The sequence below is a fragment of the Peribacillus sp. FW305-BF15 genome, assembly GCF_058783805.1.
On record NZ_JBYSYV010000002.1, the window covers coordinates 149,221 to 362,097 of the forward strand.

The 212,877-nt window shown below is 42.0% G+C and carries 205 protein-coding genes, 6 pseudogenes, 4 riboswitches and 2 other annotated features; of the genes and pseudogenes, 148 read left to right on the forward strand and 63 right to left on the reverse strand.

Annotation, left to right across the window (positions count from 1 at the left end):
• Nucleotides 1–569: 569 nt before the first annotated feature.
• Nucleotides 570–1,130 (forward strand): peptidoglycan-binding domain-containing protein, encoded by a 561-nt coding sequence (locus tag AC3WLU_RS02315; protein WP_098866054.1) that lies wholly within the window; start codon nt 570–572, stop codon nt 1,128–1,130.
• 498 nt (nt 1,131–1,628) lie between these two features.
• Here the strand turns inward: AC3WLU_RS02315 and AC3WLU_RS02320 are convergent, their stop codons facing one another.
• Nucleotides 1,629–2,075: a hypothetical protein gene (locus AC3WLU_RS02320; protein WP_063575349.1), complete on the reverse strand. Its 447-nt coding sequence runs from the start codon at nt 2,073–2,075 to the stop codon at nt 1,629–1,631.
• A 198-nt stretch (nt 2,076–2,273) separates the two neighbouring features.
• Between AC3WLU_RS02320 and AC3WLU_RS02325 the strand changes: the two genes are divergently transcribed.
• Nucleotides 2,274–3,701 carry a phospholipase D-like domain-containing protein gene (locus AC3WLU_RS02325; protein ID WP_492596744.1) on the forward strand — a complete coding sequence of 476 codons (1,428 nt, stop codon included), beginning with the start codon at nt 2,274–2,276 and terminating at the stop codon, nt 3,699–3,701.
• A gap of 125 nt (nt 3,702–3,826) precedes the next feature.
• Nucleotides 3,827–4,678, forward strand: coding sequence for an MBL fold metallo-hydrolase (locus tag AC3WLU_RS02330; RefSeq protein WP_492596745.1), 852 nt, complete (start codon nt 3,827–3,829; stop codon nt 4,676–4,678).
• Nucleotides 4,679–4,718: 40 nt separating this feature from the next.
• Here AC3WLU_RS02330 and AC3WLU_RS02335 read toward each other — a convergent pair whose 3' ends face one another.
• The 6 genes from AC3WLU_RS02335 to kynU form a co-directional block, all read right to left on the reverse strand.
• Nucleotides 4,719–5,066, reverse strand: a complete 348-nt coding sequence (locus AC3WLU_RS02335) for a hypothetical protein (protein WP_400448623.1) — start codon at nt 5,064–5,066, stop codon at nt 4,719–4,721.
• Nucleotides 5,067–5,212: 146 nt separating this feature from the next.
• Nucleotides 5,213–5,845, reverse strand: coding sequence for a LysE family translocator (locus AC3WLU_RS02340; protein ID WP_492596746.1), 633 nt, complete (start codon nt 5,843–5,845; stop codon nt 5,213–5,215).
• Nucleotides 5,846–5,991: 146 nt separating this feature from the next.
• On the reverse strand, nt 5,992–6,618 hold the full coding sequence (gene kynB, locus AC3WLU_RS02345; protein WP_318290505.1) for an arylformamidase: 627 nt from the start codon (nt 6,616–6,618) through the stop codon (nt 5,992–5,994).
• A 39-nt stretch (nt 6,619–6,657) separates the two neighbouring features.
• The gene (gene kynA / locus AC3WLU_RS02350) at nt 6,658–7,512 is read right to left on the reverse strand and encodes a tryptophan 2,3-dioxygenase (RefSeq protein ID WP_063575355.1); all 855 of its coding nucleotides are present in this window, start codon (nt 7,510–7,512) and stop codon (nt 6,658–6,660) included.
• A 46-nt stretch (nt 7,513–7,558) separates the two neighbouring features.
• On the reverse strand, nt 7,559–8,980 hold the full coding sequence (locus AC3WLU_RS02355; protein WP_492596747.1) for an amino acid permease: 1,422 nt from the start codon (nt 8,978–8,980) through the stop codon (nt 7,559–7,561).
• Between the two features lie 88 nt (nt 8,981–9,068).
• Nucleotides 9,069–10,346: a kynureninase gene (kynU, locus tag AC3WLU_RS02360; RefSeq protein ID WP_054399874.1), complete on the reverse strand. Its 1,278-nt coding sequence runs from the start codon at nt 10,344–10,346 to the stop codon at nt 9,069–9,071.
• Nucleotides 10,347–10,517: 171 nt separating this feature from the next.
• Between kynU and AC3WLU_RS02365 the strand changes: the two genes are divergently transcribed.
• The 7 genes from AC3WLU_RS02365 (at nt 10,518) to AC3WLU_RS02395 (ending at nt 15,668) form a co-directional block, all read left to right on the forward strand.
• Nucleotides 10,518–11,132: a TetR/AcrR family transcriptional regulator gene (locus AC3WLU_RS02365; RefSeq protein WP_328143898.1), complete on the forward strand. Its 615-nt coding sequence runs from the start codon at nt 10,518–10,520 to the stop codon at nt 11,130–11,132.
• A gap of 525 nt (nt 11,133–11,657) precedes the next feature.
• Nucleotides 11,658–12,005, forward strand: a complete 348-nt coding sequence (locus AC3WLU_RS02370) for a lmo0954 family membrane protein (protein ID WP_034309581.1) — start codon at nt 11,658–11,660, stop codon at nt 12,003–12,005.
• A gap of 19 nt (nt 12,006–12,024) precedes the next feature.
• Entirely contained in the window at nt 12,025–12,660 is a 636-nt protein-coding gene (locus AC3WLU_RS02375) for a PspA/IM30 family protein (protein WP_034309579.1), read from the forward strand.
• Nucleotides 12,661–12,817: 157 nt separating this feature from the next.
• On the forward strand, nt 12,818–13,564 hold the full coding sequence (liaF, locus tag AC3WLU_RS02380; protein ID WP_063575359.1) for a cell wall-active antibiotics response protein LiaF: 747 nt from the start codon (nt 12,818–12,820) through the stop codon (nt 13,562–13,564).
• Nucleotides 13,561–14,607, forward strand: a complete 1,047-nt coding sequence (locus AC3WLU_RS02385; RefSeq protein ID WP_492596748.1) for a sensor histidine kinase — start codon at nt 13,561–13,563, stop codon at nt 14,605–14,607. Before liaF ends, AC3WLU_RS02385 begins: the two co-directional genes overlap by 4 nt.
• The gene (locus AC3WLU_RS02390; protein WP_278088692.1) at nt 14,600–15,241 is read left to right on the forward strand and encodes a response regulator transcription factor; all 642 of its coding nucleotides are present in this window, start codon (nt 14,600–14,602) and stop codon (nt 15,239–15,241) included. The genes AC3WLU_RS02385 and AC3WLU_RS02390 overlap by 8 nt, the downstream gene beginning before the upstream one ends.
• A gap of 127 nt (nt 15,242–15,368) precedes the next feature.
• On the forward strand, nt 15,369–15,668 hold the full coding sequence (locus AC3WLU_RS02395) for a hypothetical protein (RefSeq protein WP_318269855.1): 300 nt from the start codon (nt 15,369–15,371) through the stop codon (nt 15,666–15,668).
• Between the two features lie 61 nt (nt 15,669–15,729).
• Here AC3WLU_RS02395 and AC3WLU_RS02400 read toward each other — a convergent pair whose 3' ends face one another.
• On the reverse strand, nt 15,730–16,893 hold the full coding sequence (locus AC3WLU_RS02400; RefSeq protein WP_063575362.1) for an MFS transporter: 1,164 nt from the start codon (nt 16,891–16,893) through the stop codon (nt 15,730–15,732).
• Nucleotides 16,894–17,081: 188 nt separating this feature from the next.
• Here AC3WLU_RS02400 and AC3WLU_RS02405 point away from each other — a divergent pair, with 188 nt between their 5' ends.
• The 4 genes from AC3WLU_RS02405 to AC3WLU_RS02420 all read left to right on the forward strand — a co-directional run bounded on the left by AC3WLU_RS02405 (nt 17,082) and on the right by AC3WLU_RS02420 (nt 20,589).
• A complete protein-coding gene (locus tag AC3WLU_RS02405; RefSeq protein WP_492596749.1) occupies nt 17,082–17,315 on the forward strand; it encodes a hypothetical protein in 234 nt (77 codons plus the stop codon).
• 465 nt (nt 17,316–17,780) lie between these two features.
• Nucleotides 17,781–18,017 (forward strand) — a binding site (T-box leader).
• A 59-nt stretch (nt 18,018–18,076) separates the two neighbouring features.
• Nucleotides 18,077–19,426 (forward strand): amino acid permease, encoded by a 1,350-nt coding sequence (locus AC3WLU_RS02410; RefSeq protein WP_098186247.1) that lies wholly within the window; start codon nt 18,077–18,079, stop codon nt 19,424–19,426.
• 227 nt (nt 19,427–19,653) lie between these two features.
• Nucleotides 19,654–20,310, forward strand: coding sequence for a phosphatase PAP2 family protein (locus AC3WLU_RS02415; protein ID WP_057276856.1), 657 nt, complete (start codon nt 19,654–19,656; stop codon nt 20,308–20,310).
• Between the two features lie 153 nt (nt 20,311–20,463).
• Nucleotides 20,464–20,589, forward strand: coding sequence for a hypothetical protein (locus tag AC3WLU_RS02420; RefSeq protein WP_492596750.1), 126 nt, complete (start codon nt 20,464–20,466; stop codon nt 20,587–20,589).
• Nucleotides 20,590–20,636: 47 nt separating this feature from the next.
• On the opposite strand, the gene AC3WLU_RS02425 is transcribed toward AC3WLU_RS02420, so the two are convergent.
• Nucleotides 20,637–22,025, reverse strand: a complete 1,389-nt coding sequence (locus AC3WLU_RS02425) for an L-cystine transporter (protein WP_072273439.1) — start codon at nt 22,023–22,025, stop codon at nt 20,637–20,639.
• A 284-nt stretch (nt 22,026–22,309) separates the two neighbouring features.
• On the opposite strand from AC3WLU_RS02425, the gene AC3WLU_RS02430 reads away from it, so the two are divergent.
• The 6 genes and pseudogenes from AC3WLU_RS02430 to AC3WLU_RS02455 all read left to right on the forward strand — a co-directional run bounded on the left by AC3WLU_RS02430 (nt 22,310) and on the right by AC3WLU_RS02455 (nt 27,769).
• On the forward strand, nt 22,310–22,819 hold the full coding sequence (locus AC3WLU_RS02430) for a GNAT family N-acetyltransferase (protein WP_187049924.1): 510 nt from the start codon (nt 22,310–22,312) through the stop codon (nt 22,817–22,819).
• Between the two features lie 174 nt (nt 22,820–22,993).
• Nucleotides 22,994–23,451, forward strand: a pseudogene (locus AC3WLU_RS02435) (VOC family protein).
• Nucleotides 23,452–23,547: 96 nt separating this feature from the next.
• Nucleotides 23,548–25,152: an ATP-binding protein gene (locus AC3WLU_RS02440; RefSeq protein WP_098186252.1), complete on the forward strand. Its 1,605-nt coding sequence runs from the start codon at nt 23,548–23,550 to the stop codon at nt 25,150–25,152.
• Nucleotides 25,153–25,154: 2 nt separating this feature from the next.
• Nucleotides 25,155–25,859 carry a response regulator gene (locus AC3WLU_RS02445; RefSeq protein ID WP_057276850.1) on the forward strand — a complete coding sequence of 235 codons (705 nt, stop codon included), beginning with the start codon at nt 25,155–25,157 and terminating at the stop codon, nt 25,857–25,859.
• A 398-nt stretch (nt 25,860–26,257) separates the two neighbouring features.
• Complete coding sequence (locus AC3WLU_RS02450) at nt 26,258–27,559, forward strand: CitMHS family transporter (protein ID WP_057276849.1); 1,302 nt, start codon at nt 26,258–26,260, stop codon at nt 27,557–27,559.
• A 63-nt stretch (nt 27,560–27,622) separates the two neighbouring features.
• Entirely contained in the window at nt 27,623–27,769 is a 147-nt protein-coding gene (locus AC3WLU_RS02455; protein WP_176548666.1) for a hypothetical protein, read from the forward strand.
• A gap of 76 nt (nt 27,770–27,845) precedes the next feature.
• Here AC3WLU_RS02455 and yyaC read toward each other — a convergent pair whose 3' ends face one another.
• Nucleotides 27,846–28,415 (reverse strand): spore protease YyaC, encoded by a 570-nt coding sequence (gene yyaC / locus AC3WLU_RS02460; protein WP_492596751.1) that lies wholly within the window; start codon nt 28,413–28,415, stop codon nt 27,846–27,848.
• A 224-nt stretch (nt 28,416–28,639) separates the two neighbouring features.
• Between yyaC and AC3WLU_RS02465 the strand changes: the two genes are divergently transcribed.
• Together AC3WLU_RS02465 and AC3WLU_RS02470 are read left to right on the forward strand one after the other, a co-directional pair.
• On the forward strand, nt 28,640–29,482 hold the full coding sequence (locus tag AC3WLU_RS02465) for a pentapeptide repeat-containing protein (RefSeq protein WP_492596752.1): 843 nt from the start codon (nt 28,640–28,642) through the stop codon (nt 29,480–29,482).
• Nucleotides 29,483–29,970: 488 nt separating this feature from the next.
• On the forward strand, nt 29,971–30,708 hold the full coding sequence (locus tag AC3WLU_RS02470) for a MerR family transcriptional regulator (RefSeq protein ID WP_492596753.1): 738 nt from the start codon (nt 29,971–29,973) through the stop codon (nt 30,706–30,708).
• Between the two features lie 84 nt (nt 30,709–30,792).
• Here AC3WLU_RS02470 and AC3WLU_RS02475 read toward each other — a convergent pair whose 3' ends face one another.
• Nucleotides 30,793–31,194, reverse strand: a complete 402-nt coding sequence (locus tag AC3WLU_RS02475; RefSeq protein ID WP_492596754.1) for a hypothetical protein — start codon at nt 31,192–31,194, stop codon at nt 30,793–30,795.
• Nucleotides 31,195–31,279: 85 nt separating this feature from the next.
• Between AC3WLU_RS02475 and AC3WLU_RS02480 the strand changes: the two genes are divergently transcribed.
• On the forward strand, nt 31,280–31,702 hold the full coding sequence (locus AC3WLU_RS02480) for a UPF0715 family protein (protein WP_492596755.1): 423 nt from the start codon (nt 31,280–31,282) through the stop codon (nt 31,700–31,702).
• Nucleotides 31,703–31,733: 31 nt separating this feature from the next.
• Here the strand turns inward: AC3WLU_RS02480 and AC3WLU_RS02485 are convergent, their stop codons facing one another.
• Nucleotides 31,734–32,414 carry a copper homeostasis protein CutC gene (locus AC3WLU_RS02485; RefSeq protein ID WP_034309543.1) on the reverse strand — a complete coding sequence of 227 codons (681 nt, stop codon included), beginning with the start codon at nt 32,412–32,414 and terminating at the stop codon, nt 31,734–31,736.
• Between the two features lie 217 nt (nt 32,415–32,631).
• Between AC3WLU_RS02485 and AC3WLU_RS02490 the strand changes: the two genes are divergently transcribed.
• From AC3WLU_RS02490 to AC3WLU_RS02505, 4 genes are all read left to right on the forward strand, one after another.
• Nucleotides 32,632–32,898 carry a transporter suffix domain-containing protein gene (locus AC3WLU_RS02490; RefSeq protein WP_471799152.1) on the forward strand — a complete coding sequence of 89 codons (267 nt, stop codon included), beginning with the start codon at nt 32,632–32,634 and terminating at the stop codon, nt 32,896–32,898.
• Between the two features lie 39 nt (nt 32,899–32,937).
• Nucleotides 32,938–33,564, forward strand: a complete 627-nt coding sequence (locus AC3WLU_RS02495; protein WP_492596756.1) for an NUDIX hydrolase — start codon at nt 32,938–32,940, stop codon at nt 33,562–33,564.
• A 370-nt stretch (nt 33,565–33,934) separates the two neighbouring features.
• The gene (locus tag AC3WLU_RS02500; RefSeq protein WP_052137328.1) at nt 33,935–34,396 is read left to right on the forward strand and encodes a DUF2690 domain-containing protein; all 462 of its coding nucleotides are present in this window, start codon (nt 33,935–33,937) and stop codon (nt 34,394–34,396) included.
• A gap of 84 nt (nt 34,397–34,480) precedes the next feature.
• Nucleotides 34,481–34,924 (forward strand): DUF2690 domain-containing protein, encoded by a 444-nt coding sequence (locus AC3WLU_RS02505; protein ID WP_492596815.1) that lies wholly within the window; start codon nt 34,481–34,483, stop codon nt 34,922–34,924.
• Between the two features lie 25 nt (nt 34,925–34,949).
• On the opposite strand, the gene AC3WLU_RS02510 is transcribed toward AC3WLU_RS02505, so the two are convergent.
• Nucleotides 34,950–35,492, reverse strand: coding sequence for a methylated-DNA--[protein]-cysteine S-methyltransferase (locus tag AC3WLU_RS02510; protein ID WP_098186260.1), 543 nt, complete (start codon nt 35,490–35,492; stop codon nt 34,950–34,952).
• Nucleotides 35,482–36,078: a bifunctional transcriptional activator/DNA repair enzyme AdaA gene (locus AC3WLU_RS02515; RefSeq protein ID WP_492596757.1), complete on the reverse strand. Its 597-nt coding sequence runs from the start codon at nt 36,076–36,078 to the stop codon at nt 35,482–35,484. The genes AC3WLU_RS02510 and AC3WLU_RS02515 overlap by 11 nt, the downstream gene beginning before the upstream one ends.
• Before the next feature lie 174 nt (nt 36,079–36,252).
• Here AC3WLU_RS02515 and AC3WLU_RS02520 point away from each other — a divergent pair, with 174 nt between their 5' ends.
• The 17 genes and pseudogenes from AC3WLU_RS02520 to AC3WLU_RS02600 all read left to right on the forward strand — a co-directional run bounded on the left by AC3WLU_RS02520 (nt 36,253) and on the right by AC3WLU_RS02600 (nt 56,188).
• On the forward strand, nt 36,253–37,179 hold the full coding sequence (locus AC3WLU_RS02520) for a DNA-3-methyladenine glycosylase family protein (protein WP_492596758.1): 927 nt from the start codon (nt 36,253–36,255) through the stop codon (nt 37,177–37,179).
• Nucleotides 37,180–37,452: 273 nt separating this feature from the next.
• Nucleotides 37,453–37,651: pseudogene (locus tag AC3WLU_RS02525) on the forward strand (collagen-like protein); the annotation flags it as partial.
• 282 nt (nt 37,652–37,933) lie between these two features.
• On the forward strand, nt 37,934–39,529 hold the full coding sequence (locus tag AC3WLU_RS02530) for an ATP-binding protein (RefSeq protein ID WP_057276838.1): 1,596 nt from the start codon (nt 37,934–37,936) through the stop codon (nt 39,527–39,529).
• A complete protein-coding gene (locus tag AC3WLU_RS02535; RefSeq protein WP_057276837.1) occupies nt 39,523–40,212 on the forward strand; it encodes a response regulator in 690 nt (229 codons plus the stop codon). The genes AC3WLU_RS02530 and AC3WLU_RS02535 overlap by 7 nt, the downstream gene beginning before the upstream one ends.
• A gap of 361 nt (nt 40,213–40,573) precedes the next feature.
• A pseudogene (locus tag AC3WLU_RS02540) lies at nt 40,574–41,453 on the forward strand (helix-turn-helix transcriptional regulator).
• A 215-nt stretch (nt 41,454–41,668) separates the two neighbouring features.
• A complete protein-coding gene (locus AC3WLU_RS02545; RefSeq protein ID WP_063575383.1) occupies nt 41,669–42,961 on the forward strand; it encodes a CitMHS family transporter in 1,293 nt (430 codons plus the stop codon).
• A gap of 202 nt (nt 42,962–43,163) precedes the next feature.
• Nucleotides 43,164–45,107: a PTS mannitol transporter subunit IICBA gene (locus tag AC3WLU_RS02550; protein ID WP_106026088.1), complete on the forward strand. Its 1,944-nt coding sequence runs from the start codon at nt 43,164–43,166 to the stop codon at nt 45,105–45,107.
• A gap of 86 nt (nt 45,108–45,193) precedes the next feature.
• Complete coding sequence (locus AC3WLU_RS02555; protein WP_492596759.1) at nt 45,194–47,284, forward strand: BglG family transcription antiterminator; 2,091 nt, start codon at nt 45,194–45,196, stop codon at nt 47,282–47,284.
• Between the two features lie 5 nt (nt 47,285–47,289).
• Complete coding sequence (locus AC3WLU_RS02560; protein WP_492596760.1) at nt 47,290–48,432, forward strand: mannitol-1-phosphate 5-dehydrogenase; 1,143 nt, start codon at nt 47,290–47,292, stop codon at nt 48,430–48,432.
• Between the two features lie 620 nt (nt 48,433–49,052).
• Nucleotides 49,053–50,582 carry a nickel ABC transporter substrate-binding protein gene (gene nikA / locus AC3WLU_RS02565; protein WP_492596761.1) on the forward strand — a complete coding sequence of 510 codons (1,530 nt, stop codon included), beginning with the start codon at nt 49,053–49,055 and terminating at the stop codon, nt 50,580–50,582.
• On the forward strand, nt 50,583–51,536 hold the full coding sequence (gene nikB, locus AC3WLU_RS02570; protein ID WP_413001657.1) for a nickel ABC transporter permease: 954 nt from the start codon (nt 50,583–50,585) through the stop codon (nt 51,534–51,536). It begins immediately after the preceding gene.
• Nucleotides 51,527–52,366 carry a nickel transporter permease gene (nikC, locus tag AC3WLU_RS02575; RefSeq protein ID WP_063575387.1) on the forward strand — a complete coding sequence of 280 codons (840 nt, stop codon included), beginning with the start codon at nt 51,527–51,529 and terminating at the stop codon, nt 52,364–52,366. The genes nikB and nikC overlap by 10 nt, the downstream gene beginning before the upstream one ends.
• Nucleotides 52,363–53,160 (forward strand): ABC transporter ATP-binding protein, encoded by a 798-nt coding sequence (locus tag AC3WLU_RS02580; protein WP_492596762.1) that lies wholly within the window; start codon nt 52,363–52,365, stop codon nt 53,158–53,160. Before nikC ends, AC3WLU_RS02580 begins: the two co-directional genes overlap by 4 nt.
• Nucleotides 53,157–53,921, forward strand: a complete 765-nt coding sequence (locus AC3WLU_RS02585; protein WP_369315442.1) for an ABC transporter ATP-binding protein — start codon at nt 53,157–53,159, stop codon at nt 53,919–53,921. Before AC3WLU_RS02580 ends, AC3WLU_RS02585 begins: the two co-directional genes overlap by 4 nt.
• A 289-nt stretch (nt 53,922–54,210) precedes the next feature.
• Entirely contained in the window at nt 54,211–54,615 is a 405-nt protein-coding gene (locus AC3WLU_RS02590) for a DoxX family protein (protein ID WP_492596763.1), read from the forward strand.
• Nucleotides 54,616–54,619: 4 nt separating this feature from the next.
• Nucleotides 54,620–55,468 carry a VOC family protein gene (locus AC3WLU_RS02595; protein WP_492596764.1) on the forward strand — a complete coding sequence of 283 codons (849 nt, stop codon included), beginning with the start codon at nt 54,620–54,622 and terminating at the stop codon, nt 55,466–55,468.
• Between the two features lie 33 nt (nt 55,469–55,501).
• Complete coding sequence (locus tag AC3WLU_RS02600) at nt 55,502–56,188, forward strand: FMN-dependent NADH-azoreductase (protein ID WP_492596765.1); 687 nt, start codon at nt 55,502–55,504, stop codon at nt 56,186–56,188.
• Nucleotides 56,189–56,759: 571 nt separating this feature from the next.
• Here the strand turns inward: AC3WLU_RS02600 and AC3WLU_RS02605 are convergent.
• The gene (locus AC3WLU_RS02605) at nt 56,760–58,172 is read right to left on the reverse strand and encodes a sigma-54 interaction domain-containing protein (protein WP_492596766.1); all 1,413 of its coding nucleotides are present in this window, start codon (nt 58,170–58,172) and stop codon (nt 56,760–56,762) included.
• Between the two features lie 381 nt (nt 58,173–58,553).
• Between AC3WLU_RS02605 and pruA the strand changes: the two genes are divergently transcribed.
• The 17 genes from pruA (at nt 58,554) to AC3WLU_RS02690 (ending at nt 78,179) form a co-directional block, all read left to right on the forward strand.
• Nucleotides 58,554–60,101: an L-glutamate gamma-semialdehyde dehydrogenase gene (pruA, locus tag AC3WLU_RS02610; RefSeq protein WP_268938037.1), complete on the forward strand. Its 1,548-nt coding sequence runs from the start codon at nt 58,554–58,556 to the stop codon at nt 60,099–60,101.
• 18 nt (nt 60,102–60,119) lie between these two features.
• Complete coding sequence (locus tag AC3WLU_RS02615; protein WP_098866168.1) at nt 60,120–61,313, forward strand: ornithine--oxo-acid transaminase; 1,194 nt, start codon at nt 60,120–60,122, stop codon at nt 61,311–61,313.
• 22 nt (nt 61,314–61,335) lie between these two features.
• The gene (locus AC3WLU_RS02620) at nt 61,336–62,601 is read left to right on the forward strand and encodes a Glu/Leu/Phe/Val family dehydrogenase (protein ID WP_194719320.1); all 1,266 of its coding nucleotides are present in this window, start codon (nt 61,336–61,338) and stop codon (nt 62,599–62,601) included.
• A 37-nt stretch (nt 62,602–62,638) separates the two neighbouring features.
• A complete protein-coding gene (locus AC3WLU_RS02625) occupies nt 62,639–62,893 on the forward strand; it encodes a biotin/lipoyl attachment domain-containing protein (RefSeq protein ID WP_048686804.1) in 255 nt (84 codons plus the stop codon).
• 660 nt (nt 62,894–63,553) lie between these two features.
• Nucleotides 63,554–64,234, forward strand: coding sequence for a DUF975 family protein (locus AC3WLU_RS02630; protein WP_048686802.1), 681 nt, complete (start codon nt 63,554–63,556; stop codon nt 64,232–64,234).
• 363 nt (nt 64,235–64,597) lie between these two features.
• Nucleotides 64,598–64,777: a DUF4083 domain-containing protein gene (locus AC3WLU_RS02635; RefSeq protein WP_098937257.1), complete on the forward strand. Its 180-nt coding sequence runs from the start codon at nt 64,598–64,600 to the stop codon at nt 64,775–64,777.
• A 756-nt stretch (nt 64,778–65,533) separates the two neighbouring features.
• Nucleotides 65,534–66,769 carry a cytochrome P450 gene (locus AC3WLU_RS02640; protein ID WP_328145567.1) on the forward strand — a complete coding sequence of 412 codons (1,236 nt, stop codon included), beginning with the start codon at nt 65,534–65,536 and terminating at the stop codon, nt 66,767–66,769.
• Nucleotides 66,770–67,073: 304 nt separating this feature from the next.
• A complete protein-coding gene (locus tag AC3WLU_RS02645) occupies nt 67,074–67,724 on the forward strand; it encodes a phosphatase PAP2 family protein (RefSeq protein WP_063575398.1) in 651 nt (216 codons plus the stop codon).
• Between the two features lie 83 nt (nt 67,725–67,807).
• Nucleotides 67,808–68,419 carry a DedA family protein gene (locus tag AC3WLU_RS02650; RefSeq protein WP_057276815.1) on the forward strand — a complete coding sequence of 204 codons (612 nt, stop codon included), beginning with the start codon at nt 67,808–67,810 and terminating at the stop codon, nt 68,417–68,419.
• Between the two features lie 178 nt (nt 68,420–68,597).
• Nucleotides 68,598–70,235 carry a spore germination protein gene (locus AC3WLU_RS02655; RefSeq protein WP_413001646.1) on the forward strand — a complete coding sequence of 546 codons (1,638 nt, stop codon included), beginning with the start codon at nt 68,598–68,600 and terminating at the stop codon, nt 70,233–70,235.
• Entirely contained in the window at nt 70,225–71,451 is a 1,227-nt protein-coding gene (locus tag AC3WLU_RS02660; protein WP_063575401.1) for a Ger(x)C family spore germination protein, read from the forward strand. The genes AC3WLU_RS02655 and AC3WLU_RS02660 overlap by 11 nt, the downstream gene beginning before the upstream one ends.
• A gap of 21 nt (nt 71,452–71,472) precedes the next feature.
• Nucleotides 71,473–72,591: a GerAB/ArcD/ProY family transporter gene (locus AC3WLU_RS02665; protein WP_492596767.1), complete on the forward strand. Its 1,119-nt coding sequence runs from the start codon at nt 71,473–71,475 to the stop codon at nt 72,589–72,591.
• A 19-nt stretch (nt 72,592–72,610) separates the two neighbouring features.
• Nucleotides 72,611–72,844: a YczF family membrane protein gene (locus AC3WLU_RS02670; RefSeq protein ID WP_057276811.1), complete on the forward strand. Its 234-nt coding sequence runs from the start codon at nt 72,611–72,613 to the stop codon at nt 72,842–72,844.
• 169 nt (nt 72,845–73,013) lie between these two features.
• Nucleotides 73,014–76,223, forward strand: coding sequence for a DEAD/DEAH box helicase (locus AC3WLU_RS02675; protein WP_492596768.1), 3,210 nt, complete (start codon nt 73,014–73,016; stop codon nt 76,221–76,223).
• A 394-nt stretch (nt 76,224–76,617) separates the two neighbouring features.
• Entirely contained in the window at nt 76,618–77,100 is a 483-nt protein-coding gene (locus AC3WLU_RS02680; RefSeq protein WP_106026076.1) for a DUF2975 domain-containing protein, read from the forward strand.
• Nucleotides 77,101–77,110: 10 nt separating this feature from the next.
• On the forward strand, nt 77,111–77,332 hold the full coding sequence (locus AC3WLU_RS02685) for a helix-turn-helix domain-containing protein (protein ID WP_034309451.1): 222 nt from the start codon (nt 77,111–77,113) through the stop codon (nt 77,330–77,332).
• Between the two features lie 55 nt (nt 77,333–77,387).
• Nucleotides 77,388–78,179, forward strand: a complete 792-nt coding sequence (locus AC3WLU_RS02690; protein ID WP_098186296.1) for a DUF817 domain-containing protein — start codon at nt 77,388–77,390, stop codon at nt 78,177–78,179.
• A gap of 83 nt (nt 78,180–78,262) precedes the next feature.
• Here the strand turns inward: AC3WLU_RS02690 and AC3WLU_RS02695 are convergent, their stop codons facing one another.
• The 3 genes from AC3WLU_RS02695 to AC3WLU_RS02705 all read right to left on the reverse strand — a co-directional run bounded on the left by AC3WLU_RS02695 (nt 78,263) and on the right by AC3WLU_RS02705 (nt 80,930).
• Entirely contained in the window at nt 78,263–78,577 is a 315-nt protein-coding gene (locus tag AC3WLU_RS02695; RefSeq protein WP_034309447.1) for a DMT family transporter, read from the reverse strand.
• Nucleotides 78,577–78,918: a DMT family transporter gene (locus tag AC3WLU_RS02700; protein WP_063594494.1), complete on the reverse strand. Its 342-nt coding sequence runs from the start codon at nt 78,916–78,918 to the stop codon at nt 78,577–78,579. The genes AC3WLU_RS02695 and AC3WLU_RS02700 overlap by 1 nt, the downstream gene beginning before the upstream one ends.
• 73 nt (nt 78,919–78,991) lie before the next feature.
• Nucleotides 78,992–79,092: riboswitch (guanidine-I (ykkC/yxkD leader) on the reverse strand.
• An 866-nt stretch (nt 79,093–79,958) separates the two neighbouring features.
• Complete coding sequence (locus tag AC3WLU_RS02705) at nt 79,959–80,930, reverse strand: DMT family transporter (protein WP_430026360.1); 972 nt, start codon at nt 80,928–80,930, stop codon at nt 79,959–79,961.
• A 500-nt stretch (nt 80,931–81,430) separates the two neighbouring features.
• On the opposite strand from AC3WLU_RS02705, the gene abrB reads away from it, so the two are divergent.
• Entirely contained in the window at nt 81,431–81,715 is a 285-nt protein-coding gene (abrB, locus tag AC3WLU_RS02710; RefSeq protein ID WP_053536026.1) for a transition state genes transcriptional regulator AbrB, read from the forward strand.
• A gap of 59 nt (nt 81,716–81,774) precedes the next feature.
• On the opposite strand, the gene AC3WLU_RS02715 is transcribed toward abrB, so the two are convergent.
• The 4 genes and pseudogenes from AC3WLU_RS02715 to AC3WLU_RS02730 form a co-directional block, all read right to left on the reverse strand.
• Complete coding sequence (locus AC3WLU_RS02715) at nt 81,775–82,212, reverse strand: GNAT family N-acetyltransferase (RefSeq protein WP_063575409.1); 438 nt, start codon at nt 82,210–82,212, stop codon at nt 81,775–81,777.
• 308 nt (nt 82,213–82,520) lie between these two features.
• A complete protein-coding gene (locus AC3WLU_RS02720; protein ID WP_063575410.1) occupies nt 82,521–83,666 on the reverse strand; it encodes a Ger(x)C family spore germination protein in 1,146 nt (381 codons plus the stop codon).
• A gap of 4 nt (nt 83,667–83,670) precedes the next feature.
• A pseudogene (locus tag AC3WLU_RS02725) lies at nt 83,671–85,089 on the reverse strand (spore germination protein); the annotation flags it as partial.
• Between the two features lie 39 nt (nt 85,090–85,128).
• Entirely contained in the window at nt 85,129–86,229 is a 1,101-nt protein-coding gene (locus AC3WLU_RS02730) for an endospore germination permease (protein WP_191928719.1), read from the reverse strand.
• Nucleotides 86,230–86,456: 227 nt separating this feature from the next.
• Between AC3WLU_RS02730 and AC3WLU_RS02735 the strand changes: the two genes are divergently transcribed.
• The 8 genes from AC3WLU_RS02735 to AC3WLU_RS02770 all read left to right on the forward strand — a co-directional run bounded on the left by AC3WLU_RS02735 (nt 86,457) and on the right by AC3WLU_RS02770 (nt 91,747).
• Nucleotides 86,457–86,981 carry a YfiT family bacillithiol transferase gene (locus AC3WLU_RS02735; protein WP_492596769.1) on the forward strand — a complete coding sequence of 175 codons (525 nt, stop codon included), beginning with the start codon at nt 86,457–86,459 and terminating at the stop codon, nt 86,979–86,981.
• A 33-nt stretch (nt 86,982–87,014) separates the two neighbouring features.
• Entirely contained in the window at nt 87,015–87,527 is a 513-nt protein-coding gene (locus tag AC3WLU_RS02740; RefSeq protein ID WP_492596770.1) for a GNAT family N-acetyltransferase, read from the forward strand.
• 23 nt (nt 87,528–87,550) lie between these two features.
• Nucleotides 87,551–88,036, forward strand: coding sequence for an SRPBCC family protein (locus AC3WLU_RS02745; RefSeq protein ID WP_440439046.1), 486 nt, complete (start codon nt 87,551–87,553; stop codon nt 88,034–88,036).
• A 182-nt stretch (nt 88,037–88,218) separates the two neighbouring features.
• Nucleotides 88,219–88,416, forward strand: a complete 198-nt coding sequence (locus AC3WLU_RS02750) for a hypothetical protein (protein WP_231892170.1) — start codon at nt 88,219–88,221, stop codon at nt 88,414–88,416.
• Between the two features lies 1 nt (nt 88,417).
• Nucleotides 88,418–88,669, forward strand: a complete 252-nt coding sequence (locus AC3WLU_RS02755; protein ID WP_492596771.1) for a hypothetical protein — start codon at nt 88,418–88,420, stop codon at nt 88,667–88,669.
• A gap of 612 nt (nt 88,670–89,281) precedes the next feature.
• Nucleotides 89,282–89,521, forward strand: a complete 240-nt coding sequence (locus AC3WLU_RS02760; RefSeq protein ID WP_187050884.1) for a methyl-accepting chemotaxis protein — start codon at nt 89,282–89,284, stop codon at nt 89,519–89,521.
• Nucleotides 89,522–89,552: 31 nt separating this feature from the next.
• Nucleotides 89,553–89,726 carry a hypothetical protein gene (locus tag AC3WLU_RS02765; RefSeq protein WP_413001624.1) on the forward strand — a complete coding sequence of 58 codons (174 nt, stop codon included), beginning with the start codon at nt 89,553–89,555 and terminating at the stop codon, nt 89,724–89,726.
• 818 nt (nt 89,727–90,544) lie between these two features.
• Complete coding sequence (locus tag AC3WLU_RS02770; protein WP_492596772.1) at nt 90,545–91,747, forward strand: C40 family peptidase; 1,203 nt, start codon at nt 90,545–90,547, stop codon at nt 91,745–91,747.
• 5 nt (nt 91,748–91,752) lie between these two features.
• Here the strand turns inward: AC3WLU_RS02770 and AC3WLU_RS02775 are convergent, their stop codons facing one another.
• The 7 genes from AC3WLU_RS02775 to AC3WLU_RS02805 all read right to left on the reverse strand — a co-directional run bounded on the left by AC3WLU_RS02775 (nt 91,753) and on the right by AC3WLU_RS02805 (nt 98,511).
• Nucleotides 91,753–92,382 carry a poly-gamma-glutamate hydrolase family protein gene (locus AC3WLU_RS02775; protein WP_492596773.1) on the reverse strand — a complete coding sequence of 210 codons (630 nt, stop codon included), beginning with the start codon at nt 92,380–92,382 and terminating at the stop codon, nt 91,753–91,755.
• 311 nt (nt 92,383–92,693) lie between these two features.
• Nucleotides 92,694–92,843, reverse strand: coding sequence for a CapE family protein (locus AC3WLU_RS02780; protein WP_156319646.1), 150 nt, complete (start codon nt 92,841–92,843; stop codon nt 92,694–92,696).
• A gap of 69 nt (nt 92,844–92,912) precedes the next feature.
• On the reverse strand, nt 92,913–94,496 hold the full coding sequence (locus AC3WLU_RS02785; protein ID WP_187049896.1) for a gamma-glutamyltransferase family protein: 1,584 nt from the start codon (nt 94,494–94,496) through the stop codon (nt 92,913–92,915).
• Between the two features lie 74 nt (nt 94,497–94,570).
• Nucleotides 94,571–95,854, reverse strand: coding sequence for a CapA family protein (locus tag AC3WLU_RS02790; protein ID WP_057276793.1), 1,284 nt, complete (start codon nt 95,852–95,854; stop codon nt 94,571–94,573).
• 10 nt (nt 95,855–95,864) lie between these two features.
• Nucleotides 95,865–96,314, reverse strand: coding sequence for a poly-gamma-glutamate biosynthesis protein PgsC (gene pgsC / locus AC3WLU_RS02795; protein ID WP_034309410.1), 450 nt, complete (start codon nt 96,312–96,314; stop codon nt 95,865–95,867).
• A gap of 15 nt (nt 96,315–96,329) precedes the next feature.
• Nucleotides 96,330–97,511, reverse strand: coding sequence for a poly-gamma-glutamate synthase PgsB (gene pgsB / locus AC3WLU_RS02800; RefSeq protein ID WP_034309408.1), 1,182 nt, complete (start codon nt 97,509–97,511; stop codon nt 96,330–96,332).
• Between the two features lie 784 nt (nt 97,512–98,295).
• Nucleotides 98,296–98,511, reverse strand: a complete 216-nt coding sequence (locus AC3WLU_RS02805) for a hypothetical protein (protein WP_057276792.1) — start codon at nt 98,509–98,511, stop codon at nt 98,296–98,298.
• 629 nt (nt 98,512–99,140) lie between these two features.
• A riboswitch (PreQ1 riboswitch) is annotated at nt 99,141–99,183 on the forward strand.
• A gap of 55 nt (nt 99,184–99,238) precedes the next feature.
• Between AC3WLU_RS02805 and queC the strand changes: the two genes are divergently transcribed.
• Genes queC through queE form a run of 3 tightly spaced genes read left to right on the forward strand, consistent with a single transcriptional unit; the run spans nt 99,239 to nt 101,095 of the window.
• Nucleotides 99,239–99,904 carry a 7-cyano-7-deazaguanine synthase QueC gene (gene queC, locus AC3WLU_RS02810; protein ID WP_492596774.1) on the forward strand — a complete coding sequence of 222 codons (666 nt, stop codon included), beginning with the start codon at nt 99,239–99,241 and terminating at the stop codon, nt 99,902–99,904.
• On the forward strand, nt 99,904–100,374 hold the full coding sequence (gene queD, locus AC3WLU_RS02815; protein ID WP_034309398.1) for a 6-carboxytetrahydropterin synthase QueD: 471 nt from the start codon (nt 99,904–99,906) through the stop codon (nt 100,372–100,374). Before queC ends, queD begins: the two co-directional genes overlap by 1 nt.
• Complete coding sequence (gene queE / locus AC3WLU_RS02820; RefSeq protein WP_492596775.1) at nt 100,367–101,095, forward strand: 7-carboxy-7-deazaguanine synthase QueE; 729 nt, start codon at nt 100,367–100,369, stop codon at nt 101,093–101,095. Before queD ends, queE begins: the two co-directional genes overlap by 8 nt.
• 44 nt (nt 101,096–101,139) lie before the next feature.
• Here queE and AC3WLU_RS02825 read toward each other — a convergent pair whose 3' ends face one another.
• The 4 genes from AC3WLU_RS02825 to AC3WLU_RS02840 all read right to left on the reverse strand — a co-directional run bounded on the left by AC3WLU_RS02825 (nt 101,140) and on the right by AC3WLU_RS02840 (nt 103,235).
• Complete coding sequence (locus tag AC3WLU_RS02825; protein WP_268564445.1) at nt 101,140–101,487, reverse strand: DUF4260 domain-containing protein; 348 nt, start codon at nt 101,485–101,487, stop codon at nt 101,140–101,142.
• A 43-nt stretch (nt 101,488–101,530) separates the two neighbouring features.
• Nucleotides 101,531–102,100, reverse strand: coding sequence for a TetR/AcrR family transcriptional regulator (locus AC3WLU_RS02830; protein ID WP_364277030.1), 570 nt, complete (start codon nt 102,098–102,100; stop codon nt 101,531–101,533).
• A 175-nt stretch (nt 102,101–102,275) separates the two neighbouring features.
• Nucleotides 102,276–102,716: an SRPBCC family protein gene (locus AC3WLU_RS02835; protein ID WP_063575424.1), complete on the reverse strand. Its 441-nt coding sequence runs from the start codon at nt 102,714–102,716 to the stop codon at nt 102,276–102,278.
• 18 nt (nt 102,717–102,734) lie between these two features.
• Nucleotides 102,735–103,235 carry an SRPBCC family protein gene (locus tag AC3WLU_RS02840; protein ID WP_492596776.1) on the reverse strand — a complete coding sequence of 167 codons (501 nt, stop codon included), beginning with the start codon at nt 103,233–103,235 and terminating at the stop codon, nt 102,735–102,737.
• A gap of 238 nt (nt 103,236–103,473) precedes the next feature.
• A riboswitch (PreQ1 riboswitch) is annotated at nt 103,474–103,516 on the forward strand.
• 50 nt (nt 103,517–103,566) lie between these two features.
• Here AC3WLU_RS02840 and AC3WLU_RS02845 point away from each other — a divergent pair.
• Together AC3WLU_RS02845 and AC3WLU_RS02850 are read left to right on the forward strand one after the other, a co-directional pair.
• Entirely contained in the window at nt 103,567–104,109 is a 543-nt protein-coding gene (locus tag AC3WLU_RS02845) for a VUT family protein (protein ID WP_106026055.1), read from the forward strand.
• Nucleotides 104,110–104,130: 21 nt separating this feature from the next.
• Complete coding sequence (locus tag AC3WLU_RS02850; protein ID WP_153246159.1) at nt 104,131–104,277, forward strand: hypothetical protein; 147 nt, start codon at nt 104,131–104,133, stop codon at nt 104,275–104,277.
• Between the two features lie 424 nt (nt 104,278–104,701).
• Here the strand turns inward: AC3WLU_RS02850 and AC3WLU_RS02855 are convergent, their stop codons facing one another.
• Nucleotides 104,702–105,022: a PadR family transcriptional regulator gene (locus AC3WLU_RS02855; RefSeq protein ID WP_413001607.1), complete on the reverse strand. Its 321-nt coding sequence runs from the start codon at nt 105,020–105,022 to the stop codon at nt 104,702–104,704.
• A 310-nt stretch (nt 105,023–105,332) separates the two neighbouring features.
• Here AC3WLU_RS02855 and AC3WLU_RS02860 point away from each other — a divergent pair, with 310 nt between their 5' ends.
• A complete protein-coding gene (locus AC3WLU_RS02860) occupies nt 105,333–106,079 on the forward strand; it encodes an alpha/beta hydrolase (RefSeq protein WP_034309382.1) in 747 nt (248 codons plus the stop codon).
• A gap of 102 nt (nt 106,080–106,181) precedes the next feature.
• On the opposite strand, the gene AC3WLU_RS02865 is transcribed toward AC3WLU_RS02860, so the two are convergent.
• A complete protein-coding gene (locus AC3WLU_RS02865; protein ID WP_413001605.1) occupies nt 106,182–106,886 on the reverse strand; it encodes a DUF421 domain-containing protein in 705 nt (234 codons plus the stop codon).
• 213 nt (nt 106,887–107,099) lie between these two features.
• Nucleotides 107,100–107,200, forward strand: a riboswitch (purine riboswitch).
• A 176-nt stretch (nt 107,201–107,376) separates the two neighbouring features.
• Between AC3WLU_RS02865 and AC3WLU_RS02870 the strand changes: the two genes are divergently transcribed.
• Nucleotides 107,377–108,570, forward strand: coding sequence for a nucleoside transporter C-terminal domain-containing protein (locus tag AC3WLU_RS02870; RefSeq protein WP_492596777.1), 1,194 nt, complete (start codon nt 107,377–107,379; stop codon nt 108,568–108,570).
• A gap of 55 nt (nt 108,571–108,625) precedes the next feature.
• Here AC3WLU_RS02870 and AC3WLU_RS02875 read toward each other — a convergent pair whose 3' ends face one another.
• From AC3WLU_RS02875 to AC3WLU_RS02885, 3 genes are all read right to left on the reverse strand, one after another.
• Nucleotides 108,626–109,768: a CAP domain-containing protein gene (locus AC3WLU_RS02875; protein WP_492596778.1), complete on the reverse strand. Its 1,143-nt coding sequence runs from the start codon at nt 109,766–109,768 to the stop codon at nt 108,626–108,628.
• Nucleotides 109,769–109,807: 39 nt separating this feature from the next.
• On the reverse strand, nt 109,808–110,113 hold the full coding sequence (locus AC3WLU_RS02880) for a hypothetical protein (protein ID WP_239858626.1): 306 nt from the start codon (nt 110,111–110,113) through the stop codon (nt 109,808–109,810).
• Between the two features lie 423 nt (nt 110,114–110,536).
• Nucleotides 110,537–110,908, reverse strand: a complete 372-nt coding sequence (locus tag AC3WLU_RS02885; protein ID WP_063575430.1) for a winged helix-turn-helix transcriptional regulator — start codon at nt 110,906–110,908, stop codon at nt 110,537–110,539.
• Between the two features lie 188 nt (nt 110,909–111,096).
• Here AC3WLU_RS02885 and AC3WLU_RS02890 point away from each other — a divergent pair, with 188 nt between their 5' ends.
• The 6 genes from AC3WLU_RS02890 (at nt 111,097) to AC3WLU_RS02915 (ending at nt 116,829) form a co-directional block, all read left to right on the forward strand.
• Nucleotides 111,097–112,302 carry an MFS transporter gene (locus AC3WLU_RS02890; protein ID WP_328134099.1) on the forward strand — a complete coding sequence of 402 codons (1,206 nt, stop codon included), beginning with the start codon at nt 111,097–111,099 and terminating at the stop codon, nt 112,300–112,302.
• 173 nt (nt 112,303–112,475) lie between these two features.
• Entirely contained in the window at nt 112,476–113,318 is an 843-nt protein-coding gene (locus AC3WLU_RS02895) for an aldo/keto reductase (RefSeq protein WP_413024286.1), read from the forward strand.
• Between the two features lie 412 nt (nt 113,319–113,730).
• Complete coding sequence (locus AC3WLU_RS02900; protein ID WP_048682014.1) at nt 113,731–114,759, forward strand: NADH:flavin oxidoreductase/NADH oxidase; 1,029 nt, start codon at nt 113,731–113,733, stop codon at nt 114,757–114,759.
• Between the two features lie 157 nt (nt 114,760–114,916).
• Nucleotides 114,917–115,228, forward strand: a complete 312-nt coding sequence (locus AC3WLU_RS02905) for a rhodanese-like domain-containing protein (protein ID WP_034309364.1) — start codon at nt 114,917–114,919, stop codon at nt 115,226–115,228.
• A 268-nt stretch (nt 115,229–115,496) separates the two neighbouring features.
• The gene (locus tag AC3WLU_RS02910) at nt 115,497–116,579 is read left to right on the forward strand and encodes a tartrate dehydrogenase (RefSeq protein ID WP_492596779.1); all 1,083 of its coding nucleotides are present in this window, start codon (nt 115,497–115,499) and stop codon (nt 116,577–116,579) included.
• A 64-nt stretch (nt 116,580–116,643) separates the two neighbouring features.
• A complete protein-coding gene (locus AC3WLU_RS02915; RefSeq protein ID WP_048682016.1) occupies nt 116,644–116,829 on the forward strand; it encodes a sporulation protein Cse60 in 186 nt (61 codons plus the stop codon).
• A 113-nt stretch (nt 116,830–116,942) separates the two neighbouring features.
• On the opposite strand, the gene AC3WLU_RS02920 is transcribed toward AC3WLU_RS02915, so the two are convergent.
• Nucleotides 116,943–117,872, reverse strand: a complete 930-nt coding sequence (locus AC3WLU_RS02920; RefSeq protein WP_492596780.1) for an SDR family oxidoreductase — start codon at nt 117,870–117,872, stop codon at nt 116,943–116,945.
• 147 nt (nt 117,873–118,019) lie between these two features.
• On the opposite strand from AC3WLU_RS02920, the gene AC3WLU_RS02925 reads away from it, so the two are divergent.
• From AC3WLU_RS02925 to AC3WLU_RS02935, 3 genes are all read left to right on the forward strand, one after another.
• Complete coding sequence (locus AC3WLU_RS02925) at nt 118,020–118,190, forward strand: hypothetical protein (RefSeq protein WP_164855101.1); 171 nt, start codon at nt 118,020–118,022, stop codon at nt 118,188–118,190.
• A 231-nt stretch (nt 118,191–118,421) separates the two neighbouring features.
• Nucleotides 118,422–118,982 carry an MEDS domain-containing protein gene (locus AC3WLU_RS02930; protein WP_492596781.1) on the forward strand — a complete coding sequence of 187 codons (561 nt, stop codon included), beginning with the start codon at nt 118,422–118,424 and terminating at the stop codon, nt 118,980–118,982.
• 78 nt (nt 118,983–119,060) lie between these two features.
• Nucleotides 119,061–119,315 carry an MGMT family protein gene (locus AC3WLU_RS02935; RefSeq protein WP_053537337.1) on the forward strand — a complete coding sequence of 85 codons (255 nt, stop codon included), beginning with the start codon at nt 119,061–119,063 and terminating at the stop codon, nt 119,313–119,315.
• Nucleotides 119,316–119,482: 167 nt separating this feature from the next.
• Here the strand turns inward: AC3WLU_RS02935 and AC3WLU_RS02940 are convergent, their stop codons facing one another.
• Nucleotides 119,483–120,748 carry a BaiN/RdsA family NAD(P)/FAD-dependent oxidoreductase gene (locus tag AC3WLU_RS02940; RefSeq protein ID WP_492596782.1) on the reverse strand — a complete coding sequence of 422 codons (1,266 nt, stop codon included), beginning with the start codon at nt 120,746–120,748 and terminating at the stop codon, nt 119,483–119,485.
• A 205-nt stretch (nt 120,749–120,953) separates the two neighbouring features.
• On the opposite strand from AC3WLU_RS02940, the gene AC3WLU_RS02945 reads away from it, so the two are divergent.
• Together AC3WLU_RS02945 and AC3WLU_RS02950 are read left to right on the forward strand one after the other, a co-directional pair.
• Nucleotides 120,954–122,555 (forward strand): putative polysaccharide biosynthesis protein, encoded by a 1,602-nt coding sequence (locus AC3WLU_RS02945; protein ID WP_057276776.1) that lies wholly within the window; start codon nt 120,954–120,956, stop codon nt 122,553–122,555.
• 123 nt (nt 122,556–122,678) lie between these two features.
• Nucleotides 122,679–123,401, forward strand: coding sequence for a pseudouridine synthase (locus AC3WLU_RS02950; RefSeq protein WP_034309348.1), 723 nt, complete (start codon nt 122,679–122,681; stop codon nt 123,399–123,401).
• A gap of 84 nt (nt 123,402–123,485) precedes the next feature.
• Here the strand turns inward: AC3WLU_RS02950 and AC3WLU_RS02955 are convergent, their stop codons facing one another.
• Nucleotides 123,486–123,707: a DeoR family transcriptional regulator gene (locus tag AC3WLU_RS02955; protein ID WP_034309346.1), complete on the reverse strand. Its 222-nt coding sequence runs from the start codon at nt 123,705–123,707 to the stop codon at nt 123,486–123,488.
• 522 nt (nt 123,708–124,229) lie between these two features.
• Here AC3WLU_RS02955 and AC3WLU_RS02960 point away from each other — a divergent pair.
• From AC3WLU_RS02960 to AC3WLU_RS02975, 4 genes and pseudogenes are all read left to right on the forward strand, one after another.
• The gene (locus tag AC3WLU_RS02960) at nt 124,230–124,580 is read left to right on the forward strand and encodes a hypothetical protein (RefSeq protein WP_034309343.1); all 351 of its coding nucleotides are present in this window, start codon (nt 124,230–124,232) and stop codon (nt 124,578–124,580) included.
• 686 nt (nt 124,581–125,266) lie between these two features.
• A pseudogene (locus tag AC3WLU_RS02965) lies at nt 125,267–126,036 on the forward strand (isocitrate lyase/PEP mutase family protein).
• Between the two features lie 23 nt (nt 126,037–126,059).
• A complete protein-coding gene (locus AC3WLU_RS02970) occupies nt 126,060–126,632 on the forward strand; it encodes a bifunctional transcriptional activator/DNA repair enzyme AdaA (protein ID WP_098186008.1) in 573 nt (190 codons plus the stop codon).
• 29 nt (nt 126,633–126,661) lie between these two features.
• On the forward strand, nt 126,662–127,138 hold the full coding sequence (locus AC3WLU_RS02975; protein WP_492596783.1) for a methylated-DNA--[protein]-cysteine S-methyltransferase: 477 nt from the start codon (nt 126,662–126,664) through the stop codon (nt 127,136–127,138).
• A gap of 362 nt (nt 127,139–127,500) precedes the next feature.
• Here AC3WLU_RS02975 and AC3WLU_RS02980 read toward each other — a convergent pair whose 3' ends face one another.
• Entirely contained in the window at nt 127,501–128,259 is a 759-nt protein-coding gene (locus AC3WLU_RS02980) for a DeoR/GlpR family DNA-binding transcription regulator (protein ID WP_278089302.1), read from the reverse strand.
• A gap of 228 nt (nt 128,260–128,487) precedes the next feature.
• Between AC3WLU_RS02980 and AC3WLU_RS02985 the strand changes: the two genes are divergently transcribed.
• From AC3WLU_RS02985 to phnX, 5 genes are read left to right on the forward strand one after another with little or no spacing between them, the layout of a single operon-like run.
• Nucleotides 128,488–129,240 carry an ABC transporter ATP-binding protein gene (locus tag AC3WLU_RS02985; protein WP_492596784.1) on the forward strand — a complete coding sequence of 251 codons (753 nt, stop codon included), beginning with the start codon at nt 128,488–128,490 and terminating at the stop codon, nt 129,238–129,240.
• A complete protein-coding gene (locus AC3WLU_RS02990) occupies nt 129,233–130,849 on the forward strand; it encodes an ABC transporter permease subunit (RefSeq protein WP_492596785.1) in 1,617 nt (538 codons plus the stop codon). The genes AC3WLU_RS02985 and AC3WLU_RS02990 overlap by 8 nt, the downstream gene beginning before the upstream one ends.
• 13 nt (nt 130,850–130,862) lie before the next feature.
• Complete coding sequence (locus AC3WLU_RS02995) at nt 130,863–131,855, forward strand: extracellular solute-binding protein (protein ID WP_413005150.1); 993 nt, start codon at nt 130,863–130,865, stop codon at nt 131,853–131,855.
• A gap of 24 nt (nt 131,856–131,879) precedes the next feature.
• Nucleotides 131,880–132,974 (forward strand): 2-aminoethylphosphonate--pyruvate transaminase, encoded by a 1,095-nt coding sequence (phnW, locus tag AC3WLU_RS03000; protein ID WP_413005152.1) that lies wholly within the window; start codon nt 131,880–131,882, stop codon nt 132,972–132,974.
• Nucleotides 132,971–133,786, forward strand: a complete 816-nt coding sequence (phnX, locus tag AC3WLU_RS03005) for a phosphonoacetaldehyde hydrolase (RefSeq protein ID WP_413005154.1) — start codon at nt 132,971–132,973, stop codon at nt 133,784–133,786. The genes phnW and phnX overlap by 4 nt, the downstream gene beginning before the upstream one ends.
• 479 nt (nt 133,787–134,265) lie before the next feature.
• On the opposite strand, the gene AC3WLU_RS03010 is transcribed toward phnX, so the two are convergent.
• Both AC3WLU_RS03010 and AC3WLU_RS03015 read right to left on the reverse strand, forming a co-directional pair.
• Complete coding sequence (locus AC3WLU_RS03010) at nt 134,266–135,621, reverse strand: APC family permease (RefSeq protein ID WP_098937068.1); 1,356 nt, start codon at nt 135,619–135,621, stop codon at nt 134,266–134,268.
• A gap of 333 nt (nt 135,622–135,954) precedes the next feature.
• Nucleotides 135,955–137,076 carry an alanine dehydrogenase gene (locus AC3WLU_RS03015; RefSeq protein WP_098186000.1) on the reverse strand — a complete coding sequence of 374 codons (1,122 nt, stop codon included), beginning with the start codon at nt 137,074–137,076 and terminating at the stop codon, nt 135,955–135,957.
• A gap of 409 nt (nt 137,077–137,485) precedes the next feature.
• On the opposite strand from AC3WLU_RS03015, the gene AC3WLU_RS03020 reads away from it, so the two are divergent.
• Together AC3WLU_RS03020 and AC3WLU_RS03025 are read left to right on the forward strand one after the other, a co-directional pair.
• Complete coding sequence (locus tag AC3WLU_RS03020; RefSeq protein ID WP_492596786.1) at nt 137,486–139,126, forward strand: PucR family transcriptional regulator; 1,641 nt, start codon at nt 137,486–137,488, stop codon at nt 139,124–139,126.
• Between the two features lie 411 nt (nt 139,127–139,537).
• Nucleotides 139,538–140,602 (forward strand): NAD(P)/FAD-dependent oxidoreductase, encoded by a 1,065-nt coding sequence (locus tag AC3WLU_RS03025; RefSeq protein ID WP_492596787.1) that lies wholly within the window; start codon nt 139,538–139,540, stop codon nt 140,600–140,602.
• A gap of 290 nt (nt 140,603–140,892) precedes the next feature.
• On the opposite strand, the gene AC3WLU_RS03030 is transcribed toward AC3WLU_RS03025, so the two are convergent.
• From AC3WLU_RS03030 to AC3WLU_RS03045, 4 genes are all read right to left on the reverse strand, one after another.
• Nucleotides 140,893–142,839, reverse strand: a complete 1,947-nt coding sequence (locus AC3WLU_RS03030) for an FtsX-like permease family protein (protein WP_063575444.1) — start codon at nt 142,837–142,839, stop codon at nt 140,893–140,895.
• Nucleotides 142,829–143,590 (reverse strand): ABC transporter ATP-binding protein, encoded by a 762-nt coding sequence (locus tag AC3WLU_RS03035; RefSeq protein WP_063577649.1) that lies wholly within the window; start codon nt 143,588–143,590, stop codon nt 142,829–142,831. The genes AC3WLU_RS03030 and AC3WLU_RS03035 overlap by 11 nt, the downstream gene beginning before the upstream one ends.
• Nucleotides 143,591–143,690: 100 nt before the next feature.
• The gene (locus tag AC3WLU_RS03040) at nt 143,691–144,695 is read right to left on the reverse strand and encodes a sensor histidine kinase (RefSeq protein ID WP_278089309.1); all 1,005 of its coding nucleotides are present in this window, start codon (nt 144,693–144,695) and stop codon (nt 143,691–143,693) included.
• Nucleotides 144,692–145,381 (reverse strand): response regulator transcription factor, encoded by a 690-nt coding sequence (locus AC3WLU_RS03045; protein WP_057276763.1) that lies wholly within the window; start codon nt 145,379–145,381, stop codon nt 144,692–144,694. Before AC3WLU_RS03045 ends, AC3WLU_RS03040 begins: the two co-directional genes overlap by 4 nt.
• 156 nt (nt 145,382–145,537) lie before the next feature.
• On the opposite strand from AC3WLU_RS03045, the gene AC3WLU_RS03050 reads away from it, so the two are divergent.
• Nucleotides 145,538–145,879, forward strand: coding sequence for a zinc ribbon domain-containing protein YjdM (locus AC3WLU_RS03050; RefSeq protein WP_492596788.1), 342 nt, complete (start codon nt 145,538–145,540; stop codon nt 145,877–145,879).
• Nucleotides 145,880–145,930: 51 nt separating this feature from the next.
• Here the strand turns inward: AC3WLU_RS03050 and guaC are convergent, their stop codons facing one another.
• On the reverse strand, nt 145,931–146,914 hold the full coding sequence (gene guaC, locus AC3WLU_RS03055) for a GMP reductase (RefSeq protein WP_095679189.1): 984 nt from the start codon (nt 146,912–146,914) through the stop codon (nt 145,931–145,933).
• A 1,056-nt stretch (nt 146,915–147,970) separates the two neighbouring features.
• Here guaC and AC3WLU_RS03060 point away from each other — a divergent pair.
• Entirely contained in the window at nt 147,971–148,855 is an 885-nt protein-coding gene (locus AC3WLU_RS03060; RefSeq protein WP_492596789.1) for a PHP domain-containing protein, read from the forward strand.
• 207 nt (nt 148,856–149,062) lie between these two features.
• Nucleotides 149,063–149,413, forward strand: coding sequence for a UTRA domain-containing protein (locus AC3WLU_RS03065; RefSeq protein WP_492596790.1), 351 nt, complete (start codon nt 149,063–149,065; stop codon nt 149,411–149,413).
• A gap of 508 nt (nt 149,414–149,921) precedes the next feature.
• On the opposite strand, the gene AC3WLU_RS03070 is transcribed toward AC3WLU_RS03065, so the two are convergent.
• Entirely contained in the window at nt 149,922–150,425 is a 504-nt protein-coding gene (locus tag AC3WLU_RS03070; RefSeq protein ID WP_057276759.1) for a DinB family protein, read from the reverse strand.
• 633 nt (nt 150,426–151,058) lie between these two features.
• Between AC3WLU_RS03070 and AC3WLU_RS03075 the strand changes: the two genes are divergently transcribed.
• The 14 genes from AC3WLU_RS03075 (at nt 151,059) to AC3WLU_RS03140 (ending at nt 163,451) form a co-directional block, all read left to right on the forward strand.
• Nucleotides 151,059–151,727 (forward strand): YdeI/OmpD-associated family protein, encoded by a 669-nt coding sequence (locus AC3WLU_RS03075; RefSeq protein WP_492596791.1) that lies wholly within the window; start codon nt 151,059–151,061, stop codon nt 151,725–151,727.
• 115 nt (nt 151,728–151,842) lie between these two features.
• A complete protein-coding gene (locus AC3WLU_RS03080) occupies nt 151,843–152,853 on the forward strand; it encodes a permease (protein WP_492596792.1) in 1,011 nt (336 codons plus the stop codon).
• Nucleotides 152,853–153,605 carry a TIGR03943 family putative permease subunit gene (locus tag AC3WLU_RS03085; RefSeq protein WP_098864046.1) on the forward strand — a complete coding sequence of 251 codons (753 nt, stop codon included), beginning with the start codon at nt 152,853–152,855 and terminating at the stop codon, nt 153,603–153,605. Before AC3WLU_RS03080 ends, AC3WLU_RS03085 begins: the two co-directional genes overlap by 1 nt.
• 192 nt (nt 153,606–153,797) lie before the next feature.
• Nucleotides 153,798–154,253 (forward strand): RrF2 family transcriptional regulator, encoded by a 456-nt coding sequence (locus AC3WLU_RS03090; RefSeq protein WP_052137319.1) that lies wholly within the window; start codon nt 153,798–153,800, stop codon nt 154,251–154,253.
• Nucleotides 154,254–154,327: 74 nt separating this feature from the next.
• Entirely contained in the window at nt 154,328–155,038 is a 711-nt protein-coding gene (locus tag AC3WLU_RS03095) for a DsbA family oxidoreductase (protein ID WP_063575454.1), read from the forward strand.
• A 139-nt stretch (nt 155,039–155,177) separates the two neighbouring features.
• A complete protein-coding gene (locus tag AC3WLU_RS03100; RefSeq protein ID WP_057276754.1) occupies nt 155,178–155,450 on the forward strand; it encodes a hypothetical protein in 273 nt (90 codons plus the stop codon).
• A 406-nt stretch (nt 155,451–155,856) separates the two neighbouring features.
• The gene (locus AC3WLU_RS03105) at nt 155,857–156,672 is read left to right on the forward strand and encodes a uroporphyrinogen-III synthase (RefSeq protein ID WP_492596793.1); all 816 of its coding nucleotides are present in this window, start codon (nt 155,857–155,859) and stop codon (nt 156,670–156,672) included.
• Between the two features lie 13 nt (nt 156,673–156,685).
• Entirely contained in the window at nt 156,686–158,131 is a 1,446-nt protein-coding gene (gene cobA, locus AC3WLU_RS03110) for a uroporphyrinogen-III C-methyltransferase (protein ID WP_492596794.1), read from the forward strand.
• Between the two features lie 497 nt (nt 158,132–158,628).
• On the forward strand, nt 158,629–159,042 hold the full coding sequence (locus tag AC3WLU_RS03115; RefSeq protein ID WP_492596795.1) for a DUF4064 domain-containing protein: 414 nt from the start codon (nt 158,629–158,631) through the stop codon (nt 159,040–159,042).
• 179 nt (nt 159,043–159,221) lie between these two features.
• The gene (locus AC3WLU_RS03120) at nt 159,222–160,178 is read left to right on the forward strand and encodes a transglycosylase SLT domain-containing protein (RefSeq protein ID WP_400448543.1); all 957 of its coding nucleotides are present in this window, start codon (nt 159,222–159,224) and stop codon (nt 160,176–160,178) included.
• 117 nt (nt 160,179–160,295) lie between these two features.
• Nucleotides 160,296–161,108: an immunoglobulin-like domain-containing protein gene (locus AC3WLU_RS03125; protein WP_492596816.1), complete on the forward strand. Its 813-nt coding sequence runs from the start codon at nt 160,296–160,298 to the stop codon at nt 161,106–161,108.
• Nucleotides 161,109–161,718: 610 nt separating this feature from the next.
• The gene (locus tag AC3WLU_RS03130) at nt 161,719–162,030 is read left to right on the forward strand and encodes a DnaJ family domain-containing protein (RefSeq protein WP_492596796.1); all 312 of its coding nucleotides are present in this window, start codon (nt 161,719–161,721) and stop codon (nt 162,028–162,030) included.
• A gap of 105 nt (nt 162,031–162,135) precedes the next feature.
• On the forward strand, nt 162,136–162,717 hold the full coding sequence (lepB, locus tag AC3WLU_RS03135; protein WP_063577651.1) for a signal peptidase I: 582 nt from the start codon (nt 162,136–162,138) through the stop codon (nt 162,715–162,717).
• Between the two features lie 248 nt (nt 162,718–162,965).
• Nucleotides 162,966–163,451, forward strand: coding sequence for a DedA family protein (locus AC3WLU_RS03140; RefSeq protein ID WP_034309313.1), 486 nt, complete (start codon nt 162,966–162,968; stop codon nt 163,449–163,451).
• Between the two features lie 86 nt (nt 163,452–163,537).
• Here the strand turns inward: AC3WLU_RS03140 and AC3WLU_RS03145 are convergent, their stop codons facing one another.
• The gene (locus AC3WLU_RS03145; RefSeq protein ID WP_057276749.1) at nt 163,538–164,272 is read right to left on the reverse strand and encodes an SDR family NAD(P)-dependent oxidoreductase; all 735 of its coding nucleotides are present in this window, start codon (nt 164,270–164,272) and stop codon (nt 163,538–163,540) included.
• Nucleotides 164,273–164,716: 444 nt separating this feature from the next.
• Here AC3WLU_RS03145 and AC3WLU_RS03150 point away from each other — a divergent pair, with 444 nt between their 5' ends.
• From AC3WLU_RS03150 to AC3WLU_RS03185, 8 genes are all read left to right on the forward strand, one after another.
• The gene (locus tag AC3WLU_RS03150) at nt 164,717–166,054 is read left to right on the forward strand and encodes an MATE family efflux transporter (RefSeq protein WP_492596797.1); all 1,338 of its coding nucleotides are present in this window, start codon (nt 164,717–164,719) and stop codon (nt 166,052–166,054) included.
• A 155-nt stretch (nt 166,055–166,209) separates the two neighbouring features.
• A complete protein-coding gene (pepV, locus tag AC3WLU_RS03155) occupies nt 166,210–167,622 on the forward strand; it encodes a dipeptidase PepV (RefSeq protein WP_063575465.1) in 1,413 nt (470 codons plus the stop codon).
• A gap of 21 nt (nt 167,623–167,643) precedes the next feature.
• Nucleotides 167,644–168,498, forward strand: a complete 855-nt coding sequence (dat, locus tag AC3WLU_RS03160) for a D-amino-acid transaminase (protein WP_492596798.1) — start codon at nt 167,644–167,646, stop codon at nt 168,496–168,498.
• Between the two features lie 219 nt (nt 168,499–168,717).
• The gene (locus tag AC3WLU_RS03165) at nt 168,718–169,956 is read left to right on the forward strand and encodes an Nramp family divalent metal transporter (protein ID WP_057276745.1); all 1,239 of its coding nucleotides are present in this window, start codon (nt 168,718–168,720) and stop codon (nt 169,954–169,956) included.
• Between the two features lie 402 nt (nt 169,957–170,358).
• Nucleotides 170,359–170,922 carry an RNA 2',3'-cyclic phosphodiesterase gene (gene thpR / locus AC3WLU_RS03170; RefSeq protein WP_413003452.1) on the forward strand — a complete coding sequence of 188 codons (564 nt, stop codon included), beginning with the start codon at nt 170,359–170,361 and terminating at the stop codon, nt 170,920–170,922.
• A gap of 19 nt (nt 170,923–170,941) precedes the next feature.
• Nucleotides 170,942–171,949, forward strand: a complete 1,008-nt coding sequence (locus AC3WLU_RS03175) for an NERD domain-containing protein (protein WP_268565024.1) — start codon at nt 170,942–170,944, stop codon at nt 171,947–171,949.
• Nucleotides 171,861–172,892 carry a diacylglycerol/lipid kinase family protein gene (locus AC3WLU_RS03180; RefSeq protein ID WP_492596799.1) on the forward strand — a complete coding sequence of 344 codons (1,032 nt, stop codon included), beginning with the start codon at nt 171,861–171,863 and terminating at the stop codon, nt 172,890–172,892. Before AC3WLU_RS03175 ends, AC3WLU_RS03180 begins: the two co-directional genes overlap by 89 nt.
• Before the next feature lie 293 nt (nt 172,893–173,185).
• On the forward strand, nt 173,186–173,968 hold the full coding sequence (locus tag AC3WLU_RS03185) for a phosphotransferase family protein (protein ID WP_098185892.1): 783 nt from the start codon (nt 173,186–173,188) through the stop codon (nt 173,966–173,968).
• Here AC3WLU_RS03185 and AC3WLU_RS03190 read toward each other — a convergent pair whose 3' ends face one another.
• Nucleotides 173,969–174,244 (reverse strand): YtzH-like family protein, encoded by a 276-nt coding sequence (locus tag AC3WLU_RS03190; protein ID WP_034309293.1) that lies wholly within the window; start codon nt 174,242–174,244, stop codon nt 173,969–173,971.
• Nucleotides 174,245–174,486: 242 nt separating this feature from the next.
• Here AC3WLU_RS03190 and trmB point away from each other — a divergent pair, with 242 nt between their 5' ends.
• Entirely contained in the window at nt 174,487–175,125 is a 639-nt protein-coding gene (gene trmB / locus AC3WLU_RS03195; protein ID WP_034309290.1) for a tRNA (guanosine(46)-N7)-methyltransferase TrmB, read from the forward strand.
• A 129-nt stretch (nt 175,126–175,254) separates the two neighbouring features.
• On the forward strand, nt 175,255–176,100 hold the full coding sequence (locus tag AC3WLU_RS03200) for a YtnP family quorum-quenching lactonase (RefSeq protein WP_492596800.1): 846 nt from the start codon (nt 175,255–175,257) through the stop codon (nt 176,098–176,100).
• 48 nt (nt 176,101–176,148) lie between these two features.
• Here AC3WLU_RS03200 and AC3WLU_RS03205 read toward each other — a convergent pair whose 3' ends face one another.
• Nucleotides 176,149–176,466 carry a PepSY domain-containing protein gene (locus AC3WLU_RS03205; protein ID WP_034309283.1) on the reverse strand — a complete coding sequence of 106 codons (318 nt, stop codon included), beginning with the start codon at nt 176,464–176,466 and terminating at the stop codon, nt 176,149–176,151.
• Between the two features lie 176 nt (nt 176,467–176,642).
• On the opposite strand from AC3WLU_RS03205, the gene AC3WLU_RS03210 reads away from it, so the two are divergent.
• The 3 genes from AC3WLU_RS03210 (at nt 176,643) to AC3WLU_RS03220 (ending at nt 179,304) form a co-directional block, all read left to right on the forward strand.
• Nucleotides 176,643–177,716: a M42 family metallopeptidase gene (locus tag AC3WLU_RS03210; protein ID WP_492596801.1), complete on the forward strand. Its 1,074-nt coding sequence runs from the start codon at nt 176,643–176,645 to the stop codon at nt 177,714–177,716.
• 81 nt (nt 177,717–177,797) lie between these two features.
• A complete protein-coding gene (locus tag AC3WLU_RS03215) occupies nt 177,798–178,319 on the forward strand; it encodes a DUF84 family protein (RefSeq protein ID WP_413021359.1) in 522 nt (173 codons plus the stop codon).
• A 115-nt stretch (nt 178,320–178,434) separates the two neighbouring features.
• The gene (locus tag AC3WLU_RS03220) at nt 178,435–179,304 is read left to right on the forward strand and encodes an AraC family transcriptional regulator (RefSeq protein ID WP_492596802.1); all 870 of its coding nucleotides are present in this window, start codon (nt 178,435–178,437) and stop codon (nt 179,302–179,304) included.
• A gap of 130 nt (nt 179,305–179,434) precedes the next feature.
• Here AC3WLU_RS03220 and AC3WLU_RS03225 read toward each other — a convergent pair whose 3' ends face one another.
• Nucleotides 179,435–179,884, reverse strand: coding sequence for a YtoQ family protein (locus AC3WLU_RS03225; RefSeq protein WP_440439503.1), 450 nt, complete (start codon nt 179,882–179,884; stop codon nt 179,435–179,437).
• Nucleotides 179,885–180,007: 123 nt separating this feature from the next.
• On the opposite strand from AC3WLU_RS03225, the gene AC3WLU_RS03230 reads away from it, so the two are divergent.
• From AC3WLU_RS03230 to murC, 6 genes and pseudogenes are all read left to right on the forward strand, one after another.
• Complete coding sequence (locus AC3WLU_RS03230) at nt 180,008–180,514, forward strand: hypothetical protein (protein WP_057276738.1); 507 nt, start codon at nt 180,008–180,010, stop codon at nt 180,512–180,514.
• Nucleotides 180,515–180,623: 109 nt separating this feature from the next.
• Nucleotides 180,624–180,935, forward strand: coding sequence for a thioredoxin family protein (locus AC3WLU_RS03235; RefSeq protein ID WP_440439502.1), 312 nt, complete (start codon nt 180,624–180,626; stop codon nt 180,933–180,935).
• A 50-nt stretch (nt 180,936–180,985) separates the two neighbouring features.
• Nucleotides 180,986–181,792 (forward strand): DUF1444 domain-containing protein, encoded by an 807-nt coding sequence (locus AC3WLU_RS03240; protein WP_057276737.1) that lies wholly within the window; start codon nt 180,986–180,988, stop codon nt 181,790–181,792.
• A gap of 146 nt (nt 181,793–181,938) precedes the next feature.
• A pseudogene (locus tag AC3WLU_RS03245) lies at nt 181,939–182,271 on the forward strand (M20/M25/M40 family metallo-hydrolase); the annotation flags it as partial.
• A 425-nt stretch (nt 182,272–182,696) separates the two neighbouring features.
• The gene (locus tag AC3WLU_RS03250; protein WP_492596803.1) at nt 182,697–185,525 is read left to right on the forward strand and encodes a DNA translocase FtsK; all 2,829 of its coding nucleotides are present in this window, start codon (nt 182,697–182,699) and stop codon (nt 185,523–185,525) included.
• A 284-nt stretch (nt 185,526–185,809) separates the two neighbouring features.
• Nucleotides 185,810–187,114, forward strand: a complete 1,305-nt coding sequence (murC, locus tag AC3WLU_RS03255; RefSeq protein ID WP_034309255.1) for a UDP-N-acetylmuramate--L-alanine ligase — start codon at nt 185,810–185,812, stop codon at nt 187,112–187,114.
• A 47-nt stretch (nt 187,115–187,161) separates the two neighbouring features.
• Here the strand turns inward: murC and AC3WLU_RS03260 are convergent, their stop codons facing one another.
• Nucleotides 187,162–188,274 carry an aminopeptidase gene (locus AC3WLU_RS03260; RefSeq protein ID WP_057276734.1) on the reverse strand — a complete coding sequence of 371 codons (1,113 nt, stop codon included), beginning with the start codon at nt 188,272–188,274 and terminating at the stop codon, nt 187,162–187,164.
• Nucleotides 188,275–188,503: 229 nt separating this feature from the next.
• On the opposite strand from AC3WLU_RS03260, the gene AC3WLU_RS03265 reads away from it, so the two are divergent.
• The 5 genes from AC3WLU_RS03265 (at nt 188,504) to ccpA (ending at nt 193,069) form a co-directional block, all read left to right on the forward strand.
• Nucleotides 188,504–189,013 (forward strand): DUF948 domain-containing protein, encoded by a 510-nt coding sequence (locus AC3WLU_RS03265; protein ID WP_034309251.1) that lies wholly within the window; start codon nt 188,504–188,506, stop codon nt 189,011–189,013.
• 47 nt (nt 189,014–189,060) lie between these two features.
• Nucleotides 189,061–189,633, forward strand: a complete 573-nt coding sequence (locus AC3WLU_RS03270; RefSeq protein ID WP_034309249.1) for a YtxH domain-containing protein — start codon at nt 189,061–189,063, stop codon at nt 189,631–189,633.
• Nucleotides 189,634–189,761: 128 nt separating this feature from the next.
• Nucleotides 189,762–190,088, forward strand: a complete 327-nt coding sequence (gene ytxJ / locus AC3WLU_RS03275) for a bacillithiol system redox-active protein YtxJ (RefSeq protein ID WP_057276733.1) — start codon at nt 189,762–189,764, stop codon at nt 190,086–190,088.
• A gap of 518 nt (nt 190,089–190,606) precedes the next feature.
• The gene (locus AC3WLU_RS03280; RefSeq protein WP_034309244.1) at nt 190,607–191,683 is read left to right on the forward strand and encodes a bifunctional 3-deoxy-7-phosphoheptulonate synthase/chorismate mutase; all 1,077 of its coding nucleotides are present in this window, start codon (nt 190,607–190,609) and stop codon (nt 191,681–191,683) included.
• A gap of 381 nt (nt 191,684–192,064) precedes the next feature.
• Nucleotides 192,065–193,069, forward strand: a complete 1,005-nt coding sequence (gene ccpA / locus AC3WLU_RS03285; RefSeq protein WP_053535943.1) for a catabolite control protein A — start codon at nt 192,065–192,067, stop codon at nt 193,067–193,069.
• A 90-nt stretch (nt 193,070–193,159) separates the two neighbouring features.
• Here the strand turns inward: ccpA and AC3WLU_RS03290 are convergent, their stop codons facing one another.
• From AC3WLU_RS03290 to AC3WLU_RS03300, 3 genes are read right to left on the reverse strand one after another with little or no spacing between them, the layout of a single operon-like run.
• Nucleotides 193,160–194,341 carry an acetoin utilization protein AcuC gene (locus tag AC3WLU_RS03290; protein WP_492596804.1) on the reverse strand — a complete coding sequence of 394 codons (1,182 nt, stop codon included), beginning with the start codon at nt 194,339–194,341 and terminating at the stop codon, nt 193,160–193,162.
• Nucleotides 194,334–194,984, reverse strand: coding sequence for an acetoin utilization AcuB family protein (locus tag AC3WLU_RS03295; protein ID WP_492596805.1), 651 nt, complete (start codon nt 194,982–194,984; stop codon nt 194,334–194,336). The genes AC3WLU_RS03290 and AC3WLU_RS03295 overlap by 8 nt, the downstream gene beginning before the upstream one ends.
• A gap of 26 nt (nt 194,985–195,010) precedes the next feature.
• Nucleotides 195,011–195,643 carry a GNAT family N-acetyltransferase gene (locus tag AC3WLU_RS03300; RefSeq protein WP_034309235.1) on the reverse strand — a complete coding sequence of 211 codons (633 nt, stop codon included), beginning with the start codon at nt 195,641–195,643 and terminating at the stop codon, nt 195,011–195,013.
• A gap of 324 nt (nt 195,644–195,967) precedes the next feature.
• On the opposite strand from AC3WLU_RS03300, the gene acsA reads away from it, so the two are divergent.
• Nucleotides 195,968–197,686, forward strand: a complete 1,719-nt coding sequence (acsA, locus tag AC3WLU_RS03305) for an acetate--CoA ligase (protein WP_034309233.1) — start codon at nt 195,968–195,970, stop codon at nt 197,684–197,686.
• A 129-nt stretch (nt 197,687–197,815) separates the two neighbouring features.
• Here acsA and AC3WLU_RS03310 read toward each other — a convergent pair whose 3' ends face one another.
• Nucleotides 197,816–200,866 carry a transglycosylase domain-containing protein gene (locus AC3WLU_RS03310; RefSeq protein ID WP_492596806.1) on the reverse strand — a complete coding sequence of 1,017 codons (3,051 nt, stop codon included), beginning with the start codon at nt 200,864–200,866 and terminating at the stop codon, nt 197,816–197,818.
• 148 nt (nt 200,867–201,014) lie between these two features.
• Nucleotides 201,015–201,231, forward strand: a binding site (T-box leader).
• Nucleotides 201,232–201,297: 66 nt separating this feature from the next.
• Here AC3WLU_RS03310 and tyrS point away from each other — a divergent pair.
• Together tyrS and AC3WLU_RS03320 are read left to right on the forward strand one after the other, a co-directional pair.
• On the forward strand, nt 201,298–202,554 hold the full coding sequence (gene tyrS / locus AC3WLU_RS03315; protein ID WP_134783648.1) for a tyrosine--tRNA ligase: 1,257 nt from the start codon (nt 201,298–201,300) through the stop codon (nt 202,552–202,554).
• A 721-nt stretch (nt 202,555–203,275) separates the two neighbouring features.
• A complete protein-coding gene (locus AC3WLU_RS03320) occupies nt 203,276–203,920 on the forward strand; it encodes a hypothetical protein (protein ID WP_492596807.1) in 645 nt (214 codons plus the stop codon).
• Nucleotides 203,921–204,297: 377 nt separating this feature from the next.
• Here AC3WLU_RS03320 and rpsD read toward each other — a convergent pair whose 3' ends face one another.
• Entirely contained in the window at nt 204,298–204,900 is a 603-nt protein-coding gene (gene rpsD / locus AC3WLU_RS03325) for a 30S ribosomal protein S4 (RefSeq protein ID WP_034309220.1), read from the reverse strand.
• 477 nt (nt 204,901–205,377) lie between these two features.
• The gene (locus AC3WLU_RS03330; protein ID WP_440439498.1) at nt 205,378–205,857 is read right to left on the reverse strand and encodes a GAF domain-containing protein; all 480 of its coding nucleotides are present in this window, start codon (nt 205,855–205,857) and stop codon (nt 205,378–205,380) included.
• Nucleotides 205,858–206,011: 154 nt separating this feature from the next.
• Here AC3WLU_RS03330 and refZ point away from each other — a divergent pair, with 154 nt between their 5' ends.
• The gene (refZ, locus tag AC3WLU_RS03335; protein ID WP_034309217.1) at nt 206,012–206,656 is read left to right on the forward strand and encodes a forespore capture DNA-binding protein RefZ; all 645 of its coding nucleotides are present in this window, start codon (nt 206,012–206,014) and stop codon (nt 206,654–206,656) included.
• Between the two features lie 14 nt (nt 206,657–206,670).
• On the opposite strand, the gene hisJ is transcribed toward refZ, so the two are convergent.
• Nucleotides 206,671–207,474 carry a histidinol-phosphatase HisJ gene (gene hisJ / locus AC3WLU_RS03340; RefSeq protein ID WP_440439496.1) on the reverse strand — a complete coding sequence of 268 codons (804 nt, stop codon included), beginning with the start codon at nt 207,472–207,474 and terminating at the stop codon, nt 206,671–206,673.
• Nucleotides 207,475–207,641: 167 nt separating this feature from the next.
• Here hisJ and ezrA point away from each other — a divergent pair, with 167 nt between their 5' ends.
• From ezrA to AC3WLU_RS03360, 4 genes are all read left to right on the forward strand, one after another.
• Nucleotides 207,642–209,336, forward strand: a complete 1,695-nt coding sequence (gene ezrA / locus AC3WLU_RS03345) for a septation ring formation regulator EzrA (RefSeq protein ID WP_057276728.1) — start codon at nt 207,642–207,644, stop codon at nt 209,334–209,336.
• Nucleotides 209,337–209,554: 218 nt separating this feature from the next.
• A complete protein-coding gene (locus AC3WLU_RS03350) occupies nt 209,555–210,703 on the forward strand; it encodes a cysteine desulfurase family protein (protein ID WP_492596808.1) in 1,149 nt (382 codons plus the stop codon).
• Nucleotides 210,700–211,911 carry a tRNA uracil 4-sulfurtransferase ThiI gene (gene thiI / locus AC3WLU_RS03355; protein WP_440439494.1) on the forward strand — a complete coding sequence of 404 codons (1,212 nt, stop codon included), beginning with the start codon at nt 210,700–210,702 and terminating at the stop codon, nt 211,909–211,911. Before AC3WLU_RS03350 ends, thiI begins: the two co-directional genes overlap by 4 nt.
• An 82-nt stretch (nt 211,912–211,993) precedes the next feature.
• Nucleotides 211,994–212,200 (forward strand): alpha/beta-type small acid-soluble spore protein, encoded by a 207-nt coding sequence (locus AC3WLU_RS03360; RefSeq protein WP_034309203.1) that lies wholly within the window; start codon nt 211,994–211,996, stop codon nt 212,198–212,200.
• A 466-nt stretch (nt 212,201–212,666) separates the two neighbouring features.
• On the opposite strand, the gene AC3WLU_RS03365 is transcribed toward AC3WLU_RS03360, so the two are convergent.
• Nucleotides 212,667–212,877: hypothetical protein (locus AC3WLU_RS03365; RefSeq protein ID WP_492596809.1), on the reverse strand; the 211-nt coding region annotated here is incomplete at its 5' end.

Consider the following 212,877-nt stretch of genomic DNA (forward strand, 5'->3'; position numbering starts at 1 on the left):
CGCGGGCGGTCAGGGAGCCTCCTCGGCTTGCGCCTGCGGGGTCTCCCTAGACGCGCTTTTCCCGCAGGAGTCTCGCACCTTCCTCTCCAATCAACTATGTTATTACGTTTAGTTAGAAACTATACCTGAGGAGTTGAAGGTGTTGGTTTGGGAACATCATCATGTGATGAAAGATATGTTTTCCGAACCCCTTTTGTATACAGTTTTTTTTTGCGGTACAATTTGAACGTTGATTTCCGATCCAGGCGCTCGCTTTCCGCGGGCGGTCAGGGAGCCTCCTCGGCTTGCGCCTGCGGGGTCTCCCTAGACGCGCTTTTCCCGCAGGAGTCTCGCAAACCCGCCCAATTAACGATGTTTGAAGTTATAGGTAAACCCCCTTTTGTTTTTATTCAAGAAACAGGACTTCCATCATATACTGGCTTTTGGAAATGCCACGATGAATCGTATTTACCATTTTTTATAATTAAAGTAATAAAACACCAATAAAATAACTCCTTGCGTTATAATGAATGGGCTCCAAGGGAAGTGTCAGAAACCTGCAGGAGTAATCATTTGAATGGAGGTTATATGTGTTGAAGAAAAAATTATTAGTAATGATTCCAACAGTTGCCTTGATGTTGGCCCCTTTAGGAGCGGGGACTTCAAATACCGAAGCGGCATCAAAGGGAAGTCAAATCCAGAAAATCGAAACGAAGGCGGAAACACGCCCGACCCTTAAGAAAGGCTCACGTTCGAGTTATGTAAGAGACTTACAGCAAAGCCTTAAAGATGTTAAATATCATGTAGGTGTTGATGGGATTTTCGGTACCCAAACACAAAATGTGGTAAGGGAGTTCCAAGTGGATCATAACTTAGCTTCAGATGGTATCGTCGGACCGAAGACATGGGCTGCTTTAGATGAAAATAAGGTGGAAAGAAGACAGTTCACGGAGAAAGACGCGATCGCGTTAGGGAAGAAGAAGCTGGGCAGCAACATCGTATTCAGCGGTGATGGCAGATTGCTGAAAGATGGCAAGGGAAAATCATATTACAACTTTAAAGCGGCTAATAAAGATTGGATCGATCAAGGCGGCACAGGAACGATTGGGTGGTTCCACATTTATAAAGATGGCCGTGTAGTGGAACAATAAAGGAATACATGCTACATGCAAAAATGGTTCTCACTTTAAGTGGGATTTTTTTTATGTAAAGCATCAAGAAGACTAAATGCATCTATTTTTGGCTATAAATAACAAGTAAATACAGATATAATAGTAAATGGACAGCAATTTGGTATAGTGGGCAGCGGTCACTCCTTTTCAGAAAGGGGGTGTCGCTGGTGATTTCTATTATGGACGGACTGATGCTAATGATTTCATTTGCCTCTTTAATCGTCGCAGTAATCGCGGTTACATTAAAAAAGTAACCCCCTCCATACCATCCGGCCAGATGTATGTAGGAAAAGGGTTACTTTCATGATCGAGTAGCAACTGACTTACCACAGAAAGCCGCTGCTCTTTATGCAGTTTGCTGTTCATTGAGACGCTGGTTTAACCAGTGTCTTTTTTTATATTTATTATTATATCCTCATTTTCCCTATACATTCAACTAAAAAATCTGGATGTAATCTGGAATAAAAGTAAAATCAATTAGATTTTCGTTAAATTCTTGCCGTTTTCCAGTTTGAATGATTTCATTCCTTTATAAGAAACAATCGCAGGAATCATACAAAGCAAGGCCATCGGTAAACAATAAAGAAGATAGAGATGCCCTCCGTTATCGAGCAAGGGAATGAAGGCTAATGCAACAAAAAGTAAAGTGAAAAAAATGATCGTGAAAATCCCGAAAGATTGATGATAGAATGCATGTATTTCCCTTCTTCGTTCATCCTGGTTGGGTAAGGTCTTAACTGCTTTGTGCGTTCGAAGGAATAGGTACAAGGAGAACATTAGAAATAAAGCGGAAAATGGCAAAGCGATCGCAAATAATGAAACGTCAAGAATGGAAAGATAAAAGCTGGATAAAAAGAAAACCTCTGATACCCCTAATGCAAAACAATAATTGAAGATACTTATTCTATCAGGTTGTTTAAGCATGAAATCCCTCCTTCTATATCATATTATGCAACTGCTTTCATGTTCACCACTTTGTCACATTTAAAAGGAAAAAAATTCTTCCAATTCCACTCATCGCCGCTCGCGGCCCCGTCGTGTGTATCAAGCCTGCCGATGTTGAATAGAGTCTTTGCATTTTACGAATAGTAATAAAATATCGCTTAAAGGGGGGAGTGCTCAATGACTGTAAAAACGGCAATTAAGGGATTATTGCTTGTTCTTCTATTATATTTCCTTTATGTAGTTGTGACGGCTGTTGTTCTTTTCCCCAAAGCAGAAAAAGAAGAAGACAGGCCGATTAAACAGGTAAGTGAATATATGGGAGAGAAGGAAACCACCGTGGATCGTGTCCTGCTTTTCGAAGAGGGTTATGAGTCTGGCCTCGCAAGAATGCGAATGATCCAGGAAGCAAAGCATTCAATCGATATCGCCTACTATTCTTTTGGAAAAGGTGAATCAACCGAGCTTTTTCTTGGAGCCTTGATTGATGCGGCTGACAGAGGTGTCAAAGTCCGGATCCTTCTGGATGGAATGGCTCATGGGCTTAGAGGTCAATTAAGCGGTGCCCGGTATGCATTGGCTTCACATGAAAACATTGAATTAAGATACTATGAAACCTTTAAGCCATTTAAGCCATGGACCTGGCATAATCGCCTTCATGACAAGATCATCACGGTAGATGGAAAGCTAGGCATCATCGGAGGGAGGAATATTGCCGATAAGTACTTAGCAAGCAAGCCGCCGAGGAATTTTGTCTATGACAGGGATGTACTCATTTTCAATGCTAAAGAGGAGAAAGATAGTGTAATCGTTGAAATGAAGGACTATTTGAATGAATTATGGACCCATCCGTTTACGAGCGATGTTTTTTCGGACCTGTCAAAAAGGCAAATGGAAAAAGGAAAACGAGAAAGAAATGCATTAGTGAAAAAATACAGCAAAGCTTTGCGCACTGAAACCGATTTCGTGAAACCAGTCGTCGATTGGAGCAAGGCTACAACACCTACTAAAAAAGTGTCCTTCATTCATAATCCGATCGAACGGTTCAACAAATACCCTATAGTGTGGAGATCTTTATTGGGTATTGCTGCGAACGCCAAGCAATCGGTATACATTCAAAGTCCCTATATTGTCCCTGCGGATGCCTTGAAGGAATATGTACCGAAGCAATTGGATTCAAAGGCTGATTGGACCATACTTACTAACTCGGCTGCCTCAACCCCGAACATGATCGCTTTTTCCGGTTACTTGGCTTTTAGGGATCGCGTCGTTGAGACGGGGGCAAGGGTATATGAATATTCAAAGCCTTATTCTTTGCATGGTAAATCGATTGTCTATGATCAACGATTAAGTGCAGTGGGTTCCTACAATTTGGATTCTCGATCTGCCTTTTTAAATACAGAATCGATGGTGGTCATCGATAGTGAAAGATTTGCATCACAGTTAATAGGAGCCATCGATTCAAAGATCAAAAATAGTACACTCATTGCGGACAATAAAAAATATATACAACCGCCGGAAGATCGGAAAAGGGAAGAGTCTTTTTTTAAGGCCACCTTTTTAAATGCCCTATCGAAAATTACGGTATATTTCAATAGGTTCATTTGAAACAAAAAGACAGCAATCTCAGTGATTGTTGTCTTTTTATCCTTTTGCGGAGATTATCTTATGAATACATATGTAATTTGCTATACTTGAGCAAGCTAACTACAACAATTAAGGAGAACGGAAACATGCAAACATTACAACACCTATCGAAACATATTGCCTACCTGCCGCCAGTTCAGGAAACAGATCGCCCGGTTCTTGCCGCCGTGACGGGAAACAAGAAAACGCTCATCATCGATGCCGGTAACTCTGTCAGGCATGCACAGCTTTTTGAGGACGAATTGCACCGGAATGATATAAGCGGGAATTTCCTCGTGCTTACCCATTCCCACTGGGACCATGTATTCGGATTGGAGAATATCGGGATTCCGGTGATTTGTCAGGAAAAAACATACAAGAGCATTAAAGATATGCAGCAGCTTTCATGGGAAGATCAGGCACTTGATCAACGTGTCGAAGAAGGGACGGAGATTGCCTTTTGTGCCGATGCAATCAAATTGGAACATGGGACAAATAGAGAGATTTCCCTTCCCCTGCCCGATATCATCTTTGAAAAAACGATGACGATCGATCTCGGCAATATAACCTGTGTCATCGAACATGTCGGCGGCGACCATGCCAATGATTCCTGCATCATTTATATACAGGAGGAAAAGACCTTATTTCTGGGAGACTGCCTGTATGCCAATCTTTATGCGGAAAAATGGAATTATACGGCTGAACAGGCTTTGCTGCTTCTTAAGAAAATAGAAGCCTATGATGCCGAAACCTATATACTTTCCCATCATGATCAGCCTCGCACGAAACTGGAGATGGAGGCGGAGCTTAAGTTAATGAAAGAATGTGCCAGAGCAGTGGTCGAACATCGGGGAAAACGGGCTTTAATGGAGCAGGAATTGGCTAAAGAATTAAAGCGGGATTTAACTGAGGACGAGCTCGAAACGATTGGATTTTTCGTGAATGGGTATGTTGAGTGACTGAACTCTAAAGTGGGGTATGAGCTCGGCATTATTGGGCTCATACCCAGGCCGATAAATAAGAGATAATAAGCGTTATTAGTGCTGAAAGGATAAGAACTGATAGGATGCCTGATATGATTTTCCCTGCTTTTGCTCCTCTATTATCAGGATATATATGACCAATAATAAAGGAGGGGATGAAAAAGATAGCCGAATAGAACACAGTATAATGAATACCTGAATCTCCATTTGACCATGCGCTAAGTCCGATAGTATGTAAAATATGATCTCCCATGCAAGATTTATCGCCAAATTCAAACGTAAACAATATTCCCAATAAACATAGCACGAAAGAAAGTGAACCTAATCCGATATCTTTTGTTTTCTTAACTTCAATGGTTGTCATGTTCTTTTTCCTCCTTGCATTAAAAACCAAATTATGGTTTTTTTTGTAACATAACTCAGCAAGTACTTAAATCCCTACACCAGTACCAGAACCCCGATATATTAAAACTGCACCTCCAATGTCTAACAATTAGGGTGCAGTTCAAATTAATTATGAGCTTTTTCTAGAGCTAGTTTTATCCCGAAACCAATCAAGACTGTCCCGGTTATTCCCTCGAATATCGCTTGGGTTCTAGGCTTTTTCATAAAAGCACTGATCTGGTTCAGCAGATAGATATAAAATACAAACCACAACGCAGTTAAAACGGTATACGTCATGCCCATGATCAGGAACGGTAAAAACGTATCATTCCCCGGATTCACGAACTGAGGCAGAAACGTTAAAAAGAAGACGGCCACTTTAGGGTTCAGCAGATTGGTAAGGAACCCTTGCTTAAAGCATGACTGGTTTTCGTACTTACTTTTGACCGTCGTTTCCGCCGCTGCGGCCACTTGCTTATTCCTTAATCCCCATAGTGTCTTGAAGCCTAGATATACCAAGTAAACGGCACCGGCATATTTGAAGATGGAAAATAATAAAGCGGATTTCACAATGATTGCTGAAAGTCCGAACACGGCAGCAGATGTATGAATGAGCAGGGCACAGCATGTGCCGAACATCGTTTTAAAACCTCCCGAAGTCCCCACGGTAACGGTGTTCCTTGTGGCTATTGCTGTATCTGGACCGGGTAAGATGATGAGAAGGATGCACATGACGATGAATAAATAAAAGTTTTCCATATTCGGACCTCCACTCTTAGTGATGAATTCTGAAAATTATAACATAGATGCACGTGGTTTAGGGAGATAAATTTGATAGCTGATGATTACAACAAAAAACAAGCCAAATCAGTTTTTGATCTGGCTCGTTTTTTGAAAACATTTTGTCAGGGTGACTTTTTCAACACAGCACGTACCGGACTTCCATCCGCTTCAACTAAAGGAAGAGGGAGGGCTGCCAACTCATAATTACCCGGTTCGATGCCGTCTAATACAAGTCCTTCCAAAATGTGAATGCCATGATCGGCAAGTTCATGGTGGGCAGACAGTTCTTTACTATCCAGTGGATCTACTGATGGTAAATCAAGTCCAATAAGACGGACGCCGTGTTCTGAAAGATATGCCGCTAATTCTGGCTGGATATGTGGAATGGTTTGTGGAAACACACTTCGATCCTTCCATGCATCCGTGCGAATTAACAGACGGGTAACGCCTTGTAGATCTATATGGGATAATTCATCGACTCCGATGCTTGTCTTGTTTGGTAAATGGATAACTCGGGCATTTCCCATATATAAGTCGAGATCCAAATCAATCACTCTTTTTCCATCATCATCAAAATGAAAAGGTGCATCAATATGGGTACCGGTATGGATACTCATATTGATTTGACCTACATTGACAGATCCGCTCTGTTCTTTACTCCAATTCACTTTATAAGAGAAAGGTGTATCTCCAGGCCAGACTGCAACGTTATCATCCAGACGTTGTGAAATATCAATCCATGTCCCCATGCATTTACCTCCAGTTCTTCTGGCTGTTTCTTGAATATCTTATAGCTTCGTTCTTAGACTCCATAGCTCTGGGAAAAAGTGTTGATCCAGTGCTCTCTTTAAATACGTCACACCTGATGATCCGCCCGTTCCTTGTTTATTACCAATGATCCTTTCCACTGTGGTCATATGATTAAAACGCCATAATTGCTGTTGATGGCCGATGTCCACTAACTTCTCGCCCAGCTCATATAAGTCCCAATATTGCTCAACATCGCGGTAAACTGTCAGCCATGCCTCTTCTACACTGGCATTTGGTTCATATCTTTGGGACCAATCCCTGCTGAGGGCTTCTTGATCAATAGGTAATCCGCGTGCCACAAGAGCATTGATCGCCGCGTCATATATACTTGGCTCATGAAGGGCCTGCTGCATTTGCTCGTATAAATCCGTTTGGTGCTGATAGACGGATAGCGTATGGACATTCTTGTTTCCTAATGCAAATTCAATCAAACGATTCTGGTAAGATTGGAATCCGGAAGATTGTCCCAGTTTATCTCTGAACTCCATGTATTCAGCCGGTGTTAAAGTTGAAAGGACATTCCATGACTGGATCAATTGCTGCTGAATCCTCGAAACGCGAGACAGCATTTTAAACGAAGGTTCCAACTTGTTTTGGCGGATGGACTCAGTTGCTGCTGTCAATTCATGTAAAATGAGCTTCATCCATAGCTCACTCGCTTGATGGATAACGATAAATAGCATTTCATCATGATGATCGGAGCATCTATGCTGACTGGTTAAAATCTTATCAAGGTGGAGGTAATCTCCATAGGACATCGATTTTTGAAAGTCGGTTTGAATTTCTTTCTCTAGACCCGTTATTGTTTGTTCATTTTTATCTGTATTCTTCATTCCGCAATCTCCTCACTTTTCGCAAAAAACTATTTATTCCGCCATTCTATTCTATCTTCTTTTCCAGAGATTCTTCCATTACATTATGGTTAATATTTCTTCCTTTTGAAATAAAATAAGCAACAGCTAAAAAAAGTAACCAAGGAATCCCGAATTGAAGCATGATTTTGAAATCCGTAAACCATGACGTAATCATCAAACTGAATAGAAGAACGGCTCCTAGTATCGTTAAATAGGGGAAGCCGATCATCCTAACAGGTAATTTGCGTCCGCCGGTTTTCTCCCATTTCCCCCTGAAAAACAAATGGGAAATGAAGATCATGAGCCATGTGAACATGGCACCGAACATGGAAATCCCCATCATGAAAGCATAGGATGAACCAGGAAGTAACGCATGAACGCCTGCAGCGATGAAAATCCCCGTTGAAGAGACAGCAAGGGCTTTCGTAGGAACACCGCTTTTGTTTAACTTTCCTAAAAAAGTAGGTGCATGTTTTCCGCGTGCCAATGAAAACATCATCCGTGTTGAAGCATAGAGCTGAGCGTTCATGGCAGATATGGCAGCCGTTAGAATAATAAAGTTCATGATCCCGGATGCACCTGGAATGTTCAGGATTTCCATCACTTTTACGAATGGGCTTACCTCGATCCCGGCCGTTTTCCAAGGAACGATCATCAGCATGATGCCGATTGTCAGCACATAGAAAGTGGATAAACGGAACACAGTCGCTTTTAATGCTTTTGGGACGGCGGCATCGGGATCTTTTGCCTCCCCTGATGTAACCGCTATCAATTCAGTTCCAAGAAAGCTGAATAAAGAAATAAATACGGCTATCCACATCCCCTTCAAACCAAATGGGAAAAAACCGCCTTCATTCACGAAGTTTCCCGGTCCTATATGCGGCTGTTCGGATGAACCGAACAGTACATAGGCTCCAAGTAGGATAAAACCAACAATGGCACTTATTTTAATAAAGGAGAACCAATACTCAAATGTCGCGAATGTATTCACGCTGGTAGCATTTACATAAATCAGGACACCTGCAAACAACAAAATCCATACGATTCCCGGCACGTTCGGAAACCAATAATTCATATATACGCTGACTGCACTTACTTCAACCCCAACAGCCAAAACATTGCCAATCCAATAGGAATAGCGGACAAGATAGCCTGCCATTGGACTCATGTACTTTTCCGCAATGGCCCCAAAAGATCCGGAAGTAGGGTGGGCAACCGTCATTTCGGCTAAACAGCCCATCAATAGTAAGACAATGAACGCCCCAAGAGCATAGCTGAGCAATACACTTGGCCCTGCCGCTTGAATCGCGAGTCCGCTGCCAAGAAATAGCCCCGTCCCGATGGCACAGCCCATCGCGATCATGGAAAGCTGACTTGTTTTCAGCTCTCGCTTTAATCCTTTTTCTGGCTCATCTTTAAAGTTCAATTGAGTATTGTTTTTCTCCATAGTTCATCTCCTTTTTATCAAAAAGATTTTATCCTGCCCTAATTAATCAACCATTTGAGGGATGAGCCCCATCTGGCGGAACTCCGGGTTATGCGACCACTTCACGCTCATTCTTGTATTTTTCATATTGTTTTTCTGACATGATTTTCTTGAGTATTTGTACAACTTCCCAAACTTCCGCATAAGAAGTATAGAGTGCAACCGGGGCGAGGCGAATGATGTTAGGTGCACGGAAATCGGGAATGACACCGTTCTCTTTCAATGCCTTGCATATCCGTGCAGCTTCTTTATGCTCAAGGCTTACATGACCTCCGCGGCGGATGTCTTCTCTGGGAGTTCCAATGAAAAATCCCATGTCTTCCAATTCGAATTCGACTAAATCCATTAAATATTGATTGATTTTCAGTGATTTTTCACGAATATTTTCAATTCCAGCTTCTATGAAAATGTCCAAAGACCCAATCAAAGGTGCACAGCTTAACACATGCGGCGTGCCAATTTGATACGCTCCTGCTGATTCAGCTGGTGTTAAAGTATGTTCCATATCGAATTGTTTATCTTTTTTGGAGCCGAACCATCCAGCCAATCCAGGCATCGTCCCAAAATGTTTTCGATTTACATATAAACCGCCAACACCGCCAGGACCGCCATTTAAATGTTTATAATTACACCAATATGCAAAATCCACATCCCATTCGCTGAATGAATGCGGGATAGCACCGATGGAATGACATCCGTCAAATCCGATTACAATGCCTCTTTTATGAGCTTCATCAGTCAATCGTTTCATATCCAGTATTTGACCGCTGCGATACAGGACCGTTGGCAAGATGATCAAAGCGATGTCATCGGTCATTGCTTCGATGATGTCATCTTCTTCAAGAAATCGGCCATCACGGCTTTTCACGCGGATGAGATCGGTTTCCGGATCGTATCCATGTGTACGCAGCTGACTTTGAAGAGCATAAATATCAGTCGGGAAGGTTAATTCATCAGCCAAAATTTTTCTGCGCATTCCTTCAGGCTTATAAAAAGTAGCGACTAGCTGATGCAGATTTACAGTTGTGGAGCCGGTTACAATAACTTCCTCGGGAGAAGCTCCGACCAATTGGGACATCTTCGCGCCCAATTTCTCAGCCATGAAAAACCATGGGTGATTCCCTTGCGTCCATCCATCAATCCCATGCTCTTTCCAATCTTCCAAAGACTCCAGAAGTGTGCGTTCAGCCCTTTTCGAAAGAAGCCCCAATGAGTTTCCATCCATATAGATGGAATCCGGCTTTAAATAAAACTCTTCCCGAAAACCTTTAAGCGTATCATTCTCATCCATTTGTTTAGCGTGATCCAATGTATATTCAGAAACCATAATCATCCTCCTATATTAGTTTTTTTAAATTCTAGGAGAATCGTACCAAAGAATATGACATAGTGTCAATAAGTTAATTCAGAAAATTATAAACATTCAAGCTGACATTCCAACAAATGTTTTTTATTTTATGGAAATCCTTTATGCTAGAAGATAAAGGGAGGAATAAGCATGGAGAATGGCAAAACAGGGGATAAACGGCATTTACGCTCGATCATGACACGACAAAAGCTATTGGAAGCTGCAAAGGAAATATTTCTTGAAGAAGGTTATCAAGCTGCGCTTATTTCCCAAATGATCAAAAGAGCAAACATCGGATACGGGACAGCCTATGTTCATTTTAAAGGGAAAGAGGATCTGTTAATTGTATTAATGGAAAATGTAATGGAGCAATTCTATGAAATTGCCGAGACCTCTTTCTTTCCAAAATCAAAAGACGAAGCAAAACATATCATCAACAGACAAGCTAATGCATTTTTGAAAATGGCAGAAGCTGAACGTAATATGATGCAGGTTTTCGAACAGGCCATTGGGATATCAACCATTATTTCAGATAAATGGAAAGCGATCCGCATGAAGTTCATTCAGCGAATCTCAAAAGACGTGGCCTATGCACAGCAAAATGGACTGGCTAGAGCTGAACTAAACCATGAGCTTGTCGCAAGAGGATGGTTTTTCACAAACGAAATGTATCTATGGGAAATCGTGCGAAACGAACATCAAAGTTCAGTAGAAGAAATATCTCAAACCATCACCTCAGTCTATGTCGAAGGCTTATATGTGTAATGATGATGGCAGCTAACCAATCTTCCGATTATATACAATCGGAAGATTTTTTTATTTTCAAAACTCACGAGTAAATAGCGCAAATTCACGAGTAAACTGTTCAATCTCACGAGTAAAACAGCAAAATTCACGAGTAAAGCCGCATAATTCACGAGTAAAACAGCAAAACTTACGAGTAAATTGCTCAAACTCACGAGTAAAGCCGCAAAATTCACGAGTAAAGTGCCCAAACTCACGAGTAAACTGTTCAAACTCACGAGTAATTAGCGGAAACTCGGGACTATATCGCTCAAACTCTGGTATATATCGCTCAAATTCACCTATATATCACTCAAACCCACGAATATATCGCTCAAACTTACAAGTAAGGTGCAAATTCCCGAGTAAACCGCCAAAATACCCTCCTCATTAGCATCGGACTTATAGCGTCTACGCCTTAAGTCTTACTAGAAAATATAGCTAAGGCTCATTATACGAACCTGTAAAAGTAGATAAGATATAAACATAGAAAGGAGGACGAAAACAATGAAGAAATTTGGTTTATTTATTGTAGGACTGATCGCACTTTTCCTGTTGCTGGCGAACGTTGGTCCACTGATCAGCCTGGCGATTTGCTTGGCGATCCTATACTTTGGATTCAAGCAGTTCATGAAGTCCGAATCGACAGGGGCGAAGATTGCGTGGGGATCAGTCTCCATTATCGTGCTGATCGTTTCTATTTCCCATATCCCGGCAATATTGGGACTGGTGGCAGCTTATGTTCTTTACCTGGTTTATAAAAAATGGAATGAAAATGATGAAAGTGCTTCATCGAAAGAAAGTGACCCATTCTCAAATTTTGAAAGAGAGTGGAAAGAGTTGAATAAGAACTAATAGAAGGGATGTAATTGGAATGGGTAATTTATTTTCAAGAATGAAACAAACGATTTCGGCTGATTTTCACGATCTGTTGGATAAAAAGGAGCAAAAAAATCCAATTGGGATGTTAAATCAATATTTGCGTCAATGTGAGCAGGAGACGGAAAAGGTCGGTAAGTTGCTTGAACGTCAGTATCTTCTGAAAGAAGAGTTTACGCGTGAATATAATCAAGCGCAAAATCTGGCTGAAAAACGTAAGCATCAGGCTGAGATTGCCAAGCAGTCGGGAGAGACCGATTTGATGGAGTTTGCTGTCAAGGAAAGCCTGCACTATGAAGAGCGTGCGCAAAGTTTGAAAGAGGCGCATAAAAGTGCAGAGGTACAGTTGGCTGAGCTGGAGCGGAAATATGAAGAAATGAAACATAAGCTGAAGGATATGCATCTAAAGCGGTTGGAACTGATGGGCAGGGAAAATATTGCCCGGGCAAACAACCGGATCAATCGGGTTTTGGACGGAGGCAGTTCCGAAGCCAAACCGGTAGCGATGTTTGAAGAAATGGAGCATTATATCGATCGCATCGAGCACCAGGTCCATACAGATTATAATCGGCATACGATCGATGCCAGGATTGTTCAGCTTGAAAAAGAATTGGAACAGAAAGAAGCGTAAAGTTTTTTTAAGGCATCGCTGTCATCCCCTCGCCTTTTGGAATGGAGGGCGGGGGAAAACAGGCTGTCAGAACGTGACAATTTCATGGTATTCTTAAAAGGCACGGGTTTCTGTGCCTTTTAAGAATATCATGATCATATACAGGGGAGGCGAACCGATGTTGAACAAGATGAAGACGGACTATATGGGATGGATACTTCTCATCGGAGTCGTCCTGATTTTTTTAGAGATTGCATTTACGGGTGGAGGTCTCCTTTTTTCCCTCGCTTTTTCAATAGGATGCATCTATTTAGGCAGGAAATTCACAAAACGGACAATCGGGAAAATCCTATTTTTTATAGGGCTGATTTCGCTTATCATCAATGTCTTGAATATGTTCGTCTTTAAATTTTTCCTAATGGCGATCCTCATTTATCTTTTGTTTTTATATTATCAGTCCAAAAAGAATCCTGACTGGGTCAGTCCCATTATAACCAATGATGATTCGGACGAAGAAAAGATCAATAAGGAACGACTGCTGAAAACCGATTATCTATTTAAAAATAAGTTGTTTGGTCATCAACAAACGACCGAACATGTATATGAATGGAATTCCGTGAATGTTCAGGGCGGGGTCGGTGATACGGTTATCGATTTAAGCAAAACGATTTTACCGAAAGGCGATGCTGTCATTTCGATCAGGAATATCATTGGCAATATCACCGTCCTTGTACCGTATGGCATCGAAATCAGGGTCCATCATTCTGTCATTGCGGGCAGGGCGCGGATTTTTGAAAATAAACCTGAATCCAGGGTCTTTAATCAAATTTATTCCTACCAAACGGAAGGGTTCAATGAAACGGATCACAAGGTTCATATCATCACTTCAATCTTAGTTGGCGATTTAGAGGTGAAGCGGATATGAGCATAATGACACGGCAGATATTGACTGCCCTTGGTGTTGCTTTCGTTCTTTCCCTTGCTTTGCCGGCGATGGTATTCTTCATCTTTCCTTTATCCGATTGGAGTGTATTGTGGGAGAAAGTGGTCATGGGATTACCCTTCGTCATATTTTTGCCAAGCCTGGTCATGACGGTAGGGCTGATTTATGGAGTCGTTTCGGGGATGTTTTGGAAGAGACAGCTTGAAAGGGTGGATGAAGGTCTGCATTTCCTTGAACAGGGCCGCTTACCCTCGCAACAGGAAACGTATCCAATTCAAGAGATGGCTAAAATGGAGGAACGGATGCAACTGATCCATAAGCAAATCAATGAGCAGACTAAATTATCGCAAAAAATGGCGAATGAAAAGGCCATTGATCAGGAGAAACAGATCCAGGAAATCGTTTCCCAGGAACGAAACCGTTTAGCGCGGGAGCTGCATGATTCGGTGAGCCAGCAATTGTTTGCCGCTTCAATGTTCATGTCGGCCATCACCGAATCACAATCCGATATGGAAAAAACGGAAATGAAACAATTCAAGGTAGTGGAAGAAATGATCCATCAATCCCAGCTTGAGATGAGGGCGTTATTGCTTCACTTGAGGCCTGTTGCATTAAAGGGAAAATCTCTACATGAAGGAATGAAGGAGCTTCTTTTGGAATTGGCCCAAAAAGTGACGATGGATATAAATTGGAAGATGGAGCCTGTCACTCTGGATAAGGGGATTGAGGACCATCTGTTTCGGATTTTACAAGAATCGATTTCCAATACGCTGAGACATGCAAAAGCGAATTCGCTAGAAGTGTTATTGATCGTCCGTGATGGAATGATCATTTTACGAATAACGGATGACGGCATCGGTTTCAACGTCGAGGAGTCGAAAACGGGATCTTATGGTCTGCAAAACATGCATGAACGGGCTGTTGAATTAGGCGGGACGATGCAAATTGTAAGTGTTCCGAATAAAGGAACGAAACTTGAAGTGAAAATCCCATTATTAAATGCTGGAGGTGATCATGATGATTAAAGTATTATTTGTCGATGACCATGAAATGGTAAGGATAGGGGTATCGGCTTATTTATCCGCACAGTCGGATATCGAAGTGATCGGGGAAGCGGACAATGGTTTGAAAGCTGTAGAACTGGCAATGGAATTGCGTCCGGATGTAATTTTGATGGATTTGGTGATGCCGGAAATGGACGGTATAGAAGCGACGAAACGAATTATTGAAAAATGGCCAGAAGCGAAAATCATCATTGTGACAAGCTTCCTGGATGATGAAAAAGTGTACCCGGCATTGGAAGCCGGAGCGACGAGCTATATGCTGAAAACATCAAAGGCCAGCGAGATTGCGAGAGCTGTCCGTTCCACTTTCCAGGGTCAAAGCGTACTTGAACCTGAAGTGACGGGAAAAATGATGGAAAAGCTGCGTCGCCCTAAAATCACCCAGCTTCATGATCAATTGACAAACCGTGAAATGGAAATTTTACTGCTGATGACACAAGGGAAAACGAATCAGGAAATTGCCGATGACCTATACATAGCCCTGAAAACCGCCAAAGTGCATGTCAGCAATATATTAAGCAAGCTTGCCGTGCAGGATCGCACGCAAGCAGTGATCTACGCATTTAAGCATTCGCTCGTTCAAGAAGAAGAGTAAAGAGCGTCTATTTACCAATAGAGGAAAGTTTGGTATATTTAGGGAAACATCCCATCCTGTAAAGTTCATTCAAGGTTGCTGATCGCAGCCTTTTTTTACGGATTACAGGAAAAAAGCAGGTGAAATGATGTTAAGAGTGATTTTAGAATTATTTCGTATAATCACCATTATTTTCGTTATTGGAATGATTATGGGGCTCATCATTCATTCAATCTATGCGATTTTTGGAATAACCGTAGAGAATACCACGGGCGGATGGATCGTTGGTATGGCAATTTTTCCATTACTTTATGTACTCTATAAAAACCGGCTTCAATTTTCAGGTTTCTATAAAAATGGCAAACAAGTAAAACTCTCAAACAGGACAACTGCTATACTGCTTTGCTCCTCTGTGTTAATGTTGACGGTTGCCCCTTTATTTCGCTAACGGAATGTAAAAAGAGCATGTTTTATTCAAAACATGCTCTTTTTTATACCGTTTTTTTAGATTATACAGCTTCCTCTGCGGTATCGAGCCTCGTTCCGTATATCCGATAAAGAACCAAAGCGAATACCATTCCTACAAATGAGATGGAGGAAATGAACAAGTAAAGGGTCTTCCCGCCATATGCTCCATATATGGCTCCGCCTATATAAGAAGCAATGATTCCCGAAACCCCGAAGAACAGCAGCGCCAGAACGGTTTGGCCTGTGGCACGCCATTCCACGGGAACAATCCGGTATAGATATTGGATGGCCGCCGAGTAGAAAATCGGGAAAGTCAATAGCTGCATGATTTGCAAATAAGCTAATAGCTGTGGATCGGTAATCCACGCAGAGACGAAATAACGGATAAAGAAAAATGCTGCTGCAAACGAAATGATGATGATTTCCTTACCTTTGCGCAGCCACCAAAAGCTTAGGGCGAATACAACGATTTCACTTCCCGCCGCCAAGAACCAGGTCAAGCCTACAAGCTTGGCACTTCCTCCAAGTTCCCGGATATATACTCCAAGGAAGGTATCGTTCATCCTTGCTGGAACAGCACAGATAAAGACCAATAAAAGAAAGAGAAGCGTCTCTTTATTGCTGAAAAAATGCTTAAGGCTGCTTAAGGTGACAGGTTTCCCTGAAACGGGAGCATCAGGCATCATCCAGCTGACGATGAAGCTGATCAAACCTATGCCTGCAAAAAGGAACGCAAGGCTGTTCGCTCCGAAATATGACATAACATAGCCGGTGATCAGCGATATGACCGCATAACCCAATGCACCATATGTCCGGATGGAGCCGTAGCTGATCCCGGATTTCTCTGCCATTGTAAAATTGAGGCTTTCCGTCAGGGGATCGATCGGCATCAGAAAGAAATATAGCAGCATGGCAAACAGGATGAGCTGAAGATAACTGCTTGAATCATAGAGGAAATAACCGATTACGCTCGAGAAAAAGATGAGCAACAACAGGACTTTTCGTATAGTCCTTGTTTTGTCGCTGATCATTCCCCATAAAGGCTGGGTAATGAGGGTGACAAAACCTCCTGTACCGATGATGAATCCGATTTGGGCTGGACGCAAACCTTGATCAGCCAGATAGACTGGGAGAAACGGAATGAAAATGGCAAGCAGTCCAAAATATAAAAAGTTAAAACTCTTTAATAATCGTATTGCTTTCATAAAAAATATGATACCTCACGTGTTCTATAGAGTGGATTGATTTCAGACCATGTTATTGTATCATTGATGACAGAATTTGAAAAAATAGTTTTAAAATAGATTTGGTTTCGAGGGTAAATCTCACTTTTAAAAAATGGATGTAAATGATAGAATTAACATTTATTGTTAATTGAAGAGGGTGGTAATTCATGGACCAGGACACAAAAGTGATTCAAGAGTTGCAGCAATTGAAGAAAAAAGTCGGTCATCTTGAAGACTTATTAACGCAGCAACAGAATAAAAAGGAAAAAGCAGGACCATTTCGAATCTTCCTGGACGCAGTAGGCTCACTGCTATTTGGATTAATTGTTGTAGGACCGGTTATAGTGATTGTCGTTGGGGTTCTGATGGTGGCAGCTTCATGGTTAGGGAAGGAGTTTTAAACGTTTAGGAGAGTCTGGGCTTTTGTGAATTTATTGATTTGATTAGGTGACTAGTGAAGTAAGCCCTCAATAGAAGGAAAGTGGGACTTATTTTTATACAGAACCTGCTAAAAAATTCCTAAGAACATTTGTTGAATGTACGAAAAAACTACTGGTAAATTGAGGGTATCCATAAAGGGCACTCTTTGTATTTAGGAAGCCTAGCAAATATGCTTTAACCATCATGGGTTCTTCATTTTCATCTTTTAAGACTATCTACCACTTGATTCTGCAGCCGCAGGATGTTCCTTAAGTGCTATTGAATTTGTATATTATTTGTCCGCCAGTATCCTATAATTGGATCAAGGGCTTTCACGAACTCCCCTAATTGTTTCTTTGAAAATATTATCCTAAGAAAGTTATTGACAAATTTACCTTGAGTCCGTATAGTATGGGATATTATTAAAAATATTCAGATATAATTTTTCAAACGCAATGAACAGGAGTAGTAGAAGCTCATTATTCGGTGAAGAGAGCTGCGGGTTGGTGCAACGCAGTCCAATGATACTTTGAACTTGCCTGGGAGTGGTAAAGCGAAAGATAGGAATGATTCCATTCTTTTGTTTTAACGATTAACCTTCGTTACAAGGTTTTTAAAGCAGGGTTCTTTAAAGAGCCAATAAGAGTGGTACCGCGGTAAGCTTAAGGCATATCGTCTCTTTCTTCATTTGATTATGAAGGAAGAGACGATATGCTTTTTTTGATTTTTGGGAGGTAAGGATATGGAAACGGACAAACGGAATTTACAGAGGACAATGACTTCAAGGCATATTACGATGATGGCATTAGGCGGTGCCATCGGGGCAGGTTTATTTAAAGGAAGCAGTTCAGCCATTGATATGGCAGGCCCTTCCGTAATCCTAGCGTACTTGATAGGAGGCATCATCCTATTATTCATCATGCAAGGTTTAGCTGAAATGGCGGTCCGCAACAGCGGTGCACGAACGTTCAGGGATTTGGTCCAATCGATCTTAGGAAAGTATCCTGCCTATTTCCTGGATTGGATTTATTGGAAAATGTGGGTGTTGAATATCGCGGCCGAATCAGTGGTTGCGGCGATTTTCCTTCAATATTGGCTGCCCGGATATCCAATCTGGATATTGGCATTAGCTGTTTCGGTTTTGGTTACTGCGGTTAACTTGCTGTCGGTAAAGGTTTTTGCTGAAACGGAGTACTGGCTTGCTTTAATTAAGATTACGGTCATCATTGTGTTCATCATGGCTGGATTATTGTTGCTGCTCGTTACTTTTGGTGATCATACCGCGGTCGGTTTTTCTAACTTGACCGAACATGGCGGTTTCTTTCCGAATGGATCGACAGGTTTGATCACGGCGATGCTGGTGGTAATCTATTCATATGGCGGTACGGAAATCATCGGGGTCACATTAGCTGAAACGAAAAATCCTGAAAAAGTGGTTCCAAAGGCCGTTCGCAGTACATTGGTCAGGATCATTTCTTTCTATATCATTCCTTTTTTCATCATCGTTAGCTTAATTCCTTGGAACGAAGTAAACGGGGTGAAGGAAAGTCCGTTTGTGATGGTCTTTCAAATGATCGGGATTCCAGGTGCCGACCATATCATGAATGCCGTTGTCCTATTAGCGATCATATCATCGATGAACTCCGGGTTGTATGGTTCATCCCGCGTTCTGTATACACAAGCCGTGGATGGTCGCGTTCCGAAAATCTTTTCCCGTTTATCCAAGAAGAAAGTACCTGTTCCCGCAATATTGATGTGTACTTCCGCTTTATATGGCGGTGTATTGATTTCCTTATTTGCTGGAAGCAAGACCTTCGATTTCCTAATGGGTTCGCTGGGATATACCGTATTATTCATCTGGTTGATCATTGCTTTCGCCCATTTGAAATCACGTAAACAACAGTCCGGAAAAACAAGTGCCTATAGGGTAAAATGGTTCCCGTATACGACCTGGGCAGCGATCATCGCTTTAATAACGATCCTGATCGGAATCATTTTCACGACATCCATAGTCGTTACGATCATTACTCTTTGCATCTACATCTTCATTTCCTTAACGTATGTATGGAAAAAACGCCATAACAAAATCTAGAGATGGCGGAGTGATCACTTTTGCCTTCCCGCATATAAGTTTCATATCAAGCCGTGGTATATGCCATGGCTTTCGTTATGTATTCTTAGTCGGATTAAAAGTAAGAGATATCCATTTTACTAGTTCATGGGATTCATTAACTTTAGCGATTAAAGAGTTAATCCATTGAAAAATGTAGTATAATAATCTTTGGAAAAAAACTAATATATTGAAAGCCGGAGCGAGCTATGAAAAACAATTCCATACTATCCTTTCACCCGTTATATTATTTATTACTTTTGATGATTACTAGTTCCATCTATTCAATCATCAATCAATCTTCAGGTCATGCTGTCGATGTTACGACTATAATAGATAGGGAGATTCCCTTTATTAAAGAATTTGCCGTTCCTTATTTACTTTGGTATCCGTATATTTATGGATTGCTGATTTACTATTGCTTTGTTGACCGAAAGCACTATTTCGTCGGACTAGGCAGTTTGATATCGGGGAAACTTCTCTGTTTTCTTGTATATTGCCTTTGGCAAACGACAGTTCCGCGTCCAGAAGTCGTGGGCAACGATATCTTTGCTCAGTTAATGCGGCTCATTTATAGTCATGATCAACCTGTCAACTGCCTTCCCAGTATTCATGTACTGACCACATTCATCATGATGATCGTCGCCCATAAGCGGAAAGAAGAGCACAAATGGGAGTATGCCAGTGTCACTGCATTCGGAACACTGATCATCCTCTCCACGCTATTTACGAAACAGCATGCTGTATTGGATGCACTCGCAGGAATCCTCCTTGCATGCGGTGTATATGCAGCCGTCCAGTATACCTTCCATGCGCTACCTGGTTTTCAGGCCAACCATTACGCAGCGAGGCAAATTAAAAAGTGACCACAGGAAAAAGCCACTGTAAGAATATTCGCTCCCATGAGTTGATATGTTACAGTGGCTTTTTGTTTTTTTATTGAAAAGATTGGGCATTTATGTAAATCGTATATGGTATTATGTTTTTAATCGAATGGAAACAGTGGAGGGAGGAAAAGAATGCCTCATCATCTTGATCGAACGGCTGAAGACTTGGTTAAAGCAAAGTTGGAAAATTATTGGCCGGGTTTTGAACTTGTTGCCTATGCCATATATGACAGAAGTAATGCTGAATGTACAGCCTAGAAAAAAGCATCGAACCTCCCATGACAGGAAGTCCGATGCTTTTTCTTTTACATTTCAGCTTCAATTTTCAAAGATGATTCTTCGCTGAACTGTTCTTTATCCAGGTCGCCCGTTATTTTACTAGTCAGAATACCGGAAGTCATGCTTCCGCTGACATTCACGGCCGTTCTTCCCATATCGATCAATGGCTCGACGGAAATCAACAGGCCGGCCAAGGCGATTGGCAGGTTCATTGCAGATAATACAAGGATGGCAGCGAATGTTGCTCCTCCGCCTACACCTGCAACCCCGAAAGAGCTAATGGCCACGATGGCAATCAACATGGCGATAAAGGAAGGATCTAGCGGGTTGATCCCAACCGTTGGAGCGATCATGACCGCTAACATGGCCGGATAGATTCCGGCACAGCCGTTTTGACCGATCGACAAGCCGAAGGATCCGGCAAAGTTGGCAATACCTTCGGACACCCCTAGTTGTTTCTGTGTTTGGATGTTCAATGGCAGAGCGCCAGCACTTGTTCTTGAAGTGAAGGCAAACGATAATACTGGGAAAGCTTTTCTCAAATATACGATTGGATTCAATCCTGCAAGCATCAGCAATAGCAAATGGATGAGGAACATGACAATCAGGGCCACATATGAGGCACCTACGAATTTCCCTAATTTCAGGATGGCATCCAAATCACTCGTAGCTACCGTCTTCGTCATGATCGCCAAGATCCCGTAAGGTGTTAAACGCAGGATCAATGTTACTACGCGCATGATGATGCTGTGCAATGTATCTACTATTTTAGCAAAAAATTCAGCATGTTCAGGCTGTTTCCTTTTGACCCCTAAATAGGCAATCCCAAGAAATGCAGCAAAAATTACAACGGAAATGGTTGATGTCGGACGTGCACCCGTTAAATCAAGGAACGGATTGGATGGAATCAATTCAAGAATTTGCTGCGGCATCGTTTTATCCTGAATCGTACCGTATGTTTCCGATATTTGATCCCCGCGGCTTAACTCCGCTTCCCCTTGCTCAATTTGAACGGCTTCCAAATTGAATACAGTTGCCGAGGTGATCCCGACAGCAGCTGCAATCGCAGTCGTTCCAAGCAGGATTCCGATGATCAGGACACTGATCTTTCCAATATTGCTAGTCAGTTTCAATCTTGTGAATGCGGATAAGATTGAAATGAAGACAAGCGGCATGACGATCATTTGCAGGAACTTGACATAGCCGGAACCTACAATGTTAAACCAATCGACCGATTTAACGATTGCCTCTGACTGAGGTTCATAGAAATACTGCAAAAGAAGTCCGAATACAATTCCTAAACCAAGTCCAGTAAAGACCCTTTTTGTAAAGGAAATATGCTTCTTATTCATGTAAAATAAAACGCCTAAAAGAACGAGCATTATGGCAAGATTTAAAAACACATAACCAATCATATATATTCCTCCTAATTCCGATTAACCAAATGAGAATAATAAATATCTGAAGCCTATGATACATCATCCGTTGATTTTTTACCAGAAGAAAATAATTTATTTTTGACTTTTCAAGTAATTCATGTATTTATCTTTATTCAGGAGCTGGATTTGAGGGAACAATAAAGGGATGCTGGATCAAGCCAGGGTACAAATCTTCATCTATCTATTTATCAGGAAGGATAAGCCCTTTGTTTTCTTGAATGATATATGCCTAGCGTTTTTTTTGAAAGGGTGAAAGAATGATGGATATATATATTGACAGGCTTAATGAACGGGATGCACAAGCGTTATTTGCATTTGAATGCAATAATAGAAGGTTTTTCGAACAAACGGTCCCGGGACGGGGTGATGATTATTATAGCTTTGGAACGTTTGGAATCAGGCATAAGGAATTATTAAAAGAACAAGAAGAGGCCATCTCCTCTTTTTATTTGATTAAGGATGGTTCAGGCATAATCGTCGGCAGGATTAATCTTGTGGATATCGACCCCATCAAGGGTACGGCTCATGTCGGTTATAGAATCGGTGAAGCGTTTACGCAAAAAGGGATTGCGAATGAAGCTTTAAAGCTTTTGATGAAGCTGGCACCGGATTTGAATGTGATGCAAATACATGCCAAAACGACAAGTGACAATATCGCCTCCCAAAAGGTTTTGGTGAAAAACGGTTTTGAACGGATTTCGATTAATGAGGAAATTGGTGCGGATTCGGGTCAAAAGCTAACATTCTTCCATTATCGTAGGAACCTTTAAATCCAATTCCTTCTATATAATAGAACGCATTCCATTTTTTAATTGTGAAAAGAGGGGGAGGTAGCGGCTGTCACAGAAAGGACCTTCCCTTTAAACTAACCGAGGATAGATAATTGCGAGATATTTTCCCTGCAAAAGAGTTCGTTTACTTAAAAGAAGAAAGGAGAATCCAATATGATAGAAGGTTTATATGAAGCCCATTTACCAGTCAAGAACCTGGACATCTCCATGGATTTTTATAAGAAAATAGGCTTGAACTAGCTTGGAGGGATGAAGATACTGCCTTTTTTTGGATCGAGGAAAACAAAAGCTGGGTCGGCTTATGGGAAGGGAAGGAATATCAAACTCCATACCACCCTTCACTAAGGCATATCGCCTTTCGGGTAACTTATGATAATATGAAAAATGCATTAACTTGGCTCAAATCCTTGCAAATTGAAGTCGTCCCTTTTGGAAAAAGGACAACGATTGAACCATTTGTACGGCCGAACCAAGGAAACGCTTCCGTCTATTTCAATGATCCCGATGGCAATAGTCTCGAACTTATGTGTTCGATAAAAGTCCCTGATGCATATAAGCATATGACCGAAAAACTTTCGCTTGAAGAATGGGAAGAACTATTAACCAGGTGAACTTTGTAAAGGAAAATTTCCCCGGCCAGTTTCAATCATTAATTATTTATAGAAGTATGAGCAATCAATATGGAAAGGCTTAGGGTATAAATGTAGATGTTTAAAATTAGAGTGAACTTATTAACTCAAATGACATTGCTTATCATATTCGTTGTTTTCATCAGTACCTTACTTGTGAGCATTCTATTCTCTACACTGCTGGAAGACATCGTCGAAAACCATATGGGTAAGCAAGCAATGACGGTTGCCAAATTAGCGGCTCAAAATCCAACGATCATCCAGGGATTTAACGATGAACAGCCCTCAAAGGTGATTCAACCCGCATCAGAACTGATTCGTCAAACAACAGGGGCCGATTATGTGACCATTGCGAATCATAAAGGACTGCGATACTCCCATCCCAATCCAGAATATATCGGAAAGCCCACGGCTACTAGTAATGATGCAGTACTCAATGAACACAAAGCAATTATTTATCAAGGAAATGGGATATCGGGACCAGCGATTAAAGCTAAGGCGCCAATCTGGAATGATAAAGGGGAAGTTATCGGTGTTTCATCTGTAGGGTTTTTGGTAGAGAATGTGCAAGATCAGCTATCCAATTATAAAATGAAGATTATTCATTTGTCACTTATCCCAATCAGTGTAGGTATCGTGTGGGCAATATTTATAGCGCGACGCTTAAAAAAGCTTATTTTGGGTCTGGAGCCTGAGGAAATTTCTTTTCTTTTTCAAGAAAGGGAAGCGACACTTGATGCCATCCGATATGCTACCATTACGATTAATATAGAAAAACAGGTTACTTCCATGAATAAAAGAGCACGTGAATTGTTTCAGGATCATCAGCTTATGGTGGGAAAGCGGATTGTAAATGGACATTTAGAAAAACTCATCAAAATTGTAATCAGCACAAAAGAAGGACAGTTCAATCGTAAGTTACTCTTAGGCCAACAGCTATACATTTTGGATTTATCCCCTATCTTAAATCATAAGGACGTCAGGGGCATCGTTTTAACAATAAGGACAGTATCCGAAATTGAACAATTAACAGATGAATTTTCAGAAATCAAGGCCTTTTCAGAAAATATGCGGGCACAAAATCATGAGTTTTTAAATAAACTAAATACCATTTATGGATTACTTAGTTTAAAACAGTATGATAGGGCAATGAACATCATCTCTTCTGAAGTGAGAGAGAGGCAAGATATCATTTCGTTTCTTATGTCATCGGTAAAAGATCCTTTAATTGCTGCCTGTTTACTTGGAAAGATAAACCGTTCAAAAGAATTGCAGGTTATCTTGGAAATCGAGCAGGAAAGCAATTTAAACAGTTCATTAAAACCTGAGGATTCCCATCACTTGGTTTCCGTTATTGGTAATATCATCGATAATGCGATGGAGGCAGCAAGGCAAAAGAACAAAAATAAGGGAAAGGTCAAAGTTTCGTTTACGGATTTAGGAAACGAAATCATATTTGATATCGAGGATAACGGTCCTGGTATCCCTCATGCAATGGAGGATATTATTTTTACAGATGGTTATACGACTAAAAATGGGGAAAATCATGGAATCGGTTTGGCCATTGTGAAAAACTCCATTGGTCTTTTAAGCGGTGAGATTTATATTGATCGCAGTTATTTGGGGGGAGCAAGATTTACACTCGTCTTCCCGAAGGATATAAAAGGAGAAAAGGAGGCGTGAGAATGTCCAAAGGACCGATCACAGTTGTCATTGTTGAAGATGACGAGAATGCAGTGAATATATATAAACAATTTACGAATCAACTAGATCAATTTACTGTCATTGCTACAGCTAGCACAGGCAAGCAAGCGCTGAATATACTGCATGCCGCACAACCTGACTTAATTTTATTGGATATCTTTTTACCTGATATGAATGGAATTGACCTTCTTCGGGAAATTAGGAGGGAATACAGGGGGATTGATGTAATTCTGATCACCGCCGCGAATGATACCGAAACAGTCAGTGAAGCAATTAGGGGAGGGGCTTTTGGTTACCTTATAAAACCGATCATTATCGATAAGCTTCTTGCGACGCTCAACCAATACGACATGACGAGACGGCAGCTGCATAATGGCAATTTAGTAAATCAAGATAAAGTGGATACTCTTTTTCGGACCATAAGTAATTCAAATACAGCAAATGATGTCCAAATGAATTCTCTTCCCAAGGGGATAGACAAACATACCCTGAAAATGGTCAGAAGCAAGATTCAAAACGTCAATGGCAGTTTAAACGCGGATGAACTAGGTCAACTTGTTGGAATAAGTTATTCAACCATGCGCAGATACCTGGAGTATTTAGTTTCCTGCAATGAAATGGAAGTTGAGGTTTTGTATGGAAGTGTTGGAAGGCCTGAAAGAAAATATAAAATAAAACACATGTAAATCCCAGTTGATGAAATTCGTTTTCATCAATGGGGTTTTTTCTTTTGGCTCTTTTCGTAAAGATTGTTGTTTTTAAAGCGAAACTATTTTAGGTTGATTGGAGCGGAAGTGCGAGACTCCTGCGGGAGCTGCTGGACAGGTGAGCCCACAGGCGTTTACGCCGAGGAGGCTCACCGCCCGCACCAAGGAAAGCGAGCACCTGGAGGGGAAATCAACCACACTGCACTACTTCGTAAATAGCAACAAAGTATGCGAAAACAGCCTTTCTTTTTCAGGCGTGAAAAAAATGAAAAAAACTCTTATTACTTTCTTTATATGTGAATAAGGCTTAATGGATGATAGTCTCTAAAGAAAGCGCTATCAAAACAAGATGGTGATAAACAGAAGGGGGCTTGAAGATGTTATCCATTTTAGGATTTTCGATGATTGCAGTATTCATGTATTTAATTATGTCGAAACGACTATCGGCACTAGTGGCCATTATGCTCGTTCCCATCATATTTGGAGTGATTGGAGGATTTTTTACAGAGCTGGGACCCATGATGCAGGAGGGTGTTGAAGGGATAGCTTCAACTGCCATAATGATTTTGTTTGCGATTTTATATTTTGGAATAATGATAGATTCCGGTTTATTTGATCCGCTTATTTCTAAAATATTGAAAATAGTAAAAGGAGATCCTTTAAAAATAGTTGTAGGAACCGCTATTCTCTCAATGACCGTCGCATTGGATGGGGACGGGACAACTACTTACATCATTACTGTCTCAGCGCTTTTACCCCTTTATAAGCGTCTGGGCATGAACAAAATCATATTAGCCACTGTAGCAATGCTATCCATGGGTGTAATGAATATGACACCGTGGGGAGGAGCCTCCGCAATGGCGATGGCATCGTTGAACCTTGACGCATCGGAATTGTTCTTGCCAATGATTCCTGTCATGGGATTTGGCCTGATTTGGGTTCTTGTCGTGGCTTTTATATTGGGAAAAGGGGAACGAAAGAGATTGGGCGTAGTGGAGATCCAGCATGATCACACAAACTCGGAGGCCAATTCCGAGTTAGCGGCAACAACGGTTTCCCGTGATTATCGCAGGCCGAAATTGGTCTGGTTCAACTTCATTTTAACGATTGTGCTCATGGCATCATTAATCATTGATTTTATGTCTTTGACCATTTTATTCATGATTGCTTTCGCCATCGCGTTATTGGTCAATTATCCTGATTTGAAAGATCAGCAGGATAGAATCGCCGTTCATTCGAAAAATGCATTGGCCGTCGTTTCAATTGTCATTGCAGCCGGGATTTTTACCGGCATCATGTCTGGAACGAAAATGATTGATGCAATGGCCATTACGTTGGTCTCTTTTATCCCGGAATCTTTCGGACCATTTTTACCGGTTATTGTTGCGTATGCAAGTGCCCCTTTTACTTTCTTTATGTCAAATAATGCATTCTATTTTGGCGTACTTCCGATTATCGCACAAGCCGCTGATGCTTATGGAATTAGCGCGGCAGAAATAGGGCGCGCTTCATTAATAGGGCAGCCGATACACGTATTGAGTCCTTTGGTAGCTGCAGCACATTTGCTAATAGGTTTAGTTGGCACTGACTTCGGTGATTTACAGCGGTTTGCCGTGAAATGGGCATTAGGGACTGTCACGGTCATGACAATAGCGGCGATAATCCTGGGAGTCATTTAGTAAAAGGAAGGGTTACTCTATCGTGCAGATCGGCAAATCGATATTTTATAATGGAGGATTTCTATGTGGATCATCACACTCTATAAAAGCAGAGATATTGTAATGTATGAATTTGAAACAGAACAAGCAGCAAGGGACGTTTTCTGTAATATTCAGGGCAATAAATTTCTTTCAGAAGTTATTTACTTTAATGATCCAGGTTTAGCATGATGATAGCAATGTCCTTCAAGACTATGCATTTCATTGTTTACCCCGAAAAAGCTTAGGCTTTATTGGGGTTTTCCTACTATTTTGAACTTTTAACAATGATTCTTGTGGTAATCTTCGCCAGATTCATGACAGTATCCAGCCTTGTATCATTTAGAGATTGTTTGGGCAAAAGGGGGTCTAAATAATTTACGACGGCCTTTAGGTGATAATCACCCAATTCAGGTAAGGGTTTATTCATCGCTTCACCAGGGCTAAAAGGACCTTTTGTCAGAATGATAGAACCGATTTGATGATAACCGCCCAAACAAGCATCGATGCCAAAAATAAAGGGATTTTTGAATTGCTTTTTTATTTCTTTCAAAACACTTTTCAAATTAACGGCGTGAACAGGTTCTGCGAGTGTTCCGAAGACATGATAAGGGACTTGGTTTTCTCTTAGCATCATCCCTACTAAAGGCCCGAATGAATCTCCTGTGGATCGATCTGAGCCAATACATAAAAAGATGATCTCTTTTGACGTTGACCGAAGAACTCCTGCGATCCGAAAAGACATTTCGTCCATTTCTCCCTCTGTATCCAACGTATAGTTGCAATCCTGCATTTCTTTTTTTGTCTCCCCATTTTTCCTGCCACCAAAAGGATACATGCCTACACCCCCTAGAGTACCGTAATCTTGAATAAAGTATAACATGATTATGGAAATCACTTGCTTCCCTCTAATGATTAATTTCAAATTTCTTGTTTATTTGTATTTTGTTAATATATAGATTAATTGGTTTTTTTGATAAAATGAAAACAAAAAAATATACTGTATGAAACTTTTGATTTTAAAAAAGGCAGAGCCAGTGTTTTATAGAAGGAAGTGTAAGAATGCAAGTAACGAATAACGAAAGTATCCATAATCAATTACGTGCAGACTGTGAGAATTGTTTTGGTTTGTGCTGTGTAGCCCTGCCTTATGCAAAGTCTGCTGATTTTGCATTTGATAAAGATGGAGGTACACCATGTTCAAACCTTCAATCCGATTATCGTTGCGGCATCCATGAAAATCTCCGAGCAAAAGGGTATAAAGGCTGCACGGTATATGAATGCTTCGGTGCCGGTCAAAAGGTATCCCAGCTTACCTATGATGGAAACGACTGGAGGGACAACCCCGCATCAGCAAAGGAAATGTTCGAAGTTTTTCCAATTATGCAACAACTGCATGAAATGCTTTGCTACTTAAATGAAGCACTTAATTTAGAAGATGCGCAACCTCTTCACCGAGAATTGCAGGCCGCTTTTGAAGACACGGAATACCTCACTAAACAAAGTTCAAAGTCTATCATGGACCTGAATGTACCAGCTCATAGAACGATCGTTAACGATTTACTCCTGCGCACAAGTGAAATGGTACGTGCAAAGGTTTCAATTAAGAAAAATAAGAAAAAATTGAACAAAATAGGTAGGGGAAGTGACCTGATCGGTGAAAAATTGAGAGGTGCAGACCTTAGGGGAGCGAACTTAAGGGGGGCTTTGCTTATTGCATCCGACCTCAGGGAAGCCGACATGAGTGTGACGGACCTGATCGGTGCAGACTTTAGGGACGCCGATTTAAGCGGCGCCGATCTCACCGGAAGTTTCTTCATCACACAAGCACAGATTAACTCGGCTAAAGGCGACAAGAAGACAAAATTACCGCACTCATTAAGAATTCCCGATCATTGGAGGTAGAAGAATGTTTCATTCATGAGTAAATGCGTAAAACTCACGAGTAAAAGCGTAAAACTCACGAGTAAAAGCGCGAAACTCGCGAGTAAATGCGCCAAACTTACGAGTAAATGCGTGAAATTCACGAGTAAAAGCGCGAAACTCACGAGTAAAAGCGTGAAACTCACGAGTAAAGCCCAAATTCACGAGTAAAAGGCCCAAACTCACGAGTAAAAGCGTGAAACTCACGAGTAAAAGTGCCAAATTCACGAGTAAAAGCGTAAAACTTACGAGTAATGGGAAATTTACTACATAGTGCATGAACATCAATAGCGGACAAGTAAATTAGATTTGGCTTTAATCCGAAGCTTTTACAAAGAGAGAACTCTCCAACAGCGATTCTTCATTAGGAAGGATCGTCTTTTAATTTGGGCGGGAAATTTTCATTTTTCCTTTGACTCTGACGTTGCGTGATACCTTAATGTAAATGTTATCGAAAGGAGGTAAGAAGAGTGGCAATGAAAGTGAAGGAGCTAGCCGATTTGGTTGGCATTAGTGTGCGGACACTGCATTATTATGATGAAATCGGGTTATTATCGCCGGAGGAAATAACCGATGCAGGTTATCGCCTTTATTCAAATGATAATCTTGAGATGTTGCAGCAAATCCTGTTTTTCAGGGAACTTGGTATGCCATTAAAGGAAATAAAACAAAAGGTAAACAGCTCTTCGTTTGATAAACAAGATGCGTTAAAGCAACATCAAAAAATGTTACTGGAGAAACGCAGTCAGCTCGATAAATTAATTAAGACGGTCGAAAAATCGATTAAGCATATGAAAGGGGAAATTCAGATGACGAACAAAGAGAAATTTGAAGGATTTGACTTCAGTCAGAATCCATATGAAGAAGAGGCTCGCAAGCTTTGGGGGGATAAAGCTGTCGATGAGTCGAAGGCTAAAGTGGCGGGCATGTCAAAAGATGCACAGAAAGTTGTTTCGGAGATCTATTTAAAACTTGCGGAAATCCGAGATGCTTCGCCTAAGTCGGAGGAGGCACAAGAGGCCATTAAAGAATGGTATGATTGTTTGAACAATAACTTCGGCACATACTCGCTGGATGCTTTCAAAGGGTTGGGTCAAATGTACGTGGAGGATCAACGCTTCACCAAAAATATCGATCAATACGGTGAAGGATTGGCAAAATTCATGTGTGATGCGATGGGGCATTTTGCGGATGCTAACAAAAATTAAATCTCGAGATTGAGAAATACATGAAGGAAGGTTGCTCCGGCAACCTTCTTATTTTGGAGCTGGATATCAGGCAATATCCAACCCCTATGGTCTATACCCATATGAAAAATTGAATATGAATATGGAAAGTAAAAAAACGGCCAATGCTGGAATGAAACTAATTAGCACCCATCCCTTCGCTTCCTTACTTTTCACACTTGTGAACCATTTAAAATAAATGTACAGGAGAATGATTAAAAAGGACCATGAATAATAACCAGTCATCGTGTCAACCCAGGCTGAATTTTTATCCCAGTAGGCGTCAGGCACAGGAGTGATATTTTCATACCGTTCATCAATTTTATTTTTTGTGGAAATGAAGATATAGGAAATGACAGAGTAATAAACGACAATGGCGGCTTTTACCAACCAGGGTATGAATCTATTGGCAAGGACGATTATAAAGATGATGGCCAGAAACACGAATAATTCGATATATAGCTCCAAAATAAAAACACCTCCATTTTATATAGTATAATGATTATGTAAAAATTCCCATTATATTATGGTAGACTGCGAGGTATTGGTTAAAATGGAACTTTGGAAAGTCAGTCAAAAGGTTTCGGAGCTAAGCGATTTGATTCCTTATTATTTTTTTAGTCTAGTTTCTTCCTGTCTGTCGCTTTCCACGGAGTTGGTTGTATTCAGCCTGGATACCTGGGGGGTGATTGGCATTATCGTGATTTCTTTTTATGTCGTCATCCCTTATTTATTATTTGCTGTTCCGGTACAGGTCCTTTTCAATAAACATCCTAAAAAATTCAGTGTAATCTATTTTTGCCTTTATATTTTTTTCTCTTTGCCGGCCGTATTCATTTATAGTTCGGTGCTTAATTTTGACTTCAGCATGGATATTTTGACTACAAAGAACTACTATGCAATCAGCCTTTTAGCGGCACTGTTTTTTTGGTTTTGGGATTCGGTCTTTTTACAAAAAAAAAGCGCTGCATCATAAAAAGGGACCGGTTAAATGGTCCCTTCCAACATTATTTCTTTAGCAAGTTTACGATTTCTTTAGCTTTTTCTAATGTAACTCCTTCGATGATACTGTTGTTTTTTCGAACAGCCGTACCGAAATGATAGTGACCGGTATGCAGTTCGGAATGGATAGAAAGGATATTATCCTTATTCAATCCGCTTCCAACCAGTATGGCTATGTCGCCGCAGACTCTTTTCATTTGTTGAATCGTTTTCATGCGGCTAGGGAAATCCCCATGCCCGCCTGAGGTCAATATCGTAGTGATTTCTGGATATTTTGCTAGCATTTCAGCTGAAATGACAGGGTCGTGCGTATCATCGATGGCTCGGTGGAATGTAATCTCCAAACCTTCACATACGGTCAATAGTTCTTCGAGGTATGGTCGATTGATTTCATTTTTTTCATTTAATGCACCTAATACGACCCCGTTCGCTCCTAGTGATCGAATGATTTGGATATCTTTTTTCATGATTTCCAAATCCTTTTGCGTATAGCAAAAAGATTGGCTATGAGGTCTTACCATCACGTTGACTGGTATCTTCACTGAATTGACGACAGCTTCTATCAGGGCGTGGCTTGGAGTTAATCCACCCTCGGCTAAAGAACTGACAAGCTCGATTCGGTCTGCTCCCGATTCTTCGATTATAAGGGCATCTTCTATCGTTGTGGCAATGAATTCAATGTACATTGGATTTTCCTTTCCTGCATGCAAGTGTTATATGAATATTAAATCCATTAAAAATCGCAAAGTCAATTCATTAATAGTTTTCCTCAAATGGAATATCTTTATTTCTCAAATTTATGAAACGAAATGAACATTCAAACGTATAAAAAAAGAATACATTCAATGGTATATTTGTTCGGCGGGGTAATTAAATGAAAATATCATGACGGAGGTTATTTAATTGGATAAAGAAAGTAAGGAAATAAAGAAATCGAGATTTTACAAAGTAGGGATGGGGTTCCTTATCATTTCCCTTCTCACTTGGATCATTCCTGTCGCGGCTCCTTTTACGCCATTTTCGACTGCGGTTAAGGCTGGGGTCATAACAGGTGCGATTGTCTTTGCGGAAGTGATGTTTTGGGTAGGTGCGCTTTTGGTCGGGAAAGAAGTGGCCGCTAAATATAAAGGCTATTTAAACCCGAAAAATTGGAGAAAAGAAAAAGGCTGAAGCTGTTTTTTATAAAAAAGGGCTGGGAGTGAAGCTCAAATGGAAACTGAGTTGTTGAAAGTTTTCGATTCCAATCGCATTCAAACCGGTGTGGCTTCGCGAGAGGAAGTACATAGATTGGGACATTGGCATGAGGTTTTCCATTGCTGGTTCGCAAGTTCGGAAGCGGGCGTGGATTACCTATATCTTCAGCGTCGTTGTGCGATGAAAAAAGATTATCCGAATCTATGGGATATTACGGCTGCCGGCCATTTACTGGCACATGAAACGGTATACGACGGAGTAAGGGAGATTAAAGAAGAGCTAGGCATTGACGTTTCCTTTGACGAGTTGGTTCCATTAGGGATTATTGAATACCATCAAACGAAAGAAGGTTTCATCGACAAAGAACTGGCAAACGTCTTTCTATATGAACGTGCACATAGCTTCGATGATTTCACCCTGCAGCCAGAAGAGGTTTCCGGGATGGTGAAGGTTGTGCTGACTGACTTCGAAGAGCTTTGGACCGAAGCGAAGGACAAAGTGAATATTAAGGGATTTGAAATGAATCACGAAGGCCGCAGGATGATGATCGATCGATGTGTTGGACGGAATGAGTTCGTTCCGCATGATCGTTCCTATTATGATAACATCATTAGATTGATCAAAGAAAACCTCGCTAATTGAATTTAAAGCCCTGACAAAACGATTCGAGTTTTGTCGGGGCTTTTCTTTTTTCTTGAAAAAAACATTAAGTATATCGACCTGTATCTTTCCCGATCAACAGCAGCCTATTGGCTCGTTTTGTTCCAGCTTGATACGCATAAGTTCTTAGTTACCTTATTTTGCCCTGAATGGCTCATAGGGATAATGACTTTGTCTCTGTGATGATTCAGCTGATAAAGCAAGACATACCAGACTTTAATGATGATGCCAGGCTGCAACGTAAAGGCGGGGATGTAGTTTTTCATGAACTAGGGAATTTATCACTTGTAAGAATATTACAAAATTGTAAGATGAACAGTGTACAAATTTTGTTAAGGGGATGAGTGAAATAATGAAAAAAATGGTTTTATGTATTTCATTTTTTGTAGCTTCTTTAGTCCTTTTTGGCTCCCTTGATTCTTTTGCGAACAAAGCTTCAGCCGAAACACACACCTATGATGGAAAAAGTCCTTACTATAATAGTTGTGCGAATAGCGCTGTCACGAAGAAGTCGGTGAAAATTTATGCCAATGGCGGTTCTGCCAATTTGGAGTTGAAATTCAGCACTGTCTGTAAAACCGCCTGGGCGAAGATCACTCTAAGCAGACCGGCTAAAGCAGATGGTGAGGCAACGGCATTGGTTGTCCGCAATACTGATAATAAACAATTCAGCTGTGCATCTCCTGGAGGAAATGGTGAAATAAATAAAGGTCAAACGTCATGCTATACACCGATGGTATATGATTTAGATCCGCGTAAAGCAAAAGCGGTAGCCTTTTGGCCATATACAGCAGGTGAAACCGACTGGTATTAAAGAAAAAATAAAAACCTTCATCTATATTTTTGCAAAGAAAGGATGAATGAATTGAATAAAAAGCTTAAAATGATAGGTTTAACCATGGTGATGACACTGTCGCTGTTTATTGTCGACTTTGGATTTGGAAAAAATCAAGCACTGGCCGAAACACACACCTATGATGGAAAAAGTCCATACTATAATAGTTGTGCAAATTCGGCGGTATCGAAGGATAAAAAATGGATTGATTCCAATTCATACGTAGAATTGAAATACAGCACTGTGTGTAAAACCGCCTGGGCAAAAGTGACCGTAACACGCCCCGCCGTATACAATCATGAAGCGGATGCCAGAATCGTCCGTAGTACCGATGGTAAGGCCTATACATGCTCAAGTTCCGGGGGCAATGGTGTTGTGAATATCGGGCAGACCTCATGCTATACACCAATGGTATATGATTATGATCCGCGCAAAGCACAGGCCCAAGGGATCCATGCGATTCCAAATAGTGATGCCTATAATAAAGCGGTGACAATTTGGTACTAAAAACAAAAAACGCAAAAAAGCATCCTTATAGCCGGATGCTTTTTTTGCAGTCAGATTGTGCTTCCAATTCAAGTAGATATCGTTTCATCTCCGTACCTCCACGGTAGCCGGTAATTGCCCCGTTTTTTCCGATAACCCGGTGACATGGCACCGTGATCAGAATTGGGTTGGCGCCAATGGCCGTACCAACCGCCCGAACAGCTGCAGGTCTTTGGATGATTTGGGCAATATCGGAATAGGAACAGGTTTGACCATAGGGTATTTGATTCAGCGCTGCCCAAATTTCTTGTTGAAAGGGCGTGCCTTTTATATCTGCAGGAAGGGAGAAAGTCTGCCTGGTTCCTTCGAAATATTCTTGTAGTTCTTTTAGATAGGGATTTAATGCTTTTTCATTTTCAACAAGGTTCGCATTTGGAAAGCGTTTTTGCATCATGGACTTCAGTTCTTCATACGTTTGACCGGGAGAGCCTACATAGCAAAGCCCTTTTTCCGTCCTGGCCACATATAATTGCCACTTATCATAATGCAATATGGCCCATTCAATGGTTTGTTTTTTATCATTCTTCATTTTCTTCACGCTCCAAAGCTTGAGTTTTGAGATAAGCATTTCTATATCCTGAAGGGGTATTCCCCATTTTCCTTTTGAATAACGTCATGAAATAGGGTGTACTGGAGAACCCGGCAGCGAAGCCTATTTCAGTTATCGGCAGTTCGGAGGTTTCCAGCAGCCTCGCCGCTTTTTCAAGGCGAAGCCGCTGAATGTATTCAGTGGGCGATATTCCCTTCACTCGCTTGAATGTTCGTTGTAAATGATACGGGCTGCCATGGGAAATATCCGCCAATTTGTTCAAAGTGAGGGGTTCGCTGTAATGGGTGTCGATCCATTCGGCTATTTGTTCAACCCATTCTTCTGTCGGCACATTCAGTCCTTCCGGTTTACATCGTTTACAAGGCCGGAACTCCTCTTCCAAAGCCATCATGGCATTTTTGAAGATCTTCACGTTTTCCTTATTAGGCACCCTTGATTTACAGGAGGGCCTGCAAAAGATGCCTGTCGTAATTACCCCGTATAAAAAATGATCATCATATGCTGCATCACAATCTATAATAGCTTTCCAATATTCATTCGGGAAATCTGCTTTTTTCTGATTCACTACATTCACCTCTCCATTTAGTATACAAGAAAGGGTTGATATACAAACATTTTGATAATATAAAAGCAAGATAACGTAATTGTTCAATAAATTTTGTTAAAATTAGGGAGTTCAATGAAAGAGCAAGATAACGTATCGGTTTGTCATTAGAATAAAGCTAAAGGAGGGAGCAGGATGAAAAAGACATTATCAAATGATGAAGGCATGATGGAATTGAGGATTCATGCACCAAAAGAGTTTCGTTTTTCGGAAAATCTTAAATATTTATCAAGATCCTCCAATGAATGTCTGTTCGATATTGTTGATCAAAAAATTTATCGAGCACTTGTTGTCGAAAACGAGACGCTTTTAGTAGAAATCAGTGCGATGAATGAAACGGAGCTGACCGTCCGTTTCCCAGGACGAACAGCACCGATGGAAAATCAGGTAAAGGATACTGTTTGCCAATACGTTCGTCACTGGTTCGATATTGAGACAAACCTGCTTCCTTTTTATGAAATGGCCCAAAAGGACCCTTTATTGCAAAAGCCGGTAAGCCAATTCTTCGGCTTGAGAAATATGGGCATCCCTGATTTATTTGAAGCGATTGCCTGGGGAATACTTGGTCAGCAGATTAACTTGACTTATGCCTATACCTTGAAACGGAGGCTTGTGGAGGGATTTGGTGAATATGTTGAATTCGAAGGAAAGCAATATTGGCTGTTTCCGACCCCTGATGCAATCGCGAAATTGACCGTCGAAGATTTTGCCGATTTGAGGATGACGGTAAAGAAGTGTGAATATTTAATAGGTGTTGCTCAACTGATTACAGAAGGGGAACTTACTAAAGAAAAGCTGTTGAATGCAAAGGATGTAAAAGAGGCTGAAAAAATGCTGACCAACATACGGGGAATCGGTCCGTGGACAGCGAACTATGTCTTGATGCGCTGTTTGCGTTTTCCAGCAGCCTTTCCCATCGATGACGTCGGGCTGCATAATTCCATGAAACTGCTCATGCAAACAGAAGCAAAACCAACGAAAGCGGAAATCCTGAAACTATCGGAAGCGTGGGCTGATTGGGAATCCTATGCAACCTTCTATTTATGGAGATTGCTATATTGAATCCCGGGATAAAACTGCAGTAACGTCGATATATCCCTATATTCGGAGATAAAACTATAAATTACGACGATATATCTTTATTCGGAGATAAACAGTAGAATTCGTTGATATATCTCCATATTCGGAGATAAAACTGCAAATAACGTCGATAAAACTCCATATTCGGAGATAAAACAATAAATTTCGTCGATATATCTCTATTCGGAGATAAACAGTAGAATTCGTTGATATATCTCCATATTCGGAGATAAAACAATAAATTTCGGCGAAATTACGTCGATTTCAGCATTTGCGATAGATCCGGGTGCGATTTCGTTTTGTCTGTTTTTATATAACTAAACAATGGTGCGCGTTTCTGGTATTACCCCCTCTTCGTCGGACCACGTTCTGTTGCCGGCTTCAGGTGGAATGGCAGGTTCTGGACGTTTTTGGCATTGAGACAAGACAAATCAATTCATTTAGCTGTTTTTGAAAAAATGCTCAAAGGAAATGTTTCCTTTGAGCATTTTATGTTTCTGATTGTTTTGCTTTCAAGACAGAACCAGCATTGTCCAAAGATAAGCATCATGAAGATTACAAGGTGGAAAACAACTGCTCCTTGAACTTCGCACCATCATCGGCGTGTCCATTTTTCTTAAATAGGGCACGGGGAAATAAACGGCCAACAATGTTCAATATTTAATAGAAATGGTAAAATCATTATGCTCCTATAAAAATTAGTGAATGAAAATGAAAATAGAGGATGCTGTTGAATATGAGGAAAGTATCGCTGGAAACCAAGATTCTCGGGTTAGTCTTATCGTTGAGCCTGTTTTTGATCCTGTTATTGACGACTACTTTTTCCTATATGGAAGGAAGGCAAATAGCGAAGGATAAAGGTCAATTGGCGTTGGAGCTTTCAAAGACGATTAGCTTCATGCCTACCGTTACAGAGGCTTTTGAGACGGATGATCCCGCTGGCATCATCCAGCCGATTGCCGAAAAGATCCGCAGGGAAACAGGTGCTGAGTTCATCGTTGTGGGGAATGCAGAGGGAATTCGCTATTCCCATCCGCTGGCTTCCGAAATTGGGAAGCGGATGGAAGGCGGGGATAATAGCAGGGCCATTCAGGAAGGCGAATATTATGTCTCCGAAGCGGCAGGATCACTCGGTCTTTCCATTCGGGGGAAGTCACCGGTATTCAATGAGGATGGAAAAATAATTGGAATCGTCTCCGTCGGTTTTTTGGTGGACGATGTCCGCGCCCAAATTTTCAAGGATTTGTCCAAGGAGATGATTGTATCTTTAGTGGCCATCATGATCTCGATCATTGGCAGTTATATGCTGGCAAGGAGCATACGTAAAGATACCCTGGGGCTGGAACCATTTGAAATCGCCAATTTATATAAAGAAAAAAATGCAGTGCTACAATCGGTGAAAGAAGGGATTCTGGCCATTGACCAAAATGGGCTGATTACCTCGATGAATCAGCCGGCAAAAAAATTGCTGGATATTAAAGAGTCCGTTCGCCATTTGAACGTCGATGGCCTTTTTCCTTCGAAATATTTATTCGAGGTGCTGAAGTCCGGTGAACCGCAAGTGGATAAGGAGATTTCATGGGAAGACAAATCCGTTATCGTCAATTGTACGCCGATTTTCGATAGTGAAGGGGTAAGCGGTGTTGTCGCTTCGTTCCGTGATCGAACGGAAATTGAGGAAATGGTCAACACACTATCGGAAGTGAAGATGCATTCAGAGGATTTAAGGGCACAAACCCATGAATTCACCAATAAACTATACGTCCTTTCAGGTTTGATACAATTAGGGGAATACGATGAAGCAATCGATATGATTCAAAGCGAAACATCCGAATTGCATTCCCTGAACCGTGTCGTGTTCGAACAGATAAAGGATACAAAGGTACAAGCCCTGTTACTTGGCAAGATCGGGAAAGCATCGGAGAAGAAGATCATCTTCGAAATAGATGCACAAAGTTACCTGGAGAAACTGCCGGATCATATAAAACTGTCACAACTAACATTGATTCTAGGAAACATTATCGATAATGCACTTGAAGCGGTTTCAAGCATGGAGGAGCCGCTCGTGAAATTTTTCGCCACAGATATCGGAAATGATATGGTATTTGAAGTGAGTGATAACGGAAAAGGAATACCTGAGGATGCCATCGCCCATATTTTCGATAGGGGTTTCACTTCGAAAAACAGCGGAAGTCCGAGTGGTTATGGACTATCGAATGCTGATCATGTCGTAAAAGAGCTGGGCGGCATCATCGAAGTTCAAAGCGAAGATGGGAACACCATATTCACCGTTTATCTTCCTAAAGAACAGCGAGGAGGGAAAGAATGCTGAAGATAAGAGCAGTCATTGCAGAGGATGATTTTCGTGTAGCGGATATCCATGAAAAATTCTTGAAAAACTTTGATGAAATAGAAGTGGTCGGAAAAGCTGTCAATGCCAAAAAAACGCTTCGGATTTTGGAACAAAAAAGCCCGGATTTGCTTTTGCTTGATGTTTATATGCCAGATCAGCTTGGTACAGACCTCCTTCCGGACATACGGAAAAAATTTCCGAATGTGGATATCATCATGATTACCGCGGCAACGGATAAAGAACAACTGGAAAAGGCGCTTCACTATGGTGTTGAGAATTATTTAATTAAACCAGTGGAGATGAAGCGTTTCAACCAAGTTATCGAAGAGTATCTGAAGAAAGTCCATCTGATGAAATCCAAACAAGAGATAGACCAGGATTTTGTGGATCTCATTTTGAAAAAGGGTTCATCCGTATCGGAATCGAACGATGGGCAGGCCCTGCCGAAAGGGGTCGACGAAATCACTTTGGCGAAGGTGATCGAGGTACTCGAAGGAAGCGATATCGGTTTGTCGGCTGAGCAAGTGAGCGGACAGATTGGTGCTTCCAGGACAACCGCGAGACGATACCTGGAATACTTGATATCCGTTAAGAAATGTAAAGCGGAAGTCGTATATGGGGTAGTGGGGAGACCTGAGCGAAGATATTATAAAATTCAATAGAATTAAGTGAGAGACACCTTCAAGATTGAAGGTGTCTTTTTTAGGCTGTTTTCACATACTTTGTTGCTATTTACCAGGTAGTGAGTTGTGGTTGATTTCCCCTCCAGATGCTTGCTTTCCTTGGTGCGGGCGGTGAGCCTCCTCGGCGTAAACGCCTGTGGGTTCTCACCTGTTCCGCTGCTGCCGCAGGAGTCTCGCACTTCCGCTCCAATCAACCTTAAATAGTTTCGTTTTAAAAACAACAATCTTTACGAAAAGTGCCTTTTTTTATGATGCATCGTTTGAAGGATTATGAAAAAAGCAATATATGTCAAAAAACCGATATGTTAATCTGTTATCCTTTTCTTAAGGAGGTTCGGAAATGAGATATAGCCCCATCATCCAAAAAACGATTGAATATATAGAGAATAGCTTACAAGACGAATTATCCTTGGAGAACATCGCAAGGTTCACAGGTTTTTCGAAGTTTCATTATCATCATTTTTCACAAGGAGGTTGGTGTGACCGTATCGGAATATATTCGATATCGAAGAATTGCCAATGCAGCTAACATGCTGCTTTATACCGATGAAAAAATAATCGATATTGCTTTATATTACCGCTTTGAAACACAGGAATCCTTTACTCGTTCATTCAAGAAATATTATGACCTGCCGCCAGGGCAATATCGGAAACTCGTAAGTAAACTAACCTTGCAAAAGGAGGAAATGACGATGAAGAACGAACAATTATTAAAAGGCTGGAATTTAAGCGGGAGTCATCCATTCAATTATCAAATGGGAATTGACCGGGAGACATTCCATAAAGGCCAGGCATCAGGATTCCTGAAATCCGTCACTGCCGAATCCAAGGAGGAATTTGCTACGATGATGCAGCAATTCAAGGCGGAAAATTACCTTGGTAAAAGAATGAAACTGTCGGTTTTTTTAAAATCAAAAGGTGTAGATGGATTTTGTGGTTTATGGATGAGGGTTGATAATGCGCTCCAGGATGTTTTGCAATTCGACAATATGGGGAATCGGCCCATCGTCAACGATACGGAATGGAACCATTATTATATTGTCCTGGATGTGCCCGAAAACAGTGCCATCATTTCATTCGGGGTCCTTCTCTCAGGGAGCGACCAAGTATGGATCGATGAACTGGAATTCGAGGAAGTCAGTATCGATACACCAACGACCAATATAGATTACGGCTGTGACCTTTTGGACGGACCGGAAAATTTATCATTTGAAGAATAAATGCGCGGAATATTTGCTTGAATATTCGCTTATTTCCTTAGAGAACGCGCCATTCAACCCGGGGAATGGCGTTCGGTTCCTCCTCGAAAAAACGCTTCCGTGAACACAATGAACACAATTAACAAAATAATTTTAAAAAACAATAAATTGAGAACGCTTACAAATGAAGCGGTTTCATATACACTTTATCTTATTAGAAGATAGGAGTGATAGATATGCTCGCTTTATTAGGATACTTGATGATAGTAGTGTTTATGATTTTAATTATGACAGGGCGACTTTCAGCCATGATAGCTTTGATTGCAGTACCAAGTGCCTTTGCACTTATTGGCGGGTTTGGCGGTAAAATGGGTGAGATGGCGCTGGAAGGGATCAAAGACGTTGCGCCAACGGGAATCATGATTTTATTTGCGATCCTTTTCTTTGGCATTTTGATTGATGCTGGGGTTTTTGACCCGATCATCAATACGATACTTAAGGTTGTAAAAGGAGATCCGGTGAAAATTGCCATCGGCACGGCAGTCCTGGCCTTGCTGATTTCCTTGGATGGAGATGGAACGACCACATATATGATAACGATTTCAGCCATGCTTCCGCTATATAAACGGATTGGAATGAGACCGCTAGTATTGGCCGGCATTGCCGTTTCGTCATCTGGAGTCATGAACCTTCTTCCTTGGGGAGGCCCTACAGCACGAGTGATGACCGCTTTAAAACTTGAAATGTCCGATGTGTTCACACCCGTCATTCCAGCGATGATTGGCGGAGTCCTATTCGTCCTTTTCATGGCATACTGCCTGGGTAAAAAAGAAAGAAAGAGAATCGGGATCATTGAGGTCGATTATCATGCTGTGGCACAGCACGCGGCTGCAACGGAAGATGCTTATCTAAAACGGCCTAAAATGATCATATTCAATTACGCATTGACTCTTACACTGCTGGTTGCGCTGATCATGGAACTTATGCCTTCAGCGGTTCTGTTCATGGTAGGTTTCGCGATTGCCATTACGGTTAACTATCCGAAACTCAGTGATCAGAAAGAACGTGTAGCAAACTATGCGGACAATGCTTTATCCGTCATTTCGATGATTTTTGCAGCAGGTGTTTTCACTGGAATCCTTGCCGGCACGGAGATGGTCGATGCCATGGCAAACTCTTTGATTCAGCATATTCCAGATCAAATGGGCGCACATTTTGCTGTCATCACAGCCATCATCTCAGCACCTTTTACGTTCTTCATGTCTAATGACGCATTTTATTATGGGGTGCTCCCATTACTTGCTAAAGCGGGAGCTGCTTATGGAATTGACCCTGCCCTGATCGGCAGAGCTTCACTATTGGGGCTTCCCGTCCATCTATTAAGCCCGCTTGTTCCATCTACCTATCTATTGGTTGGAATGGTAGGGGAAGATTTCGGTGCCTTGCAGCGCACTTTCCTGAAATGGGCATGCGGATCGACGCTTGTCATGATAGTGGTTTGTGTCCTATTGGGAATCATCCCGCTATAAAGCTTTAAAGAGTCCCGTTCGCCACGATGCGAACGGGACTCTTTTCTGTCTGCATCAAGCGCTGAATAAATCTGGAAAAGTGAGATACATTATGTTTGTCTTCTCTTTCGCGACAAAGTTAGCTTTTTCTTTTATTGAATGAGGGATGTACGTACCTTAAGATTAAAGGAAACAATATTAATAAGAAGGGAAGAGAGCAAAAATGGCTCACTTTAATATAAAAGTTGCAGTTCAAAAGTTCGGTAACTTTCTAAGTTCAATGGTCATGCCGAATATATCAGCTTTCATAGCATGGGGGCTAATCACTGCCCTATTCATCCCATCTGGTTTCCTGCCAAATGAAAGCCTTGCCAAAATGGTTACACCGATGGTTACGTTTTTATTGCCGCTTTTAATTGGGTATACGGGCGGTAAGCTAATCCATGACCACCGCGGCGGCGTAGTCGGTGCCATTGCGACAATGGGCGTCATCGTCGGATCTGACATCCCGATGTTCCTTGGAGCCATGATAATGGGACCGTTCGGCGGTTATGTCATCAAGAAATTCGATCAATTGATTGAAGGGAAAATAAAAGCCGGTTTTGAAATGCTTGTTAATAATTTTTCGGCGGGGATTATTGGCGGCTTATTGTCCATTCTATCCTTCTTGGCCATCGGGCCTGCTGTTGACGTATTTACAGGCTGGCTTGTAGCAGGAGTCGATTGGCTTGTCGGTACAGGTTTACTGCCGTTGACAAGTATCCTGATCGAGCCTGCCAAGGTCTTGTTCTTGAACAATGCCATCAATCATGGTGTACTATCACCAATTGGTGTAGAGCAAGTCAAACAAACAGGGGCTTCCATCCTGTTCCTTCTGGAATCGAATCCAGGACCAGGTATCGGCGTACTGCTCGCTTATTGCTTTTTTGGAAAGGGAACGGCGAAGAAATCGGCGCCAGGAGCTGCCATCATTCATTTCTTCGGCGGGATCCATGAAATTTATTTCCCTTATATCCTAATGAAGCCGATGTTATTCTTAGCCGTCATTCTTGGAGGCATGAGTGGAGTTTTCACATTGGTCCTACTAGGCGGAGGATTGTTCGCTCCAGCATCTCCAGGCAGCATACTTGCCATTACAGCGGTAACTCCGCATAATGCAGGTGCATATATTGCTAACTTTGCAGGCGTCATCGTAGCCGCCCTTGTTTCATTCATCGTCGGTGCATTCATCCTGAAAACAGGAAAGCAATCTGAAGAGAATATTGAAGATGCTGCGAAAAAAATGCAAGAAATGAAAGGCAAGAAAAGCTCTGTTGCCGATGTATTCGCTTCAGAGCCGGGAACGATGCCAACAAACGTCAGCAAAATAATTTTTGCCTGTGATGCCGGAATGGGATCAAGTGCGATGGGGGCTTCGCTGCTTCGCAAGAAGGTGAAGGAAGCCGGATTGAATATCACTGTTACAAATACGGCGATCTCAAACATTCCTGCTGATGCACAAATTGTCATTACACAGGAGGAGTTAACTCCAAGGGCACAGAATAAAGTGCCGAATGCCTATCATGTATCCGTCGATAATTTCCTATCGAGCCCAGAATACGATTCATTGCTTGCACGGCTTCAGGATGACGGTACAGATGAGCTGCATGAAATCGTCGAAGATGCTGAAGAGAAGGTTCCCGGTGTTCGTGAACATTCAATCGAACCTGGCATCGACGAGGATGAGCCGGAAGGTAATGAATTGCTTCGTGAAGAAAATGTCTTCCTTAATCAACAATTCGCCAATAAGGAAGAAGCGATCCGCTTTGCGGGAAGAGCTTTGGTCAATGCAGGTTACGTTAAGGAAAGCTATATTGAAGCGATGATTGCCCGTGATGAATTGACTTCAACCTATATGGGGAACGATGTAGCCATTCCGCACGGAACCGAGGAAGCTAAGAAAGATGTCCTTAAATCCGGATTTACCGTTTTACAAATTCCTGATGGTGTCGACTTTGACGGCCAAAAGGCACGATTGATATTCGGGATTGCCGGCAAGGACGGGACACATCTAGAAATTCTTTCTGGCATTGCAGTTACATGCTCTGACATGGAGAATATTGAAAAGATGGTTAAAGCCACATCAGCCAGGGAATTGATGGATATTATAAATGTAGAAAATAATTAAATACTCTTAACCAAGAATAGAAAAGCGTTATACGCTTTTCTATTCAGTATTTTCTCGTGTTACTCCACCAGAAATGAGTTGGTAGCATGTATATTACTTCAAGGGAAAAATCAATCATAGAATTGATCATAAAAACTTCAGGAAAACATACAGCCTTATCCATTGCGACACAATTGAATGTTAGTGTCCGGACGGTTCAACGCGATCTGAAGTCCATAGAAAAAATCCTGCAATCATTCGAGTTGCATTTAACACGCAATACACATGAGGGACTGTCCATCGACGGGAAGAATGAACAAGTCTTTCGGCTTGTACAGCACCTGATGGGCAATCATCCGATCGATCAAACGCCACAAGAAAGAAAACTGCATCTTCTTTTAGCTTTACTGCAGGAAGAATCATATAAAACTCAAGTTCTTGCGGGGGATCTCGGAATAAGCATTACGACTCTTACAACCTATTTGGACGAACTGACCGAATGGTTAAAGAATTTTAATATCGTGATTACCAGAAAAAGGGGAGTCGGAATAGAGCTTGCCGGCACCGAAGAAAATAAACGGAAAGCCCAGGCAGCCTATTTCTTGCACTTCTTTAATGAAGAGCTGATTGAAAGTTTATTTTTGCTGCAAGAAGGGAAATTTCCAGAAGCGAAAATCCTCGACTATTTCGATCCCGAATATCTTCTGGCTATCGACGGGGTGCTGAACTCAACTTTTAACAGTGCCCACTCCCGATTGGCGGATAGCGGGTATATAGGGTTAATTGTACATATTTATGTAACCCTGCAAAGGAATGAAAGCCAATATTTTTTGGAGAAGGATTTCAATAAAATAAGCGAACTTTCCGATGAGACTAATCTCATGAATAAAATAGGCAAGGAACTCAGCGCCATGCTGGAAGTCTCTTTTACCATCGATGATATAAGCTACCTTGCAGCCATCCTTAAAGGCTCCAAGCTTCATGCGGCGGATGCCGTTCCCTATGACAGTGTATTGCTTGGCCAGCTGATAAGAAACCTGATAAAAGATGTTTCGGCACAACTGCAAATCGATTTGACCAAGGATTTCCCATTGTATCAGGGGCTCCTCGCCCATATGGAACCATCGCTTTTCCGGATCAAACAGGAAATGGGATTGTACAACCCCTTAACCGAAGATATTAAGCGAAAGTATCCGGTTCTCTTTTTGGCAGTGAAGACCAGTCTGGAAAAGGGATTCAAAGAAATAAAAGAATTTCCTGAAGATGAAATAGCCTTCATCGTCCTTCATTTCGGATCTGCACTTGTGCTGCGGGAGGAAGAAATATCAATAAGGGCACTCATCGTTTGCCCGACAGGTATCGGTACGTCGAAGATGCTTGCAAGCCGGATCAAAAAGGAAATCATCGAAATCGAGACTGTAGAAATCAAGACGATCAAAGACATCCAGCAGCAGGGCAGCCTGAAAAACTATGATGTGATCATTTCTACCGTCCGGCTTCCGTATATCGATAGTGATTATATCCTTGTATCCCCTCTTTTGAGTGAAGAGAATATTTTGAACATCAGGAATTATTTAAGGAAGAATATCGAAAACTTCACGAAGAATAAGCGTTATGGCATTCAGTCAGCCGATAAGGATACCGTGACCAAAAAAGAGGATGGCGAACTGAAAGAAGTGCTGCAGGAATTGAAAGATGCCCAGCAGAGCATCGAGTCGATCATGGATAATTTCCGGTTTTATCGGCTGCCGCATCTGAAAGAACATCCAGAAATCATCGAAGAAATGGTGAGGATGGCTGAAACGGAAGAACTGCTGATGGGTGCGGATGATGTGGTCGGATCCTTGAAGGAACGGGAAAAAAAGGGCGGTTTAGGCATTCCGGGCACGGGGATGGGCCTTTTCCATACGAGACATAAGAATGTAAAAGAACTGATATTCCAGGTGGCTCACCTAGAGGAATATCGTCTCGTCAAAGGTATGGACGGCAATAACGTCCATATGAAAAATTTACTGCTGATGCTGGCACCTGAAGAATTGAGTGTGAAGCAGCAGGAAATCGTCAGCTTAATAAGTTCAAGCTTAATTGAAAGCAATGAATCCATCATGATTTTTTCATCTTCGGACGAAGAAATGATTAGAAGAAGGCTGGAAGCCATATTTTTGGATTATTTATATACTAACTTGATAAAGGGATGATTGTAATGAAACAAGCAGTACATTTCGGTGCAGGAAACATTGGAAGAGGATTTATCGGAGCACTTTTTTCACAATCTGGATATCATGTGACATTTGTAGATATAGCTGATCAAATCATCGATCAGTTAAATGATAAAAAGCAATATCAAGTCAAACTGGCCACTGATCAACAAGAATCAGTCACTGTGAAAAATGTTTCGGGTTTAAACAGTTTAAAGCAGGAAGAGGAAGTCATTAAAGCAATTTCCGAAGCAACCTACCTCACCACTGCTATCGGTCCCAATATTTTGCCTCATATCGCTCCTTTAATTGCAAAAGGATTGGCATCAAGAGTGAAGGAAACCGATGAAAAACTATATGTGATCGCTTGCGAAAACCAAATATCGGCAACAGACCTTTTAGAAGGCTACATTCTGGAAAACCTGGATCAAGCCACAAAGGAAAAACTAGCCGATAAAGTCTACTTCTTTAACTCAGCAGTCGATCGCATCGTTCCTATCCAAAATAACGAAGGATCACTTGATGTTTTGGTGGAACCTTATTATGAATGGGTCGTTGAAACGAAGGAAAGCATACCTGCCGTTGAAGGGATGACCATTGTAAAAGAACTCGCCCCATTCATTGAGAGAAAACTGTTTACCGTTAATACAGGACATGCCGTCATTGCTTACCTCGGTTATCTCAAAAATAAAAAATCAACGATTGACCAGTCATTGGAAGACGCAGGCATTGTGGAGCAAGTCAAGAAAACCCTAGGGGAAACGGGTGCCTATTTAATAAAACAATACGGTTTGGATGCAGGTGAGCATCAGCAGTATATCGAAAAAATCATTAATCGTTTTAAAAATTCCTACCTGAATGACTCGGTGAATAGAGTCGGACGTTCACCGCTGCGTAAACTCGGGCCAAACGACCGTCTCGTGCGCCCTGCCATAGAAGCACAGAAAGCCGGACTTTCCTATACTAATCTGGCGAAAGCGATAGCGGCCGCTTTACTCTTTGATTTTAACGAAGATGAAGAAGCCCTTAAACTGCAAACGATGATTAAAGAACACGGTGTAGCTTCAGCACTTAAGGAAGTTAGCGGATTGGACGAGAATAGCGAAATCACCGAAGAAGTCATCAACCACTACAACAACTTGAAATAAAAGCCGAAGAACTCCTGAAATCCTTTTTCAGGAGTTTTTTACTTAATCAAAAAGCCAATCATCGAAGGAACAGGCATCCGATAATAAAACTCAAAAAAACCTTGTAAACAGTAATCATTACGTTTTATAATGGAAGACAATCAAGACAAGAGGGAGTGTTTTAAAGTATAAATCGCAATCATTTTGATTTATTAGACAAAAAGCACTGAAAGAATGGATTGAAAAAGGAGGATTCGTGCAATAAATAGAGAATTTGGTGCACTTTTTAATAATTTGGTCCTATTGCAAGAGATTTAGAGCTGTTATTTAAGGGTTTAGAGCAAATACTCACGAATTTGAAGTAAATACTCGTGAATTTGGAGCAAATACTCGTGAATTTGGAGGATTTACTCGTGAGTTTAGAGCAAATACTCGTGAATTTAGAGCAAATACTCGTGAGTTTAGCACATATACTCGTGAATGGATGTTTTCTCTCGAGGAGGATTACATAGTTTGATTTCGGATAAGCATTCGGCGATGTGTTACGTCGTTTGATGATGGTAAAGCCGCAACCTAAATCGTAATCAATACGATTTTAAAACAGTCAATAAAAATAGTTGAGGTAATGGAGGAAATATATCGTGTTCAGAAAATGTAAATTGATTTTTATTGTATGTTTATCAGTCTTTCTTTTGGCTGCTTGTTCCACCGAGTCTGCGAAGGATCAAGCGGGAGGGAAGAAGGAAGTGAACTTGCTTTTTAATTTTGCGACTAGCTCGCTTGATCCGAATGTTGATACTAGTTATGTGTCGCTTAGGGCTGGCATCACTGAGACATTGGTGCATCTCAATGATAAGGATTTGACCATCGAACCTTGGCTGGCGAAGAGCTGGGATAGCAAGGATGGTCAATTATGGAATTTTGAGTTAAGGGAGGGTGTGACGTTTCAGAATGGAAAGCCGATGGATGGCAAAGCGGTGAAGGCTTCCTTGGAGAGGGCGATGAAAGATAGTCCGGCGATCAAGAATGCTTTGCGCATTGAGTCGATTGAAGCGGACGGGAATGCGCTGACCATTAAGACGGAGGTTCCTTTTCCTGAGTTTCCTTCTGAATTGGTTCATCCAAATACATCGATTATTGATGTGAAGGAGAGTGACTATATAAACAAGCCGATAGGAACCGGGCCATTTGCCGTTTCGAAATTCATACCAGGTACGGCTGTTGATTTAATGCGGTATGAGTCTTACTGGGATGGAGCCGCAAAGCTTGAGAGAGCCAGGTTTTCGTTTAATGAAGATGCCAATGCTCGGTCTCTTGCCCTTGAATCGGGAGACGCTGATATTGTTTTCCGTCCGGAAGTGGAAAGCCTGGAAAATTTAGAGGCGAAAGATGGTGTGAAGGTTGAATCGACATCGACTTTCCGCGTACATCAAATGACGATGAATTTGGAACGTAAAGCATTGCAGGACATACACGTCCGGAAGGCGGTTGATGCCTTGATCGATCGTCCATCCATTGCGGAAACGATTTTACATGGTCATGCTGAAGTGGCGACGGGGCCATTCCCATCCACTTTCTCTTTTGCCCCGGATTATCCGAAAAAAGCGAATGGAATGGAAGCCGCTAAGGCGTTTCTTGATCAGGCGGGATATAAGAAAGTGGATGGTGTCATGCAAAAAGACGGTAAACCGTTAACGTTTACACTGCTTACATACAGTTCACGTGCCGACCTGCCGTTAATTGCCCAAGTTTTTCAATCGGATGCCGGTCAGTTGGGGATTGATGTGAATATCAAGCAAATAGAAATCCCTGAAGAGTATATGGCTTCCAATCGCGATTGGGATTTAACGACCTACAGCAATTTAACGGCTCCGAGAGGGGATGCCGGTTATTATTTAAATGCTACTTATCATCCAAAGGGTGCCTTGAACTTCAGTGGGGCTGATGATGATCGCCTGACGTCCCTGATTGATGAGCTGAACGTGACGGTCGGGCAGGAGGAGCGCTCGGATTTAGCTGAGGAGATTGCGATGTATGTGGATGAACAAGTGTATAATTCATTCATTTTACATCCGAATACACTTGTTGCTTATGATGCCGATAAAGTTAAAAACTGGATCACTTCGAGAAGCGAATACTACATGCTGACGAATGAATTGGATGTGAAGTGAATGTTTCGCATCTTAGTCCGCCGGTTCATTGAGGTAGCGATTTTTGTTCTTGTAATTACATTCATTTCTTTCCTTTTTGTTCGGCTTGCTCCTGGCGACCCGGTTCTCTCGATACTTCAAGTGGATGATGTATCGGTCACAAACGAGCAAGTCAATGAGCTTCGTGAAGAATTAGGGTTCAATGATCCGCTGGTCGTGCAGTATGGCAATTGGTTTGCGGACTTTATACGATTGGATTTCGGGCATTCCTATCTGACGAATCAGCCTGTGATGGAAATGATCATGAGCGGGCTGCCTGCAACACTTGAGCTGGCGGTTGGTGCATTGCTTGTCATGCTTGGTATAGCGATTCCGTTAGGTTCGCTTGCTGCCTTGTACAGGGGGAGCTGGATCGATCAATTCAGCCGGGCTGTTTCTTTATTGGGGGCAGCCATTCCTAGCTTTTGGCTGGGGCTGCTTTTGATAGATTTATTTGCGGTACGATGGGGAGCCCTTCCAACGATGGGCAGGGACGGGTTTCGTTCTTTGATTCTGCCGTCGGTCACGCTGGGGCTGGCCATTACAAGTGTGTACGTCCGTTTGCTGCGTTCGAGCCTGATAGATTCCCTCAGTCATGATTTCATCAGGGCTGCCCGATCTAGGGGGATTTCAGAGATGCGGATATTCTTTGCCCATGCATTTCGTTATAGCTTGCCCCCGGTCATTACCGTTTTCGGGGTCAGCCTTGGCAGCCTGATCGGCGGTGTAGTCGTGATCGAAGTGATTTTTGCCTATCCAGGCATAGGTAAGATGGTCGTGGACTCGATTCGGTCGCGGGATTATCCAGTCATCCAAGGGTACCTGCTGGTCATGGCCATCATTGTATTCATGGTTAATAGTGCCGTGGATTTATCTTATCGCTATTTAAATCCGGAGCTAAGACTGAAGGAAAGGAAGCATGGAAAATGGAGTTAGTTATCAAAGGAAAATCCAAAAGGCGCTGGAGAATGACCGTCCTATTTACGGTGATGGCGACAATCCTTGCCGTTGCGGCTTACACCTTTCTTATTGTGAAACATGATCCGGCACTGGTCAATCTGGAAGAAAGGCTATGGCCGGCGAGCATGGAACATCCGTTAGGGACGGATCATCTAGGGCGTGATGTATTGACGCGCCTTCTGCTTGGTGCACAGCTGACGGTTGGCTACGGCCTCTTATCTTTGTTTGCCGCAGTTATCATCGGCGTCCCGTTCGGGATGATTGCCGGTTTTAAAGGAGGTCTGATCGATCGGGTCTTCATGCGCATTGCCGATGCGTTTCTCGCCTTCCCAGATACGATCGTTGCCATTGTTCTTAGCGGTTTATTAGGACCGGGAATCGAAAATCTCCTGTTGGCGATCGTTCTGGTGAAATGGGTGAATTATGCCCGGCTTGTGCGAAGTACGGTGATCACCGAACGTCAGAAGGAATATGTCACAGTTGCTAAAATCAATGGATTAAGTTCATTTGGGATCATGCGGAAGCATCTATTTCCGCACCTTATCGGGAATGTGCTTGTCCTTTCTAGCCTCGATTTAGGAAAAATCATTTTGCTCATATCTTCCTTATCATATATCGGGCTCGGTGCGCAGCCGCCGGCACCGGAGTGGGGAGCCATGCTGAATGATGCCCGTCCATACTTTCAATCCAATATGTTGCTGATGATTTACCCAGGGCTCGCCATCGTATTTGTCGTCCTTCTAACCAACATGCTCGGTGATTATTTGCGCGATGCATTCGATGTGAAAAAGGAGGTGGGATCATGAGCATTTTATCCGTGAGGCAGCTGCATATCATGGGAAAGCAAAATCATATCGTCAAGAATCTTTCATTAGATGTGCAGGAGGGTGAGTGGTTCGCACTTGTCGGACAAAGCGGGAGCGGCAAAAGCATGACGGCCATGGCAATATGTCAGCTGTTTGCACCCAATCTTCAAGCGAAGGGGGAAATATGGTATGGGGAAAAGAATTTATTAACCCTATCTTCCTCAGAAATCAGGAAGGTTCGCGGAAAGCGCCTGGCCTATATTTTTCAAGATTACCAGGGTTCATTCACCCCGTTCCTTACCATCGGTCAGCATTTCGACGAATATCAGCGAACACATTTGAACCTTTCCAAAAAGGCAAGGAGGCAGCAAGCGGTCAATGCGCTCATATCGGTGGGACTGAATGAAGATATCTACGGCAGATACGCTTTTCAATTAAGCGGCGGTCAGCTTCAACGCGTATCCATTTCAATAGCCCTGCTGCTTGAACCTGATATCTTGATAGCGGATGAACCGACCACAGCCTTAGACAGTGTATCTTCCTTTAAGGTTTTACAGCTGTTATCAAAGCTCCAAAAAGAAACCGGATGTGCAATCTTGTTCATTACGCATGATTTACGTCATGTCAGGAAGTATGCGGACCGCATTGCAGTCATGAAAGACGGGGCCATCATAGAGACCGGTGATAAAAATCAGGTATTGAATCATCCGCAGCACGCTTATACGAATGAACTGATTCAATCATCGCCATCATTGAGGAGAATTCCATTTAAGCTTGAAGGAGTGTCAGGATGAGTTTATTAGACGTGCGAAATGTCCATAAAAGCTATGATAACGGAGTGGAAATACTAAGGAACGTGAATTTCAGCATGGAAAGGAAGGAATGCCTCGGGTTAGTGGGGGAGAGCGGCTGCGGAAAAAGCACACTGGCAAGACTCATCCTTCAGATTGAATCTTTTGACAAGGGCAGCATCCTATTTGAAGGAACCGAGCTGCAAAACAAAAGCGAACGCAGTTTAAAACCGTATCGCAAGAACATCCAGGCCGTTTTGCAAAATCCTGCATCGGCTTTGAATCCAAAACTAAGGATAAAGGATTCACTAATGGATCCATATCTTCAATTTGGCAGCCAGGTCAATTTGAAATATTTTACGTATACAAGTGAAGTGAACTTTATCGGACAGCTCCTGGAAACGGTGGAGCTTCCAAGGAGTTTTGCTGAACGTTATCCGCATGAGCTAAGCGGCGGACAAAAGCAGCGGGTGACCATTGCGCGTGCAATCAGCATCGAACCGGCCCTCATTATATTGGATGAACCGGCTTCAAGCCTGGACGTGCTGTCCCAAGCGGCGGTGCTGAAATTGTTAGGCGGGCTGCGGGAGACTTTGGACACTTCCTACCTTTTTATTTCTCATGATCTATCGGCTGTACAGGAGATGAGCCAACGGATCATGGTGATGAAAGGGGGTGTTATTGTGGATTCTTTCGAGAAAGAACGGCTTTTTTGCAGCGATCGCCATTCATACACAAAAGAACTGATTTCGATGTTTGAATAATGAAGTTGTGTTTATTTGAGTTTTAAATCGCAATGATTTCGATTAAGTTTAATGCTTAAGGAGGAAGTAAGGTGGCATGTTAGGAATTCGGGAGAACGATTGCGGATTCTTTCATCATCAATTCAACCATTTTATTACACATTTAAATAGTGGCACCATATAACGAGTTGCTTTCGGCAATTCGTTTTTTTAGGTAAAAAAATGAATTCCAATAAACTTACTTGACATTATAAGCTTATGAAAATATAATTACTTACATAAAGTAACCAACAAAAAGGAGAATTCATACATGAATAAAAATGATGCAGGTCAAGTTTTTTTAAGGGTGATTTTAGGTCTTACTTTTTTCATTCACGGCGTTTCAAAGTTTCAAGGGGGCATAGGAAATACAGCGGGATTTTTCAATAGCCTTGGCATTCCTGGCTTCATGGCATACATCGTTGCAGGAATCGAATTGATTGGAGGACTTGCGGTTATACTGGGTTTGGGAACACGATTCGTATCCGTCCTATTTGCGGTCATTATGGCGGGGGCGATTTTCACGGCTAAATTACCTGCCGGTTTTCTTGGAAACGGGCAAGCGGCGGGTTACGAACTGGACTTGGCACTGCTTGCCATGTCTGTCTATCTAGCGTGTGCAAACCGCACGGTTCTTTCTTTGGATTATGTGATTTTCAATAAAAAAGGGAAGTGACAATATGGATAAAAATTTTCATCAAAAACCAATTACATTTGTTGGCGAAGTGAGTATTAATGTTTTGGATTTGAATAAGGCCATTCTGTTTTATCAAGAAATCATCGGTCTTCAAGTATTGAAGAAAACCGACCGGAAAGCTGTTTTGACGACAGACGGAAAAACCCCGTTGCTGACACTTGAGCAGCCTGCGGATGTGATTCCGAAAGAAGGGCGGACGACGGGCTTATATCACTTTGCCCTGTTGCTGCCTACCCGTGCCGACTTATCGATTTTTTTACGCCATTTACTTCAAACGAAATATCCATTTGGAGCGGCGGATCATGAAGTGAGTGAAGCGCTGTACATCACCGATCCGGATGGAAATGGCATCGAAGTATACTCTGACCGGCCATCAGCTGATTGGAGATGGGCAGGCGGGGAGGTCGAAATGGGCACGGATCCGTTGGATGGGAATGACCTGCTGAAAGAAAGCGATGGTGAGTGGAGCAAACTGCCTGCTGGTACCTTGATGGGGCATATACATCTGCATGTAGCGGATTTACGGAAAACGGAGGAGTTTTACATGCAAGGTCTTGGGTTTAGCGTCGTGAATCGATATGGAGGAGCGCTCTTTACTTCAACCGGCGGATATCATCATCACATCGGATTGAACACATGGAATGGCGTTGGTGCCCCTGCCCCGAAGGAAAATAGTGTGGGGCTAAACTGGTATACACTCGTTTATGCAGATGAAGAAGCGAGAAACAAAGTAACGGAGCAACTGGAAGGAATCGGGGCTGTCGTCACGAAAAAAGAAGGGTTTTTCGCTGTAACAGATCCATCAGGCAATGAGATTCATTTAATCGTCTAAATATTATAATCAGAAAGCAATGGTGAGAGGATAATGGGATTCTTAAGCAGATTATTTGGAAATAAAGAAGCCGCGGCAGAAGAGAATGGGAAAAGGACAAAAGTATTATTCGTGAAAGTGAACGATCGTCCAGCAGATCAGGCAATCAGCTCGAAAATGTATGACACATTCTTACAAACATATAAAGAGACACACCGTGCGGATGAAGTGACCGAGCTGGATTTATTTAAAGAAGAGCTTCCTTACTACGGAAATACGGCGATTACCGGACTATATAAACGCAACCAAGGTCTTGAACTGACAGCTGAAGAGGAATATGCCGCAAAACTGGTTGACCAATATTTAAATCAATTCATGGCCATGGATAAAGTGGTATTCGCTTTCCCTCTATGGAACTCAACGGTTCCTGCACCGTTAATTACCTATCTTTCTTATTTGGCACAAGCAGGAATAATGTTCAATTATACGGCGGAAGGTCCTGTCGGGTATGCTGGAGATAAAAAAGTCATGCTATTGAATGCCCGCGGTTCTGATTATGCAATAGAAGGAATGGCTTCCGCTGAAATGGCCGTGAGTTTAGTGAAAAATATCATTAGTCTATGGGGAATCAAGAATCCGGAGACCGTGGTCATTGAAGGCCATAATCAGTATCCGGATCGGTCACAAAAAATCATCGCGGATGGTTTGGAAAACGTTGCAAAAGCGGCTGAAGCATTCTGATTGCAAAGTGAAAAGAATAGCAGGCAAAGAAAGGCCTCCATATCAATGGGGGCCTTTAGACTTTGCCTGCAGTTTTTTATTTGAAAAACATTTCAGCTGATTTCAGAAATCCGCTCCCTTTCCGTAGACTGTCTGCCAAGCCGCATCAAAGCAAGCGTCTGCGGGGTCTCGGCTAGCCAGTTATTCGGCAGGAGTGTCGCAAATTTCTTCAATGAGGGTTAATCCCATATAAATGAATATAAAATCATGGAGTATAACCAACGCTTTTTTTAAATTCATTGTAATCATTTCCTCGTTAAATTCTTGTTAGGGATTCGAAATGTGACCAACCTACAGTTTTTATAAAAAACATGCCATTTGATTGGAGCGGGTGTACGAGACTCCTGCGGGAAAAGCGAGTCCAAGGGAGACCCCACAGGCGCAAGGAGCGCCGAGGAGGCTCCCGGACCGCCCGCGGAAAGCGAGTGCCTGGAGTGGAGATCAACTTCCTAAACCCGCTCCCCTTCCGCCGATAAACTGAAGGCCCTCCATACTAATGGGGGCCTCCTTTGTGCAGGGATGGTGTTATTTGTTATTTGACCTGATACTTTTTCAAACGGTATTGAAGGCTTTGGCGGCTAATATTCAGGGTCTTGGCTGCTTGGGAGATATTCATGCCATGTTCCTTCAATATCTTCTCCAAGTATTGCTTTTCAGTATTGGCGATATAATCATCAAGAGATAAGGTCGAATCCTGTAAATCTCTATTTGCATGAGTCTCTTTTCTTCCGGGATGAATGTCTTCCAAATGGGCTTTCTTCCTAAATAGAGCCGGAAGGTGGGTGATGGCAATCTTTGTATCGCCAGGTTCCATTAAATTCATGGCCCCCTCAATGATATGTTCAAGTTCCCTTACGTTCCCGGGCCAGTCGTAATCATAAAAAAGCGAGTAGACTTCTTCGCTGATTCCTTCTATATTCAATTCGAACAGCGCATTGAATTTCTCGATGAAGGATTGAGCCAGCAAAGGAATATCCTCTTTCCGTTCACGAAGAGGCGGGATGAATAACGAAACGACACTTAATCGGTAGTATAAATCCTTTCGTAAATGGTCATTTGAAATGGCATCTATCGGATCTTCATTTATCGTTGCAATGACCCTAACGTCAATTTGTTTATCCTTAGTATCCCCAACGCGGCGAATCGTCCTTTCTTGAAGGGCCCGTAATAATTTCGCTTGCATGTTCGGATTTAATGAGTTGATTTCATCTAGCAGGATGGTACCGCCCTGTGCCTGTTCGAATAATCCAGGCCGTTCGATCGATCCGGTGAAGGCGCCTTTCTTTGTGCCGAAGAGTATTCCTTCAATTAGACTGTCTGGCAGGGCAGCACAGTTTTGGCTGATGAAAGGTTGTGTCGAACGGCTGCTGCCATTATGGATGCTTTGGGCGAAGAGCTCTTTTCCGGTGCCCGTTTCCCCAACGATGAGGATGGAGGATGCCGTCCTGGTCGAGCGCTTGCACTTTTCTATCACTTCCAGGAAATTTTCACTCGTTCCGATGATGCTGTCAAAGGTGTATTTGGTATCGCCCTTATTCAATATATTATCTTTAATGATTCTTTCCAGATTCGTTATATCCTTTGCCACTTCAATGGCCCCGATGATATTTTGCTTTTGATCTAAAATCGGAAACGTATTATTGATTGTTGTAATTTCCTGACCAAGATTATTGAAGTAAGTCTGCTTCGAGTTCTCGGTTGTCTTCCCCGAATGAAGTGCCCTTATTAATGTACTCTCCGTTTCTTCCTTGAATTTAAAGATTTCGTGAATCTTCTTCCCTAACACTTCTTCTGAATCCATTCCTTCGATTTCTGCCATTTTCTTGTTATATACAATCGTCCGCCCCTTTATATCGATTATATGTATCCCTGTATCGATTACATCCACAAGCGAATAAAGGATGGATTGGAAACCATCTATTTTAATGATTTGATCTAAATTCATGAATGCCTCCCGTTTTTCTTCTTTTCTTAGAGCTATTGTAGAGGAATTGAAGCAAAGGCGCAAATAATATTTGCACAGCAAGATTATTTTGCATTGAAGTGCAAAAATATTTTGCGGAAAAAGTGCGAAAATGCTGTTTTTTATGGTTTTTCTAGTTGGCATGAAATTTGCATTAATAAAAAGTGTAAGGTTTAAGCGACAAAAATAGGATTAGAACAAAAAATAATGGCATACTATGTCAATTTTGCCCTTAAAGTGCTGAATTTCATTGCATTTTTCAAGAAAAAACATTATTTTTTCGAAAAAATGAAAAGTTGGCACGGAACTTGCTTGTTTAATTAAGGGAGAAGTAAAAACATAAACTTAGGGAGATGAGACATAATGGTCCAAACATATAAACACGAACCATTTACTAATTTTAAAATCGAAGAAAACAATAAAGCTTTTCAAGCGGCATTGAATGATGTAGCTAATGATCTAGGGAAGAAATATCCGCTGATCATTAATGGTGAAAGAGTGTTTACTGATGAAGTCATTACCTCTGTAAACCCAGCAAATAAAGAAGAAGTTATCGGAACCGTATCCAAAGCGAATAAAGATCTTGCAGAGCAAGCGATGCAAGCGGCAGATAAGACATTCCAAACTTGGAGAAAAACGAAAGCGGAAGTGCGCGCAAACATTTTATTCAGGGCTGCAGCGATCGTTCGCAGAAGAAAACACTATTTCTCGGCTCTATTGGTTAAAGAAGCAGGGAAGCCTTGGAATGAGGCGGATGCAGATACAGCGGAAGCGATCGACTTCATGGAATACTATGCACGTCAAATGCTGAAGCTTAAAGACGGCATGCCAGTGGAAAGCCGTCCGATTGAACACAATGCTTTCAGTTATATTCCGCTTGGTGTCGGTGTCATCATCTCACCTTGGAACTTCCCGTTTGCGATCATGGCAGGCATGACGACGGCTGCTCTTGTTTCAGGTAATACGGTCCTATTGAAACCGGCCAGTACAACACCGGTCATTGCAGCTAAATTCATCGAAGTGCTGGAAGAAGCGGGCATGCCTGCAGGAGTTGTGAACTTCATTCCAGGAAGCGGTGCCGAAGTAGGCGATTATTTGGTAGATCATCCTCGTACACGTTTCATCAGCTTTACCGGATCTCGTGATGTCGGTATCCGTATTTATGAGCGTGCGGCAAAAGTACATGAAGGCCAAATCTGGTTAAAACGTGTCATCGCTGAAATGGGCGGTAAAGATACGATCGTTGTTGATAAAGAGGCTGATCTGGAATTGGCGGCACAATCAATCGTCGCTTCTGCATTCGGATTCTCCGGTCAAAAATGTTCTGCTTGTTCACGTGCTGTCATAGTGGAAGATGTATATGACCAAGTCTTGAATCGTGCCATTGAATTAACGAAAGAAAAAACGATCGGGGAACCAACAGATCTAAACAACTTCATGGGTCCGGTCATCGATCAAGCAGCTTTCGATAAAGTCATGAGCTACGTTGAAATCGGTAAAGAAGAAGGGAAAATTGTTACAGGGGGAGAAGGAGACAATTCAAAAGGTTTCTTCATCCAGCCAACTATCATTGCCGATGTGGATGAGAACGCACGTGTCATGAAAGAAGAGATTTTCGGACCGGTTGTTGCATTCTGTAAGGCAAAAGATTTCAATCATGCAATCGAGATTGCCAATAACACGGATTATGGATTAACGGGAGCAGTCATTTCTAACAACATTGAGCATATCGAACAAGCGCGTGAGGATTTCCACGTAGGTAACTTGTACTTCAATCGCGGCTGTACTGGTGCCATTGTAGGATACCAGCCATTTGGCGGATTCAATATGTCAGGTACGGATTCAAAAGCGGGCGGTCCTGATTATTTAGTTCTTCATCTTCAAGGTAAAACAACATCTGAAACGCTATAAATTTTAGGGGGAATCAACATGACAACTTTAACGGAAAAATTAATCGAGCAAACTGAACAATATGGTGCAAACAATTATAATCCACTTCCAATCGTCATTTCGAAGGCAGAAGGAGTTTGGGTGGAAGATCCTGAAGGCAACAAATATATGGATATGCTTAGTGCCTATTCAGCAGTGAACCAAGGCCACAGGCATCCGAAAATCATCGATGAATTAAAAAAACAAGCGGATCGTGTAACATTGACATCCCGTGCATTCCATAGTGATAAATTAGGACCATGGTATGAAATGGTTTCACGCATTACGCAAAAAGACATGGCTCTGCCTATGAATACAGGTGCTGAAGCCGTTGAAACAGCCATCAAAGCTGTTAGACGCTGGGGCTATGATGTTAAGGGAATCGCAGAAAACCAAGCTGAAATCATTGCTTGTATCGGGAACTTCCATGGCCGTACGATGGCAGCCGTGTCCTTGTCATCCGATGATGAATATAGAAGGGGCTTTGGACCGATGCTGCCAGGGATCAAGCTTATCCCTTACGGCGATCTTGATGCATTGAAAGAAGCGATTACACCGCAAACGGCTGGATTTTTAATCGAACCGATTCAAGGTGAAGCGGGAATCATCATTCCGCCACAAGGATTCTTAAAAGAAGCTTACGACTTATGTAAAGAAAATAATGTCTTATTCGTTTCTGATGAAATTCAGTCAGGACTTGGACGTTCAGGAAAAATGTTCGCCTCTGACTGGGATGGAGTAGTTCCCGATATGTACATTTTAGGTAAAGCGCTTGGCGGCGGGGTTTTCCCAATCTCTTGCGTAGCTGCGAACCGTGAAATCCTTGGCGTATTCAATCCTGGTTCCCATGGTTCTACATTCGGCGGCAATCCATTGGCATGTGCGGTTTCCATCGCTTCATTGGAAGTCCTTGAAGAAGAGAAGCTTGCGGAACGTTCATTGGAGCTTGGGCAATACTTTATGGATCGTTTAAAAGAAATCAAGAATCCAATGATTAAAGATATCCGCGGCCGAGGCTTATTCATCGGAGTCGAATTAACAGAAGCAGCACGACCTTATTGTGAGCAGCTTAAAGAAGAAAAACTGCTATGTAAAGAAACACATGATACAGTTATCCGTTTTGCTCCGCCATTAGTGATTACTAAAGAAGACTTGGATTGGGCAATCGAACGCATCAAAAAAGTTTTATCCTAATATACCTATGAGGTGAATTCCATTGAGTACAACAATCAAAGAAGAAAAAGAAACTGCCAGCTTGCTTGATTCAACACAGGTCGTAATCAAGGAGGCGCTGAATAAGCTTGGCTATTCTGAAGAAGTGTTCGAGCTTTTGAAGGAACCTCTACGGATGCTTACCGTCCGGATTCCAATTAAGATGGATGACAATTCGACGAAGATTTTCACTGGATACCGTGCCCAGCACAACGATGCTGTCGGTCCGACGAAAGGCGGAATCCGTTTTCATCCTGAAGTCGATGAGGAAGAAGTCAAGGCACTTTCAATGTGGATGAGTTTGAAATGCGGAATCGTGAATCTGCCATATGGCGGAGGAAAAGGCGGCATCATCTGTGATCCGCGCCAAATGTCAATCGGTGAATTGGAAAGGCTTAGCCGTGGATACGTTCGGGCAATCAGCCAAATAGTGGGGCCGACTAAAGATATCCCGGCCCCGGATGTTTATACGAATTCACAAATCATGGCATGGATGATGGACGAGTACAGTAGAATAAGAGAACACGATTCTCCAGGTTTCATTACAGGTAAGCCACTGGTACTGGGCGGTTCACACGGCAGGGAAAAGGCGACTGCACAAGGTGTCACCATCTGTATCGAGGAAGCGGCAAAGCGTAAGGGCATAGAATTGAAAGGTGCACGCATCATCGTCCAAGGGTTTGGGAATGCAGGAAGCTTTTTGGCCAAATTCATGCATGATGCAGGTGCGAAAGTGATTGGCATATCGGACGCATATGGTGCCATCTATAAACCTGAGGGTCTGGATATCGATTACTTACTTGATAAAAGGGATAGCTTTGGAACGGTAACGACACTATTCGATCATACGATCACCAACCAGGAGCTTCTGGAACAAGACTGTGATATTTTAGTGCCTGCTGCCATTTCCAATCAAATCACCAAAGAAAATGCACATCTTATCAAAGCCCAAATTGTCGTCGAGGCCGCGAATGGACCTACCACATTGGAGGCAACCAAGATCTTGACGGAACGCAATGTGCTTCTCGTACCTGATGTATTGGCAAGTTCAGGCGGTGTGACAGTTTCTTACTTCGAATGGGTTCAAAATAATCAAGGTTATTATTGGGAAGATGAAGAGGTCCAAACCAAATTAAAAGCGTTATTGGTCAACTCATTTAATCAAATATATGAAATGTCCGAGACGAGAAAAGTGGATATGAGGCTGGCAGCGTATATGGTGGGTGTCAGAAAAATGGCTGAAGCCTCGATATTCCGCGGCTGGGTATAAGCTATAGTCTAATAATGGGGAGTGGAGGAGTGATTCCGTGTTAAAACCGATTCATACCATCGAGTGTGCTCAAGATGGGACCGTCGAACAAGTTTACGTTCAAAAGGATTCCTATGTTTATGAATGGGAAAGGCTCTTTTTAGTGAAGACGGAAGATGGGAAATTGATTGATGTTTCAATAGGTGCCAGTGGTCACATTACTGAAATTAATGTTTCGGCAGGGGATCCTATTAATAGAAAGCTTCCTTTAGCTTTGCTCCAAGACGATTTTGTTATAACTGGCTCTGATTGATTATAGGAAAGAGGGTGTTCCAAAGGCGGAAGCGATTTCTGCTTTGGGATGCTCTTTTTTTTGTTGTGATCATTTATAAGGCGGTGACAAAGCCAGGAAAAAGTTTGAAAAGAAAACCCGATGAGGGCTCGATCGTGGTGAGAAGAACATGAAGGACAATCCCACTTACGAAGATTCATCCCACACTTCAATCAGATCGTAAGGTCGATAAGTGGTGGGTAGTTCAACCATGCTGTTCGAAAGATTTTGGAATAGATTAAATGAGTGGCCCGGTCTACCTGGGAAAAGGAAAAAAGAACTAGATTAACATAAGGACTTTTAACCAAGATAAATACATGCTCCTTCGCTGACCATACGTCATAACAGGGTATGGTTCCGCGAAGGTATTTTTGATTTGGAAGGGCATATTGTCTTATTCCCGTTCATAAACTTTTACAAGCCAATACCAAGGCAAGAAAGGAGTGGATCATGGTTGCTCGAAACCGGTTGACTCTATCCGTGTGTGCTTTCTAGGAATTTAAGCCCACGGCTAGAAGCTAGTATGTTAAACTACAAATTGAGATTTTGACATCAAATAAGTGGCGTTTTTTCTGAATCCATCCAAAATCACAATAAAAAATTCAGAATTCCGCTGTTTAAAAGAGGGGAGTTAATCAGAGTATGAGAATCTCAGAATTAAAGAGGAAAGCCCTTCAGTCGTTGGGAGGTAAATGGGGAGTAACTGTTTCGCTTATGTTGCTGTTGTTCTTGATCAACCTCATTTTTCCTTTAATTGTCGAAGTGATCGGAAGCGGTGGGTTTTCAGAATGGCTCATGCAGGAAGACACACCGTTATGGTCCGATATCTTCAGCATGGTCTTTTCCATTGCCTTAATCCCGCTTACCATTTCAACCACTTGGTTCTACCTGAATTTAGTTAGGGAAGGGAATCCTGGCATTCCAGAAGTGTTCGCAATCTATAAAGATGGAAAAACCTCTTTCAAGCTTATTGGGGCATCCATCTTACAAGCAATTTTCATTTTTTTATGGTCATTATTATTAATCATTCCGGGTATCATCAAGGCCATCGCTTATTCGCAGCAGTTTTTCCTATTGAAGGATCATCCTGAATACACGGTGCTTGAAGCTATTACAGAAAGCAAAAAAAGAATGAAGGGCTTGAAATGGAAGTATTTCCTTATGCACCTGAGCTTCATCGGGTGGGGCATCCTTTGCATGTTCACGCTGGGAATTGGTTTACTATGGTTGATTCCTTATGCAGGAACAACAACGGCTGCATTCTATGAAGAATTGATTGTGCCCCAAGAGGATATTGACGATGATCAACAAATAGAGGGATAAAAGACTAACCGATAGCAAAAGGCTATCGGTTTAAATTTATAGACAAAAGTGGTTTTACCTAAAATTTCAAAACATAGTTGATTGGAACGGAAGGTGCGAGACTCCTGCGGGAAAAGCGCGTCGAGGAGGCTCCCGGACCGCCCGCGGAAAGCGAGTGCCTGGAGTGGAAATCGACGTTCGAGGTTTTATAAACCCTCATAAAAACTGAAACAAACTTGATTTTCATCGATTTTGTCTAAAGTCTGCAATCGGTAGCAAAAGGCTATCGGTTTTTTATTCCCGATTCTCCTTAAAAAGGTTAAATTGTTCATTTTGCCTGGTGTATAATAGAATATTGAGAATGCCATTTAGGGGGATTACATAGTGAGTGGGTATAATATTGCGGATCTGGTATACCAATTGCTTTGCCTTTTATTTCTAATCCTGATCATCGTTGGGACCGTATCCCTTTTCCGTTCCATCAAGCACCGTAAAACCAGACTGGATATCATGGAAAAGAAAATGGATGATTTGCATGAACTGATTAAAAGGGGAAAAAATTGACGGCGGCATCGTGCAGGCGTTCAAGCTGCAGGTAAACTCGAAGAAAAGCGAGTTTGCCTGCAGTTTTTTTATTTAAACAGCTTGATTTCAGAAATAATATTTAATCCTATATAAAAGTGTGAAAAAGTCTAGCCTTATTTTAAATCAGGGTTATCACCTGTGATAGCTTTATGGGCATTCGGCAGGAAACCATTCCGAACCCTATGTTGTCGCAGTTTTTATTAATTGAAAAACTTTCCAGTTGATTTGAACGGAAGGTACGAGACTCCTGCGGGAAAAGCGTGTCCAAGGGAGACCCCACAGGCGCCAAGAGCGCCGAGGAGGCTCCCGGACCGCCCGCGGAAAGCGAGTGCCTGGAGTGGAAAGCAACGTGATCAACAAACTCCGGCAATTATAAAATAATTTATACTGAAATAACTTAGTGGAAAGCACTGTCTCCAAATTTAAAAAAAGAGGAGTAGATTTTAGCATCAATTGAGAGACATAAAAAAATAGAAAAAGAAAGGGAATTGTAAAAAATAAGCAGTTTTACATAGGGGTGTCGGGATTGTGGGGCAAATTTCATGTAAGGCCGCTGGTATGGAAGATGCATGGTTTGTTGCATTCTTTTACCCTATAATGGAATAGATGTGTATTTAAGGATTTGGTGAAAAAGTCTATCAGGAATGCTCGACCCTATAACAAATCGACGGAGTTGGAGAATGCTTAACATTCGTCCTTTTGTTAGGTAACTTTTGAGAAGTGGGAGGAGTCGGTATCATGAAAGAAGTTATTGCAGTAAAAGAAATTACTAGGTTTAAAACAAGGACGGAGGAATTTAGCCCGTACGCTTGGTGTAAAAGGATGTTAGAAAATGACCCTGTGAGTTATCACGAAGGAACGGATACATGGAATGTCTTTAAATATGAAGATGTGAAGCGGGTTCTCAGTGATTATAAACATTTTTCAAGTGTTCGGAAACGGACCACGATATCGGTTGGAACGGATAGTGAGGAAGGTTCTGTGCCTGAAAAAATCCAAATCACTGAATCGGATCCACCGGATCATAGAAAACGCCGTTCACTGCTGGCAGCAGCATTCACACCTAGAAGTCTTCAAAACTGGGAACCTCGCATTCAGGAAATTGCAGATGAATTGATTGGACAAATGGATGAGGAAACGGAAATCGATATTGTGGCATCATTGGCGAGTCCGCTTCCGATCATTGTCATGGCCGATTTGATGGGCGTTCCCTCGAAAGATCGTTTATTGTTTAAGAAATGGGTGGATACCTTATTTCTTCCTTTTGATAGAGAAAAACAAGAAGAAGTAGATAAATTGAAGCAAGTGGCAGCAAAAGAATACTATCAGTATTTGTATCCGATTGTTGTGCAAAAACGATTGAACCCGGCGGATGATATCATCTCAGATCTATTGAAGTCAGAAGTGGATGGGGAAATGTTTACGGATGATGAGGTCGTCCGGACGACCATGCTGATTTTAGGTGCAGGAGTCGAGACAACCAGTCATTTATTGGCCAATAGCTTTTATTCGCTGCTATATGATGACAAAGAAGTTTATCAAGAGTTACATGAAAACCTGGATTTAGTTCCGCAGGCGGTCGAAGAAATGCTCCGTTTCCGATTCAATCTTATTAAATTGGATCGCACTGTAAAGGAAGATAACGATCTATTGGGAGTGGAATTGAAAGAAGGGGATAATGTGGTCGTTTGGATGAGTGCAGCTAATATGGACGAAGAGATGTTTGAAGACCCCTTCACACTTAATATCCACCGCCCTAATAATAAGAAACATCTCACATTCGGTAATGGTCCTCATTTCTGTCTCGGAGCGCCGCTTGCCAGGCTGGAAGCGAAGATTGCGCTTACTGCATTCCTGAAGAAATTCAAGCATATTGAAGCGGTGCCATCTTTCCAGTTAGAAGAGAATCTTACCGATTCAGCGACAGGGCAAACTTTGACCTCACTGCCGCTTAAGGCAAGCCGCATGTAAAAAACGAAAAACCTTGTGCCTAACCTGCATAAGGTTTTTTTTCTTTTTGCATGTTGAATGGTATGCGTTAAATAGGTTCCTGCCGCTCCTTGAAACGTTCGGCAGGAAATCTTATAGTAACCTGAAGTTGAGGTGGCAATGACGAATAGAGTAGTATGATAAAGTAGAAAATTTTGTGCCCAGGCATGATCCCCGAATTAGGTTGGCGGGCGATGAAGCAATTACCCCCACCATACAATGAAGAAGATATGATAAAATAGAAATTTCCAGATGAAACAGTTTTAATAAGTGAAAGGATGTTATCATGAAATTAAAGCAGCAATTAACCATTGCCTTTATAATAAGTGTATTTTCTTTAATCGGGTTCAGTTTCATGGCATTTACAATAAGTGCAAATGAATACCTGAAATTTGATGAAGATGTGATTTCCTTGGTGCAGGGAATTGAGTCCCCTCTGCTGACGGACATCATGAAGTTCTTTACTTACATAGGTTCAACCGCTTCACTGATCATCCTTTCCTTGGTCATTTTGTTTTTCTTATATAGGGTTTTGAAGCATCGTTTGGAACTAGTCTTATTCACTGCAGTCATCGTGGGTTCACCTCTTCTCAATTTGATGGTTAAGCTATTCTTTCAACGCGCCCGCCCCGATTTACATCGACTCATCGATATAGGGGGATACAGTTTCCCGAGTGGACATGCCATGAATGCATTTTCTTTATACGGTATTCTTACATTTCTGCTATGGCGTCACATTACGGCTAGGTGGGCAAGGATTCTCTTGATTCTTTTCAGCATGATGATGATCCTCTCGATAGGTATTAGCCGAATATACTTGGGGGTCCATTATCCTAGTGATATCATAGCCGGGTATTTGGCAGGCGGTTGTTGGATTGCGATTTCCATCTGGTTTTTCCAAAGGTATCAAGACCGGCGGAAGAACAAAGATCGTTAATAAAGGGAGCAAGGTTATTGCAAGATAGGCAGCCGGCAGGTAACAAGCCAGCTGTTGATTCAAGAGAGTTAGGAGCGTATTAAATGGAAAACTGGATTACGGAATTCATGAATGATTTTGGGTATATGGGAATCTTTCTATTAATAGCATTGGAGAATATTTTCCCGCCGATCCCGTCTGAGGTCATTCTTACTTTTGGCGGTTACATGACGACTAAAGCGGATATGACGATTATCGGTGTCGTTATCGCTTCGACTCTAGGGTCTGTGGCAGGGGCAGTCGTCCTCTATGGAATTGGTTTACTTCTTGATGTGAAGGTCATTGAAAGGTTCGTGGAAAGATGGGGCCATATTCTTCGGTTAACGGTATCGGACGTCCATAAGGCGAATTCATGGTTTGACAAATACGGGTCATGGACCGTGTTTTTCTGCAGGCTGGTTCCGCTGATCAGAAGTTTGATCTCGATTCCAGCAGGGATGTCCCATATGAGCTTTTGGCTCTTCCTGCTTTACACAACATCCGGAACATTAATTTGGAACATCATCTTGGTGAATATCGGGGCAGCTGTTGGCTCTTCGTGGGAAGATATTGTAGGGTACATGGACATTTATTCAAACATCGTATATGCGATACTGGCCTTGCTATTAATCGCTTTCGTTATTTTGATTTTTAGAAGGAATAAAGGCAAAGTATAATCTCAGTTTAGTTGATTGGGCCGTTATCATCGGCGTTCATTCCCTAACCGAATATGACCATCAAAGGCTGTCATTGCGACAGCCTTTTTCTTATTGGAGGAAGAACACTGAACCTAGAATAAAGGGGGGGTGCTTTGGACAAAATGAATGAAACGAAAAAGGAATGAGGTTCGGTGCTATGGCTTCTTTTTTCAAACAAAAGAGACAAGTGAAGCAACGTGAAAAGAAAAAGGAAGATGAAAGTCAATCCAAAAGCAAAACGCCTGATTATATTGAAAGTTCCCTTTCTGCCAATCTGGAAATCGTGAAGAAAAAGACGGGAAAAAGTCCCGACATCATTATCCGAACGTTGAAAATCGGACTAAACCCGGAGATAAAAACAACTATTTTGTATGTGCAGGGTCTGATTGATAATCCTAGCGTTACGGATTTTATAATTGAATCAATCATGAAAAATCCCCACCTGTCAAAAAACATACTTCCACTGGAAGCAATGGAAATTATCTCTGAGGACGTGGTTTCCCTCGGTGGCGTAGAAAGGGTCACGGACTGGGAAAAGCTATTTTTGACATTATTATCAGGGGACACCATCATTTTTATTGATGAAGTAAACGTCGCCCTGGTTGCCAGTACAAGAGGAGGAGAGAAGCGCTCCATTCAGGAGCCAAGCACGCATTTGACTGTCCGGGGATCTAGGGAAGGGTTTACGGAATCGAATGGAACGAACATCGCCATGTTACGCCGCATCATCAATACCCCGGATTTATGGATAGAGTCGATGAAAATAGGCACGGTGACAAAAACGGACGTTTCCATCATGTATATAAATGGAATTGTCAAGGAAGGAATTGTCGAGGAGGTCAAGAAGCGCTTAAATCGAATTAACATCGATAGCATTCTTGAATCAGGATATATTGAACAATTGATAGAAGACCAGGTCATGACCCCATTCCCAACCCTTAACCATACAGAAAGACCGGATATGGTCGCAGGAAACCTGCTGGAAGGAAGAGTGGCGATATTCGTAAATGGAACGCCTTTTGTCTTGATCGCCCCGGCATTGTTCGTACAATTTTTCCAATCTGTCGAAGACTACTATAATCGCTTCGACATTGCTTCAGCGACACGTTTTTTACGGATCATCGTTTTCATCATCTCGATAGTCGGGCCGGCTGTCTATGTTGCAGCCACGACTTTTCATCAGGAAATGATCCCAACGAAGCTGCTGGTCATTGTAGCGGCCCAAAGGGAAACGGTTCCTTTGCCTGCCGTCGTTGAAGCGCTTCTTATGGAAATGACCTTTGAAATATTACGGGAAGCAAGTCTTCGGATGCCAAAGGCCGTTGGTTCGACGATGTCCATTGTCGGGGCATTGGTCATCGGGCAGGCGGCCGTCCAGGCTGGTATCGTATCGCCGGCAATGGTCATCATCGTCTCGATCACGGCGATTGCCAGTTTTGCAACCCCTTCTTATGCCATAGCGATTTCTGCCCGCATTGTGCGGTTCGGATTCATCATTTGTGCCGGCATGTTAGGTTTTTATGGGATGATTTTAGCCTTTATCATCCTTATTGTCCATTTATGCAGCCTGCGATCACTTGGAGTTCCTTATATGACACCGCTCGCCCCTCTGAATCCTAAAGGGCTGGGCGACACATTCTTCAGAAGACCTATATGGGCATTCAACGAAAGGCCGCAATATTTGACCAATGAAAATAATCTGATCAGGGAAGGCAATAACCAAAGACCGCTGCCTCCTGAATCGCGTGGAATGAAAACTTCTGACGGGAAAAAAGGTGAAGGCAATGAATCGTAAAAGATTAGTTCTGCTCTTGGTGATGTTGATCGCCGCCACATTCACCACAGGCTGTTGGGATAAAACAGAGTTAAATGAAATGGCCATCGTTTCGGCGGTCGGACTCGATAGAAATAAAGAAGGGAAGTTAGTGGGAACTTTCCAAATCATTAATCCAGGGAATGTTGCCGGAGCTCTTCAGGGCGGCGGCGGATCGAATCCACCCATATCCATTTATAGGGCCACGGGAGATAATGTGCTTGAATTGGATGGTAACGCTTCAATGAAAATCTCCCGAGATATGTATTTTGCCCATGCCAACCTGGTTGTCATCGGTGAGGAACTAGCAAAAGAAGAGGGCCTTAACGATATTTTCGATGCATTTGAGCGCTCACCGGAATTCAGGGCAACTACGAGGATCGTGATTGCCCGGGGTGTGAAAGCAAGGGATATTGTCGAAACGTTAACCGCAATCGATAAGGTATCAGCGGAGAAAGTCATTAGGACGATTGAAACCACTGAAAAAACCCAGGGGAAAAGTATTAGCATCAATCTCCAAGAGGTGATCAAGAATCTGCTTAGTACCGGAAAAGAACCGATAATAAGCGGTTTTACCGTGAGAGGAAACACGGGTAAAGAGGATAAAATGGAGAATACCATGTCCTCGGATATTGAGGCGAACCCTAATGCAGCAGGGATAGGTGTTTTTAAAGATGGCAAATTGATTGACTGGCTGGATGGTGATAAGGCAATAGGATCAATGTGGGTATTGGATAGAATCGAAAATGTCCATTTATACCTTGATTGGGAGGGTAAAAAAAACGCAGTCACCTATTCAGTCATTCGCCAAAAAACCAACATCGGGGTAAAATTGGTAAACGGGAAACCGAAAATATCGATAAAGGTCCGTGCAGAGGGAGATATCCGGGAAGCGAATGTTCCTTTGAATCTAACCGATATGCATGTTCTGATAGATATTGAAAGGAAGTTAGCGAAAGACTTGAAGAAGGAGATGGAAGACGCAATCGTTCGGGCACAAAAAAATAAATCCGATATTTTTGGCTTTGGGGAGCTCATGCACGAATCCCATCCGAAAGAATGGAAGAAACTAGAGAAAAACTGGGACGACGAAACTTTTCCTAAACTGGAAGTTGATGTGCAGGTAGAAACTTTCATTCGCCGTACCGGATTACGTAATAAGCCATTTCTTTCAAATTTACAAAAGAAAGATCAATAATGGAAAGGAAGTGGCATTCTCATGGAAAAGGCAAATATCAGCGGGTACCAGCTGTTCGTCCTTATTTTCCTGTTTGAAATGGGCAGTGCACTTTTGGTTCCGCTTGCAGGTGAAGCCAAGCAAGCTGCCTGGCTGGTCATCCTTATTGCGATGATCGGCGGATTTATATTATTTTTCATTTATTATGGCCTTTTTCAATACTACCCTGATCAGCTGTTAACGGAATTTGTACGAAAAATATTGGGGAATTTCCTAGGCAGGATCGTAGCTTTTCTATATATCCTTTATTTCATCTATCTTTCTGCAAGGGTGCTGAGGGATTTCGGAGATACGCTGCTTACTTTTGCCTATCCTCATATTCCGTTATTTGTCGCGAACGCTGCATTCATTTTAGTCGTGGTGTATACGGTCCGTAAGGGGATAGAAGTAGTGTCGAGGACGGGGGAATTATTCTTTGTCTTGGAGAATTTACTTTTAATGACCTTCTTTCTTCTGATTATTGCTTCAGGCATGATCCATTTAAACAACTTAAAACCCATTTTTGAAATAAGCGGGACAGAGATGGTGAAAATGGCTTTCACTAAAACCGTATTCTTTCCATTTGGTGAAATCATAGCGTTTTTAATGATTTTTCCTTATTTAAATGAACATAAGCGATTGAAAAAAATTGGAATATGGAGCTTGGCTACAAGCGGTATTTTTCTCGCGGTAATAATGGCTGTGAATGTTTCTGTACTTGGTGTGGACCTTATGACGCGTTCGCAATACCCTCTTCTTACCCTCATTCAGTCCATAGAGGTCGCTGGCTTTCTTGAACGTCTCGATGTGTACTTCTTGTTTTTGTTGATGATTGGCGGGTTCATCAAGATATGTGTATTTACTTATGTAGCGGTAACGGGTACGGCGAATGTTTTCAATGTTAAACAGCCCTCCAGACTTGCATACCCTGTTGGCATTGTCATTTTATTGATTTCGATTATTATTTCAAGCAGCTATACGGAACATATCCATGAAGGGCTGAAGGCGGTACCAAATTACATCCATCTTCCATTTCAGGTGATCATTCCATTGCTTCTCTTGATCATTGCCTTTTTTAAGAATCGAAAAAAAGGGAAGACAAGCACCAAAAAAAGTTCCTGAAAGGCGGAGTTGATCAAAAATGAAATTCTTCGGTATTACGCTTTTGCTTCTGTTCCCTTTAGTGGTCATATCTTTAGGTATGGATATTCTAATGGGATTTGATCTGGATAATTCGATCAAGCATGCCTTTAACCCATTTTTGGTGAAGGACCCCGCTGAACTTATCCTTTTTTTCATTCTTCTTGCATTCCTTGTATTCAGCTTCTTTTATCGAAAAAAAAAGAAAAAGAACAAGGGCAAAGGGCAGCAATGAAGTTGCAATTCCCGTTGCTGAAATAGAGATGAACTCCGAATGGGGGAGTTTGTCTTTTTGCTTTTTTATAACCTTGTAAACCGATTTCATAGTATGATGATAAAATGAGCTTATTTAACAGCGGAATGTAAAATCATTCAACCAAAAACCCCGGGAGGAGGACGGCAATTTGGATATCAAATTGAATCGAAAAATCATAAAAGACATGTGCGGGGCCGTCTCCTTTAAAAGAGGGGAAGCTTTTCATCGTGCCAATAAAGTGACATTTGAAAGCTATCATCATGATGGTTGTGAAGCATCGGTTAGAGGCAAGGAAGACTTCCATGTCATGATTGAAGTGGATGCAGTCGGCGGATTTCAGACGAAATGCAGCTGTCCTGCGCTAGCTTCCTTCCATAGGGATTGCCAGCATATTGCAGCCGTCCTGCTGTCGGTTTACGACCATAAGCGAGATGGAACGATTCCTGAAGGGATACGTGCAACCGGTCCTGATGCTACAGCCCATAAGGAGTTGTCAGAAGGCTTGCTTACCCTTTTCAATAATCAGCCTGTACGCAAAAGCGGTCATCAGCGCCATTTTGAAAATAGAATGATGCTTGAAGCGGAGTTTACGTGTAAACCAGTATGGATGGGAATGGAACAATATATGTTAGGACTGGAAATGAAAATCGGTTCTCTCAATGTGTCGAATGTCCGGGATTTCCTGAAGCGAGTTAAAGCAGGAAAGCCTGCCCAAGTGTCCCCTTCATTTATATATGACCCGGTGCTGCATTGTTTTCAGAATGAAAATGATTTAGTGCTTCAGGAGCTCATTACAGTGATATCGGATGAAAAAGTCTATGTGGACGCCCTGACGGATAAATCCGAATATACATTGGACCATCACTTATTACTTCTGCCTCCATCTTCTTTTCGAAGGCTTGTCCCCATCCTTGAAGCGGCGCCAATGGTGAAGCTTGCCTATGGCGGCCTTACATTCAATGGCTTTCGTGTAACAAACGGACCGCTTCCTTTACAGTTTGACTTTACTGAAAGCGAGGACAAAGGTTATCAACTGATTATTAAAAGGCTGCACGAGATGATCGTCATGAATGCATACACATTGGTCCTATTTGAGGGGAAATTGGTTCAGCTCGAAAATGAGGATTTCAAACGCCTTTCAGAGTTAAAGCAAATGATGGAGGATTCGGGGATGAATCAAATTCCAATCCATCATGACCAGCTGGAATTATTCCTGGACAAAGTGGTACCAGGCTTGAAAAGACTCGGTGAAGTCCATATAGCAAGATCCATCACCGAATTGTTTTTGAAGACACCGCTGGTTGCAAAGCTATACTTGGACCGAGTGAAAAACAGGCTGCTTGCCGGGCTGGAATTCCATTATGAAAATATCGTGATCAACCCTTTGGAAAAACAGGAATCCAAGGTTATGAGGGATGTTGAGAAAGAGGCGGAGATAATAAAGCTGATGGAGGATAGCCAGTTTGCCAAGACGGACGGAGGCTATTTCTTGCATAACGAAGAATTGGAGTATGAGTTCTTGTACCATATCGTTCCTAAACTCCAGAAGCTGGTGCAAATCTATGCCACTACCGCTGTAAGGAACCGAATTTCCCGTGGAAATGCTGCACCGCGCATTAGGTTGAAAATTAAAAAAGAGCGTACTAATTGGCTCGAATTCAAATTTGAAATGGACGATATCCCAGATAAACAAATACGTGAGGTCTTAGCCGCGCTTGAAGAAAAAAGGAAATACTATCGTTTAAGGAATGGATCGCTGCTTTCCCTTGAAACAAGGGAATACGAGGAAATCAATCGTTTTCTGAATGCACTGCCCGTACAGGATGAAGACCTGGAAAGCACACTGAACATGCCCCTCATAAAAGGGCTCCAGCTCCTTGACTCCGTTAATGACAGCCAGACATTCACGTTGGAAGAATCATTCCGGCAGTTTTTGGATAACATCAGGAATCCCGGCGCCTTGGAGTTCACTGTGCCAAAGAGTCTGGACCCGATTTTGCGCGAGTATCAAAAAAACGGCTACAAATGGATGAAAATCCTTGCACAATACGGTTTTGGCGGGATTCTTGCTGATGATATGGGTCTGGGAAAAACACTGCAAAGCATCACGTTCATTTTATCCGAGCTACCTGACATCCGTAAGAAAAGGGTTCCGGTGCTTATTGTCTGCCCATCATCATTGACTTACAATTGGCTGAGTGAATTCACTAAATTCGCTCCTGATATACAAGCCGTCGTCGTGGATGGAGACAAGACGGAAAGGTCGAAGCTGCTTAAAGAAATGAAGGACGTGGATGTAGTGATCACTTCTTATCCATTGCTTCGGAAAGACATCAATTCGTTTGAAAAAGAGGACTTCCATACGGTGTTTTTCGATGAGGCACAGGCCTTCAAGAACCCGGTGACACAAACGGCACGAGCGGCCAAGAAGATAAAAGCGGCACATCGCTTCGCGTTGACTGGTACGCCCATCGAGAATTCACTGGAAGAGCTCTGGTCCCTTTTCCACGTCGTATTCCCTGAACTATTCATGGGGTTAAAGGAGTATAGCAACCTCTCTAGGAAGCAGATTTCCCGCAGGATCCGTCCATTTTTGCTGCGGAGAATGAAAGAGGACGTACTAGGGGAATTACCGGAAAAAATCGAGTCGCTGGAATCGATGGAACTGCTTCCCGATCAGAAGAAACTGTACGGGGCTTATCTGGCCAAGCTGCGGCATGATACGCTGAAACACCTGGACAAGGACACCCTTCGCAAAAATCGGATCAGGATCCTTGCTGGCTTGACCCGGCTTCGGCAAATATGCTGTCACCCCGCCTTGTTTGTGGACGGATATAAAGGCAGTTCAGCAAAATATGAGCAGCTGATGCGAATTGTCGAAGATTCGAAGCATTCTGGAAGACGGGTGCTGATTTTCTCGCAATTTACAAAAATGCTTACGATCATCGGCAGGGATTTGGCCATGGAAGGACAACCCTTTTTCTACCTGGATGGACAAACCCCATCAAAGGAACGTGTGGAAATCTGCAATCGGTTTAATGCAGGAGAACGGGATATATTCCTCATTTCGTTGAAAGCTGGCGGTACGGGTCTCAATCTGACGGGTGCCGATACAGTCATACTATATGACCTTTGGTGGAATCCGGCAGTTGAAGAACAAGCCGCGGACCGTGCCCATCGAATGGGGCAGAAAAATGAGGTTCAAGTCATCAAGCTTATTGCCCGTGGGACAATCGAAGAAAAAATGAATGAACTCCAAGAGAAAAAGAGACATCTTATTGAAGAAATCATCGACCCTGGAGACAAGTCGTCTTCTGCACTTACAGAAGAGGATATCAGGGAAATCCTGATGATATAAGGGTTTAGCAGAAGGTAATAAATAAATAGTTCAGTTATGGAGCATTCCTTTGTAAAGAGGAATGCTTTTTTATTTTTAAGGCACTTTTTCGTAAAGATTGTTGTTTTTAAAACGAAACTATTTAAGGTTGATTGGAGCGGAAGTGCGAGACCCCACAGGCGTTTACGCCGAGGAGGCACACCTCCCGCACCAAGGAAAGCGAGCATCTGGAGGGGAAATCAACCACAACTCACTACCTGGTAAATAGCAATAAAGTATGTTAAAACAGCCATTTTTAAAAAGAATAGGATATTTCGCTAACAATAATAATATAATAAAAAACAACAATATTTTATTGTAAAACGATAAAACGTATGTTAAATTAAATGGACAATAAATAAGTGAGGTGCTTTTTATGAAACTAGGAACAACACTCTTTTTAAAGATGGCTGTTATTCTTATTGGAATTCCAGTTCTTGCTTTGTGCATCTTCTTGGTGCCTGGGATAGCGAATTTTGCAGCAGAATTATATCCGGATATGGCTTATTTGAAATATCTCGTTTTAATCGATTTGTATGCATCGGCGATACCTTTTTACTTTGCCCTATATCAAGCCTTTAAACTTTTAAGCTATATTGACAAGAACAAAGCTTTCTCGGAATTATCTGTAAGAGCTTTAAAGATTATAAAAAATTGTGCAATCACAATAAGTGGCTTGTATGTGGCAGGCATGCCGCTCTTTTATCTCATCGCGGAAATGGACGACGCCCCAGGTATCATAGTAATCGGAATGGTCGTCATTTTTGCTTCAATGGTGATTGCAGTCTTTGCTGCTGTTCTTCAAAGGCTTTTACAAGAAGCCATCGATATAAAATCAGAAAATGACTTAATAGTCTGAGGTGATTAACTTGGCAATTATAATCAATATTGATGTGATGTTGGCTAAAAGGAAAATGAGTGTTACAGAACTTTCCGAGAGGGTTGGAATAACGATGGCTAATCTTTCCATATTGAAAAATGGCAAGGCAAAAGCGATTCGATTAACAACCTTAGATGCGATTTGTAAGGCTTTAGAATGTCAACCCGGGGATATTTTAGAATACCGAAATGATGAAGGCACTCAAGATTAAGATTTATAAAGGGGAGTTACTCATGAATGTAGATGAAAAAATGGAGGCACCAATCATGAGGGCACTAAAACAACTCGTTCGTTTTGGTTGGGAGCAGGCCCTATCATGCTTGTTTCCTGCCGTTATTTTTGCCTCTTTGGCTATTACAAAATTCATCCCGCTTCCCTTTCTGCCGCGGTATGACTGGCTGCTTATCATCTGCCTTATCATGCAGTGGCGGATGCTGCGTTCCGGGCTTGAAACACGGGATGAACTAAAGGTCATCACCTTGTTCCACCTTATTGGTCTTGCCCTTGAACTTTTCAAGGTACATATGGGCTCCTGGACTTATCCAGAGGAAGGATATTTCAAGATTTTTGGAGTGCCTCTGTATAGCGGATTCATGTACGCTAGTGTAGCGAGTTATCTTTGCCAGGCGTGGAGGAGGTTAAAGGTTGAACTGATCAAGTGGCCGCCGTTTTTTGTCGTTGTATCCCTTGCGCTTGCGATTTATTTGAATTTTTTCACCCACCATTATTGGATGGATGTTCGTTGGTGGCTATCTGGACTTGTCATCATCGTCTTTTGGCGAGCATGGGTCACATACGAAGTTGGTGGAACCCGTTATCGTATGCCAATCGCATTTTCTTTTGTGCTCATCGGATTTTTCATATGGATAGCCGAAAATATCGCAACGTTCTTTGGAGCTTGGGAATATCCTAACCAAACCGATGCATGGAGTCTCGTACATCTAGGAAAGGTAAGCTCATGGCTCTTACTGGTGATTGTCAGCTTTCTTATAGTAGCGACGCTAAAACAGGTTAAGGGGAAAGATTCCGCTGTGATGGATGAGGGTCAATTTTTATAAGATGAATTATTCAAGTTAGATAAAAATAAATATAGACGACACATTGTGTCGTCTTTGATTTTTTCTATGCTTTTATGTCATTCCTATGAAACAAGTTTTAATCCCACTGCTGCGCCAAGGACCATGGCTATAAAAACGACCCTGCGCCAATCTTTGGATTCCCCGTATAAGAGCATCCCGATTATCGCTCCGCCTGATGCGCCGATTCCTGTCCAGATAGCGTATGCCGTTCCCATCGGCAAGGTTTTCATGGCATAAGCAAGAAACAGGAAACTTGCTCCAAATCCGATGAATAACAGCAATAAGGATTGCCAATTTCTGTCCTTGTGCAATTTATTGATCATCGCAACCCCAAACATCTCAAAAAGCCCCGCTAAGATTAAAGAGACCCAAGCCATTATGATTCATCCCCTTTCTCAGCCTTATCATCCGTCACTAGCTTCAAGCCGATCACCCCTGATAATAAGAGGAGGATCAATAGTGTTTTGCTCAGCTTGAAGGATTCTCCAAAGAAAAGGATTTCGGAAAAAACGGTCCCGGCAGTCCCCATACCGACAAAAACGGCATATACCGTTCCGACAGGAAGCTTCCTGCCAGCCATTATCATCAAGTAAAAACTGATGATGATCGAAATGACCGTTCCAGTCCAAGTCCAAAAGTCATCTGCATGTTTTAAGCCAATCACCCAAAATACTTCAAAAAAAGCTGCAATGAATACTTTAATCCAGTTTGTGCTCATGTAATAACGCACCTCCGATTTTATTCTTTACCAAAAAAACAAAAAAAGCCCAAGAGATAACTGTTAAAACAGTTTCTCCCAGGCTTTTATCCTTCCGTGACACAGCATGCTGTGAGTTTTCTCTCGGACCAGACCAGCAATGAGACGCACTGCGGAACCCTAGAAAACCTTTGACATATACAATTACCTTTCATTATACATACTTTTTGAACTTACTCAAGGTAGAAGTTTTGCCAAATTCCAGGCCGATTTTTCCCTAATATCCGCATATGTCCCGTAACGTTTGCAGCTTTCATCTGAATACAGCGAGGCCATTTCGAACTTTCCGGACTATATTCAAATTTGAAAAAAGCCAGTTTTCCTATAGTTTTTTTATTTGGCTCTTTTCGTAAAGAGTGTTGTTTTTAAAACGAAACTATTTAAGGTTGATTGGAGCGGAAGTGCGAGACTCCTGCGGGAGCAGCGGGACAGGTGAGACCCCACAGGCGTTTACGCCGAGGAGGCTCACCGCCCGCCCCGCGGAAAGCGAGCATCTGGAGGGGAAATCAACCACAACCCACTACCTGGTAAATAGCAACAAAGTATGTGAAAACAGCCTTTTATTTAAATAACGCAACATAAGGTACGAGACACCTGGGGGCGAGCGCCTGGAGTGGAAATCAACAAATAATGAAGGGATAGATATGGTAGTGTAAACGGCTGAGGAATTTGCGGCGGTGCAGGTCAATTTTTCGGACCTTAACAAAGAATGCTAATATAAGAATTAGATTACAGAGGGAATGAAGGTGGCTCTTATGGAGAAGCAGGTTCATATTTTAATTGTTGAAGATGATAATGATATTAGCGGATTGCTTTGCAATATGATGAAAAATATCCATTGCGCAAAGTTTAATGAAAAAAAATGAATGGTGAGCTTTTTGCCACTCTGAAAAATCATCAATTCATAATGACCTGTCAATGGAATAAAAGAACGTAGTCTGCTTCAGTTTTCAGCTCAAAAAAGCCCCGAAATCTTATCCGGGGCTTTTTTGGCTTGCTATTTAGGCATTCACTGTCCGTTTAGGGGATGGACCTTCTTTTTTATGTGACACATAGCTATGCAGGATCATTCCCATGATGACGACAAAGATGCCGAACCACGATAACGGAGAAGGAATCGGTAAAGATAGGAATAGTAATTCGCCAGCCAGGGCAAAAAGGACCTCCATCGATTGTGTTGCTTCAACTGAAGCTAATTTCTGCATATTTCCGCGTACCAAATCGGTCGCCATGAAAAAAAGGACCGTGGCGATGACTCCAGAAAATAGTGCCACCAAAAGGGATTGGAAACTCTGCATCTTCGTCGGCGCACCTACTGTAAAGAAACCGTACAAGGAAAGCAAAAGCCAGAATGGAAGACTCGCCAAAGTCATTCCCAAAACCCGCTGATAAGCATCCAGACGCCCTTCGGATACTTCCATCATTTTGCGATTTCCCAAAGGGTAGGCAAACGAGGCGATGACGATCGGGATCACTCCCAGCCAAAGATCGGCCATTGAAATGTGTTTGGTATGTTCCAGCTGCATCAGGATGATCCCAAGCAGAATGATCATGGACATGAGGAGGCCTTTCACAGAAACCTTTCCTCTTTGCCTTTCAATCCCATCTTTCGTTTGGACATTTTCAAAAAACAGCGGCGCAAGCAGCGCACCCGAAATGATCGTGATTTGCCAAGTTCCGGCGATCAGCCAGCCAGGTGAGTAGGCGGACGCAAAGCATAAAGGAGCATAAAATAACCCAAATCCGACAAAACTCCAAAGCAGCCAAGGACCCGGCTTTTCTCTCATCACTTGTAAAAGGGGACGCAGGTTTTTTCTGCTCCATACGATACACAACAGAAAGGGCACCATGAAGAAATAACGCAGCGAAGCACTCCAAATCCAACTTCCGCCAGACAGCTCCATGGCCTGATTCAAAACAAACGTAAATGCAAAAAAGAAAGCAGAACAAATACCTAATATAATCGGACGCAATTGACTCACCTCAATCTGTTTTATGAGTCAGTAAGACTCTGGAAGGATGGCAATCGTTTCGGCTTTCTGAAAAAATTCAGATATATCCACTGTTTCAAAAGCGGAATGAATTTTCGGAATATTATAAGCGATCAATTTAAATTTTCCTTCAAAAGCAAAAGAAAATCAACAGGATTCTTTTAAGTTAGTGAAATTCATTCTTTGTGATTCGACATGAAATGAAAAGAAAGCTGTTTGGAATTAAATGAAGGCGTTTCTATTTGTGGATTTAGATTAGAAATATATACCAAAGGAAGAAGCGGTAAACGTTGTCGTGACGCGTGTTATGAAGGAATTGTTAATATTTTATATAAAAATCATATAGAGGCAGATAGTATAAGAAGATACGAGAATTGACGAATATGGTAGGTAGTGGTATCTTAATAGAAGTGCAAATAATGTCGAATGGTGACGAAATATATAAATGCAACATTCGCAAGAAAGTTAGTGGGGTAAATTAAATGAAATCTACAGGTATTGTACGTAAAGTTGACGAATTAGGGCGGGTAGTCATTCCAATTGAACTGCGCCGAACATTAGGAATTAATGAGAAAGACGCTCTGGAGATTTATGTAGAACAAGAGCGCATCATCCTTCAAAAATATAAACCAAACATGACTTGTCAGGTAACAGGTGAAGTTTCCGATGACAATATGAAACTTGCTGACGGTAAATTAATACTTAGCCCAGAAGGTGCCGAACTTCTAATTAAAGAAATTCAAGCCAGCATGGAAACTGCTAAATAATTAATATACTAGATAAATAGCATCCAAGTGTAGGGAGGTTTTCCCTACACTTTTTTTAATTAAATGGTGAAATAATAAAAATGGTTCGATTCACGGGCGAAACCAATCTTTTCATAAAGTCTCTGTGCTTTCACATTATCCTGGCCAGTCTCCAGTGAAACCCCTTTAGCACCTGTTTCACGTGCAAAACCGATGGCCGCGTTCAATAACTCCTCGCCAAATCCCTTTTTACGGGCGGACTCCTTCACGAATAAATCATTCAATATCCATGACCGCATCATACTCACAGACGAAAAAGAAGGATACAACTGTACAAAACCAATTGGATTTCCTTCATCAAACGCCATAAAAACCACAGACTCCCCTTTTGTCAGCCTTTCCCTTAAAAACTCCCTTGCACAACCAGGATCAGAGGTTTGCTCATAAAAAACCCTGTATAAATCAAAAAGTTCCGCCAGTGATTCCAGCTCATGTAATGTAGCCTTCTGTATGCTCATAAATGGCCTCCTAAATGTTAGAATACTCTAAATTTACCATTTAACCATGCTATCCGCCAAATTCCGGACCGCATTTTCCAGCCCCCTAAATCAGGATGGAGCTCAAAAAGGCACCATCCTGATTTTTTCGGCTATAAACCCAAGGTGAGCAGCAAACTTATGAGATATCAGCGTTTACTCGTGAGTTTAGTCGATTTACTCGTGAGTTTGGAGCAAATACTCGTGAATTAAGCCGATTTACTCGTGAATTCAACATTATCCAATAATATTTGGTACTATAAATTCCAAACCGAATCCTCAAATCTTCATTATTCCAGTGGTTTAGCTTCTAAGCCACCTGTGTTAAGGATATGTACCTTTACGTTTATATCATGTATTGAATCCTTATCTAAATAATCCTTAGGCTCTTTTAAATGATTCTTTTGCCAGTATTTTATCTCTTTGATATAAAGGGTTTTGCCTAGGTTTAAAGGGTCCGCGTTCTTTTGGAGCCCTGTTTTAAACGTTGATAGGATTTCCTTTTTTATTTGGCTTTCGAATTTACGTTTTATTTTGTCGATATCGATTTGGGTATCAAGCCCCAGTATTTTGCCGGAAACGTCAATTTCAATATCGAATTTGTACTTGCCATCCTTTAGAACAGGTTTCACTTTATGAGCCGGATGGGAAAAAGAGGCATAGATATCTTGCTTATTCATTGTGATGTTCACTGGAGTTTTGTTGGTCCTTTTAGTGAGCCAGCGTAAACCGCTCAGTTCCTTTTCAGAGAACCAAGGCTGGGACACTTTATAGTAAATGATAAATGCACCATCCATATAGAGGCTTTTTCGCTTTTTATCTTTTTCCTTCCAAACTTTATCGTTCCAGGAAATGGAGGGTAATATGGTGGTAGATGCTTTTTCCCGCTGGTCAGAGTAATACCTTTGGACTGTAATGGGTTGGATGAATGATATGATCCGGTATACATCATCCGGAAAATATAATGTCGTGTATAAAGGTGATAAATTAAAAAAGCCGTTAATGGAGAAAAGCTCATCCATGGAATTTTTTGTGGCAAAGATATTGGATGAGTATCTGAGTAATTGGTTTCTGTATATATAATCCACTATTTCTGTGCTTTGCCGGTTCAAAACATTTTCACTGATTACAAATGTGGATACATGCCCTAAATAGAGAGACTGTTGAGTATTGCTCATTAGTTTATTAATGGCGATCGAAATCGACGGTCCTTTTTGTTTCCCTACATATACGGGAGGGGCTTGCGTCGGCTTTGCCTCCGTTTTAGCTACCGCAGCGAAGTCTACAAGTTGCGTATAGACTATGTATTCCCCATCTTTGAAATCTATCCCGATGGCCGTTATATAATGGAAGTCCTGGATCGTTTTTTCATCCCAACAGCCTGAAAGAAATAGGAGTAATTGTAGGGTCAACCAAATTTTACAGATGCGGAACATTGCCTTACTGCCCCTTTCTGGTTTTATCATTAGCGGCCAAGGATCGTTTGCTCATGGAATTCCATGGCGACTTTAGGAATGAATCCAGGAGTTTTGTGATTCTTGGCGGGTTCATTCCGCCAATATATGAAACACCGAATGAATCAAGCCTGGATAATAAAGTGACAATGGAAAGGAAACCGATTATCAAGCCGTAGATTCCATAAATGCAGCTTAGTAACAGCACAAACATTCGCAGAACGGTAACGGCACCTGTTAAAGACTGGTTTACAAGTGTATAAGATGCAACAGAGGTTACAGCAGTGACGACAAGCATGGTTTGTGAAGTCAGTCCTGCTCTTATCGCCGCATCACCGACAATTAGGCCTCCTACAACCGCAACTGTCTGCCCAACCGCTTTAGGTAACCTGACCCCGGATTCACGGAATAATTCAAATAAAATGAGCATGAGAATGAATTCCATCGTGGCAGATAAGGGAAGCCCCAGCCTTGAAAGGGTTATGGTGGCCAGTAATGGGAACGGCACCTGTTCAATATTGAAAGCGGAAATGGAGATCCAAAACCCCGGCAATAAAACGGTAATGCCAAGCCCCATAAAGCGAAGAAGTCGCTCAAGGCTTACAAATAGATAAGGAAGATTCGAATCTTCTGCGGTTTTTATTTGCAAAAGTAAGGTAGAAGGGGCCACGATTACCGTTGGCATGCCATCCACGATTAGAATGAATCTTCCTTGATTGAGTGCTTCGACTACGAAATCAGGGCGACTCGTATAATGAGTGAGTGGAAATATACTATATTTACTGTTAGTGATCAATTCCTCCAATTGTTGGCTGCTCACCAATATATCTAAATCAAGGGAGTTAATTTCCGTTCTTACATTTTTAATGAGTTCTTTATTGATGATGTCATCCATGTACATCAGTCCGACTTTCGTTTGACTGCGCCTCCCAACGATAAACTCTTCATTGGCAAGCGACTTTGTTTTTAGCCGCTTTCTGATTAAAGCCGTATTGATGGAAATGTCCTCGACAAACCCATCTCTTGGCCCTCTTACCGAGACCTCGAAGGAAGACTCCTCGGGCTGCCGGTTCGGCACGTTGGACAATTCGATTGAAAATAACTCTTGGACTGAGGGTATGAATAATAAGGCATGCCCGGAGAAAATCAGCTGCTGGACGTTATTGAATTCACTATCGATGGTTACTTTCCTGAGGTCTATCAAGGGTTTTAGCTTGTTGATTGATTCTTCGGCATCGATGCTCTCATCCAATTCCATCATTTTGTTTAACTTTTCCAAAATTCCTTCGTTAAGTAAACTTATGTCGGCCATACCCGAGCAGTAAAAAATAAGGACAGGAATGGGTCTTTCGGTTTCTCCGATATAAATCATTTCAAACTTGATATCTGAGCTTGAACTGAATAACTCCCGAAATGTTTCCTCCCTTAATTCTAAGAGGGTGGCTCATTTTTGGATCGTTTCATTCGCATGTCGTTTCCCCTCCTTAGATCTGATGAAAGTGCCGATAAACAAAAAGGCGGACAACAGTAACAGGAAATAAAAAGCGCCAGGATAGTAGAATGTCTGGCTTACATGCAAGAACTTGAAATTACTGAATGGTACGATGGAGATGACGACCATCAGAAAACCTACAGCGAAAAGAATTCCAAGCTTCACATGATTAGTTTTTCCTTTAAAGACTTCCATTATTAAGAATAACGCCATTGAAACACGGATATAGGCACCAGCAAGCCATTGGTAAATGGAAAAGAAGTCTGTATGTTCAATATATTTACCAATTGTCAGCAAACGCCATTGTTCATAGGCGGGGTACCTCATGACTTCGGCTAAGCTCGGCCCGAATTCAGCGAGTGCTGCTGTTAATGGACCAAGAAGTAAAAACACTAGTCCAAGGCATAAGAATACTAATACCTTTATCTTGAGCTTATCCGAAAGTTTCTCTTGAAAAAAAACGATTAAAATCAGTTCGGCAAGGCCATAACCAGAATATTGAAGGGTTTTTATGCCATGAAAATAGCCATTCTCAAAAAGGGGAAGGAGGTGGCTATAGTCTTTTGTCGGTATATTTCCGGTCGCAACGAAAATGCCAAGAATGACGACTATTGGCAATAATACAGACGAGCAAATGGCGATGGACCGCATACCAGAATGGGCAAGAAAAATGCATAGCAGCGTAAACGGAATGATAATCGCTAAACTTGGGGTTTCAAAAAGAAAGCTTGTCGTGATCCAATCAATCGTTTCCTTTGTGGTGGCCAAAACAAGACTGATCAGATAAATCACGATAAAGAATAAAGCGATATTTTTAATGTGTTTTCCAAATCTATTTTCAAGCCAATCCGTCAGGGATTGATTATTCATATTCTTGATTATTCTCGATAATATATAGGCCCAAATCGGGATCAATCCAATAGTTAGGATAGAAAAAAACCAAGCATCCCTTCCGCCGGTGGATAGGAGGAAAGGGATCAAAATAACGTGATTAAGAAGGCCGATTGATAAAAAGAAGATGCTAAGGGTTTGTATCGAACTGATTTTTTTCAAGATGATCCTATCCCCATTTCCATTGTTTAAAGATGGATTGATGTACATGCCATTCATTTGTTTATGGTTGCTAAATATGGAAATAGTATTCGTGCTAATGTAGTGGGATAAATTTCCTGGTGTTTAGTGATGAGTAGTAGAGCAAAGCAAAGTATGCCGGAAAAAGGATTTGTCTTAATCGATAAAGAATATATATAGATGCTGTTTTTATTGAACATCAAGGGGGAATGAAGTTGGATTTAAGATACCCGGTCGGGAAGTTTCAGATTGACGGGGAAATTACTTGTGGTATAGCCGAGGCGTGGCTCAAAGAGATTAAAGCTTTGCCTCGGATGCTGCGTGAAGCGGTAGGTAACATGGATGATGAACAGCTTGATACGGCTTATCGGCCTGGAGGATGGACGGTCCGTCAGGTGGTGCATCATGTTGCCGATAGTCATATGAATGCGTATATTCGCTTCAAATTGGCCCTTACGGAAAAAATTCCTGTCATTAAAACGTACGAGGAGGGGCAATGGGCTGAGCTGCCTGATTATGATTTGCCGATTGAAGTATCCCTATCACTGCTCGAAAGTATACATATCCGAATGTGTAAACTATTATCGGGCCTTCATGCCGATGACCTTAGCCGGACCTTCATCCATCCTGATTCAGGAAAGGTGACTGTCGGTGAAAATATAGGCATTTATGCTTGGCACGGACGACATCATCTGGCTCACATTACTTCTTTATCAAAGCGCCAGGGATGGTGAATATATTATATCTTCTAAAAGGTTGTGATTACTTTGAATGCCGATGTGAAAATTGAACAATTAACATCAATTGGAAACCATTTTAATGAACTTTCCGACCTTTTGGTTCAGGTGGTGGATGATGGTGCGTCAATCGGTTTTTTACCACCCATGAAACAGTCTGAGGCCGTTGATTACTGGGGTAGTGCCATGAATCGTGATGTGATTCTGTTGGTCGCTAAGTTACAGGGTAAGATTGTCGGGAGTGTACAGTTACATTTATGTTCAAAGCAAAATGGCGGCCATCGAGCGGAAATCGCAAAATTAATGACACATACTGGTTATAGAAGAAATGGCATAGGACGATCACTCATGCTAGAGGCTGAGAAGAAGGCCAAGCAGGAAGGGCGGACATTATTGGTCCTTGATACGAGGGAAGGAGATCCTTCAAATCTCCTGTATACCTCATTGGGATATATTCAGGCAGGCAGGATTCCTGATTATGCGAAATCTGCAAATGGTGAATTCCAACCGACCATTTTTTATTATAAAAATAATCTAGGGTAACGAATTGAGTGGGGGGAATCCAAGTGCAAGCTGTAATCGAAAAAGAAGGTAATGGGATTATCGCAAGATTCGATCGCCTGCTCAATCATCCGGTTGAAAAGGTATGGGGTGCTTTAACGGAGAATGATAAGGTGGAAAAGTGGATGTCCAACCTGGAAATGAAGGACCTCCGAAAAGATGGGACGATAAAATTCAATTTCAATGATGGGTCAGGGAAATCTTTCGATATGAAGATCAGGGACTTCCGGGAATCTGCCGTTTTAGATTTTGAATGGGGGGACGGCTGGGTTCGTTTCGAGGTATCCCCTGAAAAGGATGGATGCTCATTGGTATTGAAAGAATCCATCACGCCGGTTAATGATCATACATCAAAAGATTTGGCAGGCTGGCATATTTGCCTTGAAATGTTTAGTGATTTACTTGATGGACACCATCAGAACTTCCCAATGGATGAATGGGAAAAATGGCATAAGGAATATATGGCCGCCGTCAAACGAATGGATGGATAATGGATGTGTGACATGCAGCAGGATACATAAGGAAGCGGAATGATGAATTTCGGCCAAAGCCGAAGTGATGTGCCTCCGAGTAATGGGGAAAGGAACGACATGTCAGGCTGAAGGGTTTTTCCGCATGCCGGATATTTATTCTTGTAGAAAGATGATACATGAAAGTCATAAAGGAGGAAAAGGTGGGTTTTTTGGGAAATTTATTTAATTGGATGGTAGTTATCGGAATGATTCTGCTTATAGGACGATTGATTACGATGCTGTTCTTATTTCTTGAAATTCCATTTACGACCTTTTTTAAGGACTACAGTCTCATTTCGATCATCATTTTAATAATAGGTGCAATTGGTCAGCAATTCACCAAGACGGGTAGAAAGTAAAATGAGTTATCACCTTTCCTTCATGAAAAGAATCAGCTTCGAATTCACTAGACCGAGATATTCTAATGTCGGTCTAGTTTTTTATTTAAAAAGTGTTCCAGTTGATTTCAGAAATCCGCTGCCTTTCCGCCGACCGCCGACTGCCTGCCAAGCCTCCTCGACGCAAGCATCTGCGGTGTCTCGTCTAGCCAGTTATTCGGCAGGAGTATCGCAGATTTCTTCAATCATTAAGGATATAGGTAAAAAAACATGAAGGATAATCTAGTCTTAAGAATATTGGGGATGAGACTAGCCTAGAGTTTTCTTAAAAAATGTTCCAGTTGATATCAGAAATCCGCTCCCTTTCCGCCGACAGTCTGCCAAGCCTCCTCGACGCAAGCGTCTGCGGTGTCTCGTCTAGCCAGTTATTCGGCAGGAGTGTCGCAAATTTCTTCAATCAATTAAGGATATAGGAAAAAAACATGAAGGATAAACTAGTTTACTTTTAAAATCTTGGTTCGGGCGAGAGCAATTTGAAACTTCCTTTTCCGAAAAATTGATGGAACCGCCGGACTGTAGACGAATTGGAGAAGAAGAGCCAGTTTCCCTACAATATTTCTTAAAAAAGAAGTTCCAGTTGATTGGAACATAAGGTACGAGACTCCTGCGGGAAAAGCGTGGCCAAGGGAGACCCCGCAGGCGAGCGCCGAGGAGGCTCACGGACCGCCCGCGGAAAGCGAGTGCCTGGAGTGGAAATCATTACACATACCCCTTTTCGGAAATCGCTCCCATACCGCTGACTGCCTGCCAAGCCTTCACAGCATGCACTAGTGGGGTCCCGGCCCTTGTAAAGCGAGTGTCTGGAGGCAACGTTTCACATTTTACAATGGGCATTGTTTTTCGGGTCACGAATGCCATATCGAAAATATCGGAACAAACCAATTTATTATCTTTGAATGCATCTTTAGAAGCTGCAAGGGCAGGTGAGTCCGGCAAAGGTTCTGCTGTCGTGGCGAATGAAGTAAGGAGCTTGGCTGATGGTTCAAAAGAAGCTACAAAAAACATTCAAGCAATCATCCAAAGCATTCTGTCAGATACAGAGGAATTGCTAAAAAACGACCAATGAAACGAACCAAAGCAAGGATCAGAAAAATGCCGTGAGCACGGTAAGTGAAGCCATGAAAGAGCTGGAAGATTCCGTAGGGAAAATATCCAATTCGATTCAGGAGCAAGCTGCTTCTTCCAATGAACTTGCTCAATATACACAGCAGCTTACACAGTTAATAAATGATTTGGAGCAGACGTTAGGGGAATTCCAGATAGAGAGGTAGGGAATAACAAGTGTTGCAAAAAGGGAGGCCATTACAGTGGTTTCCTTTTTTGTTAGATTGCCATTACATCATTCTAAAGAGGTGAATCGCCGGGACATCTCTTTATGGTGGACATATTCAATGGAAGTACAAAAGTACAATTTAGAGGATCGGGTCAAGTATCCATGCTTTTTTTACAAAGGGGAATAATATATAGGAATCGGACAAGTCGGCACGGATATTAAAAGCTTGCACAAATTTATATGCGATAGATTCATAGTAAAGAGAGGGAAATGCCATTTAGCGTTCCCTTTATTTACTTCTGCTAGATGATGGGTGATACCAATGGATTTGGGTTCCTGATCAAAAACCCGTCGCCTTCGTTATCAATTTCCGTTTGTTATCATGCAAAACCTCAAATACGTTTCCCCTCCAAAACTATATCTTCCATTTTTATCAAATTGTTCACTCCTATATCGTCATCCTCATCATAAATAGGGCAAGCCGTATATAAACGACTTTATCATGACCGGGATTTCTCTAATCTACCTTTACCCATACTGCCAAGATAAACAAAATCCTCTCGGAATTCTTCGATTTCCAACTTTTATCGATGAGGTATAGGAATAAAGGTTTGCTTTTGTGGTGTTTAATTGAATCTGACTGTTTGTTTTTAGGGAAAGTAGACTGAAAGTTTCATTTATTTTACCGATAATATAATTGCCGTAGACATTAAGGCTCATCTGATTAAGTGGATGATAGGATAGAAGGTTCGTATGGTGGGATTTACTTGAACATCATAAATATAAAAATATTTCAGCGTATAAAGGAAGGTTAAAATGTTTAATGGAAAAATAAGCTGGATGATACTGACATTGGTATTCATGGTTAGTTTCACTTTCTTACCTGGTTTAAAGGCCGAGGCTGCAGATCCTGTGCATACTGTAAGCTCTGGAGAAACGGTGGAATCGATTGCCAAGACATATGATATATCGGCAGAGCAATTGATGAAGACGAATGGTTTACCGGATGATAAGTTATTTGCGGGCCAAAAGTTGACGATCATTCAAACGGCGTATACCCCTTCCATCTATCAATGGTCGGAGAGAGGAAAAAAAATTGCGAAATATGCGAGATCTTTCATAGGGTTTAAAAAGACAGCTGGAGAGGAGACGCCTGAAAAAGGGTTCGATTCGAGCGGATTGATCCATTGGGTGCTTTCCCGGCAAAATGTGCCGGTCGACCGTTTGACAGTAGATGGTTTTTATAAGCAAGGGATGGATACAGTCACTCCGAAAACTGGGGATATAATATTCTTTCTGGAAAAAGACAGCTTAAAAGTCGTGACTGCGGGTATTTATGTCGGCGAAAACCAATTTGTCAATTCTGGATATGGTGCAGAAACGGTTCAGGTGAGATCCACCACAGAAGATTACTTTGCAAAATACCAAGTGGCGTACAAAACATACACGCCTAAAGGAGAGCATATCGTCCAAATGGGAGAAACGCTTAATAGTATATCGGAGCATTACAGCATTTCCATGAGTGCAATCAAAAGCCGCAACGCTTTAAATACCGATGAGTTGATGCAGGGGCAGTACCTTCAACTATACAGCAACCCGCTATTTCCGTTTTATGTAAACCAGGAGGCATCATATGATAAAGCATATGATGTCATCAAGTATGCATACACGTTACGCGGATTCACCTATGTTTTCGGGGGAGAAGATCCAATGACCGGAATGGATTGCAGCGGCTTCATTTATTGGGTCATGAAGGAGCAGGGCCTTTCTGTAAAACGAGATTCCGCAGAGGATTACTTCTCATTGGTGCCCAAAATCGATAATCCGAAGGCCGGGGATTTAGTATTTTTTAGGGACACGGGAACAAGGGTGGGTGTGACCCATGTAGGAATTTATCTGGGTGATGGCCGTTTTCTCAATTCAACGGAAAACACCGGCGTTCATATCTCCAACCTTTCGTCAGGTTATTTTGCCGAGAAATTCGAAAGCTTCGGTCAAGCCGAAAGCCTCATCGACTAAGAAGGTCATTCAACCTGTTTATATTCAAAAGTGGCTTTTTCAATGGCAGTAACGAACCGTTTAAGAAGATTACAGTGATTGACCCTGTTCTTACTGGTAAAGTCATCACCTTTGAAAAAGCTTTTTCTCAGCTTTGTGGAAAGTTCCAATTGTACGCCTGCGCCCGTTTTGGATGTGTTGGTGATGTTGTTTCCATTCATGCCTGAAAGGTGCTGCGGTGCATGATCAGTTTGAAATCCAGCTTTGTTGAGGCATTGCTGAATAAGGTTCTTATATGGTTCGTTCCTTCCGCCAATGTAAACCAGCCTATTATGTACGTCGTAGTGGCCATGGATCGAAAGGGTGGTCTGAGCGTTCGCTGCCATTGAAACGCCGCTCGGTTCATTGAATAAGCGGGATGGTATATGGAGGACCTGGTTGCCCCTTGGCTTTAGGCCTTCGAATAGGTAGGTGCTTGCACCAAGTCTCTCTCCAAGTGCGGCTGCAACTTCACTCGTACCTGGTTCGATATTCCCGCCATGGATGGCTAGAACTGCAATATCAGGATTCCTGTGATGAACGATGATGCGGTAATCAAGGTATTCTTGTTCATTTTCCTGCAATTCAAAAAAATCGCTATAGCTATTTTCAATCATGGTAATCCTCCGTATCTGTAATGTATCTAATCTTCCATACCCATTGACTGCAAAAATAAAGGCTCTTTTCGTAAAGATTGTTGTTTTTAAAACGAAACTATCTAAGGTTGATTGGAGCGGAAGTGCGAGACTCCTGCGGGAGCGGAGGGACAGGTGAGACCCCACAGGCGTTTACGCCGAGGAGGCTCACCGCCCGCACCAAGGAAAGCGAGCATCTGGAGGGGAAATCAACCACACCTCACTACTTGGTAAATAGCAACAAAGTATGTGAAAACAGCCAAAATAAAAAAAGCGGGGATGCCCCAGCTTTTTCATTTTTCGACTGTCGTATATAGTTCTATTTTCTTTTGCTCGTCGGGTGTTAATGTTTCTGTCCGTTTAAACGTATTCATTGTCACAAGCAGGGCTGCTACAAGAAGGACAGGTATTACCCAGCTTGTTATTTTTTTTACGATATTCATATTCAAAATCCCCTTATACAACGCTAAAATTTATATGATATTTAGAAAAGGAGGGGCTGGATTGCCTGTTTATTGCTGAGCTTTCCAGCTTCCGTTTCTTCTTTTATCTCCAGCTCCGGATATTTGTCCATTTTTCTCGTTTTTAACGAGTCCTTGAACCCCGCCATAATACATGGGGGAAATCTTCTGAATGACTTCGTATCCGGAATCTTCCAAGTCGGATACAGTTTCATCCGAAAGCCTGGATTCTGTATAAATCTTCTTTCCATCAAAGACGAACCGATTACGATCGACGATATCCTGCAATGAGCCTTCATTTTCTGTATAAGAATAAAGAACCTGCATCAATACTTGCGGAATCCTATCACCGCCTGGTGAGCCGATCCCGATCGATTCCCGCCCAGGTTTCTTGAGAATGGTCGGAGCGGTGAAAGTTCTTGACCGTTTATATGCCTTTTGTGAGTTCAAGCCGGACCTGAAATTTTTCAGTTGATCGTTAAGGAAAAATCCATTTGTATAATCCCCAGATCCGAAAAAGTTACTGAGCGTATTCGTTGTGGAAACGACAGTGCCGTTTTTGTCCATTACCACAAAGTGTGTCGTACTTTCATGTTCTTCGGAACCATTCGATTCTTTATTTTCCCATTTTTCACTTTTGATCTTATTTTTAAGACTATCCAAGTGAATGGGGGAGAGCAATTTTTCCGCCTTGGAGTGACTTATTCCATCTCCAACATTGACGGCCCGATCTTGATAAGCAGTATCCGTAATGCCCGCCAAGACTTTCATATAAGCTGATTTGCTTGAAGAATCACCTAGGTTCATTTCCTCGGCGAGCTTTAACATTTCAAGAACGGTAATTCCTGAAAAGGGCGGAGGTGCGGTAAAAACATCATAACCGGCAAATGTTCCTTGGACCGGTTTCCGTTCTTTCACCTCATAGCGCTTTAAATCCATCAAGTCGATATCTGATTCCCTTTTAATATCCCGCGCAATTTCGCCTTTATAAAAACCATCAGGACCTTCATGCTGGATCTCCTTCAGTGTTTCAGCAAGTCTTTCCTGGACAAGGGTTTTGCCTGGTTCAATGGCATCACCATCAGGATAAAAAAGTGAAGTCGCATCGGAAGATATCCTTGGCTGAGCCGCTTCTAAGCGTGATGATAACGATTCGTTGACTTCAAATCCTTCTTCAGCCAAATCTATAGCCGGCTGAAGAAGGTCTGCCATTGGTACGCTCCCATACTTATCACTGATGACCTGCATGCCGGCCACTAAGCCAGGAATCCCTGTATCGTGTCTTGAACTTGGGTCTTCTGGAGAGGATTCACGATAATCGATAAATTCGGGTTCGCCGGATTCCGGGGCAATCAGCATACCGCCGCCGCCGCCCACGCCAGATCCATAAGGTTCGACTACACCTAATACATACGATACCGCAATGGCGGCATCAGCCGCATTTCCGCCGTTTTCCAATATATCCATCCCGACATCTATTGCGATTGGATTTGAAGAACTGACCCCGTATGATTGTTCCGTTTTACTCTTTATCGGATCATTCGTGTCAGAAATAGGGGGTGTCTTCGAACATCCAGCAATATATATGAGCAAGCTTAGGGATATGAGCACTTTTCCCGTCATACGGTTAATCATCGGTTGTTCCCCCTTTTCGTTGATATTCTAAGTTGTGTGTCTTCATTCTTCAAATAGTAGTGATAAAGCGTTCCTTACTGAATGGGTTGTATTCCCGGTTGTTTAGCTTGTACGGCCTTTTTCTCTTGTGCTGCTTTTTTCTCTAGTGCAGCTTTCTTTTCCATTGCTGCCTTTTCCTCTTGTTCACGCTGTGCCTTATGATCGATTACCTTCTTGTGATCCAAGGTAATCTCGATGCGATCCTCTTTTTTAGACCACTGGACTTTTTCACTCGTTTCCTTCGTCAACTGTCGGTAAACACGTGATTTGTCAATGGAAGAGGTAGCTGGCCTTGGTGTTGCTTCTTCAATTTGCAGCGGTACGACATCGATTGTAGCTTTTCCGTCATTCGCTAAATGGTATTGAACCATGGCTGAATCCTTTGTGCGTGTCCAGCCTTGATCGAATATGAAATTTCCTAGACTATAGAAAATGATTCCATCTTTATAAACATCGAACGATTGAAGCACGTGGGGGTGATGGCCGATGATGATGTCAGCGCCCGCATCGATGATAGCTTTAGCCAAGTCTTTTTGTCGATCTGTTGTTGATGTTGAATACTCTTGTCCCCAGTGCATATTCACCACAACCAAGTCTGCGTTGCCTTGCTTGGCATCCCTTGCTTTGCCGATCATTTCAAATAATAAATCGGGATTGGAGTTCAATAGTCCGGCTTTATTACTTTTTGATACGGCATCCTTACCGTAAACGTCTGTGAAGCCAAGTGTTGCGACACGAACGCCATTAACATCCGCATAGTCGATGCTGTTTTTTGCTTCCGCAGTGTTCGATCCAACACCGACATAGTGCATATCCGCACTTTTGAATTCATCAATCGTGTCAAGGAGTCCTTGTTCTTCATAGTCCATCATATGGTTATTTGCCAATGACACCACAGAGAAGCCAGCATCTTTAACGGCTTCCACACCGCTAGTATTGGAGTTTAACCGGATGGGCGTATCGGCTCCCTTGTAGTTAGATACTTCTTCTTTTAAAGCGGTATGTTCATAATTCCCACTGACATAATCCGAATTGGCAAAATAGGGTTTCATATACCGGAAGAGGTATTCATACCCGTGCTTTTCCGTCACTTCTTCAACATAACGTCCCATCATCACATCACCGACCATTGTCATCGTCAATGGTTGATCGGATTTTGTTGCGACTGTTTTCACTTCCTCAGCCCGTCCCATCCAAGTGGTAATGACTAAAGCGATTAGTAATATAGGTAGTATGATTCCAGTGTATTTAAGATTCTTTTTCTTCGTGCGTTTAATAAAGATAAGTGTTTTTTCTTTTGCATTTAAAGTCCGTTTCATTTTTTGCACCTCAGAATAGGTAGTACACGTTCATTAAACCGAATGTTATGCCGGATAATAAAAGCGTGCTGCCAAGTGTCAATGGCATTCCTTGTCTTTGTATGGTATTCGCTATCAATCCAGGTACGATTATACCGATTCCCCGAAACTCGAATATTTCAAAGGGCATGACGGGGTAGACTAAGTCCAATAGGAGTTTCAAGCAAATCCCGGTCACCATCATGGCGGCGAATTTTCTTCTTCCATATAAAATCACCCATCTTGAAAGGCCGTGGGTGACGATTAAATAAGTTACGACACTAATGATCAAAATGGTCAGCATGATTTCCCATTGATCAAATACTAATGCCAAATAACCTGGCACGATAAGTCCTGCGGGTACGACACCCGTCTTTTCTGAAAATATAAGGCTAAGCGTTACTCCCAGTACTAGGGCTACATATAAATCCGATCCAAACATTAAGGTTCCTCCTACTTAACTTGCTTTTTGCTTTGTTTTAGATTTCATGAATGCTTCAATTAATGGTTCCGCTGCACCGTGAATATTCCCGACACCGTAGACGATGCGATTTTTCATCAATGGGCGGAGACGGGCCACGATTTCTTCAGTTGACCAGTTTTCTAAATCCCAATATTCTTTAGTATCCAATTTACCTTGCTCGAATACCTTCGTGATTGGTGATGTAGTTTCTCCAATGGCAATGACGATTTCGGATTTTATGTACGGCAATACATCTCTAGCAAACTGCTCGGTACGGTCCACACGGTCTGCACGGCAGTTCATGATGACGATAGGAGGTTCTGTGCTGTATCCGAACGTATTGACACGTTCCCATATGTTCAGCGTCGATGCCGCGTCGTTTGCAGCAAAGCCATTGACAAAGAAAGTTGGCTGGATGCGATCTCCGAATTTGGTGATCCGCATGGCCCCTGGATCTGGATGTGCATTCAGCATGCCGCGGAAAGCCGTTTTTTCATCAATTCCCAAAGCTTCCGCAACGGCCAAGGCCAGTGATGCGTTATCCGGAAATACCATATAGTCGAATTCGCGTAAGAAATCTTCGGAAATTCTTGAATTATCTGCAACGATCACTTTTGTGTTGCGTTCTTTGGCGATTTGTTTGAAAAAGTCCAAATATTCACTTTCAATGGTTATTAAGTGACCATTATGGGGAATGGTAGCAGTGAAGGCTTCAGCAACCTCATCCATAGTCGGTCCCATGACATCCATATGGTCTTCCAATACATTCACGATGACCCCGATGTTTGCCTGGATCATTTTGTTTTGGAAGATTAGTTGATAGTCAGGCTGTACGGCCATGCACTCACAAACCAGTGCTTCCGTGCCTAAGTCGGCAACTTCTTTAACTACACGCCGTTGTTCTCCTATGTTGGGTCCTTCCGGGCGGCGTACAATCGGTTTTTCCTTGTCGGTAAACCAATAGATCATTCTTGCTGATGTTCCGGTTGTTTTACCTACTGTTTTGTATTTTGCTTCCTGGATCACACCTGTAATTAGACGCGTTACAGTCGATTTCCCTCGAATCCCATTCACATTCACACGTACCGGGATGGAGTCGAGACGCTTCTGATGGCGTTTTTGTTCAAAAATGCCATAGCCAAGCAAAAAGATCGCACAAATAAATATTGGTGCCATTTTTTTTTAACCTCTCTTTTTTTCAAATATTTGAATTACTGAATACACACTACATGATTTTAAACTTAATAGGCAAGAGCCAATTATTCTATCGTAATATAGTTATCAATAGCTTTTTCAAATATATGTATATTAGTGTGTAATAGTATCTAATGGGATGAATTATTTTATGAGTACAAAGATATGGCTGGAAATCGAGGGAATCGAGGTTTCATTTACACTAAATTATGGAAAGTTTAATAAAGCCCCATTTCAGTCAGAATAAACATGGTTTTATGAGCATTTGAACCTAATTCATAATGGCTATATTTGAATAATGTTTTTTTAAAAAAGTGAGGTTTATTACAGTTTGTTAATTGTTTATACCCATTGTTTGACATAAAGGTTACAATTTTTATGGATTTGTCATTCAATGTGAAATATTGCATCTAACGACTCAATTAGTTGAACTCTTTTGAATATGGACAAAGATGAGTAAAAGAACACATCTCTTTTTTTTAGTATTTTCCTCGGGAATACCCATGGGTCTATAATTGACCTTTTACCTAAAAAATGAAATGAACTAAAGTTAACCCATTTCTTTTAAAAAATACCTAGTTTCTTCTATAGATATAGTGTTTATATATGAATGAAAAATAAAAAAAGCCCAGAAGCATATCTGGGCTTTCGGCTTATATATTGTAAATGAATGGAATGGTTACGGATCTACGTTAATCATGGATGGATTTACCTTTTGTGGGTCTTGAGTTACAGCATGGGTAGCTGATAATTGAAGGAATCCAGGTTAACTTGATTTCTTTCTCTCAGAAATCTCAAGGGTGGAGTCCTTTTTACCGCCATCAATCACATAAAATCTAGGAGCTAATCTCCTTTTTTTACGTTGATTGTCAGGATTCATCTTCATATAATTTTCGTATTCTTTGCGAAAGAATTCTTCGGTTTCCCGTTGCAATGCTTTTCTTTCGTTAAAATCTGCGATGAATTTGAAAAAACGTTTCATATGAATTCCTCCTTATGGGGTTAAAAGGTCTTAGTTTAATAGTAACATATCGTTGGTGAAGTTTAACCTTTTTTTGCAATTTTGGAGTGGAAATTATGTTTTTGTGTGAATAAAGTTGTGAATGGTTTGATTCGAGAAAAAGCATGTAATGGATCCTTGCTGAGTAAGTGACCGTGCATGGTATTGAAAGGGAATGTCGGGATTTGCAGAAAGCGGGTATTGGAAGCAATGATTATTTGAGTTAAAATATTCCTTATATTCATTATACACTAAATATTCTGAAAACAAAGGAAAATATTCACTTCCAGCCGCTTTTGATAGATTTGCTTTTTTATGGTTCATTATTGTGTATAGTTATATATTCCCCGAATTTATGAAAATGAAACTTCCCTTATGTGGGAGGGAAAAAAGCAATTTCCCGCATCCGGGCTTTAATGCTTTTCAAATTATTGGACCCCTTATCGATATTTTATTCACTTTTTTTTATCGGATTTTTAATGTGATTTTTAAGTAATGAAAAGTTAACCAAATTTGCCATCAGGTCTAATGTTCACTTTATATAAACATCTTGATTTCTTATCATTTTCAAGTTACTATTGACTTGGAAAAATATAATATTCCGCGTTAAGGCGGAAGAGGTTCTAGCTACCCTCTCAAAAAAACTAAGGAGAAACAGTGCTCTATTCTTAGGGTGCTGTTTTTTTCCGTAAAAAGGAGTTTTATAGAAATGAAGAAGAAAGAAAAGGCAGTGGTTGTGTTTAGCGGAGGGCAGGACAGTACGACGTGCCTGTTTTGGGCATTGGAGAGATTTGAGGAAGTGGAAGCGGTGACGTTCGATTATAATCAGCGGCATAGCTTGGAAATCGAATGCGCTCAAAACATTGCCAAGGAATTGGGCGTGAACCATCATATCCTTGACATGTCGCTGCTGAACCAATTGGCACCGAATGCATTGACGAGAAGTGATATCGCAGTGGCGGACGGAGAAGAAGGGGAGCTGCCGTCGACGTTCGTGCCAGGGAGGAATTTGCTGTTCCTTTCGTTTGCCGGAGTGCTGGCGAGTCAGATTGGCGCTAAACATATTGTCACAGGAGTCTGTGAAACGGATTTCAGCGGATATCCTGACTGCCGCGATGTATTCATTAAATCGTTGAATGTGACCTTGAACTTATCGATGGACCAGTCATTCGTGATTGATACGCCGCTAATGTGGCTTAATAAAGAGGAAACATGGGAGCTTGCTTACCAGCTTGGCGCGTTCGACTTTGTCCGCGAAAAGACCCTGACTTGCTATAACGGAATCATCTCCGATGGCTGTGGAGATTGTCCGGCATGCAATCTGCGGAAAAAAGGGCTGGATGACTATGTAAGCAGACGGAAGGTGCTTTCATGATGTACGGTTTTAAGATAGTGGATAAACTCCAAAAAATAGATGAAGATATTCAGCGCAGCCAATTGAAGTATACAAACAAGAGGGTTCTCGTAAGTAAGGAATTCACCTTTGACGCGGCGCACCACCTGCATGACTATGAAGGGAAATGCAAGAACCTTCATGGCCACACGTATAAAGTCATTTTCGGATTGAGCGGGTATACGGATTCACGCGGGTTGATGATAGATTTTGGGGACATCAAGGATATCTGGAAAAATGAAATCGAAATCCACCTGGATCATCGTTATTTGAATGAAACCCTGCCGCTCATGAATACAACAGCTGAAAATATGGTTGTCTGGATTTATGAAAAAATGGCCGAAGCCCTTTCATTAAAAGAATATGAGGGTGCAAGAGTCGAATTTGTTCGACTGTACGAAACGCCGACAAGCTATGCCGAAGCCAGACGGGAGTGGATGGAAAGTGAGTAAACTTCCGGTTATGGAAATCTTCGGGCCGACCATCCAAGGAGAGGGAATGGTCATTGGTCAAAAAACCATGTTCGTTCGGACGGCTGGCTGCGATTATTCATGTTCCTGGTGTGATTCCGCTTTTACTTGGGATGGCACAGGTAAGGAAGATACCGTTCAGATGACTGCCGATGAAATATGGGATGAGCTGAAGCGAATTGGGGGTTCCGGTTTTTCCTTCGTGACGATATCTGGGGGAAACCCGGCCCTGCTGAAAAACCTAAACGGCTTGATAGCGATCTTACATGAAAATAAAGTGAAAATAGGGGTCGAAACACAAGGGAGCCGATGGCAGGATTGGTTTCTCGATATTGATGAACTGACTATCTCACCTAAGCCGCCGAGCTCTGGAATGGACACGGACTTTACCGTGCTTGACCAAATCATCTCGAATCTTGCCAATCGAAACCCAGAAAACCATGTTTCATTGAAGATCGTCGTCTTTAACGAGGAAGATTATCAATATGCCAAACATGTACATGGGCGTTACCCGGATATTCCTTTTTATCTGCAGGTCGGCAATGACGACAGCAGGACGGCGGATGATCGTCAATTGATCAGCGGCCTATTGAAGAAGTACGAAGAGTTAATTGATAAAGTGATAGCGGATGATGAATTGAATGATGTGAAAGTCCTGCCCCAGCTGCATACCTATATATGGGGTAACAAGCGGGGTGTGTAAAGTAAAGGCAGTGTGATGTTTAATCACACTGCCTTTTATGCTTATTACAGCCTTTGCATGTGTGTAGCTTTGAAGGATGATGTGTATTTAAGGCCATATCCAAATAAGCGATCCATTCCTATATGTGCGGTCCAAATTAAACCAATCATCACCCATGCATCCGACTTTAGGAATATGGCTAACAAAATCATGAGGATGGACACGATATAAGTATGGAATGCGTTATAAACCTTTGCTCCAATCCGGTCATTGATCAGATAGGCCAGCATGGAAACATCAGGGGACAAAATCAACAAAAGGAAAATCCACCAGCTGAATTCATATAACGAATAGATGTAAATCACCGCGAAAAGGACCATAAGTCCTTCAATATGAAGGAATCTCTTCACCATTTCATAAGTTTAATTGACCATAGGTCAATAATTTTCGAAAAAATTATATGATGTTCTTGGTGATATTTTTTACATGAAAATAGGCTAAACCTTTTACATCTTGATAAGATAGTTCAGAATTAATGTAAAAAGTTATGAATCCATGAAGAGAAAGAAAAATCGACCAAATGGATGCAGGATTCAGTTTGTTGTCCGTTAGATCCGTCAAGGACTGGATTAGCTTTTCGTATGTTTTATTAGAATCGAATTGGAGTAACTGCTGAATTTCTTTTTCCTTCGATAAAAACATGATGGAATAATGATTCTGTTGGGTTAAACCGAACTCCAAGAAGCACAATAAAATCTTTTCCATTTTTACGGAAGGGTCATTTTCCGACAGGATGATATCATCGATTGAAGAATTTAAAACGGAAAAATCCGTTTTAACCAAACTATAAAATATTTCCGCCTTGTTTTTAAAATGATAATAAATGGCTCCATGGCTGCAATCCAATGATTTAGCCAATTGCCTCATCGAGACATTCGAATACCCTAACGCTGCAAAAAGGATTCTAGCTTCATTCAACACCATGTCCCTGGATAATTCTTGACCTGCCGATTTCCTTGGCGACATCTTATCACCTCCTTATTAATTGACCACTGGTTAATTAGGATGATAGCTCACGGATTTTTAAATGTCAATTATTAGGTTGAACTATATAGTACTGTTTTTAAGTGGGACTTTGCCATTTGTTTCACCAGTGTTGCAAAGGATAAACCCCCAGTTTATTGAGGGTTTATGCAATTTATTAAAAAACTAATGATGCTCTCAAAGTAGTAACGCCATTTTCTAAATAACCCTTTAAACAGGTTAATGTATATACCCAACCTTCTTTTTGTCCGATCATTTTGTTTATTATTTCAGGATCGTCTTCACTCAATCCTGATTCGTTCACTTCAATGATCGTACTCGTTTTATCCAACTCTTTTAGTGTAATGGCAACAATCGTTTCTTGATCATTTCCGCCCCATGCAAACACGATTTTCCTATTTTCCTCTACTTCCAATACATGAATGACCACTTCAGCATCGTATTCGTTGTATCTCAATGTAGGCGTCCGGCCTTTTTCCCATCTTTCCGAACTCGATGAGAACCAGAAATTCCCGATTTTTTCAGGATTCACTATGGCTTCAAACACTTCATTCGTTGGCTTGACGATCTTGAATTTCGTGATTATTTGAGTATCCATAACTAACTCAACTCTCTTTCAATGTGTTTTTATAGTTTCCGTTTTATTATCCCAGTCTACTGATATGGGCGGCAGGATCCGTCCAGTTTCAAGCAAGCTCTTCAGGTTACTTAAAAGGGCTGGCCATCCATTATTCAAGCCTTCAAAGGTATTGTCATCATAGACGAAATCTGTCTCCAATAGCTCCTCATGCCTAAGAGTTAACTTCACAGTCGAATCGTCCATTTTCTGTAATTCAAAAGTGACCCGTGTAGGCTGCTCGCGAGGGGTTTCGTCTCCTGCCATGATCCATGTATACGAGAGCAGGTGCAACGGCTCGCATTTAAGTACTTGCCCATGATCGGTAATCCGCCCATCATCCAGCAAATATTGAACGGCTGACCCTTCTTGCCAGTCAGACTTTACTTGTAATCCGAAGTGGTATTTCTTCGTGACTTCACCACTCGTCAAGGCTTCCCAAAGCTTCTCTGGTGTAGTTGCGATATAAATAGGATAGACAAACGTAGTTTTTTTCATCATTCTTTTTCTCCTCGCCAAATAAAGTACATGACTCTATCTTTGATTTTCGGCTTTTGTATACAGCCGGTCAAGCAGTTTTAAGCGACAGAAATCGGCAAAGGGGGAAACAGGGACATTGAAATAAATGGCTAAATCAATCGGTAACCGCGAAAACATACTAAAATCGACGGTATGGAAACTTCTTGATTTCCAACCGCTTTCAAGCTACGATGAATAAGGAAAATGATAATCCGCCCGGGCGGAAGAGGTTCTAGCTACCCTCTCAAAAAAACTAAGGAGAACAGGGCTCTTTCTTAGGGTGCTGTTTTTTCTGTATAAGGAGAATTAAGAAATGTTAAGAATTTTATTGTATTTAGTATCCATCATCACGGCGAATGTGGTTACAGCAGCTTTTGCGCCATTACATTTTGGCATGTTCATCATCCCGATGGGGACATTGCTCATCGGGGGAACCTTCATCTTCCGAGATCTGGTCCAAAATAAATACGGCCGCACAAAGACCTATATATGCATCGTCACTGCACTTATTTTATCTGCATGTGTATCATTTTTATTAGGAGATACGTTACTGATTGTGTTTGCTTCCGCATTATCCTTCGTGGTCGCAGAAACAGCGGATACGGAAATTTATACCCGTTTAAAGCTCCCGATGAGTTGGAGGGTGTTTTACAGCGGGATCGTTGGAGGATTTTTCGATTCGGTGATATTTGTCGTGATTGGCCTAAGTCCTCTGGGTGCCAATATATTGCCATGGGAAGCGGTACCCGCTGCGGTCATCGGCCAAATCATCGTTAAAACGATCATTCAGTCCATTGGTGCCATATTGTTGGGACGAATCAACGTAGAACTGGAGAAACGTGTAGTCTCCAGTTAATTGCTAGGAGGGATGCACTTGATGGATGGAACCAAAAAAGAAGAAGAAAAATGCTATTGCCTCGAGGCCTTTCGTGAAAAATATGGCCCGCATGTACAAGGGGAATGCATGAAGCTCTCCTGCGCCAATTATCGCAAGCATAAAGGAATAGACAAAAAAAGGACCTGATTTGGTCCTTTTTTGCGTGATTGAAGTGACTCACGAGTAAACAGTGCGAATTCACGAGTAAAAGTACGAAACTCACGAGTAAACAGTCCAAATTCACGAGTAAAAGAGCAAAACTCACGAGTAAAAGTGCGAACTAAGTGTGCAGTACGAATTCACGAGTAAAAGTACGAAATTCACGAGTAAACGTGCGAAACTCACGAGTAAAAGTGCAAAATTCACGAGTAAAAGTACGAAATTCACGAGTAAACGTGCGAAACTCACGAGTAAACGTGCGAACTAAGTGTGCAGTACGAATTCCCGAGTAAACGTGCGAAAACTAAGTGTGCAGTGCGAACTCACGAGTAAAAGTGCGAAATTCACGAGTAAAACAGCAAAAAAAGCTTCCTGGGCCGTTCCATTAAGTGCAGGAAGCTTTTTATTTGGTTTAGAATTGCTGTGAGCTTTTTCGAACTAATTTTTCCAGGAAGAAAAAGCATTCGCGTTTCCGCTCAAGTTCGGTTTGTCCATTTTCGGTGACATGATAATATTTCCTGCGGCATGATTCGGACTCTTTCCAATGTCCTTTTATGAATTCTTTTTTTTCTAATCGTTTAAGGGCAGGGTAGAGGGTGCCTTCACTTATTTCATAGTTGCCCTTGCTCATTTGCTTCAGGATTTTCGTTATTTCATAGCCGTAAAGCTTTTTTTGCGATAGAAGTGAAAGCAAAAGGAGGTCAATGCTTCCCTTCATTAATTCTTTATCCATATAAAATCTCCTCCTTTTCATTTTTAAAGTGTAATACGTTGTACATCGTATCACAAGGTGCATTTTACTTTTCTTAAAAAAAATGGTTAAATGACGATTGCTAAATAAATTTAATCATAGTAAAATGTGCTTCGGAACGGATGAGTTGTGAAGAGTGTGGTAAGGATACTATATATATGATTTAATTGTTTTAATGAAAATACGGAATAGGATAGAAGAATCATTACTCAAGGGGTATTAATTGATTTTTTTTCGAAAATCATTTAGATTCTATTTATCAACAAGAGCAAAGAAAGAAGGTCCTAGATAGATGAAAGTGAAAGCACCTGAGTCATTCACATATATAGGTGGAAAGAGAGCAGTTCTTCTGCTTCACGGGTTTACCGGAAGTACAGGAGATATGAAGAAATTAGGGAAGTACTTAAATGATCTCGACTATACTTGCCACGGACCTCTTTATAGCGGGCACGGAGTATCAGCCGAGGAACTTGCTAAAACTGGTCCAAAGGAATGGTGGGGAGATGTAGTTAATGGCTATAATTTCCTAAAAGAAGAAGGCTATGAGGAAATTGCAGTTGTAGGAATTTCTTTAGGGGGAGTGTTCTCATTAAAAGTGGGAATTGAATTGCCTGTAAAAGGGGTAGTTTCAATGTGCGCTCCGACGCAAGGAAAAAGTATCGATCGACAAAAGAACCGCTTGCTCAATTATGCACAGGCGTATAAGAAGTTTGAGGGCAAAGATGCAGACCAAATTGCTGCAGAAGTGAAGCTGCTTGAAGAAGAGCCAATGCCTCAACTAAAAGATGTGTTGAACATTATAAATGAGACAGGTGAAAATTTAGATTTAATTACATCTCCAACTCTTGTTCTGCAAGGGCGTTTGGATGATCCCGACTATACGGAGAGTGCTACAGCGATTTTCAATGAAGTCGATACACAGCATAAACACTTGATTTGGTATGAAAAGTCTGGCCATATTATCACATTGGGCAAGGAACGTGAACAGGTGTATGAAGATGTGTATAAGTTCTTGAATACACTGAATTGGTCGGAGTAATAAGCGATATATTTGATCCCCTTTAAGTTGAACGTGTAAAAAGCTTACAGTCGTAAGTAGGCTTTACACTATACTTGAGGGGATTTTATTTTGGCTGCAAATCTATTTGTAGAAAAAGACCTTTAAGGTATCGTTATTATCAAGAGTTGCCAATAAAATGTCGTTCACGTCGGCATTATATGTTATTTTGATTCTGTTTTTCAGCCATGCTTCTTCTTTACCGCCCGGGTTCAATTCTTTAGAATCAATCTTTCCCTCTTTAATAATCGTTTTAGGAAAAGTGAAGGCGTTTGTTTCCAGGTGCATATCTGCTGGGGTTACTGCTTCATATTGGGGATCTAAAAACAATGAAATGGTACCGTCCGGTTCCCATAGCGCGAGGGATACTTTTTGAATATCTTCTACTTTTTCCTTTCTTAATTCCAATAATAAAACATCGATGGAGATTCTGGCCCTTGCTAAGCTTTTGTAAATGATTTGTCCATTTTCGATAAGAGGAAAGGGGTCTGAGTCAAAAAACCTTCGGAGTTTTCCCCACTTAAGGCCTGCAAACACACTAATTATATATAAAATGACAAATACACTGGTTGTAATCATTGAGCCCTTCAAACCTAACTGTTCATCAGATAAAGGGTGGGCAAGAATGTTTCCAATAATTAAAGCCATTATGAAATCAAGTAATCTTAACTGCGAAATGGACCGTTGCCCCATCAATTTAACCGAAAGAAGCAAGAAGAAGAAGGAAATGATGGCTCTTAAAATCCACTGGATTGCAGTAAGAGTTTCCTGGCTACTAAAAAAATCCACAAAAATTCACGTCCTTATTTCCAATAAATGAGAAGTAATGGGCCTCTTTAGAGTGGGCCGTTTATAGTTTTAGTCGGCCCCTTCATAAGTATTACCCACATTGGCCCTTCGGAGACTTTATAGACTGTTTTCGAAAAATTTATATTAATATAACAACTTTAAAATGTATTGTAATTAAAAATAAACTGATTTAAAATGATATCTTTCCTGAGAAATTTATTTAAAAAATATCCTTGTATAATATCAGTGACAATGGTCTGATAGTTTCTACCTGGCAGCCGTAATGCCGGACTACAAGGAAGTATGAAAATAGAAGAGATGAACAGGTTAATGTTGGTTCGCTTGAAAAAAGCTGGATCCTAAAAAACATGCTTCGATGAAAGCTCTTACTTTTTCACACTTTCTTGCTGCGGCTGAAGGTGTAAAAAGGTGAGGGCTTTTTATATAAAAAAAACGAATGGGAAATGATATAGCTAAAGGGGATGAAAGCATGTATTTCTTATTGAATATACTAGGTGTTTTAGTTGTTATGGGCATCGTTTACCTTTGTTCACCTAATAAAAGGAACGTTAAGTGGAAAGCCATTCTTACCTTGCTGGTTCTTGAATTGCTTATCACTTGGTTCATGTTATCGACAAAAATAGGGGCATGGGTCATCAATCTGATCGCTTCATTCTTCACCTGGTTGATTGGATGTGCGAATGAAGGGATTTCTTTTGTCTTTCCTTCGCTTATGGCAAATGAACAAGTGGATTTCTTTTTCAGCGCATTGATGCCGATTATCTTCATTATCACGTTTTTTGATGTTTTATCGTATTTCGGTATACTTACGTGGATCATTGATAAAGTGGGATGGCTCATTTCAAAAGTATCCGGTTTGCCGAAACTTGAGAGTTTCTTTTCGATTCAAATGATGTTCCTCGGAAATACCGAGGCACTTGCCGTAATCCGCCTTCAACTTAGTGCGATTAAGGATCAGCGTCTTTTGACATTTGGAATCATGAGCATGAGCAGCATCAGCGGTTCAATCATTGGAGCCTACCTGTCCATGGTACCGGCAACCTATGTTTTTGTAGCGATACCTTTGAACTGCTTAAATGCCTTGCTGATAGCTAATATGCTGAATCCCGTCGGTGTCAGTAAAGAAGAAGACGTCGTTTATGTACCTTCTAAAGAGGAACGTAAAGATTTCTTTTCCACCATTTCCAACAGTATGTTGGTTGGGGCCAAAATGGTCTTCGTCATCATGGCAATGGTTATCGGCTATGTGGCGTTGACGGCTAGCGTAAACGGCATTTTCGGCTTCTTCGTGGATGGATTGACCATTCAAAAGATTTTCTCTGTCATTTTTAGTCCATTTGCATTCCTGCTAGGATTAACTGGACATGATGCCATGTATGTCGCTCAATTGATGGGAATCAAGCTTGCCACGAATGAGTTCGTTGCCTTGCTCGATTTAAAGGATAAAGTCAGTACACTGCCTCCGCATACAGTAGCCGTGGCTGTCACTTATTTGACGTCTTTTGCCAACTTCAGTACAGTGGGCATGATCTACGGAACGTTCAATTCCATCCTCAATGATGAGAAATCGAACATTATCGGAAGGAATGTTTGGAAGCTGTTGGTTAGCGGGATGGCTGTTTCCCTGTTAAGTGCCATGGTCGTTGGATTATTCGTTTGGTGATTTAAAACGGGCATCTGAAAAAAGCTGTGCAGGATTTTCCATGCACAGCTTTTTCTTATTTAGTCAAATAGTTCTCTGTATAATATGGTTTATTTTCCTTATCGAAGGCAACTCCGACACCGAGGGATTCAAAATCTTTCTGTAATTTGTTTTCCCTGTGTCCAATGGAATTCATTAGGCCTTCATGGGCAAAGATACTGCTATTCTGACCGGCAGCCAGGTTTTCCCCCGCCATTCGGAAATTGATTTTGTCATCTTCCATCCGGTCAAAAGGGGATTCCCCTTCAAGGTTTGTATGGTTGAAGTATTGATTCACGGCCATATCTGCACTATGATCCTGGGCGGTGACCTTCACTCGTTTATCCCATGTTAGTACGGAGAGATCATGATTGACCCGTGATGCATTGGTCAAATCGAATAATTGATATTCAAAGCCCTTCTTTAATTCGGGGCCGGCTTCTGCAAAATAGCCGCTCTTTTGCTTTTCGAGTTTTGCGTCGATGATTTGGATTGCCGTGACTGTATTTTTCTCATGTTTGTCATAAAAAATGGTCACATAGCTATTATCCATTTCGAACATATCGTATTCGCCGCCGTCACTTCGAATCTGATAATAGACGTTTCCTTTAAGCAGTTTTGTTACTGGCTCGGCCATTTTCCCCGTCACGGTTTCTTTGGGTGTACCGCGTTTAATGCCTTCCTTTGAGGAAATCAAATCTTGGTTCGTATATAAACCAACAACTTTATTGTTGTTATCGTAGGCAACCATGAAGAAGTTTTGATAATTTTCGTGATAGGCAAACCAGTCCACGCCATATTCATTCCGCGTATTCCGCTTAGCTTTACCAGCCATTTTTTCTACATCATCCTTCGTGTCGCCAATTTCGATATTACGGACTGAAAAGGATGCATCAGCAGGTGCTTCCAGTGCCGGTTTTTTCACTTTTTCCGTTTCCTGAGATTCTTTTTCAGAAGCGGTATCCAATGTTTCCGTCAGCGAGCCAATCAGGCTGCTGACTCCAGTACTCAGTTTTTCCAAGGCTGTCGTAACCTCGGGCCCGTTTATAAATGAACGAACATCTGATGCAAAGGCACTAACCCCCGCTTTGAATCCAGATTCCTGAATATCTTTACCATATCCATACCATAATCCAGAGAGTAGGAGTATGAGGACCACAATATTAAACAGTTTACGCAAATCGTTCACTCCTGCTCTATCCAGGATATAGAATCCCGATTAATGAAAGACCGTCTGCAGCATACTTAAAACAGGTGGGACACCTAACAAAAATAGTGAACACATAATGAGTGTTTGCGAGACCATTTTTGGAAGCTTTTCCTTCCCTTTTCCTGAATACCAGCCACTGAACTGAAGTTTATTTCTATACCAGACGAATAATAAAAGCAGTATCGCAATCGAGCCTAGCCAGCCATACTGAGTCACTCCCAAGTTTATATAAATGCCGTTTACAATGGCCGAAATGATTGTTCCGGCTATCCCGAATATTAATATGATGCGTAACAATTCTAATAAGACTTTCATATGTCACTCCTTGGTTTCCCTATTATACTTCGCCGATTACAAAATAAAAATTTAAATGTTTGGCTTTACATATTATACCAAAAATAAAGAGGGGAATAAAACAGGTAGCTCTTTCGAAGGTGAAGTTTTCATTATTAGTTAGGCTGTTTTCACATACTTTGTTGCTATTTACCAGGTAGTGAGTTGTGGTTGATTTCCCCTCCAGATGCTCGCTTTCCTTGGTGCGGGAGGTGAGCCTCCTCGGCGTAAACGCCTGTGGGGTCTCACCTGTCCCGCTGCTCCCGCAGGAGTCTCGCACTTCCGCTCCAATCAACCTTAAATAGTTTCGTTTTAAAAAACAACAATCTTTACGAAAAGAGCCATTAGTTAAGTCTTTATAAACAAAAAAAGATTAGCCATTGCGCTAATCTTTTTCATTTGGGATTACTTTAATTGATCATTCAAGACACTTTCCTCGAGAACGGAAAACTTATCACCATACACCTTTGTTATGTGGTTTTCCCCCCATGTACATAGTGCGGATAGGATACTTTCCAGGCTTTTTCCATACTCACTAAGTTCATATTCCACTTTTGGAGGGACTTGGTTGTAAACGATCCGGTTGATGACTTCGTCCTTTTCCAACTCCCTCAACTGTTGGGTCAACATTTTTTGGGTGATGTTCGGCATAAGGCGCTTCAATTCACTAGTCCGCTTTTTCCCGTGGGTCAGATGGCAGAGGATCACGCATTTCCATTTTCCGCCCATTACTTCAAGTGTCGCTTCTACGGATATATTGTATTTCTTTTTTTGCATGATTTGCATACTCTCCTTACATTATAGGTACTAAAAGGTGCCTATATCACTTTAAAGTACGTACTGTTTTTTATTTGTATTATATCTCATAATAACATTTGCACACCGAATTCCACTGTACCATTTATAAAAAAAGTTGCTCAGGCAATTTCAATGATAGTACAAAATGACAAGAAGGAGAAGAGGATATGATTTCAAATAAAAATAGAAGTACATGGGCATTGCTGGCTTTGGCGATCAGTGCCTTTGCGATTGGAACAACTGAGTTCATCAGCGTGGGATTATTACCACTCATTTCTAAGGATTTACACATTACAGTGACGACGGCGGGACTGACGGTGTCCTTATACGCTTTGGGGGTCATGTTCGGGGCACCTATCCTGACATCACTGACATCGAATATGTCGCGTAAGACTTTATTGCTTTGGATAATGGTCGTGTTCATTATCGGAAATGCATTAGCGGCTTCTGCGACCACGGTCGGTGTATTATTGATCGCGCGTGTCATTTCAGCGCTTGCACATGGTATCTTCATGTCAATCGGCGCTACGATTGCCGCTGATTTGGTCCCTGAAAACCGCAGGGCGAGTGCCATCGCCATCATGTTTACAGGTCTGACGGTGGCAACGGTGACCGGAGTTCCTTTTGGAACCTTCATCGGTCAGCAATTCGGCTGGAGATTCGCTTTCATCATCATTGTGGCAATCGGCTTGATCGCTTTCATTGGAAACGGCATTCTAGTCCCATCGGATTTAAGAAAAGCGGCACGGACCACTTTCCGTGACCAAATCAAATTGGTGACGAATGGGCGTTTGCTGCTAGTATTCATCATTACGGCGTTAGGGTATGGCGGTACATTCGTTGTCTTCACGTACCTGTCGCCATTACTTCAGGAAGTGACAGGGTTTAAAGAAGGAACTGTGGCCTTGATTTTGTTAATATATGGAGTAGCCATAGCAATAGGAAATACCCTTGGCGGGAAATTCGCCAATCGCAATCCTATTAATGCCCTATTCTATATGTTTCTTATTCAGGCCATTGTACTTGTGGTGTTGACTTTCACGGCACCGTTCAAGGTAGCTGGTTTAATTACGATCATTTTAATGGGATTGTTTGCATTCATGAATGTTCCGGGGCTTCAAGTGTATGTCGTCATGTTAGCGGAGCGTTTCGTGCCGAGTGCAGTGGACGTGGCGTCAGCCATCAATATTGCCGCCTTCAATGCGGGTATCGCCATTGGTGCCTACTTAGGAGGGGTGATAACGGATTCGATCGGATTGATCCATACAGCGTGGATAGGTGGAGTCATGGTGTTTGCAGCAGTGATTTTAACAGCGTGGAGCCGTGCCCTGGAAAGTAAAGACCGTTCCAAGGGAACGGACAAAATAGCATAGGATTAAAAAAGTGATGCATCTTAGAAAAAGCATGCTATGCGTATAGGGTATCAATGAAAAGTATCATTGCATCCCTTCAGTGAATGATGGAAGGTTCCCTGAAGGGATGTAATGATACTGATACTTAAAGCGCATTACAATCTAAAAAAACAATCATTTGGAGGTAGAGTATTATGGTGAAAAACTTACAAGATACAACTACATTGCATAACGGCGTCAAAATGCCTTGGTTCGGATTGGGCGTATTTAAGGTGGAAGAAGGACCGGAGCTGGTAAATGCAGTTAAAGTGGCCATTAAACAAGGTTATCGCAGCATCGATACGGCTGCCATTTATGAAAATGAAGAAGGGGTCGGACAAGGGATTCGTGAGGGCTTAAAAGAAGCTGGAATCTCAAGGGAAGACTTATTCGTAACATCCAAAGTCTGGAATGCCGATTTAGGCTATGAATCGACAATTGCAGCTTACGAAAAAAGCTTACAGAAACTTGGCTTGGAGTACCTGGATTTATATCTTATCCATTGGCCAGTGGAAGGAAAATATAAAGAAGCTTGGAGAGCGTTGGAAACTCTATATAAAGAAGGAAAAGTGAAAGCGATCGGTGTGAGCAATTTCCAGATTCACCACCTAAAAGATTTGATGGAAGATGCAGAAGTGAAGCCGATGGTCAATCAAGTGGAATGCCATCCGCGTTTAACTCAAAAAGAAGTTCAGGCATTCTGTAAGGAACAAGGAATACAACTTGAAGCATGGTCTCCTTTGATGCAAGGTGAACTTCTTGATAATGAAGTTTTACAAGCTATTGCAACCAAGCATGGCAAATCTGTTGCACAAGTCATTTTACGCTGGGATTTACAAAATGGGATTGTAACGATTCCGAAATCAACTAAAGAACATCGTATTGTCGAAAACTCAACTGTATTCGATTTCGAATTGACGGAAGAGGAAATGAACCAAATTGATGGATTGAATCAGAATCACCGTGTTGGTCCAGATCCTGATAATTTCGACTTTTAATTAGTAGGAAGGAGAGGGACGAGATATCCTTCTGAGTTTATAGACTAAAGAGGACATATCTTTTAACACAAAGTTGATTGGAATGTAAGGTGCGAGACTCCTGCGGGAAAAGCGAGTCAAAGGGAGACCCCGCAGGCGCTTGCGCCGAGGAGGCTCCCGGACCGCCCGCGGAAAGCGATTGCCTGGAGTGAAAATCAACATTCATATTACACTCCCTTAAAAAAAATGTAGGCAATCTTAATTATTCCAGTTTGTCCACAGTCGGGGAACGGGATATCCGTCTTTCTCTTTTTTTATGAATTTCGCACCGGAATTTACACTGAAAGCTTGGGGAATCCGATTAGTTGACACAGTATTACTGGGATGATATAAATGCATGTGCATGCATTATATAAAAAGGAGATGAAGAATGATGAATGATTTATTTTCACCTTATCGCATAAAAGAACTTGAACTTAAAAATAGGATCGTCATGCCGCCGATGTGCCAATACTCAGTCGAAGCGGAAGATGGTATACCAACGAACTGGCACCAGCAACATTATGTAAGCAGGGCAGTTGGCGGCACGGGGTTAATTATAGTGGAAATGACCGATGTGGAGCCTGATGGGCGCATTTCGAATCGCGATCTTGGATTATGGTCCGACGATCAAATTGGGGCTTTCTCCAACATCGTTAAGGAAGTTCATCAATACGGTGCAAAAATCGGGATACAAATTGCCCATGCAGGCCGTAAAGCGGAGGATGCGGAACCGCCGGTGGCACCTTCAGCCATTGCGTTTGATGAAACGTATAAAACACCAAGGGCTTTAGAAACGGAAGAAGTGAAGGAAATGGTCGATAAATTCCGGGCATCGGCCAGAAGGGCAGTTCAAGCAGGATTTGACGTAATCGAATTACATGGTGCACACGGGTATTTAATCCACCAATTCACATCACCGCTTACGAATAAACGTGATGACGAATATGGAAGGGACCTGACTAAATTCGGAGTGGAAGTCATTAAAGCAGTGAAAAGCGAAATGCCTGCCGACATGCCTTTAATCATGCGCATTTCTGCAAAAGAATACGTTGAAGGCGGATATGGTATTGAAGAAAGCATTGCATTTTCACAAGTCTTTAAAGAAGCAGGCGTCGATATGTTCCATGTAAGCTCTGGAGGAGAAGGCCCGATTGGAGCAGACGGAAGACCTGGTACCCATGCCAGCTATCAAACTCCGTTGGCCAGGGAAATCAAAAAAGCTTTGGATATTCCGGTGATTGCTGTAGGTCGTTTAGATGATCCGATTCTAGCAAATTCAATCATTGGCAATGAAGAAGCAGATTTGGTCGCCATCGGCAGAGGAATGCTGCGAAACCCTTATTGGGCACTTGAAGCATCTAAAGCTTTGAATATAAAAACGGAGATTCCTAAACAATATCAACTGGGATTCAAGCATTGATACGGATTTTTAAAACGCCGGCGAATATTATATTCGCTGGCGTTTTTTCATTCAGTGCATGAGGGAATTTGCATATGCGAATCCATTACGTGATGTTTAACTGGAAATTTTGCTATAATGAAAAAGATAAATCAAACGATAATTCGAGGTGCTAATTATGGAAGAAATCAAAATCATTACAACGGAAGAAGTGGAAGCTAAGCTTGAGGCAGGAGAAGCGATGGAACTTGTCGATGTTCGTGAAGACGAAGAAGTGCAAGAGGGAATGATCGAAGGCGCGAAACATATTCGCATGAATGATATCCCGGCGAACCTTGACTATTTTGATAAAGAAAAAGAATATATCTTTATCTGCCGTTCAGGACGCCGCAGTGAAAATGTATGCCATTATCTTCAGGAACAAGGATATAAAGTGGCAAACATGGTTGGAGGAATGCTTGAATGGGACGGCGAAGTCATCGTTAAGTGAAGCTCTTCAAAATGGCCTGTTACTTTTGTAAGCGTAAATCCAGGAATGTGACGGCTTATTTGAATGAAGAAAGAAAAAAGATCATGGTTTGTTCACAATGCCGTGAATATGCGGAAAAACGTGCATATTTGAAGTCGTGAAAACAAAGAGTCCTTTCATCATGAAAGGACTCTTTTTTCTATATGAACCTCACTTCCGGGGATGCAAACGTTTTATGTTAAAATTAGGGTGCTGAAGTCAGAAAATATAGAAAAAGGAGAGTTGAAGAATGAATGTTCATAAAATTGCAGTCATTGCGGGTGACGGGATTGGCCCTGAGGTGATTAATGAGGGTGTAAAGGTCCTTAAAGAAGTGGCGGCCATTGCCGGTGATTTTTCTTTCCAGTTCACCTATTTTCCATGGGGCTGTGAATATTACCTTGAGCACGGCAAAATGCTGCCCGACGATGGACTGGAACAACTGATGAAGTTTGACGCCGTGTATCTGGGGGCTGTCGGTTATCCTGGTGTCCCGGACCATATTTCCTTACGTGAACTTCTGCTGAAGATCAGAAAGGGATTTGACCAATATGTGAATGTTCGACCCGTTAAATTGCTTCAAGGTGCACCCTGTCCATTAAAAGACGTGACCCGTGACCAAATCGATATGATTGTCATCCGTGAAAACAGTGAAGGGGAATATTCCGGTGCAGGTGATTGGCTTTTTAAAGGCAAGCCGGAAGAAGTCGTCCTGCAGACGGGGGTCTTTTCACGAAAGGGAACCGAGAGGATCATCCGTTATGCTTATGAACTTGCGCGCAAGACGAGAAGGACGCTAACGAGCATAAGCAAGGCGAACGCATTGAATTATTCAATGGTTTTTTGGGATCAGGTTTTTGAAGAAATTGGACAGGAGTATCCGGAAGTAGAAACGAATTCCTATCTGGTCGATGCGGCAAGCATGTATTTTGTCAAACAGCCCGAACGGTTCCAAATCGTTGTCACCTCCAATTTGTTCGGTGACATCATAACGGATTTAGGTGCTGCCATTGCAGGCGGGATGGGACTGGCGGCCGGTGCCAATTTAAACCCGGAACGGATTTATCCTTCGATGTTCGAACCGATTCATGGTTCAGCCCCGGATATAGCACATCAAGGCATCGCCAATCCACTTGCGGCCATATGGTCTGCCAGTCAGATTCTCGATTTCTTTGGACATGAGGTTTGGGGGGCGAAAGTGTTGGACGTGATTGAACAGGCGATGGTCGATAAAAAGGTGCTGACTCCTGATATGGGCGGGGCAGCTTCTACAGAGGAAGTCGGGGATGAAGTGGTTAAAATATTATCCGCTTCACTAAAAAATCAAGTATAAAAATCAAGTGAAAAGGGCATCCTGCACAATAACTATCATTATAGTAAAAGGGCGGGGAGAGCCGATGATACAAGTGAAATTATTTGATTATGAGCATGAAAAGGACCTAGAGGATGAAATGAACTTTTTCCTGGAAGACATTCGTGATAATCAAATCGTCGATATCAAATACAATGTCGCCACAACAGGTGAAGAGGAAGAGGAACAGATCTACTGTTTCAGTGCGATGATCATCTATAAAAAAAAATAAAGGCCGGCTGGCCCTATAATCATAATGGACTACCTATTGCTTGCTGACGGGCAAACAAAGGTAGTCTTTTTCCGTCTGGACTTCCTCGGAAGGGGGCATGTTCGTTGTGGAAATTAGGACGATGTCGCTTCCCCGCCATTGACATGAAGTGTTTGTCCTGTCACAAAACGGGAATCATCAGAGGCGAGATAGACAAAGGTGGGAGCCAGTTCAAATGGCTGGCCTTGACGCTCCATCGGATTATCGACTTGTGTCACTTCGTCTGCCGAGAAACTTGCCGGGATGAGGGGTGTCCAAAACCTTCCTGGCGCAATGGCGTTCACCCGGATGCCTTGATCGACAAGACTGTTTGCCAAGGCACGGGTAAAACCGATGTTGGCCCCTTTAGTCGCCGTATAATCAATTAATTGCTTATTCCCATTAAACGTCACGACAGAAGATGTATTAATGATGGAGGACCCAGCTTTTAAATGGGGAAGGGCAGCACGCGTCGTGTAGAAGTGGGAATAGATATTCACTTTAAAGGTATCATCGAATTGCTCATCCGTAATATCAAGCAAGCTTAATTGCTGAAATTGAATGCCCACGTGGTTACAAAGAATATCGAGCTTTCCAAATGTTTCGAAGGTGTCTTCCACGATATCGATGCATTGCTGCTTATCCCTTAAGTCCCCAGGCAGCAGTAAGCAACGTTGCCCAAGCTCTTCAATTCTCGTTTTAGTCCGATTGGCATCCTCATGTTCATCCAAATAAGCGATGGAAACATCTGCCCCTTCTTTAGCAAAAGCGATGGCAGCCGCAGCGCCAATCCCACTGTCTCCGCCAGTTATCAATACGACTTTACCTGTTAATTTCCCGCTGCCCCTATAATTGGGATTTTCGATGATGGGCCTGGGCACCATTAATTTTTCTACACCGGGTTGGCGAAATTGGCGTTGCTCCGGAACCGTGATGGGTACGTCTTGATAACGGGTGATCTTCCCATAATTCGGATGCATGGGATAGCTTTTACCGGATGATTTCTTTTTATTATCTTCTGCCATGAGGGGTCCTCCTAATAAAGAATTTAGTCGGATTACTTTATGATGATCAGGCATATGCCGTGCATGAAGAACATGTATCGGGACGGGCTCGTTGCCGTGCGGCTCGAATATGCTGAAGGGGAGAAAAAAGTTTTTGGAGGCCTCTATATGCCATATTATTATAGCGAAGAAGTGAAGTGGTTATTGGTCGAACAATCGGATGAAAAGGTGGAGTTGTTATATGACTCCAACCCAAATACCTTTGAATTGCCGCTTATTGGACCAAGACCGCCATATTATTATAACCCGCGCTATGTGCCGTATTATCCCGTGATTTAAGAGAGTTAAGGGAAAATGCATGAAGTACGGAGTCTGCCGGATTGGGCTGCCTAGGTCTTTTTAAGAGTGGACTGAAAGCAGCCATAATTCGACTTAACTAAATTCCAGATCTTAACATGTCATTAGGAAAAACTGATTATATTCTTCTATGAATTTTACAAACACGGAGATAATGGGTAAAGTTATACATAATACATAGTACGGACTGGTGTATTAAAGGAGAGATTCATTTTGGATAATAAAATGAAACAATTAATAGAAAATATACAGCAGTCGGATGGTGGCCATATTTTATACTGTTTTAATGAATTGGAGTCATACATTGAAAATGAGGCAACTTTCATCATTACCGGTGTTCAACAGGGAGACCATATCCTGGTCGTCGAAAACGACCGCATCTTTCCTTTCGTGTACAAGAAATTGCAGATTCATTTAAATGAGGAGCAATTGGAGCAAGTGCATCTTATGAATAATTTTGATTTTTATTGTTTTCATGGAGACTTCCATCCTTCGACGATGGTTGATTATTTCTTGGAAAATATCGATGTATACACTAAACGCAATCAGCACATCCGGACTTGGGGCCATGTTGAATGGGGCCATGACGATCAAGTCAGCTTTGCGATAGGTGAATATGAAAAAGGGATCGACAAATTGATCAAGGAAAGAGGATTGATTTCTGTATGTGCATACGATGACTGCAGAGTGCCTGCCGAGCTTAAAACAAACTTGATCAAACATCATGGAATCCTGATTACCGATGAAAAAATCACGATTTTTGCAAACGGATAGAATAAAGGGGCGAGGTATTTGGAAAGTTTTACTGAACGGGTCATTCATATCATACAACGAATCCCCTCCGGTAAAGTGATGACATATGGTCAAATAGGACAGCTCGCCGGAAGTCCGCGCGGTGCAAGGCAGGTCGTAAGGATCCTTCATTCTAGCAGTAAAAAACATGACCTTCCATGGCACCGTGTTATCAATGCCAAAGGTGAAATCGGCATAAAAGCGGAGGGCGCTGCAGAACACCAGAAGGCGATGCTCGAGAGTGAAGGCATCACATTCACGGGCCGGAATACCATTGACCTCGAAGCATATCGCTATCATCCAGAAATATTTTAAACGCATAGCCGGGCTAGTAGTAGCGGGCGCGGGTTTGGTCGAAAAAGTACAGTGAAGGCCAAAACAAGAGTAGCTACACCAGAATCAAAGCCTAACGAACACGATGTATAGGCTTGCGAAATCGCAGTAAAAGAGGCTGATCCAAGCGGATCAGCCTCTTTTACGGATTATGAACGGGCAGACATGGCAGCATTCATGCCGGCGAGCCTGCCGGTTACTAATGCCGATGTGATATTGTAACCGCCTGTGTATCCGTGTATATCCAGAATTTCACCGCAGAAATACAGTCCGTCCATTAGTTTGGATGCCATTTCTTTTGGATGTATTTCTTTGACGGATACGCCGCCGCCCGTTACGAAGGCTTTTTCTAGCGGCTGGGTGCCGTGCACCCCGAATTGGAAGTCCTTGCATAATTCTGCAAAGCGGCGGATTTTTTCATTTGATATCGTCGCCCCTTGCTCTTGAAGGTTGATGCCGCTTCGCTCAAGCAGGAAGTGAAGGTATCGTTCAGGAACTAAACCTTTTAAGGTGTTTTTAATGGCTTTTTTCGGTTCGGCTTTTATTTCCTTCATGATGTCTTGAAAAACCTCTTCCTTGTTTCGGTCCGGAAGGGCATCAAGTTTCATGGTCACTTCCGACAGGTTCCATTTCTTCATCGCTTTCACGACGAATTGGCTGCATCTTAGAACAGCTGGACCGGAGACGCCAAAATGGGTGAAGAGCATATCCATTCTATGCGTAATCAAGGCCTTGCCCTTTGGGTTAAGGACACTCAATGAAACATCGCGAAGTGCGAGCCCTTGAAGTGTTCGATCTTTAATGAATGTTTCATGGCTAAGTACGGGAACTTCAGTCGGGAACAATTCGGTAATCGTATGCCCTGCCTTTTTAGCCCATGCGTAGCCGTCTCCGGTTGAACCGGTGTGGGGAACTGATTTCCCGCCGACTGCAATCACGACTGCATCCGTGTCAATGGTCTGGCCATCTTTTAACCGGACACCGCTGGTTTTTCCATGTTCATAGAGAACTTCCGCAACTGGAGAGTTCTTGTAGATCGTTACTTTTAAATTCGACAGGCGCGTCAGAAGGGCATCCACGACGCTTTGCGCTTTATCATTGACAGGAAACATCCGGCCATGGTCCTCTTCTTTTAGAGCGACGCCCAATTTTTCAAAGAATTGAATAATGTCCTCATTATTGAACTCTGAGAAAGCACTGTATAGAAATCGCCCGTTTCCAGGGATATGCTGAATGATTTCATCGATTGAGAGCCTGTTCGTCACGTTGCAGCGTCCGCCGCCCGAGATTGCAAGTTTCCTTCCAAGCTTCTCGCCTTTATCCACTAACAATACATGGGCACCTTTTTCCCCGGCTGCTATTGCTGCCATCAATCCGGAAGGACCGCCGCCAATTACCACTACATCATATTTCAAATTGATCACCACTTTATCATTTTCAGTCCCTTCATTATATAGCAAGAGCCCGTCAGATTGCGAATGTAGAAAAAAAGGAATTATTTGTTTGTGTATTATCTTCGAAAACGATAAACTTGAATGTAGTTTTCTATAGAAAAAATACTTTAATATGATAAGATAAAGAGCGTGTGAAACGTAACTGACAGAGGCAGGAAGGGATTAGATGTCATCTAAGTTTTTAAAAGGGGCTTTTATATTAACGCTGGGAGCGATCATTTCCAAGATTCTTGGTTTATTTTATGTCATCCCATTTGAACATATGGTTGGGAATAAAGGTGCTACCCTCTATCAATATGGGTACGTTCCATATACCATTTTCATTAGCTTTGCAACGGCAGGCATGCCGCTTGCAGTATCTAAATTCATCTCGAAGTATAATGCGCTCGAGGAATACGCAGTCGGTGAGAAGTTATTTAAATCGAGCCTGAAATTAATGGTAATCACCGGTTTTCTCGCTTTTTTGATTCTCTATACGATGGCCCCGCTGTTTACTGGAGTCTTTGGGGTCAAGCCGGAAGATGCCGCGGATGTCACGGAGATCATTAGGGCAGTCAGCTTCGCCTTGATTTTTGTACCGTTCATGAGCATCATCCGCGGCTTCTTTCAAGGGCATGAAGCGATGGAACCAACGGCCATTTCCCAGGTTGTCGAACAAATTGTCCGCATCGTGTTCCTTCTGGCCGGTGTGTATGTTGTTTTGAATGTCCTTGACGGAGAGTTAGTGAGAGCCATCCAAATGGCTACCTTCGCGGCGACGGTCGGGGCTGTCGGCGGTTTAGTGGTGTTATTTTGGTATTGGAAAAAACAAAAACCATATTTGGACAGCTTGATGAAGAAAGACAGGGGAACGATGGAAATTTCCCTGAAGGAGATTTATAAAGAAATATTCCTTTCGTCGATTCCTTTCATATTCGTCGGAATCGCGATGCCAATGTTTCAGTTGGCTGACTTATTGTCTTTCAATAAGGCGATGTCGTCGATCGGGCTGCAGCATGTTGCTGAGGATGCACTAGGGGTGTTGAATGTGTATGCCCAGAAGCTTGTCTTGATTCCGATGACGCTTGCAACCGGGTTTTCGATGGCGCTTCTTCCTTCGGTGACGAAGGCATATGTAAGCGAGGATTCAAACGAGTTCAACCGCCAGCTGAACCAAGCCTTTCAAATTTTGCTGTTCATTACGATTCCAGCAGTCGTTGGCATGTCTGTGCTGGCCGATCCAATCTATAGTGCCTTTTACAGCCATGATCCACTTGGAATCAGTGTCCTGAAGGCATATGCGCCCGTTTCCATCTTGTTTGCACTTTTTTCCGTTTCGGCAGCTGTATTACAAGGGATCAATCAGCAAAAATATACAGTGCTCAGCCTGCTTGTGGGCTTTTTAATCAAATTGAGCTTGAATATCCCATTGATCAAGTTGTTTGAAACGGAAGGATCCGTTTACGCTACGGCATTCGGCTACTTGGCTGCCGTGCTGCTGAATTTGTATGTCATTACCTACTTTACTGGATATCGTTACAGCCTTACCATCAGGAGATCTGTTTTAATATCAGTTTTTTCAATAATAATGGGACTGGCTGCCTGGGGCATGAACATTTTACTATCGCTATGGCTTACAACGGAAGGGCGCTTCCAGGCGATTTTGATCGTGGCCGTTTGTGCAATTTTTGGAGCGCTCGTTTATGCGGCTCTTTCCTTGAAAAGCAAACTTGCCCATCGTTTGTTCGGTGCCCGGATCGATCGGTTAAAAGCTAAATTAGGATTGTAAGCTGGAAGTTTGGTGTGTAAAAAAAAGGGTATTGAATGGTGAATCCCCGATTAAAATATATTGGCCTTGCCTGTCATTAAAGTGGGCAAGGCTTTTTACTGAAAAAGGCTTTAGGAGGAAACGATGAGAATAGATAAGATTTTATCCAATATTGGTTATGGCAGCAGGAAAGAAGTGAAAAAGCTCCTGAAATCCGGCGCCGTCAAGGTTAATGAAAGGCTGATTAAGGATCCGAAGGAACAAGTGGACCCTGATACGGAAAACGTGACGGTTCATGGTGAACGGGTTGAATACAGGGAATTCATTTATTTAATGATGAATAAACCGCCGGGCGTGTTGTCCGCAACGGAAGATAACTACCAAGAAACGGTCATCGACATCTTGGAGCCGGAAGATTCGGTATTCGAGCCATTTCCTGTAGGCCGTCTGGATAAGGACACAGAAGGTTTATTGCTGATCACGAATGACGGAAAGCTTGCCCACCAACTGCTTTCCCCAAAGAAACATGTCCCTAAAACATATTTTGCGGTCATTGATGGCGAAGTAACGGAACGGGATATCGAGGCATTCCGCAACGGAGTGACCTTGGATGATGGATACGAAACAAAACCAGGAGAATTGAACATTTTAAAATCAGGCCTGACATCGGATATCGAGCTAACGATCATGGAAGGGAAGTTTCATCAGGTGAAGCGGATGTTTGAGGCCGTTGGCAAACGTGTCGTCTACCTAAAGCGTCTTTCCATGGGGAGTTTACAGCTGGATGAGGAACTCGAGCTTGGTGAATACCGTGAATTGACGGCGGAGGAGCTTGAACAGTTAAAGGCGGGCCAACCGGCTGAATGATAGCTGGACACAAAAAATGAGGCGGACAATATTGTCCGCCTCAAAGTATTTTACATATCGATCTTGTTCGGGTGGTCGTTCTTTTTACGATGACATCTTCACCTTTTTACTTGTTGTCGTCCAAAGGCCTCGGCTTGGGCTTTGAACAAGGTCATTGTATGCTAAGACATTTAAATCGCGCTGCACAGTTCGAGGAGTGATGCCAAATTCTTCTACAAGCTCTTGAGTAGAAACCGTACCGTTATTGCTAATGAACATATAAACGGATTTAATACGGGTTAACATGCGATTTGTTGAAGGTTTCAAAAAATCACTCCTTATTCTTTTCATTGTTATTTTGAACAAATGAAAACAACCGATATGTCGGACAGCATTCCAGCTGTCACTATGTACTTGCTATACCCACCCTATAACTCCTCGGAAACATTAGAAAAAATAAGATGTCATTAGCTTCATTCTACCCCTTTGCAAAAGCAAATTCTAGGAAAAGATACTAATTGACTAAATATTACATTTATTATATCAAATTTTAACAAAATTATTCTCATTGCCTATACAAATTTAATAAAGAGCTGTTCCATTTGTTCATGCTCATATTTTGCCAATAAAGAATGCTTACTATGCACACAATACAAACGTTGACTTTTAAAGCATATGCATTATTTTACTTGAAACGATCTTTAAATCGTAATTATTACGCTTTATGTATTGATGGAGGAATTGCTTGATGGCTTGCCGTTACGATGTCATAATGAGGTATCGGGCAGTATAGAATTTTCATACATATCCAAGAGGATTTAAATATAAACCAATTCGAGGTAGAGCCATATGAACGATAGATTAATGGAGTTTTTATTGCGCGACGAAGTAACCAGACTTTCTGGCGTCAAAAAACAAGTGTATGAATTCATCGTGAACGAAGAAGATTATCTTGCATCGAAGGCGGACACGGTCGATCAATTCATGAGATTGCTGGTAAAGCATTCCCCGCCCAGGCTCGCAGCCCGTCATTTCAATATGCCCTATGGGGAAATCATCCGTTTCATGAATGAAATAGAAGATGAACTGAATGAGAGATTAGAGGAAAGATGCAAGAAAGTGAAGTGGATGGACTACACGGAAAAGGACCAGCAGGCATTTGAGGAATATCATAGGAAGTTATATCTCTTCGTAAATTAATCAATTGGATCATGAAAATGCCCCGGAATGAAAGGGCAGTTCAGACTGTAGTCAAACTCGAAGAAAATCGAATTTGTCTACATTTTTTTTAGGGGTTTGTACAATTTGAACGTTGATTTCCACTCCAGGCACTCGCTTTCCGCGGGCGTTCCGGGAGCCTCCTCGGCGCACTTGCGCCTGTGGGGTCTCCCTTGGACTCGCTATTCCCGCAGGAGTCTCGCACCTTCCGTTCCAAACAACTTTGTTTTAACATTAGATGAAACCTCTTTTGTCGACAATAGGAATGTGCCATGATACACCTTACATACTGTAGATAAACCCGATAATAATGGAATTGCCTTCAGTTTTTTTATGGCTTGTACAAAGTAGACGTTGATTGGAACGTAGGGCACTCGCTTTCCGCGGGCGGTCCGCCCTCGGCGCACTTGCACCTGTGGGGTCTCCCTTTGACTCGCTATTCCCGCAGGAGTCTCACACACCCGCTCCAAACAACTTTGTAATAACTTTAGATAGAACCCTTTTGTATACAAACTGAAATGCCCCGGAATGAAAGGGCATTTTTTTTATTTGTCATGGGAATCCAGGACAATCATTATTTGAAATGGACCATAAGAGCAAGAATGAGGACGATTTAGAGCTGGGGTGATTGTTAGAATAGGGACAAATGAATTTTAGGAGCATCTATAATGACTAATATTAAGGAATTCAATGAATTACACTTTTCGAAGGACCTGTTGATATTGGGGAATGCCTGGGATCTAATATCGGCCTTGATTCTCGAGAAATCAGGATTCAAGGCGATTGGAACGACAAGCTGGGGAATTGCCAACTCCCTGGGGTATTCTGATGGCGAATTGATGATTTTGAAAGACATTTAGGTATCATTAAACTAATTGCGGATAATGTGAAAATTCCCGTCACCGCGGACATTGAAGCAGGCTATGGTGAAACCGCAGACAAGATTGTCGATAATGTGTTAAGGACGGCAGACGCCGGTGTAGCCGGGATCAATATTGAGGATTCACTAAAAAAACAAAAAGGTCTTAGAGATATATATCAACACTGCAGCCTGCTATTAAAAATAAGGGAAGCGTTGGATTATAATGGGTATGAAGGTTTTTACATCAATGCCAGAACAGATACTTATTTTCAAAAAGAAAATCCTTTCCCGGAAACGGCAGAGCGGGCAAAGGCGTATGTGGAAAGTGGTGCCAGCGGAATATTCATCCCTGGATTAACGAAACATGATGAAATAAAAGAAATCACTTTGAATATAGGTGCTCCCCTTAATGTATTATCTTTGCCTGGATTGCCGAATGGTAAGGAGCTTGAAGAATTAGGCGTAAAACGCCTCAGTTTCGGGAATGCCCTGTTCGATAAAGCCATTGAATTGTTAGAACGGGATACAGCACGAATAGTAGAGCTAAGTGACACCTCACATTTATATCGGAAGTAAAACCTGAAAGGATGCGGAGTATAATGGCTGTTGCTATAAATCTTTCTTTTGAAGAAATGTGGGAGAAAATCATTGCTTGCGACCCTAAATATGACGGATTATTCTTTACCGCAGTAAAGACAACTAAAATATACTGCCGCCCTTCATGCAGGTCAAGGAAGCCGAAAAAAATAAATGTGAAATTCTATCATGACATCGATGAAGTCGAAAAGGCCGGTTTCCGTGCTTGCAAAAGATGCCAACCGGAAGTTGATGATTCCCCGAAGATGGGACTTGTAAGAGATATCATCGCTTTCTTGGTCAATCAGTATAATCAAAAAGTGGAATTAAAGGATATTGCCAATCATGTCGGTGTAAGTTCCTATTATCTGGAGCGGCTATTCAAAAAGGAAACATTAGAAACTCCCCGTTCCTATTTGGAAAAAATCAGAGTGGATAAAGCTTCATACCTTCTAACAAGCACAAGTCGAACGAATCTTGAGATTTGCCTTGAAGTCGGTTTCCAAAGCCCTTCAAACTTTTATAAAGTATTTCGCCGTTTGAAAAATTGTACTCCAAGTGAATATCGCAACATGAGTCTTAAGAATCGAGTGTAAGCCACATATACAGAAATGGAGGTCCTTATATGAGTGAATTATATAAACTAGATTATGAATCACCGATAGGAGTTATCGAGATATCAGGAACGAATGATGCCATCAGTTCCATAATGTTCTCTGAAAGGGATATAAAGATAAATATTATGCAAGAGCACACGCCTCAGGTTTTGGCGGAGTGCTTTAGTCAGCTTGATGAGTATTTCAAAGGTGAACGCAGGGAATTTACATTTCCTTATACACTTGAAGGGACCATCTTCCAAAAAAACGTGTGGAACGCATTAACGGGAATCCTGTACGCTAACACGGGTTCCTATAAAGACATCGCTGTTTCAATCGGTAATGAAAAAGCCATTAGGGCAGTAGGGAGCGCTAACGGCAGAAATAAGCTAAGCATCGTGATTCCTTGTCATCGAATAATAGGTTCAAATGGGAAATTAACTGGTTATGCGGGTGGTTTGTGGAGAAAGGAATGGCTCCTTCAGCATGAAAGGAATTTTAATTGAGGTACTAGGCTCAACTTTATGGGAATCGCCCGGGCCACTCTCCATTGACGGAGGACACAGTTTTTTATTTAGGAATGGTCTCATCCCGATGATTTAGTGAGGGTTTTTTTACCACATTTTTCAAACAAAACTTGGTTATCTTTCACGTATTTTTACTGTTTTATAGGATGAAAACTCTCTGGATTGAAGAAATTTGCGACACTCCTGCCGAAAAACTGGCTAGCCGAGACCCCACAGACGCTTGCGTCGAGGAGGCTTGGCAGACAGTCGGCGGAAAGGGAGCGGATTTCTGAAATCAGCTGCAACTGGAACCTAAAAACGGAAACTATACTACTGTATAGTATTCCGTTTTTTTCTTTCTTTTAAGAAAGAATCAAATGTGTGCCGGTCTCTTTAAACGAAGAGATGAAATCTTTAGGCAGATGATTGTCAGTAATGATGTAATCGATTTTATCCAGTGACGATATCCCGATGGTCACGTCTTTCCCGAACTTGGAGCTGTCAGCGGCAACATAGACTTCTTGGGATAAATCAATGATTTTTTTTCGTGTGTTCGCTTCTTCTAAATTATAGTCGGATATCCCTTTTTCAACGGTTATGCCGCTCGCACAAATGAATGCTTTTGAAATATTCAATTCACTGAAGTTGAATAAATAATCAAATGCAACGATGGATTGTTCATTTCTCCTGACTTTCCCGCCTATGATCAATATCTCGATATCGCTATGAATGAGCTCATTTACAACAGGGATCGAACTGGTTATTACGGTCAGTTTCTTTTTCTGTTTTATATATTTAGCGATTTGATAGGTTGTCGAACCACTATCGATATAAATGCAATCCCCATCGTCGATATACTCACTGCATTTTTGGGCGATGGATTCTTTTTCTTCTAATTGACTGAACATCCGTTCATCTATCGTCGATTCTCCAAACCTCGATTGAACCAGCTTAACGCCGCCATAGATCTTTTCAATTTTTCCTTGCCTTGTAAGAAGGTTTATATCCCTTCTGATGGTTTCGATGGAAACTTGCATTTCTTCAGTAAGTTCGGCAATCTTCATCACTTTCCTAATCGTTAATAACTCGATGATCTTCTTTTGCCTTTCAAGAGGAAGCATAAGTTACACCCGCCTATTCTTCATATCTATCTTCCTGATATTCAGTTTAAGTGTACTGTTTACTACAAACATATTCAACATATAAATGATAAAAATATCATTAGTTGGTCAAAAGTTAGTATAAATTTAGTAAAAATATGTTCAATGTTTACAGAGTATTTACAAAAATCCCAACTTCGGTTTACAAAGGGCTTTTATACTAAGGGTGTATTAAAGGAGGTGAACGGTTTGCTAAAACTACAAAATATTAGCAAGCAATTCGATGGAAAATCAGTTTTGGATCATATAAATCTTGAAATTAAACCGGGGGAGATCGTTTCACTATTAGGACCAAGTGGAAGCGGCAAAACTACTTTATTACATATAATTTTGGGCTTGACGGGTATCAATCATGGAAAAATCATTTTCAATGATACCGATTTGAGTAACGTGCCCATGAAAGACCGAGGATTTAATATCGTTTTCCAGGATTACGCTCTTTTCCCGCATTTGAATGCCTATGAAAATATCGTTTATGGATTGAGGAACAGGAAGGGATCCGTTTCCAAGGAAGAGCTTCAGGAATACATCGATTTCCTGGAATTAACGCCGCATTTGAAAAAAGGGATCAGCGAATTATCAGGGGGTCAGAAACAAAGGGTTTCGATCGCAAGGACACTTGTAATGAAGCCGAAAATTCTATTGCTTGATGAGCCGCTGAGTGCTTTGGATGGTGTGATCAAGGAATCGATAAAGGAACGAATCAAATCCATTGCCCGCGAATTTAAGCTGACGACCATCATAGTGACACATGACCCGGAAGAGGCTTTGACGATGTCGGATAAGATTTTGATCATTAATCAAGGGAATATTTCTCAATTTGGATCGCCGCAAGAAATCATCAATCAGCCAGCCAATGATTTTGTTAAGGAATTCATTCTTAAACAGCTGGAGATCAAGAGAGAAAATATTTATAACTTATTCGGTGAAAAGTATGCCTGATGTAAAACCGGCAATGAGAGTCATTTATATACCTATCTTACTGCTATTTGCCGCTTTTCTTTTCTTGCCGCTTGGCATGTTGTTCGTCCGTTCTTTTGAAACGGCAGATGGAATCAATCTCTCGAATTATCTAACAGTCCTTTCCAATGCAGAGCTGATGAAGTCATTTGGAAACAGCGTGAAAATCTCAGGACTCACAGCCGTCATTACAACTGTTTTAGCCTTTTTCCTGGCCTATTCCATCCATTGCACCCGATTATATAGGCCATTAAAAAGTGTAATTAAAACCGGGATCCTTATTCCGATGCTGCTTCCGACAATCACATTCGGGTTTGCCATCATCTACTCTTTCGGCAATCAAGGAATCATAACGAAGATTTTTGGAAGGAATCTCTTCGATATATATGGATTTAATGGATTATTGATAGGTTATGTAATCTATACATTGCCATCAGCTTTTCTTCTCATTAATAATTCCTTCAAGTACATGGATAAAAAGTTCATCATCGTTTCGAAATTAATGGGTGACGGAACGATAAGAAGTTTCTTGAATACGATCATACGGCCATTGTCAGGAACTTTAGGTGGAGCTTTTGTACTTTCCTTCATCTTGAGCTTCACCGACTTTGGGATACCGGCTTCGGTCGGCGGGACCTACTCCGTCGTTGCGACGCAACTGTATCAAGTCATGCTGGGTTCAATCCCTGATTTCAATAATGGCGCAGTGATTGCCATTCTCATGCTCATTCCGGTAGTGTTCAGTGTTTTCCTATTAAACTATCTCGAAAAACTTAATTTTCATTATGACAAGTTCAGCGATATTGAATTATCGCAGCACAAAGGTAGGGATATCTGTTTTGGAGGTATTTCGCTGCTGGTCTTAATAGGAATGTTTTCTGTATTTGCAGTCATGTTCATTGCACCATTTTTAACTAGTTTCCCTTACGATCTCTCGTTCACCTTAAAGCATTTTATCGACACATTCCAATCGAGCGATTTAACGGCAGTCTATAAAAACTCCTTATTCGTTGCCTTGATGACGGCCGTACTGGGAACGTTCGTCGCCTTTAGCTCGGCGGTCTTGAATGTCAGGACGCCCCTTAAAGGGAAATCATCAATGGATGTCATTTCGATGTTGACGAATACAGTACCGGGAATGGTGTTGGGCTTATCGTATTTGCTGCTGTTCAACGGCAGCAGCTGGAAGGGGACCTTTGCCATCATCATTCTATGTAACATGGTCCACTTCTTTACGACACCCTATTTAATGGCGAAGAACTCTTTATCCAAAATGAACCCTGCTTGGGAAACCACCGGGAATTTATTGGGGGATAGCTGGATCAGGACAATCTATCGTGTCATCTTGCCTAACTCGGCATCTACGGTGATCGAGATGTTCAGCTACTATTTCATCAATAGTATGGTGACGATCAGCGGAATCATCTTTTTGGTCACGGCCCAAACCACATTAGTGGCCAGCAAAATTAAAGAGCTTCAGCATTTTGCCAAATTCAATGAAATATTCATTCTGTCTTTACTTATCTTTTTTACAAACCTAATCGTGAAGCTGCTTTGTGATCATTATCAAAAAAGACAATTCAAACATTAATGAGGGGGATATTATGTCTAAAACGTTGAAGATAGCCTTACTTTCTTTAGTTGCTTTAAGTTTGGTATTTGTATTGGTGGGCCGTAACAGCGGCAAAGCGGATGAGGAAAAGGTGGTCATTTATACAAATGGCGATGAAGAAGCCACTGCAGCAATGGAGACTTCCCTGAAAGATGCCGGATACGAAGGGAAATATGTCCTTCAATCATTAGGCACTTCTGAATTAGGAGGGAAACTGCTGGCAGAAGGAGATGATATCGAGGCTGATGTCGTGACGATGAGTTCCTATTTCATCGAGAGCGCACAGGATCAGCACTCCATGTTCAAGGACCTGTCATTCAGTACAAAAGCCTTGGAAAAAAAACCAGCCTATTATACACCGATTTTGGCAAATACCGGTTCCATTTTTGTGAATACGGAAGTGCTTAAACAAATAGGCCTGCCGATGCCTACCTCGATTAAGGATTTAACTAAGCCGGAATATAAAGGGTTCGTTTCAATTCCTAATATCCTGGACTCTTCAACAGGGTGGCTGTTAGTTCAAGCAATAATCAGTCAATACGGTGACGCAGAGGGCAAAAAGGTTCTCCATGATTTAATAGCAAATAGCGGTCCGCATCTTGAGAGCTCAGGTTCAGGTCCAATCAATAAAGTGCAAGCAGGGGAAGTGGCTGCCGGTTTTGGTTTACGCTATCAAGCCGTGATGGCTAAAGAGTCGGGTTTACCGATCAAATTCGTCGATCCGGCTGAGGGGAATTTCTCTTACACGGAATCCGTTGCTGTCGTGAATAAAGATAATGAAGCTAAAACAAATTTAGCGATGAAAATGGCAGAAACGATCAGTAAAGATGCTAGAGAAGAACTGCTGAAACATTACCCGGTCGCACTTTATGAAGGTGAAAAGGTAACGGAAAAGAATAAACCGGCCCACCCTATGAAATTCAAGCAGCCCCTAACGGTTGAATTATTGAAACAGCATCAAGAGTTCTTTAAATCAGCACAATGATGAATACAGTGAGGAGTGAAGAAAATGAATACCTATAAACTATTGACGCCTGGACCGCTGACCACTACAAGTACGGTGAAACAGGAAATGCTTGTTGACCGCTGCACGTGGGAAAATGATTATAAAGAAATCACACAAAAAATCAGATCCCAGCTTCTTGAACTGGCATGTGCTGCAAACGGAGAATATACGGCTGTACTTATGCAGGGAAGCGGCTCGTTTGTTGTAGAATCTGTGCTGACGACTGCACTTTCAAAATCCGATAAAGTGCTGATCATTACGAATGGCGCATATGGAAAACGGATTGTGAAAATGGCGGAGTGCCTCGGTCTGAATCATGTGGAGTATGGCGTTGAGTACAATGAATATCCAAAGGAAGCTGAAATCCGGAACATTTTACTGGCTGATCGTGACATCACACATATAGCGATGGTTCATTGTGAAACGACGACAGGGATTTTAAATCCGATAGAGGTGGTTTCGAAGATATCAAACGAACTAGGGAAATCCTTGATCATTGATGCGATGAGCAGCTTTGGCGGAGTGGAGATGAATGTGCCTGAACTCGGAATTGATTATTTGATCAGCAGTGCAAATAAATGCATTCAAGGAATCCCCGGTTTTGGTTTTGTCATAGCAAAGCGCGAGAAATTGTTGGCTTGTGAAGGCAATGCCCGCAGTTTGTCCTTGGATTTATATGATCAGTGGAAAGAGATGGACAAGGATGGGAAATGGCGTTTCACTTCTCCAACACATGTAGTGGCCGCATTTGCTAAAGCGTTGGAAGAATTAACGGAAGAAGGCGGCATCCCAGCTAGATTCTCCCGCTATAAGAATAATAATGACAGGCTGAGGGAGCTGATGGGGAAATTGGGCATCCATGCATACATCTCACCTGATAAACAATCGCCTATCATTACAACTTTTCTTTTTCCAACTGAAACATTTGATTTTGGGGACTTCTACAATTTCATCAAAAAGAGGGGCTATGTAATTTACCCCGGAAAGCTGACTGACATAGATACATTCCGGATCGGCAATATTGGCGAAATCCATGAAGAAGATATCGAGGAACTAGGCAGGATCGTAGAAAAATATATGAAAGTGGTGACAGTATGAATAAGGTAGAAGGAATCATTTTGGATTGGGCTGGAACAGCAGTGGATTTTGGATGTTTTGCACCAGTGAATGTTTTTGTGGATATTTTTAAGAATGCTGGACTGGACGTGACGATGGAGGAAGCCAGAGCTCCGATGGGCATGCTGAAAATCGACCATATTCGTGCGATGCTGACCATGCCAAGGATATCTTTGTTATGGGAGGAGCAATACGGAAGGCCATTCAATGAGGAAGACGTTGAAAAACTATATGCTGAATTCGAACCGGCGCTGATGATGTCATTGGCGGATTATACAGGTCCCATTCCAGGGGTTATCGAGACAGTGGAAGCATTAAGGAATCGCGGCCTGAAGATTGGGTCGACAACGGGATATACAGATACAATGATGGAGGTCGTCACAGCAAATGCTTTGAAAAAAGGGTATGGGCCCGATTTCCATGTAACCCCGGATGCAACCCATTCGATTGGAAGGCCATACCCTTACATGATCTATCGGAATATGGAAAAATTGAAATTAGCGGCATCATGGAAGGTAGTGAAGGTAGGCGATACCATTTCCGACATGCAAGAGGGAGTGAATGCTGGGGTATGGACGGTCGGAGTCATTGTCGGAAGCTCTGAGATGGGATTGAGTTTAGATGAGTATACAAGTTTGCCAGAAAGAGATAAACAAGATCTCATCTCTAAAACGGCAGATATCTTTTTGAAAAACGGGGCAGACTTCACCATCAAAACGATGGAGGAACTACCTGAACTCATAGATCATATCAATCTTCTTATATCGGACGGGAAAAGACCTCGTTCAAACTAGCATTCAGTGCGAAGAAAGTGCAGCGTCTTTCATCCTTGAGTAGGGATGAAGGATGGCTGCACTTTTTCACTTTTGGACTGGTTATTACCTCTATTCTCTTTATTCTTTTTACAATGTGAGGATAGACTTACGACATCAATCTTTTCATTAGATAACCATTCGATAGATTAATCCAGTAATGACCTGTAGTTCTCATACCGACAATAGTTTGTGTCTAAACCGTTTTTCATCTTGGCTGTGTTCACATACTTTGTTGCTATTTACCAGGTAGTGAGTTGTGGTTGATTTCCCCTCCAGATGCTCGCTTTCCTTGGTGCGGGCGGTGAGCCTCCTCGGCGTAAACGCCTGTGGGGTCTCACCTGTCCCGCTGCTCCCGCAGGAGTCTCGCACTTCCGCTCCAATCAACCTTAAATAGTTTCGTTTTAAAAACAACAATCTTTACGAAAAGAGCCTTCATCTTTTTTATAAACAGCGTGACTTTATTTTAAATCTACACTATAATTTTCTTCGATTTTCAATACTGGCGGCTGTTTTTTAAGTCCTTTTGTCAATACAAGTAAATAAATGAAGCCTATTATTAACCAACTTACTCCAAGTACTTTTGAGTGCGCATCAAGATTCACAAGAAGTAAAATATCAAGAGAAGCTCCAATAATAGGAATAAATAAATATAAGACAGTTCCTTTTACCGAACGTTCTCTATTTCTAATATAATAATGAGCAATTACGGAAATATTAACACAAGTGTACGCTAGAAAAGCCCCGAAATTAATAAATGATGCTACAAGATCTAAACTTAAAAATAAAGCAAGCAAAGAGACAAAACTAATGATCAGTATATTATTTACGGGTGTTTTATATCTCGGATGCAGGCTGCCAAAGAACTTTTTAGGAAACTGTCCATCTCGCCCCATCGTATAGAGGACTCGTGATGCACTTGCCTGGGACGACATGGCACTACCCAATACAGCTAATGCATAAAGCGCAAGATATACTGAGTACATAGTCTTTCCACCAACAAGTTTAATAATTTCGTAGGCAGCTGAATCAGGATTATTAAATGTGTTATACTCTGGCCATACAAGATACGAGAAATATGAAACACTTGTAAAAATTAAACCACCACCAAGAGTAATTAAAATAACAGCTCGGGGAATTGTTTTCTTAGGGTTCACTGTCTCTTCCGCAAACGCTGTAACTGATTCGAACCCAAGGAAACAAAAGCATAATAATGCTGCTCCAGCTATTGTATAAGAAAAGGGTTCTTTCGAATTATAGAATGGCTCAAGAGATAAAAGAGTTGCCGTGCTTTCTCCCATAAGAATTTCCTTAATAGAAAAACCTATAAAGATAACGATAAAAAGAAAAGCAAAAATCGTTATGAATGCGTTTACATTTGTGGCAATCTTCAATCCTTTAATATTAATAAAAGTGACGAGGATCAGCATACCTAAAATCCAGATGTAACTTGGAATTGTTGGAAAGGCTGCTGAGAAAAAAATACCAAATACTAAATAATTCACCATGGGCATAAATAAATAATCCATTAAGATCACCCATCCGACAAGAAATCCAACAGAGGGATTGAGCGACTTTTGCGTATAAACATATGCAGAACCTGAAGATGGAAACGCAATTGCCATTTTCCCATAACTGTAGGCAGTAAACATCATTACCACTAGAGCAACTATCATCGCTCCCGGAACCGTACCGTGGGAAATATTGGCCGCAATACCATACGTAGTAAAAGCTGTGGTTAACCCCATAAATGAAAAACCAAACAATACAACTGGAATGAGTGTCAGTGTTCTATCCGTTTTACTTAAATTTGACATGTAAAATACTCTCCTCTTTTACCTGATTTAACTTTTTACAAGAAATAGGATCAATATTATTACATCTTTTTTAATAGGTGATTTCTAGAAATCATAAAAAAGTCAGAAAGATGCTAGGGAGCCTACTTTGAATTATCCATGAATTTGTTGTCTTGTTTCTCCATTCCTCGTAAGGAATTCCGTCTGTAGAATAACAAAGATAATTCCTGCAAAAATCTTCTCGCCTGCATCTTTACTGACTCCTGGAATTTCTTTAGTAGCGACTTGTTCAACACTGATTTCTAATCAATCGAAATGAAACGTAGAATATGAGATGACTCTATGGCCGCTTTATTATTTTGACAATAGTAACTCCGTTTTTATATCTGTATAAGGCATGTTATGATTGATCCCAACTTCGTGATGAACAATTTCACCGTTCAAAGTGCTGATACAATTTCTTACTATTACATCATTTTCTACAACCTCTTTCAAACCATTATTCGCAATGTTCATAATATATGGGCCGGTTGTCATCAGCATCATGTTTGTCGAGGTTTGTGGACATAGAGCCGGCATATTCGGGACACAGTAATGTAGGACTTCTTGTTCGTAGTAAACTGGATCCTCTAAAGTCGTATAACGTGAGGTTTCAATTATACCCGTTCCTGCAATATCAATAATAATAGAATTAGGTTTCATCTTACTGACCATCCCTCGTGTAATGAGAGGCTCGGTTACCCCTGGCATCGGATAAATTGTATTAATTAAAACATCACTTTGAATAAGTTCTTCAAACATCATATCTTTATCCCAACCCAAAATGTCCACCTGTGGCAACTGATTGTTCAAATAATCAATGCGTTTCATTGATGCTTCCATGATTGTTACATTCAATCCAAGACCCACAGCAACTTGAGCAGTATTGAGTCCAGCATTGCCACCACCAAGTATGAGTACATTGCTCGACGGTAAACCGGCCAGTTTCCGGAGAAGTATACCTTTTCCGCCATAACCATATTGAGCATATTTGACTGCTTCAAGCATTGCTAATGTTCCTGCAATTTCACTCATTGGTTTAATCGTAGGTCTTGTCCCGTCAGGTAAAACGATTAATTCCATTGATAATGAAATTGCTTTTTTATCTAGTAATGCCTGTGTCATTTCATGATTCACATCTTCCGCCAAATGAAACCATGCCATTATCATTTGATCTTCTTTAAGAAGGCCGTATTCATAGGGTTGAAGTTCCTTCACTTTAACAACAAATTCTGCCTTCTCATAAATTTCGTCAATCGTGTTTACTATTTTTGCTCCAGCCAAAACATATTTCTCATCACAAAAACCACTAGCTTCACCTGCCATGCTTTGTATTAGTACTTCATGACCGTAAGCTGTTAATTTTTTTACCCATGTTGGATTTAATCCCACTCTAGTCTCTGCAGTTTTTAATTCTTTAGGAACTCCTACTATCATTGTTCATTCTCCTTTTTAATTGCATTTAATTTATTGAACATTCTAAAATCTTACAGGGAAATGATAACCCTTTCATTAGACACGAGGTTAAATTTATATTAGTTTTTTTTTAACCAAGCACTTTTGGTTCTCTTGAACCTTTAGGAATATAGCATTGGGGAAAAATTATAATTTTTCCATTGTTATCTATTGGTCATTTTAAGTTTCAGTACTGCACACATATAACTGATGAAATATGGTGAGAATTATGATAGATTATCAGGTTGATTAAGGTTTTCAACAAAGCACGTAAAAGAACGCATTACTTGGGGTTAAACAGAGATAGAGTACCATATTTTATGGGCTTAGACTTTCTAGTATAGTTATAATAAGATGATACAGCTAACCATTATAAAATGAGGAGGTACATATGCTTACAGTACAAGATGTTCTTAAGCGCTCACTCTTTTCAAAGACGGAGGTAGTTGCGGGGGCAAACGGGTTGCACCGTCAAGTCAAATGGACACATGTCCTTGAAATTCCGTTTTTTGATGATACCATCTTTCAGGGAGGGGAACTGATACTCTCCACCGGATTTGGGTTTGAATGGAGAGACTCCTCTAATACTTCATTTTTGTTAAATCTTATTGAACGCAACGCTTCATGTTTATGTATAGAACTTGGACACCACTTCGAAAAGGTCCCTAAAGAAATGATCGAGATGGCAAATGAGTATAACTTTCCAATTATTATTTTCAAAGAATTCATAAATTTCGTCGAAATAGCACAGGATCTACATTCGTTTATCATTAATGCTCATCATGAGAAGTTGGTTACATTAGATTCGATTTCAAGAAAGTTCCATTCATTGTCACTCACTACTCATGGGTTATCAAATATTTTAAAATTGTTGCAACAGAAGACAGAAGCACCAATAATCTATCTGCCTATAGAAGGAACACCTTTTTCGATTCCAGGATTGAAAAATGAATTTATGGAAAAACTGCTTCACACGATTTATGAGGATAAAGAACACTGGCATGACCGAATTACAAATGATTCGCCCGTTGAATGGAAGGCATTAAACCATACCATTCTTCTCCAACCGATCGGAGCAATGGATCAAATCTGGGCGTACCTTGTTATGGTTTTAGATCGTGAATCGGATGAATTTGATTTCCTGATCCTTGATCGTGCTTCTCTAGCAATCTCACAAGACTTATTGCGCAAACATTATTTGGATGAAAAACGATTACGTTTAGAATCTACATGGCTAAATGATTTACTTAATAGACGCATCAATAATGAGGAACAGGCAAGAGGATTTATTTCTTTAAAATCGAAGCGCGCTTCTATACATTATCGAATGGCGATAGTTGATATCGAAGATGTTTTTCATCCGTCTTCATTAGGTTTATCGGATGAAGAAAATGAATCCGCTATTTATCATTATTCTTTAAAAATTCGGTCTGGGTTCGCAAAATATTCTTTTACACCCTATATCACATCAGTAAGAAATCAGATTATTGTATTAGCTATTGATCTTGGAACTGCCGATTCTTCTAAGGCACGCTTCTTGAAAGTGATCAATGCGTTGCTATATGTTAAAGAAGGTGAATCTTGCCAAATCCGTATAGGCGTTGGGCGACAATACCAGTTACTTTTGGATGCTCATACTGGTTATCGAGAAGCGCAGTTAGCTTTAAATTATCGTACGTTTTCGACAAGTGCCTTTTACGAAGACCTTGGCATCTTTCGATTGATACAATTAATTCAGCATGATCAAGATACAGCACATTTTATTGAAGACTATCTCTCTCCTTTAATATCCTATGATAAGGAATATGGAACGGAATTGCTTCTGACTTTAGCAAAATACTTTGAGCTTGATCGCTCAAAGAAGCTTACTGCTCAAAAATTACATGTTGTAAGACAAACACTCTATCATCGGCTGGAAAAGATAAAAAAGATTCTTGATTTTGATTTTGATAATCCTGAGCACAGATTAAACGTTGAAATGGCTTTGAAAGCATATCAACTCATAAAGCAAGTGGGAGTACCGACGAAGTAGTTATCAACCGCCAACCATATTACACTACAGAAATAAATCTAATACGCAATTTTGAGATAACGGCTGCTGTGATATGTTTAAACGCATAAAGATACTTACATGTAGGAGTATTTCGTAGCAGTCATAATAATGTAAAGACAGAGGATAAAAATAATTTAGGAATAATATTCATCAATGTCCCACCAGAACTTCATTTTCTACCTGATTTTTCATTCTAATGGTAATACTCTATTTACCATCCATGAGTACTTAATGAATGGTAAGTTTTCGTGATTGGAAATAAAAAACTCTGTTGATTTTTAAAATGAACAGAGTTTTTTAATAAATCCATATTGTAAAAAGTGAGAAAAGAGTGTACGATTAAATGAGAATGATAATCAATCACACTTGGTTACCGGGGAGTGGACGTAGATGGAACAGCTGGATTTATTTGATGTAACGGTTATTGGGGGAGGGCCAGCAGGCCTTTACTCCACTTTTTATAGCGGACTTAGAGAAATGAAAGTTAAACTGATTGAATACCAGCCACGGCTGGGCGGGAAAATTCATGTCTATCCAGAGAAGATGATTTGGGATGTTGGAGGTCTGACACCGACTACTGGGGAAAAATTAATTGAGCAGCTAGTGGAGCAAGGTTTAACATTCAATCCAACAGTCGTCCTGAATGAGAAAGTGGAATCAATCACACGTAATGAAGAAGGCATCTTCGTTTTACATACGGCTTCAGGTCAAGTGCACTTTTCCAAGACGATCATTGTCGCGGTTGGGGGCGGAATCCTGAATCCACAAAAGTTGGAAATAGACGGGGCAGAAAGGTTTGAAGTCTCCAATTTAAACTATACTGTCAAGTCTTTCAATCGTTTCAAGGATAAGACGGTGATCATTTCAGGCGGCGGGAATTCTGCCATAGACTGGGCAAATGAATTAGAGCCCATCGCCAAAAAGGTGTACCTGACATACAGGAAAGATAGTTTAGCAGGACATGAATCACAAGCAAGACAATTGATGGAAAGCTCTGCTATTTGTTTCTTGAATACGACGATTACAAAATTGATCGCCTGCGATGATCATCAATCAATTGAACATGTTGAACTGACGAATCACGCAACGGGAGAAGTTTCTTACTTGCCGATCGATGAAGTCATCATCAATCATGGTTATGAGCGTGATACATCGCTGCTTCAAAATAGTAAAGTCGATATTGCCATTGCCGACAACTATTATATTGAAGGTACTCCTGCAAGTGAATCCTCGATGGATGGAATATACGCAGCCGGTGATATCCTTAAGCATGAAGGTAAATTGAACCTGATAGCAGGCACTTTTCAAGATGCTGCAAATGCCGTAAACAAGGCAAAGCAATTTATCCAGCCTGATGCTCACGGTGTGGGGATGGTTTCTTCCCATAATGAAATCTTTAAAAAGCGCAACAGGGAATTGATCAAGGAAATGATGAAACCGGCTGGGGTACTTTAAAGGGAGCGGATTTCTGAAAGCAGCTTGAACTTCATTGAAGGTTTGTACAATTTGAACGTTGATTTCTACTCCAGGCACTCGCTTTCCGCGGGGGTCCGCCCTCGGCGCTCTTTGCGCCTGCGGGATCTCCCTTGGACACGCTTTTCCCGCAGGAGTCTCGTACCCACCGTTCCAATCAACTGGAATGTTTTTTTAGAAAAATTTTAGGCGAACTGACTTTTCTCCGGATTTTTCTACAGTATAAAAGCTCCAAGGCATCATTGGCCCTGGAGCTTTTAGTATCTTCGAAATTATAGAGATTCTTTAATGACCTTCTTGTAATGAAATACGGATAGGATTCCGAAGATCGAATACAATGCCGTGTATAATGCCATGACGATGATCATCGGTGTCCAAACTTCGGTCCCGAACAAGAACCAACCTGATTGGACTGCAAAATAACTGTGAAGCAGTCCGACGACTAAAGGAATACCGAAATTGAAAACTTGTTTTGCTTGGATTCCTCTTAGTAAGTCACCACGCGTGAATCCTAGTTTTCTTAAAATCGTATAATTGGATTTTTCCCCTTCACTTTCATCCATTTGCTTGAAATACAGGATGCAGCCGGAGGTAATGAGGAAGGTTAATCCCAAGAAGCCGACGATGAACATGATAAGGCCCATATTCTTCTTCTGGGTGTTGAACATTTCCAATTGGGAATCATTCACATGTTCTTCTTTGAAACTCATCCTTTTGAATAGATCATTCGCTTTTTCAAGTTCAGCTTCATCCTTCACATCAATGCCGATATTAACGGATGATACTTTTTGGATTTTCGGGTCGATATCCTTTTTCAAACGGTCGAATATCGTTTGGTCTACAATCGCAACGGGCAATCCGCCACTCGTGAAGTAATAGGACAGGAAGGTATCATCATTCAAACCTATATATGTTTGCGGAATTACTTCATTCTTGCCCTTCAGTTCAATCTTTCCGGAATCCTTCAAGGATATGACCTTCTCCATCATACTACTGTATCCGCTGAAAAGGGTCTCATCTTCAGCTAGGTTGATTCCTTTAACCGATTCATCACTGATGACGGGAACGGTCATGATGTCCGAATCGAAGTTCACTCCTTCGAGGCTCGTTTCCATTATTTCCTTTACATTGACATCCACCTGAATGACGTCAATCACCTTTGCGTCATAATCAATTTTACTGTCTGATAAAGCCTCTTTGAATTTATCCGCATCTCCCATATCCGTCATCGAAAAATCGGTAGGGATACTGCTTTGTGCCATTTTCTCCGCTGAGTAGTAGGAGATATAGCTTAATGATAATAAACCGATTGCCAAAGCGGAAACGGTCGTGATGATCGTCAATAATATCGCATTTGATTTCATCCGGAACATAATGGATGAAAGGGACAATACTTCATTGATGTTCAAATAGCCATTTTTCTTTTTACGGACGATATTAAAGATGAAGCTTACGGATCCTTTATAGAATAGGTAGGTACCGATGATGACGGTTGCCAGAATGACGATCATGGCCATGAAAAGCTCGGTCATCTGTGTAAATGCTCCATCGAATAATTTGGATGAAATGACATAGCCAGCAATGATCAGGGCGATCCCGAATATCCCGATGATCATTTCGACCATAGAAACTTTTTTCACTTTTCCTTCCGTCATGGAAGTCACTCTAAATAATGATAGAATGGTTTGCTTTTTAATGAAGGCATAATTCATCAACATGATTAAAAGATAGATGGCGCTAAAAACGAGCAAGGTTTGCACTAGCGGCAGAAAAGAAAAGTTAAGAGTCGCGATTGCCTGGACACCCATTATTTTAAATAGGATCATGATGATCAATTTTGAAGCGGCAAACCCTACAAAGATTCCCAGGAATACGGAACAGAAATAAAGGATCAGGTTTTCCACACTCAGGATACGGAATATCCTGTTCTTCGTCATGCCTATCAATTGGAATAAGCCAATTTCTTTACTGCGTCTTTTAATGAAAATGCTATTGGCATATAAAAGGAATATGGAAACTATTGCAACAAGCAGGATCGATGCTGCCTTGATGGAGGCGGCCCCTTTCACCGTACCCTCCGCTTCATCCAGCGCTGGGTCATATTGCAAGGTGACGAAAGCAAAGTACAGGGAAGCGCTGAAGACCAGGGCAAACACATACAGATAATAGTTCTTCAGATTCTTCTTCAAATTTCGCAAGATGAGTTGATTAATGCTCATTTTGAACCCCTCCCAATACACCTTGTGTTTTCATGATGTCCTTGAAGAAGGTTTGTCTGGATTGTTCACCTTTATTCAATTGGGTATAGATTTGTCCGTCTTTAATGAAAATGACTCGGCTGCAATAACTGGCGGCCACGGGATCATGGGTTACCATGATGATGGTCGCTTTGTGCTTTTTATTCATTTCGCTCAGTTTGTTCAGTAAATCGGAAGCTGATTTGGAGTCAAGCGCCCCAGTCGGTTCATCCGCAAAAATGATGCTTGGATCATGGATGAAAGCCCGCGCTGCAGACGTACGCTGTTTTTGACCACCAGAAATTTCATTTGGGTATTTATCCTTCACTTCATATATGCCCAGTTCCTTCGCCACGCTATCAAACTTTTGTGCCGCTTCATTATTGGGCGTTTTTGTAATGGATAAGGGCAAGAGGATATTTTCTTTGACAGTCAATGTGTCCAATAGGTTATATTCCTGGAAAATGAAGCCCAAGTGGTTCTTACGGAATTCGGCCAAATTCTTTTCTTTCATCCCTGAAATCTCTTTACCATCGATCGTAATGGTGCCGTTGCTGATTTTATCGATCGAGGAAAGGACATTCAGCAAAGTCGTTTTTCCTGAACCGGAAGCACCCATGATACTTACGAATTCACCTTTTTGTATGCTTATATCAAGACCCTTTAATACTTCTTGTTTATTGAATTTATTACCATAGCTTTTATGGATTTTTTTCGCTTCTAATATATTCATTTGGATACACTCCTTTTTTTCTATATCCTCATTATAAAAGGCCATGTATTTCTTTTCCTTCGTTTGGACGAACAAAGAATAAAAGCATGTGACACTTTTGTCACATGCTTGTGATATTCACGAAATCATTTCTTTTTGGGAAGGTCAAGGTAACGGTCGTCCCGGTTCCAAGCTCTGATTTCACATCAATGGAGATGAATAGGGACTCGGCCGCATTCTTGGTTAAATATAGACCCATGCCGGTTGCCGCACTGTCACGATGATTTGTCGTGGATGTAAATCCTTTATCAAATATGCGGGATATATCCTTTGGGTCAATGCCCCGTCCGGAATCCTGCACTTCCAGAACCGTTTGTCCGGCTCGCTCATGGCTATATATCATGATATCTGAGTTTTCACTATATTTAATGGAGTTGGTCAAGAGCTGCCTCATGATGAAGGCCAGCCACTTGGCATCACTAAGCACTTCGGATACGTCCAATTGTATCTCGAAGCCGATTCCTTTTTGAATGCACCATGACCGCAGGGTTTTAATCTCATCAAAGATTATTGTTTCCAAATCGGTTTTCTCTATATACAAATCATTTTCGATGAAAGGCATGCGCCTTTGATGGAGCTGCTGATCAAGAAGAAGATGAATGCGCAGCCACTCATAAGTCAAGTGTGATTTCAGCAATCCATCATCCAAGCGGTCAATCATTAAATGCATCGCCGTCAATGGTGTCTTCACTTCATGAATCCAAGATAATAATTCATCCTTCTCCTGCTCTAAAGTCATTTGACCGATTGCTGCGGATTTCTTCAATAATTCGGTTTGGTTAAAGATGCTGTTTTCTATGATTTTTTCGAAAGGGCTCTCTGGTTCGGCAATATTCGTTATATCCAGGTTGTCTTCCCGTGCTTCTAAACTTTTATAAAAGTAGGTTTCCTTTTTATAGCGGAAAATCAAAAACATACTGAACATGAGCAATGATAAAAAAACAATATACAGTATGGGCCTTAACGGAATGGCCGAATCAAGATAGGCGACAAAGATAATGAATAGATGAAGAAGTATGTAGAATGTGATCCAGCTGAACCTTTCCACGAGATATTTTCCGATCATGCATTTGCCACTTCCACGGCGATATAGCCCTGTCCGACCTTCGTTTCGATAAAATGCCCTAGACCCAGTTCATCCAACCTCTTTCGTAAACGGTTCACATTCACTGTAAGGGTGTTATCGCTTATGAAACGTTTGTCATCCCATAAGCTGTTGATCAATTCCTCGCGGCTTACGATCTTGTTTTTCTGTTCAATTAGCTTTTTCAAGATGAAAATTTCATTTTTCGTCAATTCGATTGTGCCCGTCTCGGCCGAAACCGTGTTCTTCTCGTAATCCACGGTGGCGCCGCACCACGTTTTCAATTCGATCTTTTCCGTATTGTAATTATAGACACGGCGAAGGGTGGCCTGTATCTTCGCGATGAGTACATCGAAATGAAAAGGCTTCTGGATAAAATCATCAGCTCCAAGCTGCATGGACATCACCATGTCCGTAGGATGATCACGTGATGATAAAAAGATGATGGGAACATTGGAATGGGCCCGGATCATTCTGCACCAATGAAATCCGTCAAACTTCGGCAACTGGATATCAATGATGACCAAATCAGGTTTTATGTCCGTGAATTCCTGAACCACTTTACTAAAATCGCCGATTCCGTAAATATCATAAGACCATTGCGCCAATCTATCTTTAATTTCATTGAATAACGTTGTATCATCTTCTATCAATAGAAGTTTAAACAAAGGGTTCACCGCACTTTCCAGCTTTTTCTTAAAAGTATATAGTAAAACCTTTATAGGTTCTAGAGGAAGGGAGGGACAAGGGAGGTAATAAACTACTGGTTGTGTGTAAACCATTATTATATTAAAATTGGCATAATGAATGGAGGAAGTGAATTTATGCCTGATTTTCCTAATTGCCCTGCATGTGATTCAGAATATACATACGAAGACGGCAGTCTTTTAGTTTGCCCGGAATGCGCCCATGAATGGACAGTGGAAGCGGAAACGGAAAATGGTGATCAAAAGAAGGTTATCAAAGATGCTAATGGAAATGCCTTGAACGACGGTGATACCGTTACGGTAATCAAGGACCTTAAAGTGAAAGGGAGCTCATCCTTCTTAAAAATGGGCACTAAAGTCAAAAGCATCCGTCTAGTTGATGGAGATCATGATATTGATTGTAAGATAGATGGTTTTGGTGCAATGAAATTAAAATCCCAATTTGTTAAAAAGGTGTAATGATAAAAAACGGCCTAATCCATTGATTAGGCCGTTTTTTTAGATTACTTCTTAATAAACTTTGTCACCGTTAAAGATTGAATTCTTAACGACCACATAATCCACATTCCGGATGGCTTCCAACTTGGTACCGCCTGCATATGAAATGGATGACTGAAGGTCTTGTTCCATTTCCTTCAACGTATCTTCCAAAGATCCTTTGTGCTCGACAAACATCTTTTTGCCTTCAACGTTTTTCTTTTCACCTTTTTGGAATTCCGAAGCTGAACCAAAGTATTCTTTAAAGGCCTTTCCATCTTTCTCGATCGTTTGACCTGGAGATTCTTCATGTCCGGCAAATAGTGAACCGATCATGACCATTGAAGCTCCAAATCTAACTGATTTGGCAATATCACCGTTCGTGCGAATGCCGCCGTCAGCGATGATTGGCTTGCTTGCCGCTTTTGCACACCAGCGAAGTGCAGCTAATTGCCAGCCGCCCGTTCCAAATCCAGTCTTGATTTTAGTGATGCATACTTTCCCTGGTCCAATGCCCACCTTTGTAGCATCCGCACCGGCATGTTCCAATTCACGTACCGCTTCAGGAGTTCCCACATTTCCTGCAATGACAAAACTTTCAGGTAAATGTTTTTTAATATGCTGTATCATTTTTATCACGGCATTGGAATGTCCGTGCGCTATATCTATCGTAATGTATTCAGGCACAATGTTGTCATTCGATAATTGTTCGATGAATCCGTATTCTTCTTCTTTAACGCCGACACTGATGGAAGCAATCAATTCTTTTGAATGCATGTCTTTAATGAAGGTCAGTCGTTTTTCTGGCTCAAAACGATGCATTACATAAAAGTAACCGTTTTCAGCCAAGTAAATGGCAATCTTTTCATCAATGATCGTTTGCATATTGGCAGGTACTACAGGTAACTTGAATGTATGTTTACCTAAAGTAACGGATGTATCACACTCAGAACGGCTATTTACTACACATTTTGCAGGAATTAATTGAATATCTTCATAATCAAACACGTTTTCCATGTTATGCACCTCTATATACGAATATTTTTGTCTTTTTTAATAAAAATTGTTCGCCCATTAGGTAATGTACATCATTTTTGACAGTAAGTCAAAAATTTTATTGGTTTTGTTCTGATTTTATTTCAACTTAATGGGAAATCCGTAACAGGGTAGGGAGCTGAAAAGGACGAATGAACATGTTACTTTGGAACGTTGATTTCCACTTCAGGCACTCGCTTTCCGCGGGCGGGCGGGAGCCTCCTCGGCGCGCCTGCGGGGTCTCCCATGCCGCGCTTTTCCCGCAGGAGTCTCGTACCTTCCGTTCCAATCAACTTTGTTTTTATTTAGATAGAACCCTTTTGTCTACAAAGTGCGTTTGTAAAATGGGAACGTTGATTTCCACTTCAGGCACTCGCTTTCCGCGGGCGGGCGGGAGCCTCCTCGGCGCGCCTGCGGGGTCTCCCCTGGACACGTTTTTCCCGCAGGAGTCTCGTACCTTCCGTTCCAATCAACTTTTTGTAAAAAGATAGGTCTTCTTTGTCTACAAACTAGCTAATAATTGTTTGCCGACAGCTTTTTTGTGGTTTGTAATATGGAACGTTGATTTCCACTCCAGGCACTCGCTTTCCGCGGGCGGGCGGGAGCCTCCTCGGCACGCCTGCGGGGTCTCCCATGCCACGCTTTTCCCGCAGAGTCCCGCACCTTCCGTTCCAATCAACTTAAAAAAATGCTGGCTCGTCTTATTCCGAACCCTATTTAAGACTAGTTTATCTTTCATGTTTTTTCTCCTGTACTCCTTAATGGATGGAAGAAATATGCGACACTCCTGCCGAATAACTGGCTAGCCAAGACACCAAAGGCGCTTGCTTTGATGAGGCTTGGCATACAGTCGGCGGAAAGGGAGCGGGTTTCTGAAATCAACTGGAAGTTTTTTTGTCTGCAGCTTGAAATACTTAAGTATTTTCACCAATCAGGACGACTTTTACACCTTTACGTTTTTTTACATCATCTTAACGTTGACCGACATGGCACTAAGTTAAAATGAAAATGGGTAACGAATAAGAATGGGGGATTGGCATGAAGGTTGAATTACATTGTCATACGAACGTTTCAGATGGTTCCAGTTCTTTTGAAGAACTATTGGAGGTTGCAAAAAGGGAGAGAATTGGCCATTTAGCGATTACGAATCACGATACAACAATGAGATTGCAAGAGATGGCGGAACGGGGTAAGGAAATAGGTATTGAAATCATCCCTGGTATCGAAGTTTCCGGTTATGACTTTGCAAGAGGAAGGCGTGTACATATTTTGGGCTATTTTGTCGAGCCTGGTCATAAGGCCCTTGAGGATTTATGTAATCCACTGATTGAAAAGAGGAATGCAGCTTCTGAAAAAATGGTGGAACGGCTGATTCATGCAGGATATCGAATTACTTGGGATCAGGTATCTAAATTCAGGGGAGGAACCGGTGTTTATAAACAACATATTATGCTGGCGCTTCGGGAATCGGGGTATACGGATTCTATCTATGGAGATTTGTATAAGAAAATCTTCAGCCGCGGCCAAAATGGGGAAGAGCCGGGCATTGCCTTTATTCCTATGGAGTATGTTGATGCCATACTGGCTGTGAAGGCGATTCGTGCTGCCGGAGGCGTCCCGGTCCTTGCTCACCCTGGACAATACGGGAGCTTCGAAATTATCCCTGATCTTGTAAAAGCAGGGCTTGAAGGGATTGAAGTTCTTAACCCGCATCATGGTCATGCAGAAGAGGAAAGAGCGATTTCATATGCAGATCAATATAATCTCATTAAAACAGGAGGTTCCGATTTTCATGGGGATTATGGGGAAAAGCCGATTCGGCTTGGCAGTATGAGCCCTGGAACGGAATGTGTGAATGCTTTGAAAGTAAGGAAAAAAAGCATGGCCATTAATGATGTGGTATTGAAAAATATCGATCTATGAAACCAGGAATTTTCTGTGAAAGCGGCATGCTTACATGCTGGATTGGGAATTTGAAAGACTGAACATACAGGGTCTTGTATGGAAAAAGATCGATAAAATAAGTGCTTCCTTGCGATCTGGTAATTTTTACAAGAAAATCATGATAGCTTCATATTTTCTCATTACACTGACAGTAACAAGGGAATTATATGTAAAGGGGGATTTTTGTTGGCGGAAAATAAGGTCTTTAAAATTGGCAGGCTTAGGTTAATAGACGACTTCCCGATTCTTCATACATCTTTTATAACAAAATCAACTTTTCCTGAAATAGAAAAGGACGGTCCGGATATAACCTCCATGTTTCAATATTATCGGCAGCGCGGCTTTGTAGAGTTCGGATCCAGCAGGAGCACGCTGAATGCGATTTTTCCCACTCTTTTCGAACGGGATATTTTGCAGTGTTCAAGTTCGATTCCACTTTTGCAAGTGGAATCATTATGCCGGGATAAGCGGAGTAATCAAGCCCTTGAGCATACGGTCAAAATCTATCGGAGCGATTGTTTCACATATGTTATATAAAAACTTCTATTCCAGATATCGATCGAATTCACTAGTAAATGCTCTGAATTCACGAGTAAAAGTACGAAATTCACGAGTAAATGCCCCGATTTCACGAGTAAAGGCACGGAACTCACGAGTAAATGCTCCGAATTCACGAGTAAAGCACGAAATTTGAATAGCGAGGCCCGGCTTTAACAAATTTCATACAAAGATTTACTCTTTCTTAACGTACGTTCACTTGGCAGCAAGATACATTGAAGATGTTAGCTTGAAACTAAAACATATTTTATCCTGATCGTCGCAATCTGTCTTGAAATCTTTGCAACACAAATCAAAAGGAAACTAAAAGTATCATCTTGATACTAGAATGCTGGCTAGGGAAATATGGGCTCTGCCAATCTATCAACTTGGTGCAGCTCCCGACAGTCACGATCGTTTCATAGCATGCATGAAAAAAGACCACAAAATGTCGTGGTCTCTTTGTTTGAAAAGTCTCCGGCTGATTATTTAATTTGTCATGAAAGGCTTATATAAGGGCGGTCTTTATTTCTTGAATCTGTTTGATATGCCTTTGTTCATGTAAGGATAATAACTCAATCCATTGATCCAATGAGAGGTCCCCGAACAGGGGATGTTTGGCTTTCTTTCTATTTAACAGGATATCTGAATCCATATCATAAAGAACCTGTAATAATCGATCCCTTGATTCTGCCAGCAAATCCATGAGGCTCGATAATTGAAATGGGGCTGAAGAGGGTGAAATGGCCTCAGGGGATGAGAATTTCCTTGTTCTATCAGTAACGAAGTAAATGTTTTTTTGAATGATATTATTAAAATCCCTTTCCCGAATGCCATTTGCTATAACTTCTGTAAAAACCTGTTCCGTAAGATATAAATGATGGCAAATTTGGGCGATGTTCCATACTTCAGGCACAGGCTTATGGTGGAGCGTTTTTTCATCCAACTCCGTAATTTCCTCAATTAACTGTTTTCTTGATTCAAATAGCAAATCATACTCGATATAATTCATGAGAACTCCCCTTTTGTGACACCCACATATGAAAGCATCACTGAATTTTTTGAAATAGGAAAAAAAGGGATATCTGATTGCATAAAGAATGCATAAAAACTACGGGAAAAACACCTGATTTAAAGTGGATTCATGATGATTGAAGGAGTGCGACACTATGTTTTGAAGCATGGTTTCTATTTAATGAAGAGTGTTAAAAGATATCTCTTATAGTACAACGAAAAGACATTTTTCACTGGTATTCATAATTTTGGGAAGAAATGCAAATCTGGAGTCAAGTCTATATTTCCAGGGACTGCATTTTTTCTGGAGCTTTGATACCCTATCATGCCTATGCAAAAAAGTTGAGTTTATGCCTACTTAGAATATTGCGCCTAGGGCCTCCGCTAATGAACCGAAAAATGAAGCTGGCATTCAAAGGGAAAAGAATCTATAGATGCTGGACATTGGAAATTATTATATCTGAATTATAGCACAGTTAATATTTTCCTAGAAATGATTATATGAAAAGATACGGAAGGTTTCCACATCGAATTTTGGATTTTTATACTATCTAGAGAAAAGTTGCTAACGCAATGGGAAGCTTATAAACTGAAGGTAGAAAAAATCAACCAGGATTGGATGGTGAATGCAATGGCTAAAACAATAGTTGAAAAACTGAATTTACATAAATATGAACGGGTGGCAGTCCTGAATCAGCCAGCCGGGGCGGATTATTTAGCAGAGCTGCCGGATTACGATACAAAGCTTAATGAAAGTGCCTATGATCTTATATTTGCCTTTGTATTGGATATGGATTCTTTAAAGAGAATCGTGGATAAGGTGATCGATAAAAATCATTTAAGTAAAAACGGCTATATTTTTTTGGCGTACCCCAAGAAGGGGAATAAAGAATATGCTACATATATTCATCGTGATGATCTGATGCAGGGCCTTGGTGCGGATGATGAAGGGTATGTTGGCTCGAGTGACCTGAAGTTTGCGCGTATGGTTGGGTTGGATGATGTCTTTACGGTAGTCGGACTTAAAGAAGACTCAAAAAATAGAAACCGTCCCTCTGCCAAAGCAAGCCAATCGGTAGATGATTATATCGGCATGATTTCTGAAATTGAGAAAGATTTGCAGGATTCCCCTGATTTGCTTGCGTTCTATCAATCACTTACGCCAGGGTATCGCAAGGATTGGGCCCGTTATGTGTATAGTGCAAAACAAGTGGCGACACAAGTGAAACGGCGCCAGGAAATGAAAACGATTTTAGGAGAAGGTTATAAGAGCAGGGATCTATATCGAAGGAATCAATGAGGGTGGTGAAGTCTTCCATTCTCTTTTTTCTTGTTCTTTTCACCCTATCAAAAGCATATACTAGACCGAATCCAAACTTAAATCGTAATAATTATGATTTGCGAGGTGGTTAAATATGCTTTTGAAACGCTACGCGGGAAATTTGCTGTTATTGATTCTGCTGTTTTTGCTGCTGGCATTCTTTTTTCTAGGCGATGTGTTCGTTCCCAAAGCAATTGATTTCTCGGACTACCCGATGCTTCACTCAGTGCTCGTCGTGTTTTTGGGATTGTTTTTAGAATCGATTCCTTTCCTGTTCCTGGGGGCCATTGCTTCATCATTCATCCAGTTGTTTATCAGTGAAGAAATCATTCAGCGGATGATACCCAAAAGACCCCTGACGGCCATTTTTGCTGCGATTGCGGCGGCGCTGATCATTCCGGTTTGCGAATGTGCAATCATCCCGGTCGTCCGGAGATTGATTCAAAAGGGTGTCCCGGTCCATGCAGGTGTGGTCTTGCTTGTAACAGCCCCGATATTGAATGTCATCGTGTTCGGCTCAACATATTATGCGTTCCAAAATAATCCGTCCATTTTATATGGAAGAATCATTCTTTGTGTCCTGACGGCCATAATCGCAGGTTTATTCATTCATATATTCAGCACTAAAGATGTGGTGAAAGAGGACAAGCTGGAACTGGTGCAAGGGCATGTACATGATAGTCAGTCCAGTAAATGGACAAACTTCATTGATCATACTTCACAGGAGTTTTTTATGGTCGGCCGATACTTTATCATCGGAGCCTTGTTTGCCAGTGTATTTCAGGTGTTCATGGATCGGTCCGTAATGGCCGATATTGGTCAGGCGCCAATAAAAGGCACGGCGTTGATGATGGGAATTGCGTTTGTGCTTTCACTCTGTTCATCAGCTGATGCCTTCGTTGCGGCCTCCTTTTCCCATAGTTTTCTGCCAGGCTCCATACTGGGATTCCTTGTATTTGGCCCCATGCTGGATCTGAAAAATGTTTTGATCATGATGTCTTGTTTTAAACGGAGCTTCGTCGTCACGTATGTCCTGCTTATTTTCGCAGTCGTCTTCAGCCTCTGCCTGATTGCAGGAGGATTGATCAGTAAGGGGGGCTTCTGATGAAACGTTTTTTTATCCAAAGACTTGAAGGATTGCTGCTGCTGGGATTGGGTCTCATGATCTTTAAATTGTATGTTTCAGGATATTTAACGAAATTGATCGCACCCAAAATGGTTCCATATGCATTGGCGGCACTTTTCGCTTTTTTAGTGATCAGCCTTCTCCGAATGAAAAAACAAAAACAAAGTGAACAACATTGTGATTGCGGATCGAATGGGGAGTCTTCGGTCCTGAAATATGGTTTGTTCTTCCTTCCGATTCTTCTGGGCTTCATCCTGACCGATTTTACTTTAAGCGGGGAAGCGCTGGCGAAAAGGGGGATGGCAAAGCAGCAGGCACAGATGGTAAGTTCATATGATTCCGGGAAACATGCGAATGGGGAGAAAATCTCCGTAACCGATGATAATTATTTTGAAGTGCTGGATGATTTGCTGAACAACCTCGATACGATCAAAGGGAAGGAGATAGAGATTTCGGGGTTCATATACCGTGAGGATACATTCACGAAAAAACAAATGGCCATCTCCCGCCTCTCCATGTCCTGCTGTGTGGTCGATGCGACGTTATATGGATATATGGTCAACGGGAACGTGGAAGGAATGAAGACGAATGATTGGTATACGATTACAGGGACATTAAAAAAAGGAAGCTATAAAGGGGAACCCGTACCGGTGATCGATTTAAAAGAATCGAAGAAAATAAAGGCCCCGGAAGAAGCTTATTTATATGAAAATGTACAAATCATTCAGTAGTATTGAAAAACCCGGCAAAAGGATGTTTTGCCGGGTTTTTGTGCCGAAAGGATATATTATTTTGCCGAACCCGGAAACGGCTGGAAAATCGTGCGCTGCGGGCGGAAAATCGAGAAATGGCGCCATTTGTTCGGGAGCACGTAACATAGTATAATGGCCTTACCATGGATAAGAGTGTAAGGGGGGATAATTTTGTCTTCAAGTAATCGAAACAATCAAATTGGTCCGCCGCGCTTTGCCATTGCCATTCACTCTTTGGTTTGGCTTGCACAAAGCGAAAAGCTCCTGACAAGTTCGGCAATCGCCTTAAAGGTGAAGTCACACGCCACTTTTTTAAGAAGGGTGATGGCACAGCTTGCAGCTGAGGGGATCGTCGAAACAAAGGAAGGAAGGGAAGGCGGTTATAGTCTGAAGGTGCCTGCCTCTCAGCTTACTTTGGCGGATGTGTATCAAGCGGTACGGCCGGAATGTCTTGTTTGTATGGAAACGAGCGAATGCGGAGAGGTCGGGAAGCAGCTGGATACGGCTTTGGAGGAAATCATGAACGAAGCCGAAAAGGAAACATTGCGCCTGCTAAAGGGCTATACATTGGAAGAATTCATGAAAAAAGTCGACTTCACCAATTTTGAAAATGAGTGTCTGGGCTAATATCCTTGCAAGAGGATACCCAGGATTATATAATGTGCTTAATGCGATTGCATTTAAAACGAGGAGGTATTTACATGAAGGTGGAAATTTGGTCGGATTATCAATGTCCGTTCTGTTATATAGGTAAGCGTCGGTTCGAAGAGGCGTTAAAGCAGTTTGAAAATAAAGATCAGGTGGAGGTCTCATTTCGCAGTTTTGAGTTGAACCCAGAGGCTGAGCGGGATATCAATATGACTCAAAATGAAATGCTGGCCAAGAAATACGGCATGTCTCAAGCGCAGGTGGAAGCGAACAGCCAAAACCTGACTCAACAGGCTAAAGAATTGGGACTCGATTATCACTTGGACAAAGTCGTCTTAACGAATTCGTTCGATGCCCACCGCTTGATGCACTTTGCTGAATCAAAAGGTAAAGAGAAAGAAATGAATGAACGCCTATTTAAAGCTTACTTTACGGAAGGCAAACATATTGGCGATCACGCTACATTGGCAAGTTTGGCAGAAGAGGTTGGCATTGAAAAGTCCGAGACGGAGTCCATGCTGGCAGGAACGGCATTCACGGCAGAGGTTAGGGGAAATGAGCAAGAAGGAAGCCTGCTTGGCATTACAGGCGTCCCATTCTTCGTCATTAATCGCAAATATGGAATCTCCGGCGCCCAGCCAACGGAAGCATTCCTCGATACGCTAAAAAAAGTATGGGCTGAGGAAAATCCGCTTACGATCGTGAATGATCCAGCAACAGGCGACGCTTGTACGGATGGTTCTTGTAACGTAAAGGAAAAATAGAAGATGAAGAAGGAGACCCCAAACTGGGGTCTCCTTTTTTTACTTGAAAAGGAAATGTCATGTATGGCAAAGAATATAGTGTACAGGATGGCTTTTCCAAAAAAAGTCCGAAATGAAAGGGAGTTAAAGGATGTATATAATGATTGGCATACTAGTCCTCGTGATTGCGTGTATAGTAATTGTCAAACTGATTTCCTATAAATATTGGACATGTATTTATACAGCATTCGGGAATGAAAATTATTATAAGGCGGTTGCGAAATTGGAAAGGGAAGGGATACCCTTCAAAACGAAAACGCCTATGAACTTAGGCACTGAAAACTTTCAGAATCGCCATGAAACCACTCAATATGATGTTTTTGTAAAAAAAGAACTGGAGCATATTGCCCAAAGGGCGATAAATAAGAATTAACAAAAGGTTAAATGTTAAATCGTGAAAATCGCTGTCCTGAAGGCAGCTTTTTTATATTGACTGAAAAGATAAGATGAGGGAATTGAAGCAGGCCATGTTTTGCTTTTTTGGAAACTCACGAGTAAAAATCCAAAACTCACGAGTATTTGCTCTAAACTCACGAGTATTTGCTCTAAACTCACGAGTAAAAGCCCAAAACTCACGAGTATTTGCTCCAAACTCATGAGGGCGGGACTTATGAAAAGCAAAATGCTGCTAATTCATCTTTCCACTGAATTTATATAAGCTAAAAGAACGAAAAAGCGTTGTTTTTGATATGGAATCCGTTTTTTATAGTTTCATAGACTGAAAATTTGTATAATGGGTGAGATGGATTTAATTGAATGTACATATAGGAGGGACATGGATGAGTAAGCTTAATGGCAGGACCGTTGCTTTATTGGGGGCGCGGAAGACGGAAGAACTTAGTAAAATCGTTCAAAATCTTGGGGGAGTCCCGCTTGTTCGCCCGGCACAGGGGACGGTTTTCCTTGATGATTCCCATTTGGAAGAGGATGTCACCCGTTTGATGGCAGGGGAGTTCGATTGGATCATTCTCACGACGGGAGTGGGGACGGAATTATTATATAAAACGGCAGTGAAGATGGAAGCGGGAGAGCGTTTCAAAGAGGCTTTGCAGTCTATGAAAATTGCAGCTAGGGGCTATAAAACGGTTAATATGCTGAAAAAGCTTGGCCTGCAGCCATTAATCCGTGATGATGATGGCAGTACGGCAGGGCTTGTTCGCAATCTGGAAGGCCATCTGCCTGGAGGTGTAAAGGTCGCTTTGCAGCTTCACGGCGATCCGGCGCCTCTTTTGATGAATTGGCTGGATGAACAAAAAGTGGAACATAAAGAAATCCTGCCATATGAACATATAGCGCCTGAAAAAGAAACGATGCAGCAGCTGATCCAAGAAATCCTTGAAGGCAAAATCGATTCGGTTGTGTTCACGAGTGCACCCCAGCCGCGAAATTTAATGAGATTTGTCCGTGAACAAGGTGTGGAGGATAAGATAGTCGGCCTGTTTGCATCAGATGTAATTGCTCTTGCGGTCGGAAAGGTAACGGCGCAGGTGGTGATCGATGAAGGGATTGAGCGGGTCATATATCCTGAAGATCAACGGATGGGCAGTGCAATGGTGGAGCTGGTGAAATATTATCAGGGAATGGCAAGCAGATAGGGGTGAGTGCGGCATGACCAAGGGCAAGGTTTATTTTGTTGGTGCAGGTCCGGGTGATGAAGGCCTGATTACCGTAAAAGGCCAAAAAGCGATTGAAAAAGCGGATGTCATTTTATATGATAGATTGCTGAATCCCAAGCTGTTGGAGGCTGCCGCCTTCGATTGTGAATTGATATATTGTGGCAAGACACCTTATACTACTGGCATCAGCCAAGGGGAAATCAATGAGCTGCTTGTTTCCAAAGCACTGGAAGGGCATCGGGTCGTCCGTTTGAAAGGCGGTGATCCTGCCGTTTTTGGAAGAGTCGGGGAGGAAGCGGAATCGTTGAAAGATAAGGGAATCCCATTCGAAGTCATTCCGGGGGTTACGTCCAGCATTGCTGCATCCATGTACGCAGGAGTTCCCGTCACACATCGGGATTACGGACGTTCCTTTGCGATGGTGACGGGCCATGACCAAACGAAGAAGGATATAGATTGGAATGGGCTTGTGAGTATAGATACGGTTGCCTTTTATATGGGTGTGGCCAACCTTCCGTCTATCCGCAAAAATTTGATCAATCATGGAAAGCCGGGGAATACACCGGCACTCGTCATTCAATGGGGCACTTATGGAAGACAGGAAAGTGTCGAGGGGACCTTGGATGATATCGTCGAACGGGTAAGTGAAAGGTCGCTTGGCAATCCTGCAATCACCTTGGTCGGGGATATCATTTCACTAAGGGGAAAACTGCAATGGTTCGAAAGGAAGCCGCTTTATGGACAACGGTTTTTAGTGGCCCGGACTGGGACGGCAAAGAGTGCTTTGGCGGAAGCCCTGTATGAACTTGGCGGCGAAGTCATCGAGTTTCCTAAATGGAATGCGGAAAAAGTGAAAATAGAAGAAAGTCAGCTGCTCGCTTTTCTTTCATATGATCGAATTCTCTTCACTTCGCCTGAAAGTGTCCATGGATTCTTGGATTCACTCACTGAACAAGCTATTGATTTCCGCCGGATTTCTTCTAAACTATATGTGTTATCAAGGAAATCGAAAAAGGCTTTGCAGCAACGGGGTCTGACGGCCGAGCTCAAATCCGGGATGCCGGAAGCCGGAACACTGTTAGTTGTTGGAGATCGAAAAAGGGATCTTAGAGATCCGGCACATGGGGACGGAGACTATATTCAATCAATCGCTAAATTTGTCGATGAAAGATTCCTTGAAATCTTTCCGAGAATGCTTGATGGGAAAGCTGTAGAAACGGTATTATTTTCAAACCGGCATTCAGTCGATATGCTGATGCAATATGGGGACAAGGCAAACGTGGATGTTGAAGCGCTGCTAAAACAAGCCTCCATCGGGGTGATCGGGGAAAGTACCGGCAATAGACTTCAAGACTATGGATTTACATCTGATATGATGCCGAAAGAACCGTCTGTCGAACAATTGGTGGATTTGATCGTGAATAGGAATGTTTTTTAGGCTCTGATAAAAACAGAGTCTATTTCCTTTGGGGGGCTTTGTTATTCACCTTCTATTAATATTATTGGCGTTCAGTGTTAGGGCCAATCGTGTTATCATTTAATTACGGAACATCACGGAGTACGAAAAGCCCTCACTTACTGCTTTTATTGGCCGGTTCATTCAAAGACAGAAGGTGACTTCATGTTTAATATTGGCGATGTTTTATGACAATTATTCTACCTTGCCCTACTTGTTCTGTTATTCGTTATGGTTGTGAAGGCGGTCCGTTCTTTATAAAACATATGACAAAAATGAATAACCTGGATAATAAAAGAGATGAATTACACGAACGATTGAAAAAGAAGGATGAATGAAGGCAAGGCAGGGGGGCGTTAAAGGATTTGGACGAATTCACCACATTTACACTCAATTTTGAGGAGTAAGGAATAAAAGTCTTTTATTCCTTCACAGATTGGGTATTATATATACGTGACTTTTCCAGGGAGGCGAAGTAAATGAAACGGACATGGGAATACGCATTAAGTATCATAGGTGTGATAATCGCCGCGATTTTTTTAATCGTGACGATCATAGCGGCCGTCTATCTCAACAGTATCGATTTGAAAGAAATGGTTGACAACTCATTAATGACAGATTCTCAGGAGTTTTCCTCATCTGAGATAGATATGTCAGTCAAATTTTTCATGGGCTTATTATGGGCTGGGATCATATCTCTGTTCATTGCCTTGGCAGGCGGTTTGATCGCTATCTTTCTATTAAAGGGCGGCAAGGCGAAGGGAGCCGGAATCTTATTGATCATTACGGGCATTCTGACGATTTTTCATGTTTGGCCGCTTATCTTCTTCATCATACCGGGTATCATGTGCCTTGTAAGGAAGCCGAGGGAAACGGTGGAAGTGATCGAATGATCCGGCAGCATACATAGTTTTGAGATTTGAAAACAAAGGAGCTTTCCCGATAATGCGGGTAAGCTCCTTTTATGCTGTAAGGATATTTCAGGGGGAAATACCTTATTATACCTGCAATCACCAGTCTATCATGTTACTATTATTATAGATTTAAATATAAATAGACTGGAGTTCGATCGATGAAGATACCCTTAATGAAGGTTGGGGCACTGACCTGTTTAACACTCGGTTTGTTCAATGGACACGCTTTTGCGGAGTCTGGAATAACCAATGCGTGTTCATCATTCGGTGAGATTCAACCCAATGAAAATCCTTCCCATAAGCAGATCAACTGCTTACTGACGAATGCGGCAATAGAGGCTGAAATCCCCCCTGAAGTGGTAAAAGCGGTGGCTACGCAGGAAAACGGGGATTGGAGGCAATTTAATGAGGACGGTAAACCGATTATATCCGGCGATGGCGGTATCGGTCTAATGCAGCTTACCAATAAAAGTGGGTATGACCAGAAAAAGCTGGAAAATGATATAGTCTACAATATCGGGGCAGGTGTCGAGGTCCTGAGTGGCATGTATTTAAGAAGGGATTTGCCCAAGATCAAAGATGCAGGACGAAGGGTCATCGAAAACTGGTATTTCCCTGTCATGGCATACAATGGGACAAAACCAGTTAACAGTCCTCTTTACCAGGAAAACGGGCAAAGAAATACGAATGCCTACCAAGAGGAAGTTTTTGCTGAGATAGAAAACCAAAGTTATTTGAATGATACAAAACTGGCAAAATATCCATTCAAAACTTCTGACTTTCAATATGATCGGGACAGCACGGAAAATATCATCTTTACAAATCTTGTATACACACTGACAGAGCAAACACATGACTCTGTTTATTGGTTCAAGGCTGGAGACAAAGTGGTGACGACATCAAGCGCGAATATCAGGAAAGAAATAAGCACTACGGCAGGTGCAGTATCTGTTCCGCCAAATACAAGCTTGATCATCACAGGGAATTTTAACTATCACGAATCTAAAGGAAATAAATTTGTTTTTTATCCCGTACAAACGGAAGACGGGAAGATTAAGGGGTATGTTTCATCGGCTTACCTATCCAATAGGCTATCGATTGTCGCACCTATCTAGGATACGAATAACCTGTGATTTCTGGGGCTGCCGGTAAATCGATTCCATTCAACTCCACTTTCAATCCTAAAACCGGCGTAAAGGCGAAGGATGATAAAGATGGTGACTTAACATGTCATCCGAGTTGAAGGCAAGGTCGATACCAAGAAAGTGGGCACCTATAATTTGACTTATACGGTAGCTGACAAAGCTGGGAATGTTTCCAAGGTCACAAGGAAAATAACCGTTTATGATCAAGTCAAGCCTGTGATTTCAGGTGCCGGGAACAAAACCATCAAACTTAATTCTTCATTCAATCCAAAAACAAACGTGAGTGCGAAGGATAATGCCGATGGAAATTTGACTAGTAAAATCAAAGTGACGGGTACAGTCAATACGAAGAAAAAGGGGACCTATATATTGAAGTATACGGTCACAGATTCATCGAAAAATGCAGCGACAGTCACAAGAAAGATCACGATAGATGGCACCAAGCCAGTCATCTTGGGAGCCAATAGTAAAACCGTTGGCTATTATTCGACATTCAGCCCTAAAGCGGGCGTATCTGCCAAAGATAACCTGGATGGCAACATGACGAGTAAAATAAAGGTGACAGGTACGGTGAATACAAAGAAAAAAGGTACGTATACATTAAAGTATACAATCACTGATTCATCGAAAAATACTGCAACAGTCACAAGAAAGATCACGGTAGACAGCACAAAGCCTATCATTTCCGGTGCTAAGAGCAAAACCATTGCCTATAACTCGACATTCAATCCTAAATCAGGTGTATCCGCAAAAGATAATCTTGATGGAAGCTTAACAAGTAAGATCAAAATAACAGGGACTGTGAATACGAAGAAAAAAGGCACCTATACATTGACTTACACAGTTACGGATAAATCGAAGAACAAGGCGGTAGTAAAAAGGGAAATCACCGTTAAATAGAAGACCAAAAAGGATTCCCTGAATAGGGAAATCCTTTCAGAATGTAGACAAACTCGATGAAAATCGAGTTTGTCTACATTTTTTTTTGGCTTGTACAAATTTGGACGTTGATTTCCACTTCAGGCACTCGCTTTCCGCGGGCGGTCCGGGAGCCTCCTCGGCGCACTTGCGCCTGTGGGGTCTCCCTTAGACTCGCTATTCCCGCAGGAGTCTCGCACCTTCCGTTCCAATCAACTATGTTTAATATTTCAGATAGGACTCCTTTTGCCTACAGTCTTTTTTGTTTTAATATAGAACTATTAAAACTTGAGGTGATGAGGATGTTTTCGAAACATCATTCTAATCAGCGATATCAACTTGAAATGATTACTTTAGATCAACTCGTGCTGGCGAATCATTTGTTCGTAAAATGGAGGCTTCCATGGACTTCACTTTCATTATTTTTTGATGCCTGAATGTGTTTGGCTGAAAGATAGGCATATATAATAGTAGAAAGTATCCCCAAGGGTGGAGTGGGTATTGATAAAAATGTTATAATTGTAAAAACATGTAATGATAAGTGATCTGAAAGGGGATTGTTTATGGGCAAAGAACACGGGCATGTGAACTGATGGATCAGATTTTCAAGGAATATGAAAGGGAAGGCGGGCTGAAGAATAATCCTGGCTTTGGTAAACCGCTTCCGGAGTCGGCGCTGTCGGGAAATATATATGACAACTTCTTGACGAAGGCCAAGGATGCCGGCTTCCTTCCGCTTTGGATAAAATGGCAAAAAGAAATTCGCGAAGAGCTAGCCGAATTGGTTCGATTGAAAAAAATGAATGGAACTGAATCCGAATTAATGAAACGAATGGGTGAAATAAATGAGAAAGTCCGTACATATAATGCGATTTGCCAACTAAAATGCAGCGCAGGGAAATAGAGTTGGAAAGCATGGAAATCCAGTATGAAAAATGGAAGTAAATGACAATGTGTAAAATGTGGGTATTTGTATGACGTGATCATGAAAGGATTATGTTATAATGGCATGAATAAAAAACAGAGAGAGGGACTTCGATTGGAAAAAAGAAAAGAAGTTTTTTCATGGATAAAAGCGATATTGATTGCAGTCATTCTAGCTTTTTTAATTCGAACGTATATTTTTGCACCGATTGTCGTGGACGGTGAGTCAATGATGCCGACTCTGCAAGACCACGAAAGAATTGTTCTTACCAAGTTTGGAACGAATATCGATAATATAGACCGGTTTGATATTGTCGTTTTTCATGCAACGGTAGATAAAGATTATATAAAAAGGGTTATCGGTCTGCCAGGTGACCATATTGAATATAAAGACGATACGCTTTATATTAATGGGAAAGCTTATGAAGAACCATACTTGGACAAATATAAGAATCAGATGCCATCAGGAGTGCCGCTGACTGAATCCTTCAAGCTCGAAGATATTACAGGCAGCATGACAGTGCCGGAAGGCCAGTTGTTCCTTATGGGGGACAATCGCCAAAATAGTTTGGATAGCCGTGAAATTGGCACGATTTCCGTCGATGAAATCGTGGGCAAGGCGAATCTAGTGTATTGGCCGATCAATGAAATAAAGATTGTGAAATAAGAAGAAGCGGACTCGGGTATCGAGTCCGCTTTTATTATTGCCGATTTTCATCCTTAATGAGGAAACTGCCATACAGGTATTTCAACAAAAAACGTGTCCTTTCTTCTTTTTTTTCTATTTTTTTTTTTGAAAATCAACTCATTTGGGTTAAATTAGGTTATCCTATTAAAAAGAAGTAATCACGTTACCCAGGCCCGCATAAGAAAATGGATTACTTTAATAAAGGGTGCTGAGATGGAGTACTTTAGATGGATATAGTAAAAGATTTAATATCAAACTATGGTTATTTTGCGATATATGGATTGTTGGCGATTGGGATTATTGGCTTGCCGGTACCTGATGAGTTCATGATGACTTTTGTCGGCTATTTGTCATCCATTTCCGTTTTGAATGTCCAGGGAGCGTTCCTTGTCAGTTTCCTTGGCTCGATATCCGGGATGCTTGTCAGTTATTTCATCGGAAAAAAGGTGGGGAAGCCTTTTTTGAGGAAGCATGGTAAGTGGATCAAAATGACCCCCGCGAGGTTGGAAAAATTGGAGAAATGGTTCAATAAATACGGTCCATGGACGATTATCATCGCCTATTTCATTCCAGGAGTCCGTCACTTCGCCAGTTACATTTCCGGTATGAATGGAATGGGGAAACGAAAGTATTTTATCTTTGCAGGAGCAGGGGCATTCAGCTGGTGTTTGGTATTTACGACTTTTGGCTATTTCATCGGTGTGTTAACTTAACTCATTACAACTTACAAAATTTCTTTATTGAATCAGAAAATCCCGTTTCTGAGTATTAGAAACGGGATTTTCCATTTCTGCTTTAATTATTGAGCGGAGTATCCGCCGTCGATGACAAGCTCGGCACCAGTTACGTATGAAGCTTCATCGGATGCTAGATAAAGCACGGCATTTGCAATATCCGCCGGCTGACCCAAACGTTGTAATGGAGTGGCCTTGATCATTTGGTTCACTAACTCTTTTGATTCTTCTAATTTTTGAGTCATCGGTGTTTCGATGATACCAGGGAATACGGCATTGACACGGACGCCCATGCGGCCATATTGCGTTGCGGCAGCCTTGGAAATAGCACGGACGGCACCTTTTGAAGCTGAATAAGAGTTTAAGCCCATTCCGATTTGAGCTGTAAAGGAAGAAATGTTTACAACTGCGCCTTTACCTTCTTTAGCCATGTGAGGAACAACGTGTTTCATTCCAAGGAATGGTCCAAATCCATTGATGCCTAACATTAGCTGCCAATCGGCCAATGTCGTATCGTTAATGCCTTTTTCCGTTGAGATACCGGCATTGTTTACCAAAATGTCGATTTGGCCAAATTTAGCGATAACTTCATCCGTCACCTTTTTCCAGCTTTCGTCTGAAGATACATCAAGTACAGTACCATGGACGTTATCGAGTTCATTCACGGCAGCTACAGCTTTTTCATTGATATCGGCAGCAATGACTTGTGCTCCTTCTTTTGTGAATAGGTCTACCATTTCCCTGCCCATACCAGATGCTCCGCCAGTGATAATGGCTACTTTATCAGTCAATCTTCCCATCATGATCACTCCTAATTAGTTGTTATAACGATGAATATATATTCAAGCATAGTTCAAAAGGTATATTATCAACGAGCAATACTAAAAACTCCTTCAAGAATCCGTCAAGTATTTTATTTTCCGGCTTGGGAAATGCCTTTTTCTTGCTGGATAAAAATGTACTTCCCATAACCCCTGCGGGTTGAAAGCGATATCAATCTTTCAATCTTCAAATTTTGATACGTAAATGATCCAGATTTAAAATGGGTTTTACCCGTTCTATTTGAAACGTTCCACAAGTAATCTTGTAGTGGCATCTCATGCATGTTGGGGAGCACCATATGTACAATTCTAGTGATTAAAATTAAATACTGCAATATTTTTGTACTTTGAATACAATTTTTTATAACGGCATTCCGATTCTAACTTTTCAGAACTTTTATGTACATAGGAGGTCATCATTTTATGAATAACAGAGTATATCTTTCCTTGGCCATCCCGCTTACGATTTCGACGATGAGTACGCCCTTGCTCGGTGCGGTCGATACGGCTGTGGTTGGAAAGTTGAGTGATCCCGCTTATATTGGCGGGGTGGCTGTCGGAACCATAATTTTTAATACGATGTATTGGCTTTTTGGTTTTCTTCGGGTCAGTACATCTGCTTTTGCTGCACAAGCGGAAGGGGCAAGGGATGAAAAGCAAACCCTGATGGCCTTGATTCGGCCTTTTTTCATTGCAGCGATCATCGGTCTGCTTTTTATCGTGATACAAAAGCCCATTTTGAATGTATCGTTAGGCGCAATCGGTCCGGAATCGGATGTTTCCGCCTTTGCCGCAGATTATTTCGGCATCAGGATATGGGGCGCGCCATTTGCTCTATTGAATTATGTCATCTTAGGCTGGTTAATGGGGAAATCGAGGATAAAAACGTCTTTGTTCATTCAAGTTTTCATGAACGTGATGAATATAATCTTATGCCTCGTTTTCGTTAATGTTTTTTCATGGTCTGTATCAGGGGTTGCTGCCGCTACACTGATATCAGAGATTTCCGCTTTTTTACTCGGCTTGTGGGTCATCCGGAAAGCGGTTAACGTACCGGATTCTTTTTCAATCCGGGAGGGGTTCGATCGGGCTTCCCTGAAAAAAATGATGGTGGTCAACAGGGATTTATTCATCAGGACCATTTGCCTGATCACGGTTTTCAATCTTTTTACGGCCAAGGGAGCGACTTTCGGGACAGAGACCCTGGCGGCCAATGCCGTACTCATTCAAATCCATTATCTGATGGCCTATTGCTTTGATGGCTTCGCGAACGCGTCAAGTCTTCTGGTCGGGAAGGCGATTGGTTCGAGAGATATAAACCTTTATAAAAAAACACTCTCACTCTCGGCGCGGTGGGGCTTGTATGCCTCAATCATACTTGCCGCATCTTACTATATTTTCAGCGATGAGGTCATTCTCTTATTCACGGACATTCCCGGCGTCATCGAATTGGCCCATGAATATGGACTTTGGATAGTCCTATTCCCATTCAGTGCCTTTATCGGACTTATTTTTTATGGAGTGTTTACCGGTGCGACTGAAGCCGTTCCAGTAAGGAACTCGATGCTTCTGGCACTGATGGCTTTTTTAATAGTCCAATTCGCAGCAGTAAGCAATCATGGCAATCATGGTTTATGGCTTGCATTCCTGGCTTTCAGTTTAGGACGTTCTTTGTTTTTAGCATTATATATCCCAAGACTGAACAGAAAAGTAACAGAGTTAATGAATGACGATAGTCTAATGAAATCATCCTCTTTTTAATAAAAGAGGGTGTTTTTTTACTTTTGTAAGGATTTTATCGGTAGTTTGATGTTAGCAATAATGCGGGAATACGAAGAATAGGTAGCAAGGCTTGGCGAATGTGGTAGTAAAAGTGATAAAATGAAAAATATATATAAAAGAGGAGTTGTCATATTTTGAGTGAATTGAATTGGCGAGAAGAAGTTGAAAAACGGAAAATGGATTTATTGCTGGACACACAAAACTTATTGAAAATAAAAAGTGTACTTGATGAAGAACATCCGACAGAGGAGGCCCCACTCGGTAAAGGGGTGAAGGAAGCGCTTGATTTCATGCTTCAATTAGGCGAAAAAGACGGTTTTACTGTGAAAAATGTCGATAATGTCGCTGGACATATCGAAATGGGGGAAGGCGAGGAGTTAATCGGGATATTATGCCATGTCGACGTGGTACCTGAGGGAGATGGCTGGAGTTCGGATCCGTTTGGCGCTGAAATCCGCAATGGCCGCATATATGCCCGTGGGGCAATCGATGATAAAGGGCCGACGATGGCTGCCTATCATGCGATGAAGCTGGTCCGGGAGCTAGGAGAACCTTTGAACAAACGTGTGAGGATGATCATTGGAACCGATGAAGAATCGAACTGGCGCTGCGTTGACCGGTACTTTGAAGTGGAGGAAATGCCTTCGATCGGCTTCGCACCAGATGCTGACTTCCCGATTATCAGTGCGGAAAAAGGAATCTGGGATTTCTCGGTTATCCATCCTGCCGATGCAGGAAATGGCACGAACTCAGACGTGAATGTCATCGAGTTTTCTTCAGGCCGAAGGACGAATATGGTTCCGGATTTTGCGACGGCTATTGTGGAAACGGACAAACCTGCTGAAGTGGCGGCAAACTATCAGGATTATTTGCAAAAGTACTCATTGGGGGGCCAAGCCGTTCCGCAAAAAAATCAAGTGCTGCTTGAAATGAATGGTGTCTCGGCACACGCGATGGAACCGAACAACGGAAAAAATGCAGGTCTGCATTTAGCCGTATTTTTAGCTGATCTCACTCTTGATCCGCATGCGAAAGCCTACTTCACTTTCATCAAGGATCGTTTGTTCGAAGATTCCCGCGGAAATAATTTAGGTGTGGCTTATTCGGATGAGCAAACAGGAGAATTGACGATCAATGCCGGCGTTTTCAATTATTCTAAACAAGGCGACAGCTCGATCGGTTTCAGCATGCGTTATCCGGTCACGTTTGAGTGGGAACAGCAAAAGGCGGCGCTGGAAGAAAGGCTTGCGGCATATAATTTGAAAGTGAAGACCAATTCGCATTCAACTCCCCATTATGTGGACAGTGAAAGCTTCTTGATCAAGACGTTGCAGGAAGTGTATGAAGCGGAGACAGGTGATAAAGCCGAGCTTCTTTCGATTGGCGGCGGAACATATGCCCGTTCATTGAAAGAAGGCGTTGCATTTGGCCCGCTTTTCCCTGGCAGCGAAGACATTGCGCATCAGAAAGATGAATATATTGATATCGAGGATATGCTTAAGGCTACGTCCATTTATGCACGTGCCATTCATGAATTGGCTAAATAAGAGGCAAAGAGGGAGAAAGACATGGGAAAAATCATTTTTAACGGCGACCTTAAAAGCAGGTCCGAAGTAAAGGTAGATATAGAAGACAGGGGATATCAATTCGGTGATGGTGTCTATGAAGTCATCCGCGTTTATAATGGCGAATTATTTACGGAGGATATGCATCTGAACCGGCTGATGGACAGTGCGAAGTTGATTCAGATGAAAGTTCCCTTTGCCATAGCGGAAATCAAAACCCGCATGAAAGAGCTGATCGCTGAAAATCAACTGAAGGACGGTATCGTCTATATGCAGCTGACAAGGGGAGTATCTGCGCGTACACACTCTTTTCCAACTGCAGAGGTGGAACCGGTCTTTGTCGCCTATACAAAGGAAATGCCTTATACAGGCAAAATGAAGCCAGGGGTCAATGCTGTTACCACCGAAGATATACGCTGGCTGCGCTGTAATATCAAGAGTTTAAATCTACTGGGAAATATAATGGCTAAACAGCAAGCGATGGAAGCCGGCTGTGATGAAGCGATCCAGCATCGTGATGGTACGGTGACGGAGGGTAGTTCGTCAAATGTATCACTCGTGGTGGATGGGCAACTTAAAACGCATCCGGCCACAAACTTGATCCTGAATGGAATTACCCGTCAGGTGATGCTGAAGCTTTGCGCTGATCATGGGATTCCCTATGTCGAAGAAGCCTTTACGGTCGAGGACATGATGGCAGCCGATGAAGTTCTTTATACAAGCACTAGCGTCGAAGTGACACCAATTATAAATATCGATGGCCAATCGATTGCAGCCGGGGAACCCGGTCCGATAACTCAAAGACTGCAGAAACTGTTTTCCGAGGAAATCGAGAAGCAATGCGGTTCCATTAAATAAAGTAACGCCCCTTTGCCACTAATGGCAAAGGGGTTTTTTATCTGTTAGCCGGAAGCGAGATGGCCTTCCCCGAATCCCCGATCACATTAATTACATCGATATGCAATCCTCCCTTTTTGTTTTGACATTTTCAAGAACCAGGAATATACTTGCTAATAACCTAAAAAGTTTACCTGTCGCAACAATTTAAGTTGCGTATAAAAAGGAGTTGACATAGATATGTCCGATGTGTTGCATCAATCTTCTTCGAGAGGAATAAAAAAACTGCTTCCCTATCTAGGGCCTGCCTTCATAGCAGCTGTTGCCTATATTGATCCAGGGAATTATGCGACCAATATTACAGCCGGATCTAAATATGGCTATACGTTATTATGGGTTATCTTTGCCTCCAATTTAATGGCTGTGCTAATCCAATCTCTATCAGCTAAGTTGGGGATAGCCACTGGAAAGAACCTTCCGGAGCTATGCAGGGAAAAATTTTCGAAAAAAACATCTTTCTTATTATGGATTCAGGCTGAAGCCGTTATAATGGCAACCGACCTGGCTGAATTCATAGGAGCCGCACTTGGGATTTATTTATTATTTGACTTACCGTTAATCACATCGGCAATCATTGCAGCGATTGGTTCCTTTGCCATTCTGGAAATCCAGCGCAGGGGTTATCGAACATTCGAAGCCCTGATTACGGTCATGATATTTGTCGTTGTGATAGCTTTTGGCGCTCAAGTTTTTTATGCAAAACCTGACACTTCGGCCGTTGTTTTAGGACTATTCACTCCAAAATTCGAGGGAGTGGACAGCATTTTACTATCGGCCGGTATGCTTGGAGCCACCGTTATGCCACATGCGATATACCTTCATTCCTCTTTGACTCAAAGAAGGATAGTCGGAGTGAACGATATGGAAAGAAAAAGGATTTATCGTTTTGAGCTAATTGACATTGTCATCGCCATGTTGATTGCAGGTGCGATCAATGCCGCCATGGTCATCGTTTCAGCTGCCCTATTTCATAAGAATGGAGCACTAGTGGAGGACTTGGATGTTGCCTATCAACAATTCGGGGCCATGCTTGGACCATCAGTCGCGATGTTCTTCGGAATAGGATTATTATTTGCCGGTTTATCGAGCTCATCCGTTGGTGTAATGACAGGTGATGTTGTCATGCAAGGGTTCATTAAAAGACATATTCCGATTTATATAAGAAGGGTCATTACTACCGTCCCGCCCCTGCTCATAATATTATGGGGAGTGAATCCATCCAAAGCGCTTGTGATGAGCCAAATTGTACTCTCGTTTGGCATCGCGTTTGCCTTAGTGCCATTGATCATGTTTACAAGCAATAAAAAAATCATGGGCAGCCTGGTCAACCATAAAATCACCTCGAGCATCGCTTGGCTTATAGCTGTACTTATCATTGGGCTGAACTTGTTCCTGCTTTACGAAACACTGTTCAGCTAACATGGGAATGGCAGGGAAGGACCGATTTTTGGTCCTTTAGTATTGAAACTCGATAATAATTGAGTCAGATTTTTAAAATTGACCGTTGATTTCCCCTCCAGGCACTCGCTTTCCGCGGGCGGTCCGGGAGTCTCGAACACCCGCTCCAATCAACTTTGGATAGTACTCCTTTTGCCTCCAGTATTCAGGACCGATTTTTGGTCCTTTTTTGCTGTTTTTTTCGTTAATCTACCCAGCCTGAAAAATACATTCCGGACCTGCGCATGATCCGTCAGGGGCTTTGTTCATAGGATGGTAGATTAGCGATATTCCTGAGGAGGGAGTATTTATTAGGAAGCCCAGGAAAAGGTATAGGCAATGGGAATTATGGTAAAATTAAAGGGAAAACAGGAAGGAATGGAAATGAACATGAATACTCATTTTTTCTTTGCTTTAGTATTGCCTGATGATATTAAGGCCTATATAAATGCTGTTACGGAACAACTAAAGCCAGACTTTCCATTTAAGAAATGGCTGCATCCAGCCGATTATCATATTACGATGGCATTTTTGGGCAATGCTCCCGATACATTGAAAGAAGATGCTTTGGGGCGTGTGGGAAGCGAGCTTGCCAATGAGGCCTCATTCGGCTTGGAACTGGGCGATATCGGCGGTTTCGGCAAGAGTGATAGTCCAAGGATTCTATGGGCAGGCGTCAAGCAGCAAGAAAGGCTTTTTGCCATTCAAAGGAAAGTCTATAATTCCTGTATCGAGGCGGGTTTTGAACTTGATAAAAAGCCGTTTAAGCCTCATATTACACTGGCAAGAAAATTCGAGGGGGATAATCCCTTTTCGCTGGAGGGCGTTCGCCAGATGGCGAATGTGCAGGATAAGCATTTTGAAGCAGACCAGGTTGCGTTATATCAAACACATCTTGGAGCTTCCCCTTCATACGAGAAGATTTTCACGATAAACCTCCAAAAATAGAGAGATGGGTGGTGGTCGCATGGCACAGCTCATAAAGATGCAAGATTATATTTCCCGGTATGAGCAGGATATTTATCGTTATCCTACACAATTTGCGCGGTTGAAAAAACAGCAATGGGATAAATTGAAGGCTGCTTATAATGCGGGCGAGCTAGATCGGTTGTATAGTGAACATACTGAAAGTGAAACACAGGTCAAATTTGATCCTCCTCAGGAAGATTCGAAGCGCCTGTTTAAAAGGGTGAAAGGCATATTCCTCCGGACAGGTAAACAGGAGTCAGGGGCGGAAGAACTGCCGATGCCGAACCGGATTGAAGATCCTAATGTTTTTTCATTAAGGTTTCCGTTCCGGCCGGCCAGTCTCGATGAATTAAAGCAAAATTTTTTAAATCAATTGCTTCGTTTTCAAATGAAATGGGGAAGTTCGACGCTTCGTGAAAAGTCATTTGTGGACCAATCATTCTTTTTGGATGAGAGGCTCCGCTTTTTTCTGCAGCGTTTTCCGGATACGTTTCTCGTATTATATAAACCTATCTTTCTTTTGAAAAATGCGCCTGTTGAGGTCGAAGTCATTTTATTGACCCCAGTTGATGCTTGGTGCATCACGTTTCTGGAAGCGGAAGAAGACGCTGCTTTCATCGGGTCAAGTGAACGATTCTGGGTCCGCAGGCATCATAAGCATCCTGATAAAAAGGTGCTCAATCCTTTGCTTGGTGCAAATCGGATGACGAACATCGTCTCCCAGTTATTTGAGTTATATGGAGTGAACATGCCGATTAAAAAGGTGATTTTATCCCGGAATGGATATGTCGATTATCCCGAAGCCCCTTATGATATTACGTTATTGGATAAACGGACCTTCCCGGAATGGTTCGAAAGGATGCGGGCCATATCGTCTCCGCTCAAGGCACAGCAGTTAAAAGGGGCACAGGCTTTGCTTGAACATTGCCAAACTACATCCAGCCTGCGACCTGAATGGGAAGCGGAGTATAACCAAACGGATGGAAATCAGCATGCCGCACCTTAAAGAAACGGTGTATTTCATTGTCAATCCAATGGCAGGAAATGGAGAGAGTTTGAAGGTTTGGAAAAAAGCCGAGAAAATACTGCAATCAAAAGCTGTTCCCCATGAGGTGTTTTTTACACGGGAAAAAGGGCATGCGCTAAGAATGACGAAGGAGATCCTATCAGGGACGAAGCAGGATACCCGGATGATCGCTGTCGGGGGTGATGGCACGATCAATGAAATGATAAATGGCGCCATTGGTTTCCCTCACGCTATCATCGGCTCCCTTGCGGCTGGATCCGGCAATGATTATGTAAGGGGCATTCAAAAAACCGAGAGTGTGGAAGAAGCACTTTCTTTATTTCAGGAGAATGCCTTTAGTGCCATTGATATTGGACAGTTCGAGACGAATGGCAAGATGGGGTATTTCGTGAACAGCCTGGGAATGGGCATTGATGCTGAAATTTCCGATGAAGCGGACCGTTCCCCTCTGAAAAAATGGTTTAATTTTATCAGAGCGGGTAAATTAATTTATCTGTTCATTTTTATAAAAAAGATAGTGACTTACAGGCCCGGCTGCATGGAATTGATCATTGATGGTGACCGGCATTTTTTGAAAAAGGTTTGGTTCATCGTTATTGCGAACCAGTCCTATTTTGGCGGCGGGATGAAAATTTCACCGATGTCGAAGGTGGATGATGGCAGTTTGAACGTGATTGCGGTCCATGATATTCCTTTGTTGAAATTATTGACCGTCTTCATCACCGTTTTATGGGGCGGTCACCTGAACATTAAAAATGTTGATTCTTTCTCCGGTAAAAAGATAAAAATGAAGAATGAAGGGTCAGTGAAAATCCAGTCTGATGGGGAAATTGTTGGTAGGAACGAAGTAGCTGCAGTGGTTCTGAAAGAGAAATTGCGCGTCATGTTACAGGCGGATAACCGATACAAAAATATGAAATGATTTATTTGTTTTTGTTTTATGCGTATAATCGTTTTATAGTACTTGACGAAGAAACCGTTTTTCAACTAAAATTTAATTTATGGCTATTGTTTAATTGCTCAATAGCTATTTTTTTATTTCTCTAAAATGAGGATGTTTTTAATTGCGGGTATCATCCCGATGCAAGTATATATGCAGCTTCGCCAGCAGGCGGATTTTTTATAAAACATGGACTCAAAGTAGTGGTAATACATACACTAGGTGAAACGTACCCACATTTGTATGATTAAGCGAGGAAATCGAAGGTGAACCAGTTGGAACATTTATTAGGTCAGGAGTGGGATATATCCCCTGCTGGAGGAGCTACGGGAGAAGCCTTTATTGCCGAGAAAGAGGGGCAGAAGCTCTTCCTTAAACGAAATTCATCGCCATTTTTAGCTGTTCTTTCAGCTGAGGGCATTGTTCCAAAGTTAATGTGGACAAAACGCCTGGAAAATGGGGATGTAATTACGGCCCAGCATTGGATGGAAGGCAGGGAGCTATCTCAGCAGGAAATGAACAATATAAGAGTCGCAAAGCTGCTTCAAAAAATTCATCAATCCGATCCTTTGTTAAGCATGCTCAAAAGGCTTGGGAAATCCCCTTTACGACCTGAAAGTATACTTACAGACATAGAAACCGGGTTATCTTCGGATGTTACGGACATTCCGATTATCAAACAGGCCATCCATTTTTTACAGAACAATCTCCTGTTGATTGAATGCGACGAAAAAGTCGTCTGTCATTGTGATGTGAACCACAATAATTGGCTCATGACAGAAACGGACGGATTGTTCCTGATTGATTGGGACGGAGCGGTCATAGGCGATCCGGCCATTGACCTCGGCATACTCCTTTATTCATATGTCCCGAGGGAAGAATGGAATCAATGGCTTGCCCGTTACGGCAAGAAGCTTGACGCAGGCCTGGAGATGAGGATGAAATGGCACACGGTTTCACAACTTGTGCTTTCCATCCAATGGCATCATCGCAGGACGCGGTACGAGGAAAGAAATGAATTACTGCAAAAACTGGAAGCTTTATTGATGGTCAGCTGATCAGAATTGATCTATATCATCCACCCACTGGGACAGGTCGTTCTGGTGGGTTGAAATATGTGCATCTAAATCGGCGGTACCGATGCCCGTCTGACTGTATTCGTAAATCTCCGTCAGTATCGTTTTCACATTGCTGTCAATTTCCATATTGATCATTAAGGATTTGACGAGCCTTTCAACCTGTTCACATTCAGAAACGGATCCGCAGCAGTCTGTTTGATGGTTGGTCAATATATCTTTCAATAGTGACATTTGGTGTTCATGGGAAAGCGGCATATAATGCCTCTCCTTTCTTAAACATGGATTCAAGGGATTCCCAGGTGGTGCCCGCCTGCCCTTCACTTATTTATGGTGTGTTTTGCTGAAAGTTTTATACATGAAAACTACAGTGACTGTCGCCTGGATGGCCGGCAGTTTTTTTATTTGACCAGTGGGTGTTTCCTGAAAAAATCAACTTGCAGGAATCCATACACTCGTGTTATGGTTTGAACGATTATATTATAAATAGGGGTGTCATCATGCGTTTAAGAAATAAACCTTGGGCTGAAGACCGTTTGAATGATTTTCCACAATATGTAATTCAGCAGCCAGTGAGCCATAAAGGTAAATGGCATGAAGTTTTCGGAAACGATAATCCGTTATATATTGAAGTGGGTACGGGAAAAGGCCGTTTCATCACAGAAATGGCAAAGGCCCATCCTGATGTGAATTTCATTGGAATTGAAGTATATGGAAGCGTCATTGTCGCTGCATTGGACTTGCTGATTGAAGCGGATGTTCCAAATTTAAAGCTGTTGAATGTTGACGCAGCGAACTTAGGGGACTATTTTGCAAAAGGTGACGTGGATCGCGTCTACTTGAATTTCTCTGATCCATGGCCGAAATCACGTCATGCAAAACGCCGGTTAACATATAAGACCTTCCTCGAAGTATATGAAGGCATCCTGCCAGACAAAGGCGAGATTCACTTCAAGACGGATAATCAAGGGTTATTCGAATCTTCCTTGAAAAGTATTTCCGAATACGGCATGCTCTTGAAATTTGTAAGCCTTGATTTGCATAACAGCAGTTTTGAAGGCAACATCATGACTGAATATGAAGAAAAGTTCTCGAGTAAAGGCAATCGGATATACCGATTGGAAGCAATGTTCCAATAATCAACGATCAGAAACCAGGTGCACAGCATCTGGTTTTTTTGTTTGTTTATGATACACGGGGATGACTTGATCGTTATCAATTTCAATATATGGAAGCGGGTGTTAAACTAAAGGCAGAGGAGGGGTAAAATGGAAACGATGCAAATAGGGGAAATAAAATTAACATGGTTGAATGGCGGTGTGACACACTTGGATGGCGGTGCGATGTTCGGTGTTGTACCGAAACCGCTTTGGTCCAAGAAGTATCCCGTTAACGAAAATAACCAAATCGAGTTACGTACGGATCCGATTTTGGTACAGGCTAATGGATTGAATATGCTTATAGATTCCGGCATTGGCAATGGAAAGATGAATGACCAGCAGAAACGGAATTTTGGGGTGACGGAGGAATCCAATCTTGTCGAAGATCTTGGCAGACTTGGGATTCAGCCAAATGATATCGATTACATTTTAATGACCCATCTGCATTTCGATCATGCCTGCGGGTTGACGAAACGTGAAGGTGAAACTTGGGTGCCTGTTTTCGAGCGTGCAGAAATCATCACGACCAAAACGGAATGGGCGGAAATGAAAAACCCGAATATTCGTTCAAAAAGTACATATTGGTCAGAAAACTGGGAGGCTGTCGCTTCTCTTGTACGTCCTTTTGAAGGGGAACAGGAAATTGCGGCCGGCATTAAAATGATCCATACCGGGGGGCATAGTGATGGACATGCGATCATCATCATAGAAGATGGCGGGGATAGATTGATCCACATGGCAGATATCATGCCGACGCACGCGCATGCGAATGTCCTCTGGGTCCTCGCTTATGATGATTATCCCATGACTTCCATCGAGGCGAAGGAAAAGTGGATGAAATCCGGACTGGAAAATGGGTCCTGGTATAGCTTTTACCATGATGCCCAATACTGTGCCATCAAATGGGATGCAACGGGTAAGGAGATACTAGCCGAATTGAAACGGAAGCGTTAAAAGGAAAGCGAAAGGAGGACGTCATCTGACGGCCCTCCTTTTTTTGTTTCAATCATTTTGTGCATTAAGCTCCAATATCGTTCCTGTCGAAGCATCTGCAACAAATTCGAATTGCTCGCGTTTCCCTTCTGTATTTCTGGTGATCCCGCCTTTGTACACTTCATAGTCCAAATCGTTTTTTGTATAGTTCTCCGGCTTCATCAAGATCCATGAGCCATATATATTTCCGTCCTTTTTGACTGTTTCCTTCACTTGGGCCAAGACTTTATCGGGAGAAGGTTTACTTGATTGATCCAATAATTGTTTTGCTGCATAGCCAGCAGCAAACCCGGCTGCAGTACCTAGTAAAAACGTTTTCCAATTCATTGATTTCTCCTCCATTGCATTTTATAAAATCACTTCTTCTAGTATACAGAAGAACGCTTTATTTGACTAATAATTTGAAATTTTACCCATAAACTGATAAATTAGAACTTTCTAGTGTAACATGATGCTAAGTTTTGTAAAATAGAAAGAAACAATACATAGTTAGGGGTAGAAAAATGAATCATGAGACTTTGGAGCTTTTTAAAACATTGACGGAATTACCGGGAGCCTCGGGAAATGAACATGCAGTTCGGAGTTTCATGAAGAGTGAGTTGCAAAAGTATTCGGACGAAATCGTCCAAGATCGCCTCGGCGGAATATTTGGCGTGAAAAGAGGCAATGATGATGGGCCGACCGTCCTGGTTGCCGGGCACATGGATGAAGTGGGATTCATGGTCACATCTGTAACAGAAAATGGAATGATTCGCTTTCAGACCCTAGGAGGCTGGTGGAGCCAAGTGCTTTTGGCCCAAAGAGTCGAGATCATAACCGATAACGGTCCGGTCATTGGTGTCATCGGTTCCATTCCGCCCCATTTGCTTGATGAGTCGCAACGCTCAAAACCAATGGATATCAAAAATATGCTGATTGATATTGGGGCAGATGATAAGGAAGATGTGAAGAGAATCGGTATTAAGCCCGGTCAGCAAATTGTACCGATTTGTCCATTCACGCCGATGGCCAATGAGAAGAAAATCCTCGCAAAAGCGTGGGATAATCGTTATGGCTGCGGACTTGCGATTGAATTGTTAAAAGATTTAAAAGGTGAAACGCTGCCGAATGTCTTATATTCCGGGGCAACCGTCCAGGAGGAAGTGGGATTACGAGGTGCGCAAACTGCAGCACATATGATCAAACCGGATCTTTTCTTTGCTTTGGATGCAAGTCCGGCGAACGATATGTCCGGCAGTAAAAGTGAATTTGGCCAGTTGGGAAAAGGGGCACTGCTCCGCATTTTTGATCGTTCGATGGTTACGCATCGCGGCATGAGGGAATTCATCCTTGATACGGCCGAGTCGAATGAGATTCCGTATCAATATTTCGTTTCCCAGGGCGGCACGGATGCAGGGCAAGTCCATATTGCAAACGAAGGCATTCCAAGCGGGGTGATCGGCATTTGTTCCCGCTATATTCATACACATGCATCCATGATTCATATTGATGATTATGCCGCTGCCCGTGAACTGATAGGGAAATTGGTTCGTTCCTGTGATAAAACGACATTCGAAACCTTGATAAAAAACGGTTGATGGAGGAAGCTGAAATGGAAAGGGATGCAGTCATGTATCCTTTTCCAACAGCTTTTTTTACATAGAAGGAAGGTAATTATATTGAAAATAGCAGTAGGCAGCAAGAATCCGGCGAAAGTAAGTGCCGTGCTTGGTGTATATGAAGATGCTGAAATCATTTCGCTTCAAGTGGAGAGCGGGGTTCCGGAACAGCCTTTTTCAGATGAGGAAACGATGGAGGGGGCCATGACACGTGCCCGGAATTGCTTGATTCACAGTGATGCCGATATGGGCATCGGACTTGAAGGCGGTGTCGTGAAAATGGGACAAGCCCTGTTTCTGTGTAATTGGGGTGCAATGGCCACGAGGGGCGGTGAGGTTTTTGTAGCTGCCGGAGCGAGAATCCCGGTTCCGGAAATCGTTGCCGGGAAGGTGCTGGACGGTGAAGAGTTGGGCCCGGTGATGGACGCCTTCACAAAGCAAGAGAATATTAGCAAAAAGGAAGGGGCGATCGGCGTATTTACAAATGAGCGAATCACGAGGGGAGAAATGTTCCTTCATATCATGAGGATGCTAGCCGGTCAACACGAATATAAGCTGAAAATGAGAAAGCACGATTTATGAATCACTGTCATGGAAAGGCGTCTTCGAATGGAAACGAACACTGCCAAAACTGAGCAGAATAAGACAGGGTTTTATTGAGCGGTCTTGGTACTATAGTGACAAGGGGTGAGCGAATATGGGGTGGGTAGAGTCAATCCAAAAGGCCATCGACTATATCGAAGAGCACTTATTGGAGGACCTTACGATCGAGAGCATTTCCAGGCAGGCGAATGCTTCGGCTTTTCATTTTCAACGGACCTTCACCATTTTAACGGATATTTCCATTGGTGAATATATCCGGCGCCGAAGACTGACTTTAGCTGCCCAGGAGATATCATCCACAAATGGCAAGGTCATTGATTTAGCCTACAAGTACGGCTATGACACCCCCGAGGCATTCTTAAAAGCTTTTCGAAGGCAGCATGGGGTATCTCCAAGCGAAGCGCGAAAGTATATGGGGAAGCTGAAATTCTATGAACGCCTGATGATACAGGTCATTCTGAAAGGGGCAAAACCGATGAAATACAATATCCTTGAAAGGGATTCCTTTCAATTGATAGGAATCAAGCAAGAGTTTTCCTTGGTTAATGAAGAGAATTTGATTGGGATTCCAAAGTTGTGGGAGAAAGTCAATTCGAATGGAACAGGAGATAGGTTAGCGAAGTTGAACAATGGCCAAATAAATGGTTTGCTTGGTGTATGTGTCGATAAGCGTAATGTGGAAAAAAGTGAAACGATGGATTATTGGATAGGTGCAGAGTATGCCGGGAAAGTGCCTGAAGAGTTTTCGACCCTTACGATACCGGCTTCCAAGTGGGTTGTATTTGAAGTTCACGGACCAATGCCTGATAGCATGCAACAAGCTTGGAAGCGGATTTTTTCCGAATGGTTCCCTACGAGCGGTCATGAACATGCCGGAACTCCTGAATTGGAAGTATACGACAATGCGGATGCTTCAAACCCTGACTATTACTCCGAAATTTGGATTCCGATTAAAAAGGGATAGTATTCAACCATCAAAACATTCGTTATTCGCTTGCAGGGGGTTAGGCATCTAATTTGCCCCTGCAAGCTTTTTTATTTGTAAATATGAATGATCAGCCCTTCATTTTTGTGCTGGTTAAGGGCAGGGAGATTTACAGCCCGTCTTCAAAAATATAGGAAAGCACCTTCATGGCTTGGTTCACGGATTCGACTGTGACACTCGCCTTTTCCGATAATTCCTTTAAGGCATGGTGATGGGTTTCCGGGCGAATCAAAATAAGCGGTTTCCCCAGGGAAATGGCGGTGCTTGCGTCCATGGCAGTATTCCACTGCTTATATTTCTCGCCAAACAGAGCGACGACAAGATCGGCTTTTTTCATCAAAAGACCTGTCCGCAAATTATTGATTTGGGAAGCGGCTGCATCCTTCAGGATAGGATTCGGCTGTTCACCGAGGACATCTTCACCGATATTATCGGAGCGTTCATGATTTTCCATCGGGCTGACGAATTCTAATGGAAGCTTCAGTGCAGCGGCCTTATCTCTCAACTCATTTCTCCAATTTGAATGGATTTCCCCAGCAAGATAAACGGTTAACTTCATTGTTTTCCTCCTCGATATTAAAATTGCTTTCATTGTACCATGTTTTTAAGAAAATGGATGAATTCCATAAATAAGGATAATATTATCCATAAGATAGTAAAAGAGACGGCTGGAGGAATGACGATGGCTTTATCGAATAAGAATTTCCTTGTTATCCTGTTGATAAGCAGTTTGATCGTAGGCTGCTCAGGGATCGAGAGACAAACCGAAAAGGCAATGAAGGCTGCTGAAGTGGCTTTTCGTGACGATGAAAAACAGCCCAATCAAGAGGCAGGGCTAATTCAGGTCCATCTGCCCAAGGATTTTAAAGTAGTGGAAGAACATGATAATAACTTGATTTTACAAAAAGGTGATCAGATTTATATATTATTTGTCAATCCAAATGAAAAAGAAGACAGTTCCGTGTTATATTTGGCGATTAAGGAACAAGAGGATCAATTTGAAGTGCTGCATTCTTTTCAAACTGATGATAAATTCGGCTTTATTTCAATTAAAGAAATACCGAAAGAAAAGTATGAGCTTGCAGTGGGGATCGGCGGGGTGAAACTGACAACGGAAACGGATAAAGACCAATTAAAAACCGATGCAAAACAAATGATGGAAATCGTTTCATCCGTGCCCCAGAGATAAGCTGACCCCTGCCTTTCAACCGATCCGTATTAATGGTTGATTCGGGGAGAGTCTGGTATGATGGGATTATGAAAATTAAGGTGTCATTTAGAGCAGGAGGAATATTCAAATGGATAAGTTACAAACCGTCGAGCAATATGATGCATTGAAAAATGAAGGCAAACATATCTTTCTTTTTTCCGCTACATGGTGTGGAGATTGCCGTGTAATCGAACCGATAATGCCGGAGATAGAAACGAAATTTCCTGATTTTACATTCATTTATGTGGACCGTGATGAATTCATCGATGTGTGTGCGGCTAATGATGTATTCGGCATACCAAGTTTCATCGCCTATGATAATGGTAAAGAGCTAGGCAGATTCGTGAGCAAGGATCGCAAAACGCAAGAACAAATTGAGGAATTCATTCAATCACTATAATCAAAATCCCCTTCTCGCTGGGGATTTTTCAATGAAGAGGAGGGTCAGTCATGAAAATGGACAGCACGAAGCTGAAAAATATTTTGAAGGAACGTTTAAAAGATGAGGGTCGGACATTCAAATTCGATAGCAAGCAAGATACGTTACGGGTGGAAAATGTGAAGACCGGGAAAGGGATCACCATCGAGTTGCCTCCTGTACTTGCTAACTATGAAAACGTACAGGAAAAGGCCATCGATGAAATTATTTATTACGTGGAAGAGGCCCTGAATGTGATGGGGGGAGAACACAGCATGGAAGGCAAGGAGAAATTCATTTTCCCAGTCATCCGCTCGACCTCCTTTCCAATGGAATCGGAAGACGGAAATCCGTTTTTATTCGATGAGCATACAGCTGAAACCCGGATTTTTTATGCCCTTGATTTAGGTAAAACCTACCGTCTTATAGATGAAAAGATGATTCAACGGGAAAACTGGCAGGGTGACAGGATCAGAGAAATTGCCCTATTTAATGCCCGTTCGCTCTCCACTGAAATGAAGTCGGATATCGTTGCAGGTAATGCATTTTATTTTTTGAACACGAATGATGGATATGATGCCAGCAGGATCCTGAATGAATCATGGCTTCGGGAAATGAAGGACAAGGTCGAGGGAACCATGGCTGTGGCCATTCCCCATCAGGATGTCATCATCATTGCCGATGTGAAGAATGATACGGGCTATGATATTCTGGCGCAAATGGCGATGAGCTTCTTTGCCAGCGGTCATGTTCCGATTACGGCTCTATCATTCCTTTACGAAGAAAATGAGTTGGAGCCCATCTTCATTATGGGTAAAAACAAAAAGCGTGAACAATAATAATATAGGGAATCACAAAAGGACCGTGTCAGCATCTGGCAGCGGTCCTTTTAAAGTTTGATAGAGTTTATAACTCTCTTGTAGTTGATATTTATTTTTTAATCGGTGATAATATAATTGAAATATTTTGAAAATATGGAAAACCATTCGATGATCAGTGCGAACTTACATATGTGCCCGATTATCCTCCGCTATACAATGACCCTGAACTGACTGAATTCGTGAAAAATAGCCTGGAAAGCATGAATGACAAAGAAATTAAGAAGGTAGTCGGATTTCCGGTTTTTTCAGGTTCAGAAGATTTTTCGTATTATGCAGAAAAGATACCAGGCTGCTTCTTTTACATTGGCTGTAAACCGAAAGGGGTGGAGAAGGCATATTTCAATCACCATCCTACATTCGACATTGATGAAGATGCCCTTTTGATCGCTTCCAAATCAGTGGCCCAGGTTGTTTGCCGATTTTATGAATGGAACTAGTCCTTTGGTCTTCGTTTGCAAAAAAAACGGAGAAACCCACAAAACACCGTTCGGTATTAACGAACGGTGTTTTATGGGTTGCGACAGGCAATAGGATTCTGCCGGAGGTTTCATGAAGGATGATGCAATGAATTGGCCAGTCTGTTTTCAAGTCAGCATGAAAACTTAATCTCTTTGTAAACGCGATTTAACAGCTGTGTTTTATTTAAATAGTAGACTAGGGGCTAATGTTATTTGGTGATGATAGGTTTAAACCCATTGCAGAAGGGGTTTAATAGGGTAGGAGTTCTGCGAAATACGTTAAGGTAGCAAGAATGCGATAAAAAAGTAGATACTAATCCCAATTTAGCTTAAATTTTCTCGATATTTTTAAAATAACTGGTAGAATTAGTTACATAACTACAGATGTAGAAAGAGTGATAGTTTTGAAATGGCTAAATAAGATGAAAAAATGGTTCCAAGCAGAGGAAATTATTGAAATCGAAGAGATTATTATAGATGAACCGCTTGATGAAGAGACATTGAGGAAAATGGATTTTTCGAAGCTTACGAAGTCAAAGAAAGAAGAAATAAAGGTTTACAATCAAAAAGTGGAAAAAATGTCCCAGACGCCAGACCCGGATACGAAAATCCTGTTTCAATATCCAAAAGGCCAGTTCAAGTTTCCGCTCATTCCAGACCGGGAGCAGAATAAAAGAAAACCTAGGGAAAGAAACAGGGAAGACAACGAACCCAAACAGGGGAAGAATGTGACTAAAGAAACAACAACGAGAAGGCCTGTAAGGGATCCTGAACCAAAACGGAGAAGCCTTGACCGGGAGGAAAATTCAAAAATAGTCCCGTCAAATACTCCATTCCGCCCAACGGAAATCCCATCACCCATTTACGGGTTCCGTCGTCCGGAAAAAAAAATAGTCCCTTCTGAAGAAATTGTCGAATATGAATTGGAAAGCAAAATGCCCATCTTTAAAAAAGAAGAACCCGCTATCGAGATTCCGGTATCGATCCCTGAAATCTCAAAAGATGCGTCACATGAGGAAATGACAGCAAAACCCGCCATTCTTATACCGGAACAAGCGGAAAAAAAAAGGGAAGATACGGAGATACCCGCTTTCTTTCGTAGAAATTCCATTGAGTCATTGCCAGAAGAAACGGTAAGCGAGCCTAACATAATGGAGCCTAAGGTAGAAAAAGAGGCTATTGAACAGGACCAAGTCGATTTTGGACGCGAAGTCGCCGTATCCATCATGGAACAGGCGGACGACACACGGCCTGAAGTGATATCGGTTCATGGGGAGGCTGCTGTACAATCAAATCAATCATCCGTAAGTCAAGGGACAATGCCTGAAAGTGACTCATCTGAGGCAATACCTGAAGTGCAGCCTAAAAGTCCGAAAAAACATATTCCATTTAATGTGATGATGCTTAAGCAAGATCGGGAAAAAAATGGCTTCATGAATAAAATGATGCCGGAAAAAAAAAGCCTTAATCCGGAAAGGGCAGTAGTTTCAGCTGATAAACGAGCAATGGATGATGCTGCCCAAACGGAGGCAGGACAAGCGGAACCATCCGCCATTCCCGAGCGGAAACCGGAGGAAGGCAGAGTAATGCCGAAAGAGGAGACTCGGGACATTACACCTGCCTTTTTGAACACCGAAACCGCCGGCGAGCCTGAAAATACAGGTGAATCTATTATTGGTTCCGACCCTAAGCCCCCTCTAGAACAGGAATCCCCCATTTCTGGAGATGGGTATCAAGAGGCAGTTTTAACAGAGACAGCGGAAAGTGGCCAGGGCAATGCCCTTGAAGTTTTTGGTTCCGTGGAAGCGGATGATAATCCATACTATGTGTTTCCGAATATCGAATTGCTGACACCTCCCACTTATGCTGTGCATGATGATGAGTGGCTCGGGGAACAGACTGTATTACTTGATCAGACATTGAAAAATTTCAATGTCCGTGCAAAGGTCGTCAATGTCACCCAAGGACCGGCAGTCACTCGTTTCGAGGTGCATCCGGAGCCGGGAGTGAAGGTGAATAAAGTGACGAACCTGATGGATGACATCAAATTAAGTCTTGCTGCCCAGGATATGAGGATGGAAGCGCCCATTCCGGGTAAACATACAATCGGCATCGAGATTCCGAACAGGAAAAGCAAACCGGTATTTTTGCGTGAGGTTTTGGAAAGTACTGAGTTTCAAGAGCATGAATCACCGCTTGCCGTGGCTTTAGGCCTCGATATATCCGGTCAGCCGATCATCACGGATTTGAGAAAGATGCCGCATGGTTTGATAGCCGGGCAAACGGGATCGGGGAAAAGTGTCTGTATCAACACCATGCTGGTCAGCTTGCTGTATAAAGCGACGCCGCAGGAGCTTAAATTACTGTTGATCGATCCGAAAATGGTCGAGCTCGCCCCGTATAACCGGATCCCGCATTTGGTCAGTCCAGTCATAACCGATGTAAAAGCCGCTACGGCTGCGTTGAAATGGGCTGTAGAGGAGATGGAACGGCGTTATGAATTGTTTGTACATGCCGGTGTACGTGATATCACCCGCTTTAATGAACAAGCGGAAAAAGCTGGTCAATATTCAAGCAAGCTGCCGTATATCCTGGTGATCATCGATGAGCTTGCGGATCTAATGATGATGTCCCCGGCTGATGTAGAGGAAGCGATTTGCCGGATTGCTCAAAAGGCCCGTGCCTGCGGCATCCATTTGATTGTAGCCACTCAAAGACCTTCAGTCGATGTCATAACTGGATTGATCAAGGCAAATATCCCGACAAGGATTGCTTTTTCGGTTTCTTCACAAGTGGACTCCCGTACAATCATCGATAGCGGCGGTGCAGAAAAACTTTTGGGAAGAGGAGATATGTTATTCGCTGAAAACGGCTCTTCAAAAACGGTGCGCCTGCAAGGGACTTTCGTGAGTGATGAAGAGATTGATCAAGTGGTCAACCATGTTAAACGGGAGCAGCAGCCGAAATACCTGTTTGAACAGGAAGACTTGCTGAACAGGGCCCAGGTCACGGAAGAAGCGGATGAACTGTTTTTCGAGGCATGTGAATTTGTCGTGAGCCAGCAGGCCGCATCTGCATCGAGCGTCCAACGGCGTTTCCGTGTCGGATATAACCGTGCATCGCGTCTAATAGAAATGATGGAGCAACAGGGGGTTGTTTCCGAATCCAGGGGCTCAAGGCCCAGGGATGTATTGATTACGCAAGAAGAGCTGGAATTTTTACATGTTAATTAAGAGAACCTAATAAAAGGAAATTGTATATAATGTGAAAGGGTGAAAACCCTTTTTTATCACCTTAATTGAGGGAAAAGCCAATGATTTGATAAATTGGCATCCCCCTGACATGGATGAATGAATAAAAAAGTGATATAATAGTTTTTTGTTGATGAATGATTGAAAATAAAAGTTCGAAAACCTATGAAGAAATTGCGTTACTAACAAGTCTCGTAATGGAAAAACAAATAAAAGATGACGTCATATACTGTCATACAGGTAGACGATTGGTGGAGGTTCGCTTTATGACTGCTTACCATTTTGTGGGAATTAAAGGGTCGGGTATGAGTGCTCTTGCACAAATACTGCATGATATGAATATTGAAGTGCAGGGTTCCGATTACGAAAAAGAATTTTTTACACAATTGGCATTAGAAAAAGCCGGGATTAAAATCCTTCCTTTCAACGAGGAAAATATTCAACCTGGAATGACCATCATTGCAGGAAATGCGTTTCCGGATAGTCATCCGGAAATCTTGAAGGCAAAAGAACTTGATTTGCCGATTATCCGTTATCACCGTTTCCTAGGTGATTTCATGAAAAACTTCATCAGCGTGGCGGTTACGGGAGCGCATGGTAAAACATCGACGACCGGCTTACTTGCCCATGTAATGGGGGGCGCTAAACCGACATCCTTCCTGATTGGGGATGGAACGGGTAAAGGAATCGTGAATTCTGATTACTTCGTTTTCGAAGCATGTGAATATCGCCGTCATTTCCTTTCCTATTATCCGGATTATGCAATCATGACAAATATCGATTTTGATCATCCAGATTATTACGCTAATGTCGAAGACGTGTTCGAGGCTTTCCAAACGATGGCCCTTCAAGTCAACAAAGGCATCATTGCGTGCGGGGATGATGAGCATTTACCACATATTCAGGCGAAAGTACCGGTTATTTTTTACGGATTTGCAGAAGGAAATGATTTTCAAGCGAAAAATGTTTCCGTCACTCCGGATGGCACGACTTTTGATGTGCATGTAAGGAACAATTACTATGATACATTCACTATTCCTACTTTTGGAAAGCATAATGTGTTGAATGCACTTGGTGTCATTGCACTTTGTAAATATGAAAACTTGGATACGGAAGCTGTGAAAGCCCAATTGCGGACTTTTGGCGGAGTTAAACGCCGGTTCTCCGAAAAGGAAATCGGAAGTCAGATCATCATTGATGATTATGCACACCATCCGACCGAGATCTCTGCAACTGTGGACTCGGCGCGTCAGAAATATCCAGAGCGTGAAGTTGTTGCTGTATTCCAGCCGCATACTTTCTCGAGAACGCAGGCATTCCTGGATGAATTCGCCGACAGCTTGAATTTGGCCGACAAAGTATACTTATGTGAAATTTTTGGATCTGCTCGTGAACATCAAGGAAAGTTATCGATTGAAGACCTTCAAGATAAGATTCCAGGTGCCGAACTGATTACGGAGAACACAACATCTATATTGCAAAACCATGATAACAGTGTCGTGTTATTCATGGGTGCGGGGGACATTCAAAAATTCCAGGCAGCCTATGAGCATTCACTGCAGGTAAAATAAAAAAAACGACCATCCGTTGTAGCGGATCGGTCGTTTTTTTTATTGGGTTATTTTAAATTTTCCGGATTTAAATTTTCCAGTTCCGGTAAAACGAAACGTCCGTCCTTACGTATCAAGACGTCATCAAAATGGATTTCCCCGCCGCCATATTCAGGCCGCTGGATATTGACCAGGTCCCAGTGAATGTCTGAATGGTTTCCGTTAAAGGCATCATCATAGCATTGTCCTGGAGTGAAATGAAAACTTCCATCAATTTTTTCATCAAAGAGGATATCTTGCATCGGGTGTAGAATATAAGGATTTACACCAATTGCAAATTCACCGACATATCGTGCGCCTTCATCAGTATCAAAAATTTTGTTGATGCGTTCCGTATCATTCGCAACCGCTTCAACGATTTTTCCATCCTTGAATGTCAACTTCACGTTTTCAAAAGTAAAACCCTGATATGGGGAAGGAGTATTATACGAAATCACTCCATTGATGGAATCTTTAACTGGAGCCGTATATACTTCACCGTCAGGAATGTTCAGCTCACCCGCACATTTGATGGCTTTAATGTCTTTGATGGAGAAGGTTAGGTCCGTACCGGGCCCAGTTAAGCGGACCTTATCCGTTTTATCCATCAATTCAACAAGGTTGTCCATTGCTGCGCTCATTTTGCCATAGTCGAGGTTGCAGACTTCGAAATAAAAGTCTTCGAATGCTTCTGTGCTCATTTTGGCCAATTGGGCCATGGAATTTGTCGGGTAGCGAAGTACGACCCATTTTGTTTTTGGCACGCGGATATTTCTATGTACTTTACCGACTGTCTGTCCATGAATCGCCATCTTCTCTGAAGGGACATCGGATTGTTCATTGATATTATCCCCGGCACGAAGCCCGATATAAGCATCCATCTGCTTCATTACGTTGGCTTCAAACTCACCCATCATCTTGTACTGTTCTTCTTTGGCACCCATCAGCAAGGCACGGTCCACTTGGTGATCCTTTAACAGGACGAATGGGTAACCACCTGCTGCATAGGCTTCATTCACAAGTGCGTTAACAAGTTCACGCTGCAATCCAAAGTTTTCGATCAAGATTTTTTCACCTTTTTGAAGCTTCACGGAATAATTGATTAAGTTTTTGGCCAATGTACCAATTCTGGGATCTTTCATAAAAAATACCTCCATTGTTTAAATTCGACTTATCTTTTCTATCATACCCGATTTCCTGCCATAAGTGTCACCCATGAATTTCACGGAGGAACTGGATGCGGACAACAATATTTCCAGATTAGGGTTTGATAGGGTATATTGAAAAAATAAATAAGTTTATAATGATAGGGAAGGGGTAATTAATATCTAACAGCTATTAAATAAGTCGATTTTTTTCGGAGGTGTTCCAATGGAGATTATTTTATACGTAAGTGCTGCTGTTGCAGCGATAGCTTTTTTGGTACTCGTTATTTTTCTAACGAAGGTACTGACATCACTTCAAACTACCCTGGACAGTGTGGCCCGGACGCTGACAGGACTAGAGAGCCAAATGCAGGGCATAACGCTCGAAACTACTCAGTTATTACATAAAACGAATACGTTGGCTGAAGATTTGCAGCAAAAGTCAGAAAACCTGAACACGGTGGTGGATGCGGTGAAGGATGTAGGTACATCCATCTCCAGCTTTAATTCTTCCATCCAAAAGGTTTCCCATAAAGTGCAGGCTGAGATTGATAATAATCAAGAAAGAATCTCACAAATTGTACAATGGAGCAATGTAGCCATGGAGATCAGAGACAAATGGAAGTCCAGAAGCAAACAGGCAGCCCCGACCCCGACTGAAAGGGCAGAGTTAGAAAGGGAAGCGCTGGAAACAGATAACTTACCTAAAAAAAGGTTTTTACGTTCTAGATCATAAAATCTAGTTAAATAAAAATGAACCGAAAATTGAAAGGGGAATGTATTATGACTCAAAAAGAATTTCCGACAAAGGACTATCAGAAATCATATGAGGACGAACGCGACTCGATCAATTCTAAGGACTTTATGATTGGCGCCTTGATCGGCGGGATGATCGGAGCGGCTACTGCTTTGTTCATGGCTCCGAAAACAGGCAAGGAATTAAGGAATGACTTCAACGAACAAGCTAGAAACATTTCCGAGAAAACAGAAAGATTAAGACAAACGGCGATGGAAAAAGGTACAGTCCTTGCTGATACTGCAAAGGAAAAAACAAACTCCGTCACGGAAATCGTTTCCAATAAATCTTCGAATATCGTCAACAAAGTGAAGAGCCTGAAAACAGGAAAAGAAAACGGCGACGCTGCTGATGATACAACGAATTCAAGCAATAAGGATATTGATGTAACCGGAACTACAGATGCACCTATCGTATCCGTCGAAACGAACTTTGCTAACAGCAATGATTCGGAAAATAATCCTGCAGATCCTACAAGCGGAAACAAGAATGCGGCAAAATTAAAACTTGATGAAGCGAAAAAGGCATTCGATGAAACGGAAAGTAAACTAAAGAATTAAACTCCTTGGATTCCTTTAATGGGAATGAAGAGTCATTAAGGGACGAAGAATAAGGCGGTGAAGTGCTTCGATGGCTTCATCGCCTTTTTGATGGTAAAATTTATATGACAAGGAAAGGAGACTGCTATATGGTCATGAGCAAAATCGAAACAGAAGAACAATTCAATGAGCTTCTAAAAGAGGATACATTCCTGCTTTTCAAGCATAGCGTAACATGCCCTGTAAGTGCTGAAGCATTTGAACAATATGAGAGGTACATCTTAGGGAACGAACAGCTTAAAACGGCCTATTTGGCCGTCCAGGAAGCTCGTCCACTATCCAATTATGTGGCAGAAACTTTTGATGTCAAACATCAATCACCTCAGGCCATCCTTTTTAAAGGTGGAAAACCTGTGTGGAATGAATCTCATTGGCGGATTACATATGATTCATTGAGCAAGGCCATTACAGAATGAATGGAAGGCCGGATCCCTTTGGTAAGGGTTCCGGCCTTTTATTATTCCATTGATTGGCGGGCCTAAGGATGTTAATCCTGGGGAAACCTTTTCTAGGAAGGCCCTTCCGTAAAGACTCTTTAAACATTTCTCGGCTTCGGACGAGTGGCAGAAAATTTAAACTTTTCTATGTTCTTGTGAAAAATGATCAATTAAATGATAGCTTTCCTGTTCTATTTCCAATATAATTCCTACAACGGATTGTGTTTCAATATTCTGTGTAATCGTTTTTCTGGCATGAGCGGCACCTAGTTTTAAGTATTTATAACTTTAATGCTTAAAAGCGTTTAATTATTAAAGAAAAATATAGTGACATTTATGGACACTTCATTTATAATTGATTTAATCATACATGAAATATTCTAAATTTTTCATTGATAAAACAATCGGGGTGGATGTTCGAGGATCCGGATGGGATTTTTTTAGTTTGAATCCGCTGAACCGATTTCTATTTTAAAAAACGAAGGGATGGATTTGTAATGAGCAACAAAGAGCTTGATGGACTTCGTAATCAACTGGATGATGTGAACCTTCAGTTATTACATCTTATTAATCAACGTGCTGAACTTGTACAGGAAATTGGTCGCGTTAAAGAAAAACAAGGTGTAAACCGTTACGATCCGGTCCGTGAAAGAACAATGCTGGATCTTATCGAAGCCAATAATCAAGGACCGCTTGATCTTGGTTCGATTAAACATATTTTCAAAGAAATCTTTAAATTGGGCTTGGAGCTGCAAAAGGATGATCAGAAGAAGACGCTTCTTGTATCAAGAAAACAAAAAGCTGAAGACACGATCATCGACATCAAGGGTGAATTGGTAGGTAACGGGATCCCTAGCTTCGTTTTCGGACCATGTGCCGTTGAATCTTATGAGCAGACAGCTGCGGTGGCGGAAGTCATTAAAGCTAAAGGTTTGAAATTGATGCGCGGCGGTGCCTTTAAGCCACGTACATCTCCATATGACTTCCAAGGGCTTGGTTTGGAAGGTTTACAAATACTTAAACGCGTTGCTGATGAATACGGCTTGGCTGTCATCAGTGAAATCGTGAGTGCCAATGATATTGAAGCGGCGATCGATCATATCGATGTCATCCAAATCGGGGCGCGGAACATGCAGAATTTCGACTTGCTAAAAGCGGCAGGTGCAGTAAATAAACCAGTTCTGTTAAAACGCGGACTGGCTGCAACGATTGAAGAGTTCATTCATGCAGCGGAATACATCATGTCGCAGGGCAATGGCAACATCATCCTTTGTGAACGCGGTATCCGCACTTACGAAAAAGCAACAAGAAATACACTTGATATCTCTGCTGTACCGATTTTAAAACAAGAAACACATTTACCGGTCATGGTTGATGTAACGCATTCAACTGGACGTCGCGATCTATTGCTTCCTACGGCTAAAGCGGCTCTTGCAATCGGTGCTGACGGTGTTATGGCTGAAGTGCATCCGGATCCTTCCGTTGCTCTATCGGATTCTGCACAGCAAATGGACTTCAAACAATTTGATGAATTCTACGATGAAATTAAACGCTTGAACTGGGTAACTGTTTAAGCTAAGAATGTCTTGAATTGATCTACTTACGGCCCTTACCAACTTGGCAAGGGCTTTTTTTAATGGTAAAATACTAGTTTTTATAGAAAAACCTTCGAAATAAGCACTATTGGATTGCAGGAAAGATTCGACTATCGTATGATAAATAACAAGAATGAGAACTGTTCGGAAGATTGAGTCATACATAAAGTGATATCTATGTGAATTTTATACTTGAATAGGGTATTGAATATTTGACTGAGAAGAGAGTAGGACTGTTTTTTTGTTAGGCAGATCGTTCCTAAAATAATCTTCCTTATAGAGAAAAACGCATAAAAGATTTTTTTCCGAAATAATTCGGGTCTTTTATGGGGAAAATGAAAGAAATGGAGGAATGGATGAATGAATAATATAACCATTTATGATGTGGCACGTGAGGCGAATGTTTCCATGGCCACCGTTTCCCGCGTAGTTAACGGGAATCCAAATGTAAAGCCTGCAACAAGGAAGAAAGTTTCCGATGTGATTGAAAAGTTAGGGTACCGACCGAATGCAGTGGCAAGGGGACTTGCCTCAAAGAAAACGACTACTGTCGGGGTCATCATCCCGGATATCTCGAGCATCTTTTTTGCCGAATTGGCACGGGGCATAGAAGATATAGCGACCATGTATAAATACAATATCATTCTAAGCAGTTCTGATGAGAATATAGATAAGGAATTCCATTTGCTGAATACGATGCTTGGAAAACAAGTGGATGGCATCGTATTCATGGGCGGCAACATTTCTGATGAGCATGTCAAAGAGTTTACGAATTCACCGGTTCCGATCGTTCTGGCAGGTTCGGTAGATGAAAGCGGGCAAGTTCCATCTGTTAATATTGATTATGAGGCGGCGGCATTTGACGCAGTGACTTTCTTTGCTGATAAAGGCCACAAGCATATCGCTTTTGTAAGCGGAAACCCTTCCGCGCTGATTAATGAAATGAAACTGACTGGATATAAACGAGGATTGAAAGAAGCTGGTCTTTCATTTGATGAAAGGTATATTGTTGAAGGTGATTATACATATGATTCAGGAATTGAATCTTTTGAAAAGTACCTGGAAGTTGAAGACAGGCCGACGGCATTCATCGCCGGTGCTGATGAAATGGCGCTTGGTATTGTCCATGCCGCGCAGGACAAGGGGTATAATGTGCCGGAAGACTTTGAAGTGATCAGCTTCGATAATACGAGATTGACATTGATGGTGCGTCCGCAAATCACGACGATCGTTCAACCTTTATATGATATTGGTGCGGTTGCGATGAGGCTTCTTACAAAGTTGATGAATAAAGAACAAGTGGAGGAAGGTCTTGAAAAGGTGATCCTGCCGCATCGGATTGAAAACCGTCAATCAACGAAATAAACTGGTTTGGAGAGTGTCCCGAGGGGCACTCTCTTTTTGTTTCTCAAATGATGACCGAACAAAAAAGATCGTTTTTCAACGATCTTTTGGTTAACTTTGTTCATTGCTTTTCGATGTTTGCTTGGAAGACCTGATGGGATAAAGGACCTTTTCAAGCGTAAGGGCATTCTTCTCGGTAATTTCAGGCTTTCTCGGAATGGGTTCGTATATATCCTCCATGTCATCCCATTCAGCCGGTAGGGGAACAGGGGACTCAGGCTGCCAGCTATCGAGCCATTCCTTTGATAGGGGACCTGAAATGTCATTATCCGTCATTTCAAGCCAGATCCTTGCCCATGCCCTCGGTACGACGCGCCATATATCATATCCGCCGCCTCCTACTGCAATCCACCGTCCTTCGCAATACTTATGGGCCATTTCATGGGCCAACTTTGGTATTTCCCTAAAAATCTTCATGGTGGCAGATAAATGGGTGAGCGGATCGTAATAATGGGAATCGGCTCCGTTTTGCGTTAATATGACATCCGGTTTGAAGTATTCAATGACTTCTTTAAAGGAAGCCCTATAGCATTCGAGCCAGGATTCATCTTCAGTGAACGCATCGACCGGGATGTTGAATGAATAGCCGTAGCCTTTTCCCTGGCCCCGCTCGTTAATCGTGCCGGTGCCGGGAAATAAATAGCGCCCCGTTTCATGAATGGATAAGGTGCATACATCGGGATCATCATAAAATGACCATTGGACTCCGTCACCATGATGTGCATCGGTATCGACATACAAGACACGCGCACCATATTTCTTTTGCAGGTATTTAATTGCGACCGAACTATCATTGTAAATGCAAAAGCCCGAGGCTTTCCCGCGGAAACCGTGATGCAGGCCACCGCCAAGATTAAGTGCGTGCAGGGACTGACCGGTCATGACGGCATCCACAGCCGTCAAGGTACCGCCAACAAGCAAGGCGCTTGCTTCGTGCATATTGGGGAAGATAGGGGTATCCTCTGTTCCCAGTCCATAATTTCCTGCCTTTTCAGGGGGGAGCTTTCCCTGGCCCGCTGATCTGACAGCGTTTACATAATGGTGATCATGGATCAGTTCCAATTCTGCATCTGTAGCCATTCTGGGCTTGATAATTTGATCATCATTGATGGCATGGTGTTTTTTTAATAAATCAAGCGTGAGTTTAAGGCGTTTTTGATTGAATGGATGCTCATCGTTGAATTTGTAGGTAAGGAGTTCATCCGAATAGACGAAAAGGGATGTATCATTCATGTGAAATCCCCGGTAGACTAGGCCATAAAACGGTATAGCCTTCTTTCTTCAAATCCTCCACCACCATAAATGGATTCATCGTCTGTACACGAATTACAAGAATTTTATAATCGGTTCCATTTTTTTCAGGATAAACAAGGGTGCTCAGGATATTCGTATTGCGCCTTTTGAAAATATGGGCAATATCATGAAGGGAACCTGCCTTATCCGGGATTCTGATTTCGATTTGGGAACCGGGCTGATTGACTCCTGTCAACTCAACGTATGAATGAAGTAAATCAGTACCGGTTATGATGCCCACTAACTTCCTGCCCTTTACGATTGGAAGGCAGCTGATATTGTTAGCACAAAAAACAGCCCCGATTTCTTCCACGAAATCAAGCGGGTGCCCTGTGATTATTTCCGTTTTCATGATGCTTGATAATGGTTTTTGTAAATCATTTTTGTATTCTTCGGTACGGAAAATAGAAGGGGCAGCATCCCGAATATCACGGTCGCTGACTAATCCCACAAGTTGAAAGCTGTCATCGACAATGGGTATATGGCGAATTCGTTTCTCCCTAATGATCAAGACAGCGCTATGGATGGTATCCGTTGGAGTGAGGGTGATGATATCCTCATTCATTATTGTTTCAACAATCATTTTCCTTCCTCCTCTTCCTCTCCTCTTTAATACATAAACCGATTCATAAAACGCAATTGGTCGAACTTCTGGATGGATTCCGGCGGGACTCTTTTGCCAATTCGGGCCATCAGGCAGTTTGCCGGGTGGGAACTGATTTCAGGATCATCTGTTGCAAAGTAGACCAAGCCACCTGCACTCATCATTTTTTCCATGACCTTGCGATAGTCCCAAATATTCAGCCCTGTCCCTTTCAAATCCCAATGCCAATAGTATTCAGTGGTGATGATGATGAAGTCTTCAACCGAATCGTCTTCCATTGAAAGGCGGATCAGGTTCTTCCCGACCGAGGCACCACGGTATTTAGGGATGACCTCGATTGCACCAAGCTCAATCAGGTCCTCCATCTTGATTTCAGACCAGCGCTCCAAGGGATCGGGATATAAGTAAGTTACATACCCCACGATTGTTTCATTTTCACGGGCGATGAAGATCCTGCCCTCAGGCAAGTCTGCTATTTCTATTAACGCTTTATGCTGCAAAGCAGGGGGGCGAAAGGCGACCAAGTCTTCGTGAAACTCATAAGCGGACATTTTTTCTCCGCTTAACGGTCCCTCGATGATGAGCGTTCCGCTTAATGTCTGCAGTTCCTTAGTGTAAAAGGTCTTACTATATTCCATTCTTTCACCACCCTTGTTATATAGTAATCTTACACTCTCGCATTCCGAAGCATCGCTTTTAAACCGAATGGAAAGCTTACATAAATTATACATGAAAACAAGGGGCATAATTCAGAAAGTTCAAGGCGCTTTTGTTAAAGTCCCCCCTTCTTTCCCGGCTATTATATGGATGCACCTTGACCATAACCATATACCAGTAACTTTCAACATTCACCAAGAAGGGATTTCCCTAATATGGAAGCGATCAATATTTTAAAAATTGAGATAATTCGATTCTTATACTATAATAAAAATATAGAGCCGAATGAAGGGGGAGTTTGTCGTATGAATGTGAAAGCGTTACCAGTAGTGGAAGGTAATTTTAATTTAAAGAATTATGATGAAAAATACAATAAGTTTGACTGGTCTGAGACGGAAAAGGAATTCTCCTGGTCTGAAACCGGTAAAGTGAATCTTGCGTATGAAGCCATTGACCGCCATGTCGAAACATACAAAAAGAATAAAGTGGCCCTTTATTACAAAGACGATAAAAGAAATGAAAAGTATACATTCAAGGAAATGAAAGATTATACGAACCAAGCGGCCAATGTATTCAAGAACATTGCCAATGTGGAAAAAGGTGATCGTGTTTTCATTTTCATGCCTCGCTCCCCGGAGCTGTATTTTGCATTGTTGGGTGCGATTAAAACGGGGGCGGTCGTAGGGCCGTTGTTCGAAGCCTTCATGGAAGGCGCCATAAGGGATCGTCTTGAAGATAGTGAGGCAAGTGTGATTGTGACGACACCTGAACTTTTGCCGCGCGTTCCAGTGGATGAATTACCCCATTTGAAGCATATTTTCCTGGTGGGGGAAAATATAAAAGAAGAAGGAAAGTACCATCACTTCAATAAGAAATTAAAAGAAGCCGACAAAAAATTCGACATTGAATGGGTCGATCGGAATGACGGTCTGATTCTTCACTATACCTCCGGTTCCACAGGAAAACCAAAAGGGGTGCTTCATGTTCATAATGCGATGATCCAGCATTATCAAACGGCAAGATGGGTCCTTGATTTGCAGGATGAGGATGTGTATTGGTGCACAGCGGATCCTGGTTGGGTGACAGGGACGTCTTACGGGATTTTTGGACCTTGGCTGACAGGAACCTCGAATGTCATTGTAGGCGGGCGTTTCAAGCCTGAATCCTGGTACAAGACCTTGGAGGACTTTGGTGTCACGGTATGGTATAGTGCACCGACTGCCTTCAGGATGCTGATGGGCGCGGGTGACGAGATCGTTAAGCGGTTCGATTTAAGCACTCTCCGCCATATTTTAAGTGTCGGTGAACCGTTGAACCCGGAAGTGGTGCGCTGGGGAATGAAGGTATTCAATCATCGGATCCATGATACATGGTGGATGACGGAGACCGGGGCTCAGGTCATCTGCAATTATCCTTGCCTGGAAATCAAACCGGGTTCGATGGGTAAACCGATTCCTGGCGTAAAAGCGGCAATAGTGGATGATCAAGGCAACGAGCTTCCGCCGCATAGAATGGGGAACCTTGCCATCAAGAAAGGCTGGCCTTCGATGATGAAGACCGTCTGGAAGAATGAAGCGAAATATGAATCTTACTTTATGCCAGGTGATTGGTATGTTTCCGGAGATTCCGCATACATGGATGAAGATGGTTATTTCTGGTTCCAAGGCCGTGTTGATGATGTCATCATGACGGCAGGGGAGAGGGTCGGACCTTTCGAAGTGGAAAGCAAGTTGGTCGAGCATCCAGCTGTAGCTGAAGCGGGGGTCATCGGTAAGCCGGATCCGGTTCGGGGGGAGATTATCAAAGCGTTTATCGCCCTTCGTGACGGATACGATGCGAACGATGAGTTGATTGAGGATATTCGAACATTTGTGAAGCATGGTTTAGCAGCACATGCAGCACCTCGTGAAATTGAATTCAGGGATAAACTTCCTAAAACAAGAAGCGGTAAAATCATGCGCCGTGTCTTGAAAGCTTGGGAACTTGATTTGCCAACCGGTGATTTATCATCGATGGAGGATTGAGAAACTGAGTCATACTGATCATTGAAAATGAAAAAGGCATCCATTGTCACTTTCATGGATGCCTTTTTGGGAGATTATAAGGAAACAGGCTGTCGGGGTTACCCGACAGCCTGTTTTAGTTCAAGAGCGTCATTCTTCCTCATCTTCGGCTTTATCCGTTTCTTGCTCTTGATCATTGACTGTGCCTTGATCTTTGTCGTTCCCTTGAATTTCTTTATCTGTATTCTCTTTGTTTTGATCTTTGTCTTGAACCGGATCTTTTTCTTTATCCGTTTCCGTTTCTTTTTCTGGTTGTATATCTTTTTCCGGTTGTTTATCTGTATCTGTATTTTTGTCTGGACCGTTCTCTTCTTTTGAGTCTGTTTTTTTACCTTCGTTAACTATTTTATCTTTTCCGCGATCATCTTTATTTTTCGTGGAATCCTCTTTGGAACTTGTCTTTTTAGCGCCGCTTTCAACATGTTGGGAAGGGGCTGATTCTTTACCGACAATGTCGACGGCCGTTACGTAATAAGATCCGCCAGAGCCGACTTTGTAAACAAGATTCTCCCCAGCATTGATGCTCGCCACTTTTTTGCCGTCTTTATAGACACGATAACCGACGACATCTCCTTCATGATGCAAGCCCCATGTAATCTTACCGTTGCTGATCGCTATGGATAGGGGATCTGGTGCTTTGCCATTATCATTCAATTTCGCTGTCGCCCCGACGACATTTCCTGATTTTTCGGCTCCGGGAATCACGGATCCCGGGTCAACGACATATCTCAACCCGATATCTGCAAAGGAATCTGGATTCAACATGAACCCGCCGCTTTTGAATTCGCCAGGTGTTTGCGGAAGGGCTGCGTAGCGTTTGCTGCCAACTGATACATATTGTCCATCTATGAAACTATCATCCGCCCTGGATGGAGCATACTTGGCGATGAATAAATCCGATTTGACAAGCCCGGCCTTTTGGCATGAGCTTGAAGGAAGCAGTCCTGAAACGCCACAGAAGGAACGGCTGACAATTCCGCCAGGCATTTCGAATCGCTTATCGGGGTCGACGAGTTTAGGGTCGACTTTATATGCGGCATTGATCAGATCTGCCCAATAATATAAATTACGTTTATTATATTCAAGTCCATTATAAGTCCCTTGCAAGGATTTCGGCTTGTCATAACCGAGCCATGTCCCGAACGATACATTCGGGTTGCTGGCTACAAACCAGGCATCCCAATAGTTTTGTGAAGTACCGGTTTTACCTGCCCAATCGCTTGAGAAGGCAAGGCGGTTCCTGACCGAGGCCGCCGTCCCGCTGTTTACGACATCACGCATCATATCGAGCGTCAGGTAAGCGGCTTGCGGAGAGAAAACATCCACTGGTTTCACTTTATGCTGATAGATGACTTTGCCATCCTTCGAAACGATTTTATCGATCATATAAGCATCGATGAATTCTCCTGAATTGGCAAAAGTGCCATATGCATTGACGTTTTCTTCAACGGTTACACCTTTTTCCATCGCACCCAATGACACGGCAAGATTAGAGTAATCCTCTTTCGTCACGGTGGAGAAGCCCATTTTTTCCAAATAGGAAGCCGGCCTGTTGTTGATTATTTTCATGTAAAAGAGCGCTGCCGGGATATTATAGGAATTCTTCAGGGCCTCGCGGGCAGTCGATACTCCCGTATAGCTGCCGCCGCCATAGTTTCCTGGACTCCACGGTTTGCCGCCTGTTGGAATGGAGATCGGCACGTTGGCCGATACGCTGCCAGGCGAGATCTTGCCCAGCTCGATGCCTGGACCATATATCACCAGCGGCTTCATCGTTGATCCGTTCGAGCGCAATGATGCGGTGGCATGGTTCGTCTGTTCCCGCTTGAAATCGCGGCCGCCTACGAAACTGATGATTTTCCCTGTTTTATTCTCGATAAGAATCGCTCCGGCCTCTACGGGCTGGCTCACGGTCTTCATTTCTTTCGTATCCGGGTCGGGGACTTGCGCCAGTTTATCGTACCCGAAATTTGGATAGTTTTTCGTTACTTCCTGCATCTTGTCATAAATCTTTTTGTTGACGGTCGTATATACCTTATAGCCATTTTGCCGCAGCTTACGATCTGCAAGTGCTAGATATTGAGCTTTTAAATCATCATTCTCTAAATCTTTCTCTTCATATCCATCTTCTTTTGCCAGACTGACAGAGAGGATTTTAATGGAGCGTTTTTCGATTTCATTGGTGAGCCATGGATATTTCTCGGATGGCATCTCCGTTTTACCGATAAAGTCTTTTGTTATGTCGTATGTTCTCGCTTTATCATATTCTTCTTTTGTTATGTATCCGTTACTATACATCCGCTTTAAAACGGTTTTCATCCGGTTGATGCCGGGTTCTTGATTTTCTTTCAGTTTTCCTTGCTGAGTATATGGTGTATAACCGAAAGGGCTTTGCGGCAATCCAGCAATAAAAGCGGATTGGGGCAGAGTCAGATCTTTGGCCTCCACGCCAAAAATACCTTCAGCAGCCGACTCGACTCCAGCGATGTTCCGACCGGAAGAATTTCGACCCAACGTGGAGACGTTTAGGTAGGTTTCCAAAATCTCTTCCTTTTCAAAGAACTTTTCGACCCGGAGCGCAAGAAGGATTTCTTTTGCCTTCCGGTCAAATGATACTTCGTTGGTCAGGATCTGGTTTTTAATGAGCTGCTGTGTTAATGTACTTCCTCCCGATTGGACGGTTGCATTCGAAAATTCCTGGTAAATCGCACGCAGGATGGCTTTCGGGACAACCCCGTCATGCTCATAAAAATACTCATCTTCTGTAGCGATGACTGCATTTTTAAGATGCTTGGAAACTTTATCGATGGACACTTCCTCACGCTCAAGGTCACTCTTAAGCTTGCCCAAGTATACTTCATCTGCAAAGTATACTTCAGAGGTCTCTTCATAATTGTAAATGTCTTTTTTCAAATCTTCTTTTGAGCGTACTGGCTCATCATTGACGAGGGCAGCGAAATAGCCGGCTCCGACTCCGCCGGCGAATGAGAATCCTAGGATCCCGACAATAATGAGGATCAGTGTTAAATTCCAAATGACTTGGTATGTAACCCGCGCGTTCTTATGTGTTTTTTCACTTTGGAAAAAACGGGTCAGCTGCTTCCAGACTGTTTGAAATCTATCTTTTTGATTATTATTCATCGTATCATACCCCCTGAAATCACATATATTATAGCATACAACCGGTAGGGGAAAGGGCATCTTTCTTATTTTTCTATAATCTGTAGGGTGATGTTGACAAGGATTCTTATGTATGATAAAAGTTTATTAACAACAATAAAATGATTAAATGATCGCGATGATAGGACCCAGTAGTCAGACTATCCCTGTTTCAGAGAGCCGGTGGTTAGTGGAAATCGGTACAAATGGTATGATGAATTACTTCCTGGAGCATTTGCTGTGAAATGATTAGTAGCAGGAAACGGCTGACGACCGTTATTCGTCTTGAGCGGAGGGCGTATTATGTCCTCAAGTTGGGTGGTACCGCGAATTCATTCGTCCCTTCATATTTATGAAGGGGCGTTTTTGTGTGCTTTTTGCGGGTTTTTTCTAAGATGGAGGAGGAATATTTAATGGAATTGCTTAAAGACCTCGAGTGGAGAGGAATTATTTATCAACAAACGGATGAAGAAGGTTTTAAGAACCTTTTGGAAAAAGAGAAAATTTCTTTATACTGTGGTGTCGATCCAACTGCGGATAGCATGCACATCGGTCATCTATTGCCATTCTTGACATTGCGCCGTTTCCAGCAGCACGGTCATCGTCCCCTTGTGCTGGTAGGCGGTGCGACAGGACTCATCGGTGATCCTAGCGGTAAAAAAGAGGAACGTCAGCTGCAAACGCTGGAAAAAGTGCTTTATAATGCAGACTGCATAAAAGGGCAGCTATCCCACATCTTTGAATTCGACGGTGAAAATGGTGCGGTCATGGTCAATAACTATGACTGGATAGGCAAAATCGATATGGTTACGTTCCTGCGTGATTACGGGAAATACATCGGCATTAACTACATGCTGGCAAAAGATACGGTTGCTTCCCGCTTGGATACGGGAATTTCCTTCACTGAATTTGCGTACACGATTTTACAAGGAATTGATTTCGGCCATTTATACAGCAATTACGACTGTAAATTGCAAATAGGCGGCAGTGATCAATGGGGCAACATTACGACCGGCCTTGAAATGATCAGGAAATCCAATGATGAGAATGCCAAAGCATTCGGTATGACGATCCCGCTCGTAACGAAAGCGGATGGAACGAAATTCGGTAAAACGGAAGGCGGAGCGATATGGCTTGACCCGGAAAAAACGACTCCTTATGAATTTTACCAATTCTGGATCAATACAGCAGATGCAGATGTCGTGAAATACCTTAAATTCTTCACATTCCTATCTCGTGAGGTGATTGAAGAGTTAGAGCAATCCGTACAAAACGAACCGCATTTGCGTAAAGCGCAAAAAGCTTTAGGGGAAGAAATGACCCGTTTGATTCATGGTCAGGAAGCTCTTGACCAAGCGATCAAAATCTCTGCCGCCCTATTCAGCGGTGAGGTGAAGAATTTAAGTGCAGCGGAAATCAAATTGGGCTTTAAAGATGTCCCTAGCTTCGAACGTGAAAGCAAGGAAGATATCGGTTTGGTCGATTTAATCGTTGAAGCGAAAATTTCGCCATCTAAGCGTCAAGCCCGTGAAGATATTCAGAACGGGGCAATCTCCATAAATGGGGAGAAAGTGACCGATCTGCAATATGTAGTGACGGAAGCCGCCAAGATTGAAGGGGAGTTCATCCTCATTCGTCGCGGCAAGAAGAAATACACATTAGTGAAATGATTGTCCAAAGCCCGGCTGAATCCCAGCCGGGCTTTGTTCTGTAATAATTTGTGAAAAAAAACGTTGATTGGAACGTGGGCACTCGCTTTCCGCGGGCACCCCCTAGAGTCGCTTTACCCAAAACCGTCGGGAGGATAAGCTATGATTTTGATTGGGGGAGGAGAATGGAAACCTAAGTCTAAATCTGCAGTAGTCACATTTAAAAGGGAGCAAAAGCCAATCTTACATGGAAGGGTTTGATCCTGGAACTTGATGCTATCTTTGAAAAGGTACCGAAACAGCTTTGTCTAAGCTCCAATAGGCAAGAGATTTCTGCAGATAAGAAGGAGGTAAGAATTACTTTCATTGAATGGTATGCTGTAACGGATTATCATGATTTTCTGGAATCTCCATCACGTCTACTCGAATTTGAGTCAGGATTTTTAGCTAATCAACATTTTATTTTGTTTAGTCTTTGTTGTTTTTCCTCATAATTGATACAAAACAAAACATGGCTATCAATAATAGTATTGCTGGAAACGTATAAAAGCTTCCGTTGTATTTAATAGAGTGATCTACTTTTAAGCCATACAAATAAATAAATAGGATAAAAGAAACAGATAGTGCTATAGTTCCGGCTATTAATTTCATAATATCACCTCTCTTTAGTTAATTTGTATTATATACTAAAAAGTGTATACTGTAATTATTGGAAAATTTAGAAAAATAGGAGGGGTAAAAAATGAGAATTAATAACCAAAAGTTTTACATTCAGCTTCTTAGTCTTTTCAGCCTGTTTATTCTATTAATAGGATCTCTGAATTTATCAAGGGTCTCAGCAGAAGGGGGAGACGATTCCATTGTAGAAATTGAAGGAGCTAATGTGGAATTAACAGTTGATGCTCCTTACAGTTTAACAAAAGACGATGGAACCTTAGTATTTTTTGATACAGTAGAAGACTATAATGCTTATTTAGATAGCCAAATTATAAAAATTGTTCCTATATGCGCAACGTGTAATAAAACTACAACAACAACCATTACTACTAATACAGCAAAAGAAAAATGGGTAAACTACCACCCTCTTACAAACGCTTGGGCTAAAGCTAGCAGTTATACTATTTCTCGTGGGAAATCATATACTATTTCTGGTTCTTATAGTTATGATGGATTTAATGTGGGTGTTAGCGTAGCTCATAATACCTCAGTTTCTACAACAATCCCAGCTAATTCAAAAAAATACAGTAGATTAGGTGTTTGGTCAGATATTACTTTCAAGAGATTTAAACACATAGTAAAAAGCCCGACTGGAAAGGTTATAAATATGTATTATTCAAATACTGCATACGGTGTTGGTGCTCCATATATAAAAGTTAAATATAAATAAGAAATCAAATACAGTATCTATTTTAAATGAATATATTATCTACAATAATTGTCTTAGCCTATTTCGTTACTGTATTTCTCCTACATTTATAATTTAAGTAATGTGGCGGTGACTTGGCTTTCGCTATATTTTTACTTATTATAATACTTTATAAAGTATTCTTCTCTGATATTAAAAACGTCCTCCTATTTCAAGAGAACGTAAAAATAAGCAACAGTCCACAACCTATTTTTTTATTGGAGTTTTCTAAACCTCCCCTAATTAAACAGGTTATCATACACCATTCTAAAAATCAGGAGAAAAAGAAAAAACCCTAGAAACACTGATGTATCAATGTTTTTAGGGTTTTCCTAATTGCTGTTAACAAAGCGTTTTTATTAACGAGAGTAGAACTCAACGATAAGAGCTTCGTTAATTTCAGCAGGCAATTCAGAACGTTCTGGTAAACGAGTGAAAGTACCTTCTAATTTCTCAGCATCGAAAGTAAGGAAATCAGGAACGAAGTTAGTTGCTTCAACTGATTCTTTGATGATTGAGAAGTTGCGTGATTTTTCACGAACTGAGATTGTTTGTCCAAGAGACACTTTGTAAGATGGAATGTCTACGCGGCTTCCGTCTACAGTGATGTGACCGTGGTTTACAAGTTGACGTGCTTGACGACGTGTACGAGCTAAACCAAGACGGTAAACTAGGTTGTCAAGACGTGATTCAAGAAGAATCATGAAGTTTTCACCATGTACACCTTTAAGTTTGCCAGCGCGGTCGAACATTGTGCGGAATTGACGCTCAGTGATTCCGTACATGTGACGAAGTTTTTGTTTCTCTTGTAGTTGCATTCCGTATTCAGAAATTTTTCTACGTTGGTTAGGACCATGTTGTCCTGGAGCATAAGGGCGTTTTTCTAATTCTTTACCAGTACCTGTTAGGGAAATTCCTAAACGACGGGATAGTTTCCAGCTTGGGCCAGTATAACGAGCCATAGGATGACTCCTCCTTTAAATGTTTTTATTTTGGTAAAATAAAAACCGTGTGAATGTACGATCATGACCATTTTGTTTTCATGTACCTTCGCCCTAGCAGCAGAGGGTTACGAGATACACCTCTGGATTGAGGAACAAAATGAGAACATAAAGGCTATCACATAGGCTGCAATATTTTACACAAAGAGTATTGTATAATATTCTGCTCAATGAGTCAAGGACAGTTGTGATAATTATAGAATAGAGAATGGCGGCAGGAAGAATACAATTTTATCATGAGATAATGAATACAACAATTATGGATGGTTTCCGGGATTGCTTGGAAGCCCTTGCCACGGGTGCCTTTGCATCATTTAAAAGTGAAATGTCAAAAGGGCCGGTGGGAAGTTATATATTGAGAAGGGTTCAGGAAAGGGTTTGTACCTGGGTACTGAAATGGAAAAGGGAGCAGGCATGGGTTGCCGCTCCCTTTAATTTTTATAGATGATTGGAAAGGATTTCAGCGAACTTCTCCAGTCCTTGCTGATCCATTTCGTCAAAACGGTCCGTTATCGGGCTGTCGATATCGAGGACACCAAGTAATTTGCCATCCTTCATGAGCGGGATGACAATTTCAGATCTTGATGCCGCATCGCAGGCGATATGTCCAGGGAATTGGTGGACATCCTCAATGCGCAGGGTTTTTCCTGTTGCCGCTGATGTCCCGCATACGCCCTTCCCCATTGGAATGCGGACACAGGCCGGAAGCCCCTGGAAGGGTCCCAGAATTAATTGGTCTTCTTCATATAAATAAAAGCCAACCCAGTTAATCTCATCGAGAAACTGATTAAGTAAAGCTGCCGCATTGCTTAAATTGGCTATCCTGTTCATTTCATCTTCGATTAAGGCAAGTAGTTGTTTTTGGACAAGTTCATAGTTTTTTTCTTTTTTTCCTTGATACATTTCGACATTAAACAAAAGCGTTCACCTGTCTTCCTCATATTTTTACAGCACTTTCTAATCATGATGCTCCATTGTTGGGAAATTGTCGAGAACTTACTAAAGGATTCAGGCTCTTTCGTGAAGAAGTAGTCCATAAGACTTGTCTCAAAGAAAGCGAGGGATTGCCTGAATGAATCGCCAGACGCCAACGAAACAAGCCATTGTGGATGCTGCATTGCATCTATTTCATTTAAAAGGCTATCATGCTACATCCATACGGGATATTGCGAATAAAGCGAAAGTGAACGCTGCCAATATTGCCTACTATTTCAAGAATAAGCAGGGGTTGCTGGAATTCTGTTTCACTTCCTATTTAGAAGAATATATCCTGGTCCTTGAGACGAACATGACGCTGCTTGAACTTAAAGGCCCGCAGCATTGCTTGATGAACCTTGTAAAGGATATTCTCGCTTTCCAGAGGGAAAACTTCCTTGCTGCAAGGTTCATATATGGGGAATCTTCACTCGATTCCAATTTAAACCGTGAAATTCATTCGACTTATTTTACAAAGGAAAAGTCTTATTTTCAATATATATTGGAACAAGGAATCAAGAGCAGGAGTTTCCAGCAGGTCTCCGTTCCCATGTATATGCTGCAGTTGAAGGGATTATTGACGGCCCCTGTCCTGCATACCCATTATGCGATGGATGTGCTTCATGTATTCCCTCAGGAAGCGTATTACACGAATATTTATGCCAATGAAGTCGGGCGTTTTCTGCAAGATACCCTTTTCATTGCCGAAGACCTGCAGCCGCTGTTAGCTGGCCGGGGCTGAGGTGTAAACATGAGTTACCCATTATACCCTGCAATCAGTGCCTGATGGCCCTGACCCAAATCTTTAGCCTGATGGGCATCGGACCCATAAATGAGCGGAATGCCGAGTTCTAAAGCACGCTTTGCAAATCGTTCAGGAGGGTAGGGTTCACCGCATAGCGGCTTTACAAGCCCAGCTCCATTATAATCCAGTTCATACCTTTGATCCTTGATCATTTCGAGAACCTTGTAAACCCGCTCGTCAAAACTTGCTGCCGGTGGATATCGATGCTGGAATTTATGGACAAGCGTAATGTGCCCGATCCGTTTTGGTTTATAAATGCCTAAATCAGTTTCTATTGATTTTTCCAGTGTATCGTAATATTTGGCATAAACCGATTCCACTGAACCTAGTTCATTGGCAATCTCAGCAAACCCATTTTCGCTGAAATCGATGCAATGCCAGTTGTTTTGATGCTTGATGAAGTGAACGGAAAGTATACTATCATCAAGGAATTCTCCGATTTCGTCGAGGAATTCTTTTGTTTCTTTTTCATACCCCTCTATAAAGTCAACCTCCAGACCTGTTTTGATCAGGATTTTGTCTTTATGGCGTTCTTTCAGTACGCGGAGCTCTTGAAAGTAATCCAGGAGCAGGGCAGCGTCCATCCCGCTGTCTTTTTCAGGCGTAGGATCTTGAAAATTTCGTGGCAATGGAGCATGTTCCGTAAATGTGATTTCCTTTAATCCTAGCTCGATTCCCCGCGTAATATATTCATCGAATTTATCCGTAGAGCCGTGAGGGCAAAACGGAGTGTGCACATGACCGTCAGCTTTCATGGTCCTTCCCTCCCAAAAAACAGGTATTTGTAGCAATTTTCTACAAAAAAATCATTTTTCTCGTCAAAAATTATTGCTAACATGGTATCATAAAAGCATTAAATTTAACATTTTTACAATTCATATATAAATAGCAAGACTGTAAGGACTAGAACAGGGGGCTTACCATGGATTACATAATTGGGGTAATTGTATTAATTTTGATTTTCATCATTTGGGGTTATTTTTTCAAAAAGAGATATTTTAAAGAAATCGATCGACTGGAATCCTGGAAAATAAGCATCACGCACCGCCCCGTGCTGGAAGAGCTTTCTAAAGTCAAACAATTGAACATGACAGGTGAAACAGAGGAAATGTTCGAAAACTGGCGCATTGAATGGGATGCCATCATTACGGATCATATGCCCGAAGTCGAAGAGCTTTTATTCGATGCCGAGGAATTCGTCGATAAATACCGTTTCAGCCGATCAAAAGAGATACAGCGCAAAATTACAGTCAAGCTGAATGAAATAGAGGAAATGATCAAAAAGATCCTATACGAACTGAATGAACTCGTAGGCAGTGAGGAAAAGAATCGATTGGAAATTGAGGATATCAAAGATTCTTACCGTCAATTGAAGAAATCCCTGCTTGCACACAGGCATAATTATGGGAAAGCGGCTGATAAGCTGGAAAGCTCCTTGGATGAAGTGTTGCAGATCCTTCAGAAATATGAAGAAGAGACCGTGAACGGCAATTATTTGAATGCGAGGGAGCTTGTTCTCACCATTAAGGACAAATTGGCGGTTCTGTCAGTTAAAATGGAAATGCTCCCAAAATTATTGGTTGATAGCCAATCCGAGCTGCATTCCCAGCTTAATGAATTGAAGGATGGTTATGAGGAGATGTCGGGACAGGGGTACCTGTTGAGCCATATCCAATTCGAGCAGGAGATATCACGGCTTGAGGAAGAACTGGATCTATATAAAACACAATTGGAAAATGCTGAAACGGAAGCAGTGGAAAAAGGCATTAAAGAAATGCGCGAAAGCATCGAGGTTCTTTATGACCTTTTGGAAAAAGAAGTACTTTCAAAACAGTATATCTTGAAAAATGATGAAATTCTCAGGAAAACGATTAGTGACCTTGAATATGAAAACGATAAACTTAAAGTTGAAACCATACATGTTCAACACACGTATCATCTGACGGAAAATGAGCTCGATGCCCAACGGAAAATGGAAAAGCAGATTGCCCAGATTTCAAAACGCCATCAATTGCTCGTCTTGAAAATGGAGGATAATGTGATGGCAAGCTCGCTTATCAGCGAAGAGATGCAGGGGCTTGCAGTACAGTTGAAGGAATTACAGGAAAATCAGAAAGACTTTACCGTTAAATTACAGGCTTTACGAAAAGATGAAATGGATGCCAGGGATTCACTGGCAGAATTGAAGCGCAAAATGGTCGATACTGGACGTTTAATTTCAAAAAGCAATATTCCAGGTCTTCCAGAAGAGTATAAAGTGGTGCTTCAGGATGCCAAAGAAAGCATGGATGACGTTCAGGGTAAACTTGAAGAAAAGCCGCTTGAGATGGCCGCTGTTTATATTTATTTGGAAAAAGCGGTTCAACAGGTGGATAAGGTCCACGAAAAAGCCCAAGAATTGATCGAGCATATGTATTTGGCCGAAAAGGTGATCCAATTCGGAAATCGTTACCGAAGCAGCCACGATATGGTAGCCGAGAGCCTAAGGGAAGCCGAAGCGAAATTCCGAAGCTATGAATATCAAGCCGCATTGGAAACGGCAGCCACTGCCATAGAAAAGGTCGACCCAGGCAGTTTACAAAAAATCGGTGCGAACATAGAAGAAGTCCTTTCCTGAAAACCCGCCATGGCGGGTTTTTTTCTTTTTGTAGATTAGGTGGGAAGTTAAATCATTCTCGGGAATAAAAAGAAGCGGGTATCCTATCATTCTTGGATCAGTGTTTTACATTCTCTTTCAAATTCAATTATGTTAATATTAGAAGTTGCAACAGCAACATTGAAACTTATATTTAGAAGAGTGACCATCATAGATATAAAAACATGGAAGGTGAACCCATGATTTATTTTGACAATAGTGCAACAACAAAACCATATCCCGAAGTAATCGAATCATTCATGAAGGTTACTTCGGACTATTTCGGGAACCCCTCTTCGCTTCATGGACTTGGGGTGCAATCCGAAAAACTGCTTTCCGCTGCCAGAAAGCAGATTGCTGATTTATTAAAGGTGAAGAGTTCGGAAATATATTTCACTTCCGGCGGAACGGAAGGAAATAATCTTGCCATTAAAGGGGCAGCCCACGCTCAGGGAAATCGCGGCAAACACATAATCACGACAGCGATTGAACATCCTTCTGTAGAAGACGCATGCCAATCATTGACGAGAATGGGATATGAGATCACATATCTTCCCGTTAACGAATTTGGACAAATTGATATAACCGATCTTAAGGATGCATTGAGGGAAGATACCATTTTGGTTTCCGTCATGCATGTTAATAATGAAGTTGGCTCGATACAGCCGATTGCTGAAGTGGGCAAATTGTTAAAACAATATCCAAACGTGCTCTTTCATGTCGATAATGTACAGGGAGCAGGCAAGGTTTCGTTATCATTGCGTGAAGCCAATGTGGATTTATGTACAATTTCCGGCCACAAGGTTCACGGTTTGAAGGGGACGGGCATCCTGTATGTTCGTGAAGGCGTTCGGGTCGACCCGCTTTTCCATGGTGGCAATCAGGAAACGAAAATCAGGAGCGGCACTGAAAATGTTGCTGGAATCGTCGCCCTTTCGAAGGCTTTGCGTATTAGTATGCACAATCAATTGCTGTATCATGATAAGCTTCAGCAAATCAAAACTTATTTATATAAAGGTTTGAAGGAAATGGACGGGGTGTTGGTTAACAGTCCCGAAGAGGGAGCACCCCATATTGTGAATTTTTCCGTTCCGGGTCTTAAATCCGAGGTATTGCTGCATGCACTTGAATCGGAAGGAATATATGTTTCGACGACTAGTGCCTGTTCTTCGAAAAAAAGGACGGTAAGCAAAACGGTGGACGCGATGTACCATCATTCGGCTCGTTCCGAAAGCGTCATCCGTATCAGCACTACCTATGGCAATGAAATGGAAGAAGCAAAGCAAGTTCTGGCGGCGATACAGAAAATAGTCGCTAATTTAGAAAAAATAATGAGGGTTGCTAAATGAAATTTGATCATATAATTATCCGTTATGGAGAAATCTCCACTAAAAAAAGAAACCGTAAAGGCTTTGTAGACAAAATGAAGGCACATATCCGCTGGAGTTTAAAAGATATAGAAGGCGTAGTGCTGACAGCCAACCGGGAGCGGATGTACGTTCTCCTGAACGGTGCTGACCATGTGCCGGTCATTGACCGATTGAAAGGCATTTTTGGAATCCAGACATTAAGCCCTGCAATAAAAATAGAGCGTGATCTGGAAGTGATGAAAACGGCCGCATTGTATTACCTTAATCATACCCTTGAAGAGGTAAACACGTTCAAAATCACGACAAAACGCGCCGATAAGGATTTTCCATATAATACCGATGAAATTAACAGGGCAATCGGCGGGCATTTGCTCCGAAATACAGAAGATTTAAAAGTCGATGTAAAGAACCCTGATTTGAACCTGCTGGTGGAAGTGAGACGCGAAGCCGTGTATTTGACAGGTGAAATCATCCAGGGTGCAGGCGGTCTTCCATTCGGTTCAAGCGGGAAGGCGATGCTGATGCTTTCAGGCGGGATTGATAGCCCTGTTGCAGGCTTCCTTTCGATGAAACGGGGATTGGACGTGGAGGCGATCCATTTTTACAGCCCGCCGTTCACAAGCGAGCGTTCACGTCAAAAGGTCATTGATTTGGCAGGTAAGCTGGCAGAAATTAATGGAAGCATGAAAGTGCATATCGTTCCATTTACGGAAATCCAATTATTGATTCAAAAACAAATCCCGGAAAACTACTCAATGACTACAACCCGTCGTTTAATGATGCGGGTCGCCGATCGCATCCGCGAAAAGGAAGAAGCCATGGCACTTATCACCGGTGAAAGCCTTGGGCAGGTTGCAAGCCAGACGATGAGCAGCATGTTTGCCATCAATGAGGTGACGAATACACCGATCCTGCGTCCGCTGATCACCATGGATAAGACAGAAATCATCAAAATAGCAAGAGAACTCGATACTTTTGAAATATCCAATCTGCCGTACGAGGATTGCTGTACGGTCTTTACGCCGGCAAGCCCAAAAACGAAACCGAAACGTGAAAAAGTCAATTACTATGAAAGCTTCGTCGACTTTGAATCCTTGATTGAAAAAGCGGTCTCCGAAACAGAAATATTAACGGTTAAACCGGGTCAGACTTTCGATAAGGAAGAAGCGATGGAAGACTTATTCTAGTATCCTATAATTACCAATAAAAATGTGCGAATGAAGCCATGTGTTTTAACACACTCTATAATCACAAGGAGGTGAAACACACATGGCAAACAACAACAGCTCAAACGAATTATTGGTACCTGGAGTTGAACAAGCTCTACAACAAATGAAATATGAAATCGCTACAGAATTCGGCGTACAACTTGGTGCCGACACAACATCTCGCGCTAACGGTTCAGTTGGTGGAGAAATCACAAAACGTCTTGTTCAAATGGCTGAACAACAATTAGGCGGAGGCTTCAACAGATAATTTCATAAATATGGCTACAGAGAGCGGGTTTTAACACCCGCTCTCTTTACGTTTGCAAAATTAATTCGTGGAAGCCGATTTAATAAATTCCTTAGTTTTACTACATATTTTTTACTGTTTTATATAATATGAAACATTATTGGAATGAAGGAAAGTGCGACATTCCTGCTAGCCGAGACCCCACCGAAAGGGAGTATGTGTAATGACTTCCACTCCATGCACTCGCTTTCCGCGGGCGGTCCGCCCTTGGCCACGCTTTTCCCGCAGTAATCTCGTACGTTACGTTCCAATCACTGGAACTTCTTTTTTAAGAAGCATTGTAGGGAAACTGGCTCTTCTTCTCCAATTCGTCTACAGTTGGGCAGTTCCATCAATTTTCCGGCAAAAGGAGTTCCGATTTGCTCTCGCCCAAACCAAAATTTTAAAGGTAAACTAGATAACTCTTCATAGTTTTTTTCAGTATTCCTTAAAGGGGTGAAGAGATGTGCGACACTCCTGCCGAATAACTGGGTAGCCAAGACCCCACAGGCGCATGCTTTGATGAGGCTTGGCAGACAGCCAGTGGAAGGGGAACGGGTTTCTGAAAGGGGGTATGTGTATTGATTTCCACTCCAGGCACTCGCTTTCCGCGGGCGGTCCGTGAGCCTCCTCGGCGCTCGCCTGCGGGGTCTCCCTTG

What these genes read in the sequence shown, in the direction of transcription:
- AC3WLU_RS02340 (WP_492596746.1), bottom strand. Translation starts at nt 5,845, where the DNA reads ATGGAAAACTTTTATTTATTCATCGTCATGTGCATCCTTCTCATCATC.
- AC3WLU_RS02385 (WP_492596748.1), top strand. Translation starts at nt 13,561, where the DNA reads ATGAGCATAATGACACGGCAGATATTGACTGCCCTTGGTGTTGCTTTC.
- AC3WLU_RS02900 (WP_048682014.1), top strand. Translation starts at nt 113,731, where the DNA reads ATGAATGATTTATTTTCACCTTATCGCATAAAAGAACTTGAACTTAAA.
- abrB (WP_053536026.1), top strand. Translation starts at nt 81,431, where the DNA reads ATGAAATCTACAGGTATTGTACGTAAAGTTGACGAATTAGGGCGGGTA.
- AC3WLU_RS02555 (WP_492596759.1), top strand. Translation starts at nt 45,194, where the DNA reads ATGTATATTACTTCAAGGGAAAAATCAATCATAGAATTGATCATAAAA.
- AC3WLU_RS02840 (WP_492596776.1), bottom strand. Translation starts at nt 103,235, where the DNA reads ATGATGAAAAAAACTACGTTTGTCTATCCTATTTATATCGCAACTACA.
- AC3WLU_RS02365 (WP_328143898.1), top strand. Translation starts at nt 10,518, where the DNA reads ATGGAGAATGGCAAAACAGGGGATAAACGGCATTTACGCTCGATCATG.
- AC3WLU_RS03130 (WP_492596796.1), top strand. Translation starts at nt 161,719, where the DNA reads ATGGATCAGATTTTCAAGGAATATGAAAGGGAAGGCGGGCTGAAGAAT.
- AC3WLU_RS03360 (WP_034309203.1), top strand. Translation starts at nt 211,994, where the DNA reads ATGGCAAACAACAACAGCTCAAACGAATTATTGGTACCTGGAGTTGAA.
- guaC (WP_095679189.1), bottom strand. Translation starts at nt 146,914, where the DNA reads ATGGAAAACGTGTTTGATTATGAAGATATTCAATTAATTCCTGCAAAA.
- AC3WLU_RS02505 (WP_492596815.1), top strand. Translation starts at nt 34,481, where the DNA reads ATGGTGATGACACTGTCGCTGTTTATTGTCGACTTTGGATTTGGAAAA.
- cobA (WP_492596794.1), top strand. Translation starts at nt 156,686, where the DNA reads ATGACCAAGGGCAAGGTTTATTTTGTTGGTGCAGGTCCGGGTGATGAA.
- pgsB (WP_034309408.1), bottom strand. Translation starts at nt 97,511, where the DNA reads ATGGCACCAATATTTATTTGTGCGATCTTTTTGCTTGGCTATGGCATT.
- AC3WLU_RS03150 (WP_492596797.1), top strand. Translation starts at nt 164,717, where the DNA reads ATGAATAACAGAGTATATCTTTCCTTGGCCATCCCGCTTACGATTTCG.
- AC3WLU_RS02760 (WP_187050884.1), top strand. Translation starts at nt 89,282, where the DNA reads ATGGGCATTGTTTTTCGGGTCACGAATGCCATATCGAAAATATCGGAA.
- AC3WLU_RS02780 (WP_156319646.1), bottom strand. Translation starts at nt 92,843, where the DNA reads ATGAATATCGTAAAAAAAATAACAAGCTGGGTAATACCTGTCCTTCTT.
- AC3WLU_RS02870 (WP_492596777.1), top strand. Translation starts at nt 107,377, where the DNA reads ATGTATTTCTTATTGAATATACTAGGTGTTTTAGTTGTTATGGGCATC.
- yyaC (WP_492596751.1), bottom strand. Translation starts at nt 28,415, where the DNA reads ATGTATCCTTTTGGTGGCAGGAAAAATGGGGAGACAAAAAAAGAAATG.
- AC3WLU_RS02400 (WP_063575362.1), bottom strand. Translation starts at nt 16,893, where the DNA reads ATGAAAGCAATACGATTATTAAAGAGTTTTAACTTTTTATATTTTGGA.
- AC3WLU_RS02695 (WP_034309447.1), bottom strand. Translation starts at nt 78,577, where the DNA reads ATGGCTTGGGTCTCTTTAATCTTAGCGGGGCTTTTTGAGATGTTTGGG.
- AC3WLU_RS02585 (WP_369315442.1), top strand. Translation starts at nt 53,157, where the DNA reads ATGAGTTTATTAGACGTGCGAAATGTCCATAAAAGCTATGATAACGGA.
- AC3WLU_RS02895 (WP_413024286.1), top strand. Translation starts at nt 112,476, where the DNA reads ATGGTGAAAAACTTACAAGATACAACTACATTGCATAACGGCGTCAAA.
- AC3WLU_RS02825 (WP_268564445.1), bottom strand. Translation starts at nt 101,487, where the DNA reads ATGGTGAAGAGATTCCTTCATATTGAAGGACTTATGGTCCTTTTCGCG.
- AC3WLU_RS02945 (WP_057276776.1), top strand. Translation starts at nt 120,954, where the DNA reads ATGTCATCTAAGTTTTTAAAAGGGGCTTTTATATTAACGCTGGGAGCG.
- AC3WLU_RS03300 (WP_034309235.1), bottom strand. Translation starts at nt 195,643, where the DNA reads ATGGAATATAGTAAGACCTTTTACACTAAGGAACTGCAGACATTAAGC.
- AC3WLU_RS02645 (WP_063575398.1), top strand. Translation starts at nt 67,074, where the DNA reads ATGAAATTAAAGCAGCAATTAACCATTGCCTTTATAATAAGTGTATTT.
- AC3WLU_RS02580 (WP_492596762.1), top strand. Translation starts at nt 52,363, where the DNA reads ATGAGCATTTTATCCGTGAGGCAGCTGCATATCATGGGAAAGCAAAAT.
- nikB (WP_413001657.1), top strand. Translation starts at nt 50,583, where the DNA reads ATGTTTCGCATCTTAGTCCGCCGGTTCATTGAGGTAGCGATTTTTGTT.
- AC3WLU_RS02700 (WP_063594494.1), bottom strand. Translation starts at nt 78,918, where the DNA reads ATGAGCACAAACTGGATTAAAGTATTCATTGCAGCTTTTTTTGAAGTA.
- AC3WLU_RS02860 (WP_034309382.1), top strand. Translation starts at nt 105,333, where the DNA reads ATGAAAGTGAAAGCACCTGAGTCATTCACATATATAGGTGGAAAGAGA.
- AC3WLU_RS02950 (WP_034309348.1), top strand. Translation starts at nt 122,679, where the DNA reads ATGAGAATAGATAAGATTTTATCCAATATTGGTTATGGCAGCAGGAAA.
- liaF (WP_063575359.1), top strand. Translation starts at nt 12,818, where the DNA reads ATGTTGAACAAGATGAAGACGGACTATATGGGATGGATACTTCTCATC.
- AC3WLU_RS02995 (WP_413005150.1), top strand. Translation starts at nt 130,863, where the DNA reads ATGTCTAAAACGTTGAAGATAGCCTTACTTTCTTTAGTTGCTTTAAGT.
- AC3WLU_RS02970 (WP_098186008.1), top strand. Translation starts at nt 126,060, where the DNA reads ATGGCTGTTGCTATAAATCTTTCTTTTGAAGAAATGTGGGAGAAAATC.
- AC3WLU_RS02510 (WP_098186260.1), bottom strand. Translation starts at nt 35,492, where the DNA reads ATGAAGAATGATAAAAAACAAACCATTGAATGGGCCATATTGCATTAT.
- AC3WLU_RS03350 (WP_492596808.1), top strand. Translation starts at nt 209,555, where the DNA reads ATGATTTATTTTGACAATAGTGCAACAACAAAACCATATCCCGAAGTA.
- AC3WLU_RS02655 (WP_413001646.1), top strand. Translation starts at nt 68,598, where the DNA reads ATGGCTTCTTTTTTCAAACAAAAGAGACAAGTGAAGCAACGTGAAAAG.
- AC3WLU_RS02975 (WP_492596783.1), top strand. Translation starts at nt 126,662, where the DNA reads ATGAGTGAATTATATAAACTAGATTATGAATCACCGATAGGAGTTATC.
- AC3WLU_RS02905 (WP_034309364.1), top strand. Translation starts at nt 114,917, where the DNA reads ATGGAAGAAATCAAAATCATTACAACGGAAGAAGTGGAAGCTAAGCTT.
- AC3WLU_RS03030 (WP_063575444.1), bottom strand. Translation starts at nt 142,839, where the DNA reads ATGAGCATTAATCAACTCATCTTGCGAAATTTGAAGAAGAATCTGAAG.
- AC3WLU_RS03100 (WP_057276754.1), top strand. Translation starts at nt 155,178, where the DNA reads ATGATTGGCATACTAGTCCTCGTGATTGCGTGTATAGTAATTGTCAAA.
- AC3WLU_RS02775 (WP_492596773.1), bottom strand. Translation starts at nt 92,382, where the DNA reads ATGATTGAAAATAGCTATAGCGATTTTTTTGAATTGCAGGAAAATGAA.
- ytxJ (WP_057276733.1), top strand. Translation starts at nt 189,762, where the DNA reads ATGGTCATGAGCAAAATCGAAACAGAAGAACAATTCAATGAGCTTCTA.
- AC3WLU_RS02320 (WP_063575349.1), bottom strand. Translation starts at nt 2,075, where the DNA reads ATGCTTAAACAACCTGATAGAATAAGTATCTTCAATTATTGTTTTGCA.
- AC3WLU_RS02465 (WP_492596752.1), top strand. Translation starts at nt 28,640, where the DNA reads ATGCAAGTAACGAATAACGAAAGTATCCATAATCAATTACGTGCAGAC.
- AC3WLU_RS02395 (WP_318269855.1), top strand. Translation starts at nt 15,369, where the DNA reads ATGTTAAGAGTGATTTTAGAATTATTTCGTATAATCACCATTATTTTC.
- acsA (WP_034309233.1), top strand. Translation starts at nt 195,968, where the DNA reads ATGAATGTGAAAGCGTTACCAGTAGTGGAAGGTAATTTTAATTTAAAG.
- AC3WLU_RS02560 (WP_492596760.1), top strand. Translation starts at nt 47,290, where the DNA reads ATGAAACAAGCAGTACATTTCGGTGCAGGAAACATTGGAAGAGGATTT.
- AC3WLU_RS02355 (WP_492596747.1), bottom strand. Translation starts at nt 8,980, where the DNA reads ATGGAGAAAAACAATACTCAATTGAACTTTAAAGATGAGCCAGAAAAA.
- AC3WLU_RS02600 (WP_492596765.1), top strand. Translation starts at nt 55,502, where the DNA reads ATGGGATTCTTAAGCAGATTATTTGGAAATAAAGAAGCCGCGGCAGAA.
- AC3WLU_RS02440 (WP_098186252.1), top strand. Translation starts at nt 23,548, where the DNA reads ATGTTTAAAATTAGAGTGAACTTATTAACTCAAATGACATTGCTTATC.
- AC3WLU_RS02690 (WP_098186296.1), top strand. Translation starts at nt 77,388, where the DNA reads ATGAGGGCACTAAAACAACTCGTTCGTTTTGGTTGGGAGCAGGCCCTA.
- AC3WLU_RS03175 (WP_268565024.1), top strand. Translation starts at nt 170,942, where the DNA reads ATGGCACAGCTCATAAAGATGCAAGATTATATTTCCCGGTATGAGCAG.
- AC3WLU_RS03225 (WP_440439503.1), bottom strand. Translation starts at nt 179,884, where the DNA reads ATGAAGTTAACCGTTTATCTTGCTGGGGAAATCCATTCAAATTGGAGA.
- refZ (WP_034309217.1), top strand. Translation starts at nt 206,012, where the DNA reads ATGAATCGCCAGACGCCAACGAAACAAGCCATTGTGGATGCTGCATTG.
- AC3WLU_RS03205 (WP_034309283.1), bottom strand. Translation starts at nt 176,466, where the DNA reads ATGAATTGGAAAACGTTTTTACTAGGTACTGCAGCCGGGTTTGCTGCT.
- ezrA (WP_057276728.1), top strand. Translation starts at nt 207,642, where the DNA reads ATGGATTACATAATTGGGGTAATTGTATTAATTTTGATTTTCATCATT.
- phnW (WP_413005152.1), top strand. Translation starts at nt 131,880, where the DNA reads ATGAATACCTATAAACTATTGACGCCTGGACCGCTGACCACTACAAGT.
- AC3WLU_RS02935 (WP_053537337.1), top strand. Translation starts at nt 119,061, where the DNA reads ATGACATATGGTCAAATAGGACAGCTCGCCGGAAGTCCGCGCGGTGCA.
- AC3WLU_RS02715 (WP_063575409.1), bottom strand. Translation starts at nt 82,212, where the DNA reads ATGAGCATACAGAAGGCTACATTACATGAGCTGGAATCACTGGCGGAA.
- kynA (WP_063575355.1), bottom strand. Translation starts at nt 7,512, where the DNA reads ATGAAGAATACAGATAAAAATGAACAAACAATAACGGGTCTAGAGAAA.
- AC3WLU_RS03265 (WP_034309251.1), top strand. Translation starts at nt 188,504, where the DNA reads ATGGAGATTATTTTATACGTAAGTGCTGCTGTTGCAGCGATAGCTTTT.
- AC3WLU_RS02660 (WP_063575401.1), top strand. Translation starts at nt 70,225, where the DNA reads ATGAATCGTAAAAGATTAGTTCTGCTCTTGGTGATGTTGATCGCCGCC.
- AC3WLU_RS03035 (WP_063577649.1), bottom strand. Translation starts at nt 143,590, where the DNA reads ATGAATATATTAGAAGCGAAAAAAATCCATAAAAGCTATGGTAATAAA.
- AC3WLU_RS02590 (WP_492596763.1), top strand. Translation starts at nt 54,211, where the DNA reads ATGAATAAAAATGATGCAGGTCAAGTTTTTTTAAGGGTGATTTTAGGT.
- dat (WP_492596798.1), top strand. Translation starts at nt 167,644, where the DNA reads ATGGGAAAAATCATTTTTAACGGCGACCTTAAAAGCAGGTCCGAAGTA.
- AC3WLU_RS03070 (WP_057276759.1), bottom strand. Translation starts at nt 150,425, where the DNA reads ATGAATTATATCGAGTATGATTTGCTATTTGAATCAAGAAAACAGTTA.
- AC3WLU_RS02845 (WP_106026055.1), top strand. Translation starts at nt 103,567, where the DNA reads ATGTTAAGAATTTTATTGTATTTAGTATCCATCATCACGGCGAATGTG.
- AC3WLU_RS03210 (WP_492596801.1), top strand. Translation starts at nt 176,643, where the DNA reads ATGAATCATGAGACTTTGGAGCTTTTTAAAACATTGACGGAATTACCG.
- AC3WLU_RS03290 (WP_492596804.1), bottom strand. Translation starts at nt 194,341, where the DNA reads ATGAATGATACATCCCTTTTCGTCTATTCGGATGAACTCCTTACCTAC.
- AC3WLU_RS03050 (WP_492596788.1), top strand. Translation starts at nt 145,538, where the DNA reads ATGCCTGATTTTCCTAATTGCCCTGCATGTGATTCAGAATATACATAC.
- AC3WLU_RS03095 (WP_063575454.1), top strand. Translation starts at nt 154,328, where the DNA reads ATGAAGGTGGAAATTTGGTCGGATTATCAATGTCCGTTCTGTTATATA.
- kynU (WP_054399874.1), bottom strand. Translation starts at nt 10,346, where the DNA reads ATGGTTTCTGAATATACATTGGATCACGCTAAACAAATGGATGAGAAT.
- AC3WLU_RS02545 (WP_063575383.1), top strand. Translation starts at nt 41,669, where the DNA reads ATGCTCGCTTTATTAGGATACTTGATGATAGTAGTGTTTATGATTTTA.
- AC3WLU_RS03025 (WP_492596787.1), top strand. Translation starts at nt 139,538, where the DNA reads ATGGAACAGCTGGATTTATTTGATGTAACGGTTATTGGGGGAGGGCCA.
- AC3WLU_RS02445 (WP_057276850.1), top strand. Translation starts at nt 25,155, where the DNA reads ATGTCCAAAGGACCGATCACAGTTGTCATTGTTGAAGATGACGAGAAT.
- pgsC (WP_034309410.1), bottom strand. Translation starts at nt 96,314, where the DNA reads ATGTTTGGATCGGATTTATATGTAGCCCTAGTACTGGGAGTAACGCTT.
- AC3WLU_RS02960 (WP_034309343.1), top strand. Translation starts at nt 124,230, where the DNA reads ATGAACGATAGATTAATGGAGTTTTTATTGCGCGACGAAGTAACCAGA.
- hisJ (WP_440439496.1), bottom strand. Translation starts at nt 207,474, where the DNA reads ATGAAAGCTGACGGTCATGTGCACACTCCGTTTTGCCCTCACGGCTCT.
- AC3WLU_RS02980 (WP_278089302.1), bottom strand. Translation starts at nt 128,259, where the DNA reads ATGCTTCCTCTTGAAAGGCAAAAGAAGATCATCGAGTTATTAACGATT.
- tyrS (WP_134783648.1), top strand. Translation starts at nt 201,298, where the DNA reads ATGGAATTGCTTAAAGACCTCGAGTGGAGAGGAATTATTTATCAACAA.
- AC3WLU_RS03040 (WP_278089309.1), bottom strand. Translation starts at nt 144,695, where the DNA reads ATGATCGGAAAATATCTCGTGGAAAGGTTCAGCTGGATCACATTCTAC.
- AC3WLU_RS02485 (WP_034309543.1), bottom strand. Translation starts at nt 32,414, where the DNA reads ATGTACATTGAATTCATTGCCACAACGATAGAAGATGCCCTTATAATC.
- lepB (WP_063577651.1), top strand. Translation starts at nt 162,136, where the DNA reads ATGAATAAAAAACAGAGAGAGGGACTTCGATTGGAAAAAAGAAAAGAA.
- AC3WLU_RS02670 (WP_057276811.1), top strand. Translation starts at nt 72,611, where the DNA reads ATGAAATTCTTCGGTATTACGCTTTTGCTTCTGTTCCCTTTAGTGGTC.
- AC3WLU_RS02455 (WP_176548666.1), top strand. Translation starts at nt 27,623, where the DNA reads ATGTGGATCATCACACTCTATAAAAGCAGAGATATTGTAATGTATGAA.
- pruA (WP_268938037.1), top strand. Translation starts at nt 58,554, where the DNA reads ATGGTCCAAACATATAAACACGAACCATTTACTAATTTTAAAATCGAA.
- AC3WLU_RS03235 (WP_440439502.1), top strand. Translation starts at nt 180,624, where the DNA reads ATGGATAAGTTACAAACCGTCGAGCAATATGATGCATTGAAAAATGAA.
- kynB (WP_318290505.1), bottom strand. Translation starts at nt 6,618, where the DNA reads ATGGGGACATGGATTGATATTTCACAACGTCTGGATGATAACGTTGCA.
- ccpA (WP_053535943.1), top strand. Translation starts at nt 192,065, where the DNA reads ATGAATAATATAACCATTTATGATGTGGCACGTGAGGCGAATGTTTCC.
- AC3WLU_RS02785 (WP_187049896.1), bottom strand. Translation starts at nt 94,496, where the DNA reads ATGATTAACCGTATGACGGGAAAAGTGCTCATATCCCTAAGCTTGCTC.
- AC3WLU_RS03060 (WP_492596789.1), top strand. Translation starts at nt 147,971, where the DNA reads ATGAAGGTTGAATTACATTGTCATACGAACGTTTCAGATGGTTCCAGT.
- AC3WLU_RS02770 (WP_492596772.1), top strand. Translation starts at nt 90,545, where the DNA reads ATGTTTAATGGAAAAATAAGCTGGATGATACTGACATTGGTATTCATG.
- trmB (WP_034309290.1), top strand. Translation starts at nt 174,487, where the DNA reads ATGCGTTTAAGAAATAAACCTTGGGCTGAAGACCGTTTGAATGATTTT.
- AC3WLU_RS02390 (WP_278088692.1), top strand. Translation starts at nt 14,600, where the DNA reads ATGATTAAAGTATTATTTGTCGATGACCATGAAATGGTAAGGATAGGG.
- AC3WLU_RS03310 (WP_492596806.1), bottom strand. Translation starts at nt 200,866, where the DNA reads ATGAATAATAATCAAAAAGATAGATTTCAAACAGTCTGGAAGCAGCTG.
- AC3WLU_RS02650 (WP_057276815.1), top strand. Translation starts at nt 67,808, where the DNA reads ATGGAAAACTGGATTACGGAATTCATGAATGATTTTGGGTATATGGGA.
- AC3WLU_RS02790 (WP_057276793.1), bottom strand. Translation starts at nt 95,854, where the DNA reads ATGAAACGGACTTTAAATGCAAAAGAAAAAACACTTATCTTTATTAAA.
- AC3WLU_RS02880 (WP_239858626.1), bottom strand. Translation starts at nt 110,113, where the DNA reads ATGAAAGTCTTATTAGAATTGTTACGCATCATATTAATATTCGGGATA.
- AC3WLU_RS03200 (WP_492596800.1), top strand. Translation starts at nt 175,255, where the DNA reads ATGGAAACGATGCAAATAGGGGAAATAAAATTAACATGGTTGAATGGC.
- AC3WLU_RS02495 (WP_492596756.1), top strand. Translation starts at nt 32,938, where the DNA reads ATGGAAACTGAGTTGTTGAAAGTTTTCGATTCCAATCGCATTCAAACC.
- AC3WLU_RS02910 (WP_492596779.1), top strand. Translation starts at nt 115,497, where the DNA reads ATGAATGTTCATAAAATTGCAGTCATTGCGGGTGACGGGATTGGCCCT.
- AC3WLU_RS02605 (WP_492596766.1), bottom strand. Translation starts at nt 58,172, where the DNA reads ATGAATTTAGATCAAATCATTAAAATAGATGGTTTCCAATCCATCCTT.
- AC3WLU_RS02520 (WP_492596758.1), top strand. Translation starts at nt 36,253, where the DNA reads ATGAAAAAGACATTATCAAATGATGAAGGCATGATGGAATTGAGGATT.
- AC3WLU_RS02375 (WP_034309579.1), top strand. Translation starts at nt 12,025, where the DNA reads ATGGGTAATTTATTTTCAAGAATGAAACAAACGATTTCGGCTGATTTT.
- thpR (WP_413003452.1), top strand. Translation starts at nt 170,359, where the DNA reads ATGAACATGAATACTCATTTTTTCTTTGCTTTAGTATTGCCTGATGAT.
- thiI (WP_440439494.1), top strand. Translation starts at nt 210,700, where the DNA reads ATGAAATTTGATCATATAATTATCCGTTATGGAGAAATCTCCACTAAA.
- AC3WLU_RS02370 (WP_034309581.1), top strand. Translation starts at nt 11,658, where the DNA reads ATGAAGAAATTTGGTTTATTTATTGTAGGACTGATCGCACTTTTCCTG.
- AC3WLU_RS02990 (WP_492596785.1), top strand. Translation starts at nt 129,233, where the DNA reads ATGCCTGATGTAAAACCGGCAATGAGAGTCATTTATATACCTATCTTA.
- AC3WLU_RS03220 (WP_492596802.1), top strand. Translation starts at nt 178,435, where the DNA reads ATGGGGTGGGTAGAGTCAATCCAAAAGGCCATCGACTATATCGAAGAG.
- AC3WLU_RS02595 (WP_492596764.1), top strand. Translation starts at nt 54,620, where the DNA reads ATGGATAAAAATTTTCATCAAAAACCAATTACATTTGTTGGCGAAGTG.
- AC3WLU_RS03010 (WP_098937068.1), bottom strand. Translation starts at nt 135,621, where the DNA reads ATGTCAAATTTAAGTAAAACGGATAGAACACTGACACTCATTCCAGTT.
- AC3WLU_RS03165 (WP_057276745.1), top strand. Translation starts at nt 168,718, where the DNA reads ATGTCCGATGTGTTGCATCAATCTTCTTCGAGAGGAATAAAAAAACTG.
- murC (WP_034309255.1), top strand. Translation starts at nt 185,810, where the DNA reads ATGACTGCTTACCATTTTGTGGGAATTAAAGGGTCGGGTATGAGTGCT.
- AC3WLU_RS02665 (WP_492596767.1), top strand. Translation starts at nt 71,473, where the DNA reads ATGGAAAAGGCAAATATCAGCGGGTACCAGCTGTTCGTCCTTATTTTC.
- AC3WLU_RS02680 (WP_106026076.1), top strand. Translation starts at nt 76,618, where the DNA reads ATGAAACTAGGAACAACACTCTTTTTAAAGATGGCTGTTATTCTTATT.
- AC3WLU_RS02830 (WP_364277030.1), bottom strand. Translation starts at nt 102,100, where the DNA reads ATGTCGCCAAGGAAATCGGCAGGTCAAGAATTATCCAGGGACATGGTG.
- AC3WLU_RS02325 (WP_492596744.1), top strand. Translation starts at nt 2,274, where the DNA reads ATGACTGTAAAAACGGCAATTAAGGGATTATTGCTTGTTCTTCTATTA.
- rpsD (WP_034309220.1), bottom strand. Translation starts at nt 204,900, where the DNA reads ATGGCTCGTTATACTGGCCCAAGCTGGAAACTATCCCGTCGTTTAGGA.
- AC3WLU_RS02425 (WP_072273439.1), bottom strand. Translation starts at nt 22,025, where the DNA reads ATGATTGGTTATGTGTTTTTAAATCTTGCCATAATGCTCGTTCTTTTA.
- AC3WLU_RS03280 (WP_034309244.1), top strand. Translation starts at nt 190,607, where the DNA reads ATGAGCAACAAAGAGCTTGATGGACTTCGTAATCAACTGGATGATGTG.
- AC3WLU_RS03320 (WP_492596807.1), top strand. Translation starts at nt 203,276, where the DNA reads ATGAGAATTAATAACCAAAAGTTTTACATTCAGCTTCTTAGTCTTTTC.
- queD (WP_034309398.1), top strand. Translation starts at nt 99,904, where the DNA reads ATGTACGGTTTTAAGATAGTGGATAAACTCCAAAAAATAGATGAAGAT.
- AC3WLU_RS03080 (WP_492596792.1), top strand. Translation starts at nt 151,843, where the DNA reads ATGCTTTTGAAACGCTACGCGGGAAATTTGCTGTTATTGATTCTGCTG.
- AC3WLU_RS02735 (WP_492596769.1), top strand. Translation starts at nt 86,457, where the DNA reads ATGAAGTTGGATTTAAGATACCCGGTCGGGAAGTTTCAGATTGACGGG.
- AC3WLU_RS03115 (WP_492596795.1), top strand. Translation starts at nt 158,629, where the DNA reads ATGAAACGGACATGGGAATACGCATTAAGTATCATAGGTGTGATAATC.
- AC3WLU_RS03105 (WP_492596793.1), top strand. Translation starts at nt 155,857, where the DNA reads ATGAGTAAGCTTAATGGCAGGACCGTTGCTTTATTGGGGGCGCGGAAG.
- AC3WLU_RS02335 (WP_400448623.1), bottom strand. Translation starts at nt 5,066, where the DNA reads ATGACAACCATTGAAGTTAAGAAAACAAAAGATATCGGATTAGGTTCA.
- AC3WLU_RS02615 (WP_098866168.1), top strand. Translation starts at nt 60,120, where the DNA reads ATGACAACTTTAACGGAAAAATTAATCGAGCAAACTGAACAATATGGT.
- AC3WLU_RS02890 (WP_328134099.1), top strand. Translation starts at nt 111,097, where the DNA reads ATGATTTCAAATAAAAATAGAAGTACATGGGCATTGCTGGCTTTGGCG.
- nikC (WP_063575387.1), top strand. Translation starts at nt 51,527, where the DNA reads ATGGAGTTAGTTATCAAAGGAAAATCCAAAAGGCGCTGGAGAATGACC.
- AC3WLU_RS03120 (WP_400448543.1), top strand. Translation starts at nt 159,222, where the DNA reads ATGAAGATACCCTTAATGAAGGTTGGGGCACTGACCTGTTTAACACTC.
- AC3WLU_RS02920 (WP_492596780.1), bottom strand. Translation starts at nt 117,872, where the DNA reads ATGGCAGAAGATAATAAAAAGAAATCATCCGGTAAAAGCTATCCCATG.
- AC3WLU_RS02330 (WP_492596745.1), top strand. Translation starts at nt 3,827, where the DNA reads ATGCAAACATTACAACACCTATCGAAACATATTGCCTACCTGCCGCCA.
- AC3WLU_RS02720 (WP_063575410.1), bottom strand. Translation starts at nt 83,666, where the DNA reads ATGTTCCGCATCTGTAAAATTTGGTTGACCCTACAATTACTCCTATTT.
- phnX (WP_413005154.1), top strand. Translation starts at nt 132,971, where the DNA reads ATGAATAAGGTAGAAGGAATCATTTTGGATTGGGCTGGAACAGCAGTG.
- AC3WLU_RS03015 (WP_098186000.1), bottom strand. Translation starts at nt 137,076, where the DNA reads ATGATAGTAGGAGTTCCTAAAGAATTAAAAACTGCAGAGACTAGAGTG.
- AC3WLU_RS02850 (WP_153246159.1), top strand. Translation starts at nt 104,131, where the DNA reads ATGGATGGAACCAAAAAAGAAGAAGAAAAATGCTATTGCCTCGAGGCC.
- AC3WLU_RS02430 (WP_187049924.1), top strand. Translation starts at nt 22,310, where the DNA reads ATGGATATATATATTGACAGGCTTAATGAACGGGATGCACAAGCGTTA.
- AC3WLU_RS02835 (WP_063575424.1), bottom strand. Translation starts at nt 102,716, where the DNA reads ATGGATACTCAAATAATCACGAAATTCAAGATCGTCAAGCCAACGAAT.
- AC3WLU_RS03230 (WP_057276738.1), top strand. Translation starts at nt 180,008, where the DNA reads ATGGCTTTATCGAATAAGAATTTCCTTGTTATCCTGTTGATAAGCAGT.
- AC3WLU_RS02630 (WP_048686802.1), top strand. Translation starts at nt 63,554, where the DNA reads ATGAGAATCTCAGAATTAAAGAGGAAAGCCCTTCAGTCGTTGGGAGGT.
- queC (WP_492596774.1), top strand. Translation starts at nt 99,239, where the DNA reads ATGAAGAAGAAAGAAAAGGCAGTGGTTGTGTTTAGCGGAGGGCAGGAC.
- AC3WLU_RS03085 (WP_098864046.1), top strand. Translation starts at nt 152,853, where the DNA reads ATGAAACGTTTTTTTATCCAAAGACTTGAAGGATTGCTGCTGCTGGGA.
- AC3WLU_RS03295 (WP_492596805.1), bottom strand. Translation starts at nt 194,984, where the DNA reads ATGATTGTTGAAACAATAATGAATGAGGATATCATCACCCTCACTCCA.
- AC3WLU_RS03190 (WP_034309293.1), bottom strand. Translation starts at nt 174,244, where the DNA reads ATGCCGCTTTCCCATGAACACCAAATGTCACTATTGAAAGATATATTG.
- AC3WLU_RS03140 (WP_034309313.1), top strand. Translation starts at nt 162,966, where the DNA reads ATGGATATAGTAAAAGATTTAATATCAAACTATGGTTATTTTGCGATA.
- AC3WLU_RS02405 (WP_492596749.1), top strand. Translation starts at nt 17,082, where the DNA reads ATGGACCAGGACACAAAAGTGATTCAAGAGTTGCAGCAATTGAAGAAA.
- AC3WLU_RS02885 (WP_063575430.1), bottom strand. Translation starts at nt 110,908, where the DNA reads ATGCAAAAAAAGAAATACAATATATCCGTAGAAGCGACACTTGAAGTA.
- AC3WLU_RS03020 (WP_492596786.1), top strand. Translation starts at nt 137,486, where the DNA reads ATGCTTACAGTACAAGATGTTCTTAAGCGCTCACTCTTTTCAAAGACG.
- AC3WLU_RS02805 (WP_057276792.1), bottom strand. Translation starts at nt 98,511, where the DNA reads ATGAAACGTTTTTTCAAATTCATCGCAGATTTTAACGAAAGAAAAGCA.
- AC3WLU_RS03270 (WP_034309249.1), top strand. Translation starts at nt 189,061, where the DNA reads ATGACTCAAAAAGAATTTCCGACAAAGGACTATCAGAAATCATATGAG.
- AC3WLU_RS02415 (WP_057276856.1), top strand. Translation starts at nt 19,654, where the DNA reads ATGAAAAACAATTCCATACTATCCTTTCACCCGTTATATTATTTATTA.
- AC3WLU_RS02530 (WP_057276838.1), top strand. Translation starts at nt 37,934, where the DNA reads ATGAGGAAAGTATCGCTGGAAACCAAGATTCTCGGGTTAGTCTTATCG.
- AC3WLU_RS02915 (WP_048682016.1), top strand. Translation starts at nt 116,644, where the DNA reads ATGATACAAGTGAAATTATTTGATTATGAGCATGAAAAGGACCTAGAG.
- AC3WLU_RS02755 (WP_492596771.1), top strand. Translation starts at nt 88,418, where the DNA reads ATGAGTTATCACCTTTCCTTCATGAAAAGAATCAGCTTCGAATTCACT.
- AC3WLU_RS02500 (WP_052137328.1), top strand. Translation starts at nt 33,935, where the DNA reads ATGAAAAAAATGGTTTTATGTATTTCATTTTTTGTAGCTTCTTTAGTC.
- AC3WLU_RS02410 (WP_098186247.1), top strand. Translation starts at nt 18,077, where the DNA reads ATGGAAACGGACAAACGGAATTTACAGAGGACAATGACTTCAAGGCAT.
- AC3WLU_RS02550 (WP_106026088.1), top strand. Translation starts at nt 43,164, where the DNA reads ATGGCTCACTTTAATATAAAAGTTGCAGTTCAAAAGTTCGGTAACTTT.
- AC3WLU_RS02450 (WP_057276849.1), top strand. Translation starts at nt 26,258, where the DNA reads ATGTTATCCATTTTAGGATTTTCGATGATTGCAGTATTCATGTATTTA.
- AC3WLU_RS03240 (WP_057276737.1), top strand. Translation starts at nt 180,986, where the DNA reads ATGAAAATGGACAGCACGAAGCTGAAAAATATTTTGAAGGAACGTTTA.
- AC3WLU_RS02535 (WP_057276837.1), top strand. Translation starts at nt 39,523, where the DNA reads ATGCTGAAGATAAGAGCAGTCATTGCAGAGGATGATTTTCGTGTAGCG.
- AC3WLU_RS02855 (WP_413001607.1), bottom strand. Translation starts at nt 105,022, where the DNA reads ATGGATAAAGAATTAATGAAGGGAAGCATTGACCTCCTTTTGCTTTCA.
- AC3WLU_RS02420 (WP_492596750.1), top strand. Translation starts at nt 20,464, where the DNA reads ATGCCTCATCATCTTGATCGAACGGCTGAAGACTTGGTTAAAGCAAAG.
- AC3WLU_RS03260 (WP_057276734.1), bottom strand. Translation starts at nt 188,274, where the DNA reads ATGAAAGATCCCAGAATTGGTACATTGGCCAAAAACTTAATCAATTAT.
- AC3WLU_RS03075 (WP_492596791.1), top strand. Translation starts at nt 151,059, where the DNA reads ATGGCTAAAACAATAGTTGAAAAACTGAATTTACATAAATATGAACGG.
- AC3WLU_RS02925 (WP_164855101.1), top strand. Translation starts at nt 118,020, where the DNA reads ATGCCATATTATTATAGCGAAGAAGTGAAGTGGTTATTGGTCGAACAA.
- AC3WLU_RS02480 (WP_492596755.1), top strand. Translation starts at nt 31,280, where the DNA reads ATGGAACTTTGGAAAGTCAGTCAAAAGGTTTCGGAGCTAAGCGATTTG.
- AC3WLU_RS03145 (WP_057276749.1), bottom strand. Translation starts at nt 164,272, where the DNA reads ATGGGAAGATTGACTGATAAAGTAGCCATTATCACTGGCGGAGCATCT.